213 protein-coding genes and 2 tRNA genes (1 of these 215 only partly in view) are annotated in these 222,684 nt (G+C 67.9%); 90 read left to right on the top strand and 125 right to left on the bottom strand.

Annotated features, from left to right (window positions below):
* The 8 genes from DOL89_RS01070 to typA form a co-directional block, all read right to left on the bottom strand.
* Window positions 1-288, bottom strand: partial view of a DUF2087 domain-containing protein gene (locus DOL89_RS01070; protein WP_119677488.1) — the 5' portion only. Its footprint begins 264 nt before the window's first position; 288 of the gene's 552 nt are visible here — the first part of the coding sequence; the start codon lies at window positions 286-288; the stop codon falls past the left edge of the window.
* A gap of 185 nt (window positions 289-473) precedes the next feature.
* Window positions 474-911 (bottom strand): NUDIX hydrolase, encoded by a 438-nt coding sequence (locus DOL89_RS01065; RefSeq protein ID WP_119677487.1) that lies wholly within the window; start codon window positions 909-911, stop codon window positions 474-476.
* 88 nt (window positions 912-999) lie between these two features.
* Window positions 1,000-1,722: an acetoacetyl-CoA reductase gene (phbB, locus tag DOL89_RS01060; protein ID WP_119677486.1), complete on the bottom strand. Its 723-nt coding sequence runs from the start codon at window positions 1,720-1,722 to the stop codon at window positions 1,000-1,002.
* A gap of 143 nt (window positions 1,723-1,865) precedes the next feature.
* Window positions 1,866-3,041: an acetyl-CoA C-acetyltransferase gene (locus DOL89_RS01055; protein WP_119677485.1), complete on the bottom strand. Its 1,176-nt coding sequence runs from the start codon at window positions 3,039-3,041 to the stop codon at window positions 1,866-1,868.
* Between the two features lie 230 nt (window positions 3,042-3,271).
* Window positions 3,272-4,504: an ABC transporter permease gene (locus DOL89_RS01050; protein ID WP_119677484.1), complete on the bottom strand. Its 1,233-nt coding sequence runs from the start codon at window positions 4,502-4,504 to the stop codon at window positions 3,272-3,274.
* Window positions 4,501-5,265, bottom strand: coding sequence for an ABC transporter ATP-binding protein (locus DOL89_RS01045; RefSeq protein WP_119677483.1), 765 nt, complete (start codon window positions 5,263-5,265; stop codon window positions 4,501-4,503). Before DOL89_RS01045 ends, DOL89_RS01050 begins: the two co-directional genes overlap by 4 nt.
* Entirely contained in the window at window positions 5,262-6,737 is a 1,476-nt protein-coding gene (locus DOL89_RS01040; RefSeq protein ID WP_119677482.1) for an efflux RND transporter periplasmic adaptor subunit, read from the bottom strand. Before DOL89_RS01040 ends, DOL89_RS01045 begins: the two co-directional genes overlap by 4 nt.
* A 278-nt stretch (window positions 6,738-7,015) precedes the next feature.
* A complete protein-coding gene (typA, locus tag DOL89_RS01035) occupies window positions 7,016-8,842 on the bottom strand; it encodes a translational GTPase TypA (RefSeq protein ID WP_119680155.1) in 1,827 nt (608 codons plus the stop codon).
* A gap of 452 nt (window positions 8,843-9,294) precedes the next feature.
* On the opposite strand from typA, the gene DOL89_RS01030 reads away from it, so the two are divergent.
* Window positions 9,295-11,118, top strand: coding sequence for an autotransporter assembly complex protein TamA (locus DOL89_RS01030; RefSeq protein WP_119677481.1), 1,824 nt, complete (start codon window positions 9,295-9,297; stop codon window positions 11,116-11,118).
* A gap of 9 nt (window positions 11,119-11,127) precedes the next feature.
* Entirely contained in the window at window positions 11,128-15,576 is a 4,449-nt protein-coding gene (locus tag DOL89_RS01025) for a translocation/assembly module TamB domain-containing protein (RefSeq protein WP_162937255.1), read from the top strand.
* Between the two features lie 7 nt (window positions 15,577-15,583).
* Here DOL89_RS01025 and DOL89_RS01020 read toward each other — a convergent pair whose 3' ends face one another.
* Both DOL89_RS01020 and DOL89_RS01015 read right to left on the bottom strand, forming a co-directional pair.
* Window positions 15,584-16,735, bottom strand: a complete 1,152-nt coding sequence (locus DOL89_RS01020) for an acyltransferase family protein (RefSeq protein ID WP_119677479.1) — start codon at window positions 16,733-16,735, stop codon at window positions 15,584-15,586.
* Window positions 16,736-16,791: 56 nt separating this feature from the next.
* Window positions 16,792-17,709: a LysR substrate-binding domain-containing protein gene (locus DOL89_RS01015; protein ID WP_119677478.1), complete on the bottom strand. Its 918-nt coding sequence runs from the start codon at window positions 17,707-17,709 to the stop codon at window positions 16,792-16,794.
* 160 nt (window positions 17,710-17,869) lie between these two features.
* On the opposite strand from DOL89_RS01015, the gene DOL89_RS01010 reads away from it, so the two are divergent.
* Both DOL89_RS01010 and DOL89_RS01005 read left to right on the top strand, forming a co-directional pair.
* Window positions 17,870-18,409, top strand: coding sequence for a peroxiredoxin (locus DOL89_RS01010; RefSeq protein ID WP_119677477.1), 540 nt, complete (start codon window positions 17,870-17,872; stop codon window positions 18,407-18,409).
* Between the two features lie 108 nt (window positions 18,410-18,517).
* Window positions 18,518-19,048: a carboxymuconolactone decarboxylase family protein gene (locus DOL89_RS01005; protein ID WP_119677476.1), complete on the top strand. Its 531-nt coding sequence runs from the start codon at window positions 18,518-18,520 to the stop codon at window positions 19,046-19,048.
* A 77-nt stretch (window positions 19,049-19,125) separates the two neighbouring features.
* Here DOL89_RS01005 and DOL89_RS01000 read toward each other — a convergent pair whose 3' ends face one another.
* A complete protein-coding gene (locus DOL89_RS01000) occupies window positions 19,126-19,809 on the bottom strand; it encodes a LysE/ArgO family amino acid transporter (RefSeq protein ID WP_225889844.1) in 684 nt (227 codons plus the stop codon).
* 35 nt (window positions 19,810-19,844) lie between these two features.
* On the opposite strand from DOL89_RS01000, the gene DOL89_RS00995 reads away from it, so the two are divergent.
* Window positions 19,845-20,318 carry an Lrp/AsnC family transcriptional regulator gene (locus DOL89_RS00995; protein WP_205574611.1) on the top strand — a complete coding sequence of 158 codons (474 nt, stop codon included), beginning with the start codon at window positions 19,845-19,847 and terminating at the stop codon, window positions 20,316-20,318.
* 6 nt (window positions 20,319-20,324) lie between these two features.
* Here the strand turns inward: DOL89_RS00995 and DOL89_RS00990 are convergent, their stop codons facing one another.
* Window positions 20,325-20,702: a PH domain-containing protein gene (locus tag DOL89_RS00990; RefSeq protein WP_119677474.1), complete on the bottom strand. Its 378-nt coding sequence runs from the start codon at window positions 20,700-20,702 to the stop codon at window positions 20,325-20,327.
* Window positions 20,703-20,840: 138 nt separating this feature from the next.
* Between DOL89_RS00990 and DOL89_RS00985 the strand changes: the two genes are divergently transcribed.
* Window positions 20,841-21,254, top strand: coding sequence for a cytidine deaminase (locus tag DOL89_RS00985; protein WP_119677473.1), 414 nt, complete (start codon window positions 20,841-20,843; stop codon window positions 21,252-21,254).
* 96 nt (window positions 21,255-21,350) lie between these two features.
* Window positions 21,351-22,121: a deoxyribose-phosphate aldolase gene (gene deoC / locus DOL89_RS00980; protein ID WP_119677472.1), complete on the top strand. Its 771-nt coding sequence runs from the start codon at window positions 21,351-21,353 to the stop codon at window positions 22,119-22,121.
* Window positions 22,122-22,278: 157 nt separating this feature from the next.
* Here the strand turns inward: deoC and gpmA are convergent, their stop codons facing one another.
* Complete coding sequence (gene gpmA, locus DOL89_RS00975) at window positions 22,279-22,965, bottom strand: 2,3-diphosphoglycerate-dependent phosphoglycerate mutase (protein WP_119677471.1); 687 nt, start codon at window positions 22,963-22,965, stop codon at window positions 22,279-22,281.
* A gap of 172 nt (window positions 22,966-23,137) precedes the next feature.
* Between gpmA and DOL89_RS00970 the strand changes: the two genes are divergently transcribed.
* On the top strand, window positions 23,138-24,778 hold the full coding sequence (locus DOL89_RS00970; RefSeq protein ID WP_119677470.1) for an alpha-amylase family protein: 1,641 nt from the start codon (window positions 23,138-23,140) through the stop codon (window positions 24,776-24,778).
* A gap of 36 nt (window positions 24,779-24,814) precedes the next feature.
* On the opposite strand, the gene DOL89_RS00965 is transcribed toward DOL89_RS00970, so the two are convergent.
* Window positions 24,815-25,747 carry a cation diffusion facilitator family transporter gene (locus DOL89_RS00965; protein ID WP_119677469.1) on the bottom strand — a complete coding sequence of 311 codons (933 nt, stop codon included), beginning with the start codon at window positions 25,745-25,747 and terminating at the stop codon, window positions 24,815-24,817.
* Between the two features lie 53 nt (window positions 25,748-25,800).
* Window positions 25,801-26,244, bottom strand: coding sequence for a VOC family protein (locus tag DOL89_RS00960; RefSeq protein WP_119677468.1), 444 nt, complete (start codon window positions 26,242-26,244; stop codon window positions 25,801-25,803).
* Between the two features lie 275 nt (window positions 26,245-26,519).
* Here DOL89_RS00960 and DOL89_RS00955 point away from each other — a divergent pair, with 275 nt between their 5' ends.
* A complete protein-coding gene (locus DOL89_RS00955; RefSeq protein WP_119677467.1) occupies window positions 26,520-28,430 on the top strand; it encodes a propionyl-CoA synthetase in 1,911 nt (636 codons plus the stop codon).
* A 15-nt stretch (window positions 28,431-28,445) separates the two neighbouring features.
* Here the strand turns inward: DOL89_RS00955 and DOL89_RS00950 are convergent, their stop codons facing one another.
* Window positions 28,446-29,561: an acyltransferase family protein gene (locus DOL89_RS00950; RefSeq protein ID WP_119677466.1), complete on the bottom strand. Its 1,116-nt coding sequence runs from the start codon at window positions 29,559-29,561 to the stop codon at window positions 28,446-28,448.
* A gap of 352 nt (window positions 29,562-29,913) precedes the next feature.
* On the opposite strand from DOL89_RS00950, the gene DOL89_RS00945 reads away from it, so the two are divergent.
* On the top strand, window positions 29,914-30,339 hold the full coding sequence (locus DOL89_RS00945) for a sigma-70 family RNA polymerase sigma factor (protein ID WP_404813473.1): 426 nt from the start codon (window positions 29,914-29,916) through the stop codon (window positions 30,337-30,339).
* A gap of 279 nt (window positions 30,340-30,618) precedes the next feature.
* Here the strand turns inward: DOL89_RS00945 and DOL89_RS00940 are convergent, their stop codons facing one another.
* A complete protein-coding gene (locus DOL89_RS00940) occupies window positions 30,619-31,095 on the bottom strand; it encodes an Hsp20 family protein (protein ID WP_119677464.1) in 477 nt (158 codons plus the stop codon).
* 305 nt (window positions 31,096-31,400) lie between these two features.
* On the opposite strand from DOL89_RS00940, the gene DOL89_RS00935 reads away from it, so the two are divergent.
* The gene (locus DOL89_RS00935) at window positions 31,401-31,802 is read left to right on the top strand and encodes a DUF1465 family protein (RefSeq protein WP_119677463.1); all 402 of its coding nucleotides are present in this window, start codon (window positions 31,401-31,403) and stop codon (window positions 31,800-31,802) included.
* A 122-nt stretch (window positions 31,803-31,924) separates the two neighbouring features.
* Here the strand turns inward: DOL89_RS00935 and rpmE are convergent, their stop codons facing one another.
* The gene (gene rpmE, locus DOL89_RS00930; protein WP_119677462.1) at window positions 31,925-32,146 is read right to left on the bottom strand and encodes a 50S ribosomal protein L31; all 222 of its coding nucleotides are present in this window, start codon (window positions 32,144-32,146) and stop codon (window positions 31,925-31,927) included.
* 264 nt (window positions 32,147-32,410) lie between these two features.
* Between rpmE and DOL89_RS00925 the strand changes: the two genes are divergently transcribed.
* Window positions 32,411-34,165, top strand: coding sequence for an ABC transporter transmembrane domain-containing protein (locus DOL89_RS00925; protein ID WP_404813501.1), 1,755 nt, complete (start codon window positions 32,411-32,413; stop codon window positions 34,163-34,165).
* 206 nt (window positions 34,166-34,371) lie between these two features.
* Window positions 34,372-36,180 (top strand): acyl-CoA dehydrogenase, encoded by a 1,809-nt coding sequence (locus tag DOL89_RS00920; protein WP_119677460.1) that lies wholly within the window; start codon window positions 34,372-34,374, stop codon window positions 36,178-36,180.
* A 27-nt stretch (window positions 36,181-36,207) separates the two neighbouring features.
* On the opposite strand, the gene DOL89_RS00915 is transcribed toward DOL89_RS00920, so the two are convergent.
* The 3 genes from DOL89_RS00915 to DOL89_RS00905 form a co-directional block, all read right to left on the bottom strand.
* Window positions 36,208-37,308: a patatin-like phospholipase family protein gene (locus DOL89_RS00915; RefSeq protein ID WP_225889843.1), complete on the bottom strand. Its 1,101-nt coding sequence runs from the start codon at window positions 37,306-37,308 to the stop codon at window positions 36,208-36,210.
* Window positions 37,309-37,330: 22 nt separating this feature from the next.
* Window positions 37,331-38,113 carry a 3-hydroxybutyrate dehydrogenase gene (locus tag DOL89_RS00910; RefSeq protein WP_119680153.1) on the bottom strand — a complete coding sequence of 261 codons (783 nt, stop codon included), beginning with the start codon at window positions 38,111-38,113 and terminating at the stop codon, window positions 37,331-37,333.
* 79 nt (window positions 38,114-38,192) lie between these two features.
* A complete protein-coding gene (locus DOL89_RS00905) occupies window positions 38,193-41,444 on the bottom strand; it encodes an AsmA family protein (RefSeq protein ID WP_162937254.1) in 3,252 nt (1,083 codons plus the stop codon).
* Window positions 41,445-41,598: 154 nt separating this feature from the next.
* On the opposite strand from DOL89_RS00905, the gene DOL89_RS00900 reads away from it, so the two are divergent.
* Both DOL89_RS00900 and DOL89_RS00895 read left to right on the top strand, forming a co-directional pair.
* Window positions 41,599-41,814: a DUF4169 family protein gene (locus DOL89_RS00900; protein ID WP_119677457.1), complete on the top strand. Its 216-nt coding sequence runs from the start codon at window positions 41,599-41,601 to the stop codon at window positions 41,812-41,814.
* 91 nt (window positions 41,815-41,905) lie between these two features.
* Window positions 41,906-42,781, top strand: a complete 876-nt coding sequence (locus DOL89_RS00895) for a hypothetical protein (RefSeq protein ID WP_119677456.1) — start codon at window positions 41,906-41,908, stop codon at window positions 42,779-42,781.
* A 6-nt stretch (window positions 42,782-42,787) separates the two neighbouring features.
* On the opposite strand, the gene DOL89_RS00890 is transcribed toward DOL89_RS00895, so the two are convergent.
* The 3 genes from DOL89_RS00890 to DOL89_RS00880 all read right to left on the bottom strand — a co-directional run bounded on the left by DOL89_RS00890 (window position 42,788) and on the right by DOL89_RS00880 (window position 44,716).
* Window positions 42,788-43,870 carry a 5-(carboxyamino)imidazole ribonucleotide synthase gene (locus DOL89_RS00890; protein WP_119677455.1) on the bottom strand — a complete coding sequence of 361 codons (1,083 nt, stop codon included), beginning with the start codon at window positions 43,868-43,870 and terminating at the stop codon, window positions 42,788-42,790.
* Window positions 43,871-43,889: 19 nt separating this feature from the next.
* Window positions 43,890-44,405 (bottom strand): 5-(carboxyamino)imidazole ribonucleotide mutase, encoded by a 516-nt coding sequence (purE, locus tag DOL89_RS00885; protein WP_119677454.1) that lies wholly within the window; start codon window positions 44,403-44,405, stop codon window positions 43,890-43,892.
* A 110-nt stretch (window positions 44,406-44,515) separates the two neighbouring features.
* A complete protein-coding gene (locus tag DOL89_RS00880) occupies window positions 44,516-44,716 on the bottom strand; it encodes a YdcH family protein (protein WP_119677453.1) in 201 nt (66 codons plus the stop codon).
* A gap of 174 nt (window positions 44,717-44,890) precedes the next feature.
* On the opposite strand from DOL89_RS00880, the gene DOL89_RS00875 reads away from it, so the two are divergent.
* From DOL89_RS00875 to DOL89_RS00865, 3 genes are all read left to right on the top strand, one after another.
* Entirely contained in the window at window positions 44,891-45,979 is a 1,089-nt protein-coding gene (locus DOL89_RS00875) for an ATP-dependent 6-phosphofructokinase (protein WP_119677452.1), read from the top strand.
* A gap of 11 nt (window positions 45,980-45,990) precedes the next feature.
* Window positions 45,991-46,449 (top strand): TIGR02444 family protein, encoded by a 459-nt coding sequence (locus DOL89_RS00870; RefSeq protein WP_119677451.1) that lies wholly within the window; start codon window positions 45,991-45,993, stop codon window positions 46,447-46,449.
* A gap of 196 nt (window positions 46,450-46,645) precedes the next feature.
* Window positions 46,646-48,712 carry a M13 family metallopeptidase gene (locus DOL89_RS00865; RefSeq protein WP_119677450.1) on the top strand — a complete coding sequence of 689 codons (2,067 nt, stop codon included), beginning with the start codon at window positions 46,646-46,648 and terminating at the stop codon, window positions 48,710-48,712.
* Between the two features lie 103 nt (window positions 48,713-48,815).
* Here the strand turns inward: DOL89_RS00865 and DOL89_RS00860 are convergent, their stop codons facing one another.
* The 3 genes from DOL89_RS00860 to DOL89_RS00850 all read right to left on the bottom strand — a co-directional run bounded on the left by DOL89_RS00860 (window position 48,816) and on the right by DOL89_RS00850 (window position 50,278).
* Window positions 48,816-49,004 carry a hypothetical protein gene (locus DOL89_RS00860; RefSeq protein WP_119677449.1) on the bottom strand — a complete coding sequence of 63 codons (189 nt, stop codon included), beginning with the start codon at window positions 49,002-49,004 and terminating at the stop codon, window positions 48,816-48,818.
* Window positions 49,005-49,067: 63 nt separating this feature from the next.
* The gene (locus DOL89_RS00855; protein ID WP_119677448.1) at window positions 49,068-49,553 is read right to left on the bottom strand and encodes a hypothetical protein; all 486 of its coding nucleotides are present in this window, start codon (window positions 49,551-49,553) and stop codon (window positions 49,068-49,070) included.
* Window positions 49,554-49,687: 134 nt separating this feature from the next.
* A complete protein-coding gene (locus DOL89_RS00850; RefSeq protein ID WP_119680152.1) occupies window positions 49,688-50,278 on the bottom strand; it encodes a UbiX family flavin prenyltransferase in 591 nt (196 codons plus the stop codon).
* Between the two features lie 228 nt (window positions 50,279-50,506).
* On the opposite strand from DOL89_RS00850, the gene DOL89_RS00845 reads away from it, so the two are divergent.
* Window positions 50,507-50,674 carry a YdcH family protein gene (locus DOL89_RS00845; RefSeq protein WP_119677447.1) on the top strand — a complete coding sequence of 56 codons (168 nt, stop codon included), beginning with the start codon at window positions 50,507-50,509 and terminating at the stop codon, window positions 50,672-50,674.
* A 114-nt stretch (window positions 50,675-50,788) separates the two neighbouring features.
* On the opposite strand, the gene DOL89_RS00840 is transcribed toward DOL89_RS00845, so the two are convergent.
* Window positions 50,789-51,397, bottom strand: a complete 609-nt coding sequence (locus DOL89_RS00840; RefSeq protein ID WP_119677446.1) for a DUF1013 domain-containing protein — start codon at window positions 51,395-51,397, stop codon at window positions 50,789-50,791.
* Window positions 51,398-51,721: 324 nt separating this feature from the next.
* Between DOL89_RS00840 and DOL89_RS00835 the strand changes: the two genes are divergently transcribed.
* A complete protein-coding gene (locus DOL89_RS00835) occupies window positions 51,722-52,336 on the top strand; it encodes a class I SAM-dependent methyltransferase (RefSeq protein ID WP_119680151.1) in 615 nt (204 codons plus the stop codon).
* 23 nt (window positions 52,337-52,359) lie between these two features.
* Here DOL89_RS00835 and DOL89_RS00830 read toward each other — a convergent pair whose 3' ends face one another.
* On the bottom strand, window positions 52,360-53,358 hold the full coding sequence (locus tag DOL89_RS00830; protein WP_119677445.1) for an NAD(P)H-quinone oxidoreductase: 999 nt from the start codon (window positions 53,356-53,358) through the stop codon (window positions 52,360-52,362).
* Between the two features lie 113 nt (window positions 53,359-53,471).
* On the opposite strand from DOL89_RS00830, the gene DOL89_RS00825 reads away from it, so the two are divergent.
* Window positions 53,472-53,660 carry a DUF1192 domain-containing protein gene (locus tag DOL89_RS00825; RefSeq protein WP_318658522.1) on the top strand — a complete coding sequence of 63 codons (189 nt, stop codon included), beginning with the start codon at window positions 53,472-53,474 and terminating at the stop codon, window positions 53,658-53,660.
* 155 nt (window positions 53,661-53,815) lie between these two features.
* Window positions 53,816-54,988, top strand: coding sequence for a CobW family GTP-binding protein (locus DOL89_RS00820; RefSeq protein ID WP_119677444.1), 1,173 nt, complete (start codon window positions 53,816-53,818; stop codon window positions 54,986-54,988).
* Between the two features lie 79 nt (window positions 54,989-55,067).
* Here DOL89_RS00820 and DOL89_RS00815 read toward each other — a convergent pair whose 3' ends face one another.
* From DOL89_RS00815 to pdxH, 5 genes are all read right to left on the bottom strand, one after another.
* On the bottom strand, window positions 55,068-55,982 hold the full coding sequence (locus DOL89_RS00815) for a PRC-barrel domain-containing protein (RefSeq protein ID WP_119677443.1): 915 nt from the start codon (window positions 55,980-55,982) through the stop codon (window positions 55,068-55,070).
* 136 nt (window positions 55,983-56,118) lie between these two features.
* Window positions 56,119-56,793: a hypothetical protein gene (locus tag DOL89_RS00810; protein ID WP_119677442.1), complete on the bottom strand. Its 675-nt coding sequence runs from the start codon at window positions 56,791-56,793 to the stop codon at window positions 56,119-56,121.
* 93 nt (window positions 56,794-56,886) lie between these two features.
* Complete coding sequence (locus DOL89_RS00805; protein WP_119680149.1) at window positions 56,887-57,753, bottom strand: MBL fold metallo-hydrolase; 867 nt, start codon at window positions 57,751-57,753, stop codon at window positions 56,887-56,889.
* A gap of 203 nt (window positions 57,754-57,956) precedes the next feature.
* Complete coding sequence (locus tag DOL89_RS00800) at window positions 57,957-58,886, bottom strand: cation diffusion facilitator family transporter (RefSeq protein ID WP_119677441.1); 930 nt, start codon at window positions 58,884-58,886, stop codon at window positions 57,957-57,959.
* A 53-nt stretch (window positions 58,887-58,939) separates the two neighbouring features.
* Window positions 58,940-59,560, bottom strand: a complete 621-nt coding sequence (gene pdxH / locus DOL89_RS00795) for a pyridoxamine 5'-phosphate oxidase (RefSeq protein ID WP_119677440.1) — start codon at window positions 59,558-59,560, stop codon at window positions 58,940-58,942.
* Window positions 59,561-59,713: 153 nt separating this feature from the next.
* On the opposite strand from pdxH, the gene DOL89_RS00790 reads away from it, so the two are divergent.
* The 3 genes from DOL89_RS00790 to DOL89_RS00780 all read left to right on the top strand — a co-directional run bounded on the left by DOL89_RS00790 (window position 59,714) and on the right by DOL89_RS00780 (window position 62,994).
* Complete coding sequence (locus DOL89_RS00790) at window positions 59,714-60,184, top strand: RT0821/Lpp0805 family surface protein (RefSeq protein WP_205574609.1); 471 nt, start codon at window positions 59,714-59,716, stop codon at window positions 60,182-60,184.
* A 93-nt stretch (window positions 60,185-60,277) separates the two neighbouring features.
* On the top strand, window positions 60,278-61,183 hold the full coding sequence (locus DOL89_RS00785; protein WP_119677439.1) for a DnaJ C-terminal domain-containing protein: 906 nt from the start codon (window positions 60,278-60,280) through the stop codon (window positions 61,181-61,183).
* Window positions 61,180-62,994, top strand: coding sequence for a tetratricopeptide repeat protein (locus tag DOL89_RS00780; protein ID WP_119677438.1), 1,815 nt, complete (start codon window positions 61,180-61,182; stop codon window positions 62,992-62,994). The genes DOL89_RS00785 and DOL89_RS00780 overlap by 4 nt, the downstream gene beginning before the upstream one ends.
* Window positions 62,995-63,118: 124 nt before the next feature.
* Here DOL89_RS00780 and DOL89_RS00775 read toward each other — a convergent pair whose 3' ends face one another.
* Together DOL89_RS00775 and DOL89_RS00770 are read right to left on the bottom strand one after the other, a co-directional pair.
* Window positions 63,119-66,070, bottom strand: coding sequence for a TonB-dependent receptor plug domain-containing protein (locus DOL89_RS00775; protein WP_119677437.1), 2,952 nt, complete (start codon window positions 66,068-66,070; stop codon window positions 63,119-63,121).
* A gap of 282 nt (window positions 66,071-66,352) precedes the next feature.
* On the bottom strand, window positions 66,353-67,690 hold the full coding sequence (locus DOL89_RS00770; protein WP_119677436.1) for a YihY family inner membrane protein: 1,338 nt from the start codon (window positions 67,688-67,690) through the stop codon (window positions 66,353-66,355).
* A gap of 140 nt (window positions 67,691-67,830) precedes the next feature.
* On the opposite strand from DOL89_RS00770, the gene fabI reads away from it, so the two are divergent.
* The 3 genes from fabI to DOL89_RS00755 all read left to right on the top strand — a co-directional run bounded on the left by fabI (window position 67,831) and on the right by DOL89_RS00755 (window position 70,820).
* On the top strand, window positions 67,831-68,676 hold the full coding sequence (gene fabI, locus DOL89_RS00765) for an enoyl-ACP reductase FabI (protein WP_119677435.1): 846 nt from the start codon (window positions 67,831-67,833) through the stop codon (window positions 68,674-68,676).
* Between the two features lie 18 nt (window positions 68,677-68,694).
* Window positions 68,695-69,786 (top strand): chorismate synthase, encoded by a 1,092-nt coding sequence (aroC, locus tag DOL89_RS00760; protein WP_119677434.1) that lies wholly within the window; start codon window positions 68,695-68,697, stop codon window positions 69,784-69,786.
* Between the two features lie 95 nt (window positions 69,787-69,881).
* Window positions 69,882-70,820 (top strand): exonuclease domain-containing protein, encoded by a 939-nt coding sequence (locus DOL89_RS00755; RefSeq protein WP_119677433.1) that lies wholly within the window; start codon window positions 69,882-69,884, stop codon window positions 70,818-70,820.
* Between the two features lie 228 nt (window positions 70,821-71,048).
* On the opposite strand, the gene DOL89_RS00750 is transcribed toward DOL89_RS00755, so the two are convergent.
* From DOL89_RS00750 to DOL89_RS24695, 5 genes are all read right to left on the bottom strand, one after another.
* Window positions 71,049-72,617, bottom strand: coding sequence for a DEAD/DEAH box helicase (locus DOL89_RS00750; protein ID WP_119677432.1), 1,569 nt, complete (start codon window positions 72,615-72,617; stop codon window positions 71,049-71,051).
* Window positions 72,618-72,749: 132 nt separating this feature from the next.
* On the bottom strand, window positions 72,750-73,025 hold the full coding sequence (gene infA, locus DOL89_RS00745) for a translation initiation factor IF-1 (RefSeq protein WP_119677431.1): 276 nt from the start codon (window positions 73,023-73,025) through the stop codon (window positions 72,750-72,752).
* A 487-nt stretch (window positions 73,026-73,512) separates the two neighbouring features.
* Window positions 73,513-73,959 carry a BLUF domain-containing protein gene (locus DOL89_RS00740; RefSeq protein ID WP_119677430.1) on the bottom strand — a complete coding sequence of 149 codons (447 nt, stop codon included), beginning with the start codon at window positions 73,957-73,959 and terminating at the stop codon, window positions 73,513-73,515.
* An 87-nt stretch (window positions 73,960-74,046) separates the two neighbouring features.
* A complete protein-coding gene (locus DOL89_RS00735; RefSeq protein WP_119677429.1) occupies window positions 74,047-75,117 on the bottom strand; it encodes a DmpA family aminopeptidase in 1,071 nt (356 codons plus the stop codon).
* A gap of 135 nt (window positions 75,118-75,252) precedes the next feature.
* Entirely contained in the window at window positions 75,253-75,390 is a 138-nt protein-coding gene (locus tag DOL89_RS24695; protein WP_162937253.1) for a hypothetical protein, read from the bottom strand.
* A gap of 252 nt (window positions 75,391-75,642) precedes the next feature.
* Here DOL89_RS24695 and DOL89_RS00730 point away from each other — a divergent pair, with 252 nt between their 5' ends.
* The gene (locus DOL89_RS00730) at window positions 75,643-76,482 is read left to right on the top strand and encodes a fructosamine kinase family protein (protein ID WP_119677428.1); all 840 of its coding nucleotides are present in this window, start codon (window positions 75,643-75,645) and stop codon (window positions 76,480-76,482) included.
* Here the strand turns inward: DOL89_RS00730 and DOL89_RS00725 are convergent, their stop codons facing one another.
* The 5 genes from DOL89_RS00725 to DOL89_RS00705 form a co-directional block, all read right to left on the bottom strand.
* A complete protein-coding gene (locus tag DOL89_RS00725) occupies window positions 76,483-76,851 on the bottom strand; it encodes a DUF6491 family protein (RefSeq protein ID WP_119677427.1) in 369 nt (122 codons plus the stop codon). It lies immediately after the preceding gene.
* Window positions 76,852-76,943: 92 nt separating this feature from the next.
* A complete protein-coding gene (locus tag DOL89_RS00720; RefSeq protein WP_119677426.1) occupies window positions 76,944-79,103 on the bottom strand; it encodes a TonB-dependent receptor in 2,160 nt (719 codons plus the stop codon).
* 135 nt (window positions 79,104-79,238) lie between these two features.
* Complete coding sequence (locus DOL89_RS00715; RefSeq protein ID WP_119677425.1) at window positions 79,239-80,528, bottom strand: pentapeptide repeat-containing protein; 1,290 nt, start codon at window positions 80,526-80,528, stop codon at window positions 79,239-79,241.
* Window positions 80,529-80,648: 120 nt separating this feature from the next.
* A complete protein-coding gene (locus tag DOL89_RS00710; protein ID WP_119677424.1) occupies window positions 80,649-80,909 on the bottom strand; it encodes a hypothetical protein in 261 nt (86 codons plus the stop codon).
* A gap of 21 nt (window positions 80,910-80,930) precedes the next feature.
* The gene (locus DOL89_RS00705; protein WP_119677423.1) at window positions 80,931-81,266 is read right to left on the bottom strand and encodes a DUF962 domain-containing protein; all 336 of its coding nucleotides are present in this window, start codon (window positions 81,264-81,266) and stop codon (window positions 80,931-80,933) included.
* 139 nt (window positions 81,267-81,405) lie between these two features.
* Between DOL89_RS00705 and DOL89_RS00700 the strand changes: the two genes are divergently transcribed.
* Complete coding sequence (locus tag DOL89_RS00700; protein ID WP_119677422.1) at window positions 81,406-82,422, top strand: aspartate-semialdehyde dehydrogenase; 1,017 nt, start codon at window positions 81,406-81,408, stop codon at window positions 82,420-82,422.
* A 62-nt stretch (window positions 82,423-82,484) separates the two neighbouring features.
* Here DOL89_RS00700 and DOL89_RS00695 read toward each other — a convergent pair whose 3' ends face one another.
* The 5 genes from DOL89_RS00695 to pdxY form a co-directional block, all read right to left on the bottom strand.
* Window positions 82,485-82,877, bottom strand: a complete 393-nt coding sequence (locus DOL89_RS00695; protein WP_119677421.1) for a type II toxin-antitoxin system death-on-curing family toxin — start codon at window positions 82,875-82,877, stop codon at window positions 82,485-82,487.
* A 2-nt stretch (window positions 82,878-82,879) separates the two neighbouring features.
* Window positions 82,880-83,104, bottom strand: a complete 225-nt coding sequence (locus tag DOL89_RS00690; protein WP_119677420.1) for an AbrB/MazE/SpoVT family DNA-binding domain-containing protein — start codon at window positions 83,102-83,104, stop codon at window positions 82,880-82,882.
* A 53-nt stretch (window positions 83,105-83,157) separates the two neighbouring features.
* The gene (locus DOL89_RS00685) at window positions 83,158-83,673 is read right to left on the bottom strand and encodes a thioredoxin family protein (RefSeq protein ID WP_119677419.1); all 516 of its coding nucleotides are present in this window, start codon (window positions 83,671-83,673) and stop codon (window positions 83,158-83,160) included.
* 26 nt (window positions 83,674-83,699) lie between these two features.
* The gene (locus tag DOL89_RS00680; RefSeq protein ID WP_119677418.1) at window positions 83,700-84,116 is read right to left on the bottom strand and encodes a hypothetical protein; all 417 of its coding nucleotides are present in this window, start codon (window positions 84,114-84,116) and stop codon (window positions 83,700-83,702) included.
* A 90-nt stretch (window positions 84,117-84,206) separates the two neighbouring features.
* Window positions 84,207-85,067: a pyridoxal kinase PdxY gene (gene pdxY, locus DOL89_RS00675; protein WP_119677417.1), complete on the bottom strand. Its 861-nt coding sequence runs from the start codon at window positions 85,065-85,067 to the stop codon at window positions 84,207-84,209.
* 88 nt (window positions 85,068-85,155) lie between these two features.
* Here pdxY and DOL89_RS00670 point away from each other — a divergent pair, with 88 nt between their 5' ends.
* Window positions 85,156-86,028: an HpcH/HpaI aldolase/citrate lyase family protein gene (locus DOL89_RS00670; protein WP_119677416.1), complete on the top strand. Its 873-nt coding sequence runs from the start codon at window positions 85,156-85,158 to the stop codon at window positions 86,026-86,028.
* Here the strand turns inward: DOL89_RS00670 and DOL89_RS00665 are convergent, their stop codons facing one another.
* Both DOL89_RS00665 and DOL89_RS00660 read right to left on the bottom strand, forming a co-directional pair.
* Window positions 86,029-86,739: a trypsin-like serine peptidase gene (locus DOL89_RS00665; protein ID WP_119677415.1), complete on the bottom strand. Its 711-nt coding sequence runs from the start codon at window positions 86,737-86,739 to the stop codon at window positions 86,029-86,031. It abuts the gene before it with no gap.
* 55 nt (window positions 86,740-86,794) lie between these two features.
* Entirely contained in the window at window positions 86,795-87,577 is a 783-nt protein-coding gene (locus DOL89_RS00660; protein ID WP_119677414.1) for a GNAT family N-acetyltransferase, read from the bottom strand.
* Between the two features lie 348 nt (window positions 87,578-87,925).
* Between DOL89_RS00660 and sdhC the strand changes: the two genes are divergently transcribed.
* Genes sdhC through DOL89_RS00640 form a run of 4 tightly spaced genes read left to right on the top strand, consistent with a single transcriptional unit; the run spans window position 87,926 to window position 91,350 of the window.
* Window positions 87,926-88,327 (top strand): succinate dehydrogenase, cytochrome b556 subunit, encoded by a 402-nt coding sequence (gene sdhC, locus DOL89_RS00655; protein WP_119677413.1) that lies wholly within the window; start codon window positions 87,926-87,928, stop codon window positions 88,325-88,327.
* Window positions 88,328-88,344: 17 nt separating this feature from the next.
* A complete protein-coding gene (gene sdhD, locus DOL89_RS00650) occupies window positions 88,345-88,743 on the top strand; it encodes a succinate dehydrogenase, hydrophobic membrane anchor protein (RefSeq protein ID WP_119677412.1) in 399 nt (132 codons plus the stop codon).
* Window positions 88,744-88,752: 9 nt separating this feature from the next.
* Window positions 88,753-90,543, top strand: a complete 1,791-nt coding sequence (sdhA, locus tag DOL89_RS00645; RefSeq protein WP_119677411.1) for a succinate dehydrogenase flavoprotein subunit — start codon at window positions 88,753-88,755, stop codon at window positions 90,541-90,543.
* A gap of 24 nt (window positions 90,544-90,567) precedes the next feature.
* Window positions 90,568-91,350 carry a succinate dehydrogenase iron-sulfur subunit gene (locus DOL89_RS00640; RefSeq protein ID WP_119677410.1) on the top strand — a complete coding sequence of 261 codons (783 nt, stop codon included), beginning with the start codon at window positions 90,568-90,570 and terminating at the stop codon, window positions 91,348-91,350.
* A 69-nt stretch (window positions 91,351-91,419) separates the two neighbouring features.
* Here the strand turns inward: DOL89_RS00640 and DOL89_RS00635 are convergent, their stop codons facing one another.
* The 3 genes from DOL89_RS00635 to DOL89_RS00625 all read right to left on the bottom strand — a co-directional run bounded on the left by DOL89_RS00635 (window position 91,420) and on the right by DOL89_RS00625 (window position 93,411).
* Window positions 91,420-91,953 carry a L,D-transpeptidase family protein gene (locus tag DOL89_RS00635; RefSeq protein ID WP_205574608.1) on the bottom strand — a complete coding sequence of 178 codons (534 nt, stop codon included), beginning with the start codon at window positions 91,951-91,953 and terminating at the stop codon, window positions 91,420-91,422.
* Between the two features lie 106 nt (window positions 91,954-92,059).
* Entirely contained in the window at window positions 92,060-92,434 is a 375-nt protein-coding gene (locus DOL89_RS00630; protein ID WP_119677408.1) for a hypothetical protein, read from the bottom strand.
* A 179-nt stretch (window positions 92,435-92,613) separates the two neighbouring features.
* Entirely contained in the window at window positions 92,614-93,411 is a 798-nt protein-coding gene (locus tag DOL89_RS00625) for an SDR family oxidoreductase (RefSeq protein ID WP_119677407.1), read from the bottom strand.
* Between the two features lie 108 nt (window positions 93,412-93,519).
* On the opposite strand from DOL89_RS00625, the gene DOL89_RS00620 reads away from it, so the two are divergent.
* Entirely contained in the window at window positions 93,520-93,828 is a 309-nt protein-coding gene (locus DOL89_RS00620) for a TM2 domain-containing protein (protein ID WP_205574607.1), read from the top strand.
* Window positions 93,829-93,846: 18 nt separating this feature from the next.
* Here the strand turns inward: DOL89_RS00620 and DOL89_RS00615 are convergent, their stop codons facing one another.
* Window positions 93,847-94,434 carry a septation protein A gene (locus DOL89_RS00615; protein WP_119677406.1) on the bottom strand — a complete coding sequence of 196 codons (588 nt, stop codon included), beginning with the start codon at window positions 94,432-94,434 and terminating at the stop codon, window positions 93,847-93,849.
* Between the two features lie 63 nt (window positions 94,435-94,497).
* Window positions 94,498-95,238: a PRC-barrel domain-containing protein gene (locus DOL89_RS00610; protein WP_119677405.1), complete on the bottom strand. Its 741-nt coding sequence runs from the start codon at window positions 95,236-95,238 to the stop codon at window positions 94,498-94,500.
* A gap of 285 nt (window positions 95,239-95,523) precedes the next feature.
* Between DOL89_RS00610 and DOL89_RS00605 the strand changes: the two genes are divergently transcribed.
* From DOL89_RS00605 to DOL89_RS00585, 5 genes are all read left to right on the top strand, one after another.
* Entirely contained in the window at window positions 95,524-96,315 is a 792-nt protein-coding gene (locus DOL89_RS00605; protein WP_225889842.1) for a DUF1194 domain-containing protein, read from the top strand.
* A gap of 399 nt (window positions 96,316-96,714) precedes the next feature.
* On the top strand, window positions 96,715-97,554 hold the full coding sequence (locus DOL89_RS00600; RefSeq protein WP_119677404.1) for a response regulator: 840 nt from the start codon (window positions 96,715-96,717) through the stop codon (window positions 97,552-97,554).
* A gap of 294 nt (window positions 97,555-97,848) precedes the next feature.
* Window positions 97,849-98,610 carry an N-acetylmuramoyl-L-alanine amidase family protein gene (locus tag DOL89_RS00595; protein WP_225889841.1) on the top strand — a complete coding sequence of 254 codons (762 nt, stop codon included), beginning with the start codon at window positions 97,849-97,851 and terminating at the stop codon, window positions 98,608-98,610.
* A 127-nt stretch (window positions 98,611-98,737) separates the two neighbouring features.
* Window positions 98,738-99,334 (top strand): BON domain-containing protein, encoded by a 597-nt coding sequence (locus DOL89_RS00590; protein ID WP_119677402.1) that lies wholly within the window; start codon window positions 98,738-98,740, stop codon window positions 99,332-99,334.
* Complete coding sequence (locus DOL89_RS00585) at window positions 99,321-100,724, top strand: hypothetical protein (protein WP_225889840.1); 1,404 nt, start codon at window positions 99,321-99,323, stop codon at window positions 100,722-100,724. Before DOL89_RS00590 ends, DOL89_RS00585 begins: the two co-directional genes overlap by 14 nt.
* Here the strand turns inward: DOL89_RS00585 and DOL89_RS00580 are convergent, their stop codons facing one another.
* The 7 genes from DOL89_RS00580 to DOL89_RS00550 form a co-directional block, all read right to left on the bottom strand.
* Window positions 100,725-101,252, bottom strand: a complete 528-nt coding sequence (locus tag DOL89_RS00580; protein ID WP_225889839.1) for an MmcB family DNA repair protein — start codon at window positions 101,250-101,252, stop codon at window positions 100,725-100,727.
* 70 nt (window positions 101,253-101,322) lie between these two features.
* Entirely contained in the window at window positions 101,323-101,625 is a 303-nt protein-coding gene (locus tag DOL89_RS00575) for a hypothetical protein (protein WP_162937252.1), read from the bottom strand.
* Window positions 101,626-101,840: 215 nt separating this feature from the next.
* The gene (locus DOL89_RS00570; protein ID WP_119677400.1) at window positions 101,841-102,134 is read right to left on the bottom strand and encodes a HigA family addiction module antitoxin; all 294 of its coding nucleotides are present in this window, start codon (window positions 102,132-102,134) and stop codon (window positions 101,841-101,843) included.
* An 11-nt stretch (window positions 102,135-102,145) separates the two neighbouring features.
* Window positions 102,146-102,427 carry a type II toxin-antitoxin system RelE/ParE family toxin gene (locus DOL89_RS00565; protein ID WP_119677399.1) on the bottom strand — a complete coding sequence of 94 codons (282 nt, stop codon included), beginning with the start codon at window positions 102,425-102,427 and terminating at the stop codon, window positions 102,146-102,148.
* 78 nt (window positions 102,428-102,505) lie between these two features.
* Complete coding sequence (ubiB, locus tag DOL89_RS00560; RefSeq protein WP_119677398.1) at window positions 102,506-104,053, bottom strand: 2-polyprenylphenol 6-hydroxylase; 1,548 nt, start codon at window positions 104,051-104,053, stop codon at window positions 102,506-102,508.
* A 10-nt stretch (window positions 104,054-104,063) separates the two neighbouring features.
* On the bottom strand, window positions 104,064-104,876 hold the full coding sequence (ubiE, locus tag DOL89_RS00555; RefSeq protein ID WP_119677397.1) for a bifunctional demethylmenaquinone methyltransferase/2-methoxy-6-polyprenyl-1,4-benzoquinol methylase UbiE: 813 nt from the start codon (window positions 104,874-104,876) through the stop codon (window positions 104,064-104,066).
* A 69-nt stretch (window positions 104,877-104,945) separates the two neighbouring features.
* Window positions 104,946-105,827, bottom strand: a complete 882-nt coding sequence (locus DOL89_RS00550) for an SDR family oxidoreductase (protein WP_119677396.1) — start codon at window positions 105,825-105,827, stop codon at window positions 104,946-104,948.
* A gap of 47 nt (window positions 105,828-105,874) precedes the next feature.
* Between DOL89_RS00550 and DOL89_RS00545 the strand changes: the two genes are divergently transcribed.
* Window positions 105,875-106,657: a tetratricopeptide repeat protein gene (locus tag DOL89_RS00545; RefSeq protein WP_119677395.1), complete on the top strand. Its 783-nt coding sequence runs from the start codon at window positions 105,875-105,877 to the stop codon at window positions 106,655-106,657.
* Window positions 106,658-106,759: 102 nt separating this feature from the next.
* On the opposite strand, the gene DOL89_RS00540 is transcribed toward DOL89_RS00545, so the two are convergent.
* The 8 genes from DOL89_RS00540 to DOL89_RS00510 form a co-directional block, all read right to left on the bottom strand.
* The gene (locus DOL89_RS00540; RefSeq protein ID WP_119677394.1) at window positions 106,760-108,154 is read right to left on the bottom strand and encodes an MFS transporter; all 1,395 of its coding nucleotides are present in this window, start codon (window positions 108,152-108,154) and stop codon (window positions 106,760-106,762) included.
* Window positions 108,155-108,248: 94 nt separating this feature from the next.
* A complete protein-coding gene (locus DOL89_RS00535) occupies window positions 108,249-111,386 on the bottom strand; it encodes an efflux RND transporter permease subunit (RefSeq protein WP_119677393.1) in 3,138 nt (1,045 codons plus the stop codon).
* Between the two features lie 117 nt (window positions 111,387-111,503).
* On the bottom strand, window positions 111,504-112,598 hold the full coding sequence (locus DOL89_RS00530; protein WP_119677392.1) for an efflux RND transporter periplasmic adaptor subunit: 1,095 nt from the start codon (window positions 112,596-112,598) through the stop codon (window positions 111,504-111,506).
* A gap of 319 nt (window positions 112,599-112,917) precedes the next feature.
* Complete coding sequence (locus DOL89_RS25800; protein WP_263973573.1) at window positions 112,918-113,052, bottom strand: hypothetical protein; 135 nt, start codon at window positions 113,050-113,052, stop codon at window positions 112,918-112,920.
* Window positions 113,053-113,266: 214 nt separating this feature from the next.
* Window positions 113,267-113,935: a substrate-binding periplasmic protein gene (locus DOL89_RS00525; RefSeq protein ID WP_162937251.1), complete on the bottom strand. Its 669-nt coding sequence runs from the start codon at window positions 113,933-113,935 to the stop codon at window positions 113,267-113,269.
* A 304-nt stretch (window positions 113,936-114,239) separates the two neighbouring features.
* Window positions 114,240-114,803, bottom strand: a complete 564-nt coding sequence (locus DOL89_RS00520) for a hypothetical protein (RefSeq protein ID WP_119677390.1) — start codon at window positions 114,801-114,803, stop codon at window positions 114,240-114,242.
* A gap of 104 nt (window positions 114,804-114,907) precedes the next feature.
* Window positions 114,908-115,252: a hypothetical protein gene (locus DOL89_RS00515; RefSeq protein ID WP_119677389.1), complete on the bottom strand. Its 345-nt coding sequence runs from the start codon at window positions 115,250-115,252 to the stop codon at window positions 114,908-114,910.
* A gap of 96 nt (window positions 115,253-115,348) precedes the next feature.
* Window positions 115,349-117,145: an SLC13 family permease gene (locus DOL89_RS00510; protein ID WP_162937250.1), complete on the bottom strand. Its 1,797-nt coding sequence runs from the start codon at window positions 117,143-117,145 to the stop codon at window positions 115,349-115,351.
* 300 nt (window positions 117,146-117,445) lie between these two features.
* Here DOL89_RS00510 and DOL89_RS00505 point away from each other — a divergent pair, with 300 nt between their 5' ends.
* On the top strand, window positions 117,446-118,288 hold the full coding sequence (locus tag DOL89_RS00505; protein ID WP_162937249.1) for a CAP domain-containing protein: 843 nt from the start codon (window positions 117,446-117,448) through the stop codon (window positions 118,286-118,288).
* A 12-nt stretch (window positions 118,289-118,300) separates the two neighbouring features.
* On the opposite strand, the gene DOL89_RS00500 is transcribed toward DOL89_RS00505, so the two are convergent.
* Window positions 118,301-118,489 carry a zinc-finger domain-containing protein gene (locus tag DOL89_RS00500; protein ID WP_119677387.1) on the bottom strand — a complete coding sequence of 63 codons (189 nt, stop codon included), beginning with the start codon at window positions 118,487-118,489 and terminating at the stop codon, window positions 118,301-118,303.
* A 240-nt stretch (window positions 118,490-118,729) separates the two neighbouring features.
* On the opposite strand from DOL89_RS00500, the gene DOL89_RS00495 reads away from it, so the two are divergent.
* From DOL89_RS00495 to DOL89_RS00485, 3 genes are all read left to right on the top strand, one after another.
* The gene (locus DOL89_RS00495; RefSeq protein ID WP_162937248.1) at window positions 118,730-119,404 is read left to right on the top strand and encodes a peroxiredoxin-like family protein; all 675 of its coding nucleotides are present in this window, start codon (window positions 118,730-118,732) and stop codon (window positions 119,402-119,404) included.
* Between the two features lie 152 nt (window positions 119,405-119,556).
* Window positions 119,557-120,564: an ABC transporter ATP-binding protein gene (locus tag DOL89_RS00490; RefSeq protein ID WP_119677385.1), complete on the top strand. Its 1,008-nt coding sequence runs from the start codon at window positions 119,557-119,559 to the stop codon at window positions 120,562-120,564.
* Entirely contained in the window at window positions 120,548-121,708 is a 1,161-nt protein-coding gene (locus DOL89_RS00485) for an alpha/beta hydrolase (RefSeq protein ID WP_225889838.1), read from the top strand. Before DOL89_RS00490 ends, DOL89_RS00485 begins: the two co-directional genes overlap by 17 nt.
* Here DOL89_RS00485 and DOL89_RS00480 read toward each other — a convergent pair.
* A complete protein-coding gene (locus DOL89_RS00480; protein WP_119677383.1) occupies window positions 121,646-122,659 on the bottom strand; it encodes an SDR family oxidoreductase in 1,014 nt (337 codons plus the stop codon). The two genes, DOL89_RS00485 and DOL89_RS00480, sit on opposite strands and share 63 nt — an antisense overlap.
* Before the next feature lie 165 nt (window positions 122,660-122,824).
* Here DOL89_RS00480 and DOL89_RS00475 point away from each other — a divergent pair, with 165 nt between their 5' ends.
* The 3 genes from DOL89_RS00475 to DOL89_RS00465 all read left to right on the top strand — a co-directional run bounded on the left by DOL89_RS00475 (window position 122,825) and on the right by DOL89_RS00465 (window position 125,540).
* Window positions 122,825-123,421 (top strand): hypothetical protein, encoded by a 597-nt coding sequence (locus DOL89_RS00475; RefSeq protein ID WP_119677382.1) that lies wholly within the window; start codon window positions 122,825-122,827, stop codon window positions 123,419-123,421.
* A 15-nt stretch (window positions 123,422-123,436) separates the two neighbouring features.
* Window positions 123,437-123,961 (top strand): hypothetical protein, encoded by a 525-nt coding sequence (locus DOL89_RS00470; protein ID WP_119677381.1) that lies wholly within the window; start codon window positions 123,437-123,439, stop codon window positions 123,959-123,961.
* 118 nt (window positions 123,962-124,079) lie between these two features.
* On the top strand, window positions 124,080-125,540 hold the full coding sequence (locus DOL89_RS00465) for a coniferyl aldehyde dehydrogenase (protein WP_119677380.1): 1,461 nt from the start codon (window positions 124,080-124,082) through the stop codon (window positions 125,538-125,540).
* Window position 125,541: 1 nt separating this feature from the next.
* On the opposite strand, the gene DOL89_RS00460 is transcribed toward DOL89_RS00465, so the two are convergent.
* The 5 genes from DOL89_RS00460 to DOL89_RS00440 form a co-directional block, all read right to left on the bottom strand.
* A complete protein-coding gene (locus DOL89_RS00460) occupies window positions 125,542-126,066 on the bottom strand; it encodes a hypothetical protein (protein ID WP_162937247.1) in 525 nt (174 codons plus the stop codon).
* Between the two features lie 148 nt (window positions 126,067-126,214).
* Entirely contained in the window at window positions 126,215-127,756 is a 1,542-nt protein-coding gene (gene hutH / locus DOL89_RS00455; RefSeq protein WP_119677378.1) for a histidine ammonia-lyase, read from the bottom strand.
* Entirely contained in the window at window positions 127,753-128,592 is an 840-nt protein-coding gene (gene hutG, locus DOL89_RS00450) for an N-formylglutamate deformylase (RefSeq protein ID WP_119677377.1), read from the bottom strand. The genes hutH and hutG overlap by 4 nt, the downstream gene beginning before the upstream one ends.
* A gap of 141 nt (window positions 128,593-128,733) precedes the next feature.
* Entirely contained in the window at window positions 128,734-130,413 is a 1,680-nt protein-coding gene (hutU, locus tag DOL89_RS00445) for a urocanate hydratase (RefSeq protein ID WP_119677376.1), read from the bottom strand.
* 138 nt (window positions 130,414-130,551) lie between these two features.
* The gene (locus DOL89_RS00440; RefSeq protein WP_119680142.1) at window positions 130,552-131,922 is read right to left on the bottom strand and encodes a formimidoylglutamate deiminase; all 1,371 of its coding nucleotides are present in this window, start codon (window positions 131,920-131,922) and stop codon (window positions 130,552-130,554) included.
* 138 nt (window positions 131,923-132,060) lie between these two features.
* Here DOL89_RS00440 and hutI point away from each other — a divergent pair, with 138 nt between their 5' ends.
* Complete coding sequence (gene hutI / locus DOL89_RS00435) at window positions 132,061-133,302, top strand: imidazolonepropionase (RefSeq protein WP_119677375.1); 1,242 nt, start codon at window positions 132,061-132,063, stop codon at window positions 133,300-133,302.
* Here the strand turns inward: hutI and DOL89_RS00430 are convergent.
* The 4 genes from DOL89_RS00430 to DOL89_RS00415 form a co-directional block, all read right to left on the bottom strand.
* A complete protein-coding gene (locus DOL89_RS00430) occupies window positions 133,299-133,574 on the bottom strand; it encodes a type II toxin-antitoxin system RelE/ParE family toxin (RefSeq protein WP_162937246.1) in 276 nt (91 codons plus the stop codon). The two genes, hutI and DOL89_RS00430, sit on opposite strands and share 4 nt — an antisense overlap.
* On the bottom strand, window positions 133,571-133,867 hold the full coding sequence (locus tag DOL89_RS00425) for a hypothetical protein (RefSeq protein WP_162937245.1): 297 nt from the start codon (window positions 133,865-133,867) through the stop codon (window positions 133,571-133,573). Before DOL89_RS00425 ends, DOL89_RS00430 begins: the two co-directional genes overlap by 4 nt.
* 59 nt (window positions 133,868-133,926) lie before the next feature.
* Window positions 133,927-134,655, bottom strand: a complete 729-nt coding sequence (gene hutC, locus DOL89_RS00420) for a histidine utilization repressor (RefSeq protein WP_225889837.1) — start codon at window positions 134,653-134,655, stop codon at window positions 133,927-133,929.
* A 166-nt stretch (window positions 134,656-134,821) separates the two neighbouring features.
* Window positions 134,822-136,843, bottom strand: coding sequence for an aminopeptidase P family protein (locus tag DOL89_RS00415; RefSeq protein WP_119677371.1), 2,022 nt, complete (start codon window positions 136,841-136,843; stop codon window positions 134,822-134,824).
* Between the two features lie 155 nt (window positions 136,844-136,998).
* On the opposite strand from DOL89_RS00415, the gene DOL89_RS00410 reads away from it, so the two are divergent.
* The gene (locus DOL89_RS00410) at window positions 136,999-137,364 is read left to right on the top strand and encodes a hypothetical protein (protein WP_119677370.1); all 366 of its coding nucleotides are present in this window, start codon (window positions 136,999-137,001) and stop codon (window positions 137,362-137,364) included.
* Window positions 137,365-137,517: 153 nt separating this feature from the next.
* Here the strand turns inward: DOL89_RS00410 and DOL89_RS00405 are convergent, their stop codons facing one another.
* The 5 genes from DOL89_RS00405 to DOL89_RS00385 form a co-directional block, all read right to left on the bottom strand.
* Window positions 137,518-138,396, bottom strand: coding sequence for a 50S ribosomal protein L11 methyltransferase (locus DOL89_RS00405; protein ID WP_119677369.1), 879 nt, complete (start codon window positions 138,394-138,396; stop codon window positions 137,518-137,520).
* Between the two features lie 110 nt (window positions 138,397-138,506).
* The gene (gene pepF, locus DOL89_RS00400) at window positions 138,507-140,408 is read right to left on the bottom strand and encodes an oligoendopeptidase F (RefSeq protein ID WP_119677368.1); all 1,902 of its coding nucleotides are present in this window, start codon (window positions 140,406-140,408) and stop codon (window positions 138,507-138,509) included.
* Between the two features lie 136 nt (window positions 140,409-140,544).
* The gene (pepF, locus tag DOL89_RS00395; protein WP_119677367.1) at window positions 140,545-142,461 is read right to left on the bottom strand and encodes an oligoendopeptidase F; all 1,917 of its coding nucleotides are present in this window, start codon (window positions 142,459-142,461) and stop codon (window positions 140,545-140,547) included.
* Between the two features lie 135 nt (window positions 142,462-142,596).
* The gene (locus DOL89_RS00390) at window positions 142,597-144,390 is read right to left on the bottom strand and encodes a tetratricopeptide repeat protein (RefSeq protein ID WP_119677366.1); all 1,794 of its coding nucleotides are present in this window, start codon (window positions 144,388-144,390) and stop codon (window positions 142,597-142,599) included.
* Window positions 144,391-145,147: 757 nt separating this feature from the next.
* Window positions 145,148-146,806 carry an electron transfer flavoprotein-ubiquinone oxidoreductase gene (locus tag DOL89_RS00385; RefSeq protein ID WP_119677365.1) on the bottom strand — a complete coding sequence of 553 codons (1,659 nt, stop codon included), beginning with the start codon at window positions 146,804-146,806 and terminating at the stop codon, window positions 145,148-145,150.
* Window positions 146,807-146,925: 119 nt separating this feature from the next.
* Between DOL89_RS00385 and DOL89_RS00380 the strand changes: the two genes are divergently transcribed.
* The 6 genes from DOL89_RS00380 to DOL89_RS00355 all read left to right on the top strand — a co-directional run bounded on the left by DOL89_RS00380 (window position 146,926) and on the right by DOL89_RS00355 (window position 154,144).
* On the top strand, window positions 146,926-147,822 hold the full coding sequence (locus DOL89_RS00380; RefSeq protein WP_119677364.1) for a uracil-DNA glycosylase: 897 nt from the start codon (window positions 146,926-146,928) through the stop codon (window positions 147,820-147,822).
* 121 nt (window positions 147,823-147,943) lie between these two features.
* Window positions 147,944-149,620 (top strand): sensor domain-containing diguanylate cyclase, encoded by a 1,677-nt coding sequence (locus DOL89_RS00375; RefSeq protein WP_162937244.1) that lies wholly within the window; start codon window positions 147,944-147,946, stop codon window positions 149,618-149,620.
* Window positions 149,617-150,909 (top strand): DUF2336 domain-containing protein, encoded by a 1,293-nt coding sequence (locus tag DOL89_RS00370; protein ID WP_119677362.1) that lies wholly within the window; start codon window positions 149,617-149,619, stop codon window positions 150,907-150,909. Before DOL89_RS00375 ends, DOL89_RS00370 begins: the two co-directional genes overlap by 4 nt.
* A 137-nt stretch (window positions 150,910-151,046) precedes the next feature.
* The gene (locus DOL89_RS00365) at window positions 151,047-151,706 is read left to right on the top strand and encodes a hypothetical protein (RefSeq protein ID WP_119677361.1); all 660 of its coding nucleotides are present in this window, start codon (window positions 151,047-151,049) and stop codon (window positions 151,704-151,706) included.
* Window positions 151,707-151,947: 241 nt separating this feature from the next.
* Window positions 151,948-153,195: a polyhydroxyalkanoate depolymerase gene (locus tag DOL89_RS00360; RefSeq protein ID WP_119677360.1), complete on the top strand. Its 1,248-nt coding sequence runs from the start codon at window positions 151,948-151,950 to the stop codon at window positions 153,193-153,195.
* 94 nt (window positions 153,196-153,289) lie between these two features.
* A complete protein-coding gene (locus tag DOL89_RS00355; protein WP_119677359.1) occupies window positions 153,290-154,144 on the top strand; it encodes a 5'-nucleotidase, lipoprotein e(P4) family in 855 nt (284 codons plus the stop codon).
* Window positions 154,145-154,154: 10 nt separating this feature from the next.
* Here DOL89_RS00355 and DOL89_RS00350 read toward each other — a convergent pair whose 3' ends face one another.
* Window positions 154,155-155,315: a PA0069 family radical SAM protein gene (locus DOL89_RS00350; RefSeq protein ID WP_119677358.1), complete on the bottom strand. Its 1,161-nt coding sequence runs from the start codon at window positions 155,313-155,315 to the stop codon at window positions 154,155-154,157.
* A 161-nt stretch (window positions 155,316-155,476) separates the two neighbouring features.
* Here DOL89_RS00350 and DOL89_RS00345 point away from each other — a divergent pair, with 161 nt between their 5' ends.
* The 3 genes from DOL89_RS00345 (at window position 155,477) to DOL89_RS00335 (ending at window position 159,086) form a co-directional block, all read left to right on the top strand.
* The gene (locus DOL89_RS00345) at window positions 155,477-156,163 is read left to right on the top strand and encodes a fumarylacetoacetate hydrolase family protein (protein WP_119677357.1); all 687 of its coding nucleotides are present in this window, start codon (window positions 155,477-155,479) and stop codon (window positions 156,161-156,163) included.
* A gap of 5 nt (window positions 156,164-156,168) precedes the next feature.
* Window positions 156,169-157,755, top strand: coding sequence for a peptide ABC transporter substrate-binding protein (locus tag DOL89_RS00340; RefSeq protein WP_119677356.1), 1,587 nt, complete (start codon window positions 156,169-156,171; stop codon window positions 157,753-157,755).
* A gap of 152 nt (window positions 157,756-157,907) precedes the next feature.
* Entirely contained in the window at window positions 157,908-159,086 is a 1,179-nt protein-coding gene (locus DOL89_RS00335; RefSeq protein WP_225889836.1) for an FAD-dependent oxidoreductase, read from the top strand.
* Window positions 159,087-159,123: 37 nt separating this feature from the next.
* On the opposite strand, the gene DOL89_RS00330 is transcribed toward DOL89_RS00335, so the two are convergent.
* From DOL89_RS00330 to DOL89_RS00315, 4 genes are all read right to left on the bottom strand, one after another.
* Entirely contained in the window at window positions 159,124-160,140 is a 1,017-nt protein-coding gene (locus tag DOL89_RS00330) for an alpha/beta hydrolase (RefSeq protein WP_119677355.1), read from the bottom strand.
* Between the two features lie 23 nt (window positions 160,141-160,163).
* Window positions 160,164-160,715 (bottom strand): NUDIX hydrolase, encoded by a 552-nt coding sequence (locus DOL89_RS00325; RefSeq protein WP_119677354.1) that lies wholly within the window; start codon window positions 160,713-160,715, stop codon window positions 160,164-160,166.
* Between the two features lie 117 nt (window positions 160,716-160,832).
* Entirely contained in the window at window positions 160,833-161,000 is a 168-nt protein-coding gene (locus DOL89_RS00320) for an entericidin A/B family lipoprotein (protein ID WP_318658521.1), read from the bottom strand.
* A gap of 294 nt (window positions 161,001-161,294) precedes the next feature.
* Window positions 161,295-161,543 carry a hypothetical protein gene (locus DOL89_RS00315; RefSeq protein WP_119677353.1) on the bottom strand — a complete coding sequence of 83 codons (249 nt, stop codon included), beginning with the start codon at window positions 161,541-161,543 and terminating at the stop codon, window positions 161,295-161,297.
* Window positions 161,544-161,725: 182 nt separating this feature from the next.
* On the opposite strand from DOL89_RS00315, the gene DOL89_RS00310 reads away from it, so the two are divergent.
* The 4 genes from DOL89_RS00310 (at window position 161,726) to DOL89_RS00295 (ending at window position 165,212) form a co-directional block, all read left to right on the top strand.
* Window positions 161,726-162,043: a DUF2934 domain-containing protein gene (locus tag DOL89_RS00310; protein ID WP_119677352.1), complete on the top strand. Its 318-nt coding sequence runs from the start codon at window positions 161,726-161,728 to the stop codon at window positions 162,041-162,043.
* A gap of 387 nt (window positions 162,044-162,430) precedes the next feature.
* Window positions 162,431-163,807 carry a sodium-dependent transporter gene (locus DOL89_RS00305; protein WP_225889835.1) on the top strand — a complete coding sequence of 459 codons (1,377 nt, stop codon included), beginning with the start codon at window positions 162,431-162,433 and terminating at the stop codon, window positions 163,805-163,807.
* Between the two features lie 174 nt (window positions 163,808-163,981).
* Window positions 163,982-164,413, top strand: coding sequence for a YccF domain-containing protein (locus tag DOL89_RS00300; RefSeq protein ID WP_119677351.1), 432 nt, complete (start codon window positions 163,982-163,984; stop codon window positions 164,411-164,413).
* 67 nt (window positions 164,414-164,480) lie between these two features.
* A complete protein-coding gene (locus DOL89_RS00295) occupies window positions 164,481-165,212 on the top strand; it encodes a pyrimidine 5'-nucleotidase (RefSeq protein WP_119677350.1) in 732 nt (243 codons plus the stop codon).
* A gap of 59 nt (window positions 165,213-165,271) precedes the next feature.
* Here DOL89_RS00295 and ptsN read toward each other — a convergent pair whose 3' ends face one another.
* From ptsN to DOL89_RS00255, 8 genes are all read right to left on the bottom strand, one after another.
* Window positions 165,272-165,730, bottom strand: coding sequence for a PTS IIA-like nitrogen regulatory protein PtsN (gene ptsN, locus DOL89_RS00290; RefSeq protein WP_119680138.1), 459 nt, complete (start codon window positions 165,728-165,730; stop codon window positions 165,272-165,274).
* A gap of 51 nt (window positions 165,731-165,781) precedes the next feature.
* Window positions 165,782-166,414 carry a ribosome hibernation-promoting factor, HPF/YfiA family gene (gene hpf / locus DOL89_RS00285; RefSeq protein ID WP_119677349.1) on the bottom strand — a complete coding sequence of 211 codons (633 nt, stop codon included), beginning with the start codon at window positions 166,412-166,414 and terminating at the stop codon, window positions 165,782-165,784.
* 140 nt (window positions 166,415-166,554) lie between these two features.
* Window positions 166,555-168,075: an RNA polymerase factor sigma-54 gene (gene rpoN, locus DOL89_RS00280; RefSeq protein WP_119677348.1), complete on the bottom strand. Its 1,521-nt coding sequence runs from the start codon at window positions 168,073-168,075 to the stop codon at window positions 166,555-166,557.
* A 74-nt stretch (window positions 168,076-168,149) separates the two neighbouring features.
* Complete coding sequence (gene lptB, locus DOL89_RS00275) at window positions 168,150-168,956, bottom strand: LPS export ABC transporter ATP-binding protein (RefSeq protein WP_119677347.1); 807 nt, start codon at window positions 168,954-168,956, stop codon at window positions 168,150-168,152.
* Between the two features lie 6 nt (window positions 168,957-168,962).
* Window positions 168,963-169,898: an LptA/OstA family protein gene (locus DOL89_RS00270; RefSeq protein ID WP_119677346.1), complete on the bottom strand. Its 936-nt coding sequence runs from the start codon at window positions 169,896-169,898 to the stop codon at window positions 168,963-168,965.
* On the bottom strand, window positions 169,895-170,602 hold the full coding sequence (gene lptC, locus DOL89_RS00265; protein WP_119677345.1) for an LPS export ABC transporter periplasmic protein LptC: 708 nt from the start codon (window positions 170,600-170,602) through the stop codon (window positions 169,895-169,897). Before lptC ends, DOL89_RS00270 begins: the two co-directional genes overlap by 4 nt.
* A gap of 208 nt (window positions 170,603-170,810) precedes the next feature.
* Window positions 170,811-171,422, bottom strand: coding sequence for a ribonuclease D (locus tag DOL89_RS00260; RefSeq protein ID WP_119677344.1), 612 nt, complete (start codon window positions 171,420-171,422; stop codon window positions 170,811-170,813).
* Window positions 171,423-171,550: 128 nt separating this feature from the next.
* Window positions 171,551-171,635: transfer RNA gene (locus DOL89_RS00255), tRNA-Leu, on the bottom strand.
* A gap of 273 nt (window positions 171,636-171,908) precedes the next feature.
* Between DOL89_RS00255 and DOL89_RS00250 the strand changes: the two genes are divergently transcribed.
* Window positions 171,909-172,904: a complex I NDUFA9 subunit family protein gene (locus DOL89_RS00250; RefSeq protein ID WP_119677343.1), complete on the top strand. Its 996-nt coding sequence runs from the start codon at window positions 171,909-171,911 to the stop codon at window positions 172,902-172,904.
* Window positions 172,905-172,931: 27 nt separating this feature from the next.
* On the opposite strand, the gene DOL89_RS00245 is transcribed toward DOL89_RS00250, so the two are convergent.
* The 6 genes from DOL89_RS00245 to aroA form a co-directional block, all read right to left on the bottom strand.
* On the bottom strand, window positions 172,932-173,339 hold the full coding sequence (locus DOL89_RS00245) for a lipopolysaccharide assembly protein LapA domain-containing protein (protein ID WP_119677342.1): 408 nt from the start codon (window positions 173,337-173,339) through the stop codon (window positions 172,932-172,934).
* Window positions 173,340-173,517: 178 nt separating this feature from the next.
* On the bottom strand, window positions 173,518-173,799 hold the full coding sequence (ihfB, locus tag DOL89_RS00240) for an integration host factor subunit beta (protein ID WP_119677341.1): 282 nt from the start codon (window positions 173,797-173,799) through the stop codon (window positions 173,518-173,520).
* 346 nt (window positions 173,800-174,145) lie between these two features.
* Window positions 174,146-175,861 (bottom strand): 30S ribosomal protein S1, encoded by a 1,716-nt coding sequence (gene rpsA / locus DOL89_RS00235; protein WP_119677340.1) that lies wholly within the window; start codon window positions 175,859-175,861, stop codon window positions 174,146-174,148.
* Between the two features lie 187 nt (window positions 175,862-176,048).
* On the bottom strand, window positions 176,049-176,765 hold the full coding sequence (gene cmk, locus DOL89_RS00230) for a (d)CMP kinase (RefSeq protein WP_225889834.1): 717 nt from the start codon (window positions 176,763-176,765) through the stop codon (window positions 176,049-176,051).
* 68 nt (window positions 176,766-176,833) lie between these two features.
* The gene (locus DOL89_RS00225) at window positions 176,834-177,241 is read right to left on the bottom strand and encodes a Uma2 family endonuclease (RefSeq protein WP_225889983.1); all 408 of its coding nucleotides are present in this window, start codon (window positions 177,239-177,241) and stop codon (window positions 176,834-176,836) included.
* Window positions 177,242-177,494: 253 nt separating this feature from the next.
* Window positions 177,495-178,841 (bottom strand): 3-phosphoshikimate 1-carboxyvinyltransferase, encoded by a 1,347-nt coding sequence (aroA, locus tag DOL89_RS00220; protein ID WP_119677337.1) that lies wholly within the window; start codon window positions 178,839-178,841, stop codon window positions 177,495-177,497.
* A 333-nt stretch (window positions 178,842-179,174) separates the two neighbouring features.
* Between aroA and DOL89_RS00215 the strand changes: the two genes are divergently transcribed.
* The 5 genes from DOL89_RS00215 to DOL89_RS00195 all read left to right on the top strand — a co-directional run bounded on the left by DOL89_RS00215 (window position 179,175) and on the right by DOL89_RS00195 (window position 183,137).
* The gene (locus DOL89_RS00215; protein WP_119677336.1) at window positions 179,175-179,588 is read left to right on the top strand and encodes a TIGR02300 family protein; all 414 of its coding nucleotides are present in this window, start codon (window positions 179,175-179,177) and stop codon (window positions 179,586-179,588) included.
* Between the two features lie 150 nt (window positions 179,589-179,738).
* Window positions 179,739-179,814 (top strand) — tRNA-Ala (locus DOL89_RS00210).
* A 195-nt stretch (window positions 179,815-180,009) separates the two neighbouring features.
* Window positions 180,010-180,576 (top strand): histidine phosphatase family protein, encoded by a 567-nt coding sequence (locus DOL89_RS00205; protein ID WP_162937243.1) that lies wholly within the window; start codon window positions 180,010-180,012, stop codon window positions 180,574-180,576.
* A 38-nt stretch (window positions 180,577-180,614) separates the two neighbouring features.
* Window positions 180,615-181,469, top strand: coding sequence for an ABC transporter substrate binding protein (locus DOL89_RS00200; protein ID WP_162937242.1), 855 nt, complete (start codon window positions 180,615-180,617; stop codon window positions 181,467-181,469).
* A gap of 366 nt (window positions 181,470-181,835) precedes the next feature.
* Window positions 181,836-183,137 carry a cytochrome P450 gene (locus DOL89_RS00195; RefSeq protein WP_119677333.1) on the top strand — a complete coding sequence of 434 codons (1,302 nt, stop codon included), beginning with the start codon at window positions 181,836-181,838 and terminating at the stop codon, window positions 183,135-183,137.
* Here the strand turns inward: DOL89_RS00195 and rdgB are convergent.
* Window positions 183,085-183,702, bottom strand: coding sequence for an RdgB/HAM1 family non-canonical purine NTP pyrophosphatase (rdgB, locus tag DOL89_RS00190; RefSeq protein WP_119677332.1), 618 nt, complete (start codon window positions 183,700-183,702; stop codon window positions 183,085-183,087). The genes DOL89_RS00195 and rdgB overlap by 53 nt on opposite strands.
* A 111-nt stretch (window positions 183,703-183,813) precedes the next feature.
* Window positions 183,814-184,533, bottom strand: coding sequence for a ribonuclease PH (gene rph, locus DOL89_RS00185; RefSeq protein WP_119677331.1), 720 nt, complete (start codon window positions 184,531-184,533; stop codon window positions 183,814-183,816).
* A gap of 186 nt (window positions 184,534-184,719) precedes the next feature.
* Here rph and hrcA point away from each other — a divergent pair, with 186 nt between their 5' ends.
* The 4 genes from hrcA (at window position 184,720) to DOL89_RS00165 (ending at window position 188,287) form a co-directional block, all read left to right on the top strand.
* A complete protein-coding gene (hrcA, locus tag DOL89_RS00180) occupies window positions 184,720-185,757 on the top strand; it encodes a heat-inducible transcriptional repressor HrcA (RefSeq protein WP_119677330.1) in 1,038 nt (345 codons plus the stop codon).
* A gap of 138 nt (window positions 185,758-185,895) precedes the next feature.
* Window positions 185,896-186,519 carry a nucleotide exchange factor GrpE gene (gene grpE, locus DOL89_RS00175; RefSeq protein WP_119677329.1) on the top strand — a complete coding sequence of 208 codons (624 nt, stop codon included), beginning with the start codon at window positions 185,896-185,898 and terminating at the stop codon, window positions 186,517-186,519.
* Window positions 186,520-186,711: 192 nt separating this feature from the next.
* Window positions 186,712-187,569: a substrate-binding domain-containing protein gene (locus tag DOL89_RS00170; protein WP_119680137.1), complete on the top strand. Its 858-nt coding sequence runs from the start codon at window positions 186,712-186,714 to the stop codon at window positions 187,567-187,569.
* A 25-nt stretch (window positions 187,570-187,594) separates the two neighbouring features.
* Window positions 187,595-188,287 (top strand): ABC transporter permease, encoded by a 693-nt coding sequence (locus tag DOL89_RS00165; RefSeq protein WP_119677328.1) that lies wholly within the window; start codon window positions 187,595-187,597, stop codon window positions 188,285-188,287.
* Window positions 188,288-188,370: 83 nt separating this feature from the next.
* Here the strand turns inward: DOL89_RS00165 and hslO are convergent, their stop codons facing one another.
* The 8 genes from hslO to DOL89_RS00125 all read right to left on the bottom strand — a co-directional run bounded on the left by hslO (window position 188,371) and on the right by DOL89_RS00125 (window position 195,120).
* Window positions 188,371-189,342: an Hsp33 family molecular chaperone HslO gene (gene hslO / locus DOL89_RS00160; RefSeq protein WP_119677327.1), complete on the bottom strand. Its 972-nt coding sequence runs from the start codon at window positions 189,340-189,342 to the stop codon at window positions 188,371-188,373.
* Window positions 189,339-190,256, bottom strand: a complete 918-nt coding sequence (gene argF / locus DOL89_RS00155) for an ornithine carbamoyltransferase (RefSeq protein WP_119677326.1) — start codon at window positions 190,254-190,256, stop codon at window positions 189,339-189,341. The genes hslO and argF overlap by 4 nt, the downstream gene beginning before the upstream one ends.
* Window positions 190,253-191,443, bottom strand: a complete 1,191-nt coding sequence (locus tag DOL89_RS00150) for an aspartate aminotransferase family protein (RefSeq protein ID WP_119677325.1) — start codon at window positions 191,441-191,443, stop codon at window positions 190,253-190,255. The genes argF and DOL89_RS00150 overlap by 4 nt, the downstream gene beginning before the upstream one ends.
* Before the next feature lie 240 nt (window positions 191,444-191,683).
* Window positions 191,684-191,887, bottom strand: a complete 204-nt coding sequence (locus DOL89_RS00145) for a hypothetical protein (RefSeq protein WP_119677324.1) — start codon at window positions 191,885-191,887, stop codon at window positions 191,684-191,686.
* 16 nt (window positions 191,888-191,903) lie between these two features.
* A complete protein-coding gene (locus DOL89_RS00140) occupies window positions 191,904-192,362 on the bottom strand; it encodes a Fur family transcriptional regulator (protein WP_119680136.1) in 459 nt (152 codons plus the stop codon).
* A gap of 163 nt (window positions 192,363-192,525) precedes the next feature.
* Complete coding sequence (locus DOL89_RS00135) at window positions 192,526-192,882, bottom strand: helix-turn-helix domain-containing protein (RefSeq protein ID WP_119677323.1); 357 nt, start codon at window positions 192,880-192,882, stop codon at window positions 192,526-192,528.
* A gap of 87 nt (window positions 192,883-192,969) precedes the next feature.
* A complete protein-coding gene (locus DOL89_RS00130; RefSeq protein ID WP_119677322.1) occupies window positions 192,970-194,244 on the bottom strand; it encodes an Hsp70 family protein in 1,275 nt (424 codons plus the stop codon).
* Between the two features lie 99 nt (window positions 194,245-194,343).
* Complete coding sequence (locus DOL89_RS00125) at window positions 194,344-195,120, bottom strand: sulfite exporter TauE/SafE family protein (protein WP_119680135.1); 777 nt, start codon at window positions 195,118-195,120, stop codon at window positions 194,344-194,346.
* A gap of 230 nt (window positions 195,121-195,350) precedes the next feature.
* Here DOL89_RS00125 and DOL89_RS00120 point away from each other — a divergent pair, with 230 nt between their 5' ends.
* Window positions 195,351-195,911 (top strand): hypothetical protein, encoded by a 561-nt coding sequence (locus DOL89_RS00120; protein WP_119677321.1) that lies wholly within the window; start codon window positions 195,351-195,353, stop codon window positions 195,909-195,911.
* A gap of 220 nt (window positions 195,912-196,131) precedes the next feature.
* Here DOL89_RS00120 and DOL89_RS00115 read toward each other — a convergent pair whose 3' ends face one another.
* Entirely contained in the window at window positions 196,132-197,274 is a 1,143-nt protein-coding gene (locus DOL89_RS00115; RefSeq protein ID WP_119677320.1) for an FIST signal transduction protein, read from the bottom strand.
* 4 nt (window positions 197,275-197,278) lie between these two features.
* Window positions 197,279-198,001, bottom strand: coding sequence for an arylesterase (locus DOL89_RS00110; protein ID WP_119677319.1), 723 nt, complete (start codon window positions 197,999-198,001; stop codon window positions 197,279-197,281).
* Window positions 198,002-198,028: 27 nt separating this feature from the next.
* Between DOL89_RS00110 and DOL89_RS00105 the strand changes: the two genes are divergently transcribed.
* Window positions 198,029-198,754, top strand: coding sequence for an ABC transporter ATP-binding protein (locus tag DOL89_RS00105; protein WP_119677318.1), 726 nt, complete (start codon window positions 198,029-198,031; stop codon window positions 198,752-198,754).
* A gap of 10 nt (window positions 198,755-198,764) precedes the next feature.
* Entirely contained in the window at window positions 198,765-201,356 is a 2,592-nt protein-coding gene (locus DOL89_RS00100) for an ABC transporter permease (protein ID WP_119677317.1), read from the top strand.
* Here DOL89_RS00100 and DOL89_RS00095 read toward each other — a convergent pair.
* On the bottom strand, window positions 201,353-202,276 hold the full coding sequence (locus tag DOL89_RS00095) for an NAD(P)/FAD-dependent oxidoreductase (protein ID WP_119680134.1): 924 nt from the start codon (window positions 202,274-202,276) through the stop codon (window positions 201,353-201,355). The genes DOL89_RS00100 and DOL89_RS00095 overlap by 4 nt on opposite strands.
* Window positions 202,277-202,468: 192 nt before the next feature.
* Here DOL89_RS00095 and DOL89_RS00090 point away from each other — a divergent pair, with 192 nt between their 5' ends.
* From DOL89_RS00090 to DOL89_RS25420, 12 genes are all read left to right on the top strand, one after another.
* Window positions 202,469-202,918, top strand: coding sequence for an Rrf2 family transcriptional regulator (locus DOL89_RS00090; protein ID WP_119677316.1), 450 nt, complete (start codon window positions 202,469-202,471; stop codon window positions 202,916-202,918).
* Window positions 202,919-203,017: 99 nt separating this feature from the next.
* Window positions 203,018-203,491, top strand: a complete 474-nt coding sequence (locus tag DOL89_RS00085; RefSeq protein WP_318658519.1) for an HPr kinase/phosphorylase — start codon at window positions 203,018-203,020, stop codon at window positions 203,489-203,491.
* Window positions 203,484-204,470, top strand: coding sequence for an RNase adapter RapZ (gene rapZ, locus DOL89_RS00080; RefSeq protein ID WP_119677315.1), 987 nt, complete (start codon window positions 203,484-203,486; stop codon window positions 204,468-204,470). The genes DOL89_RS00085 and rapZ overlap by 8 nt, the downstream gene beginning before the upstream one ends.
* A gap of 29 nt (window positions 204,471-204,499) precedes the next feature.
* Window positions 204,500-204,904, top strand: a complete 405-nt coding sequence (locus tag DOL89_RS00075) for a PTS sugar transporter subunit IIA (RefSeq protein ID WP_119677314.1) — start codon at window positions 204,500-204,502, stop codon at window positions 204,902-204,904.
* Between the two features lie 3 nt (window positions 204,905-204,907).
* Window positions 204,908-205,225 (top strand): HPr family phosphocarrier protein, encoded by a 318-nt coding sequence (locus DOL89_RS00070; protein ID WP_119677313.1) that lies wholly within the window; start codon window positions 204,908-204,910, stop codon window positions 205,223-205,225.
* 4 nt (window positions 205,226-205,229) lie between these two features.
* Window positions 205,230-207,020 (top strand): phosphoenolpyruvate--protein phosphotransferase, encoded by a 1,791-nt coding sequence (ptsP, locus tag DOL89_RS00065; RefSeq protein ID WP_119677312.1) that lies wholly within the window; start codon window positions 205,230-205,232, stop codon window positions 207,018-207,020.
* Between the two features lie 170 nt (window positions 207,021-207,190).
* The gene (locus DOL89_RS00060; RefSeq protein ID WP_162937241.1) at window positions 207,191-207,508 is read left to right on the top strand and encodes a putative toxin-antitoxin system toxin component, PIN family; all 318 of its coding nucleotides are present in this window, start codon (window positions 207,191-207,193) and stop codon (window positions 207,506-207,508) included.
* Between the two features lie 118 nt (window positions 207,509-207,626).
* Entirely contained in the window at window positions 207,627-208,928 is a 1,302-nt protein-coding gene (ahcY, locus tag DOL89_RS00055; protein WP_119677310.1) for an adenosylhomocysteinase, read from the top strand.
* A gap of 111 nt (window positions 208,929-209,039) precedes the next feature.
* Window positions 209,040-211,499: a PAS domain-containing sensor histidine kinase gene (locus DOL89_RS00050; protein WP_119677309.1), complete on the top strand. Its 2,460-nt coding sequence runs from the start codon at window positions 209,040-209,042 to the stop codon at window positions 211,497-211,499.
* 101 nt (window positions 211,500-211,600) lie between these two features.
* Window positions 211,601-212,431: a (Fe-S)-binding protein gene (locus tag DOL89_RS00045; RefSeq protein ID WP_119677308.1), complete on the top strand. Its 831-nt coding sequence runs from the start codon at window positions 211,601-211,603 to the stop codon at window positions 212,429-212,431.
* A complete protein-coding gene (locus tag DOL89_RS25430; RefSeq protein WP_205574605.1) occupies window positions 212,428-214,560 on the top strand; it encodes a LutB/LldF family L-lactate oxidation iron-sulfur protein in 2,133 nt (710 codons plus the stop codon). Before DOL89_RS00045 ends, DOL89_RS25430 begins: the two co-directional genes overlap by 4 nt.
* Before the next feature lie 223 nt (window positions 214,561-214,783).
* Window positions 214,784-215,188 carry a Smr/MutS family protein gene (locus tag DOL89_RS25420; protein ID WP_119677306.1) on the top strand — a complete coding sequence of 135 codons (405 nt, stop codon included), beginning with the start codon at window positions 214,784-214,786 and terminating at the stop codon, window positions 215,186-215,188.
* 11 nt (window positions 215,189-215,199) lie between these two features.
* On the opposite strand, the gene DOL89_RS00025 is transcribed toward DOL89_RS25420, so the two are convergent.
* The gene (locus DOL89_RS00025) at window positions 215,200-216,318 is read right to left on the bottom strand and encodes an acyltransferase family protein (protein WP_162937240.1); all 1,119 of its coding nucleotides are present in this window, start codon (window positions 216,316-216,318) and stop codon (window positions 215,200-215,202) included.
* A 333-nt stretch (window positions 216,319-216,651) separates the two neighbouring features.
* Window positions 216,652-220,194, bottom strand: coding sequence for a double-strand break repair helicase AddA (gene addA, locus DOL89_RS00020; protein ID WP_119677304.1), 3,543 nt, complete (start codon window positions 220,192-220,194; stop codon window positions 216,652-216,654).
* 279 nt (window positions 220,195-220,473) lie between these two features.
* On the opposite strand from addA, the gene DOL89_RS00015 reads away from it, so the two are divergent.
* Window positions 220,474-220,794, top strand: coding sequence for a hypothetical protein (locus tag DOL89_RS00015; RefSeq protein ID WP_119677303.1), 321 nt, complete (start codon window positions 220,474-220,476; stop codon window positions 220,792-220,794).
* Between the two features lie 79 nt (window positions 220,795-220,873).
* Here the strand turns inward: DOL89_RS00015 and DOL89_RS00010 are convergent, their stop codons facing one another.
* Both DOL89_RS00010 and dnaA read right to left on the bottom strand, forming a co-directional pair.
* Entirely contained in the window at window positions 220,874-221,209 is a 336-nt protein-coding gene (locus DOL89_RS00010; RefSeq protein WP_119677302.1) for an antibiotic biosynthesis monooxygenase family protein, read from the bottom strand.
* A gap of 20 nt (window positions 221,210-221,229) precedes the next feature.
* Complete coding sequence (gene dnaA / locus DOL89_RS00005; RefSeq protein ID WP_119677301.1) at window positions 221,230-222,684, bottom strand: chromosomal replication initiator protein DnaA; 1,455 nt, start codon at window positions 222,682-222,684, stop codon at window positions 221,230-221,232.

Here is a 222,684-nt window from a genome sequence, read left to right as displayed (position 1 = left end):
CTTCGATGGCCAGCGGATCATCCGCCCGTCGGCTGCGAAGAACCGGGCCAGCTTGGCGAGCTTGACGAAATCCACCGCGGGCGGCGGTTCCGGCGCTGCCTCCAGCCGCTGCCGCGCTTCGAGCTGGGCGCGGAAATGCTGGAAATTCCGGTAGCCCGCGGATCGCGCCAGCATGTTCAGCATTTCCACATGGCCGGGCTGGCCGTCATGGCCGGCGAGCTGCGTGCGGAGGGATTTGGCAAGGGCGGAGATGTCCGCCGCCTGGAAGGGCAGAAACTCTTTAGACATGGCTTATCCCCATGGTGCCTGTCCGGGGAGGATGCCGGTGGTCGCCCTTCCGACGCGGCACGGGATAAGTGTCCGTCGAAAACTGATGAAGGCAGGTTTAGCTCCCCGACCGGGGTGGCGACGCCTGGGTGAACTGCCGACCGGGGCGGACCATAGCGCAGGCGGAGATTGCGGGCAAGACCCACTCATCCGCAACCCTGCCGCGCCGCCAGCGCCATCTCCAGCACCTCCAGCAGGGGCTGCCAGACGACGAGGCTGCGCCATTCCTGCGGTGTGGCCCAGCGGGCCTCCAGCACATCGGTGGCGGCCACCGGTTCCCCCGCCTGCCATTCGGCGACCACGTCCACGATGGTGTAGTGGAAGCGCACCCGCCCGTCCGGGTCCTGCACGATATTGTCCACGGCGGTGAGTACGGCGACCGGCCGTGCCGTGATGCAGGTCTCCTCCATCACCTCCCGCGCGGCAGTTTCGAACAGGGTCTCCCCCAACTCCTGGCTCCCGCCGGGCAGGCTCCACTCCCCCATGCCGGGCGGCTTGCCGCGCCGGATCAGCAGCAGGGCATCCCCTTTCCAGACAAGGACGCCGACGCCGACGCGCGGGTGATCGGGGAAGGTGTGGGACATGACCGGACCGGAGCTGTGTGAGTGGCCAGAACAGCAAACGGCCCCCGGACAGGGTCCAGGGGCCGCTGGAATTCCGATCCCGCAGGGATCAGTACATGTGCTGGCCGCCATTGATGGACAGGGTGGAGCCGGTGATGAAGCCGGCGTCGTCCGCCACCAGGAAGGCCACGCCGCGGGCGATCTCCTCCGCCTTGCCAAGGCGGCCGACGGGCACCTTGGCGACGATCTTCTCCAGCACGTTGGGCGGCACCGCGCGCACCATGTCGGTGTCGATATAGCCCGGCGCGATGGCGTTGACGGTGATGCCCTTCGCCGCCCCTTCCTGGGCCAGGGCCTTGGTGAAGCCGTGGATGCCGGACTTGGCCGCGGCGTAGTTCACCTGGCCGTACTGGCCGGCCTGCCCGTTGATGGAGCCGATATTGACGATCCGGCCGAAGCTGCGCTCCCGCATGCCGTCGATCACGCAACGGCACATGTTGAAGCAGCTCGTCAGGTTGGTCTGGATCACCGCGTTCCACTGCTCGGGGGTCATGCGGTGCATGACGCCGTCGCGGGTGATGCCGGCATTGTTCACCAGCACCTCCACCGGGCCGAGATCGCTCTCGATCTGCTTGATCGCGCTCTGGCAGGCCTCGAAGTCGCTGACATCGAACTTGTAGGCCGGGATGCCGGTGCGCTCGGTGAATTCCTGGGCAGCCTTCTCGTTGCCGGCATAGGTCGCCGCGACCTTGTAGCCCTTCTCCTTGAGTCCGACGGAGATCGCCTCGCCGATGCCGCGGGTGCCGCCGGTCACAACTGCCACTCGTGCCATGTTTCCCCCCTTATGGATGCAGGGCTCTGCCCTGACTGGTCCTAATTCTTCATGGGCCGTAAGACACTCTGCGTAAATTCTCCGACGCGCGGGGCTCCCCGCCGACGCCCGGGATTCCGGGTTCGGCGGGGGCTAACAGGCGATCAGTCGCGCTCCACGCACATGGCGACACCCATGCCGCCGCCGATGCACAGTGTGGCGAGGCCGCGCTTGGCGTCGCGCTTCTGCATTTCATGCAGCAGGGTGACCAGGACGCGGGCGCCCGAGGCGCCGATCGGATGGCCGAGCGCGATGGCCCCGCCATTGACGTTCACCCGGGAGGTGTCCCAGCCCAGATCCTTGTTCACGGCGCAGGCCTGCGCGGCGAAGGCCTCGTTCGCCTCGATCAGGTCAAGTTGGTCCGGGGTCCAGCCGGCCTTCTTCAGGGCGAGGCGGGAGGCCGGGATCGGGCCGGAGCCCATGATGGCCGGATCGACGCCGGCGGTGGCCCAGGAAACGATGCGGGCCAGGGGCTGCGCCCCGCGTTTGGCGGCGCTCTCGGCGCTCATCAGCACCAGGGCGGCGGCACCGTCATTGATGCCCGACGCATTGCCGGCGGTGACGGAACCGTCCTTCTTGAAGGCCGGGCGCAGCTTGGCCAGCGCCTCCGCCGTGGTGCCGTGCTTGGGATGCTCGTCCGTGTCGATCACGACATCGCCCTTGCGGCCCTTGATGGTGACGGGAACGATCTCATCCTTGAAGCGGCCGGCCTTCATGGCCGCTTCCGCCTTCTGCTGGCTGGCGGCAGCGAACTGGTCCTGCTGCTCGCGGGTGATCTGCCACTTCTCGGCCACGTTCTCGGCAGTGCCGCCCATGTGGTAGCCGTTGAAGGCGTCCCAGAGGCCGTCCTTGATCATGGTGTCGATCATGGACGCGTCGCCCATCTTGGTGCCGGCGCGCAGATGCATGCAGTGGGGCGCCTGGGACATGCTCTCCTGCCCGCCGGCGACGATGATGTCCGCATCGCCCAGCTTGATGGCCTGGAAGCCCAGCGCCACCGTGCGCAGGCCGGAGCCGCAGAGCTGGTTGATGCCATAGGCCGTCCGCTCCACCGGGATGCCGGCGTTGACGGCGGCCTGACGGGCCGGGTTCTGGCCGGTGCCGGCGGTCAGGACCTGGCCCAAGACCACCTCATCCACCTCCGCCGCGTCGGTCTTGGCGCGGGCCAGCGCCTCACGGATCGCGACCTCGCCCAGATAGTGGGCGGGAACGGTGCTGAGGCCGCCATTGAAGGCGCCGATGGGAGTGCGTGCCGCACCGGCGATGACGACGTCGACCATGGTGGTCCCTCCTGATCTTTTCGGTATGTATCCAGCCCGGGGCTGGTCAGGGGGAAGCTTACGAAGGAAAGCACGGCAGGCGCAAGGCAACCCGCGGGGCCTGTTCCCAGCCTTACCGCCAAATTGACCTGAATCAGGCGGCAAGACAGGTCAGGGCAGACCATGTGGATAGGGCCGCCCTCCGTCCGGGTCGGAAGCCCTCTCCGAACAGAGAGAGCTTCGCCTTCCGGTCACTCGAAGCGCAGGGCCTCAATGGGGTTCAGCCTGGCGGCGCGCCGGGCCGGGTAGAAACCGAAGAACACTCCCACCAGCAGGGAGGAGCCCAGGGCCAGCCCGACCATGGAAGGGTCCACCGCCACCGGCCAGTCCCCGAACTGCGCCATGGCGAAGGAACCAGCCATGCCGATCAGCCCGCCGATGGCCCCGCCCACAAGGCACAGGGTCACCGCCTCCACCAGGAACTGGCCCAGCACGTCGCGGGGGCGCGCGCCGACCGCGAGGCGGAGGCCGATCTCCCGCGTCCGCTCCGTCACCGACACCAGCATGATGTTCATGATGCCGATGCCGCCGACCAGGAGGGAGATGGCGGCCGTGGCGCCCAGCAGCAGGCCGAGCGTGGCCTGGGTCGCCGTCCGGGCCCGGATGAACTCCGCCAGGTTCCGGACGGAGAAGTCGTCCTGCCCGCCGGGGCGGATGCGCCGCCGCTCCCGCAGTAGGGTTTCAATATCCCCCTGCACCATGGCCATGTCCTCCCCCGGCTCGATCTGGATCAGCATTTGCTGGACCCGGTCGGGAACGGTGTCGTCGCGGCCGAACAGGCGGGTTCGGGCGGTGCTGACGGGCACCAGCACCAGATCGTCCTGGTCGGAGCCCATCATGTTGGCCCCCTTCTCCGCCAGCACGCCGATGATCTTGAAGGGGATGTTGCGGATGCGGATGGTCGCGCCGACCGGGTCCGCGCCCTCGAACATCTTCTCGGCCACGGTGCGGCCCAGCACGGCCACCTTGCCGGAGGAGCGGACCTCGCCGGCGCCAAAGAAACGGCCTTCGCCAATGCTCCAGTCGCGCACCTGCGGATAGTCCGGGCCGACGCCCAGCACGCTGGTGGTCCAGTTCACATTGCCCGCGACCAGCGGGGCGGAACCCTGGACCACGCCCACGGCGGTGACGACGCCCGGCACCCGGTTGGCGATGGCCTCCACATCCCCGTCGGAGAAGGGGGTGGCGGAACCGGACCCGCCGCGCCGCCCGCCCATGTTGGAGCTTCCGGGGAAGGCCATGAGCTGGTTGCTGCCAAGCGACTGGATCTGGCTTTCCACCACCTGGCGGGCGCCGCTGCTGATGGAGACCATGACGATGACGGAGGCGACGCCGATGATGACGCCCAGCATGGCGAGCAGGCTGCGGAGCGCGTTCAGCCGCAGGGCCTGGAACGCCACCAGCATCTGGGACCAGATTGTCATGACCGGCCCTCCCAGGGGCGCTGCTCGACATCCTCCGCGATCAGCCCGTCCCGGAACACAAGGCGGCGGCGGGCACGGGCGGCCACATCGGCCTCGTGCGTCACCAGCACGATGGTGATCCCCTCCTCCCGGTTCAGGCGGTCGAAGATGTCCATGATTTCGTCCGACATGCGGCTGTCCAAGGCGCCCGTCGGCTCGTCCGCCAGCAGGATGCGCGGGCGGTTGACCAGGGCACGGGCGATGGCGACGCGCTGCTGTTGCCCGCCGGAAAGCTGGGATGGGTGGTGGTCCGCCCGCTCCCCCAGCCCGACCATGCGCAGGCATTCCATGGCGCGTTCATGCCGGTTGCCCGGATGCCGGCCATAGAGAAGCGGCAGGGCCACATTGTCCACGGCGGCCGTGCGGGGCAGCAGGTGGAAATGCTGGAAGACGAAGCCCACCACCTGGTTCCGGAATCCCGCCAGCTCATCCGTGGACAGGCGCGACAGCTCCCGCCCCGCCACGGTCAGCGTGCCGGAGCTGGGCTGGTCGAGCGCCCCCAAGAGCCCCATCAGGGTGGACTTGCCGGAGCCGGAGGCCCCGGTGACCGCCACATAGTCGCCCTCGGCTATGTCCACATCGACGCCGCGCAGGGCGTGCACCTCGGTGTCGCCCATGCGGTAGGTCTTGGTCAGGCCGCGGCCGACGATCAGGGCGGCGGCCTGGGCGGTCACCGGCGCACGGTACCGTTCCGTCCCGACCTCCCGTTCGATCACGGTCATTCCGCACCTCCTGCCGGGACGCGGACGCGGGTGACGACACGGGCGCCCTCTTCCAGCCCGCCCAGCACTTCCGTCGCCATGTCGTCGGACAGGCCAACGCGGATACGGGCCGGGATCAGGTTCCCGTCATTGCCGCGGGTCCAGATCGTGGCCGCCCGGCCGCCGTCGGCCGGACGCTGGGGCGGGCGCATCTCACGGAACTTCGCCATCTGCTCTGCCGTCAGGATCGGCTCCAGCGCCTGGGCCATCTCCTGGCGGATCGCCTGCGGGTCGGGCGCAGGACCGCCGGCCTCGGCCGCCGCGCGGCGACGCTCGAACAAAGCGCGCATGGCCTGCCCGGCCTCCGTCTTCTGCACGTCGGTCAGGTTCAGCTCCTGCGCCAAGCGGTCCAGCATGGGGTTGCCGCCCGCCGCAGCGCCGGCCGTACCCGTTGCCGCGGCCTTGTGCTCCTCCGGCACCAGCGCCAGGGCGGTGCCGCGGGGCTGGAACCGCAACGCCTCGTTGGCGACCGTCAGGACATCGCTGCGCTCGCCGGACACGATCTCCACATTGGCCGTCATGCCGGGCAGCAGGCGACGGCCGGGGTTTTCGGCGGAGATGATGACCGTGTAGGTGACAACGGAGGAGGTCTCCGTCGGCTGAAGCCGGATCTGCTCCACCACGCCTGTGAAGTTGCGGTCGGGGAAGGCGTCCACCGTGAAGTTCACGGGATTGCCCTCCTGCACCTGGCCGATATCCGCCTCGTCCACCTGCGCTTCGATCTGCATGCGGGTCAGGTCGCCGGCGATGACGAACAGCACAGGCGCCTGAAGGCTGGCGGCCACGGTCTGGCCGAGATCGACGCTGCGGTCGATCACCGTTCCGTCGATGGGCGCGCGGATATAGGTGCGGTCCAGATCGATGCGGGCGCTGTCCAGGGCGGCGTCGCGCTGTTTCAGTGTCGCCTCCGCATTGGCCAGCTGCGCCTCCGCCACCGCCACATCGGCGCGAGCGACATCCAGCGCCGTCTTGGTCGCGTCATAGCTAGCGTCGGAGACGTTGCCGCGGGCGCGCAGGGATTCCGCGCGCTCGAAATCGGCCCGGGCCTTTTCCAGCGTGGCCTTGTTGCGCTGGAGCGTGGCGGTCTGGAGCTTCACCGAGGCGTTCGCCACCGCCACGGCCGCCTCCGCCTCGATCAGGCGGGTCTGGTAGGTGCGGGGGTCGATGCGGGCGATGGTCTGCCCCTCGGTCACCTGCGTGTTGTAGTCGGCCAGCAGCTCCAGAATCTGGCCGGAGAGCTGGGAGCCGACCTCCACCGTGGTCACGGCCCCGATCCGGCCGGAGGTGGCAACCACCTTCCGCACCGTCCCACGCTCCACCGCGGCAGTCTGGATATCAAGCTTGGGGGTGGAACCGGCGGACCAGCCCTGCCAGCCATAGGCAGCACCGGAAATGGCGATCACCGCAGCGGCGGCAGCAAGAAGACGCTTCACGGAAGAACCTCGACCACGGACGACGGGGGGCTGACCGGACGGCCCTGCGCCGGCTACCCATCAAGTGATACGAAGGAAGTGAAGAAACCCTGCGCCCGTCACGTGAAATTTATTTCAGGCGGATGGGGCCTTATCGGCAGTACCGTGCTGCCCAGGATGCGCATGGTCTGCGGCTGGTTTGTCTTCCACCAGCAGGCGACACCTTTCCGGCCCAAAGAAAAACCCCTGCCCTTCGCAGGGCAGGGGTTTTCCATTCACTCAGGCGAAGTCGCCGAAGCTCAGCCGGCCTCGGCCTGCTTCTCGGAGCGCTTGCGGGCGTTCGGGTCCAGCAGCTTCTTGCGCAGGCGGATGGACTTCGGCGTCACCTCCACCAGCTCGTCGTCCTGGATGTAGGACAGGGCCTTCTCCAGGCTCATGCGGATCGGCGGCGTCAGGACGACCGCCTCGTCCTTGCTGGTGGTGCGGATGTTGGTGAGCTTCTTGCCCTTCATGACATTGACCTCCAGGTCGTTGTCACGGGTGTGCTCGCCCACGATCATGCCCTCATACACCTTCCAGCCGGGCTCGATCATCATCGGGCCGCGGTCCTCCAGGTTCCACAGGGCGTAGGCCACGGCCTCGCCGTCGGAGTTGGAGATCAGCACGCCGTTGCGGCGGCCCGGGATCGGGCCCTTGTACGGGGCGTAGCTGTGGAACAGGCGGTTCAGCACGCCGGTGCCACGGGTATCGGTCAGGAACTCGCCCTGATAGCCGATCAGGCCGCGCGACGGGACGTGGAACACCAGGCGAAGCTTGCCCGCACCCGACGGCTTCATCTCCATCATGTCGCCCTTGCGCTCATTGAGCTTCTGGACGACGACGCCGGAGAACTCCTCATCCACGTCGATGACAACCTCCTCGATCGGCTCGAGGCGCTGGCCGGTGGTCGGATCGGTCTTCATGACGACGCGCGGACGGCTGATGGACAGCTCGAAGCCCTCGCGGCGCATGGTCTCGATCAGGATGCCGAGCTGCAGTTCGCCGCGGCCGGCCACCTCGTAGGCATCGGCATTCTCCGTCTCGCGAATCTGCAGGGCCACGTTGCCCTCGGCCTCGCGGAACAGGCGGTCGCGGATCATGCGGCTGGTGACCTTGTCGCCCTCGCGGCCCGCCAACGGGCTGTCATTGACGGAGAAGGTCATGGCCAGGGTCGGCGGGTCGATCGGCTGCGCGGCCAGCGGGTTCTCCACCGCCATGTCGCAGATGGTGTCGGCCACGGTGGCCTTGGTCAGGCCGGCGATGGCGACGATGTCGCCCGCCTCGGCCTCTTCCACCGGAATACGCTCCAGCCCGCGGAAGGCCAGCACCTTGGAGGCGCGGCCCTGCTCGATCAGCTTGCCGTCGCGGGACAGCGCCTTGATCGCCATGTTGGTCTTGACCCGGCCGGACTGGATGCGGCCCGTCAGGATGCGGCCCAGATAGGGGTTCGCCTCCAGCGTGGTCGCCAGCATGGTGAAGGGCTCCTCCACGCTGTCCACCTTCGGCGCCGGCACATGGTCGACGATGAGCTGGAACAGCGGAGTCAGGTCCTTGCGCTCGTCATTCAGGTCCCACACGGCCCAGCCGTTGCGGCCCGAAGCGAACAGAGTCGGGAAGTCGAGCTGCTCGTCGCTGGCGTCCAGGCTGGCGAACAGGTCGAAAATCTCGTTGTGAACCTCGTCGGGCCGCGCGTCGGAACGGTCGATCTTGTTGACGACGACCATCGGGCGCATGCCCAGCTTCAGCGCCTTGCCCAGCACGAACTTGGTCTGCGGCAGCGGGCCTTCCGCGCTGTCGACCAGCAGGCAGACACCGTCCACCATGTTCAGGATACGCTCCACCTCGCCGCCGAAGTCGGCGTGGCCCGGGGTATCGACGATGTTGATGCGGACGTCGTTCCAGACGACGCTGGTGCACTTCGCCAGGATGGTGATCCCGCGCTCACGCTCCAGGTCGTTGCTGTCCATGGCGCGCTCGGCGACCTGCTGGTTCTCGCGGAAAGTACCGGACTGCTTGAGCAGCATGTCCACCAGCGTGGTCTTTCCGTGGTCGACGTGCGCGATGATGGCGATGTTGCGCAGTTCCATGAAGTGCATCTCGAGTCTGAAGGGCGGTCGGGCCTGCCGCTCAGACGCGGGACCGGACGGCCATGAAAAAGACCCGGCCCCTCCTGCATGGCCGAAAGGCGTAGGCGGGAGGAGCCGGGTGGTTTCTTGCGTCGCAATATAGCGACCATGAACAGTCTGGGAAAGGGGGGCCTGCGCCGAAGCCGGTGGCGCTTCGCGCATGGCTGGCCGGACCAGGGCACCGCCCGGCGGCGACTGCCGTTCCCTCGCCATATTTGCCCCGGCAGATTTCCCGGCCGGCAAGGCCCTGTCCAGGGCTGCCGGCCCCTGCTGGGTACCCCGCCCGCAGGGATGAAATCTGTCGGCAGCGAACTAGCCTCATCTGCTTGTCCAAGCACCGGCCCGGCCGCCGGAAGGATGCAGATGCATTTTTACGGGTCACTTTTTATGTCGAATGCCGTTTACGATGAACCATGACGCGTGACTTCCCGACCCGCTCCGCCCTTTTCCTGGCCGTCCTGCTGTCGGCCACAGCCATATCGGCGCCGGCTCTGGCCCAGGACACGCCCTATGAGGTGCGGTTGACCGGGGAGGCCGGGGGCGATCTGCGCGAAACATTGCGGCAGGTGTCCCGCCTGTTCACCCTGCGCGACGACCCGCCGCCCTCCCCCATCGGGCTGCGCCGCAGGGCGGATGCCGATCAGGAACGGCTGACGGCCGCGCTTCGCAGCGCCGGCTACTTCGATTCCACCCTGAACATCCAGGTGGACACCCAAGCCAACCCGGCGCAGGTGACCGTGGAGGTGATCCCGGGCCCGCGTTACCGGATCAAGTCCGTGACGGTGGAGCCGGTTGGCGATCTTCCCCTGCCCGGCGCGCCCATCACCGGGCGGGATCTGGGGCTGAATCCCGACGACGTGGCTACGGGGCCCGCCGTCGTCGCCGCACAGGATGCCATAGGACCGATGCTGGCCCAGCGCGGCCATGCCTATAACCGCGTCATCGACCGGCGGCTGGTGATCGACCATTCGGACCGCAGCATGACGGTCACCTATTATGTCGCTCCGGGTCCCCTGGTCACCATCGGGGAGATCGCGGTCCAGGGCCTGGACCGGGTGGAGGAGAGGACCGTCCGGCGCAGGCTGGCGCTGGAGACCGGGCAGATATTCGATCCTGAAGACATTGCCCAGGCCCGCGAGGATCTCAGCGATCTGGGCGTCTTCTCCGGCATCCGGGTGCGGGTCGCCGACCAGCCCACGCCGGACGGCACCGCTCCCGTCACGGTGGACCTCACGGAACGGGAGTTGCGCTTCATCGGCTTCGGCGTCAACTTCGCGACTGAGGAAGGGTTCGGCGGCAACGCCTATTGGGGTCACCGGAACCTGTTCGGCGGGGCGGAGAGGTTGCGCGTCAGCGCGGAGATCGCCGGCGTCGGCCGCGACAGTTTCGGCGATGTGGGCGAATTCGACTATCGGGTCGGCGCCACCTACGAGGAACCGGATTTCTACATCCGCGGCCAGACCCTGACCCTGTCGGCACAGGCCCTGTCGGAACAGCCCGACGCCTTCCGCCGCGACGCCATCGTGCTGAGCGGCGCCATCGAACGGCTGCTGTGGGAAGACGTGACTGGCTCATTGGGCGTGTTCTTCGAACAGTCCCGCGTCGAGGAGGGGGAGCAGACCACCACCAATACCCTGGTCGGCATACCGGCGACCCTGACGGTGGACCGCTCCAACGATGTGCTGAATCCGACCACCGGTTGGCGCGCCAATGCCGCCGTGACTCCCTTCCTTGCCGCCTTCGGCGACAGCGAGAGTTTCACCATCAGCCGCATCGGCGGCAGCGCCTATTGGGATTTCAGCGGCGACGGCTCGATGGTCGCGGCGGGCCGGGCCGTGCTGGGCAGCATCGTCGGCGTCGGCGGCCTGCTGGACATCCCTGCCGACAAGCGCTTCTACGCCGGCGGCGGCGGTTCCGTCCGCGGCTATGGCTACCAGGAGGTCGGGCCGATCGGCATCGACGGTGAGCCGCTGGGCGGACGCTCCCTGATCGAGGTCGGCGCGGAGGTCCGCTTCAAGGTGACCGAGAGCATCGGGCTGGTTCCCTTCATCGACGGCGGCAATGTCTTCATTTCCGAATATCCGGATTTCGACGAGGAGCTGCGCTGGGGCGCCGGGTTGGGCGTGCGCTATTATACCGGGATCGGGCCGTTGCGGCTGGACGTCGCCTTCCCCCTGAACAAGCGTCAGCGCGACAGCGACTGGCAGCTTTACATATCGCTGGGCCAAGCGTTCTGAGGGCCGGAGATGACGATGAATCCCGCCCTGAAGTGGCCTCTGCTCATCCTGGCCGGCCTGCTGGGCCTGCTGATCCTGATCGTCGGCGGCGCGCTGGCGTGGCTTGCCACCGGGTCCGGCCGCGATTTCGCGCTGTCCCAGGCCCAGAGCTTCGTGCCGGGCCTGGAGATCGACGGCGCCGAGGGCAATGTCTACGATCTGCGGCTGGGGCGCCTGACCATGGCCGACGAAAAGGGCATCTGGCTGACCGTGGAGGGTCTGCGCCTGGACTGGGCGCCGACTTCGCTGCTCTCCCGCACCTTCCGCGTCGAACTGGCCGGGGCCGGCCGCGTAGCGCTGGAGCGTCTGCCGGAAACCCAGGATGAGCCGCAGGAAGAGACCGGCCCCTTCGAGCTGCCCGTCGACGTCGTGGTGGATCGGCTGGATCTGGACCGGGTCGAGCTGGGGGAAGCCCTGCTGAACGGCCAGACGGCCGTGCTGACGGCGGAGGGCAGCGCCCGGCTGCCGCGGGGCGAGCTGGGCGGCAGCGCCGAACTGGTGGTGAACCGCATCGACGACCAACCCGGCAGCATGGTGCTTGACGCGACCTATGTGCCGGACCAGCGCCTGACCGTCGATCTGAAGGCGCAGGAGCCGGAAGGCGGGGTCATCGCGGGGCTGTTGGACATTCCGGGCCGGCCGCCGGTGGAGATCACCCTGACCGGCGACGGCCCCCTCACCGACTGGACAGGAAACCTGTCCGCCCGGGCCGGCGACGTGGCCAGCGCCGCGGCGGAGGCGCGCATTCGTCCGGCTGGCAACGTCTTTGCCTTCGGCCTGGACCTGACCGCCGACATCGCGGCCCTGCTTCCGGCGGAATATGCGGAGCTGGTGGGGCCGGACCTGAATCTGGGCGCCGGCGGCTTCGTCATCCCCGGAGAGCGGCTGAGCCTGGACGGCATTTCCCTGCGTGCGGCGGCCGGCAGCATCGCCGGCCAGGGCGTCTACCGGCTGGACGAGCAGACTCTGAATTTCGGCTATTACGGCGCAGTTACCGGGGATGGTCCGATCCGCAGGCTGCTTCCGCCCGAGGCCGCGTTCCAGACCGTGCAGGTTTCCGGCAAGGCCGTGGGTCCGGTCGATGCGCCGGCGGTAACGGCGACGGCGAGCGTCATCGAACCGTCCTTCACCGGTTGGGCCGCCGACCGCCTGACCCTGACCGCCGTGACCGATCCCGCGCTGGGAACGCCGGAAGACGGCTATGGCCGCTTCGGCCTGAACGCCAGCGCCGTGGTGGAGGGCCCCACCGCCCCCGATCCCGCCCTGACGCAGCTGCTGGGTCCTCGCGCCCAGTTGGATATTGTGGGCGAGGTCGCGACGGAGGGGGGCGTGGTGGAAATCTCCCGCCTGGCCCTGGACTCCTCCGTGCTGGACATGAACGGCCAGGGCCGCGCCGCCGGCTGGGGCGAGACCCTGCAGGCCCGGCTGAATCTGGAAGCGGGTAACCTCGCCGCTTTTTCCCCCATCGCGGGACAGGACCTGTCCGGCGCGCTGGGGCTGGACCTGGACGTCGCCCGCGGCGACGACGGCGTGCTGAATGCCGAATTGAACGGCCGTGCCCGCGACCTGTCCACCGGCATCCCCGCCGCCGACGCGCTGCTGTCGCCGGAGACGGAGCTGGCCGCCACGGCGGCTGTGGGCGAAGCGGTCCGCGTGCCGAGTTTCCGCATCGCGGGGGAGCGGGCGACCATCACCGGCCAGGCGACCCTGTCGCCCGACCAGCGGCTGACGGCGGAGCTGGCGGCCGAAGTGCCCGACCTGACCGCCCTCGGGCAGGCGCTGGGCAGCCCGATGCTGGGCGCAGTCACCTTGCAGGCGCGGGCGGAGGGCCCATTGGACGGGTTCAGCGTCAACGGCACGCTTCGCGCCCGCGACCTGCTTCTCCAGGGCAACCGCTATCCGGAGGCGGTGGCGGAAGTGGCGGCGGAAGGCCTGCCGGCCGCCCCCCGGGGCCGGCTGGCCCTGACGAGCACCGTGAATGAACAGCCACTGGAGCTGACCACCCGCTTCGACATGCAGGAACAGACCCTGCGCCTGCCGGAGCTGGCGTTACAGGCCGGCGCGAATGCCGTCCGCGGCGAGTTGACGGCCGATCTTGCGGCCGGCACTGCAACGGGCGACCTCAATGCGGACCTGCCGGAACTGGCGACGCTGGGCGCGCTTGCCGGGGAGCGGCTGACCGGCAGCGGCAATGCGGAGATTTCGCTGACCGCGCCCGATGGCCGCCAGCGGGCACAGGTGACGGCGGAATTGACCGATCTGGCCCGCCTCCTTCCCGACGGGGTGCAGCGTGCACAGCGCCTGACCCTGAACGGCAGCTATGCAGCCCAGCCGGACGGGGCCGCGGTCGAGGCGGAGCTGAACGGCCAGGGCATCGAGGCCGCGGGAGCGCGCATTGACCGGGTCGCCGCCACCGCGGACGGGCCCCTGCAGGAGATGCAGGTCGCCCTGGACCTGATCGGTCAGGCCGGCGGACCGATGGAGCTGAATACCGCGGGCACGGTGATGCTGGAGGAACAGCGGACCCGCCTTCGGCTCGCCAGCCTGACCGGCAGCTATGACGGCGAGAATTTCCGCATCGCCCGCCCGGCGGAGCTGACCGTCGCCGGCGAGGGCTTTGCGGTCCAGGAGCTGGAAATCACCAGTGGTCAGGCCAGCATCGCCGTCGATGCCGATCTGACCGGTCAGAAGCTGGCGGCCGACCTCCGCATACGGCAGGTGCCGCTGGCCCTGGCGCGGCTAGTCGATCCGACGCTTGAGCTGGGCGGCGAGCTGAACGGGCAGGCCAGCCTGTCCGGCACCGTGGCCGAGCCGGTGGGCGGGTTCGGCCTGTCCATCCAGGATTTCCGTACTGCCCCCGACCGGATACAGACCGCGTCCCTGGACGCGGATGTGAAGGGGGAATGGCGCGGCGGACGGCTGGACGTCACCCTGACCACCCAGGGCGGAGAGAATGTCGATCTCACAGGGCGGGGCGGCCTGCCGCTGATCCTGGCCGGCGGTCCCCTGGCGTTCGAGATTCCGCAGGACCGGCCGGTCCGGGCGGAGCTGGACGGGCAGCTGGACCTCTCGCTTCTGAACGACGTGCTGGCCGCTACGGGCGACCGGGTCGCCGGCCTGATGCGGGTCGACCTCAACCTGGAAGGCACCATGGCCGACACGCGGCTGGCCGGGACAGTGCGGGTGGAGAACGGCCGCTACGAAAACCAGGAATACGGCACCACCATCCAGGACATCACCGCGCTGCTGGACGGCGATCCCGACGGGCTGACCATCCGCACCTTCCAGGGCCGTACGCCGAACGGCGGCACCCTGACCGCGGACGGCGCCATCCGCTTCGACCCGGCCTTCGGCGACCGGCAGATCGACGTGACGGTGACGGCGGATCGTGCCCGTGTGGCCCAGACCGATCGGATCACCGCCGACGCGGATGCCAAGCTGTCTCTGACCGGCAGCTTCGACGAGGCGCTGCTGGCCGGGAACATCGGTATCCGCCAAGCCTATGTGACCCTGCCCGATACCCTGCCGCCAGATGTGGTGGACCTGGATGTGGTGGAGGTGAACGATCCCCAGGCGACCGCCGCGCCTCCGCCGATCCCCGGCAGGCGTCCAACCCGTCAGGCTGACGGCGCGCCGTCGCAGACCGGGCCGGCGGAAGACGGGGCGGCTCCGCAGACCGTCTCCCTCTCCGGCGGGGAGGAGACGCTGGATATCTTCCTGAAGATCGACGTCGACGCGCCGAACGAGATCTATGTCCAGGGGCGCGGCCTCGATGCCGAGTTCAAGGCGGATCTGGACATCACCGGCACCGCCTCCGCTCCGGAGGTCGTCGGCGCCGTGACCCTGGTGAAAGGTGAACTGTCCATCCTGGGGCAGACCCTGAACCTGACCCGCGGCGTCATCACCTTCCCCGGCGGCAGCGCCCTGGTGCCGCAGTTGGATATCGAGGCGCAGACCACCCGCGACGACCTGACGGCCATCATCGCCGTGACCGGCACGCCGGAGAAGCCGCAGGTCACGCTGACCTCGGACCCGCCGGTGCCGGAGGACGAGGTGTTGTCGCAGCTGCTGTTCAACCGCGGCATCGGCCAGCTCTCCGCCCTAGAGGCCTTGCAGCTGGCGCAGGGGGCGGCACAGTTGACGGGCGTGCTGGGCAGCGGCCCCGGCGTGCTGGACACGGTCAGGCGCGGCCTCGGCGTGGACCGGCTGGAGTTCCGGGGAAGCGAGACCGGCGAGGGGCTGGGGACGGTGGCGGCGGGCCGGTATATCGGCGACAAGATCTATCTCGGCGTCGAGCAGGATCTGAGCACCGGCCAGAGCGAAGCTACGGTGGAATACGACATCAACCAGAACATCCAGCTTCGCGGCGAGGTCGGCCGTACGAGCCAGGTCGGCGTCCAGTTCGAGTGGGACTATTAGCGCGGGCCTATTCCGCGGCCACGCCGTTCGCCCGGCGGAGTCGCGGAAGCGCCAGCCCCCGGATCAGCCGCCGCCCCGGCACCTCCACCATCCGGTAGGTGAGCGCCGCCAACGGCAGGGTCACGGACAGGATCAGCAGCGGGACGGCGTGCCCCCAGGGCAGCCGCCCCAACTCATCCCAGCTATGGACGCCCGCGGCGACCTGCAACGCCGACAGGACCGCCAGCATCACCAGAATGTGCAGCAGATAGACCGAATATGACCAGCGCCCCAGCGCCTGCGGTCCCGGCGTGGCAAGCAGGGCGGCGAACCGGCCCCTGTTCGCGGCGGCGGCGGGCACCAGGGCGAAGAACCCGGCCAGCACGGCCCAGACCGGCGCATCACTGTGCAGCAGCCATAGGACAGCGGCGGTGATCGCCACGCAGGCCGCCTCCGAGCCCAGCCAGCGCAGCCGGCCACGGGCCAGCGCCAGCACGCTGTACAGCCCCGCCCCGCCCCCGAAGTCGAGCAGGCAGCGCACGGCCCCCGCCTGCCAGGTCAGGTCCAGCCGTCCATCAGCCCATCCCATGAACAAACAGGCGGCCACGGCCAGGATCAGGCCCGTCCCGATCCGTCCCGCCCGGCCCAGCAAGCCCAGCGCCAGGCACAGCGGCGGGAAGAGAAGATAGGCCAGGAACTCCGCGCTGATCGACCAGGCGACCTGGTTCCAGGTCAGGTCGGGAAAGATGCCCCAGGCCTGCACCAGCAGCAGATTGCCAAGCAGGCTCACGCCATCGCTGGCTTCGTTCAGATAGCCCTTCTCCACGAACCAGGGCACCGGCGCATCGCCGGCCGCCAGGCGTAGCGCCAGCATCACGCCTTCCAGCAGCAGGACAAGGCCGATGGTGAAGAGGTGCAGGGGATAGATGCGGGCCAGCCTAGCCTTCAGAAACGCGCCGTATCCCGCCGCCGTTGCGCCGCCCGCGAAGGCCGCGCCATAGACATGCATCATCACGAAACCGCTCAGCGCGAAGAACAGATCGACCCAGAGCCAGCCGTTCGGGATCAACGCAGTCGGCGGGTCAAGCTGTAGGGCGGCGTAGAAATGATGGACCGCCACCGCCAGGGCCGCGAAGCCCCGGAGCGCGGTGAGGGCGGGCAGGTCTTCGGGCTGCTGCACGGCGGGTCCTGGAGTGGGAAGGCCGGCAGATAACGCCCTTCATGGTTAATGCCGCCTTAGCGCGCCGCCGCCACGCCGTCGGGCAGATGATCCCGCAGCAGGCCGGCGAGCTGGCGCAGATCGGGTTCGTGCGGGGCGCCGCGCCGCCAGACCAGGGCCATGGTGCGGGACGGGACCGGATCGACCAGGGGACGGACCTTGATCTGTCCGTTGGCCGCCAGCACGGGGGCCGCAAGGGCGGGCAACAGCGTCAGGCCCAACCGACCCGCCACCATCTCCGCGAGCGTGGCGAGCGAGGTGGCGGCGAATCCCTGATCCTCCCGCGCCCCGGACAGGCGGCAGACCTCCAGCGCCTGCTCCCGGAAACAGTGGCCGTCTTCCAGCAGCAACAGGGGCTGTCCGGTCAGCTCGCTTTCCAGGATCTGCTGCTTGGCCGCCAGCCGGTGGCCAGGCGGGACCGCCAGCAGGAAGGGCTCGCGGAAGATCGGTTCACAATCCAGCCCCGATTCGGGCAAGGGGAGCGCCAGCAGCGCCGCATCCAGCTCGCCCCCCCGCAGCCGGTCCAGCAGCCGCTCAGTGAAATCCTCCCGCAGATAGAGCTTCAGCTCCGGATAGGCCTCCCGCAGGCTGGGCAGCACGCGCGGCAGGAAATAGGGGCCGCAGGTCGGAATCACCCCCAGCCGCAGGGGGCCGGCCAGGGGCGAGCCGACCGCCTGCATGGCGCGCCCCAGATCCTCCACCCGCGCCAGGATATCGCGCGCACGACGCACCGCCTCCTCCCCTGCCCGCGTCAGGAGGACGCGGTGCTTGGTCCGCTCCACCAGACTGGCGCCCAGGGCGGTTTCCAACTGCTGGATCTGGGCCGACAGGCTGGGCTGGCTGACATGGCAGGCGGCGGCTGCGCGGGAGAAGTTCAGCGTGTCCGCAAGCGCCACCAGATAGCGGAACTGGCGCAGGGTGGCATTAACCGTCATCGGATTTCCCTATCACCGCAAGCGGAACAAACGATTGGCAAATCCGATCCCCTCCCGCGATTTCTAGAACCGTTCTTGAATTGCTGCCTTGCAGCATGATTTTGTGCAAGGCGGTAGCCATGCATGGCCACCCCAACCATTCTAAAGGGAGCTTTTAAAGATGCTGACCGTTGGCGACAAGTTTCCCGCTTTCGATCTGAAGGCCGTCGTTTCCACCGACCCGAAGACCGCCTTCACGCAGATCAACAACGAGACCTACAAGGGCAAGTGGACGGTCGTGTTCTTCTGGCCGAAGGACTTCACCTTCGTCTGCCCGACCGAGATCGCCGCCTTCGGCAAGCTAAACACCGAGTTCGCCGACCGTGACGCCCAGGTGCTCGGCGCCTCCACCGACAGCGAGTTCGTGCACCTGGCTTGGCGCCAGAACCATGCCGACCTGAAGGACCTGCCGTTCCCGATGCTCGCCGACATCAAGCGCGAGCTGTCCACCGAGCTGGGCATCCTGGACAAGCAGGAGGGCGTCGCCCTGCGCGCCACCTTCATCGTCGATCCGGACGGCATCATCCGCTTCGCCTCCGTGCACGACCTGTCCGTCGGCCGCAACGTGAACGAGGTGCTGCGCACCCTCGACGCGCTGCAGACCGACGAGCTCTGCCCCTGCAACTGGCAGAAGGGCGAGGACGTCCTCAAGGTCGCCTGATCCCCCAACCCATCGGGCGATCTTGACCAGGGCGGGCGGCGTTCCCCCGACGCCGCCCGCCTTTTCCTTGCAAGAACCGAACAATCCCGCGAACGGAGTGACCCACCCATGTCGATCGACGCGCTGAAGGCCCGCCTTCCCGAATATGCCAAGGATCTGCGCCTGAACATCGGCTCGGTCCTGACGACCTCCTCGCTGAAGCCGCACCAGGCCTGGGGCTCCGCCGTGGCTGCTGCCTATGCCGCGCGCCAGGACGACGTCACCCGCGCCATCGTGGCGGAAGCCGCCCAGCATGTGGACGAGGCCACGCTGAACGCCGCCAAGGCCGCCGGCGCCATCATGGGCATGAACAATGTCTATTACCGCACGGTGCACCTGTCCGGCATCGCCGAGTTCAAGAAGATGCCGGCCCGCCTGCGCATGAACATCATCGGCAACCCCGGCGTCGACAAGGTTGATTTCGAGCTGTGGTCCCTTGCCGCCAGCGCCGTCAACGGCTGCGGCATGTGCATCGAGGCGCATGAGCGCGAGGTGCAGTCCAAGGGCATGACCACCGAGAACATCCAGGACGCCGTGCGCATCGCCGCCGTCATCCACGCCGTCGCCACGGTGCTGGACGCGGAGAACGCGCTGTCCTGAGCGGCCTGACGTCCCCCGCCCCCGAAGGGCGGATGAAGCCCCGGATGCCCCGCGTGTCCGGGGCTTTTTGTTTGGACTCAGCCTGCTACCCAGTTCCACCACACCCCGCCCAGCGCCCAGACGGCCAGGAGCACCAGGAAGACACCGGTTCCGATGTTGATCCAGTGGACCGTGCGCGGGTTCATGCGGTCGCGGATCAGGGCGACGCCGCCGCACAGGATGCACCACCAGGCCAGCGAGCCCAGGAAGATGCCGCCCAACAGGGTCCAGCGCTGAACACCTTCCAGCTCCCCGCCGAAGCCGACCACGATGGCGGTGATGCCCAGGATGGTAACGGGATTGCTGACCGTCAGGGCGAATCCGCTGACCAGGGCGCGGGGCAGGTTCCGCACCTGCTGGCGCGCCGGCTCCTTCGGTTCCCGCAGGAAGCTGTGGATCGCGACCACGATCAGGAACAGCCCGCCGACAATGCGGAGCTGCGTCTCGTGGCCGGTGATGGCGTCCAGGATAGCGCCGATGCCGAAGGCGGCGACGGCGCTGAACATCGTATCGGCCGCGGCTGCCCCGAAACCGGTAGCCAGCCCCACGGCCAGGCCGCGCTCCACCGTCCGGCGGATGCAGAGCAGGCCGATGGGGCCGACCGGGGCGGCGATGGCAACGCCCAGGATGATGCCGCGGAAAATGATGCCCAGCTCTTCCAGCACGCGCAACGCTCCGTCCTTTGCTTCCCCGATGGCGCCGGCGGAGACAGTGCGCGGCATGGCGGAAACGGCCCGGTCCGGCTAGGATCGCCCGTATGGGAGCGAAACACGCAATGGACCCGGACCTGTTGGATGAGGTCGGACGCCGTCTCCTGGCGGAATTGCAGGAGGACGCCCGACAACCCTACGCCGAGCTTGGCCGCAAGGTCGGGCTGACCGCCCCCGCCGTGGCCGAGCGCCTGCGGCGCATGGAGGTGGCTGGGCTGATACAGGGCTACCGGGCACAGGTCAACCGGTCTGCGATGGGCTGGAAACTGGCGGCCTTCGTGCGCATCCGCGCCTTTCCCGGGCAGGACTCCGCCATTGAGCGTTTCGCCGCCGACACGGCCGAAGTGCTGGAGTGCCACGAGGTGACGGGGGAGGACAGCTATCTGCTGAAGATCGCCGCCGCCAATGTGCAGCACCTGGACAGGGTCATCACGGCCCTGGCCCCGCTGGGCGCCACCCATTCCGTGCTGGTGCTGAGCACCAAGGTGGAAGGCAAGATCCTGGCACCCGTGGGGGCTTGAGCGGCCTTATTTCAGCACATGGCCGGCCAGGATGCGGTGCACCTCGTGGATCGAGCTGCCGCGGCCGAAATCCTGCTTGATCGGTTCGGAGCGACCGCGAACCCAGATCGACAGCTCCGCATCCATGTCGAAGCTGCCTGCCGTCTCGATGGAGAATTGGGAGACACTGCCATAGGGGATGCTGACATAGGCGGTCTTGCGGCCGGTCATGCCCTGCTTGTCCACCAGGATCAGCCGACGGTTGGTCAGCACCAGCAGATCGCGCACCAGCTTGTAAGCACCGGAGATCGCCTCCCCCTCCACCAGAATCTGGGAGAATTCCTGTTCCAGCTTCTCCAGATCGACGCAGCTGGCATGGCCCATGAAACGTCCCAGAATGCCCATGCTTTCCTCTCCCCTTCGGTCCGGCCATTCCGGACCATCCGCTCCTTAACAGCGATGCGGCCGGAAGGTGCGCGCGCACTGGCGGGACGCCGCCGCCATCACTATGCTCCGCGGAGACAGATGATGGAGCCTTGGTTGATGAGCGACATTCCCCAGGACCTGTTCGAGGCGGCGCGGCGGGCCCGCGGCTTCGCCCATGTGCCCTATTCCCGCTTCAAGGTCGGGGCCGCGATCCGTTCCGAGGACGGAACGATCCATGCCGGCTGCAACATCGAGAACGCATCCTATCCCCAGGGCCAGTGCGCGGAATCCACCGCCATCGGCGGGATGATCATGTCCGGCGCCAAGCGCATCGTGGAGATCGCGGTGGTCGGCGGGGAGGAAGGCACAGGCACGTTGTGCACGCCCTGCGGCGGCTGCCGCCAGCGCATCCGCGAATTCTCCACGCCCGAAACGAGAATCCACGTCTTCGATGCCGGCGGCTGGCGCAAGAGTTACACGCTGAACGAAATCCTGCCCGACAGCTTCGGACCGGATAATCTGGGATTCTGAGGTCAGCCCCTCCCCAGAGCGCGGCGCGGACAAGCCCTCACCCTGAGCTTGCCGAAGGGCGAGGGCGTTGAAGATCACGAAACGAGGGCCTTGCCCATGACGAGCGACTCCACCGTGGCCGCCCGCGCGCTGCCGCTGATCGACCTGACCAGCCTGAACGATTCGGACGATGCCGATGCCGTGGCGCGGCTGTGCGAGCGGGCGGTGACGCCGGCGGCGCCCGTGGCGGCCGTGTGCATCTGGCCGCTGTTCGTCGCCATCGCCAAATCGAACCTGCGCGATACCAATGTCAGGGTCGCCACGGTGGTGAACTTCCCCGGCGGCAGCTTCCCTACCGAGAAGGTGCTGCGCCAGATCGCGGAGGCCCTGGATGACGGGGCGGACGAGATCGATTACGTGCTGAACTATGCCGATGTGATCACCCTGCAGGGGGTGAAGGCGGCGGAGCAGATGGCCGCGGTGCGCGCGGCCTGCAATGGCGCTACCCTGAAGGTGATCCTGGAGACGGGATCGCTGGCCAAGCCCGCCTTGATCGCCAAGGCCGCCCGCATCGCGGTCGAAGGCGGGGCCGACTTCCTGAAGACCAGTACCGGCAAGGTCCCGGTGGGCGCTACGCCGGGGGCCGCCCGCATCCTGCTGGAGGCCTGCCGCGACGCAGCCGGACAGGGCCGCAATGTCGGCTTCAAGGCGTCCGGCGGCATCCGCGACGTACAGGGGGCCGGGGAGTATCTGGCGCTGGCGGATGAAATCTGCGGGCCGGGCTGGGTCACGCCGCAGACCTTCCGCTTCGGCGCGTCCGGCCTGCTGGATGCCGTTCTGGCGGAGTTGGGCCACGGGGCTGGGGCGGGCAACTCTTCCAGCTATTGACTACAGCCGTCATCCCGGCGAAAGCCGGGACCCAGGGCCACCCACACCGCTCTTGGAACTCCCGGCTTAGCCGCCTGCGGCATCAGCTAAAGCTACGCCCGGATGACGGAGATGCGTGGATGCGGGGCCATGCTTCCGCCCCGCATTCATCAGCGCCTCAGAGGAAATAGCGCTCGACCGGCTTCAAATCCTTGTCCAGCTCATAGACCAGCGGCTGTCCGGTGGGGATCTCGAATTCGGGGATCTCCTCGTCGGAGATGTCGGAGAGGTACTTGACCAGACCGCGCAGGCTGTTGCCGTGGGCGGCGATCAGGACGCGCTTGCCCTCCCGCACCTGCGGGGCGACCGCCTCGTTCCAGTAGGGAACCACGCGGGCGACGCAGTCCTTCAGGCTTTCGGTGCGCGGCAGGGCCGATTTCGGCAGGCCCTGGTAACGCGGATCGTTGTCCGGCAGCCGCTCATCCCCCTCTTCCAGTGGCGGCGGCGGGATGTCGTAGCTGCGGCGCCAGACATGCACCTGCTCCTTGCCGTGCTTCTCCGCCGTCTGGGCCTTGTTCAGCCCCTGGAGCCCGCCATAGTGCCGCTCATTCAACCGCCAGTCCTTCTGCACCGGCAGCCAGAGCCGGTCCATGCTCTCCAGCGCGAGGTTCAGCGTCTTGATGGCGCGCTTCAGAACGGAGGTGTGGCAGACATCGAAGTCGAAGCCCGCGGCCGCCAGCCGCTGCCCGGCCGCTCGCGCCTCTTCCACGCCCTTCTGGGTCAGGTCGACATCGACCCAGCCGGTGAACAGATTTTCGAGGTTCCACTCGCTCTGGCCGTGGCGGAGGAGCACGAGCTTGGTCATCGGCGCTTTCCCATGAAATCTTGTGAAAACATCGGTTTCGTCGCGGTCTAGCACGCGGCGGGCCGGGGAGAAAGGCCCCAGTCAGGCGTGTACCAGCCCGAATGGGCGGGACAGAACGAGGGAACGGGCTGTTGCATCCGGATTATCCCCAGGTCCAACGCCGGTCCGTCCCATGCAGAACATCTGGTACAAGAACGCCGTCTTCTACTGCGTCGACGTCGAAACCTTCATGGACGGCAACGGCGATGGAATCGGGGACTTCAAGGGGCTGACCGACCGGCTGGACTATATCGCCGGGCTGGGCGCCACCTGCATCTGGCTGCTGCCCTTCTTCAAAACGCCCAACCGCGACAATGGCTACGACATCAGCGACTATTACAGCGTGGACCCGCGCCTAGGCTCGCTGGGCGACTTCGTCAACTTCATGCAGTTGGCGCGGGAGCGTGGTCTCCGGGTCATCATCGACCTGGTCGTGAACCACACCAGCATCGACCACCCCTGGTTCCAGGAGGCGGTGAAGGACGAGAACAGCCCCATGCGGAGCTGGTATCTCTGGTCCAAGGAGAAGCCCCACAACGCCCATGAAGGCATGGTCTTCCCGGGCCAGCAGGAAACTACCTGGACCTGGCACGAGGAGGCGCAGGCCTATTATTTCCACCGCTTCTACGACTTTTCGCCCGACCTGAACCCGGACAATCCGGACGTGCGGGAGGAAATCCAGAAGATCATGGGGTTCTGGCTCGAGCTGGGCGTGTCCGGCTTCCGGATGGATGCCGCCCCTTTCGTGATCGAAAGCCTGAAGGAGGAGTACCGGTTCCAGCGGCATTACGAATGGCTGGAGGACATGCGCGCCTTCATGTCCTGGCGGCGCGGCGACGCCGCACTGCTGGCGGAGGCGAATGTGACCGCCGACGAGGTGCCCGATTATGTGGGCGAAGGCGACCGCATGAACCTGATGTTCAACTTCATCGTCAACCAGCGCCTGTTCCTGTGTCTGGCGCGGAATCAGGCGACGGAGCTGCGCAAGGTGATGCGCACCCTGCCTTCCATGCCGCTCCGCGCCCAATGGGCGAACTTCCTGCGCAACCATGATGAGCTGGATCTGGGCCGGCTGGAACCGGAGGAGCTGGAGGAGTGCTTCCGCGCATTCGCCCCGGATGAGAGCATGCGCCTCTACGGTCGCGGCATCCGGCGGCGGTTGGCGTCCATGCTGGACAATGACCGCAAGCGGCTGGAGCTGGTTTTCTCCCTGCTCTTCACCCTGCCCGGCTCACCCGTCATCTGGTACGGGGACGAGATCGGCATGGGCGACCTCCAGAACCTGCCCGACCGCTTTCCCGTCCGCACGCCCATGCAGTGGAGTGCCGAGGAGAATGGCGGGTTCTCCGCGGCCCCGGCCGACAAGCTGGTGCGGCCGGTGATTTCCAAGGGCCCCTTCGGCTTTGACAAGGTCAATGTCCAGCATCAGCGGCGGGACCGGCAGAGCCTGTTGAACTGGGTGGAGGCGGCGTCACGGGTGCGGCGCGAATCGCCGGAGCTGGGCTGGGGCGAACTGACGGTGCTGGACGCCGGGACGGAGGCGGTGCTTGCCCACACGATGAAGTGGCAGGAAGGCCGCATGGTCCTGCTGCATAATTTCTCCCCGAAGCCGCAGAAGGTGCGGCTGGAGGGGCTGGACGAGGATGTGGGCAGTATGCACGACGTGTATTGCGACCAGTCCTATGACGGGGAAGATAAGATGGACCCGGAAAAGCCGATCAGCCTGAACGGCTACGGATACCGCTGGATGCGGACGGACGGCACGCGGCGGTAGGCCCGGCCGGCAGTCGTTCGGCCAGAAATCGCCCGATCAACACCCGCTCGGCCCAGCACAGCCCTCGCGTTCCACCTGGATGGTGGCGTGGCGGATGCCGAACCGCTCCCTCAGCAGGGACTGGAGTTGGCGCAGCACGTCGTCATGGTCCGCACCGGGCTCGATATTCGCGTGCATTGTCACCAGCGGACGCTCCGGCGTCAGGGACCAGGCATGGACATGATGGATGTCGGTGACGCCCGGCACCGCCCCGGTGAGGTCGCGTTTCAGCGCCGCCAGATCCAGCCCGTCCGGCGTCCCCTCCATCAGCACATGCCAGGACCGGCCCAGCAGTACCCAGGCGCTGCGCAGGATCAGCAGCGAAACCAGCACCGACAAGATCGGATCGATAGGCGTCCAGCCCGTCCACAGGATCACCCCGGCCGCCAGCAGCGCCGCCACCGATCCCAGCAGGTCGCCCAGCACATGCAGGGTGGCCCCGCGGATGTTCAGATTCTCCTGCCCGCCGCCATGCAGGATCAGGAAGGCGGCGATGTTCACCGCAAGGCCGAGCGCCGCCACCGCCAGCATGGTCCCGCCCAGCACCTCCACCGGTTCAGCCAGGCGCTGGATGGCCTCGATCACGATCCAGACGGAAATACCGACCAGACTCGCCCCGTTGATGAAGGCCGCCAATACCTGGAAGCGGTGCTGGCCGTAGGAATGAACCTCCGTCGGCGGCCGGCTGCCCGCCCGCAGGGCGTACCAGGACAGGGCCAGCGCCGCCGTGTCCGTCGCCATGTGGCCAGCATCGGCCAGCAAGGCCAGCGACCCGGACAGCAGCCCGCCCACAATCTCCGCCACCATGAACCCGCCGGTCAGCAGCAGCGCCCAGAACAGACGGGCCTGGTTCCCGGTCCCATGATGATGGTGACCATGGCCCTGTCGGTGATGGTCATGCGCGTCGCCGTGTGTGTGTCCCCGCCCCATTCATCCGCCTGCTATTCAATGTCTGCCGCGTCAACAGGGCACCCGCCGCCCTGTCATGTTCCCGGCCGTAGCGAGATCGCCACGCGCCAGCCGTCCGGGTCCTCGAAGGTGACGGCGCGGCCGTTCCAGTAGGGATTTTCCGGCTCCACCGGCGCGTGGCCGCGGGCCGCCATGCGGGCGGTCCAGCGGTCGAGTTCCTCCCGGCAGTCCACATAGAGGACCAGCAGATTGTCCCTGCTGGGGGCAGGACAGGGGCTGCCGGCCCGGTGCCGCGTGAATTCCAGATGCGTCTCCCAGCCGGGCAGGCCGACGAACACCCCGTCATAGCCGTCATGGTCCTGGAACCCGCCCAGCCGGGGCAGCCCCAGCCCGTCGCAATAGAAGGCGACCACCGCCTCCAGCCGGTCGGTGGGACGGGCAACGCGCAGGCGGGTCACGGTGATCCCGTCCGGCCAAGCCGGCGATGAACCTTCCAGGCTCGCGGTTGATGTGGACATGCTATGGCACCCGTCTCGGCTGGATGAGGACGATACCGTCCGCCGGCGGCATGGTCCAGGCGGCGGCCGGTTGAGCGATATCAATGCGGGCTCGCCCCGCCATCCCTATCAGGGGAAGCGGGATCGCGGCGCCTGCCCATACGGGTCGGTTTGCCGCAGGAGCCGCATCGGTAGGATCGATTTTTTCGCTGTTGCAGATGCAAGCGGGATGGACCTTACTTCGGGCAGTAAGTTCCGGGAAAGAAAGCAACAATAAGGGCAGGAGGATTCGCGCCATGACGGGCCGCTATGAGGAGATGCACCGCCGGTCGCTGGAGGACCCGGAGGGGTTCTGGGCCGAAGCCGCGGAGCAGATCGAGTGGAGCCGGCGCTGGGACAAGGTGCTGGACGAGTCGAACGCCCCCCTCTATCGCTGGTTCGTGGGCGGGGAGATGAACACCTGCCACAACGCCGTCGACCGGCATGTGGCAGAGGGCCGTGCCGATCAGGCCGCCATCATCTATGACAGCCCCCTCACCGGCTCGAAGCGCAGCGTCAGCTTCGCCGAACTCCAGGACCAGACCGCCCGCTTCGCCGGCGTGCTGCGGGCGCAGGGGGTGGAGAAGGGCGACCGCGTCATCCTCTACATGCCCATGGTGCCGGAGGCGGTGGTGGCCATGCTGGCCTGCGCCCGCATCGGCGCCGTCCATTCCGTGGTGTTCGGCGGCTTCGCCCCGCACGAGCTGGCGACCCGCATTAATGATTCGAAGCCCAAGGTCATCGTCTCCGCCTCCTGCGGGATCGAGCCGGGGCGCGTGGTGGTCTACAAGCCGATGCTGGACCAGGCGATCCAGCAGGCCGCCCACAAGCCGGAGCGCTGCATCGTCCTGAAGCGCCCGCAGGCGGAGGCCGCCCTCACCCCCGGCCGGGACCTGGACTGGGATGAGGAGATGGCGAAGGCGGAGCCGGCGGAATGCGTGCCGGTCCAGGCTACGGACCCGCTCTATATCCTCTACACCTCCGGCACGACGGGGCAGCCCAAGGGCGTCGTGCGCGACAATGGCGGCCATGCCGTGGCGCTGAAATGGTCGATGGAGCATTTCTACGGCGTCAAGCCGGGAGAGGTGTTCTGGGCCGCCAGCGACGTGGGCTGGGTGGTGGGTCACAGCTACATCGTCTACGCCCCCTTGCTCCAGGGCTGCACCACCGTCCTGTATGAGGGCAAGCCGGTGGGTACGCCCGATGCCGGCGCCTTCTGGCGAGTGATCCAGGAGCATGGCGTCTGCACCTTCTTCACCGCCCCCACCGCCTTCCGCGCCATCAAGCGCGACGATCCGCGGGCGGAACTGCTGAAGAACTACGACCTCTCCAAGTTCCGCGCCCTGTTCCTGGCCGGCGAACGGTCGGACCCCGACACGGTGAAATGGGCGGAGCAGAACCTGAAGGTGCCCGTCATCGATCACTGGTGGCAGACGGAGACCGGCTGGCCCATCACCGGCAATCCGCTGGGGCTGGAGCTGTTCCCGGTCAAGTACGGCTCCACCTGCAAGCCGCTGCCGGGCTGGGATGTCCGCGTCCTGGGCGCGGACGGGCATGAGATGAAGCGGGGGGACATCGGCTCCATCGTCTGCAAGCTGCCGATGCCGCCGGGTGCCCTGCCCACTTTGTGGAACGCGGAGGAGCGGTACCGGAAGAGCTACCTGTCGGAGTTTCCCGGCTACTACAACTCGGCCGACGCCGGCTTCATCGACGATGACGGCTATGTCTATGTCATGGCCCGGACCGACGACATCATCAACGTCGCCGGCCACCGCCTGTCCACCGGCGGGATGGAGGAGGTGCTGGCCAGCCATCCGGACGTGGCTGAATGCGCCGTGGTCGGCGTCGCGGATGAGCTGAAGGGACAGGTGCCGCTGGGATTCCTGGTGTTGAAGGCCGGGGTGGAGAAGCCGCATGAGCAGATCGTGAAGGAGGTGGTGAAGCTGGTCCGCGACGAGATCGGACCTGTTGCCGCCTTCAAGCAGGCCGTGGTGGTGGACCGGCTGCCCAAGACCCGGTCGGGCAAGATCCTGCGCAGCACCATGCAGAAGATCGCCGATGCGGAAAGCTGGAAAATGCCCGCCACCATCGACGATCCCGCCATCCTGGATGAGATCGGGCAGGCCCTGCGCAGCCTGGGCTACGCCAAGGAGCGGCCAGCCGGTTAGGCCAGCCGGCATCCGTCACCCGGCGGACATGCCGGCACGGCTTTGGAGCGGCGAGGTCAGGGACCGGACCAGCGCCAGCCATTCCCGCTTCCGCAGGTCGGTGACGGGCGCAAGGGCGAAGCAGGCGACCATGCTGACTCCCAGCATGATCGCCCCGCCCATGGGCGTCGCCCGGTAGGCGCCCAGCATCGCCGCGCACAGATACAGGAACGGCACATGGAAGACGTAGAGCGAGAAGCTCCGGTCCGCCAGCCAGTCTGAGACGGAGCAGATGCGGGCCGGCCAGGCGAACCCGCCGCTCAAGCAACTCTGCGCGCCGATGATGTTCAAGGCGACGATGATGCCAAGCAGATAGTCGGTCAGGAAGTACTTGCTCCAGCCCAGCGTTCCGTGGGGGTTGATGCCGGCCGCCTGCCAGAAGCGGAATCCGGCCTCGTCCACGGGCGTGTGGATCAGCGCATAGACGGCGTAAAGGACGAAGCTGGCCGCCACCAGGGCCGCCCCCACGACCCGGCTCACCACGAGCCTGTCCCGATAGCGGTAGAGCAGCACGCCGAGCAGCCAGATCGGCATCAGGAGCAGAATCTTCGGGCCGATGGCCAGCGACAGCACCGCCAGACCGATCAGTCTGACATAGCCCCGCAGATAGAAGGCGAGGCCGAACAGGGCGTAGTAGGCGACCTCGTAGCTCAGCGACCAGAGCGGGATATTGCCGAAGTAGCGGTAGCTGTCGAAGCCGAATTCGGACGTGAAGAACAGCGTGTGCAGGGCGGTCACGAAATGCGGCGCGCTGTAGAAGCCCGGCGTCTGGGCATATGCGCCCAGGTCGATGGCGCGGCCGATCAGATACAGCAGCGGGGTGATCAGGATCACCGGGATGACCACCGAGTACATCCGGGCGATGCGCGCCGTCGCATATTCGTAGAAGGTCCGGGTCCGTTCGGCGGAATGCGCGATGACGTAGCCGGACAGGACGAAGAACACCATCACCGCCTGATGCCCCAGACCCGACGTCCGGAACCATTCGAAGGCATGACCGCCGATCCCCCGATAATCGACATGGGACAGGACGACGGCAACCGCGGCCAGACCGCGGAGGATGTTCATATAGACCGAAAGGCCACGGTTCATGGCCACGCTCCCAACCGACAAGGGAACTCGATAACGCGCGACAGGACATCACGGAACAGCCGTCTGAAATTTGCTTCATGCTGTGTTTTCCGGCTCCCGGCATGCCTTGTCATATCCACGTATGGATAGACCCGCCGACCGCAGAGTCCGGCGCGCGAAAGGGAGTCCGCCCTATCCCTATGGGTGTTGCGCCTCCTGCGCTTTTGCCATTCCCGCAGGCAACCAAGAGGCAATCCGTGCGTTGTTTCGAAAACGGAATGACGGGGGGTTACGCGTGGCCGGGTTCGGCGGGGAGATCACGGAACACATCGGACCACTCAGGCGATATGCGCTTCGGCTGGTGCGCGATCGAATGGATGAGGCCGACGATCTGGTGCAGGACAGCCTGGTACGGGCGCTGTCCCGGCGGGACCTGTTCGAGCCGGGAACGAATCTGCGGTCCTGGCTTCTGACCATCATGCACAATGTCCATGCCAACGAGGTGCGGCGGCGCGTGGCGCGTCCCGACCCTGTCGACGTGGACAGCCTCAAGCACAAGCTGGGATACCCTTCCACCCAGGACGACCGGGTCCTGCTGCGGGATGTGGTGCGCGGGCTGGCCGCCCTGCCCAAGGATCAGCGTCGGGTGGTGCTGCTGGTCGCCATCGCCGGCCTGAAATATGAAGAGGTCGCGCGTGTCGTCGATGTGCCGCCCGGCACCGTCATGTCCCGCGTGTCCCGCGCCCGCGACACCCTGCGCCGTCGCTTGACTCCCGAGGAGGAGACGGTTGGGGCATGATGACGGCGGCAATCATCAACACCTTGTTAATACGGCTTGACTGACGTGCACCCGTTGCATACCGTTACGCCCGTAAGTACGAGTTGAACGGGCGGGGCAAATCAAAAAAATGGGGCCGCGGCATCGACCGCGGCCCTTTTAATTCGGGCCCGTTCCGGACCCCATTCCATGGGGGAGACTTCAACATACTCAGTCAGGTGGGCCGGGGTTCCAGAGACGGACCCGCCGGCCCGGTAAAGCCGGTGCTGCGCCGTCGCGTGACGCAGCACCCTGCTGGCATCAGGCCGCAGCCTTCTGCTCGACGCCGGTATTGGCCTCGATCGCCTTGGCGGCCGCAGCCGGCTGGATCTGGATGGTCCGGGGCTTCAGCGTCTCCGGCACCTCGCGCACCAGTTCGACATGCAGCAGACCGTTCTCCAGCGCGGCATTCACCACGCGGATATGGTCGGCAAGCTGGAAGCGGCGCTCAAAGGCCCGGCCGGCGATGCCGCGGTGCAGGAAGGTGCCGCCTTCCTTATCGGCGGACTTGCCCTGGATCACCAGCAGGTTGGGGTGAGCCGTGATCTCCAGGTCCTCCTGGCGGAAGCCCGCCACGGCCATGGTGATCCGGTACTGGTCGTCGCCCAGCTTCTCGATATTGTACGGGGGATAGCTGGTTCCGGCCTCATCGGCGTTCAGCGCCGCCTCGAGCAGGCGGGTCATGCGGTCGAAGCCGACGGTGGAACGGAACAGGGGCGACAGGTCATAGCTACGCATATGTATCCTCCTTGAGCGATACGTCGTCGCGGGGCCGCCGGCATCCGGCCGGCCCCTGGTGTACGGCCAGAACCCCATCAGGGCGTCCCGCCGTGATTGATGAGGTAGGAATGCCCCGCCACACCGTCAAGAGGGTCTCCAACATGGGGGACACCGTTCGGCACGGCGCGCGAAAGGAGCCGCGGAAAGTGGGAATTTCCGCGCAGCCGGCGACTCCCCTGATGGTCCGGGAGCCATTGCACCGCTCTGCGGTTAACCTCTACAGTTGTAGCTAAGCACGGGCCGATGCCCGGGAGAGGCGGGCGGTGAACGGACCGACAGCGTTCTTCAACAGGACCTATGATGAAGCCATGTCGCTGCTGGTGGAAACCCGCAACTACATCGCCTATCAGGAGCCTATCGACCAGCGGTCCCTGCCGCCGGCGCTGCGCCTCCAGGTCAGCTATGAGAGCATGCGGGTCACCAGCCGCCTGACCCAGGTGATGGCGTGGTTGCTGGCGCAACGCGCCGCGCATGCGGGCGAGATGTCGGCGGAGCAGGCCGCGTCGGAGGAGTTCGCCCTGTCCGGCGGGCCCGTCTGCACCGATGAATCGGGCTCCGACAATGAGGATCTGCCGAGCGGCCTCCGCTCCCTGCTGGCACGCAGCCACAGCCTATACATGCGCGTGGATCGACTGGGCGAGATGGTGCGCAAGGCCGTCGCCTGAAGGACCGCCTATAGCGGCCGAGCGTCATCGCTTCCTTTTCCATCAGCACGGCGCAAACGCGAAAAGGGCGCCCGCGATTGCCGCGGCGCCCTTTCACGTCCAAGCGTGCTCTGGAAGTCGGCTTACTTAATGCCGAAGCCGGAGAAGCGCTTGTTGAACTTCGCGACCTGCCCGCCGGTGTCGAGCAGCTTCTGCACGCCCGTCCAGGCCGGGTGGGACTTCGGATCGATGTCCAGGCGCAGCGTGTCGCCGGCCTTGCCCATGGTGGAGCGGGTCTGGAAGGAGGTCCCGTCGGTCATGACGACGGTGATCTCATGATAATCGGGATGGATGTCGGTCTTCATGGTCGGCGGTCCTGCAAAAAGAAGGCGGCTATATACTCAAACCGGGGCCGGGTTGCAACCATGTGACGCGCATGCGCACCCGGCAGAACTGTTGCCCTCGGGCGGGGGAGCGGTTAGGACGATGCCAAGCACCCCAGCCCGCCGATCCCAGAAGGTAATCCCGTGGCGTTCCGTGAACCCAGCTATGCCGAGGCGAACCTCCGGCCCGCAGATCAGGATTCCGGCGCCGCGACCAAGCGGGACCTGAAGCCGCTACGCCTTCTGATGCCGTTCCTGTCGCCCTACAGGATGCAGATGGCGGGCGCCGCCCTGGCGCTGATCGTGGCCGCCGGCACGGTGCTGAGCCTGCCCAAGGGGCTGCAATATCTGATCGACCGCGGCGTGGCGGCCGGGAATGTGGAGTTGCTGAACCAGTCGCTGCTCTGGCTGCTGCTGGTGATCGCCCTTTCCGCCGCCTCCACCTTCGCCCGCTTCTATCTGGTCTCCTGGATCGGGGAGCGGGTGGTGGCCGACATCCGCAAGCGGGTGTTCGACCATATGGTCAGCCTGTCCCCGGCCTTCTTCGAGACCACGCGGACCTCGGAGATCCAGTCGCGCCTCACCACCGACACCACCCTGTTGCAGGTGGTGGTGGGCTCCACCGTCTCCATCGCCCTGCGCAACGCGCTGCTGCTGATCGGCGGGATCGCGCTGCTGCTGATCACCAGCCCCAGGCTGACCGGCATGGTGCTGCTGGTGGTGCCCCTGGTGGTCGCGCCCATCGTGATCTTCGGCCGGCAGGTCCGCCAGCTTTCCCGCGCCAGCCAGGACCGCATCGCCGATGTGGGCCACTGGGTGGATCAGGTGCTGTCCGGCATCCGCACCGTCCAGGCCTATGGGCGGGAGGAGATGGAGCGCGGCCGCTTCGCCGGGGCCGTGGAGGATGCGGTCGCCGTGTCGCTGAAGCGGGTCAAGGCGCGGGCCTGGCTGACCATGCTGGTCATCATGCTCGTGTTCGGGGCCATCGGCTTCGTGCTGTGGATGGGCGGGCATGACGTCATCGCCGGCCGGATTTCCGCCGGCGAGCTGTCGGCCTTCATCTTCTATGCTGTGCTGGTCGCCGGTTCCGTCGGCGCCCTGTCGGAGGTGTCCAGCGACCTGGCCCGCGCGGCGGGCGCGACGGAGCGGCTGTTCGACCTGCTCTCCACCCGCTCCGACATCCAGGCCCCGGCCAACCCGCTTCCCCTGCCCCGCCCGGTGCGCGGGGAGGTGCGGTTCGAGCAGGTGGTGTTCCACTATCCCTCCCGCCCGAAGGACGCGGCCCTGACCGGCTTCGACCTGTCCGTCGCGCCGGGGGAGACGGTGGCGCTGGTGGGGCCCAGCGGGGCCGGCAAGAGCACGGTGCTGCAACTGCTGCTGCGCTTCTACGACCCGCAGGGCGGGCAGGTGCTGCTGGACGGCGTCGATATCCGCCAGACCCATCCGCAGGATTTGCGCAGCCGCATCGGGCTGGTGCCGCAGGACCCGGTCATCTTCTCCACCAACGCCTGGGAGAACATCCGCTACGGCCGGCCCGAGGCCACGGACGAGGAGGTGCGGGAGGCCTGCCGCGCCGCCCATGCGCTGGAGTTCCTGGAGGCGCTGCCGGAAGGGCTGGACACCTTCCTGGGCGAGAAGGGCGTGCGCCTGTCCGGCGGCCAGCGCCAGCGCATCGCCATCGCCCGCGCCATCCTGCGCAACCCGCCGGTCCTTCTGCTGGACGAGGCGACCTCCGCCCTGGACGCCGAGTCGGAGCGCTGGGTGCAGGATGCGCTGGAAAAGCTGATGGTGGGCCGCACCACCCTGATCATCGCGCACCGGCTGGCCACGGTGCTGAACGCCGACCGCATCGCCGTGATGGATGCCGGCCGCGTCATCGCCACCGGCACGCATCAGGAGCTGATCGCCCAGGGCGGGCTCTATGCCCGTCTGGCCGCGCTCCAGTTCGACTCCAACCGCCCGGATGAAAATGCCGGCTGGGCGCGTCAGGCGGGGGATTGAGCCCCCGGCACCACCCTCAATTCCCCGTCATCCCGGCGCAAGCCGGACCCAGGAATCCCGAGGGCGGTGCTTGTGGCCTCTGGGCCCCGGCTTCCGCCGGGGTGACGGAGAGAGGGTGGGGGGGCACCGGAGCGGCGCCCGCTCGACGCGGCCCTCGGGTTTCTTTTAGTCTCCAGGCCAGGGAGAAACGCCTGGAGACAAGAAGAATGAGCCGGATGGACACGCGGGAGATCGCGTACCTGCTGGATGGCATCCTGGATTTGGACGGGTTGCTGGCGAAGCCGCGCTTCCAGCATGTGGACCGCTCCACCGTGGAGCAGATGCTGGACACCGCCGCCAAGCTGGCGGACGAGCTGTTCGCCCCCCACTACCACGCCGCCGACGCCAACGAACCGCGGGTGGAGAATGGCAGGGTCGTGATGCTGCCGGAGGTGAAGCGCGCCGTGGACGCCTTCGCCGAGGCCGGCTTCCTGGCCGCCCACCACGATGAGGAGCGGGGCGGCCTGCAGCTTCCCTGGACCATCGTCCAGGCCTGCTTCACCTATTTCCAGGCGGCGAACATCGCAACCTCCGCCTATCCCTTCCTGACCATCGGGGCCGCCAACCTGATCGAGGCGTTCGGCAGCGAGGAGCAGAAGGCCCGCTATCTGGCCCACATGCTAACCGGCCGCTTCTTCGGCACCATGGCGCTGTCGGAGCCGCAGGCGGGATCGAGCCTGGCCGACATCCGCACCACTGCCACCCCGAACCCGGACGGCAGCTATTCCATCACCGGCACCAAGCAGTGGATCAGCGGCGGCGAGCATGAGCTGTCGGAGAACATCGTCCACATGGTGCTGGCCAAGATCAAGGGCGCGCCGGCCGGGGTGAAGGGCATCAGCCTGTTCATCGTGCCCCGCTTCCGGGTCGGCGAGGATGGCGGGCTTGGTCAGGACAACGACGTCCGGCTGGTCAGCCTGCTGCACAAGATGGGCTATCGCGGCACCACCAGCACCATCCTGTCCTTCGGCGAGGAAGGGCGCTGCCAGGGCTTCCTGGTGGGCAAGGAGCATCACGGCCTGGCCTACATGTTCCATATGATGAACGAGGCCCGGATCGGCGTCGGGCTGGGGGCGGCCGCGCTGGGCTATGCCGGCTACCGCTACTCCGCCGAATACGCCCGCACCCGGCCGCAGGGCCGCCTGCCGGAGGCGAAGGACCCCACGGCCCCCATGGTGCCGATCATCGAGCACTCCGATGTGCGCCGCATGCTGCTCCAGCAGAAGGCGGCAAGCGAGGGCGCCCTCGCCCTCTGCCTCGCCTGCGCCCGGCTGGTGGATGAGCAGCGCACGGCGGAGAGTGCGGAGCGGCGGGAGGAGGTCGGGCTGCTGCTAGACATCCTGACGCCCATCGCCAAATCCTGGCCGTCGGAGCACTGCCTGGAGGCCAACAAATGGGCCATCCAGATTCTGGGCGGCTATGGCTATACCCGCGACTATCCGGTGGAGCAGTACTACCGCGACAACCGCCTGAACCCGATCCATGAGGGCACCTACGGCATCCAGGCCGCCGACCTGCTGGGCCGCAAGGTGTTCATGAAGGAGGGGGCCGCCCTGGCCCTGTTGGCGCGGGAGATGCAGGCCGCTATCGCCCAGGCGAGAGAGGCCGGCGGAAGCAACGCCGCCCTGCTGGCCGGCTTCGCGGACGCGCTGGCAAAGGCGCTCGGCACTGTGGATGCCACCACCCGCGCCGTCGCCAAGGCCCGCATGGAAGGCCGGGTGGCGGAGAGCCTGTCCAACGCCGTGGCCTATCTGGAGATGTTCGGCCACACGGTCATGGCCTGGATCTGGTTGAAGCTGGCCCTGACCTCCGCGGCACAGATCGCGGAGGGGCGCGGGGATGCCGCCTTCCACCAGGGCAAGCTGGCCGCCGCCCGCTACTTCTACGCCTGGGAACTGCCGAAGATCGAGGCCCAGGCTGCCCTGGTCGCCAGCATGGACCGCACCACGCTGGAAACCGATCCGGACTGGCTCTGAGGCGGCCGTAAGGGGACGGGCGCTGCTTCAGACGAAGAAGCGCCCGACCTCGTAGCTGCTTTCAGTCCCGACCGAATCGTACCGCTGCTCCAGCCATCTGGCGGCGCAGTCCCGGCCCAGATCGCGCAGCTCGGTCAGGAAGCCCCAGTCGGCGTTGAGCTTGGAGGAGACGCCGAGGCGGGCCATGCGCTCCTCCGCCTCGATCCGGTGCAGGTGGACGGGCTTCATCCCGGCCTCCTCCGCCGTCAGCCGCCCTTCCGCGATCAGGCGGTTGATCAGCTCCACCGACCGCAGCTCCCGCAGATAGCTGGAGCTGAAGCTGATCTCGTTGACCCGGTCCACGATGGCGGTCGGGGTGGTGGGCACGCTGGGCCGCTCCACCGGCGTCACCTGCACCACCAGTATGTCCCGCGCCGTGCAGTCATGGATCAGCGGGTAGATGGTGGGATTACCCATATAGCCGCCGTCCCAGTAATGCTCCCCGTCGATCTGCACCGCCTGGAACAGGAAGGGCAGGCAGGCGCTGGCCAGCAGGCAGTCGGAGGACAGCTCCGCCCCGGTGAAGACCTTGAGCTTCCCCTGGGTGACGTTGGTGGCGCAGACATAGAGCCGGATGCCGGTGGCCTTGCGCAGCACATCGAAATCGATCAGCCCGCAGAGCACGTCCTGCAAGGGGTTCAGCCCCAGCGGGTTGAACTGGTACGGGCTCATCATCCGGATCATCAGGTCGAAGCCGGCATAGACCGGGTGGCAGTCCAGATGCGGGTCGCCGGTCAGTCCGGACAGCCAGGAGGGCGACATCGGCCCGAAGGCATTGGCCTTGGCCAGCCGCCGCCAGAGCCGGTGCAGCAGCTCCCGCGCCGTTTCCCGCCCGCCGGTCAGCAGCCCGTAGGACAGCAGCGCGCCGTTGACGGCTCCGGCGCTGGTGCCGCTGATCCCCTCCACGCCCAGTCGCCCGTCCTCCAGCAGCTTGTCCAGCACGCCCCAGGTGAAGGCGCCATGGCTGCCCCCGCCCTGGAGCGCCAGATTGACCGTTTTGGTGAGCGGGGGCCGGGTGCCGGCCTTGCGGCGGCCGGGCTTGGACCTGCTGCCGGCCCCGTCGGGGCCCGGCATGTCGGATTCTGTCACGATATCTCCTGTCGGGACTGGCTCAGCGGGCCGTCCAGCCGCCATCCACCGGCAGGGAGGCGCCGGTGATGTTCGCCGCCGCGTCGCTGCACAGGAACACCGTCAGCTCCCCCAACTGTTCCGGCGTGGTGAAGCGCTTGGTGGGCTGCTTCTCCTCCAGCAGCTTCACCTCCGCTTCCGGGATGGACAGGCCTTCCCGCGCGGCCAACGCATCGATCTGCTTCTGCACCAGCGGGGTCAGCACCCAGCCGGGGCAGATGGCGTTGCAGGTGATCGGCCCCTCGGCGCATTCCAGCGCCACCACCTTGGTCAGGCCGACGACGCCGTGCTTGGCCGCCACATAGGCCGACTTGTTGGCGCTGGCCACCAGCCCGTGGGCGGAGGCGATGTTGACGATGCGGCCCCAGTCCTTGGCCTGCATCAGCGGCAGGGCGTAATGGGTGCCGTAGAACACCGCCGACAGGTTGATGGCGATCACCTGTTCCCACTTGGCGGGCGGGAAGTCCACCACCGACGCCGTGTGCTGGATGCCGGCATTGTTGACCAGGATGTCCACGCTGCCCAGCCCCTCGGCGGTCTGCTGGATCATGGCCTCGATCTGCTCGGGCTTGGACATGTCGGCGCTGCTGTGGAAGGTGCGGACACCGAACCCGGTCTCGATCTCCCGCCGGATCGCCTCGATCTCCGACGCGTCGCCGAAGCCGTTCAGCATGACATCCGCACCGGCGCGGGCGAGCGAGCGGGCGATGCCCAGCCCGATGCCGCTGGTGGACCCAGTGACGATGGCGGCTTTGCCTTTGAGCATGGCAGGGCTGGTCATGACGGCTCCTCCGGCTGGTGGTGTTCCGCCACATGCATAGCCCAAGCCCGCCCGCCGATCCAGATCAAGAACCTGAACCGTCCTTCAACTTGTCCAGGATGCCCTTGATGAAGAGGTCCCGGTCGGTGCCCGGCGGAGGCTCGTCCGGCTGTTCCTGCTGCTGCGCCAGGGGTTGCTGCGCCAGTGGTTGCTCCTCCACTGCGGGCATATCGGCGGCGGGAGGTCTGGCGGCAGGGGCAGGCGGCCCGGACAGGCCGTCGGACGTCTCCTCCCGGATGATCAAGGGCGGCGGCGGGACGAAGGCGGCCCGCGCCGCTGCCCAGGCCAGCAGGTCGTCCGCCTGCATCCGCCGCTCCGGCGCGGTGATCGGGCCGGACAAGGCGACGGTCAGGGCCGGGGCGGCAGGCGGTGCGGCGGGATCGATCCCCAGCTCCGCCTCCAGCATTCCGTCGCCAAGGTTCAGGCGGCCGGTCAGAGTCAGCTCGCCGGCCGGCGACTCGGCGGTCAGCCCCTTGGTCGCCAGCCCCCCGTCCTCAAGGGATACCGGCCCTTCCACCCTGGCGACCGGCGTACGGCCGCCGGAGATGGCGGATTTCAGCAGCGCCTCCGCCGGCTCCCTCCCCTTCACCTCCCCCAGCTCCGTCGCCAGCCGTTGCAGGTCCAGCCCGGTCAGCACCGTGTCGCGCAGGGTGAACCGGCCGGCCCCGGCCAGGCCCCGCAGGATCGTCTCCAGGTCGGCGCCCTTTCCCTCCCCCTCGAAATCCAGGTCGAAGCGCCCGCCGGACAGGCCGACGCCCTTGCCCGCCTCCCCGCCTTCCGGCCATTCGGCATTGGCAAGCTTCAGGCGAAGGGATGCGGCGGCGGGCGGCGGGCCGCTCCCCTCCGCCGCGCGCTCCTGCTTCAGCCGGCCTTCCAGCTCCAGCTCCCCGCCCCGCCACAGGCCGGAGAGGTTATGGATGTCGAGGCTGCCGTCCCTGACAGCCATGGCCAGCGAAGCCTTCTCCAGGTCGGCCTGCGGAAGGGTCAGCCGCTCCGCCCCGAGCTCCAGGGCCAAGGCGAGGTTTTCCGTCCAGGACAGGTCGATGCCGGTATCCGTCCGTCCCAATGCCGGCAGGAACATGGCCGGCTCCAGCGGGCCGGTGGTGAGGCGGGCGGTCAGGGATGGCTGGTCGCCGGTGCGGTCCAGCGCGGCCTCACCCGATACGGTCGTCGGCCCCACCGTGCCCATGATGGAGCGGGCGGAGAGATCGTCCGCCGGCCCCGACAGCTCGGCATACAGATCCATGCCGCCGAGCCGCGGAGTGCCGGGCTGCCATTCGGGCCGGGCAAGGCGGACCACATCCACCAGTTCCGGGAAGGTGCCTCGGAGTTTGAGATCGGCTTCGGGCTTACCATCCAGCCCGCGCAACTCGCCGCCGGCCTGCACGGTGCCGTCCAGGAAACCGGCATTCACTTCCAGCGCCATGCGGGCGGCATCGCCCACCATGCGTCCGTTCAGCGTGACCGCCCCCAGCCGCTCCGGCGGAACGGGCGGGGTCAGTTCCAGGGCGCGGAACAGGGGGGCCAGCGTTTCCGCCTGGGCCGTCACCATCAAGGTGGAGGTCTTCAGCGGGAACAGCCCGCCGACCCGGCCGCTGATCCGGCCGGACATCCCGGCAGCGGACTTGGCCGACAATTCCCGCAGTTCGATCACGCCCTGCGCCAGAGTGCCGGACAGGGCGAGCCCCTCCACGGGAATTCCGCCGAGACGGAGATGGCCGATCCCAGCCTCAAGATTCAGGTCGACGTCCTGCGCCCATTCCGCAATCCGCCCGGCGGGCGGCAACTGGTCGCCGAGATAGGCGTCCAGGTCCAGCCGGTCGGCATCCAGCCTCAGCCCGATGCCGGGCCTGCCCATGCCGTTGTAGGACAGCGCACCGGTGAGCTTGGTGGTATCCAGCTCCGCTTCCACGTCTGAAAGGCGAAGGTCTTGGGGATGGCCCTGGACACGGGCCTTGAGGCGCGCGTGGCGCAGCCATTCCAGCGGTACGTTCGCCACGTCCAGCCCGGCCCAGGCCAGGGTGTCCCGCAGGGTTTCCGTCTCGGCTGACAGGGCAAGGTCGAAGTCGGGCCGACCCGCACTGCCCGCGATTGCGCCGTCCAGGCTGACCGCGGTGCCGCCGGGCAGTGTTGCAGCCGCCCGCTCCAGCGTCAGCGTGCCCTCCTCCAGCCGCCCGACGAGGCTGGCGTCCCGTAGGGCGCCGCCGCGCAGGATCACGGCATCCGCCAGCAGGTCCAGATCGAAGCGGGCCGCCGTCGGCAAAGCCGGAAGCTCCCCCCCGGTCCAGGCGTCCAGGTCAAGCTGGGTGAAGGACAGCACCAGGCTGCCCGGCCGGTCCGCCGCCTGCAGCGGGATTTCGGCGCTGCCGACCGCGCGGCTGTCGCCGACCGACGCCTCGATCCCGTCCAGTGCCAGCAGGGCCGGTTGCCAGTCCAGGCGGGCCCGCAACGTGAAGGGCTGGTCGCCGGCCGGAATAGCGGCATCCGGATCAGCCTGTCCCGCCACAGTGCGCACAGCCGCGATCATGGGGGAAAGCCGATTTCCTTGCGCCTGGATTTCCCCTTCCAGGCCGGGCTGGCCGTCATGGTCCAGCATGCCGGAGAAGCGGGCGGCGGCCCCGTCCGGCAGGCCGAGCACGAGGCGTAGCGGAAGCGCCTGCCCCGCAGCCATGCGCCCGCTGGTGACGTCGAGCGAGAGGGGCTGACCGCGCAGCGCGAAGCTGCCGTTGAAGTGGTAGGGGCCGTCCGCCCCGCCGGCATCCGCAGTGCCCGTCACCTCGTCCGCCGTGAACTGCCGCGGCGAGACCCCACGGCGGTCCACCAGGGTCAGGGTTCCTTTCCGCACGTCCAGCCGGTCGATGCGTAGATTGCCGCCCAACGCGCCCGGATCGATGGGCATCAGCATATCGCCGCCGGGCAGCAACTCCACCCGCATCCGCGGCTCAACCAGCGACAGCTTTTCCACCTGCACTTCGCCGCGCAGCAATGCCCAGGGACGGACGGAGAGGTCCACCGCCCGGATTTCGGCCAGCGGAGCGGCATCCCCGTCCTGCGCGCCGTCCGGGCGCAGGCTGACGCCGCTGGCCGAAAGGACGGGTTTCGGCAGCAGGGCGAGGTCAAGATCGCCCGCAATCGCGACGGACCGGCCGGTAGCCAACTCCAACGCGGTCGCGACCTCGTCCCTGTACTGGTTCCAGTCGATGAAGTTCGGGGCGGCCAGCAGGGCGCCCGCCCCCAGCAGGATGACCGCGCCGCCCCCGATCAGAACCTTTTTCACCTGCGCCAATCCAATATCCAGGAGTTCCACTGCTCCAGCCGGAGCATAGCGCCGCCGCAGCTCCCTTTGAACCGGCTGGTTGCGGAGTTCCGGCTTTTGCAGGTCCGCCCGCTTCGGCTAAGCTGTCATGCCATCAGCCCAGCGGGAGTGAGCCATGGGAGACGTCGTCAACCTGAACCGGTTCCGCAAGCAGAAGGAGCGGGAGGAAAAGTCCCGCCAAGCCGCCATCAACCGCGTCAAACATGGCGCTACCAAGGCGGAGCGGCAGCGGCAGGACGTAACCCGCGCCAAGACGCTGCGCGACGTGGACGGACACCGCCTGGAACGGTCCGACCGGACCGACCCGGAGAACGGTCCAGGAAGCGCCTGACGGCACCGGCCGCCCGTGCGCAGGATTGCGGCGGCATCAGGCATATGACATATACTTGAAGTAGTATGTGCAATATGCCGAAAGGGCCAGCATGTCCGCCTCTCAGCCTGCGCAGATATTCCCGTCGCTCGCCGACTACCTGCCTGCCGCCGCGACGTCCATGACGGCGCTTGCGGCGCAGATCGCGGACGCGCTGAAAGCCGCGCCGCAGAACACCGTCTATTCCTACTGCACGCAGGGCGGCGCGCCCTATGTGGCGGCGACCGGCAGGCCGGCCTGGGTGGGCGGGAACATGGGGCCGGCCGGTCCCTATACCCGCACCGACTGTTCCGGCTGGGTCAGCTATCTGCTGGGCATGGTGCTGCCGCAGGCCTATGAGGCCGTGGCCGGCTTCCGCGCCCAGCATTTCCCCACGGACCCCTGCCCCTGGCCGCGGGCCTACATCTACTACCGCTATGGCGCCGTGGGCGGGCCGGCGTTCCAGCAGGTGGCCATCGGGGATCTCCAGCCCGGCGACATCGTCGCCTATGCCCTGGGCGGCTATGCCAGCGCCACCAGCTTCCAGCCCGAGAAGGGCGACACCGGCCATATCATGCTGGTGGTCGGCACCCCGGTCCGCATGGACCTGTCCAAGAACCGGGCGGCCGGCCTTACGGGCAGCGAGGCCTGGCTGGTGCCGGTCTGCGACAGCTCCTCCGTCCCGCATCTGAGCATGGGGGACTTCACCGACAGCCGGGACTACGAGGCCGCGACCGAGTGCCCGCCCTGCGGGATCACGAACCCGGACCATCCCGGCGGCGTCGGCTATGGCTGGCTCGGGATCGCGGGCAGCAACGGCGTCTTCGACCAGTTCTGCTTCGATCCCGGCAGCCCGCATTTCAACTGGAACACGGTCACGGGCGATACCACCCGGAACAACCAGCCGGCCCTGATCGGGCTGCGCCCCACGCCGGGCTTCGCCGGCTGATTCCGGTCAGCGGGGCCGGTTGACGTGGCCCATCTTGCGGCCGGGGCGGCCCTCGCCCTTGCCGTAGAGATGCAGCTTCGCCCCTGGCTCCGCCAGCAGGACCGGCCACTGGTCGACATCGTCGCCGATCAGGTTGGTCATGCTGCAGGGGCAGGTCGCGCCCGTCGGCCCCAGCGGCAGGCCGCAGATGGCGCGCACGAACTGCTCGAACTGGCTGGTCTGGCAGAAATCCTGGGTCCAGTGGCCGGAATTGTGCGGGCGGGGCGCCATCTCGTTGACCAGCACCCGCCCGTCCGGCGTCACGAACATCTCCACCGCCAGCAGCCCGACAACGCCCAGCGCCTCCGCCAGCGCCGTGGCGATGCGCCCGGCCTCCGCCGCCGTTTCCGGCGGGATGGCGGCGGGGGCGATGGTCACGTCCAGGATGCCGTTCCGGTGCCGGTTCTCCACGGCCGGATAGGCCGCCATCTCCCCATCCGCGCGGCGGGCGACGATGACGGAGATTTCCAGATCGAAGGCGACCCAGCCTTCCAGGATGCCCTCGTCCGCCCCCATCTCCGCCCAGGCGTCGGGGAGGCTGGTATCGGCCTTGATGCGGACCTGGCCCTTGCCGTCATAGCCCATGCGGGTGGATTTCAGCACAGACGGCGCGCCGATCTCCGCCACGGCATCGGCCAGCTCCGCCGCGCCGCGCACCGCCCGGAACGGGGCCGTGCCGATGCCGAGGCTGTTGGCGAAGCTCTTCTCCCGCAGCCGGTCCTGCGCCACGGCGAGGACGGAGGCGGCGGGATATGTGGGCACGCGCGCCGCAAGGAAATCCACCGTGGCGGTGGGCACGTTCTCCCACTCCAGCGTCACCACATCCACCGCGGCCGCGAAGCGGGCCAGGGCGTCGCGGTCGTGCCAGTCGGCCTTCGTCCGCGCCGCGGCCACCTGGGCGCAGGGGCTGTCCGGTCCTTCCGGCGAGAAGACATGGAGCTTGTAGCCGAGATTGGCCGCGGCCAGCGCCGTCATGCGGCCGAGCTGGCCGGCCCCCAGCATGCCGATGGTGGAGCCGGGCGGAAGGGGCGTCACGTCTGCAATCCTCATATCGTCGCGGCGGGCGGCGTCAGCCCTGCTGTTCGTCCACGGGGAATTCGGCCACCTTCTCGGTCTGCCGGTTCCGCCAAGACGTCAACGCCGCATCCAACCGGGAGTCGCCCAGCGCCAGCACGGAGGCGGCGAGCAGCCCCGCATTGGTCGCCCCGGCCTTGCCGATGGCCAGCGTGCCGACCGGCACGCCGCCCGGCATCTGGACGATGGAATAGAGGCTGTCCAGCCCCTTCATGGTGCGGCTTTCCACCGGCACGCCGAAGACCGGCAGGGTGGTCATGGCGGCCGCCATGCCGGGCAGATGGGCGGCCCCGCCGGCCCCGGCGACGATCACCTTAATGCCGCGGCCCTTGGCGGTGGTGGCGTAGTCGTACAGCCGCTGCGGCGTGCGGTGGGCGGAGACGACGCGCGCCTCGTACGGAACGCCCAGCTCCTCCAGCACATCGGCCGCGTGCTTCATGGTGGGCCAGTCGGACTGGCTGCCCATGATGATGCCCACCAGCGGGGCGGCGGCGCTGTTGTCGGCGGCCATGGAACGGCTCCCTTAAAACAGACCAGCGCCGAAGCGGTCAGGCTCGGCGCGGGAAAGCGGGGATTATAGGAATCGGCGGCGCTGGCGCAAGGGCGCGGAAAGCGGAGCCGTCAGGCGATGATGTCGGGCAGCAGCTCACTCTCGATCCGGGCAATCATGTCCTTCAGCAGAAGCTTGCGCTTCTTCAGCCGCTGGATCTGAAGCTGGTCGATAGGCGCCTGTTCGGTCAGGTGCGCGATCACATCGTCAAGGTCGCGGTGCTCCGTACGGAGGGTCGCGAGCTTTTCCTTCAGCGCCTGTTGTCCCGTCATCGTCACTATGTCGCCGGTACAGAATTCGGATGGTTCTTTACCACAGGTCGGGCGCCGGTTGCGCCCTTCATTTTTGCGCGGGCGACCGGCGGCACGGTTGCGGCCCGCCCCGATTTTCCCCCATTCTTCCGTACATTGCACCATTTCCAACATGAGAGCGACGGACGGTCGGCCATGGCAGGTGAGAAGCGTATCGGTATCTTGACCAGCGGCGGCGACTGCGCCGGGCTGAACGCGGTGATCCGCGCCGCCGTGCACCGGGCCACCCATTACGGCTGGCAGGTGCTGGGGATCGAGGACGGGACGCAGGGGCTGCTGACCCGGCCGGTGCGCTACTGGAACCTGGACCTGAACGCGGTCGACGGGAACATGATGCGCCAGGGCGGCACGATCCTGGGCACCACCAACAAGGGCGACCCCTTCGCCTATCCCATGGCGGACGGCAGCCGGAAGGACCGCTCGGCCGAGATCATCGGCGGCCTGCGGGAGCTGGGGGTGGAGGCGCTGATCGGCATCGGCGGCGACGGCTCCATGGCCATCCTGCGCAAGCTGGCCCAGTTGGGCGATATCAAGCTGATCGGCATCCCCAAGACCATCGACAACGATCTGGGCATCACGGAATCCAGCGTCGGCTACGACACCGCGGTGGCAGTGGCGACGGAGGCGCTGGACCGGTTGCAGCCCACCGCGGCCAGCCATGACCGCGTCATGGTGCTGGAGGTGATGGGCCGCGACGCCGGGCACATCGCCATCGCCGCCGGCATCGCCGGCGGGGCCGACGTGATCCTGATCCCCGAGATCCAGTGGTCCATCGAGGGGATCGCGAAGAAAATCCGCCGGGTGCAGGAGGGCGGGCGCAACTTCGCCATGATCGTGGTGTCGGAGGCGGTGAAGACGGCGGAGGGTACGATCCCCCAGCGGGAATTCTCCGACGGGCAGAAGCGCCACGGCGGCATCGGCAACTATATCGGCCACCTGATCGCCGAGGCGACGGGGGCGGAGACGCGCGTGACCGTGCTGGGCCATGTGCAGCGCGGCTGCCCGCCCAGCTACCGCGACCGGCTGCTGGCCAGCGCCTTCGGCGTCAAGGCCGTGGACCTGATCGCGGAGGGCAGGTCCGACCGCATCCTGGCCTGGAGCAACCGCCAGATCATCGACGTGCCGATCGAGGAGGCCATCGCCACCTATGCCAGCGTGGATGTGGACGGCACCCTGGTGCAGACCGCCCGCGGCCTCGGCATCTATCTCGGCGATTTCAACTGACGGGGCATCGCGTGAGCGACCTCTGGAGCTGGTCCCTGCGGGTCTATGGCCGGCCCGGCGTGGCGGCGGCCTGCCTGGAGGCGCAGGACCGGCACGGGGCGGATGTCAACCTGCTGCTCTGGGCCGCCTGGACCGGGGCGGAGCACGGGCATCTTCTCACGGCCGGGGAGGTCGCGGCCGCGCGCGAAGCCGTTGTCGGCTGGCATCGTGAGGTGGTCGTGCCGCTGCGCGAGGTCCGCCGTAGGCTGAAGACCGGTCCCGTCCCCGCTCCGGACGCCGACACGGAGGCGCTGCGCACCCGTATCAAGGCGACGGAGCTGGAGGCGGAGCGGATCGAGCAGGCGGTACTGGCATCGCACCCGGCCCTGCCGCAGCATGGCGCCGATCCGGCGGCGGCATTGGCCGCGAACCTGCGCATGCTGCTGGGACCGGAGCCGGCGGAGCCGCTGATCCGGTCCCTCACATCCTAGGGCAGACGGCGATCCGGCGGCCTTGCCTGCCCGGGGGAGGATGCCCGCGAAAGGAAGGCGGACGGGCCGGCATGGCCCGCGCATCATCCGTTACAAACCGGTTACCTACAGCCTCTTCACGGTGCGTTAGCCCATGCTACGCTCCCGCCGCCGCTGTCGGGCGGCGGAGAATGACTGACCAGGGGAAGAATCAACCATGCGAGGCTATTTGACATGCAGCGGGCTGGCCGCGCTGACCATGGCGCTGCTGGCCGGAACGGCCATGGCGTCGGATACGGCGCCGGCCCAGGTCGCCCAGGCGCCTGCCGCAGCCGGCAAGGCGGCCCAGCCGCCAGCACCCGGCCTGCCGGTGCTGGATGAGGGCGTCAGCCCGTGCGACAACTTCTTCATGCATGCCTGCGGCCCCTGGATCGCCGCCCACCCCATCCCCGAGGACCAGTCCCGCTGGGGCAGCTTCAACCTGCTGTCCGAGAGCAATCAGGCCCTCCTGCGCACTGTGCTTGAGAAGGCGGCCGCGAATCCGTCGGGCGATACCGCCAAGATCGGCACCTTCTACGCCGCCTGCATGGATGAGGCCGGGATCGAGAAGAAGGGGCTCACCCCGATCCAGCCGATTCTGGACCGGATCAACGGCCTGAAGGACAAGAAGGAGCTGGCCACGCTGGTGGCCGACCTGCAGAAGCATGGCGTCGGCGCATTCTTCCGCTTCGGGTCGGAGCAGGACCTGAAGGACGTCACCCAGGTGATCGCCGCCTTCGACCAGGGCGGGCTCGGGCTGCCGGATCGCGACTTCTACTTCAAGGATGACGAGAAGGCGAAGTCCCAGCGCGAGGCCTATCGCGCCCACATCACCCGCATGTTCACCCTGGCCGGGCTGAGCGAGGCGGAAGCGGCGAAGCAGGCCGAAGCCGTGTTCCGCGTGGAGACCAGCCTGGCCGAAGCGTCCATGGACCGGGTGTCCCGCCGCGATCCGGAGAAGGTCTACAACCCCACCACCATCAAGGAATTCTCCATCCCCGGCTTCGATCTCGCCTCCTATGTGCAGACGATCGGCGCGCCAGAGCTGGACAAGCTGAACATCGGCAGCCCGGCCTTCTTCGAGCAGCTCGGCACCGTGCTGAACGAGAGCTCGCTGGACGACCTCAAGGCCTATCTCACCTGGCACACGCTGAGCGATGCGGCTCCCTGGCTGCCGGACGCGTTCGTCCAGGAGAACTTCGCCTTCTACGGCCGCACCCTGTCCGGCGCGCAGGAGCTGCGCCCCCGCTGGAAGCGTTGCGTCAGCGCCACCGATCAGGCGCTGGGCGAGGATCTGGGCAAGCACTTCGTGGAAGCGGCCTTCGGCCCCGACCAGAAGGACCGCACGCTCCAGATGGTGGAAGACATCCAGGAAGCCTTCAACGCCAATCTCGCCACGCTGCAATGGATGTCGCCGGAAACGCAGGAGCGTGCCCGGACCAAGCTGAAGGCCATGGCCAACAAGATCGGCTATCCGGAGGAGTGGCGCGACTATTCCAAGCTGGAGGTCAAGGCCGGCGACATGATGGGCAATGCGATGCGGGCCAGCGCCTTCGAAACCGAGCGCGACCTGGACAAGATCGGCAAGCCCGTCGATGAGGACGAGTGGTTCATGAGCCCGCCCACGGTGAACGCCTACTACTCGCCGACTTTCAACGACATCAACTTCCCGGCCGGCATCCTGCAGCCGCCCTTCTTCGATCCCAAGGCGGACCCGGCCTATAATTACGGGGCCATCGGCAGCGTCATCGGCCATGAGATCACGCACGGCTTCGACGACCAGGGCCGCAAGTTCGACGCCGACGGCAATCTGACCGACTGGTGGACCGAGGCGGACGCGGAACGCTTCACGGAGCGGACCCAGTGCCTGGTGGACCAGTACAGCAACTATGTGGCCGAAGGCGACGTGAAGCTGAACGGAAAGCTGTCCCTGGGCGAGAACACCGCCGACCATGGCGGCACCCGCATCGCCCTACAGGCTCTGCGCCAGCGGCTGGGCGAGAAGGGTATGGCCGAGAAGATCGGCGGGCTGACGGCGGACCAGCGCTTCTTCTACGGCTGGGCCCATGTCTGGTGCTCCGCCTACCGGCCCGAGGCGCGGCGGCTGCAGGCGATGACCGGCCCGCACTCCCTGCCGGAGTACCGGGTCAACGGTGTCGTCTCCAACTCCGCCGACTTCGCCAAGGCCTTCAACTGCAAGCCCGGCGACGCCATGGTGCGGGAGACCCAGTGCAAGGTCTGGTGATCCGGTGCGGGACGGCCCGAAGCCGTCCCGCCACCCCGGCCGGACAGAGAAAGGGCGGGAGCTTGCGGCTCCCGCCCTTTTCATATGTCGAAGGCCGGACCGGTTACTGTTCGGCGCGGTCCTCGACCTCCTCACCGGCATCTTCCAACTGCTCGCCGGCATCCTCGACCGCGTTGTCCACGGCCTCGCCGGTCTGCTCTGCCGGACCCTGCTCCTCGCAGGCGGCCAGAACCAGGGGGGCGCCGAGCAGGCTGAAGCCAAGCAGGGCATTACGCAGCATGGGGCTCTTCATTTGACTGATCCTCCGTTGTAGGGGCCGGACCGCTGGGAACGATCTCCCCGGTCGTGCCTGTGATTATTGCGGCTGCCGCTCTTCGGCCTGCTCGGCAGCATCTTCCATACGGTCGGCCTCAGCCTCGGCGGCCTCAGCCTGCTCCTCGAGCTGACCGTCGCGATAGGTATAGGTGGAGACATTTTCACCGCCTGCGGTGGCGGTGTCGGCAGTGCTGGCGGCAGGCTCGTCCGCCCGCATCTCCTCAACGCCGTTCTCGGCGTCATTGCTGGCGTCTTCAGCGGCCTCCTCGATGCTATCGGCCGCATTCTCCGCGCTGTCCTCAATGGCCTGGCCCGCATTCTCCAGGCCCTGCTCCGCATTCTCGAGGCCGTTCTCGGTGGCCGCGCCGATGGACGCGCCGGTCTGCTCGGCCTCGCGCTCCATCGTCGTGGTCTCCTCGCCCATGGAGAATTCCGCATCGTTGTCGCCGCACGCGGCCAGCGCCAGCGGGGCAGCCGTCAGCAGTACAACAGCCGAAAGGCGGCGAAGGCTCGGGAAGCTGGTCATGTCGTACTCGTTCGCTGTTTCAGATAGAGACCGCAATCAGCGGTCTTTCCCATAGCGAACGGTCAGACTTACACTGGTGTTCCGGAAGTCTCTTCTAGGTCACAGCCCATATCCTGGCCGTCTCGTCGAATTGGTCAGCACTCGACTTTTTCCGGAGGCGGTTCCCCCCAGCGGCGGACTTTCCCCGTTTCTATGCCGAACAGGTCCAGAACCCGGCCGACAGTATGGTTTACCAGATCATCGACACTGGCTGGATTGGCATACATGGCGGGGACCGGCGGATAGACGATGGCGCCCATTTCCGTAACGGCGGCCATGTTCCGGATGTGGCCCAGATGCAGCGGCGTCTCCCGCACCATCAGCACCAGCCGCCGGCGTTCCTTCAGCGTCACGTCGGCGGCCCTGGTCAGCAGGGTGCTGGTGACCCCCGTCGCGATTTCGCCCAGCGTGCGGACGGAGCAAGGGGCGACCACCATGCCCATGGTCTTGAAGGAACCGCTGGATATGGCCGCCCCGATATCCTGAACCTGGTACACGACATCCGCCAACGCACGCACGTCCGCGACCTTGAGCCTTGTCTCATGCGCAAGGGTCACCTCGGCAGACCTGCTCATAACGAGGTGGGTTTCAATGGCGTGTGGGCGTAACATCTCCAGCATGCGAATGCCGTAGATCACGCCGGATGCGCCGCTGATGCCGATGATGAGGCGGGGTGTCTGGGACATAAGGGTGAGATAGCGCGCCACGCGCCGCCCGTCCACAATCCGGATCGCACCCGGCCCACCGCGGGCCTGGGACCTTGATGTGCGTCCCGCTGCTTTAAAATAAAATTGCTCTAAACTGGACTTTTCAGCAGGAAAATGTCTCTGCCGGGTTGTAACCGCCATTCGCCGGTGTAAATTACGGAGATGGCCGGCGGCCGCCGGTCAGGACCTAGCCGACGGAGGTAACTAATGTCGCTTGTGGACCGTCTGGAATCCCTTCGGACCAAGCATCAGAACCTCGATCAAGCGGTGCAGATGGAATACCGACGCCCGCTTCCGGATACGGTCACACTGAAAAGATTGAAGTTAGAAAAGCTGAGGGTGAAGGAGGAGATGGACCGCATCGGCAGGGCATGACCCCCGCCTGAGCGCACTCCCCGAACGGAAACGGCGCGCCCCCAGGGCGCGCCGTTTTCTCATTGGACCGGTCTTCGACCAGCCTCTTCCGGGAGAAAGGAGGCATCCGCCCCCTTACTCCTCCGTCTCCTCGTCGTCCGCCGCGAAGCGCTCGGCCTCCGCCTCGGCGGTGACCAGCTCGGAGCCCTGCGGGGCCGGGGGGCGGTTCTTGCGGGCCTTTTCCAGGGCGGCATCCAGTTCCCGCTGGCTGCAGAGGCCGAGCAGGACAGGATTGCCCGGCTTGATGTTCTGGGCGTTCCAGTGGGTGCGGTCGCGCACGGCGCTGATGGTCGGCTTGGTGGTGCCGATCAGCTTGCAGATCTGCGCGTCCGACAGCTCCGGATAGGACTTCAGGATGTAGGCGATGGCATCGGGCTTGTCGCCGCGCTTGGTGACCGGCGTATAGCGCGGGCCCTTGGAGCGGGCGACCGGCTGCGGCAGATCCTGCTCCCGCTTCACCAGCTTGGCGTCCGGATTGGCCTCGACGCGCTTGATCTCTTCCCAGGTCAGCTCGCCGCCGGCCACAGGGTCGCGCCCGACCATACCGACCGCGACCTCTCCATCAGCGATGGCCTGCACCTCAAGCTCGTGCATGCCGCAGAACTCGGCGATCTGCTCGAAGGACAGACCGGTGTTCTCGACCAGCCAGACGGCAGTGGCCTTCGGCATCAGGGGCAGTGCCATGCTTCCTCCTCGACGTCTTTTCCGGGCCCGAGGGCCGGTGATCAGGCAATAACCGTCCGTGGCGCGGGATGGGGCCCCACGCAGCCAGCCGGACGGTGTCACGCATATTTCAGCTATAGCGTTACACCACGGGAACCGCCATGCCTTTTTGATGGTGCAAGCGGTTGCCCGTATTGAAAACAGCGCTGCCCCCGAACCCTCCCGGCGAAGCCGGCAGGGCGCAGCCGCCATCCTCCAAAGGGGTGGCCTGCCGCATTCCCGTTAGCAGACCCTTCATGGTCCCGGCTGAAATTGGGTGGCACTGCCAGCAAGCGGAAGGCCGCCGTGACGCCCGAAGACCAGCGTAGACACTATAAGCAGTCCTTGCCCCAGGCGATGCTCAGCCAGCGCCACACTGCAGCCTGCCGGGTCCTCCCCACGCGGGAGATCATGCTGGACCACATGCCAAAAGGCGCCACAGTGGCCGAGATCGGCGTCGCCTTCGGCGACTTCTCCGCCGAAATCCTGGCCCGCTGCTCCGTCGAGACCCTTTATCTGATCGATCTGTGGGAAGGGGAGCGCTACCAAAAGGGGCTTCAAGCCGTCATGGCGAAATTCGGCGACGCCCTGTTTTCCGGCAATCTCAAGATCAAGCGGGGGCTTTCCACCGATGCCCTCGCACGTTTTCCCGACGCGACGTTCGACTGGGTCTATATCGATACCGACCACAGCTATCACACGACGGCGGCCGAGCTGGCGCTGTGCCGCACAAAGGTCAAGCCGGGAGGACTGATCGCCGGACACGATTTCTGCACTGGAAACGTCGTCGCGCCGGTGCCCTATGGCGTGATCGAAGCCGTCAACGAGTTCTGCATCGATCACGACTGGCGATATGTGTTCCTGACGCTTGAAACCGGCGGCCATTTCAGCTTCTGCCTGGAAGCGATCCCGCGGGAGTGAAGTGATCCCGCGGGACCGGAGCCTCAGCAGGTCAGGATGATCTTGCCGATGTGGCCGCTGCTCTCCATCAGCGCATGCGCCTCCGCCGCCTGCTCCAGCGGGAAGGTCGCATGCACATGCGGCTTCACCTGCCCGGCGGCCAGCAGCGGCCAGACCTTTTCCCGCAACTCGACCGCGATGGCGCCCTTCTGCGCCACCGACCGCGCCCGGAGGGTGGAGCCGGTGAGGGTCAGCCGCTTCATCATGACCGGAGCCATGTTGACGGTCACCTTCGGCCCGTTCAGGAAGGCGATGGAGACGTGCCTGCCCTCCACGGCCAGCGCATCGATGTTGCGGGGGATGTAGTCGCCGCCAACCATGTCCAGGATCAGGTCGACGCCCCGGCCGCCCGTCATTTCCCTTGTCACCGCGACAAAATCCTCCGCCCGGTAGTCGATGCCGCGGTCGGCCCCGAACCGCTCGCAGGCCTTCGTCTTGTCCGGCCCGCCGGCGGTGGCCAGCACATTGGCCCCGAAAGCCTTGGCGAGCTGGATCGCCGTGGTGCCGATGCCGCTGGTGCCGCCATGGACCAGGAACCACTCGCCGGCGGTGAGCCGGCCGCGCTGGAATACATTAGTCCACACGGTGAAGAAGGTTTCCGGCAGTCCCGCCGCCTCCTCCATGCTCAACGCCGCGGGAACGGGCAGGCACTGGGCGGCTGGGGCGACGCAGTATTCGGCATAGCCGCCGCCGGACACCAGGGCACAGACCCCGTCGCCCAGCGCCCAGCCCTCCGCTCCCGGACCCACTGCGGCGACGGTCCCTGCCACTTCCAGCCCCGGCAGGTCGCTGGCGCCCGGCGGCGGCGGGTATCCCCCCTTGCGCTGAAGCACGTCGGGACGGTTGATCCCGGCGGCGGCGACCTTGATCAGCACCTCGCCCTCGCCGGGCTGCGGCACCGGCCGCCGGGCAGGAACCAGCACCTCCGGCCCGCCGGGCTCCCGGATTTCCACCACCCGCATGCTGTCCGGTATCGTGGTCATGGGCGCTGCTCCTCCGCCGTGGTCGTTCTTTGGATGTCTTGCGGGTGTAAGCCGGCTTCCCCATCATGTCCAGCCACGGCCCCAACCACGCCCTCAACCACGGAGGTCCCGCCATGGCCATCGATCTGGACGAGCTGATGCCGCGCAAGGCGCCGAACGCGCCCAAGGATCTGAAGCCGATGTCCATCGGCGAGCTTCAGACCTACATCACGGAGCTGGAGGCGGAGATCGCCCGCGCCCGGGCGGAAATCCAGGCCAAGGAGGCCGTGCGCGCCGGGGCGGAGGCGTTCTTCAAGCGCTGATCCGCCCTTCCCCCTGTCACTGCCCCGGCGCTGGCCCGGCCGGCATTGCCGCCATGCCCGCCGGGTGTGGCAATCCCGGCCGTAATGGCTCATATAGCTGGGCAGTGCCGGGCGTTCAGAGAGCCCGGCGTGCAGACCTGACCGGAAGAAGCGCAATGACCGCCACGCCCCCGTCTCCCTCCCCCCGCCTGCCCATCTCCGTGCTCACGGGGTTCCTCGGCAGCGGCAAGACCACCCTGCTGAACCGCCTGATCCGCGATCCGGGCATGGCCCGCACCGCCGTGGTGATCAACGAGTTCGGCGAGGTCGGGCTGGACCATCTGCTGGTCGAGAAGGCGGACGAGAACACCGTGCTGATGGACAGCGGCTGCCTCTGCTGCACCATCCGGTCCGACCTGGCGGACACGTTGCGGGACCTCTACATGCGCCGGATGCGGGGCGAGGTTCCCGAGTTCGACCGGGTGGTGATCGAGACCACGGGCCTGGCCGACCCGGCGCCGATCCTGCACACGCTGATGACCGACCCGCTGATCTCCTCCCGCTTCCGGCTGGACGGGGTGGTGACCACCATCGACGCCGTGCACGGCATGGGCCAGCTCGACGCCCATGAGGAGAATCTGAAGCAGGCGGCCGTGGCCGACCGGCTGGTCTTCACCAAGACCGACATCGCCGAGCCGGGCAAGCTGGACGCGCTGAAGGCGCGCATGCGGGCCATCAATCCGGGCGCGGTCCATGTGGATGCGCATACGCCGGAGGCGCTGCCTGTCCTGCTGTTCGAGGCCGGCCTGTACAACCCCGCCACCAAGTCGCTGGACGCCCAGCGCTGGCTGAAGGCGGAGGCCTATGAGGGCGGCGGGCACGACCACCACCACCATGATCACGGTCACGATCACGGCCATCACCATCACGGTCATGACCATCATCACGATCACGACCATGCCCATTGCGACCACGACCATGGACACTGCGATCATGACCATCACCACGGTCATGATCACGACCACCACCACGACATCAACCGCCACAACGACGCCATCCGGTCCTTCGTCCTGACGCGGGAGAAGCCGGTGGAGTGGGAGAAACTGGCCGGCTTCTTCGAAACGGTGGCCCAGGCGCAGGGGCCGAACCTGCTACGGGTGAAGGGCCTGCTGAATGTGAAGGAGACGGACCGGCCCATCGTCATTCATGGCGTCCAGCACCTGTTCCACCCGCCGGTGCAGCTCGAATCCTGGCCGACGGACGATCACCGGACCCGGATCGTCTTCATCGTCAAGGATTTGACCCGGGACCAGATCCAGACGCTGTTCGACGCCAGCATCGGCGCCTGATCCGCCGCGCGGGGCGTATACGAATGAAAACGGGCGGCCCGAGGGATCGGGCCGCCCGCTTGCGTTCCGGCAGTGCGGATTACTGGTCGCGCATGCCGACCATGTTCTCGCCGAGCTGCTCCCGGTTGAACTCGGGCATGGCCTCGATCTGCTCCTTGGTAAGATTCACTGCCACGGTGCCCTGGCCCGGATCGTAATTGGCCTCCTCCCACGGGATCATGACTTCGCGCTGGCCGATGCCGAGGAAGCCGCCGACCTGGACGATCATTCCCTGGATATCGCCGCTGGTGCGGTCGATCAGCAGGTCGCCGATGTCGCCGATCTCACTTCCGTTGGGGCCCGTCACGGACTGACCGATCAGGTTCTCGGCCTGTGCTACGCCGACGCTGCCGTCTTTCTCGGTCGCAGTCGCGGCCGCGGTTTCAGCCGGATCGGACGTGATGGCGTTGCGGTCGGTGGACCCGCCCTGGTCGCGGCTTCCGACCTCGCTCTCCGGCGGCATGCCGGCGGCGCCGACGGCAGCGGCGGATTCCTCAGCCGTACCCTCGATGGCGTTCGCGTCCGGGGCGGCGCCGTCCGGGGTGGAGTCGCTCTGCTGCGGCGGCGTGCTGGCCTCGCGTTCCGTAGCCATCTCACCCTCGCCCATCAGCTCCTGCTGGCCCTGGGCATCACGCTGCGGGTCGGCGCCTGCCTCACCCTCCTGGATGACGGTCACCTCGGGCTTGCCGGTCTGCTGGACGTCCACTTCCGGCTTCGCGGTCTGTATGTCGACCTCCGGCTTCGGCTGGCTGACACTGACCTCCGGATCGGGCTGGGTCACGGTCACGTCCGGAGCCGGCTGCTGCACCGTCACATCGGGCGCGGGCTGCTGCACGGTGACCTGTGCCGGATCGGCGCCGCCCGCGGCGGGCTGCTGCGCCGGCTGCTGGGCATAGGCGGCATTGGTGCCAAGCACGAGCGCGACGGCCGTGCCCAGCCAGAGAGAGTTCCGCATCGGGATGCTCCGTCCATCAGGGTTGATTTGCAGGGGGATTTCGTCGTGGGCGCTCCCACCGTCCCCCTCCAACCGGGCCGCGGCGGAGGGGTTCCACGGATGCTCCGCGGATCGGGGGAACGCCGTGTCCGGTCGATCAGCCCTGCGGCTGCGGCTGACCTGTGGACGGAGGATTTCCGCCCGCCGGCGGAGGATTGCCCTGTGCCGGCTTGTTCTGCGGGGGATTGCCCTGCGGGTTCGGCGGCTGGCCGACCTCGGGCGGAATCTGCACGCCCTGGACGTTGTTTTCGCGCAGCTCCTCCGCCACCGCCTCCGGCACGTCCGGCAGCGGCACGGGGTCCTGCTGGCCCTGGGGGGCCGGCATGGGCTGGGGTTGGCCACCGGTCTCAGCGCCTGAACCGGACTGCATCTCCGCCGTCATCCCCGTATCGGCGGGCTGGGAAATCTGGCCGGGCTGCGCCTCGGTGCGGTTCAGGTGGGCCAGGGGATCTTCGGGCTCCTGCGGGGAGGCGGGCTGCCGCTGCATCTCCTCCGCGAAATCCTGGGCGGGGACGTCGGCCGGCCCCCGCTCGTTGAGCTGGGCCGCAGGCGCGCCGCCCTGCGGCACGATATCGACATCGCCGACGCCGTCCATCTCATCCGTGTCGGTGTCCTGGACCTCCAGCTCCTGCCTCGCGGCATTCCCCGGAGCCTCGACGGCGCCGGGCTGCTCGATCCGCTCGCTGTCCGCTGGCCGGCTTTCCTGGGCGATGGCGGTCTGGGCCGCCAGGGCCAGGGCCATGGCGGGGATCAAAGCAAGGCTGCGGCGCATTCCGGTCCTCCAGAGTGGTTGGGGCGATCGGGTGATATCCACCCTTCCGCTTCCCAACCGTCCGATCCGGCGCGCGTTCCGTGAAGTTCGGGGTCAGGCCACCGGGCGCATGGTGCACAAGGCGTCCTGACGCCAGCGCATCATGTCGATGCTGGCCCCCTCGCGCGCGGCAAAGACGCCGTTCCACTGGGCCTGCGCCTCCCGCTCGATGGCCGCCATGCGGGCGTCATCATGGTCGGGATCATGGTGGAACAGGCAGAGCGAGCCGGCACCGGCCGCACGGGCCAGCCGGATGCCCTCGTCCGGGGTGGAATGGCCCCAGCCGCGACGTTCGGCGAACTGCGCCTCCGTATAGCAGGCATCGTAGGCCACCAGATCCGCCCCCTCAATCAGGGACAGGATGTTCTTGTCCGGCTCACCCGGCACATGTTCCGTGTCGGTGACGTAGCAGAAGGTCTTGCCGCCATATTCGATGCGGTAGCCGATGGCGCCGCCGGGATGGTTCAGCGGAGCCGTGCGCACCACCAGCCCCGGCGCCAGATCCAGCCGGTCGCCGGCCGTCAGGTTCTCGAAGCTGAGATCGGCGCGCATGGTCTTCAGCGGCACGGGGAAAAGCGGGCTTTCCATGCAGTCGGACAGCACCTCGCCGATGCAGTCGCAACCCTTCAGATCGCGTGCGATGACATTCATGCTGAAATCGGGCCGGTAGCCCGGCTCGAAGAAGGGGAAGCCGTTCACATGGTCCCAGTGGGCATGGGTCATCAGCAGCGTGGCGCGGTTGACGCCATCGCACAGGAACCGCTTGCCCAGGCCGCGCAGGCCCGTGCCGGCATCCAGCACCAGGACATTGTCCCCGGCGCGGATCTCGACGCAGCTCGTATTGCCGCCATAACCGAGATGAGAGGAATAGGCACAGGGGAACGTGCCGCGCACACCCCAGAACGTGACCGTAAAGTCCATCACAGCCCCTTGGACCCGGGCCGGAGCCCAGGCCGCGTCCAACGCTCCGGCAGGGCAGAGTACCCCGTCCGGTATGCCGGACGTTACCGCGCTGTAACAGAGCTTGGAAGTGATCTTGCGCACATGGTTGTCACCGCAGCCTCAAAAAGAGACCGGACGGCGGGGGTGTATCCGAGCGGACACAGATGGGCGACCGTGCCGCTTCACCGCCCAACCAGACGGTCGTCCAGCCGCTCGTCCTCCAGCCCCGCCGGCTCCTGGTGGATGGTGAGTTCGGAGACGGGGTAGGCCTGGCGGAGGATCTGCTCGATCTCGTCCGTGATGTCGTGCGCCTCGGTCAGGGTCAGGTGACTGTCGAGTTCGAGATGGAACTCGATATGCTGGCCGAGACCGGTGGAGCGGGTGCGGAGGTCGTGCAGGCCGCGGCTCTGCGGGTGGGCGAGGACGAGCTGGGCGATGCGGTCGCGGTCGCCATCCGCCAGCTCCCGGTCCATCAACACGCCCATGGCGGAGTTCAGGATGCGGCTGGCCGACCAGATCAGGAAGGCGGAGATGCCCAGCGCGAAGATCGGGTCCCAGTAGGGCGAGCCGGTATAGGCGGTGAGCGCCAGCGCCGCGATCACCGCCATGTTCATGAACAGGTCGCCGCTGTAATGCAGGCTGTCGGCATCGATCGCGATGGAGCCGGTGCGGCGGATCACCCAGCGCTGGAACAGGATCAGCCCGGCCGTCAGCACGATGGCGAAGACCATGACCGCGATGCCGATCAGCGACTGTTCCACCTGTGTCGGCGAGATCAGGCGGCTGATCGCCTCATAGCCCAGGAACACGGCGGAGCCAGTGACGAAGGCCGCCTGGGCCAGCGCCGCCAGGGGTTCCGCCTTGCCATGGCCGAAGCGGTGGCTCTGGTCCGGCGGCCGCAAGGCGCGGGAAACGCCGAACAGGGTCACCACGGAGGCCAGGGCGTCCACGCTGCTGTCGATCAGGGAGGACAGGATCGCCACGGATTGCGTGGCGAGATATGTGCCCAGCTTCACGACGATCAGGGTCAGCGCCACGGTGACGCTGGCATAGGTCGCCCGGCGACGCCACTTGGCGGCCGGGTCCTCCCGTCCACTGTCCTGTACGCTCATCCGATCACATTCCGCCTGCCAGAAGTCGGCGGCACCATACCCCTAGCCCCGCTTCAGGGGTAGAGGCGACCGACGGACCAGCCGTCATCCTGCCGGGAGAAGGTGATGCGGTCGTGCAGACGGAACTCCCGGTCCTGCCAGAATTCCAGATAGTCCGGAACGATGCGGTAGCCCGACCAGTGCGGCGGGCGGGGCACCTCCCGCCCGGCATACATGGCTTCCGTCTGCGACACCCGGTTCTCCAGCGTGGAGCGGCTGTCCAGCGGCTGCGACTGGAGCGAGGCCCAGGCTCCGATCCGGCTGCCGCGCGGACGACTGGCGAAATAGGCGTCCGCCTCCGCATCGGTCACCCGCTCCACCTCGCCCTCGACCCGGACCTGCCGCCGCAGCGACTTCCAGTGGAAGCAGAGCGCCGCCACCGGCCGGGCGCCGAGCTGGACGCCCTTGCGGCTGAGGGTGTTGGTGTAGAAGACGAAGCCGGTATCATCCAGACCCTTCAGCAGAACCACCCGCGCGCTGGGCCTGCCGCCCTCGCCGACCGTGGCCAGTGTCATGGCATTGGGATCGTTCAGCTCCGCGCCTTCCGCATCCTTGAGCCACGTCCTGAACAGGAGGAACGGATCGCGGATCGAGTTGAGCGCTGCGGTGTCGGACCCCATATTTGCCTCAGTCATCTTGTGATCCGCGTCATAGTTGCGCCGAAATCCATGCCGAGAATAGGCGACAGTAAGGGTTTGTCCATGCTTGCGGCCGCATGGCTGACAGTGCTCCAGGCAAATTCGTGCCGCCGACCGCAACATGGCCGGCACTCAGAAAGGTAGAAGAGAATGATCCGCAAGTTCCTCATCGCCGTGCTGGCCGTGAGCTTCCTGGCAGGCTGCACCTCCGCTGGCGGACAGAAGCAGAATACCGGCGCCGTCCTGGGCGGTCTGGCCGGCGGTCTGGCCGGTTCGGAAATCGGCGGCGGCAGCGGTCGCCTCTGGGCCACCGGCGCCGGCGTTCTGCTGGGCGCGCTGATCGGGTCCGAGATCGGCGCCTCGCTGGACCGTGCCGACCAGTTGGCGCTGGAGCGCAACACCCAGCGCGCCTATACGGCCCCCATCGGCCAGCCCATCGTCTGGGACAACCCGAACAACGGCAACCGCGTCGTGGTCACCCCCACAAGGCAGGGCCAGAATCAGGCCACCGGCAGCTACTGCCGTGAGTTCCAGCAGATGATCACTGTCGGCGGCCGCACCGAGGAGGCCTATGGCACGGCCTGCCAGCAGCCCGACGGCAGCTGGAAGATCGTGAGCTGACCATCCTGGCAGGTCGCGCGTGGCGCCGCCGCTTGACGCATCTGCGGTCGAGCGTAGGATGCGGGACACCAGTTCCAAGTTCTTGCGGTGACCATGCGCGACCCCTACCAGATCCTCGGCGTCGGCCGGACGGCCTCGGCTGAGGAGATCAAGCAGGCGTATCGGCGCTTGGCCAAACAGTACCACCCGGACCTGAACCCGGGCCGGACCGATATCGAGCTGAAATTCAAGGAAGCGAATTCCGCCTACAGCCTGCTGTCCGATCCGGAAAAGCGGGCCCGCTTCGACCGTGGCGAGATCGATGCCACGGGGGCGGAGCGGCCGGATGCCACCTTCCGCCGCGCCTATGCCGGTGCCGGCGGCGGCAGGGCCAATCCCTTTGACTTCGACGACGACCCCTTCGCCAACCTGTTCGGCACGGCCCGCCGCCGCTATGGCGCCGGAGCCGGGACTGGAACGAAGGCCAAGGGCAGCGACGTGGCCTACTCGGTCACCGTACCCTTCACCGATGCCTGCCTCGGCACCAAGCGGCGGCTGTCGCTGAGCACGGGCAAGAGCATCGACGTCACCATCCCGCCCGGCACCCGCGACCAGACCAAGCTGCGCCTGAAAGGCCAGGGCCTTCCCGGCGGCGGCGGGGCCGGCGACGCCATCGTGGAGGTGCATGTCGCGCCCCACCCCTATTTCGTCCGGCGCGAGGACGACATCCATCTGGACGTTCCCATCACCCTTCAGGAAGCGGTTCTGGGGGCCAACATCAAGGTCCCGACCCTGGACGGGATGGTTCAGCTGAAAGTGCCGAAGGGCTCGAATACCGGCACTACCTTGCGTCTGAAGGGCAAGGGCGTGTTCAACCCGGACCGCAAGGTGCATGGCGACCAGTATGTCAAACTGACCGTCGCCCTGCCGGACAAGCCGGATGCCGAGCTGACCGCCTTTATCGAGAAATGGGCCAGGACCCATGACTACGATCCGCGCAAGAAGGCGGGACTGGGATGACTCCCCAGGTCGCAGCCATGCTCCAGGCCGGGCTTGCGGCACAGAAGGCCGGACGGCTGGCCGAGGCCGAACAGGTTTATTCCCGCATCCTGGCCGCCGATCCGCGCAACGCGGATGCGCTGCAGCTCATGGGGCTGCTCGCCAAGAACACGGGTCGGATGAAGGCGGCGGAGGACTTCATGCGGCGGTCGCTTGCCGTCTGCCCTGCCCAGCCGAACGTGCTTGGCAATCTTGGCAACCTCTATCTGGCGGCAGGCCGTCCGGCGGATGCCCTGGCGCAGTATGACGCGGCGCTTGCCCTAACGCCCGCCGCTCCCGACATCCATGTCAACCGGGCGAAGGCCCTGGGAGCCCTGTCCCGGAACGAGGAGGCCGAAGCGGCGGTAAGGACCGCATTGCGGCACCGGCCCGATTTCCAGCCGGCAATGGCGCTGCTGGGAGCCATGATGCTCCGCCAGGACCGTTTGGCCGAGGCCGAAGCCGCCTGCGCCAGGGCCGTTGCGATGCGCCCCGACGATGCCCGCGCCCTCAACAATCTCGGCCTCGCGCTACGGCGGCAGCACCGCTATGCGGAGGCGGAGGCGGCCTACCGCCGCGCCCTGGCGATCGGTGCACGCAGCAGGGAAGTCTGGCTCAATCTTGGCAATGTGCTGACGGATCTGGACCGGCAGCAGGAAAGCCTGGACGCCTACCGCAACGCCATCGCGCTGGACCCGCTCTACGCCGATGCGCATGAAAATCTCAGCCGCCAGCTCTGGCGCATGGGGCGGGAGGCGGAGGTGCTGGAAAGCTATGCCGCCGTGGCGCGCTCGCGGCCTGACGATCCCGATGCGCTTGCGCTCGCCGCCCAGGGCAAAGGCCTTTACGGCCATGCGCAGAGCGCACTTGCCGATATCGACCGTGCACTGGCGCTGGGACCGGCCCTGCCCGATCGGCTGCATCTGCGGGCGAAGCTTCTCATGCAGGCCGGCCGCCCGGCCGAGGCCCTCGCTCCCTTGGAGCAGGCGCTGGCCGCTGTCCCGGACAACGCGGCCTGGCTGAGGGATATGGCGGTCGCGCAGTTCCGGAGCGGATTGACCGGGGCGGCTGCGGACACGGCGCGCCGGCTGCTCGCGATCGATCCCTACGATCAGATGGCCCTGGCCTATCTCGGAACCGCACTGCGGCTGCTCGGCGCTCCCGAGGCGGAGCGCCTCAACGATTATGATCGGACGGTCGGCATATTCGACCTTCCCGCACCGGCGGGGTGGGCCGATATCGGTTCCTTCCTGGCGGATTTGGCGGATGAGCTGACGCCGTTGCACAGCACCGTGAATCCTCCGATCCACCTCACGCTCAAGCACGGGTCCCAGACGGCCGGCAATCTGCTGGAGACCAGCGGGCGGAAGGCCGTGCAGGCCCTGCGCCGGTCGGTGCTGGACGCGATCCAGGCTTTCTCCGCCGCCATGCCGGAGGAGCCGGAGCATCCCTTCTTCGGACGGCGCGCCGCCCAGTTGCGCATCACCGGGTCCTGGTCGTCCCGCCTGGGCGACCGCGGTTACCATACCCACCATGTCCATCCCGAGGGATGGATCAGCGGCGTGTTCTATATCGAGCTGCCAAAGGCGGTGGCGGATGCGGAAAACCGCCAGGGTTGGCTGACCTTCGGCCGTCCCAATGTCGGTCCGGAAGTGGATCTGGCCCCCGCCCATGCCGTGCAGCCCCGGCCGGGACGGCTTGTGCTGTTCCCCTCCTACCTGTGGCATGGGACTATTCCCTTCCACGAGGCAGCGCACCGGACGACGATCGCCTTCGACGTCGTTCCAGCCTGAGTTCTTCCTTTTCTTCCCTGCCTGATATTCCCGGGCGCAGCGCGTCCACCGCCTCTTCGCATGCCCAAAAAGAAAGCGGCGGGTCCGAAGACCCGCCGCCCACTCGCACTATGGCGCTGTCGACTTAGAATTCGGTCGTCAGGCCAACGAAGACGTAACGGCCCAGGGCGTCATACACCTGCGGGAAGGTGTTGCCGTTGCAAGGACCGGTCGGGCAGGTGGAACCACCAACCAGCGGCGGGTCGCGGTCGAACACGTTGTTCGCACCGACACGCACCGTGAAGGCCTCGTCCACCGTCCAGGCGGCGGTCACGTCGAAGTAGTCCTGCGCCTTGATCTTCCGATCCGTTGCAGGCGACGTGCCGGTGAGCTGCGGGTTGCTGGACTCGCTGTCACGCTCGACGCCGGAGAAGTGGCGCCACTGGGCGGACAGGGTCAGGCCGTCATACGGCGTCAGCCAGGTCAGACGGGCCTTGTGACGCCAGGTCGGGTTCGGCGTACCGCAGATGTTGCCGTAGTAGCCGGCGCAATCATACTCGTCGCTATCCGGCAGCGGCTTCGTCGTCAGCTCGTTCAGCCAGGTACCGGCAAAGTTGACGGCGAAGGTGCCGAAGCCGCTGGCGCCGTAATCCTCCGGATCGATGCTGTAATCGACGTTGATGTCGACGCCAGTGGTTCCGAGGGAGCCGGTGTTCAGCGTGGTGTTTACGACATAGCCCTCGTTCGACAGCCAGATGGAGTTGTTCTCATCACGGACAACGAGGCTGCAGTAGAACGGGTCCAGGGTCTCAACGCAGCTGTTGATGATCAGGTCGGCGCCGATGCCGCTGATGTAGTCGTCAACAGTGATGTTGAAATAGTCGATGGACATCGACAGACCCGGCACGAACTCCGGCTGGAGCACGACACCGACGGAGTAGGTATCGGAGGTTTCCGGATCCAGGTCCGGATTACCGCCGGTCAGGCCGTTATACTGCCCACCCGGCTCCTCCGGGATCGCCAGCACCTCGGCGCGGGTCAGGCCGAAGGCCTGCATGCAGCGGCTGATGATGTCGGCATTGTCGGCCGTATCAGCCAGGCCGGCGCAGGGGTCCTCCGAACCGTCGAGCACCACGTTCTGCGGGCTGAACAGCTCGAGGACGTTCGGCGCGCGAACCGCACGCTGGTAGGAGCCACGGAACCGCACATCGCTGATCGGGGCATATTCGCCGCCGATCTTGTAGGTGTGGGTGGAACCGACCGAGGAGTAATCGGAGAAGCGGTAGCCGAGATCGAGCTCGAGGTTCTCGACGAACGGCATGGCGCTGACCAGCGGCACGCGCATTTCGGCGAAGATTTCGCCCACGTCGAAGCTGCCGTCCACCGGCGGGCTGGCGCCGCCGGCGCCGTTCAGCAGGCCTGCGGCGGCCACATAGTCGGCCTCGAAGGACAGCTTCTCTTCACGGTACTCGGTACCGAACGCGACGCCGACGCCCTGGGAGTGCCACGGCGAGGCAAGGCCGTACTGGCCCAGATCGCCGGAGACGGACGCGCTGGCGATGAGCTGCTCGGTGCGGCCCTCGTTGTAGCTCGGCGTCTGCAGGTAATCCAACGCCTCCTGCGTCACGCCGCCCAGCGAGAAGATGTTGTAGGGCACGCAAGCCGGATCGGTGCCATCGAGCACGGACTGGCAGACGATATTGCCGTTGGCATCGCGGGTCGCGAGCAGCGCATTCTGGATCTTCGAGGTCATGAAGAACGCAGTCTGCACCTGGTCGTAGGTGGTGACGCCGTACTGGAAGTAGGCATCGTAATCCCAGCCGTCGCCCAGATCGCCCCGCGCACCGGTCACGATCCGGTAGGAGTTATGGCGGGTCTCACCCTGGCGGCCGCCGCCTTCGATGTTACGGCGGGCAACGAGGCCGGTAAAGTTCTCGTCGGTGCCAGCGTCGGCGCCGCAGAGAGCGGCCTGCTGCTCCGCCGTCATCAGCGGGTTGTCGCAGTTGACGTTGAAGATGCCGGCGAAGATGCCGCCCGGAGCGATCTGGTAGACCGACCGGTCATCCATGAACATCAGGTCGGCATAAAGCTCAACGGCCGGCGCGACTTCGTAGCGGGCAAAGGCGCCGATGGTGAAGCGCTCATCCGGACGCTGGTAGTAGTTCGTCGGACCGAAGTTATAGAGATCGATGTTCGAGTCGAACGGGCGGAAGGTGTTGCCCGGCCCGCTCGGATCGACGATCAGGCTGCCAAAGCGGGCCGGGAAGGTCGTGCCCGAACCGCCGCACCCGAACTCCTCGCCGGAGGTGAAGCTGCAGCCGCTGTAGTCGCGGTCGGCCTGGAGCACGGCCTCGACGCGGCGGTAGCCGACATAGGCGGTCACATTGCCCTTGCCGTCTCCGCTGTTGACGCCGAACGCCAGCGTGGCGTCGGTCTGCTCACCGTCGAAGACCCGGTCGTCGGGGAGCTGGAAGTTCGACGGAACCGGAGAGTTCGCCGCCGCATTCCGGATAACGTCCTGGGCCCGGTCGTTGCTGTTGTTGTGGACATAGACGCCGTGCTGGACATCGGCGCGCACGCCTTCCAGGTCACGCTTCATGATGAAGTTGACGACGCCCGCGACCGCGTCGGAACCGTACACGGCGGAAGCGCCGCCGGTGTTCACGTCCACCCGCTCGACCAGGGCGGTCGGGATGAAGTTCAGGTCGGGCGACGGAACGACCGGGTCGCCGGGCATCAGGCGACGGCCGTCGACCAGAACCAGCGTACGCTCCGCACCCAACCCGCGCAGGTTGACGGTGGCGGTGCCGGTGGAGCCGTTGGAGATCTGACCGCCCTGGGCCGCGAAGGCCTGGGGCAGCGAGTTCACGAGGTCTTCCACGCGGGTCACGCCCTGCGCCTTGATCTCGAACTCGGACACGGCCGTGACCGGGCTTACAGAAGTCATGTTCGGCGAGCGGATACGCGAGCCGGTCACCACGATTTCTTCAAGTTCCTGCGCCTGAGCAAAACCTGTAGGCACAGCAAGGACGCCCAGCGCCGCGCCGGCCAGCAGGGCCGTGCGGACCGACCGCCTGTTGAACACCGTAGTCTGCATTTGTTTCGTTTCCTTTCCGTGACTCCAGCACTTCCCGAGAGCGCGGATTACTTGGCATTTATTGCCGCGCACCCGGCGAGTGCCGCCAGGCCCCACAGCCGGACGACCTTCCGAGAGCCGCACCTGCTGCATAGCTGGTTAAGGGAATTAGCAGACCTACTTTCCGGCTTGCAACATGTCCGACATACGCAGGAGGTAAGATTTCAGCACCCCGTTGCATTTTTGCACGGAGCGGCAAGGCCGACACGGATTCGGCGCAGGAATGTTGTTTGTGACAGAGCGTTAACCGTCCTGTGACAGTCGCGCAACGGAGCCGCGGCGCCCGATTTCCGCTTCCGGGAAGTCGGAACGGAATAGATCAGAAAGGCTAATCCCAAGGATTCCACGGTCCGCCTGTTCAGCACGCGCGAATAAATCCGCGAGTCTATCTTGCCAGGGAGCCTTGAGGTGGCCCACCGACCGGAGATTGCCGCGGATGCCCATGCCCAGGGAGTGGCGGAGGTCATCCACGGTTGTGTCGTGCAGGTCCCGGGTCGGCACCCACGCGCCGTTTACGGTGCGAGCCACCCAGTGTGCATCGCGAAGCTGTTCCAGCATTCCGTCCAGCACGGCCGCCCCAACGGGAATGCGGCTGACCAGCGTGGCGCGGCGGATACCGACGCCGAGCCGCGTCGCCCCGTGCAGTTCCCGAAGGATGGCGAGCGCCACGACGATCCGCTGGGCGGACAGCAGCCCTTCCGGCCCGACCTGGGTGATCTTGCCGGCCCGCCATTCCGGCAGGGTGGCCGTGATCTCCGCCCCGAACAGCACGATCGACCAGGCGGTATAGAGCCAGACCAGGAAGATCGGCACCACGGACAGCGCGCCGTAGATGGTCTCGTAGGTCGGGTAGGCCGTGATGTAGAGGCCGAATCCAACCTTCGAGAGTTCCATCAAAAGCGACGCGGTGAAGCCGCCGACCACAGCGTCCTTCCAGGGCACGTCGCGGTTCGGGATGGCCAAATACATCAGGGTGAAGGCCGCCCACTCGAACAGGCCGGGCAGAATCAGGCTGAGCGCGCCGATGGTGCCGCTGTCGCCCGTTTCCCGGATCTGCGCCAGCACGTTGGAGGAGACGGACAGGCTGGAGCCGATCAGCAGCGGCGTCATGGTCAGCACCGCCCAGAAGCTGAGCAGGCGGGTGATGATGGGTCGCGGCTCGGATGCCCGCCAGATGGCGTTGAACGCGCTCTCCACCGTAAAGAACAGCAGGATGGAGGTGACCGCCAGGAACACCACGCCGAAGCCGGTCAGGGCGCCGGCATTGCTGACGAACTGGTCGATATAGGTCTCGACCTCCGTTCCCACGGAGGGCACCAGACTTTCGAACAGAACGGTCTGCACCTCGTCCCGCATCCGGCGGAAGGCCGGAAAGGCGGAGAACACGGCGAACATCACCGTGAACAGCGGCACCAGCGCCAGCAGCGTGGTGTAGGCGAGCGAGCCCGCCGCCTGGAGATCGTTGTTGTTCCAGAAGCGGATGAAGGATGCATAGACAATGCCCAGCATCTCACCCAGGCGGGCCGGCAGCGCCGTCAGGCCGCGCCAACTGTCCGCGATGCTGGCACCGCTCAACCTCATGGGCGGGTCCCCCGCCTGCGCATCTCCGCAGTCTGCCGCCCGCGTTTGACCGGCCGGTGCGTTGGTGTAGGATGCGCGCCACTTTTGGAACACCCCGCCGGGCCCCCCCCGGACGGGAGATCGGCGATGATGAGGATTGCATGACGAACGGGACCGGCGGCCTGATGGCCGGCAAGCGCGGCCTGATCATGGGTGTGGCCAACGACCGTTCCATCGCCTGGGGCATCGCCCAGGCCGTGGCGGCCCAGGGCGCCACTTTGGCCTTCACCTACCAGGGCGACGCGCTGCTGAAGCGGGTGCGCCCGCTGGCCGAGCAGGTCGGGTCGGACATCCTGCTGCCCTGCGACGTGACGGACGAGGCGAGCATGGATGCCGCCTTCGAGACCGTGCGGGAGCGCTGGGGCGGACTGGACTTCGTGGTGCATGCGATCGCCTTCTCCGACAAGAACGAGCTGGACGGGCTGTACCTCAACACGAGCCGGGCGAACTTCACCCGGACCATGGACATCTCCTGCTACTCCTTCACCGCCGTCTGCCAGCGCGCCGTGCCGCTGATGCAGAATGGCGGCAGCCTGCTGACGCTGAGCTACTATGGCGCGGAACAGGTCATGCCGCACTACAACGTAATGGGCGTGGCCAAGGCGGCGCTGGAGGCCAGCGTGAAGTACCTGGCCAACGATCTGGGGCCGCAGGGCATCCGCGTGAACTCCATCTCCGCCGGCCCGATCAAGACCCTTGCCGCAAGTGGTATCGGCGATTTTCGCTTCATCCTCAAGTGGAACGAGCTAAACGCGCCGCTACGCCGCAACGTCACCATCCAGGATGTGGGCAACAGCGCGCTGTACCTGCTGTCCGACCTCGGCTCCGGCGTCACGGGCGAGAACCTGCATGTGGATGCCGGTTACCACACCGTCGGCATGGCGCGGGTGGACACGGCGGCCGAGACCGGCGCCCTGCTGTCCAGTATGACTCCCACCGGTCACTGAGCAGAGGACGGCGATCCCGTGGCGGGCAATTCCTTCGGCACCCTGTTCCGGTTCACCACCTTCGGCGAAAGCCACGGGCCGGCCATCGGCTGCGTGGTGGACGGGGTGCCGCCGCGCCTGCCGCTGGACGAGCCCTTCATCCAGGCCTTCCTGGACAAGCGCAAGCCCGGCCAGTCCCGCTTCGTCACCCAACGGCGGGAACCGGACGAGGTGAAGATCCTGTCCGGCGTGTTCGAGGGCATGACCACCGGCACGCCGGTCCTGCTGCAGATCGAGAACCAGGACCAGCGCAGCAAGGATTACGGGGACATCAAGGACAAGTTCCGCCCCGGCCACGCCGACTACACCTATCAGGCCAAGTACGGCATCCGCGACTATCGCGGCGGCGGCCGAAGCTCCGCCCGCGAAACGGCGAGCCGGGTGGCGGCCGGTGCCGTGGCGCGGCGGGTGCTGGAAACCGCCCCCTCCCCCATCGCCATCCGCGGCGCCATGGTCCAGATCGGGCCGCACCGGATCGACCGCGGCCGCTGGGACTGGGAGGAGGTGGGGAAAAACCCCTTCTTCTGCCCGGACGCCCAGACCGCCGCCCTCTGGGCCGACTATCTGGACGGGGTCCGCAAGGCGGGCTCCTCCGTCGGCGCCGTGGTGGAGGTGGTGGCCTCCGGCGTGCCGGCCGGCTGGGGGGAGCCGATCTATGACAAGCTGGACAGCGACCTCGCCGCCGCGATGATGACCATCAATGCGGTGAAGGGTGTGGAGATCGGCGCCGGCTTCGCCGCGGCGGAGCTGACCGGGGAGGCCAATGCGGATGAGATGCGCATCGGCCCGGACGGCAGGCCGGTGTTCCTGTCCAACCATGCCGGCGGCATCCTGGGCGGAATCTCGACCGGGCAGGATGTGGTGGTGCGCTTCGCCGTGAAGCCCACCAGCTCCATCCTCACCCCCCGCCGCACCATCGACCTGCATGGCAACGAGGCCGATATCCTGACCAAGGGCCGCCACGACCCCTGCGTCGGCATCCGTGCAGTGCCGGTGGGCGAGGCCATGATGGCCTGCGTCCTGGCCGACCACTTCCTGCGCCACCGCGGGCTGGTGGGCGAGCAGGGGTGATTTCGTGCCGTGTGGCGAATCGGCCCGCCTGCTGTGGCACCGGATGGTGTAGGATGGGGCAGCCTATTGCCGCCGAATAACAGACGATCCGCCCCGTGCCCTTCGACTCCGCTTCCGCCCCCATCGTCGCCATCGATTTCGAGACCGCGAACGAACAGCGCAACAGCGCCTGCGCCATAGGACTGTCCTGGGTCGAGGATGGGCGGGTGGTGCGGACCGAGGAGTTCCTGATCCGGCCGCCGGAGCTGCGCTTCACCCCCTTCACCATCGCCGTCCACGGCATCCGGCCGCAGGATGTGGCCCATGAGCCGGAGTTCCCGGATGTCTGGGCGCGGCTGCTGCCCGATCTGGCCGGCTGCACGCTGATCGCCCACAATGCCAGCTTCGACATGGGCGTGCTGCGGGCGATGCTGGAGCATTACCGGATGGATGTTCCGGGCCACGGTTTCCTGTGCACGCTGGTCACCGCCCGCCGCCTGTGGCCGGAGCTGGAGCGGCACAAGCTGAACCATCTGGCCTGGCATTTCGGGATCGAGCTGGACCACCACAAGGCCGGATCGGATGCCCAGGCCTGTGCGGAGATCGCGCTGCGCGCAATGGCGCATACCGGCTCGGCGAGTCTGCCGGCCCTGGCGCTGGCGGCCGGGGTGGGCATGGGATTGATGGGGCAGGAGGCGAACCAGGCCTGCCGCATCCTGGCCGGGAAGCCGCGCGGCAACGGCGCGCCACCGATGAAACTGCCCGAGGTGGTGCGACGGTCGGAGCTTGCCGGCTGCGGCATCGCCTTCACCGGCGCGCTGTCCACCCTGTCCCGCGGCGAGGCGGAGGCGCTGGCCTGTGCCGCCGGGCTGGTGCCGCAGACCAGCGTCACCCGCGCCACGGACTTCCTGGTGGTGGGCCGCACCACCGACAGCTCCAAACTGCGCCGCGCCCGCGCCCGCGCCGATATCGACGGCCGCCCGCGACTGGTGGATGAGCGCGAGTACCGGGAGATGCTGGGGCTGGTGCCGGCGAAGGCGGCGGAGCCGGCCTAATCCGGCCGGGCGCCCACCTTTCGCCTTCGCGGTTCTGCCGATTTCGATCACCGCGATCCCGGCGGAAGCCGGGACCCAGGGGCGGCGTGCACCGGTGCCTGTGACTCCTGGGTCCCGGCTTTCGCCGGGATGACGGAAAAGGGCGGCACGACCGGATTCGAACATTGCCAGCCCGCAACGAAAAAGGGCCGCACCCATCGGATGCGGCCCTTCTGCTGTTCTGACGGCTTACGCCCGCTTCAGGAACTTCGGCACGTCGGAGGTCCAACCGTCACCGTCGTTGCGGCGGCGCTCGCCCTGCGGGCGGGGCTGGCTGCCCTGCGGCTTGGCCTGGCCTTGCGGCTTCCCCTGTCCCTGGGGCTTCTGCCCCTGGGAGCGGTTCTGCTGCTGGCCCTGGGGCTTGCCGTTGCGCTGCTGCTCCGGCCGGGGCTGCTGCGGGCGGCCCTGCTGGGCCTGGGCCGGACGGTTGCCGGGCTGGCCCTGACGGGGCTGGCCGTTCTGCTGGCCGGCGCGCTGCTCGGGAGACCGGGCCTCGCGTTGACCGTTCTGCTGGCCGCCGCCCTGGCGGGGTTCCCGCTGCTGGCGCGGCTGGCGGCCCTGCGGGGCCGGGCGCTTGGGAGCACCCTTGCCGCCATTGGCATGCAGCCGGGCGATCTCGGCGGAGGCGTAGCCATGCTCCGCCACCACCGGCACCGCCATGCGGATCGACTTCTCGATATCCCGAAGCTGCGGCACCTCGATGGCGTCGCAGAAGGAGATGGCGATGCCGTCCCGGCCCGCGCGGCCGGTACGGCCGATGCGGTGGACATAGGCTTCCGGCACGTCCGGCAGGTCGAAATTGATGACATGGCTGACGCCGTCGATATCGATGCCGCGGGCGGCGATGTCGGTGGCGACCAGGGCGCGCACCGTGCCGGCCCGGAACCCGTCCAGCGCCCGCTCACGCGCGGACTGGGACTTGTTGCCATGGATGGCGTCGGCGGCGATGCCGGCATCCGCCAGCTTCTTCGCCACCTTGTTCGCCCCGTGCTTGGTGCGGGTGAAGACGATGGCGCGGCTGATGGCCGGATTGGCGAACAGGTCGGTCAGCAGGGCCGGCTTGTCCGTCTGGTCGACGAACATCACCGACTGCTCGATCCGCTCCACCGTGGTGGAGGGCGGGGTAACTTCCACACGGGCATGGTCGGCGGCCAGGATGCCGTTCGCCAGCGACACCACCGCATCCGGCATGGTCGCGGAGAAGAGCAGGTTCTGGCGCGGCTTCGGCAGCTTCGCGACGACCTTCTTGACGTCGTGGATGAAGCCCATGTCCAGCATGCGGTCGGCCTCGTCCAGGACGAAGATGCCGACCTGCGACAGGTTGATGTCGCCCTGGTTCATCAGGTCGAGCAGGCGGCCAGGGGTGGCCACCAGCACGTCCAGGCCGGGGGCGATGGCCTTGGCCTGCGGCGTGTAGCCGACGCCGCCCAGCACGACGAAGCTGGAGAGCTTCAACCCGCGCCCGAACTTCTCGAACGCCTCGCCGACCTGGAGGGCCAGCTCGCGCGTCGGAGTCAGGATCAGGGTGCGGACATGGCGCGGCTTGGGCCGGACATTCTCCGCCGCCAGGCGCTGGAGGATGGGAAGAGCGAAAGCGGCGGTCTTGCCGGTGCCGGTCTGGGCCAGGCCCAGGACGTCGCGGCCGGCCAGGCCGGGGGGAATCGCGCCCGCCTGGATCGGCGTGGCGGTCTTGTAGCCCTCGGCCTCCACGGCCGCCATCAACGGGGCGGCGAGGCCGAGTGCGGAAAACTCTGTCATAGGATGATCTGTTCCTGAGTGTGCCCCCGCTCCAACGGGTCGGGCCGGCGTCGCGCCGGCCCTGATCGTCCCGTCGAAGGTGAGGCCTGGGGGGCCGTCAGGCCCTGAATTCTGTCCAGCCGGACGGCTGGATCAGTGCCGCCGCTGCGGGCGGCGCGGAGCGCCGGCGCCAGGGGGCGGTCCCTTTTCGTCCTTGTGCCGGAAGGTAATCCGGCCCTTGGACAGGTCGTAGGGCGTCATCTCCACGGTGACGCGGTCGCCGGCCAGCGTGCGGATGCGGTTCTTCTTCATCCGGCCCGCCGTGTAGGCGATGATCTCATGGTCGTTCTCCAGGCGGACCCGGAAACGGCCATCGGGCAGGGCTTCCAGCACCGTACCCTCGAACTCGATGAAATCTTCCTTAGCCATGTTGCTCCTTCTCCGACGGCCGATGCGCCCCGCGGCGGATGCCGGAGGGACGCATTTTGGCTCAAATCCGCCCGCAGCGTGACCGTGGAGGTCCTGCCCTTGCGCGGGTCGTGCTCACGGTCGGCCCCGGCGAGAAACGCCGCGGCCTCGATTAGACTGAGGGAATCGACCGGAGCCGGCACCCTGTGAGGGGCCCCGGGCGGGCCCCATCGCAATCGACACCGCGTTAGATAGGGATTTTACAGCAGCGGTGCAACATTCCCCGCTCCCGGCGCCGGGATGGGCAGGCATGCCAAAGCGGACTGTCCTTCAGCCAACCGGCGCCGCGGTGGAAGAGCAGTGGCCGCACCGGCCGCACCGGTTCTACCCAAACGCCGCTGACGGCCGGCCGTTCCGGCGGCAGAAGGTTTGGCCGCCCCGTCGGCCAAACTGCCCTTCGACAGGCTCAGGGCAAGGGTGCGGAGCGGGCCGCTCCAGCGGCCGGCAGTCAGATGTCCACCAGCCGATCCGTCTCGCGGAAAGCCTTCAACAGCCGGACGGCCTGATGCGGAGCGTCCTGCCAAGCGGCAGGGTCGAAATCCTGATCCAGGAAGGGGCTGAAACCCGCCCGGTCCTCCTCCGGGATGCGGTCCACATGGGCGAATCCCATGGACCAGTCGGCGAAGGCCCGTGCATCGGTTCGGAACTTGATCAACGTGGTCACGTCCGTATGGCGTCTGTCCCGCATGATGCGGCCATAGAGGGCATGCAGGGGCGCGTGCGGTCCCTCCAGCACCTGCATGAAGCGTCCCGCCCGGTACAGCAGCAGTCCCGTGATGTCGTCCCGCAGATTGTCGGCCCGGCTCTGGCGCAGCAACTCCAGCAGATCCGCATCCTCCATCGGGACCACGGCGCGGCTGACATAAACCAGACAGAGCAGGCCGTCTTCGGACATTGGTGGCTCCAGATGGCTGACACGGGCCGACCTTAACAGCCGCTTCCCGGTCCCGCCAGCCCGGCAGGTGCAGCATGATGCCGCTTTTCAGCGGCCCGCCAGCAGTTCCGCCGTCCGGTCTCGCGGCAGGGCGCGGGCAGCATTGCCATCGCGCCCGGTCATGTCGTGGGCATGCCAGAGGGCGTTGAACACCGCCTGTTCCGCCACCTCCGCCGCCGCCTTCAGCAGCGGGTTCAGCCGGTCGTTGGGAAACATCAGGAGGTCCCGGACCATGCGCCCGTCCCCGGCCGGCAGGCGGTTGGCCGTGGAGAAGGCCAGCACGAAGTCGCCGCTGCCATTGTAGCCATAGGCCCCCGCCCGCCCCAGACCGGCGACCGCCCGCTGGGCCAGCCGGGTGCATTGCGGCGGAAGCAGCGGCGCATCCGTCGCCAGCACGACGATGATGGAGCCCTCCTCCCGCCGCCGGTCTTCGGTGCGCCCCGGCTCGACCTGTCCAGGTCCGGGCACCTCCGTCTCCGGGATCAGGCGGCCCAGCGGCAGGCCGGCCACGGTCAGGTCGGCGCGACGGCCGTGATTGGCCTGGACCAGCGCGCCGAGCGTGAAGCGGCCCAGCTCCGTCTCGACCAGCCGGCTGGCGCTGCCGATGCCTGCCTTGAAGCCGTAGGCGATCATGCCGGTCCCGCCGCCGACGCAGCCCTGGGGCACTGGCCCCGGCGCGGCAAGATCGATAGCCTGGCGCACATGCTCCGGCCGGATGTGCTGGGCCGGGCCGTCATTGAGGAACCCGTCATTGGTCTCCGCCACCAGCGGATGGTGGAAGCGGCGCGTCACCCCCCGTCGCAACGGATCGACCAGCAGCGTGTCCCGCGCCACGCCGATGGAGAAGGTGGAGGTCAGCAGGATCGGGGAGGTGAGGATGCCCGTCTCCGCCAGCCAATGCGTCCCCGCCACCTCCCCGAACCCGTTGTAGCGGTGGAAGCCGGCGAAGACGGACGCCTCGGTGTAATCCACTTCCAGCGGGTGGATGGCGGTGATGCCGGTGCGCGCCACGGACGGCCCGTCCTCCACCAGCGTCACATGGCCGACCCGCACGCCGGGAACGTCGGTGATGGCATCGTGAACACCGCTGGGAAGATTGCCGATCCGGAATTGCTGCATGTCGGACGCGATCCCTTCGACGAAAAAAGCCCCGCGTGAAGCTTCACGCGGGGCCGTCAGTTTGTACAGGGATACAGAGTGAACAGGTACTGGGCAGTCACGGCCCGGAGGCTTCACCCGGGCAGGGAACCGGGCTTAGAACAACTGGGCGAGGCAGAGGACCTGCACCACGCCCGCCGCCAGGACCGGCAAGGCATCCACGCCGGGCAGCCAGTCGGCCAAGCTGGCGAAGAAGCCGGTGGTCTCGGTGGTGGTCATATGCGCGGTAGTCATCCTCATCTCCATCGGTTGTCCGGAAGGTCCGGCTCTGTCAGAAGGTATCGCAAGCGCCGTGCCAGACGGCGGAACGGCCTGTTTTCAGGCAATTCGACAAGGCTGTCCGTTGCCGGCATGGCGGATACCCTCATCAAATCGCGGAGCCGGCGACAATGGCGGCGAAATCCACGATTGTGGTGGCTGGAGGCGCCGATGCACCGGCCCGAACCGCGCACTCGACCCCAGCCGCGCCGGAAAGGAGGCCGCACGATGACCGCCGATCTGCCCCACATTGTGGACGGCGCCGCAATCCTGTCCCGCCATGCCATGGGCAGCGGCCATGCCGGCGCAATCCTGCGTCTGGATCTGTCGGACGGGCGCAGCGCCGTGGCGAAGACCGGGGCGGGGCTGGAGGTGGAGGCGATGATGCTACGCCATCTGGCCGCGCACGGCCTTCCGGTTCCCGCGGTCTGGCATTCATCGCCCGGGCTTCTGATCATGGAGCATGTGGACGGAACCGGCCGCATGACCGACGGGGCGGAGGAGCATGCGGCGGAGCTGCTGGCCGCCTTGCATGGGATAACCGCCGACCGGTACGGCTTCGCCCAGGACACCACCATCGGCCCCCTGCCCCAGCCCAACGGCCCGATGGAGGACTGGCATCAATTCTTCGCCGAGCGCCGCCTGCTGCACATGGCGCGCGCGGCCCGCGATGAGGGGCGGCTGCCGGCCGGGCTGTCAGGACAGGTGGAGATGCTGTGCGGTAAGCTGTCCGGACTGCTGGGACCGCCGGGGCCGCCATCGCTTCTGCACGGGGATATCTGGGGCGGAAACGTGCTGGTCCGGGGCGGGCGCGTGGCCGCCTTCATCGATCCCGCGATCTATCATGGCGATGCGGAGGTGGAGCTGGCCTTCACCACCCTGTTCGGCACCTTCGGCCAGTCCTTCTTCCGCCGCTACAATGAAATCCGGCCCCTGCGCCCCGGCTTCTTCGAGGTGCGGCGGGACGTCTACAACCTGTATCCGTTGCTGGTGCATGTCCGCCTGTTCGGCGGAAGCTATGTGGGCCAGCTCCGGACCATCCTGGACCGGTTCGCCGGCCGCCCCTGATCAACGCTGCTGGCGGAGCGCCTCGGCCTCCTCCGGCGAAATCGCGGCGATGCTGTCGATAGCGCAGGGGGCCGCGAGCGGCTCCTGCACCGGACGGATGATCTCGGTCCGGCACAGCTTCGCGAGGCGGGTTTCATAGCTGAAGCCGCCGGCGATCTTCAGACCGGGGCACCGGCTGGACAGGGTGATTTTCCGGAAATCGTCCCGCCCGACCATTTCCACCAGGATGGTCTGGTTATCGATCACGGTGGTCCGGTCGATGCGCCGCGTGTCGATGCAGAACGGCTCCCCCTCTTCCGCGTCCTGCGCGGCGGCAGGGAAGGACAGCAGCAGCAGGGTAGCGGTGATCGCGGCAAGGGGGCGGATCATGGCGGGGCTCCTGCGGATAAGGGATGAGCCCCCATCCAACCGCCGGGGCGGGCATCGATCCCACCCCGGCGGCCTTCCAGCAGCCCTGCCGATCAGAAGCCGGCACGCAGGGCGATGCGATAATCCCGGCCCGGCTGCGGCAGCTCGTGCCTCAGATAGGAGGTCGCCAGCCGCACCTCCTCATCGGTGATGTTGCGCACCTCGAACAGCAGGGTCAGGTCGCGGTCCGCTACGGGGTGCCAGTCCACCGACGCGTTCAGGACGGTATAGCCCTCCGTCGCCAGCTCCAGCGGACCGGCACGGTTCTGATCGTCCGCCCAGACCAGCTCAAGCCGACCGGCCAGATCCGGCAGCTCGTAGCCCACGCTGGCGCGGGCGGACAGGGGCGGAATGCGCGGGATCGGATCGTTGTTGGCACGGTCGGTGGCGCGGACATATTCGGCAGAGGCTTCCAGCACCAGCGCGCCCGGTCCCATTGCCTGTTCCGTCCCGGCCTCGATCTCGAAACCCCAGAAACGGGCATCGGCTGCAATATACTGCGAGACCGGCAGCTCTTCCGCCTCCGCGCCGGTGAAACGGCCATAGATGAAGTCGTCATAGTTGGTGACGAACAGGTTCAGCGCGCCGAAGCTGGGGCCGCTCGCATATTTCAGCGTGGCCTCCGCCCCCAGGGCCGTCTCTTCGCCCAGGGTTGGATCGCCCAGTTCGAAGGTGCCGGTGGCCAGGTGCGGGCCGTTGGACAGCAGCTCCTCCGCATTCGGCGCGCGTTCGGTGCGCGACAGGCTCAAGCCGACCAGCCAGCCGCCCGGCAGGGTATAGCCGGCGCCCGCCGACAGGCTGATGCCGGTGAAGTCGCGGTCGAAGCCGATCGCTGCAGCCTCGACCGTCTGCCGCTCGAACCTCGCCCCGGCCTCCAAGGCCAACGCGCCGATATCCAGCCGCTGGAGCAGGAAGGCGCCGGCCTGGAAAGTGGTGGAGGGCGGCACGAACGCCTCCTCCCCTATGGCTTCGAAGTCCCGGTCGCTCATCTGCAGGCCGACGACGCCGCTCTGCGTTCCGCCGAAGGCTGCCACCGGGGTCTGCACCAGCTCCATACGGCCTTCCCAGCCTTCGTTCAGGAAGCGGGTGCCTACCTCGTCTCCCTCCAACTCGGCATGCTCATAGTCGGCATAGCCGAAGCGCAGACGCACGGTCTCGAAGGCCAGGAAGCTCCGGTTGATTTCGCCCATCACGTCGAAACGGGTCTGCTCCAGGTCGATGCGGACGGGAGCATGCTCGTGCTCATGTTCATGCTCCTCTCCCTCCTCATGATCATCTTCCTCCTCGGCATGCTCGTGGCCGGCGGGAATGCCGTAATTGGTCTCGTTGCGCGACACCGACGCGCCGAAGAAGCCCCAGTCGCCAAGCACGGACAGCCCGCCGGTCGCGCCCTTCTGCTCCAGGTTGGAGTTCTCGACACGTCCACGCGGCTCCTCCTCATGCTCGTGCTCCTCCCCCTCCTCATGCTCATGCTCCTCCTCTTCCAACGCGCGGAGGGCGGCGGAGCGGACGAAGCCGGGAGCCTCGAAATCGTCGGTCTTGCGCCAGTAAGCGTCCACATGGGCCACGATGTTGGGGGAAAGGCCCACATCCAGCGCGCCGGCGGCCAGCCGCTCATCGGCATTGCTGCCATAGCCCAGCCGCACCAGACCATCGGCCCCGCCTTCCGGCTGTTCCACCGGAATGCGGCCGTCCAGCACGTTGACGACGCCGCCTACCGCGTTGTTGCCGTACAGCAGCGTCGCCGGACCGCGCACCACCTCCACCCGTCTGGCAGTGGCGAGGTCCACGGCCGGGGCATGGTCGGGGCTGGTCGTGCTGGCGTCGATGGAGCCGATGCCGCCCACCAGCACCCGGATGCGGTCGCCGCCCAGCCCGCGGATCACCGGGCGGGACGCCCCCTGGCCGAAGCCGGTCTGGGACACGCCCGGCAGCCGGTCCAGCGTCTCACCGATGCTGGCGGACAGGGCGCGGTCCAGCGCCTCACCCGACAGCACGGAGGTGCCCTGAAGAACATCGTAGCGGCTCCGCCCGATGGGGGAGGCGGTGACCACGATCTCCTCCACGCCGGCGCGGCCATGGACCACCGGGTCCTGCGCCGTGGCGGCGGGCTGAGCCAGGGCCGCCGCAGGAATCAAGGCTGCGGCAGCGGAACCGGTGAGCGCCAACCAAGATATCGACAGACGGCGGGCGCCGGAACGGGGCTTCAACATCGAGACAATCCCTTGCGTGCATGGATGGCGGCCCGGAGCGGCCCCACCAATACGTTATGTTATAACGTTCGCTTCTATGGCAGCTGCAAAGCGGATCGTCAACCCGATCAATATATTGCGGGGGATGGGCGGGGTTCAGTCGGTGCGGATGCCGGCCAGGATGGCGCCGTCGGCCAGCCATCCGTCCATGCGCGCGCCGCGAAGATCGCTTCCGCTGAGGTCTGCACGACCCAGCACGGCTTCACGCAGGTTGGCATCCCGCAGATCGGCCTGCCACAGGCGGGCGCGGGACAGGCGCGTGGGCCAGCGGCGCGAGGCATCCTCCGTGCTGGCCAGCGGGCGCAGATCCGCCCCACGCAGCACGGCCTGGGCCAGATGCGCGCGTTCCAGATTCGCCCCGCGCAGGTCCGCGCGGGACAGGTCCGCCTGCTGGAGGTCGGCCCCCTCCAGATCCGCCATGACCAGGGATGCGCCGGCGAAGCTGACGCCGACGCAACGGGCATGGGACAGGACGGCGGCGGTCAGGGTCCGCCCTGAAAGGTCCAACCTGGACAGGTCGCGCCCGCTGAGATTGGCGCGCTGACCGGAGGCGCCGCTGCTGCTTACCCAGCCCTCATGCCCGGCGACCACCTCCAACGGCGGCAGTGCGCCTGCCGCTTCGCGGGTCAGCAGCGCCCCGCTGCGGGCAAGGTCGCCGATGGCAAGCGGGTCCAGTACGCTGCCGACGAAGGTGGCATCCTTCACCTCCGCCCCGCGCAGCCGGGCGCCGGTAAGCACCGCGCCGGTGAAATCCGCCTCCTGCAACCGACACTCCTGAAGGTCGGCGTTGCTGAGGTCGGCCCCGCGCAGATTGGCCCCGCGAAGGTCGGCCCCGCGCAGATCGGCCCCCGACAGGACGCAGTCGGTGAAGTCGGTGCGGAGCGCGATGACCTTGTTCAGGCGGCTTTCGGACAGGTCCGTTTCCACCGCGATGGCGGCGGTCAGGTTCGGGATGCGCCCGTCGAAGCTGGCCGGCAGGGGGCGGCCGCCTTGGTAGACGGCCAGAACCGCCTCCCGCAGGTCGACCTGCTGCATCTTCGTCCGGGTCAGGTTCGCGCCGCGCAGGCTGACGCCCCGCATGTCCGCCCGCGCTAGATCGGCATCCTGGAGATTTGCCAGACGCAAATCGCCCGCGAACAGGTTGGCGCCCTTCAGCCGGGTCCCGACCAGCACCGCTTGGTCGAGGCGCGAACCGGTGAGTTCCGCATCCGACAGGTTGAGGCCGGTAAGGTCCACGCCCCTGAGATCGGTCAGCACCATCATGAGGCGACGCCCGCCGGGGCGGCCGGATAGCAGCTTCTGATGTAGGACGACGGCGTCCGTCAGTTCCTTGGCGCCAGGCCGGCGCCAGTTGAACCCCTCGATATAACTGCGCTCGTCCGTCATTTGCTGGCCCGCTCGCTGTCCGCCGGTGGTTTCAGCCGGTCAAGGCGGCAGTCACATATGATTGTATGAAATCGGGCGAAGCCACAAGCGCCATGCGCGCAAAAGGAGTTAACTAATACTTTAGGGAATAAACCTGCGGGCGTTCTCCACCATCGTGGAATAGAGCATGCGGATCAGGTCGGCCGGGCGCAGCCGGCCGAAGGGGATGTTGTCCTTGGCGAAATCCACCAGCGCATCGGGCGGGCGGGTGGGCACCACCTCGTATCCGGCCCGGCGCAAGCCGGCGATCACCGCCTCCGCCTGCTTCGTATAGTTCTCGTTGAACAGGCTCCGGTCGGCCTTCTTGATCGACTGGGCGATCGTCTCGACAATGCTGGACAAGCCGCCGCTCCCCTCGCCCGCTCAGCCCGTCACGCCGGCGCGGCGCAACTCCGGCCCCAGCCGTCCGGCCAGGAACATGAAGAACATCCTGTAGTCCGCCGCCAGCGACCAGAGAGGATAGGTGAAGGTGGCCGGCCGGTTGTGCTCCACGAAGGCGTGGCTGACCCAGGCGAAGAAATAGCCGGAAAGCGGCATGCCCAGCAGGTACCAGGGATCGGCCGTTATGACGGCCGCCGTGAGAAAGCCGAGCGCAATTGCGCTGCCCACATAATGGAAAGCGCGTGTCCGGGCGTCGCTGTGTTCCTGGAGATAGAAGGGCCAGAACTCCTGGAAGGTCTTGTAAGCACGCTCCGCCATCCCTGCATTCCTCCCGTCAAAAGAGCGCGGGGGTCCTTTTGTTGCCAAACCGGCCCGCATTGAATAAGTCAGGTCATTGTTGTCGGCGGTGGAGCCGCCGTTTGTTTCGCCAGACCCTGTTACATTAAGGATCACGCAGATGGGCTACAAGGTCGCCGTTGTCGGGGCCACCGGGAATGTGGGGCGTGAGATCCTCCAGACCCTGCATGAGCGCGATTTCCCCGTGGATGAGGTGGTGGCCCTGGCCTCCAGCCGCTCCGCCGGGGCGGAAGTGTCGTTCGGTGAGGACGACATCCTGAAAGTGCAGGATCTGGCGAAATACGACTTCAAAGGCACCGACATCGTCCTGTCCAGCCCGGGGGCGAAGGTCTCGGCCGAGTTCTCGCCCAAGGCCGCCGCGGCGGGCGCCGTGGTGATCGACAACACCAGCCATTTCCGCATGGACCCGGACGTGCCGCTGGTGGTGCCGGAGGTGAACCCGCAGGCCATTTCCGGCTGGCGCAAGAAGGGCATCATCGCCAATCCCAACTGCTCCACCATCCAGATGGTGGTGGCGCTGAAGCCGCTGCACGATCTGGCGACGATCCGCCGTGTCGTCGTGGCGACCTACCAGTCCGTGTCGGGCGCCGGCAAGGAGGGGATGGACGAGCTGTTCGGCCAGACCCGCGCCATCTATGTGAACGACCCGGTCGAGAAGAAGAAGTTCACCAAGCAGATCGCCTTCAACTGCATTCCCCACATCGACAGCTTCATGGACGACGGCTCCACGAAGGAAGAGTGGAAGATGGTGGTGGAGACGAAGAAGATCCTGGACCCGCGCATAAAGGTGCATGCCACCGCCGTTCGCGTTCCGGTCTTCATCGGCCACTCCGAGGCGGTGAACATCGAGTTCGAGAATCCGCTGTCGGTGGAGGATGCCCGTCAGGCCCTGCGCCGCGCCCCCGGCGTGACCGTGATCGACCATCGCATGGATGAGGGCTACGTCACCCCGGCCGAGGTGACCGGCGAGGATGCGGTCTTCGTCTCCCGCATCCGTGAGGACATCACGGTGGAGAACGGCCTGGCCATGTGGGTGGTCGCCGACAACCTCCGCAAGGGTGCGGCCCTCAACGCCGTGCAGATCGCCGAGGTCTGGGCGGAGAAGTACGCCGGCTGAGTTCCACCGGCCGGCACGGAATATGCGAAGGGCGGGATCGCGAGATCCCGCCCTTCGTGTTTTCAGCCGATTGCACGGACAGAGTTGGAGCGAAGCCAAGCAGCCAATGACTGCTCCGTCATCGTCCCCGATGCGACATTCAAGAAAGTCTCCAGCCGCTCCGGCATAGGTGCCGTCAGCCGGAAACCGTGCAGGCTCAGAAAAAGCAAGCAGACGACGAACGCGGTCCGCTTGTTTCCATCGACGAACGGATGATTGCGCGCCAGCCCCCAGCCGTAGCAGGCCGCCAAGTCGAAGACATCGGGCTCACCATACACGGCCAGAGTCTGCGGACGGGCCATGGCGCTTTCGAGCAGGCCGATATCCCGGATGCCGGTGCCGCCGCCATGTACAGAGATTTGCCGCTCATGGATAGCCAGAGCAGCCGTCGTTTCGATCCAGTTCCAGGACGACATGGCTATTTCGCCAACTCGCTCAGGACCCAGAAATTCTCCTCCATGATCCGCTCGGCGGCAGCCAATTGCGCGGCGACGCGATCGTCGGCGGGAATGACATTTACGCCAACGCCTTCATCCGATGCAGAAACAGCTCCGCCCTCAACAATCTTCAGACGCGAAGCCATTTCCTCTGGAATTTCCAGATAGAGCTTTCCGTCGATCCGCTTGGCGAACAGATAGGTCATGGGGCACCTCCGCGTTGCACGCCAATATAACAGCGAAGGCGGCCCCTTTCCACTCAGGCCCCGGACTTCGTGTCCGGCGCCCACTTCTCCAGGAAGGCGCGGATGGCGGCGGGGTCGTGGCCCTTGCCCTGTTCCTTCGGCAGCTCCAGCTCGCCGGTGTTCTGGCTGTGCAGCAGGCTGCCGTCGCCATCCAGCACGAACAGATGCGGGTAGCCCGCTGGTTTGGGCCAGCGGGACAGGAATTCCGTGTTGGGGTTCTGCTTCTTGTCGTAATGGACCTTCAGCAGCACGTAGTTGGCGTCGCGCAGGGCGGTAAGGTCCGGATTGACCTCGAAGGTGCCGTCCAGCAGGTGGCACCAGATGCACCAGTCCCCGCCCACATCCACCAGGATGCGCCGGCCCGACGCCTGCGCGAGCTTGACCGCTTCGGCCAGGTCGGCGGCGGGGTTGCGGGCCGGGTCGAAGGCTTGGGACCAAGCTGGCGAATCGGTTCCGGCAGCAGCGGCCGGCAACGATGCGGACCCCGCAAGCAGCAGGGCGGAAAGGGCAAGGATGGCGGCACGCTTCATCGGAGACTCCCTTCGGTGCGGCCGGCCTACTGCCGGAGAGCGATCAGCAGATCACAGCTGTTGGAGCTTGCGCCGCGGTAGGTGAAGCGCATGATCATGCCCTGAGTATCCGGTACCGGCACCTCTGCCACCTGCCCCGGCGTGATGTTCAGCTGCCGCCCGGTGCGGGCGCTACGCCCATCGGTCATGCTGAATTCCAGGATGCAGCGGCGGTTGCCCTCGTTCTGCACCAGGGCAGTGCCGGGACCGGCAAAGCGGAACTCGTAAGTATCCCCTTCCGAGAAGTCGATGCGCCCGCGGCAGGGGGAATCGGTATCCACCTCGCAGCCATATTCCTGAGGCTGCATCGGCGGCGAGAGCTGCGCCGTGGCCGGAGCGGCCGGCAGCAGCAGGGCCAGCCCGGCCAGGATTGCGGGCGGGGCGAAGGTGCCGACCATCTTCATCTGCATGCATCCATCGGGGAGTCCATCGAAAGGGGATATCGCCCCTGATCCCCTCCGCACAAGAGGAGACTGTCGGAAACCGCCCCCGGCCTAGCGCACCTTTGCTGGCGTGAAGCGACGCTTCGGGGCTACCAGCTCGTCCTGCGCGGCGATGAGCTGCAGCTCCCGCACGCCGGCCGCGCGGGTGGCGTCGAAGACGGCGTAGATGGCGGAGGCCGTGTGGCCCAGCGCCGCCGCCGCGTCCCCCGTCTCCAGCAGCTTCGCCAGGAACAGGGCGGAGACGCAGTCGCCGGCCCCGTTGGGCGGCGGTTCCAGCGGCAGCCGCGGCGTCGCCACCACCCAGGAGCCTTCGGCCGTATCCAGCAGCATCTCGATCACGCCGGACGGGGCGTCGTCCCGCACCAGGGAGGTGACAAGCACCACCTTGGGCCCCAGCGCCCGCGCCGCCGCTGCCGCCTCCAGCGCGGTGGCGAGGTCGGCGATGGGCCGGCCGGTCAGATATTCCAGCTCGAACTGGTTCGGCGTGATGATGTCGGCGGCGGGCACCGCCCGGTCGCGGAAGAAGTCCGGAATGCCGGGCCGCACGAAGAAGCCGCGCCCCACATCGCCCATCACCGGATCGCAGGCATAGAGCGCGCCATGCCGCGCCTGCCGCACCTTGGACACGGTGGACAGCACCACGTCGCCCAGGCCGGGATCGCCCATATAGCCGGTCAGCACGGCGTCGCAGTGGCTGAAGGCCCCCCGCCCCTCCACGCCGCGCAGCACCTCCGCCACATGGTCGGGCGTGAAGACGGTGCCGGTCCACTGGCCGTAGCCGGTGTGGTTGGAGAACTGCACCGTGTTTACGGCGATGGCCTCGCAGCCCAGCCGCTCCAGCGGGAACACGGCGGCGCGGTTGCCCACATGGCCGAAGGCGACGTGGGACTGGATCGTCAGGATGGTCTTCATGGCCCCACTCTAACACAGAGTCCGTGGACGGCAGCACCGGGCTGCGGCTAGGGTCACCGCGCCTTGCGCTCGGAGATGGAGACCGATCATGACCGTCCGCCCCCGCCGTTCCGTCCTGTACATGCCCGGCGCCAATGCCCGCGCCCTGGACAAGGCCCGCACCTTGCCGGCCGACGGGCTGATCCTGGATTTGGAGGACAGCGTCTCGCCGGACGCGAAGGAGCTTGCCCGCGCCCAGGTGCTGGAAGCCGTGCGCCGGGGCGGCTACGGCCGGCGGGAGCTGATCATCCGGGTCAACGGGCTGGACACGCCCTGGGGCCATGCCGATCTGGTGGCCGCCGCATCTAGCGGGGCCGACGCCGTGCTGATCCCCAAGATCGACAGCGGCGAGGGCGTGCGGCAGGCGGAGCGGGTGCTGGCGAACGCCGGCGCGCCGGACGGGCTGAAGCTGTGGGTGATGATGGAAACGCCCCACGCCATGCTGAACGCCAAGGACATCGCCGGGGCCAGCCAGCGGGTCGCCTGCCTGGTCATGGGCACATCCGACCTGACCAAGGATCTGAACGCGCTGAACACGCAGATGCGCCTGCCCATGCTGACCAGCCTGGGGCTGACCCTGCTGGCGGCCAAGGCCTACCGGCTGGCCGTGCTGGACGGGGTGCATGTGGATCTGGAGGATGAGGCCGGCTTCGCCGGGAGCTGCCGCCAGGGGCGCGAGCTGGGCTTCGACGGCAAGACCCTGATCCATCCCCGCCAGATCGGCCCCGCCAACAGCGCCTTCGGCCCCACGGAGCAGGAGGTCGCCCAGGCCCGCACCCTGATCGCCGCCCATGCCGATGCGCTGGCCCAGGGCAAGGGCATCACCGTGGTGGGCGGCAAGCTGGTGGAGACGCTGCATGTGGAGCAGGCGCGCCGCACCGTGGCCCTGGCGGAGGCTATCGCCGTGGCCGGCGAGGGCTGATCACCGCCCCGCGAAGGCGGGATCGGCCACGATACGCTCCACCTCCCCGGCCAGCGCCGCGGCGGAGAGGGCGAGGTTGTGGGGGTAGCCGTTGAAGCCCAGTATGGCGACATGCATGCCCAGCAGCGCCGCCCCCTCCCCTTCTCCCACCAGCAGGGGCGCGCCGCTGTCGCCGGCGGATACGGCGCAGTCGTGCAGCAGCAGGGCCGGGTCCTGGCCGATGTTGGTGAGAGCGCATCCCGGCGCGCGGGCCGCCTCCCCCGCCGGGCCGATCCCCGCCCGCGTCAGCACCTTCTGCCCGACCATCCCGGTCAACACCGGAACGGATTGCGCAAGCAGCGGCACCGGCCGCACCTCCAGCGCCCGGTCCAGCACCAGCAGGCCCCAGTCCCGCCCCACGGTCTGCGCCGAAGGCCCGGTTCCGCCCCGGTAGCCCTCCGCCAGCGCCACCGCGACGCCGCCGGCCCCGTCCCGCCACCCGGCCGGTACGAAGCGCAGCAGGTGGGGCGGCATCTGGATGCGGGTGCGCGGGTTCAGCAGGCAGTGCGCCGCCGTCAGCACATGCCGCGGCCCCACCAGAGTTCCGGTGCAGAAGCCCGGCGCGCCCAACCGCTCGATCCGCCCGATGGCGGTATGGGGCCAGGCATCGCCCGGCTGCGCCTTGGCCGGACCGGCGAGCAGCAAACCGATGAGGAGAAGGAATCCGCGCATGACCCGAGGCTAACGCGTCGGAGCCGCGGCCGTCACGGGCGGAGTCCGATTCGGCTCACAGCGCCTTGCGGCGGTAATGGTACGGATACAGGGTGCGGAAGCCGAGACGGCCGTAGACCGCCAGGGCCGGCGCGTTGGGTGCGGCGACCTGGAGGTAGGCGGAAGCCGCGCCGAGCCCTGCGGCCCGGCGCAGCAACGTGCCCACCACCCGCCCGGCAAGGCCCTGCCCGCGGCAGTCCGGCCGGGTCGCCACGTCGAAGATGCCGACATGCCCCCGGTCCACGACGCCCAGCGCCACCGACCGGATTTCCCCGTCTTCCACCGCCGCGGCGTAGAGGGTCGCGGGCGCGATGGCGTCCAGGATGGCGGCCAGGGCGCTGCGGCGGGTGGCGGACAGGCCGGTCATCCCGGCATAGGCGTCGATCCATTCCGGCGACGGCCGGCTCTCCACCCTCACGCCCGGCAGGTCCGGCCCGGCCGGCGGCAACCCGTCCAGAACCTGGACCAGCGAGGGATTGTCGAGCGCGTAGCCCTGCCGCTCCAGTTCGCCATCCAGTTCCGGCGGGCAGAGCGGGGTCAGGCGGAACATCGGGTCGAGGCTCTGGTCCCTGTAACGCTGTTCTGCGAACGCCACCTTTTCCTTCAGCGCCAGGACGCCAGGAGCCAGGACGTTCACGCTGTTGGCCCGCCCCGTATGGCCGCGGGCGAAGCGCAGCACCCATCCGTCATGGTGGATGGTCCGCAGGCAGGGCCAGGCTGTGAGAGTCAGATCCTCGAGCGCCGCCACCCGGTCCAGCGGAATGGCGGGAGGTTCGGACACGGCGGTGGGAAGCGTCATGGCGGACCGGACAGCGTGGCGGGCAGAGGCAGCAGCTTAGCCGGCCTCCCCGCGGCGGTACAGGCGCTGGAAAAATTTCGCCCCGACGAAGCCTCCGGAATGCTGTTGCAACGCAATATCCATTCGTATCAGGCACTTGCCCCGGAAAGCATCTACCCCTCTGTTGCACCGGCAAAGATTGACGGACCGGCCTTAGCGGCGTAATTCACTCACCCGAGATTCACGTCGAACCGCCTGCCTGCGGAGCCGGCCGCCTGCATACCGTCTTTTCCATGTAGTGCCCGCCCGGGCGCTACAGGACGGCCCCGGGGCGGACGCGCCCCTGGAACGATCGAGGAAGTGCTAGCCATGTCCGACACCCAGACGGCCAAGAGGCAACGGCCGCTCTCGCCGCATCTTCAGGTTTACCGCCTGCCTTTGCCCGCGATCGCCTCCATCACCCACCGCATCACCGGGGTCGGCCTGACCGTCGGCACGCTGGTGCTGGCCTGGTGGCTGATCGCCGCTGCGGCCGGGCCGGACGCCTACGAGACCGTTTCGGCCTTCCTGGGCTCCCCCATTGGCTGGCTGCTGCTGGCCGGCTGGGTCTGGGCGCTGTGGTACCACACGCTGAACGGCGTCCGGCACCTGTTCTGGGATGCCGGCAAGGGGCTTGAGCTGCAGGCCGTCTACCAGGGCGGCTATGTCGTCTGGGGCGGGTCGGTGGCGCTGACCGTCATCACCATCATCGCCGCCATCGTGGCCGCCTGAGCGCAGGAGAAACAGCGATGACCACCGATACTCCGCACTCCTACCGCTCCGACCTGGGCCGTGTGCGCGGCCTCGGCTCCGCCAAGTCGGGCGCGCACCACTGGCTGAGCTACCGCCTGCTGTCCCTGGCCTATGTGCCGCTGGTGATCTGGTTCGTCTTCTCCGTGATCGGGCTGATGGACGAAGGCTATCCGGGCATGGTCGAATTCCTGCGCAGCCCGGTGAACGCCGTGCTGATGCTGCTGACCATCGGCGTGACATTCCACCACGCCGCGTACGGTATGCAGGAGGTCTTTGAGGACTATATTCACGGCAAGCTGGGAAAGACCGCCGCGGTTGCGGGGACCAAGGGCCTGGCCCTTGTGCTGGCGCTGGCCAGCGCCTTTGCCGTTCTGAAGATTGCACTGGGGGCGTGAGGAAGAGCCATGGGCACGGCGTACCAGATCCAGGACCATTACTATGATGTCGTCGTCGTCGGAGCCGGCGGCGCCGGCCTCCGCGCCACCTTCGGCATGGCCGAGAAGGGGCTGAAGACGGCCTGCATCACCAAGGTCTTCCCCACCCGCAGCCACACCGTGGCCGCCCAGGGCGGCATCTCCGCGGCACTCGGCAACATGGGCGAGGATGACTGGCGCTACCACATGTACGACACCGTGAAGGGGTCGGACTGGCTGGGCGACCAGGACGCCATCGAGTACATGTGCCGCGAGGCCATCCCAGCCATCATCGAGCTGGAGCATTACGGCGTGCCCTTCAGCCGCACGGCGGAAGGCAAGATCTACCAGCGCGCCTTCGGCGGCATGACCGCCCAGTACGGCAAGACCCAGGCCTACCGCACCTGCGCCGCGGCCGACCGTACCGGCCACGCCATCCTGCACACGCTGTACCAGCAGTCCCTGAAGCATCAGGCGGAGTTCTTCATCGAGTACTTCGCCCTGGACCTCATCATGGATGAGGACGGGGTCTGCCGCGGCGTGCTGGCCTGGAACCTGGATGACGGCACCATCCACCGCTTCCGCGCCCACCAGACGGTGCTGGCGACCGGCGGTTACGGCCGCGCCTACTTCTCCTGCACCTCCGCCCATACCTCCACCGGCGACGGCGGCGGCATGGTGCTGCGCGCAGGATTGCCGATGCAGGACATGGAGTTCGTCCAGTTCCACCCCACCGGCATCTACGGCGCTGGCTGCCTGATCACCGAGGGCGTGCGCGGCGAAGGCGGGTACCTGACCAACAGCGAGGGTGAGCGCTTCATGGAGCGCTATGCCCCGTCGGCGAAGGACCTGGCGTCCCGCGACGTGGTCAGCCGCTCCATGACCATCGAAATCCGGGAAGGCCGCGGCGTCGGTCCCAACAAGGACCACATCCACCTGCATCTGGAGCATCTGGACCCCAGCATCATCCATGAGCGCCTGCCCGGCATCGCGGAGACCGCGAAGGTCTTCGCCGGCGTGGACGTGACCAAGGAGCCGATCCCGGTGCTGCCGACCGTGCACTACAACATGGGCGGCATCCCGACGAACTATAAGGGCGAGGTGGTCTGCCCGACCGCCGAGGACCCGGACCGCGTCGTGCCCGGCCTGATGGCCATCGGCGAGGCGGCCTGCGTCTCCGTCCACGGCGCCAACCGCCTCGGCTCCAACTCCCTGCTCGACCTCGTGGTGTTCGGCCGCGCCGCCGCCATCCGCGCCGCCGAGATCGTGGAGAAGGGTGCGGCCCACAAGAGCCTGCCGGCCGACAACGCCGACAAGGCGCTGGAGCGGCTGGACAAGACCCGCCATGCCAAGGGCGACATCCGTGTCGCGCATCTGCGGCTCGAGATGCAGAAGGTCATGCAGAACAACTGCGCGGTCTTCCGCACCGGCGAGGTGATGCGGGAGGGCGCGCAGCTCATGGAGCAGGTCTGGGCCCAGCGCCCGCGCCTCCAGCTCGCCGACCGCTCCATGATGTGGAACAGCGACCTCGTGGAGGCGCTGGAGCTGGACAACCTGATGTACCAGGCCGTCGCCACCATCAACTCCGCCGTCAACCGCAAAGAATCCCGCGGCGCCCACGCCCGCGAGGACTTCACGGAGCGCGACGACGAGAACTGGATGAAGCACTCCACCGTCTGGGTGGACGATGCCGGCAAGGTCACCCTGGGCGACCGCCCCGTCCACCTCTACACCTTGACCAACGAGGTCCAGGTGTTCCCGCCGAAGAAGCGGGTGTATTGAGAACGCGCCGGGAGAATATTCAAAATGGCTGAGTTCACGCTTCCTGCCAATTCCAAGGTCAAGCCCGGCAACACCGTTCGGTCCGCCGCCGCGGAGGCCAAGCGGACCCGCCGGTTCCGCATCTACCGGTACGATCCCGACACGGGCGAGAATCCGCGCGAAGACATCTTCGAGATCGACCTCGACAAGTGCGGGCCGATGGTTCTGGACGCGCTGATCCACATCAAGAACGATGTGGACGCCACCCTGACCTTCCGCCGCTCCTGCCGCGAGGGCATCTGCGGCTCCTGCGCCATGAACATCGATGGCCGCAATACCCTGGCCTGCCTGAAGCCGATCGACGAGGTGAAGGGCGACGTCAAGATCTACCCGCTGCCGCACCAGCCGGTGGTGAAGGACCTCGTCCCCGACCTGTCCCGGAATTACGCCCAGCTCGCCAGCGTGAAGCCGTGGCTGCAGACCCAGACCCCTGCCCCGTCGCGCGAGCGGCTGCAGAGCCCGGAGGAGCGGGAGAAGCTGAACGGCCTCTATGAGTGCATCCTCTGCTTCTGCTGCACCACCTCCTGCCCCAGCTACTGGTGGAACGGCGACCGGTATCTCGGCCCGGCGGTCCTGCTCCAGGCCTATCGTTTCATCGCGGACAGCCGTGACGAGATGCAGGGGGAGCGGCTGGACATGCTGGAGGACCCGTTCCGCCTGTACCGCTGCCACACCATCATGAACTGCACCCAGACCTGCCCGAAGGGCCTGAACCCCGCCAAGGCGATCTCGGAGATCAAGAAGCTGATGGTGGATCGCGCGGGCTGAGGCTCGGGTATATCCATCTGGTAAGAACCCCGCCCGGCTCGCCGGGCGGGGTTTTCCATGTCCGGCCGGTCAGGCCCTGATTTCAACCGGCGTGAAATCCGGCACCAAGCGCCAGATCTCCTCCATCTCATGGTTCTGGACCGCGACGCAACCGTCGGTCCAGTCGCCCCAGCGCTTCACATAGGGCTTGCCCGCAACCCGGTTGGGCTGGCCGTGGATCATGATCAGGCCGCCGGGATTGACGCCCCGCGCCGCGGCCGCCTCCCTGTCCGCCTGGGACGGGTAGGAGATGTTCAGCGACAGGTGGAAGGCGCTTTCCGGGTTGCGCCAAGCGATGTGGTAGTGGCCTTCCGGCGTGCGGCCGTCGCCCTCGCGCTCCTTATGGCCGATAGGATTGCGGCCCAGCGCCACCCTGTACTCTTTGACGATCAGATGATCCTGCATGAGGCGCAGCAGCCGGCGCTTCTTCAGGATCAGCACCCGGTTGATCCCCGCCTCCGCAGCACCTGAGGACCGGGCGGCCTCCGCCGCCGGGATCGGGGAGAGCAGGGCGACGGCGGACACGCCCATCGCGCCTGCCAGGAACTGTCGTCTCGTCCGCACCGCCACCGTCTTGCCGCTCCGCCGCCTGAATACCTGGTCAGGCTAGCAGAGCGACAATGACTGCTTCCGTGTAAAAAAAGGGTGGCGCTGCCCCGGCCAGTCCCCTTCAGTTCAGCGTGGTCACGCCGGTGAGCGCCCCGTCGGTCACGGTGCAACGGATGGTCCGCCGCTCCACATCCGCCCGGCCGCGCTCCGGCACCAGCGTGAAGGACTGGACCACCATCTGGCTGTTGCTGCTGGTGGACAGTTCCGGCAGATCGTAGTTGATCTTGTAATCCTCGTGGTAGGAGCGCCACACCTCCCGCCGGCAGAGATCGGTGGCGGAGCGCGGGCGGTATTCCGAGCTGTCCCCCCCACCGTCATGGACGGAAATACAGCCGCTGAGCGCCAGCAGGCCGACAGCGGAGGTCAGGGTCAGAACGCGGGCGGCCGACCGGCGGCCCGCCCGGGCCGGCTCGGCGGAATGGTTGACGGAGCGCATGGCTCTCCCTTTCAAGATCGGTCGTCGGTCGGCCTGCGCCACGGCGTGCGGGTCAGGCCGGGACGGGCGGCATGCCGGGGCGGCTGGCATTCTGCCCGTCCGGCATGGATGAAATATCGGGGAAGGCCGCACACGCAAGCAGCGAAACCAAGGCGTTACAATCGGCAGCCTGTAGCCGGTTACCGCACCTTGGCGCTGGCGATGAACTTGGCAAAGCGGCCGGGGAAGAAGCGCTTCAGGAACAGGCCGAACCGCTCCTTCGGACCACCGACATAGATTTCCAGCGCATCCGTTTCGATACCGGAAAGAATGCGGCGGGCGGCCTCATCCGGGTCCATGCCCTGAGCCTGGGCCTGATCCATGGCGCCGAGCGCGCTGCCATCGCCGGTCAGCGCGTTGACGGAGACCTGGGTGCGGATGAAGCCCGGCATGACAAGCTGCACCTTGACTCCAGTGCCGGCGATCTCCGCCCTGAGCGCCTCCATGAAGCCATGGACGGCGTGCTTGGACGCGGCATAGGCACTGCGGTAGGGCGTGCCGAACTTGCCGACAACCGATGTGACGCTGACGATCCGACCGGAGCCTTGCCGGACCAGATGCGGCAAAAGGGCCTTGGTCACCGCCACGGTCCCGAAGTAGTTCACCTGCATCAGCCGCTGGTCCACGGCAATCCCGGTCTCCATCGCCAGGGAGCGCTGGCTGATACCGGCATTGTTGACCACCATGTCGATGCGCCCGAACGCCTCCAGCGCCTGACTGACCTTGTCGGGAATCGAGTCCAGCTCGGCCACGTCCATGGGCACCAGCGCCAGCGGGGCGTTGTGGCCGCCGCATTCGTTGCGCACCCGCTCCAACTCCTCCACCCGGCGGGCGGAGAGGATCAGCTTGGCTCCCTGCCCGGCCAGCGCCTTCGCCAGCGCCTCCCCGATCCCGCTGGAAGCACCCGTGACCCAGACGACCTGGTCCTTGAACTTCATCGCGATCCCTCGACGGTAGTTACATGCAGAACGGGAACGTGGCTTGATTATATCCTGAGTTTAGGAAACGACATTGTTCCGCAAGCACAACCTGGGAGGATAGTTCCAATGACCGACCGTCCAGCGTCATACGATGACCTTCCCATGATGCAGTATGCCTCGAACAAGAAGTCGATCGGCGTCGCCTATCTTCTCTGGCTCTTCCTGGGCGGGATCGGAGCGCACCGCTTCTACCTGGGTTCCGTCGGGCTGGGCCTGTTTCAGCTCGCGCTCTGCATCATCGGCGTGCTGACCTCCGTCATCGGCATCGGATTTCTGTTTCTTAGTCCCCTGTGCATCTGGGTGCTTGTCGACGCCTTCCTGATTCCTGGCATGACGCGTGATCACAACAATCGCCTGATCGCGCAGCTACGCTGATCCAAGCAGGCGAGGAGCCTATTTCGGCTCCTCGCCTGCCGTTGCTGGAGACCCTGTCGCAGGGTCGTTCGTCTGAATCTGATGCCGCATGATGACGGGCACCTGGAAGGCGCTGAACAGCAGGGTCAGCGGCATGATGCCGAACACTTTGAAGTTCACCCAGACGTCCGTGCTGAAGCTCCGCCAGACCACCTCGTTCAGGATGGCCAGCAGCACGAAGAACCAAGCCCAGCGCACGGTCAGGATGCGCCAGCCGGCATCATCCATCTCCATAACCGTGCCCATCACGATCTTCATCAGGTTGCGCTTCATCGCCAGCCCGGTGAACAGGGCCGCGGCGAACAGAAGGTTCACCGCCGTCGGCTTGATCTTGATGAACAGCTCGTCATCCAGCCAGAGCGTCAGCCCGCCGAACAGCAGCACGAAGAAGCAGCCCACCAGCGGCATGACCGGCAACCGCCGCTCCAGCTGCCAGGACATGGCCAGCGCCAGCGTGGTGGCGACCATGAAGGCCCCCGTGCCGGTCATCAGGCCGTAGAGATTGTTGGTGACGAAGAAGACGGCCAGAGGGCCGGCTTCCAGTGCGAGGCGTAGGATCGGGCTCATGCCACAGCATGTAGCGCGCCCGCTGCTGCAGCGCCAGAGGCATCGATCCTGCGTCCGGGAGCTTCACCAGTACGGCCGCTGCCCGTGCCATTCATAGACCGCCCGCTCCTGCTCCCGCCCCAGACTCCTGGTCGGATCATAGGCCGGGGCATTGGCGATCTTGTCTGCGTCGGCAGCGACGTGAATCCGCGCCTCCGGCCAGTCCAATCCCCGCACCCATTCCGGCGCGACCAGCACCAGACGGCTGGTTATCGCGCTGCCGACATCGGCCACCAGCCATCTGACCTGCCAGACGGCCGTGTCCAGCAGCAGGGTGCTTGCGCGGCCGATATCCCTGCGGCCCGCCTGCACCGTGTAGCCCGACACCTCCCGCGCGCTACGCAGGTGCGGGTCGCCTTCCGGCTGGCCGAGGGATGCCGGATCGACAGCGCCGCCGACCACGTCAAGCATGGGATCGCCTGGAAGGCCCACCGCTCCGCCGGCCGTCCAATAGGGCGTCCAGCCGTAATAGCGGTAGATCGCGTCCTCCTGCTGGCGGCCCACCGGCTTGTCGGTATCAATGGACGGGCTCTGCTTCACCTGCTCCTGGGTCAGGCGTACCGGGATGGTGCGGGTGGAACCGTCCGGCTCCCCCAACGCCTGCGGACCGATCAGGACACGGCGCCCGAAGATCCAGCCGGTATCCACCACCAGATAGCGGACATGCCAGCTGTCATCCTCGAACAGCACGTCATGCACATGCCCCAGATCGCCGTCGGTGGCATGCAGCCTGAAACCCTTCAGCTCGTCGAAATTCCACAGCATGGGCCATCTCCCCGTATGTCCCGGATGGAGCGGGGCCGGCTTTCCCCCCCTTTCGGGAACCCCGGCCCGGCGTGCCGGGTTCCGCCGGCCGGGTGGCTCCCCGGCGGATGGGCGGTCCGGCCCTTGCACGCAGCACTCCGGGCCTCATGCTGGCGGCGAAGGGGGTGACGGCACCCCGATGGCGTAGCCCGGGCTGGCTCCCCTGCGGGGTTGCCCCGCTGTAACGTCTGGGGCACGCTGAACGGGATGCAGGCCGGACACGGACGCCCGGCGGTAGGAGCGGGAATGGAAGCAGCGGCGAGGTTTCGGGCGGCGTGGCAGGGATTCGGACGGGCCATCCGCCTTGCGGTCTGTATCACCGCCGCGATGTCCGCTCCGGCCCTGGGCCAGGGCGCCGGCGATCTTCCGGTGGATCTTGAGCTGGTGCTGCTGGTGGACGTGTCCGGCAGCGTGGATGCGCAGGAGGCGGAGTTGCAGCGCAAGGGCTACGCCAACGCGCTGAGCAGCCCGCAGGTGGTCGAGGCCATCCAGTCCGGCCCCATGGGCCGCATCGCCGTCACTTATGTGGAATGGGCCGACGACGGCTATCAGAACCAGGTGGTGGGGTGGAGCGTGGTGCAGGACGCGAACAGCGCCCGCGCCTTTGCCGGGCGGCTGGCGGAAGCGCCCATCGGCACCGCCTTCTGGACCAGCATCGGCGCGGCGATCGATTTCGCCACCGCCCTGTTCCCGGGCAACGGTTTCGAAGGCTCCCGTCAGGTAATCGACATTTCGGGCGACGGCTATTCCAACCGCGGCCGACCGCCGGCGGAGGCCCGCGACGCGGCGGTCGCTGCGGGAATCACCATCAACGCCCTGCCCATCCTGAACAGCCGCCCGAATCCCTGGGGCGGTCTGCCGCCGCTGGATCTGGACCGCTATTTCCAGGACCAGGTCATCGGCGGCCCCGGCGCCTTCATCCTGGTGGCGGAGGATTTCTCCACCTTCGGGCAGGCCATCCTGTCCAAACTGGTGCGCGAAATCGCCGCACTGCCGGCGTCGACCGACATGCGGAATCAGGCGGCGGCCCTGCCCTGACCGCCTTTCGAACCTCTTTCCCTCCGCCTGGACAGAAAAAGAGCCGCTGCCGACGCGCGGCAGGCGGCTCCAGTTTCTGGCGGTTCAGGGAGGCAACGCACCAGTGTCCGGCCCAACAGGGTGAGTCGGATGCGGTTCCCACGTAAATTTTTTCCGTTCGTTTCAAGAAGGGCTGCGTCGTCGGCGTCGATAGATGGTTCACGGCGGATTCCCAGGGGTAATAACGTGAGATTCGGTCCGAATGGTCAACTCGGAGGGATCACCCCTCCTGTGGAATGGCATCGCGGCGAAATCTGTCCACAATGAAGGTCGCCGCGCTGTTGGTGGCGCCCGAGGGTTTCGGCCACGACGGACGCGGCATCGCGCCATCGTTCCGGCCGAATTAAGAAGGACACTGTTATGGACGCCAACGCCGAGCAGTTGCTGGCCCATCTGCCGTATCTGCGCCGCTATGCCCGCGCTTTGACCGGAGACGGGGAAGCCGGCGACGCTCTGGTCGGGCGCGCCGTGGAGGCGGCCCTGGCTGCCCCCGGAGACGCCGGGCTGGGCGGGAACAGCCGGCTGCCGCTCTACGCCCTGCTGAACCGGCTGTTCGATGAGAGCGGCCGGACCTTCCAGATCGAGGAGGTCGGGCATCCCATCAAGGCGGCCCTGTCCCTCCTGCCCGAGACGCAGCGCCGCCTGTACCTGCTGGTCAATCTGGAGGCCCTGCCGGTCGCCGAGGCCGGCTCCGTCCTGGAGCTGAGCCGGGAAGAGGCGCGCACCCGGATGACGGAGGCGCAGGAGGCCGTGCGGGAGGCGTTGATCGCCAGCATCATGATCGTCGAGGACGACGCCATCATCGCCTATGACCTGGCCGAGACGGTGCGCGGCATGGGCCACAAGGTGTGCGGCACCGCCGCAACCATGGACGCCGCCCTGTCCACCGCCAAGGCCTGCCGCCCCACGCTCGCCCTCATGGACCTCCGCCTCGCCCACGGGGACAGCGGCATCACCACCGCCCAGATGCTGCGCCGGACGTCGGAGCTGCCGATCATCTTCGTCACCGCCTTCGCCGACGAGCTTCAGCGCCGCGGGCTGGAGCATCTGGGGCCGATCATCCGCAAGCCCTTCACCCGGGAGGAGATCGAGCGGGCCATCACCCAGGCGGTCTTTGCCCCGAGCGCCGAAGCTCGAATTCCGGCCCTGGCCGCCCTTGCCCAGCGCAAGGAGCGCGACGGCATGCAGAGCGCCCGCTGACGCCGGCCGGGGCCTGTCCGCAGGCTCCTCCGCCATAGTCGCGGGACGTGGAACGGGATGGGTACGGAGCGCGCGCCCGCCCCGTTCCGCGCTGCTGCGGGCACCGCCGTGCCCGGCCAGCAACACTGCGCTCCGGACCGCACACCGTGCACAGGTTTCTGTTGCGGAAGCTGTGCGCATGACTAGAACATACGCCGCGGAGAGAGGAGCCGGCCGTCGCCGGTTTCCCGCGCGGGTTGATCCATGGATCGCAGGTCTTTTCTTCGCATTGCCTCGGGATTGCCGGTCATCGGATTGACCGGCTGGCCAGCGGGACCGGCATCCGCGCAATCCGTCGCCGCGTCCGGCGCGCCTGCCCGCAAGCCCGGCCCGCCGCGCCTGATCGTCATCGATCCGGGCCATGGCGGCCGCGATCCCGGCGCCATCGGCGCGCGGGGGACGCTGGAAAAGGACATCACGCTCGACATCGCCAGGCAGATGGCCCAGGCCATCTCCCGCCAGACCGGGACAGCCGCCGTGCTGACCCGGGACACGGACGAGTTCCTGGATCTGAAGGAACGGGTGGAGCGCGCACGGGCGGCACGGGCAGAGCTGTTCATCTCCATCCATGCCGACAGTGCGCCTGACCCGCGGGCGCGCGGCCTGTCCGCCTATACGCTGTCGGAGAAGGCGACGGACGCCTTCGCCGCCGCCATCGCGAAGCAGGAGAACCTGGCCGATGCGCTGGGGGTGGATACCAGCGACATGGACGCGGCGCTGCAGAATATCCTGGCCGACCTGACTGCGGAACGGGTGAAGCGCGCCTCCCTGCTGGCCAAGCAGACCCTGGTGTCCGGGGCGGGCAAGGAACTTCGGCTGCTGGACAACCCCATGCGCTCCGCCAACTTCGCCGTGCTGAAAGCGCCGGACGTTCCGTCCGTGCTGGTGGAGACCGGTTTTCTCAGCAATGCCGAGGACGAGAAGATCCTGCGGGATGCGGGCGCCCGCCGCCGCATTGCGACGGTTCTGGCGCGGGAACTGGCGTCCGTGATCCGAACGGCGCCCTTCACCGCCTGACCGGCCGGAGGACGCGCCTCCCTGGAATAACAGGGTGGATGGGTCGGAAAATGACCACATTGAAAGTGCAATCTGGAAGAGTGTCGGGGCTGCGCCGAGCCGCGCGGCCGGCTTGAGGGGATGGACGATGGCGCGCATGCAAGCAGTGGCGAAGACCAACAAATCCATGGGACGGTTGCCGTCCCATGGCATCCGCGCCCTGGCATCCGGACTGATGCTGCTCGGCCTTGCGGCCTGCGCCAGCCTGCCCCCTGGCGGCGGCACGGCCGTCGGAGCCTCTGAAGCTCCCGCGATTCCCGACTCCAAAATCCGGGAAGGAATACTGGCGCGCTGGAGCGTCGAAAAGCTGGACGGCCGCCTGGACGCCACGGTGGAGCGCGGCCGCGCCCTGCTGACGGGCCGCGCCCGCAATGCCGATGAGCGGGTGGACGCCGTTCGGCTCGCTTGGCAGGCGGACGGGGTGCTGGAGATCATCAATGAAATCCAGATCGATGACGCGTCCGGCATCACCGACCGCGCCACCGACACCTGGATCGCCACGCAGATCCGCACCAAGCTGCTGACGGACCCGGAGATCACCTCCGGGAACTTCAGCATCGATGTGGTGAACCAGACCGTCTACCTGCTGGGCAAGGCGCGCTCGCAGCAGGAACTGGACCGGGTCGTCGCGCATGCGCGCAATGTGGCGCGCGTTCGGCGGGTGGTCAGCCATGTCAGGATCTGACGGCAGTCGGACCATCGCCGTTTCCACGCGGTTCCTGTCGGCCGGCGCGGTGCGTCTGCTGTGCGTCACGGCCGCCCTGCTGCTTCTGTCCGGCTGGACGCCCCCTGCCCGTGCCCAGACCAGCAGCGCGGTGGCGGAGGCGAACCGGCAGTTCGTGGCCGCCATGCAGGCCATCCGGGAGGCCGATCGCTCCTACGACCCCGCCACCCAGTCCAAGCACCTGATGGAGGCGGACAGGCTGCTGACCGACATCGTCACCCGCCTGCCGGAAAGCCCGCTGGCGGTGCAGCTCATCACCAACCAGTTCATCGGCGACTTCGACTATGTCGGTTTCAAAGCCCGGGTCAGGGGACTGGCCTGCGCTAGGCCGGAAAGCACGGAATGCCTGCTGCACCGCATCTCCAGCCTGATGAGCCCGCTGGAGGACCCGGTGGTGGCGCCGCGCTGGGACTGGCTGTCCCTGGCCGTGGCCTATCACCAGTTCGGCAACAAGGAGCCGGTGCCCGGCATCATCTCCCCCTTCCTGGAAGCCCTGCGCCAGGGCACCGCCCAGGCCGCCGTGAGCAGCGGAGCCAGCAGCCAGGATCTGTTCCTGGGTCGCGCCCTGGCCCTGACCGGCGAGGTCGATCTGGCGCTGGAGATCACCCGCGGCATCGATGACTGCGCCACCCGCATCTATAACCTGACCGATGTGGCCGAAATCCTGGTCTGGAACGGCAAGAAGGAACAGGCGATGCAGCTGGCGGAGGAGGCGTCGGATTATGCCCGGTCCCGCTCCTGCTCCTGGGAACTCGGGCTGGTGGCCCAGTCCCTTCTGAAGGTCGGCAACGAGGCCCGCGCCCGCACCCTGTTCCTGAACACGGTGCAGGAGCAGTTCAGCCGCTTCAAGGATGAGCGCGGCGCCTGCTGCCCGCCGGAGCTGGCCGTGGCGGCCGGCGATCTGGGCGATCCCAATCTGGCGCTCGGCCTGCTGCGCACGGTCCAGGATGAAAGCCCGTGGACCGTGCCGCAGGTGCTGGGCAAGCTGGCGGCGCGCGGCGAGTTCCAACTCACCGGCGCCTATGCCGACCAGGTCGGCGACGCCGAGCTGCGCGCGGAAACCTATGTGGAGCTGGTGGCCGGGGCGCTGGCGGCGGGCAACCGCAGGGAGGCGGAGGGCTTCGCCGCCCGGATCGAGACCATGCTGGCCAAGCGGCGCGACCCTTTGGTCATGGTCCAGAAGGCGCGGGCCGAAAAGCTGCTCTACGACGATCAGCGCTGGCGCCAGACCTTCGTGGCGGCGCTGGGCGAGGCGGAAAGCTCAAACCTGGGGCTGGAGCGACGCGACGTCTCCGTCCCCTTCCTGGCGGCGCTGGTGGAGATCGAGACCGGCAAGCCGATGCTGCAGTGATTACATTCCCCGTCCGGGATCTTCCAGCCGGTGCAGTCGGGCGCAGGCCGTCAGGGTGGCGCGCAGAGTGACGGCCTTCCGGCGGGCCGGGGCCAGCTTGGCGCAGGCTGTTCCCTCCCGCAGCACCTCCGCCCCGAAACCGTCGGCCACCATCAGCCCCACCTCCTCCGGGATCAGCTCCTGCGGGAAGTCGGGGTCCACGGCGAAGTAGAAGCGGTCGCAGAACTCCAGATAGTCCTGCCATTTGTGATCCGACAGGAAGTCGGCCGGGCAGCTCTTCACCTCGACGATGGTGATCTCCCCCGATTCCGACAGGCCGAAGATGTCGGCCCGCCGGCCATTGGCCAGACTGAATTCCAGCAGCGTGCGAACGGCACGGTCGGCCAGCGCCCGGCGCACGCCGCGCGTGATGCGCGCCGCCGCTTCGGACGCGAACCAGGGCTCCGCCCCGGCGGGGGCGGAGCGGTGGATTGAGGAGTATCGCTGGCCGTCATGACGTGCTGCCGACTCGGGGAAACCGATCAGCACGTATCATGAACAAAGCCACGGGCCTTGCCAACCCGCCACAGGCAGGGCCGGCCTGCGCCCAATCCGCGCGTCAGCCCCGGACGGTCAGGACGGAGCAGCCGCCGATCCGGGCCGGGACGACGCGAACGGCCAGTCCGGCGGATTGCAGCAACCCCTCCACCGCCAGCACCACGGAGGTGGGGCGGGTCAGGGTGACATTCGGCTCCCGATGACCCAGGCGGCGGCAGCGCGCAAGCGCCTCCTGGATCTGGGCCGCCAGCTTGTCGGCGCCATAGGAGGCGGCGATGCCGGTGGCCGGTGCATCAACGGGAGACGGGACGCCGTAAGGCGTGGTGGTGTGGGTAGAGGCGACGGTCATTGCGGCTGCCGTCATGCCGGGTTCCGGATTCTGGGCTCCGGTCGCCACCGCGGGAAACATGCAAGGTCCCTGGGTTCGAATTCACCAGCGAGCGTCAACCCCTGGCGAGAATAGATATTGCGCTCGAAAACGGCATTTGCACGGCGACATTTTCCAGCAATTCCGGATGGCTGGTGCGCAACTTTGTCATTGCTGCGATTATGGAAATAAAGCCGGGCGCACTGATGTCGTCATGCCGCGATCAAGGGCTGGATATCCCGGATATCCTTGGCGTTCAGCTCCGTCGTCGCAAGGTCGTGCAGGGTCTGAAGATTCATCCAGAACTCCGGCCCCGTATTGAACACCCGACCAAGCCGGAGAGCCGTATCAGCCGTAACCGGCGTTTCGCACCGGGCCAGCCGTTCTATCCGGGTGCGCGGCACGCGGCAGGCCTTGGCAACGGCATAGGGCGTGAGCCCCATGGGTCCGAGAAACTCCTCCTGAAGGATTTCGCCCGGATGCACGGGAGGATATGGGCCGATCATGGCTGTGCTCCTCAATGATAATCGACGATTTCGACGTCATGGGCAGCGTTATCCCGCCAGACGAAACATATCCGCCACTGATCATTGATGCGGATTGAATGCTGGCCCTGGCGGCTTCCCTTCAATGCTTCCAGCCGGTTGCCCGGCGGCTGCCGAAGAGCATTCAGATCGACCGCAGCGGCAAGCATCGCCAGTTTCCGTTGCGCCGGGCGGATCAGGTCGGCTGGAAAGCCCTTGCCGTTTCTGCCGCGCCAGACGGCTTCAGCCAACCGGCCCTTGAAGCCTCCGATCATCGCCGCTCCCCTCTACGGCGAACAAAGTATCATATGGAGATACGTTCGCCAACAACAAGGGAAACCGGTTCTCTTTCCCTACCGCACTGCCAGCACCACCATGGCCGCGGCCAGCAGAAGGATGACGGCCCAGATCGGGCGAAGCTGGGCTTCGGTGCGGACCTGCTGACGTTTGACCACCTCGTCGATGCTGGCCGGGTGGATGGGCAGGCCGCCATTGGCGACCATGCCGACCGTCCGCTCGGCATCGGCCAGCAGGTCGGGCAGCCGCACCATCACCTTGGTCAGGGCCGCCGTGGTCTCCGCCAGCCGCGCATCCGGCCCGCGGTTCTCGATCATCCACTGCTCGATCAAGGGGCGGGCCAGCTCCCACATGTTGATCTCGGGATTCAGGGCGCGGCCCACCCCTTCCGCCGTCAGCATGGATTTCTGGAGCAGCAGGAGCTGGGGCTGCGTCTCCATCTCGAACTGCTCGGTCACGGCGAAGAGCTGGGCCAGCAGGCGGCCCACCGAGATCTCATGCAGGGGCTTGTTGTGCACCGGCTCGCCGATGGCGCGGCAGGCCTGCATGAAGCGGTTCATGTCCTGGTTCGCGGGCACGAAGCCGGCATCGAAATGCACCTTGGCGACCAGCCGGTAATCCCGGTTCAGGAAGCCGATCAGCATGTCGGCCAGATACATGCGGGTCTGCCGGTCCAGCCGCCCCATGATGCCGAAATCCACGGCGACCAGATCGCCGTTGGCATCCACGAACATGTTGCCGGGGTGCAGGTCGGCGTGGAAGAAGCCGTCCCGGAACACTTGGTTGAAGAAGCTGTCCGCCGCCTTCTGCAGCACGGCATCCGGGTCGATGCCGGCGGCGCGGATATCGGCCACCCGGTCCACCTGGACGCCTTGCACCCTGGACAGCGTCAGGACCCGGCGGTTGGTGCGGTCCCAGTCGATGGCGGGCACATTGAAGGTGGGATCGTCGCGGAAATTCTCCGCCAGCTCCGACGCGGCCGACGCCTCCATGCGGAGGTCCATCTCCAGCGACACCGTGTCGGCGAAGGTGTCCACCACCTCCCGCGGCTTCAGCCGCTTCAGGCGCGGCTGGATGCGCAGGGCCAGATCGGCCAGCCAGTACATCAGGTCGATGTCCCGGCGGAACGCCACCTCGATGTTGGGCCGCAGCACCTTGACCGCGACCTGCCGGCCATCCGGCGTCTCGGCGAAATGCACCTGGGCGATGGAGGCGGCGGCCACGGCATGATCGTCGAAGGCGGTGAAAAGCTGCCCGATGGGCCGCTCCAGCTCCGACTCGATGATTGCGCGGGCCTTTGTGCCGGGAAAGGGCGGCAGCCGGTCGCGCAGTTCCGCCAGATCGGCGGCGATCTCGTCGCCCACCAGATCGGCGCGGGTGGACAGCGCCTGTCCCAGCTTGATGAAGCTGGGGCCCAGCTCCTGCAGCGCGTGGGCCAGCCGCTGGCCAGGCCTGCCCGTGGCATTGCGGTTGTTCAGAAGGCGCAGTACCCAGGCGATGCCGGGCGCTACGTCCCGGATTTCATCGGTCGCCAGCGCGCCGTGGCGGCCCAGCGTGCGGACGATGGTGAGCAGCCGCAGCAGGTTGCGAATGAATCGGATCATGGCCGGGCGCTCACACCCGCCAAGCGGAATGGATCGCCGCGATGCCGCCGGTCAGGTTCCGGTAGCGCGCGCGGGCGAGGCCCGCCGCCTCGATCCGCTGGCACAGCGCCTGCTGCTCGGGGAAGCGGCGGATGCTCTCCACCAGATACTGGTAGCTGTCCCGGTCCCCGGCCACGAGCTGGCCCAGCGTGGGAAGCAGGTTGAAGGAATAGGCGTCGTAGGCTTCGCGCATCAGCGGGATCACCACATGGCTGAACTCCAGGATGAACAGCCGTCCACCCGGTTTCAGCACACGCCGCGCCTCTTTCAGCGCCGCGTCGATGTCGGTGACGTTCCGAAGGCCGAAGGCGATGGTGTAGGCATCCACCGACCGGCTGCGGAAGGGCAGCTTCTCCGCATTGCCCACCGTCCACTCCACCCCGTGCAGATCACCGCGGTCCAGCGCCCGGTCGCGGCCCACCCGCACCATGCCCTCCGTCAGGTCGCAGACCATGACGCGGGCGGCGGGGGCGGCGCTGCGCAGGCGAAAGGCGATGTCGCCGGTGCCGCCGGCGACGTCCAGCAGGGTCTCCCCGTCCCGCGGGCGGACCATGGAGACGAAGCTGTCCTTCCAGAGCCGGTGGATGCCGGCGGACATGACGTCGTTCATCAGGTCGTATTTGGCGGCGACGTTGGTGAAGACGTCATGCACCAGATGCGACTTCTCGGCCGGGTCCACCTCCCGGAAGCCGAAATAGCGCCCCTCCTGCCCCGGAGGGGGCGGAGGGTGCGGGGCGGAGCCGCGGGCGGAATCGGCGGGGCGGGAGGAGCTGTCGTCGGTCATGGCGCGCACCCTAGCGCAGCGGCGGGGCCGGCGGAAGCGGCTGCGGCAATGCTGCCGGACGGGGGCGGATCACCCCTCCTCCGCAAGCTGCGCCGCCAGTCCCTCCCGGTAGGTCGGATAACGCAGAACGACGCCAAGCTCCTGTTTGATCCGGCTGTTCCGCACCCGCTTGCTCTCCCCATAGAAGCTGGCGGCCATGGGACTGAGTTCGGCCTGGTCGATGGGGATCAAAGGCGGCGGCTCCACCCCCAGCAGGCGGGCGGCATGGGCGGTGACCTCATGGCCAGGGGCCGGTTCGTCGTCGCAGACATTGTAGACGGCCCCCGGATTCGGCCGGGCCATGCTGGCCTCCAGCGTGGCGGCGATATCCTCCACATGGATGCGGCTGAAGACCTGCCCCGGTTTGTCGATCCGGCGCGCGGTGTCGGCGCGGACCGCGTCCAGGCTGCTGCGGCCGGGGCCGTAGATGCCGGGCAGGCGGAAGATGTGGACGGGCACGCCGCGCCCGCCATGCAGCTCCATCCAGCCCGATTCGGCTGCTGCCCGCGCCTTGCCCCGCGCCGTGATCGGCTGCACGGGGGAGCTTTCATCCACCCAGTCCCCGCCGGCATCGCCATAGACGCCGGTGGTGGAGAGATAGCCCGCCCAGCGCAGGCCGGCGATGCTGGCGATATCCGCCCCGTGCAGGTCCAGCACCGCATCCCCCTCCCCGTCCGGCGGAACGGAGGAGAGCAGGTGCGTGACGCCGGCCAGGGCCGCCGCGGGATTGTCCAGCGGCCGTCCGCGGCCGAACAGGAAGGGCTCCACCCCCGCGGCGCGCAGCGCTTCCAGCTTGTCCGGGCTGCGGGTGGTGCCGGCCACCTGCCAGCCCTGGGCCGTCAGACGGCGCGCCAGCGCCATGGCGCTGTAGCCCAGACCGAAGATGAAAAGCCTGCAAGGTTGCTTCGGCATGCGGAATCCCGCTGGACAGTTGGCATGGTTTCGGGACTCTAGGCGGCATGACGCACATGCTCAACCGTTCCGCCATGCTGGCCGCCCTGGCGCTTGCCCTCGGCCCGGCCGCCCTCGCCCCCCGTTCCGCCGACGCGGCCATCTTCGAGAGCCGGTCCGCCTGCCTGGAGAAGGTGGAGGAGGCGCCCGACTTCGCACTGGTGGACGCCCAGGCGTGGGAACGCCAGGGCGGCGGCATCGATGCCCGGCTCTGTCAGGCGCTGGCCCAGCTCACCCGCGGGGAATGGGATGCCGCCGGCACCGCCCTTGAGAAATCCATCGCGGAGCTGAAAGGCGAACCGCCGGAGGTGCTGGCCAATCTCTGGACCCGCGCCGGACTGGCCTGGAGCGAGGCCGGAAAGGCGGACAAGGCCGAGGCGGCCTATGCCAAGGCGATCAAGCTCCGTCCCCAGGACCCGCAGATGTTGATCGACCGCGCGCTGGCTCGCGCCGACCAGGAGCGCTGGTGGGAGGTGGTGGAGGATCTGGATGCCGCCATCGAACTCGCCCCGAAAAACCGCGAGGCCCTGCTGCTGCGCGCCGACGCCCAGGCCCGGCTGGCCCGCGGGCGGGAGGCGCTGATGGATGTGGATGCCGTGCTGGCGGAGGACGGGTCCAACCCCGACGCCCTGCTGCTGCGGGGCGAGCTGCTGGCCGACCGGGAGGATTATGCCGGCGCACGGTCCGACTGGCGGCGCGTGCTGGAAGCCGCGCCCGACAGCGGCGCCGCCGAACAGGCCCGCCGGAACCTGGAGGCGCTGGACGCCTTCGCAAAGGCCCAGGCACAGTAGAACGGCGGGGTTCGGGCGGCGGCCGATGCCGCCTTCCGCGGCGCCTTCCCGCTCCCCCTTCGACAAGCTCGGGGCGAGGGCCGGAACAAGGACGGCCCTGCCCTATGCCGCCTCTCCCCGCCGCGCCGGCTCCTTCACGGTCAGCAGCAGGAGCAGCCCCGCCGTGAACAGCACCAGTACGGTGGACATGCCGGCGCGCTGGCTGTCCCAATATGCCGTGGCGGCGCCGTAGGCGAAGGGTCCGATCATGCCCACCGCCCGGCCGGTGAGATTGTAGAGTCCGAACAGCTCCGTCTCCATTCCCGGCGGGGAGATGCGGACCACCATGGTGCGGGCGGCCGCCTGTGCCGGGCCGAAGAAGATTCCCAGCACCAGCCCGAACAGCAGCAGCCATTGCTGTTCCTGAGTCCAGTTCAGCGGCAGGGCCAGCATGGGGGCCCAGCTCCAGTAGGACGTTCCAACCAGCAGCAGGGCGGTGGCGGAGACCATCAGGCCCAGAATGCTGATGATCAAAGTTGGTTTCGCCCCGAACCGGTCGTCCACCCAGGCGAAGCCGACCGCCCCCGTTCCTGCGGCCACGTTCAGCATGATCGCGAACAGGATGATCTGGGCCGTGTCCATGCCGAACAGGCTGCCCGCCATGATGCCGCCGAAGGCGGTGATGGTGCTGATGCCGTCGCGCCAGAGGGCGCTGGCGATCAGGTAACGGACCGTGTTCCCGTAGCTGCGGACATGGCGGACGGTGTCGGCCAGGGCGGCCAGCCCCTCCCGCACGATCCGACCGGCGGGCTTGTCGACCGACGGCCGGTCGGGGGCCAGAAGGAACAGCGGTATGGCGAACAGCGCGTACCAGACGGCTACCAGCAAGGCCGTGGCCCGGACATGCTCAGCCTCCTCCTTGCCGATCAGCCCGAACAGGGGCGCGTCGGTCTGCACCAGCAGCACCAGGCAGAGGATCAGCGATCCCAGCCCGCCGAAATAGCCCAGCCCCCAGCCCCAACCGGAGACCCGGCCCGCATAGCCGGGCGGTGCGGCGACCGGCAGCAGGGCGTTGTAGAAGACGTAGGACAGCTCGAACGCGGTGGAGGCCACGGCCATGGCGAGCAGAGCCAGCGGGATATAGGCGGCGTCCGGCCGAACCCAGTAGAGCGCCGCCGTGGCCAGCACGCAGACCGTGGTCAGCACGGCCAGCCAGGGCTTGGCCCGCCCGCCCCTGTCGCCGATGGCGCCCACCACCGGCGAAAGGATGGCGACGATGATGCCGGATATGCCGAGGGCCATGCCCCACTGCTGCGTGCCCTGGGCCGGATCTCCGGCAACGGCGTCCGTGAAATAGCGGCTGAAGACAAAGGTGCCGATCACGGTATTGAAGGCCGACATGGCCCAGTCATAGAGGCACCAGCCCAGGATCGCCTTGCGCCGTCCCTTCAGCCCTTCCGTCCCAGCCTGCGCCACTGCCGTCACCCCTCCGCTTCCGATGCGACGCGAAGGTGGCATGCCCCCGCTCGGTCCACAAGCGACGCTCCCATGACAGAACGCCCCGGCGCAGCGGCCGGGGCGTTCGTCACGATCCGGTTCGGGGCCGGCATCCTCACTCGGCCGGCATGTCGGCCGCGCGGTGGCTGGCGTCCATTTCCTGCAAGCGGCGGCGGATGGCGCCGACCGGCTGCATGTTGCGGGCGAACATACCGTAGAGCACCGGCGTCACGAACAGCGAGAGCAGCGTGCCGGCGGTGACCCCGCCCACGATGACCCAGCCGATGGCGGAGCGTGATTCCGCACCCGCGCCATGGGCCAGGGCCAGCGGCATGGCGCCGAATACGGTGGCGATGCTGGTCATCAGGATCGGCCGCAGGCGCAGGCGCGATGCCTCCACCGTGGCCTCGAAGATCTCCATCCCCTCCTCGTCGCGGAGCTGGTTGGCGAACTCCACGATCAGGATGGCGTTCTTCGCGATCAGCCCGATCAGCATGATCAGGCCGATCTGGGTATAGATGTTCAGGGACATGCCGGTGGCGATGATCGCCATGACGCCGCCGAACACGGCCGGCGGCACCGCCAGCAGGATCATGATGGGCAGCCGGAAATTCTCGAACTGGGCCGCCAGGACCAGGAAGGCCACCAGCAGCGCCATGCCGAAGGCGAAGAAGATGCTGGCCGACGCCTCCTGCTGCTGCTTGGCCGCCCCCTCGTAGGAGAAGCGGGCCTCGGGCGGCAGAACGGACATGACCGTACGCTCCACCGCCGCCATCGCCTCCGACATGGAGGTGCCGTCGGCGAGGTTGGCGGTCAGGGTGATGGCGCGCATCCGGTCATAGCGGTTCAGCTCGGTCGGCGCCGCCACGTCCACCACGTTGATGATGTTGGCCAGCGGGATCAGCTCATCCGACTTGGAGCCGCGGATGTAGATGTTGGACAGGTCGCGCGGGTTGGCGCGGTTCGCCTCGCCCGCCCGCAGCATGACGTCGTACTCCTCGCCCCGGTCCACATAGCGGGTGACCTGGCGTCCGCCCATCATGGTTTCCAGTGTGGCGCCGATCTCGTCGATGGCGATGCCGAGGTCGGAGGCGCGCTCCCGGTCGACCTGGATGCGGAGCTGCGGCTTGGTCTCGTCGTAATCGGCCTCCCAGCCGACCAGACCGGGATAGTCGCGCATGGCCTCGATCAGGCCGTCGCGCCACTCCGCCAGCTCCTCGTAGGTGTTGCCGCCCAGCACGACCTGGAGCTGGTTGGACCCGCCCCCGCCGCCACGGCCCAGGCCCGAGGGGATGATGGGCATGATCCGGGCGCCGGGGATCGACATCAGGGCCCCGCGGATCTCCGCCACGATCTCCTGCACCGGCTTGCGGTTCTCCCTCTCCGCCCAGGTGGGCGTGCGGACAACGATGCGGGCGCTGTTCACGGCGGAAGCGCCGCCCCAGCCGGGGGCCAGGACGGACAGCACGAAGTTGACGTCGCCATTCTCCAGATAGGGCTTCAGGACGCGCTCCACCTCCGCCATCTCGCGCACGGTGAAGGCCTGGCTGGAGCCTTCGGGCGTGGTCAGGGCGATCATGAAGACGCCGCGGTCCTCCGTGGGGGCGAGTTCGCTGGGCAGGCCCTGGAAGCTGACCCAGGTGATGCCGACCACACCGGCGAAGGCCGCAAGGATCACCAGCGGCGCGCCCATGGCCCAGCGCAGCAGCCGGGCATAGCCGTTGGACATCCCCTCGAACACCGTTTCCGTCACCCGGAAGAACCGGCTGTTGTGGTTCGGCACGGTCAACAGCTTGGAGCTGAGCATCGGCGACAGGGTCAGCGCCACGATGGAGGAGAAGGCGATGGAGGCGGCGAGCGCGATGGCGAATTCCCGCAGCAGGCGGCCCTGCGTTCCCTCGAGCATGGAAAGCGGCAGGATCACCGCCACCAGCACCAGCGTGGTGGCGATGACGGCGAAGCCGATCTGCCGGGCGCCGCGATAGGCTGCGAGCAGCGGCGGCTCCCCCTCCTCGATCCGGCGGGAGATGTTCTCGACGACGATGATGGCGTCGTCCACCACCAGCCCCACCGCCAGCACGAAGGCCAGCAGCGTCAGCACGTTGATGGAGAAGCCCAGCACCCAGAGCACGCCGAAGGTGGCCACGAGCGACACCGGGATCGCGACCACGGGGATCAGCGTGGCGCGCAGCGTGCGCAGGAACACCCAGACCACGATGATCACCAGCAGCACCGCCACGGCGATGGCGTGGAACACCTCGTAGATGGACTGGCTGATGAAGACCGATTCGTCGTGCCGCACCTCCATGACCATGCCGGCCGGAAGGTTGCGCTTCAGCTCCTCCACCTTGGCGCGGACGGCCTGGGCCACATCCACCGTGTTGGCGGTGGACTGGCGGATGATGCCGATGCCCACGGCGGCGGAGCCGTTCACCTGGAAATCGCCGCGGTCGTCGCGCGGGCCGACCTCCACCTTGGCCACGTCGCCCAGCCGCACCAGATTGGCGCCCTCCTGGCGCAGCACGATGCGGTTGAACTGGTCCGGGGTGGACAGGCGGGTATCGGTGCGGACGGTGAATTCACGGGCCGAGGATTCGATGCGGCCGGCCGGCAGCTCCGCGTTCTCCCGCCGGATGGCGCTTTCCACGTCCTGGACGGTGACGCCGCGCGCGGCCAGGGCGTTTCGGTCCAGCCAGACGCGCATGGAGAACTCGCGCTGGCCGGAGATGCGGATGCGCGCCACGCCGGAGATGGTGCCCAGCGTATCCTCGTAATAGCGCTTCACGAAGTCGGTCAGCTCCAGCCGGTTCATGCGGTCGCTGGTCAGCACGATCCACATGATGGGCTGGCTGTCGGCGTCCACCTTGGAGATTTCCGGTGGGTCCGCCTCTTCAGGCAGGTTGTCGATGACGCGGCTGACCCGGTCGCGGATATCGTTCGCGGCGCTGTCCACGTCGCGGCTGATATCGAACTCGATGGAGACGTTGGACGACCCCTCGCTGGAGCCGGAGCGGATGGTCTTGATGCCCTCGATGCCGTTGACCACAGACTCGATGCGTTCGGTGATCTCGCGGTCCACCACCTCGGCGCTGGCGCCGGGATAGGAGGTCTCCACCGAGACGATCGGATAGTCGATCTGCGGCAGCTCGCGCACCGGCAGCCGCTCGTAGCCCAGCACGCCGAAGACGACGAGCAGGGCGCTGAGCACGAAGGCCATGACGGGCCGCTGGATGGAAAGGTCGGACAGGACCATGGCTGCACTCTCGCGGGGCTGTGCCCTCGCCTCTCCGGGCGGGCGGCTGGCCCGCGGCGGAGGACGCGGCGGAAAATCGAACCTTCATTCATGTCCGGCGGGCGGAAGCCCGGCCGGTCACGTCTCCGTATCGGGGCGAAGGGCCGTCTGCGGCTGCTCCACCTCGGCCTTGACCGGCAGCCCCTCGCGCACCTTCTGGGTGCCGCGGGTCACCACCAGATCGCCGGCGGACAGGCCGGAGGCAATCTCCACCCGGCCGCCCATGCGCGCCCCGATCTGGACCAAACGGCGCTCCACCTTGCTGTCCACGATGGTGAAGACGAACTGGCGATCCCCGATGGGCACCAGCGCCTCCTCCGGGATCAGGACCACGTTGCTGCGGTTCTGCAACTGCAGCCCCACGGTCATGAACATGCCGGGCTTCAGGCGCGTGTCCGGATTGGGCAGGTCGGCCAGCACCGCGATGGTCCGGGTGACCGGATCGACGCGGGTGTTGACCGCGCTCACGATGCCCAGGAACTCCTCCCCCGGCCAGACCGGCGTGGTGGCGGCGATGGGCATGCCCTGGGCCAGACTGCGCAGCGCCGTTTCCGGCACGATGAATTCCAGCTTCAGCACGCTGATGTCGTCCAGCGTGGTGACGGCGTCGGCCGGTTGCAGCAGGGCGCCGGGGCTGACTTGGCGCAGGCCGGCGACGCCGGCGAAGGGCGCGCGGATGGTCAGGTCCTGCAACCGGGCACGGGCGGCGTTGACCCGCGCCTCCGCGGCCTGGAGATTGATGCGCAGATCGTCCACCCGCGCCTGGGCCACGGCCTGCCGGCCCAGCAGCGCGATGGAGCGTTCCAGCTCCTGCGCCACGGTGCGGCGCTCCGCCTCCGCCACGGCCAGCTCGGCCTGGGCCTCGGTGGCGTCCAGCTCGACCAGGATGGCGCCGGCCGCCACATGCTGCCCTTCCTGGAATCCGATGGAGCGGACGATCCCCGACAGCTTGGAGGTGACGGTGACCGCCTCGTTCGCACGGAGCGTGCCGACCGCATCGAAGGTGACCTCGATGCTGCCGAGTGTGGCCGGAGCCGCCACCACGCTGACCGGCGGCGCCGCCACGCCGCCCTGAACCGCCTCCTGGTCCTGCCCGCCGGCCGTCATGTACCAGGCGCCTGCACCGGCTGCGGCCAGGATTGCGACGATTCCGATCTGAGCTGCAAGCCGCATGGAATGCTCTTTCACCGTATCCGGCCGCACCGGCAGGGCGACCCAACCTCTGAAACTCGGCTGAAGATGCCAAAGGCAACTATATTACGCGAGAAAGTTTTAACCCACCTGAATTTTGGCTCTGGTGATGTTTCCCGCGCACGATTGAGGACCACTAACCCGCCGTTCCTTGCAGGGCCACGTCGGTTTTGTAACGGAAGGGTTACAGTTTCCCGTACCTCGGAAAATGTGAAGGCGCCGGCCTTTCGCCGACGCCTTCGGTACTCCTTGTCCGCCAAGGAGGGCAGCCCGGTTTCCCGGCCTGCCCACGCCCTGAACGTCAGTCCGGCCAGCAGCCGCCGCAGCCCGGACCCGGAATGGCCTGATCGGCCGCACCGAAATTGGCCTGGGCGCCGGCAGCGCCGACACCGGCGACGAGCAGGGCAGCGAGGGCGAACATCTTGAACTTCTTCATGCTTATCTCCCATCGTGACGCATTCGCCGGCTCAACGCACTTCCGGATGGTCGGACGCGCCGGCGACACACGCAGAACGGATATGAGCAAGCAATGTGCCAACTATGGGAAGTCAGGAAAACGGGGCGTTAACGAAGGATTCTGTCCACTCGAAGGTGTTAATATTTCCTTGTTGTCGGCAAAAAATTTCCCCTGACCCTGCAGAATATGCCGCTCACGGCGAAGTCCGCTGCACCTCCTCGATGGCGCGGTTCAACCGCTCGATCACCTGATCCGGGACCGAAAGGCTGCACATGATGCGCCCCGCGTCGGCTTCCGGCAGGTCGGCGAACTGCAGTTCGCGCAGATCGTCTGTCGAGAAGCTCACATTCCCCCTGTCCGCCGGGATCGCCGTCATGTCGGCTACCAGATAATCGATGCGGCCGGCGCGCAGGAGGCGCAGCAGATCCAGCGGCGACCCGCGAACGGCCAGGGTGTTCCCCTTGCGCTGGGCAAGGATATCGTCCAGCTCCGGCCCCATCGTGGCGCCCAGCATATGACCAAGGACCAGCGACTGGTCCCGCAGAAGGTCGGACGCGCTTGCAAAAGCCTCCACCTGGCTGCCCCGTCGGGTCAGGACACGCCACCGGGGCGGCGGAAACAGCGGGGCCGAGAACTTGAATTTGCCCTCGCGCTGCTCCGTCAGGCGCGCATTGGGGTGGCATGCCTCGACGCCGGTTTCCAGCTCCGCCAGGATGCGTGCCCGTGGAACCGGCCCCTTCCAGACAAGGCTGACGCCAGCCTCACCCGCGACGCGGGAAATCCATTCGACCAGCGGCCCGCTGGCCTCCCCTTCACGCTCCCCCGGCTGGATGAACGGATTCATGTCCGGATACATGATCACCAGCGTCCGTGCTTCTTCCGCACCCGCTGCTCTCAGGGGAGTAAAAACCAGGATCGCCGCAGCGATACCGGCTTTCAATGCATGAAAAGACATGATTTCGTTCGAAAGTCGCTAAAAGGGGTCACACTTGACACTACCTCCTTTAGTATGACCCGCACAACAGCCCTGTATTGATTAATTGAATATGCGTTGAGAGGTACTTTTTCGACCCTGAATACTCGGACGTGCAGCAAAAAAGAAAAAGCGCCCCAGCCAAGGGCGGGGCGCTTCAATTACAGATATACTACTTCGATATAAAAGCGTTTTACGCAGCCACCAGCGCAGGCTGGACAGCTCCGGTCCGCTCGATCAGGAACGGCGCGCGCACGCCGCCGGAGAAGTGCTCCGCGGTTTCCAGCGCACGACGCACACGCTCGCCGGCCGGCAGGTCGCGGGTGCTGTAGAGGGAGCCGAGCGCGTAGGACGCGCCGCAACCGATGGCGTGATAGCCCCGATTGAACTCGCTGACCTGATAATCATCCTGGATCGAGAAAAGCCGCCCCTCGGCCCCCACCAGGAAGAACCCGCCGGTCTCGACGTCGTTGCTGCGGTGGGCGAAGCCGCCCTCGCGCAGGCAGATCCGCACGGCCTCGACGAAGTCGCAGACCATGTAATGGAAAAGGTCCTGCTCCGGTCGGCGCGGCGGGGGCGCCAGACGGAACCGCAGCAGTTGCCCCATGCGGAAGGAGCTGGTGAAGCCGATGAGGAAATTGCCGTTGTGGAAGACCTTGGGGTCGGCACGCAGGCTGATGTCCAGCCCGGCTACGCCGGCGCTGTCCCCGCCCATCCAAACCTCGTTCCCGTCAACCAGTCCCACGATGCAGGTCATTGCGCTGATCCCTTGATGCACGACCGAACCATGGGGCGAGTTTGACCCGGTATGGTTAACGATTCGTTCTACGATCGCGGGACCTTATTCCGGGCTGGGCGCGGTCAGAACCGGCCGGAGACCTCGGACAGGAAAATGCGGTCCAGGCCGGGATAGCGGGAGGGCATCTCCCGCTCGATCCGGTCGAGGAGCCACTTGCGGGCTGCGGGACCGTTCGCTTCCGCATAGATCAGGAACCAGGCGGCATAGGTCCGGGCACGAAGCTGCTGGCTTTCCCCTTCCGCCAGGCGCGGCATGACCCAATAGGATTTCTGACCATCGCCTCGCAGGCCGACGAAGGGCAGCCGGTCCAGCGGCACCGCGGCGGCATGGCGCGTGGCGACCGGATCGCCGGGGCGGTCCTGGACGCCGGCCCTGCCCTCCACGGAAAGCGCACCGTCAAACGCCATGATGTTTACGGACCGTTAATAATGCTGCGGAATCAGGAACATAGCCTGATTACACCAGTATACAGCGCACGATCCGCCGGGCAACATGCATGAATATCAGCGCATGGGCCAGAATATGGCGATCAGGGGCAGCGCCACGGCGATGACCGTCAGCGACAGCGGCAAGCCCAGCCGCCAGTAATCCCCGAACCGATATCCCGCCGGCCCCATGACCAGCGTGTTCGACTGGTGGCCGATGGGCGTCAGAAAGTCGCAGGAGGCGCCAATGGCGACGGCCATCAGGAATGCGTCCGGCGACAATCCCAGATTCTGGGCCAGCCCGCCTCCGATCGGCGCCATGACAAGCACCGTGGCGGCATTGTTCAGCACCGGCGTGATCAGCATGGTCGCGACCAGGATCAGGGCCAGGGCGGCGATGGGCGGCAGCCCTGTCGTCGCCTGCGCCAGCAGCCCGGCGATCAGATCCGTGGCCCCGGTGGTCCGCAGCGCCTCGCTGACCGGGATCAGTGCGCCCAGCAGAACGATGACCGGCCAGTCGACGCTGCTATAGGCATCCTTCAGCGGCAGCGCCCCGGCCATCAGCAGGACGAGCACCGCGCCCAGGAAGGCGATGCTGACCGGAACAATGTTCAATGCCGAGGCCAGCACCGCCACGCCCATGGCCAGGGCCGGCAGCCAGAGCCAGCGCGGACGGCCCAGGCGCAGGTTCCGTTCCGCCAGCGGCAGGCAGCCCAGCTCCCCCAGCGTGTCGGGCATGGCGGCAAGGCGGCCCTGCAGCACCAGCACGTCGCCGGGGCGCAGCCGCACGCTCTTCAGCCGGGTGATGGCCCGTCGGTCATGCCGTCCGATGGCCAGCAGGTTCAGCCCGAAGCGGCGGCGCAGCCCCAGCTCCGCGGGGCTGGTGCCGACCAGCGGGGAGGAGGTGGTGACCACTGCCTCCACCACCCCGTAGCCATCGCCGGAGGGATCGTGCGGCGCTTCGGCCCCGCCCACCAGCTCCACCTTGGCCGCATCCACCACCTGCTTGACCGCCAGGGGGTCGCCTTCGAGCAGCAGGATGTCATCGGCCTGCAGCATGGAATGGCCGTGCGGGACATAGCGGCGGTAATTCTCCCGGAAAATGGCGGCCACCGTCACGTCGCCGCCGCCCAGCGCCTCCAGGGAACCGATGTTCCGGCCGACATAGGGAGAGGTCGGCGGCACACGCACCTCGGTGGTGTAATCCTCGACCCGGAACTTGTCCTCGCCGGCGCGCTCCCCCCGCCGGTTGATGGGGATCAGCCGCCAGCCGAAGCCGATCACCACCACGCCGGCCAGCGCAACGCCGAGACCGACCGGCGTGAAGTCGAACATGGTGAACCCCTCCCCCACCATGTCGTGGCGGATGGCGGAGATCAGGATGTTCGGCGGCGTGCCGATCAGGGTCACCAGCCCGCCCAGCAGCGAGGCGAAGGCCAACGGCATCAGCAGGGCCGCCGGCGGCCGGCCGGTGCGCTGGGCGACACGGAGCGCCACCGGCAACATGATGGCCAGCGCGCCCACATTGTTCATGAAGGCCGAGAGCGCTGCGACCATGAAACTCAGGGAGATGACCTGGACATCCGGCTGTTTCAGCTTCGGCAGGATCGGCCGCAGGATCACGTCCAGCAGGCCGGAGCTGCGGATCGCGCCGCTGAGGACCAGCACGGCTGCGACGGTGACCACGGCGGGATCGGCGAAGCCCTGGAATGCGTCCCTGGCCGGCACCACGCCGGTGATGACGGACACGAACAGGGCGATGAGCGCCACCACGTCGTAGCGCCAGCGATCCCACACGAACAGGACAAGGGTGCCGAGCAGGATGGCGAAGATGATGAGCTGGTCGGCAGCCGGCAGGTACTGGGCGAGAGTCATGGCCGGCGGTTCCTCCGCCGCGCCTCCGGACCCGGCCATGCCGGCGCCGGACCTGTATGTCGCCCTGTCTTCGACACGTTCAACCTTGATCCTGTCGGACTCGATCCTCTTGGGACCGGCCCGTCACGGGCCGGCGTTTCACCGCGGCGGGCCGGCGCGAACGCCAGCAGAGGATGGGGATGCCGCGCCCTTCCATCCTGTCATTGCAGGCGCAGGCCGCCCAAGGTCAAGCGCACTGTGCAATCGCGGCGGCGCGGCATGACTGGAAAACCGCGGAACGGAAGCAGGGAGACTGGAACGATGCAGGGCATGAGCCGCCGCTCCGTACTGACCTTGTCGCTGGCCCTACCGGCGCTGGCGGCCGGCCTGCGGCCCGCGGCGGCACAGGCGGACAGCCCGTCCGGCTATCTCCGCCAGTTCGCCTCCTACCGGGAGGAGGTGCGGACCTCCGCCGACTATCTCCCGGATGTGGAGGCCGGCATCCTGGCGGAGACCAACGCCCATCGAGAGGAGGCCGGCGTCCCGATCTTGGAGCCCGACGAGCAGCTGGCCTGGGTGGCCCGCTTCTATACCCACCGCCTGGTCGATGTCGGCCGCATCCGCCACGAGGATGAGGCCGGGCGGACCCCGGACCAGCGCATCGCCATCCTGCACCGCCGCCAGATCGGACCGAATGGCGAGAATCTGTTCCAGACCAACCTGTTCCGCCGGTCGGAGCCTAAACGCGCCGCCGTGCTGAGCGTGGACAGCCTGATGGACAGCCCGGGCCACCGGAAGAACATACTGAACGAGGGCTGGACCCATGGCGGCATGGGCGCGGTCACCGACGGGACAATGCTTTATGTCGTCCAGCTTTTCGTCCGGCGGACAGCCCTGCTTGCGGAGGATGCGCCCATGCGCCTTGAGCCCGGCCGGCCGCTGCCCACGGCCGCGACGCGCTTCGAAATCGGATCGGCGGAGCTGGCGGCGCTGATCCCCATGGGACGGAACCCCGACGGCCCCGATCTCGGCCCTCTGGCGCGGCTTTCCGCGCCGAAGACTCCCGGCCCTTACCGGCTATGGTATGCCATGCGGCGCAGCACCGAGGGGCGGCGAATCGATTACGACGTCAATCCCGGCCCGATCGTCGAGGTGGGTGGCTGAGTCGCTGTCCGCTCAATGCCCGTGACCGTGTGCCCGCGCCTTGCCCGCTTCCGACTGGATGAAGCGGCGACCGCAGTAGGAGCAGTCCACGCGGCCCTCCTTGCCCATGGTCAGGTAGATCAGCGGGTGGCCCAGCGCACCGCCGCCGCCATCGCATCCAACCTGATCCTCGTCGACAATGATGGTCTCAACCGGCTGCATGCTCGTCGGCCCGTTCAAAAAGGGAGGCGCCCCGCCATCTGGGCGGGGTCGGATTCGGGGCGCATCATACTGCACTGCCCGCGGCGATCAACCCGCACGCTTGCGTGCTCCGCCGGCCCGATCCGGCCCGCGCGCATAAAAGTTTCACACAGCCGTGCTACCCCGAATTCGCAGAGACCGCGTCCGGTCCTGTGGCGGGAGCGGCATGCGTCCGCCGGGTCTGATCGGGGATGCATGGCCGTGCCGTTGCGACAGGAGCTGGTCAATGCGCGCCGGGCCTTCCTCGCCCGGCTGAGCGAGGACAAGGCCGCGGTGATCGGCGTGGCGGAGACGCTGCTGCGGAGCAGCGGCATGCTGACGTCCGCCCGCCGGACCGGGGACCGAATCCCTCCCTTCGTCCTGGAAGGGGTCGCCGGCGAGGTGGATTTCGGCCGGCTCCTCGCCCGCGGGCCGGCAGTGGTCACATTCATCCAGGGCGGCTGGTCACCCTTCTGCCGGCTGGAGCTGACGGCATGGCAGCGGATGATGCCCTATGCCAGGGCGCTGCGGATTCCCGTCCTGGCGGTCAGCCCGCAGACTGTGGCGGAGAACCTCCGGACCCGCACCAAGCTGAACCTGTCCTTCGACCTGCTGCACGATGCCGGGAACAGCGTGGCAGCCGCCTGGGGGCTGTCCTACAGCCTGCCGCCCATGCTGCGTCACATCTACCGCCAGCTCGGCGTGGACCTGGAGCGGATCAACGGCGACAGGAACTGGTCCCTTCCCGTTCCGGCCACCTATGTACTGGATTCCGGCGGGCGCGTGGCCGCGTCCTTCGCCGATCTGGACGTCTCCCACAGGATGGAGCCGATCGACGCGCTGATGGCCGCCTCGAGCCTGCTGACCGAGGCAGCGGACGAGCTGGTCTCCGCATAGGCGGCTCCGCTCCGCGCATGGCCGGGTTGGCGGCCGGCACTGTTGACGGGGCCCGGAATTGACCCGATATGCGGCAGGGTGTTACCCACGGCAGGCGCGCCGGCGACTCCGGTTGCCGGAGCCGCCGGCGCCCAGATACCAGGACCAGCAGCATGCCCGACAGTCTCAGCGCACCCGCCGCCAGCGCCGACGCCGCTTCCCTTCCGGTCAATGCGATCGAGGTCAGCGATCTGCGCAAGACCTACAAGGCCGCCGGCGGCGCGCCCCCGAAGGAGGCGCTGAAGGGAATCAGCCTGAACATTCCGCGCGGCAGCCTGTACGGGCTGCTGGGACCCAACGGGGCGGGCAAGAGCACCTTCATCAACATCCTGGCCGGGCTGGTGAACAAGAGCAGCGGCACGGCGAAGATCTGGGGCATCGACATCGAGCGGCATTCCCGCAGCGCCCGCGCCGCCATCGGCGTGGTGCCGCAGGAGCTGAACCTCGATCCCTTCTTCACCCCGCGGGAGCTGCTGGACCTCCAGGCCGGCCTCTACGGCGTGCCGAAGGCGGAGCGGCAGACGGAACGGCTGCTGGAGGCGGTGGGGCTGAAGGACAAGGCCAACGCCTATGCCCGCACCCTGTCGGGCGGCATGCGCCGCCGGCTGATGGTGGCCAAGGCCATGGTTCACGCCCCGCCGGTGCTGGTGCTGGACGAGCCGACGGCCGGCGTGGATGTGGAACTGCGGCAGAGCCTGTGGGCGCATGTGCGGGAGCTGAACAAGGCCGGCACCACCGTGGTGCTGACCACCCACTATCTGGAAGAGGCGCAGGAACTCTGCGACACCATCGCCATCGTCAACCACGGCACCGTGGTGGCCTGCGATGCCAAGGATAACCTGCTGAAACGGCTGGACCGCAAGGAGCTGGTGGTCACGCTGGACCGTGACCTGGAGACGATTCCATCCGCCCTGTCCAGGCTGGATGCGGAGCTGCGGAGCCCGCGGCATCTGGTGATCCGCTACCAGCCCAGCCGCACCAAGGTCGGCGACGTGCTGGGTCCCCTGACCGGGGCCGGCCTCGGCATCATCGACCTGTCCACGGTCGAGTCCGACCTGGAGGATCTGTTCCTCCAACTCACCCGCGCGCCCCAGCCGGCACGGGATGATGAGTATCGCTGACCGGCGCGGCAGGGGACGGAAGCTCCGCCGCGCGGCGGCGATCCTGACCGGCGCCGTGCTGCTGGCCGCCGCCACGCTGGGCGGCTGCGCCCCGGCCCTTCAGCCCATGGGCGACCGGGTGGCCCAGCCCGCGGTGGCCGCGGACGGGTTCCGCACCGCGGACGGGCTGGTCCTGCCGCTGCGGTCCTGGCTGCCCGAAGGGCGACCGCGGGCGGCGATTCTGGGCCTGCACGGCTTCAACGACTATTCCAACACCTTCACCGAGGCCGGGGCGTACTGGGCGCGGCACGGCGTCGCCACCTATGCCTTCGACCAGCGCGGCTTCGGGGCTACGCCGAACCGTGGCATCTGGCCGGGCATGGACACCATGCATGCCGACCTGTTCGATGCCGCGGCCGCGATCCGGGAACGGCATCCCGGCGTGCCGGTCTTCCTGCTGGGACACAGCATGGGCGGGGCCGTGGTGATGACGGCGCTGGCGGAGCACGGGCTGCCGCCCGGTGTGGAGGGGGCGATCCTGGCCGCGCCCGCGGTCTGGAGCCGGGACACCATGCCCTTCTATCAGCGCGCGGCGCTGACCGTGGGCAGTTGGACCGTTCCTTGGCTGGAGATGACGCCGCCCAAGGGCGTGCGCCGCTATGCCTCCGACAATATCGAGATGCTGCGCGCCATGGGCCGCGACCCGCAGGTGATAAAGGCCACCCGCGTGGACGCCGTCTGGGGCCTGACCAACCTGATGGACGAGGCCATGGAGGCCGTGCCGAAGGTCGCGGGGCCGGTGCTGGTGCTGTATGGCGACAATGAGGACATCCTGCCGGCGGAGCCGGTGAACCGGGCGCTGTCCAGCTTCCGCACCGATGCTGCCGGGCCGGACGTGGCGGTCTATCCGCAGGGCTGGCACATGCTGCTGCGCGACCTGAATGCGGAGGTCGTCTGGCGGGACGTGCTGTCCTGGATCGGGGACCGCGACGCGCCGCTGCCCAGCGGAGCCGACAAGCGGCCCCGACGGATACCGGTGCGGGAGGGGCGCCCGCCCCTCCCGCAGCAGACGGCCGGCGCCGAGCCCCCGGCCGCGGCCGGATCAGTGACGCCGGTTGGCAGCATAGTAGGCGGCGGCGCCGATGGGAACGGCCAGGGCCAGTAGCCCGCCGAGCCCGATGCTGCCGGCATGCCGCTTCAGCCCGGCCTTCTTCTTCGCACGGCTGCGCTTCATCCAGCCGCCGGACGTCCCCGTGCCGAATGGGTCCGGCCGGCCCAGCGTGCCATTGTCCCGCCCGTGCGCCGCTTCCTTGAACTGCTTGTCCTGGGTCATGCGGCCCATGAAGCGCTCCAGCCGCCCGCCGGCCACCGCCATGCCCAGTTCCAGCAGCCGGGCGGAGACGCCGACGCCGACCTCCCGTTGCGGCTTGAAGGCCAGGGACAGGATGGCGTCAGCCACCTTCTCCGCTTCCACCATGCCGGGGAGCGCCTGGATTTCGCGGCCGGAGTAGTTGCCGGCATGCTGCCAGAACGGGGTGTCGACGGGGCCGGGCAGGACGGCGCAGAGATAGATGTCCTCGAACCCGTCCTGATCCACCTCCTGGCGGACGGCCTCGATGAAGCCCATGACCGCGTGCTTGGCCGCGACATAGGGCGACTGGTAGGGCGACGGCACCCGCCCGACGACGGAGGCGGTGGTGATGATCGTGCCCTGCCCGCGCTCCTTGAAATGGGGCAGCACGGCGCGGATGCCGTTCACCACGCCGTAGAAGGTAATGTCCATGACGGCATGGAACGCCTCCTGCGGGATCTCCTCGAACTTGCCGAAGGCGGATGCGCCGGCATTGTTCACCCAGATGTCGATACCGTCGAAGGCGTCTATGGCGCGGGCGGCCAGCCGCTGCATCTGTGCGGGGTCGCGCACATCCGTGGGAATGACCATGGCCCGGCCGCCGGCATTATGAACTTCGGTCGCCACCTCGTGCAGCGCCTGCTCCCGCCGGGCAGCAAGCACCACGGTGGCGCCCTCCCGCGCGAATGAGATGGCGGTTGCGCGGCCGATGCCGCTCGACGCGCCGGTGATCACCACGGTTTTCCCGCTCAGTCGCTGGGCCATGCGGTCCTCCAGATTCGTTCGTTTTCCGTGCCGCACAACAGACAGGACGCGTTTTGGTCGCGGCAGGACCCGGCCATGATCGACGCGCACAATCTTGTGTGTTGGAAATACCAACAATTTGATGCATCGTCCCGCCGACCCGAGCCCAGCTGGAGCGTCCGGCCCGTGATCCCGGTATCGTTCGACATAACGCTGTTCATCGTCGCCGTCCTGGGCGCGGTGGTGGCGGTCGGAATGGCGCTTGCGCGGCAGGTTCTGACCCACGCCCAGCGGACACGCATCGCGGCGGCGCAGGCCCGCAACGCCCAGCTTCGCAGGCAGCAGGATCAACTCACCGACCAGTTCCGCCGCCTTCAGGACCGCGCCCGCGATGCGGAGGTGGAGGTGAAGTCCATGCACACCCAGATCATGGAGGCACAGCGGCGCATCAGAGCGGCGAAAGCCGACAGCTATTTGGTGGTACATGAACTGGGGGACCCGGGCGGGCACCGCCGCCTGTTCACGAGTGCCCTGGGGCTGGGGCCGATGCTGACCGTCAACCGGGTTGCCGTCACGGACGGGCCGTTGCGCGGCGCGCGCCACCATCTGGAGGTCTGGGCCGAAACCGCTCCACAGGCGGCGGAGCTGGCCCGCCGCGCCTTTCCGTCTGAGAGCGGTTTCCAGCTTTCCGGGCTCGATCCCGCGTCCGGCCAGCAGGCGGCGCCTGCCCCGGCCCGGCCGCAAGGCCGGTCCAAGCCCCTGTCCCGCGCCGCGGCGGAATAGGGCGGACGCGCCTTCATGCTGGTGAACATCGCCTTTCTGCTGATCTTCCTGGGCTGCCTCGCCTATCTGGCCGTGGGGCTGCGCCGGATGGAGTCGGATATGGCCGGAAGCCGCCGCGAGGCGGAGCGGCTGGACCGGCAGCGAGGGGAGCTGAATGGGGGCATCGGCACCCTGCTGGACATGATCGGCCAGGAGGAGACGAAGCTTGCTGCGATCCTGCTGGAACGCGACCGGCTGGCCGACCAGAAGGAGGAGGCGGAGGTGCAGTTGCAGACCGCCCTGGACGTGCCGAAGCAGCGCCTGTTCGTCTTCGATAAATCCACCCTCATCCACGGCCGGCTGTGGGAGGTTACGGTTGCCAATCCGGACCTCACCTCCACGGCCGGCGGCGGCTCGCCGACTGCGCAGGAATGGGCCATGGGCCGCATCTGCCTGGTCGGCAGCGCCACGGAGCGCGACGCCCGCCATCGCGCGGAATCGCGGTTTCCTTCCTCCCAGGGCTATCGCATCATCAAGGTCGAGCGGTTCCGCCGTAGCTGATGTTGATAACCCCGACCGCGTGTTCCGGCCCTGCCGGGGCATTGCCAAGACTCGGGCGTGCCATCATCTGACAGGCACCCGCCCGCCGCACCGGCCCGGACAAAGGGGAGGAGCCGCCATGACCGACGCCATCATCGAGTTCCCCGTCCAGGACGTGCGGAACCGGGTCGGCAGCCCCGACCAGAAGCTGGCCGGCATCCTGGCGGCCCAGCGCAAGGCCTATCTGGAGCAAGGCCCCCTGACGGCGGAGCGGCGCGCCGCGGCGCTGGACGGGCTGGCCAAGGCGCTGCTGAAGTACCAGGAGCCGCTGGTGGAGGCGGTGCGCCAGGATTTCGGCCACCGTTCCGCCCACGAAACGAAGCTGGCCGACATCTTCCCGGTCCTGGCCGGCATCCGCCACGCCCGCCGCAATTTCCGCGGCTGGATGAAGCCGAAGCGCCGGCCGGTGGACATCGCCTTCTGGCCGGGCAAGGCCAGGGTGCATTACCAGCCGCTGGGCGTGGTCGGCATCATCAGCCCCTGGAACTACCCGGTCCAGCTCACCCTGGCGCCGCTGGTGGCCGCCATCGCGGCGGGCAACCGGGCCATGATCAAGCCGTCCGAATTCACCCCGCGCACCGGCGACCTGATCCAGCGTCTGCTGGCGGAGGTGTTCGACGCCACCGAAGTATCCGTGGTGGAGGGCGGGCCGGAGGTGGCGCAGGCCTTTTCCCGCTTGAAGTTCGATCACCTGCTCTTCACCGGCTCGACCGCCGTGGGCCGGATCGTGATGCGGGCGGCGGCGGAAAATCTGGTGCCAGTGACGCTGGAGCTGGGCGGCAAGTCCCCTACCATCGTCGCTCCCGACTATCCGGTGGAGAAGGCGGCGGAGACCATCGCGGCGGGCAAGCTGTTCAATGCCGGCCAGACCTGCATCGCCCCGGACTATGTGCTGGTGCCGCGGGACAAGGAGAAGGCGTTCACCACCGCCTTCCAGGCCGCCGTCGCCAAGCTCTATCCCAGCCTTGGCCACAACCCCGACTACTCGTCCATCATCAATGACCGCCACCACCGCCGGCTTGCGGCGCTGGTGGAGGATGCGCGCCAACGCGGCGCGAGGATCATGGAGATCAACCCGGCCAGGGAAGTCCTGGACCCCGCCCGGCGCAAAATGGCCCCCGCCTTGATCGCCGAGGTGCCGGACACGGCGGAGGTGATGCAGGAGGAGATCTTCGGCCCCCTGCTTCCCATCGTGCCCTATGCGTCGCTGGAGGACGCCTACGCCTATATCAACGACCGCCCTCGCCCCCTGGCGCTGTATCTGTTCAGCGAGGACAGGTCGGTGGTGGACAGGACGCTGGAGCGGACGCTGTCCGGCGGCGTCACGCTGAACGACACCCTGCTACATTGCGTGCAGGAGGAGTTGCCCTTCGGCGGGGTGGGCGACAGCGGCATCGGAGCCTATCACGGGGAGGCGGGATTCCGCACCTTCAGCCACGCCCGCGGCGTGTTCAGCCAGCCCCGCCTGAACGGCAGCTTCATGACCCGCCCGCCCTTCGGCGGGCGGATCGACCGGCTGCTGAAGATGCTGCTGCGCTGAGCTATTCCAGGCCCAGCGCCTCGGAAGCGGCCCGCTGCTCGGCCCCCATCTTCTCGAACCGGGCCTGGTGCTTGGTCAGCACGGCGATGTTCTCCTTGGTCACGGCCGGGATTTCCATCTCCCCGCCCATCTGGCTGACCGCCATGTACATCCCGGCCTCGATCATCGCCATCATGGAGGTCCAGAAGGCCTCCGGCGCGCAGCCCTTGCGGGACATGGTGCGGGCGGCGGTGGGGGCGAGTTCCTCCATCCGGGCGGTGGCTTCCTGCACCGTCAGGGTGTTGCCGTTCTCATCGCCGTCCTCGTCCTCCTCCTCCTCGTCATCCTTGCCGAAGGCGGCCAGCTCGGCCTTCAGCTTGGCGTCGGATTTGGCATCGGTCATCACGGCCATCATGGCGGTGTGGCAGGTTTCCGCCGTCTCCAGGGACAGGCGGTAATTCTCGGGCACGCCGAAGTCGCTGGCGGAAGCCGGGGCGGCGGACAGGAAGGCCAGCCCGATCAGGGCGGCGGCGGAGGCGGAGCGCATGTTCATCACCGGAAAGGTTCGAGGACTGGCCGGCACTTTACATAAATGGCACTCGCAACCAAGGAATAAACACAGTCCCTATCCAAAATACCGCAAGTGAAACGGGAATGAATCCTGACAGAAATAATTGAAACAGATCCCCGTTACTTCACACCTCCAGCCACTCCGTTCCGCTAGATATGCTTCCATCCTGGATCAGCGTCTTGGCCGCGGCGATGTCCGGGGCGAAGTAGCGGTCCCGGTCCCAGAAGGCGACTCGGGCGCGAAGGGCCGCATGCGCCCGCTCCAGCCCGGCGCTGCTGTTCAGCGGCCGGTGGTAATCCACGCCCTGCGCCGCCGCCAGCAGCTCCACCGCCACGATGCCCACCGTATTGTCGGCCATGTCCAGCAGGCGGCGCGCGGCCCAGGTGGCCATGGAGACGTGATCCTCCTGGTTGGCGCTGGTGGGGATGCTGTCCACGCTGGCGGGATGGGCCAGGCCCTTGTTCTCCGACGCCAGCGCCGCCGCCGTGACCTGGGCGATCATGAAGCCGCTGTTCACGCCGCCGTCCCGCACCAGGAAGGCCGGCAGCCCGCCATTGTGGTTGGGGTCCACCAGCATGGCGCTGCGCCGTTCCGACAGGTTGCCGATTTCCGTCAGAACCAGCGCCAACTGGTCGGCGGCCATGGCCACGGGCTCGGCATGGAAGTTGCCGCCGGACAGGATGCTTCCGCTCTCCCCCTCCCGCTCCGGCGGGAAGACCAGGGGATTGTCGGTGACGCCATTGGCCTCCACCGCCAGGGTGGCGGCGGCCATGCGGATCTGGTCCAGCGCCGCCCCCATCACCTGGGGCTGGCAGCGCAGGCAATAGGGGTCCTGCACGCGGGAGCAGTCGATATGGCTGGCGCGGATTTCGCTGCCGGCCAGCATGCGGCGGTAGGCGGCGGCCACATCCATCTGCCCGCGCTGGCCGCGCACGGCATGGATGCGGGGATCGAAGGGCGTGTCGCTGCCGCGGGCGGCATCCACGCTCATGCTGCCGGCCACCACCGCGGCGTCGAACACCCGTTCCGCCGAGAACAGCCCGGCCAGCGCCAGGCCGGTGGACACCTGCGTGCCGTTCAGCAGGGCCAGCCCTTCCTTCGGCCCCAGCTCGACCGGGCCGAGCCCGGCCAGCGCCAGCCCCTCCGCCGCCGGCATCACCCGGCCCCTGTGGCGCACCTCCCCCTCCCCGATCAGCGGGGCCACCAGATGGGCCAGCGGGGCGAGGTCGCCGGAGGCGCCGACGCTGCCCTTGGCCGGCACGCAGGGATAGACCTCCCGCTCCACCAGATCGGCCAGGGCGCGGATCACCTCCGGCCGGATGCCGGAGAAGCCGCGCAGCAGGCTGGCGATCTTCAGCACCATGATCAGCCGCACCACCCCGTCCTCCAGCAGCGGCCCGGTGCCGGTGGCATGGCTCAGCACCAGATTGCGCTGAAGCTCCGCCAGCTTGTCGGTGCCGATGCGGGTCTTGGCCAGCAGGCCGAAGCCGGTATTGATGCCATAGACGGTCTTCCCCGCCCCGATCACCTCCGCCACGATGCGCGCGCTGGCGGCCGCACACTCAAGATCCTCGCCCCGCATCTCCAGCCGCACCGGCCCGGACAGGGTGGCGCGCATGCTGGACAGGGTCAGGTGGCCGGGAATGAGGGTGAGCGGCATGCTCATGCCTGGGTCTCCAGATGGTCGGCCGCGGCCGACAGGTAGGTCTGCATCATGCGGCGCAGAAGCGGGCGCAGCGTTTCCGCCTTTTCGAAGTCGAGGCGCGGCGGCGGAGCGACGATCCCGCCCTCCCCGTACCAGGAGCCGTCGGCCATGTAGGCGCTCTGCGCGATCTCGAGCTGGAAGGCGAGGATGCGGTTCTGCGGCTGGCCGAAATGGCGGGTGATGTAGCCGCCCTTGAACCGGCCGTTCAGCACGGCGCTGTAGCGCCCGTCGGCCTCGACCACATCCAGCATGCCCTGCGCGATCTCGTCCGGGCAGGCGGCGCCATCGTTGGTGCCCAGATTGAGGTCGGGCAGCGCGCCCTCGAACAGGCGCGGCAGCACGGGGGCGATGGAATGCGCCTCCCACAGGCAGGCGAAGCCATGCTCCGCCACCAGCCGGTCCAGCTCCATCCGGATGCGGTCGTGATAGGGCTTCCAGATCTCCGCGATGATGCGGTTCTTCTCATCCTCATGCGGCGGGGCGGACCAGACCGCGTCGCCGAGGAAGGTTTCCTGCGGGAACAGTCCGGTGGTGGTCTGGCCGGGATAGAGGCTTTCATCCGTGCTGGGCCGGTTCAGGTCCACCACGTAGCGGCTCCGCGTCGCCGCGATCACCGACGCGCCGAGATCGCCCAGGAAGTCGTACAGCTTGTCCACATGCCAGTCCGTGTCCGGCAGCGCGTGGGCCGGCTGGCTGAGCCGCGAGGTCAGATAGACCGGCACCTCCGTGCCCGCATGCGGGATGGACACCAGCAGCGGAACGGAACCGGGGGAGAAGACGTAGGGGCGGATGGACATGGGCAAAGACCTTTCCGGTGGTCCGTAGGTCGGATCGAGCGTAGCGATGATCCGACACAGCGGTCGAGGACAAGCACGAAATCCAACAACGCCGCAGAACGGACAGGGTGCGTCGGATCAGCGCCTCCGGCTTGATCCGACCTACGCGAGCATCGGCAGATCCAACCCCTGCTCCCTCGCGCAATCCACCGCGATCCCGTACCCCGCATCGGCGTGGCGCATCACGCCGGTGGCGGGGTCGTTCCACAGCACGCGCCCGATCCGGCGGGCGGCATCCTCCGTTCCGTCCGCCAGGATCACCATGCCGGAATGCTGGCTGTAGCCCATGCCGACGCCGCCGCCATGGTGCAGGCTGACCCAGGTGGCCCCGCTGGCGCAGTTCAGCAGCGCGTTCAGCAGCGGCCAGTCGGACACGGCGTCGGACCCGTCCCGCATGGCCTCCGTCTCCCGGTTCGGGCTGGCGACGGAGCCGCTGTCCAGATGGTCGCGCCCGATGACCAGCGGCCCGATCTCGCCGCGCGCCACCATCTCGTTGAAGGCGAGACCGATGCGGTGCCGGTCGCCCAGCCCCACCCAACAGATGCGCGCCGGCAGGCCTTGGAAGGCGATGCGCTCCCGCGCCATGTCCAGCCAGCGGTGCAGGTGCCGGTCGTGCGGCATCAACTCCTTCACCTTCTCATCCGTTCTGCGGATGTCCTCCGGATCGCCGGAAAGGGCGGCCCAGCGGAAGGGGCCGACGCCGCGGCAGAAGAGCGGGCGGATATAGGCCGGCACGAAGCCGGGGAAGTCGAAGGCGTTCGCCAGCCCCTCATCCTTCGCCATCTGCCGGATGTTGTTGCCGTAATCCAGCGTCGGCACGCCCATGGCGTGGAAGTCCAGCATGGCCTGGACATGGAGGACCATGGAGCGCTTGGCGGCCGCGGCCACCGCCTGCGGATCGCGCTCCCGCATCTCCACCCAGCGCTCAAGGCTCCAGCCGGCGGGCAGGTAGCCGTTCACGGGATCGTGGGCGCTGGTCTGGTCGGTGACGGCGTCGGGGCGGTAGCTTGCATCCTCCCGCGAGCGGCGCAGGATTTCGGGGAACAGCTCCGCCGCATTACCCAGCAGGCCGACGCTGACCGGCCGCCCCGCTGCCTTCGCCTCCCCGATCCAGCCCATGGCCTGTTCCAGGCTATCGGTGCGGCGATCCAGATAGCGGGTCTCGATCCGGCGGTCGATGCGGCTGGGCTGGCACTCCACGGCCAGGCAGGAGGCCCCGGCCATGGTGGCGGCCAGCGGCTGCGCCCCGCCCATGCCGCCCAGCCCGGCGGTGAGTATCCACTTGCCCGAGAGGTCGCCGCCGTAATGCCGCCGGCCGACCTCGACAAACGTCTCGTAGGTGCCCTGGACAATGCCCTGGGTCCCGATATAGATCCAGGACCCGGCCGTCATCTGGCCGTACATCATCAGGCCGAGCCGATCCAGGTGATGGAAATGCTCCCAGTTCGCCCAGCCCGGCACCAGGTTGGAGTTGGCCAGCAGCACCCGCGGCGCGTCCTTGTGCGTGCGGAACACGCCTACCGGCTTGCCGGACTGCACCAGCAGGGTCTGGTCGTCATCCAGCCGCTTCAGCGTCTCCACGATCCGGTCGAAACTCTCCCAGTCCCGCGCCGCCCGGCCGATCCCGCCATAGACCACCAGCTCCTGCGGATTCTCTGCCACCTCCGGGTCGAGGTTGTTCATCAGCATGCGCAGCGGCGCCTCCGTCTGCCAGGACTTGGCGTTCAGCGTCAGGCCGCGGGGTGAGCGGATAATGCGGGTGTTGTCGCGACGGGTGGCCATGGGGCTTCGGGTCCTTGGTCGGGCTTATTGGGCATTCCGGGCGCTTGGCGAAGGTGGATGTCGCATTCCGCTATGCTGCATGCGACCTACGGCCCGGTAGGTCGCAAGGAGGCCCGAAGGGCCGGATTGCGACAGGCCTCATGCGAGAAGCCGCCGCAACGTCTGCCGGTAGCGGCGGGATATCTCCTCCTCGCGGGCGTGGCGGCCATGGTCGATCACGCAGCGGCCGCCGATGAAGCTGTGGGTGATCGGACTGCCGCCGGCATTCACGAAGATCAGCGCATCCAGCAGCAGGTCGCCCTCCCGCTCCATCAGCGCCGGATGGTCGGCATCCAGGACCAGCCAGTCGGCGCGGCAGCCGGCCTCGATCCGGCCCGTGGCACGGCCCAGCGCCTGCGCCCCGCCCTCCGCCGCGTCCAGCCACAGCCGCGCGCCCAGATGCTGGGTCCGGCCCGGCAGATCGTAGGCGCGGCGGCCGGAGATCAGGCGCTGGCCGTAATGCAGCAGCCGCAGCTCCTCCCGCGCATCCAGCGACACATGGCTGTCGGAGCCGACGCCGAACCGGCCGCGGGCGCGGCGGAAGGATTCCCACCGGAAGAGCCCGTCGCCCAGATTGGCCTCCGTCGTGGGGCAGAGGCCGGCGATGGCCCCGCTCTCCGCCACGCGCACGGCCTCCGCATCGGTCATGTGGGTGGCGTGGACCAGGCACCAGCGCCGGTCCACCTCCACCTCGCCCAGCAGGAATTCCACCGGTCGCGCGCCGAGGTGGGACAGGCACTCCTCCACCTCCTTGAGCTGCTCGGCCACATGGATGTGGATGGGGGCGGCGGGGTCCCGCCGGGCCATCTCCGCCACCGCCTCGCGCATGGGGCGGGCGGGCACGGCGCGCAGGGAATGCAGGGCGAGGCCGAGGCGAAGCTCCGGCCCCTGCTCCGCCTCCAGCGCCTGCAGCAGCTCAAACATCCCGGCGGGCGTGCCCTGGAACCGGCGCTGCCCGCTGGTGAGCGGCCGCTGGTCCAGCCCGCCGGTCATGTACAGCACCGGCAGGTGCGTCAGCGCGATTCCGGCGTTCCGCGCCCCCGCGACAACGGCGCGGGACATGGCCGCGGCATCGGCATAGGGCTTCCCGTCCGGGGCGTTGTGCAGATAGTGGAACTCCGCCACGCCGGTATAGCCGCCCTTCAGCATCTCCACATAGAGATGGGCGGAGATCGCCTCCACATCCTCGGGCGTCAGCTTGGCGACGAAGTCGTACATGGTGCGCCGCCAGGACCAGAAGCTGTCCCCGCTGACCGCCCCCCGCTCCGCCAGCCCGGCCATGGCCCGCTGGAAGGCATGGGAATGGAGATTGGCCATGCCGGGCACCACGGGACCGGACAGGCGGACGGCCCCGTCCGGCGCGCCGCCGGGCTGGACGGCGGCGATGGTGCCGTCCCCATCCACCTCGATCCTGACATTCCCGGCCCAGCTATCCGGCAGCCGGACGCGGTCGGCGAAAAAGGCGCGCACCTCTGTGTCCTTTCCGGCTTGCATCCTGTATATACAGGCATCCTATCGCGCCCATGGACGGCGCACAAGCCGCCCGGCAGGATAGGTTTCGGTTTCCCTTTTCCCTCGCGGGGAGAGGGAGCAGATGGAGCAGGTGATATGAGCGCAGCACCCTGGGACACGCTCTGGCTCGGCGGCCATCTGGCCACCATGGCGGAGGGGGCGGACCCCTATGGCACGATCCGCGGCGGGGCGCTCGCGGCCAAGGACGGGCGCATCGCCTGGATCGGGGCGGCGGCGGACCTGCCCGGCCGGCCGGAGGAGCTTGCGAGGCGCGTGGTGGGGCTGGAAGGGCGCTGGGTCACGCCGGGCCTGATCGACTGCCACACCCATGCGGTGTTCGGCGGCGACCGGGTGGAGGAGTGGGAGATGCGGCTGAACGGCGCCTCCTATGCCGACATCGCCCGGTCCGGCGGCGGCATCAACCGCAGCGTCGCCCTGACCCGCGCCGCGCCGGAAGGGGAGCTGGTGGCCGCCGCCGCCCGCCGCATCGCCCCGCTGCTGGCGGAGGGGGTGACGACGCTGGAGGTGAAGTCCGGATACGGGCTGGAGCTGGACTCCGAACTCAAGATGCTGCGCGCCGCCCGGCGGCTGGGGGCGGAGACGGGCATCCGGGTCAGGACCAGCCTGCTGGCCGCCCACGCCCTGCCGCCGGAATACAGGCAGGACCGCGCCGGCTATCTGGAGCTGGTCTGCCGGAAAATCGTGCCGGAGGCGGCGAGGCTGAGGCTGGCCGATGCGGTGGACGCCTTCTGCGAGACGATCGGCTTCACCGCGGCGGAGACGGAGCTCGTGTTCCAGGCCGCCCGCGACCATGGCCTGCCCGTCAAGCTGCATGCGGAGCAACTGTCGGACCAGGGCGGGGCGGCGTTGGCCGCCCGCTACGGGGCGTTGTCCTGCGACCATCTGGAATATGTGACCGCGGCCGGGCTGGACGCGATGGCGCGGGCGGGGACCGTGGCGGTGCTGCTGCCCGGGGCCTTCTACCTGCTGCGGGAGACGCAGGCCCCGCCGGTGGCGGAGATGCGGGCCCGCGGCATTCCCATGGCCATCGCCACCGACCTGAACCCCGGCACCAGCCCTGCCCGCTCCCTGCTGCTGATGCTGAACATGGCCTGCACCCTGTTCCGCCTGACGCCTGCCGAGGCGCTGGCCGGCGCCACCCGGAATGCCGCGAAGGCGCTGGGCCTCGCCGATGAGATCGGCACGCTGGAACCGGGCAAGGCCTGCGACCTCGCCATCTGGGAGGTGGAGCGCCCGGCGGAGCTGGCCTACTGGCTGGGCGGCAGCGCCTGCGTGGGAAGGGTCATGGGCGGGGTGCCTGCGGCATGGCCGGCCTAATCGCGCCGCTGCCGTTCATGGAAGATCGCCAACATCTCGATCACATCCGTTCCGACGCGGTAACGCAGGAGGAAGGGCGTTCCGGGAACTTTCAGGTCCCGCGTGCCGACGACGGCTGCCGGATGCCCAAGATGCGGAAAGCTCCGTAGGCGCTTCGCCGCTTGGCGCAGGAGCTGAACCTGCGCGCGCGCCGCCCGCGGATTGTGCTGGCTGACATAAGCATGGATTTCGTGCAGCCGATCCACGAACTGCTGCGAAAAGACCAACCTCACGAACGGGCGCCATCCTGGGCAAGGAGACTGTCGAAGACCTTGTCCATGTCCTCTTCCGAAAGACCCTGGCCGGATGCGATGGAGGCAATGGCCATCAGGGTTTCCGCCTCCTGTTCCGCCGCCGACAGCATTCCAGGAGGAGCGGGGATATTCCGCTCGAGCCCATCCAGAACGATCAGGGCGCGGATGGCATCTTCCGTCAGTTCCTCAAGCCGGCGGCCCTGGTCACGGGCTAGCCTTTCCAGGGAGGCGGCCAGCTCCCGGTCGACCTGGATTGCAACGGTATCCGGCATGAGGGCCTCCATCTCTTGGACCACGATCATAACACCGGAGAAACCCAAGCGGCAGCGCTCTAAACCGGCCTGAACCGTCCGCCGAGGCGGTAGCGGGAGCCGGGATAGAGGAAGTCGGCAAGGGAGGCGACGCGGCCGGCGGGGCCGTCCGTCCAGGTGCGGCGGGAAAGGCGCAGGCAGGGCTCGCCCGCCTCCATCTCCAGCAGTCGGGCCGTGCGGGCATCGGGCAGGATGGCTTCCACCAGATGCTCCACCTCCACCACCGGGGCCTCGTCCAGCAGGTGGCGGGAGGGGGTGATGCGGGTGAAGTCCAGCGCGAGATAGCCAGGGGCCGCGGCCGGCAGGACCCAGCGATCCTCGATCTGCAAGGGCCGTCCATTCTCCCGGTGCAGCAGGATCGAGTGGTAGAGCGGCGTGCCGGGCGCGAGGTCGAAGGCGGCGGCCACGGCGGCCGGCGCCTCCTCCTCCGCCAGGTGCAGCACATCGGCGCTGTGGGTGCCGCCGCGCTCCCGGATCTCATCCGCGATGTTGCGGATTTCCAGCACCGTGCCCACCGGCTTGGCCGCGGCGACGAAGGTGCCCACACCGGCGGTACGGGTCAACCGCCCTTCCGCCGTGAGTTCGCGGAGCGCCCGGTTGGCGGTCATGCGGCTGACGCCCAGTGCGGCGACCAGCTCATGCTCCGACGGCACGCGGTCGCCGGGCTTCAGCTCCCCGACCGCGATCCGGTCCAGCACATGGGCCTTCACCCGCTGGTAAAGCGGGGCGTCGTCAGCACGCGAGACCATGTCCAACCCGTCCGCCCCCATGATCCCTCCGCCGCATGCCGTGCGCCCCTTCCCCGGATTTTCCGTCATCCCGGACAGGGCCGGGGCCCGAGAACGATGCCTGTGGCCCTGGGTCCGGCCTTGCGCCGGGATGACGGGGAAGAACCTGGAGAGGGGATGGTACGGCTCACACCGCCTCGGTCGCCAGCACCAGCCAGTCCCGCTCCGCCCCCTCCACCAGGGGCGACAGGGTCTCGCGGACGCGGGCGTGGTAGCTGTTCAGCCACTCCCGCTCCGCCGCGGTCAGCAGGGACGCATCCACCAGCCGGCGGTCGATGGGGCAGAGGGTAATGATCTCGAAGCCCAGCATGGGCCGCTCCGCCCCCGGCACCTCGACCGGCTGCACCACGATCAGGTTCTCGATCCGGATGCCGTAGGCGCCGGTCTTGTAGTAGCCGGGCTCGTTGGACAGGATCATGCCGGGCTGGAGCGCCACGGTACTGGGGATCTTGGCGATGCGCGCCGGCCCCTCATGCACCGACAGGAAGCTGCCGACGCCATGGCCGGTGCCGTGATCGTAATCCAGCCCCTCCGCCCACAGGAACTGGCGCGCCAGCGCGTCGAGCTGGGAGCCGGTGGTGCCCTTGGGGAAACGGGCGACGGACAGGGCGATATTGCCCTTCAGCACCAGCGTGAAATGCCGCTTCATCTCCGCCGAGGGCGTGCCCACGGCGATGGTGCGGGTGATGTCGGTGGTGCCGTCCAGATACTGCCCGCCCGAATCCAGCAGGAACAGGCTGTCCCGCTCGATCTTCCGGTTCGTCTCCGGCTGGGCGTGGTAGTGGACGATGGCGCCGTTCGGGCCGGCCCCGGCGATGGTGTCGAAGGACTGGTCGCGGAAATCGGCGACCTGCCTGCGGGTCTCCAGCAGCCGCTCGGCCGCCGCGATCTCATCCAGACCGCCCTTCGGCGCTTCCCGGTCCAGCCAGGCCAGATAGCGGACCATGGCCGCCCCGTCGCGCCGGTGGGCGGCGCGGGCGCCCTCCAGCTCCACCGGGTTCTTCATGGCCTTGGGCATGACGCAGGGGTCCGCTTCCCGCTCCACCCTGGCCCCGGCGGCATGCAGCCGGTCGAAGATGGAGACGGCGGCCGTGGCCGGATCGACGCGGACGGCGGCCTTCTCCGCCCCCAGCGCGTCCAGCGCCGGCCCCAGCTCCTCCGGTGCGCGCACGGAGACCTGGTTGCCGAGATGGAGGGCCAGGTCGGGGGCCAGCTTGCGGCCATCGACGAACCAGTCCACGTCGCCGGTGTCGCGCACAATGGCGAAGCTGAGCGGCAGCGGCGTGCAGGGCACGTCGGAGCCGCGGATGTTCAGCAGCCAGGCGATGCTGTCCGGCTGGGTCAGCATGGCGGCGCGGGTCTGATGCGCCCGCAGCTCCGCCGCCACCTCCGCCCGCTTGTCGGCGCTGGACTTGCCGGCGAACTCCACCGGGTGCGGTTCGATCAGGCCCAGGGGCGGCGGCGGCTGGTCGTGCCAGACGGCATCCACCGGGTTGCTGTCCAGCGCCACCAGCTCGGCCCCTGTCCGGGCCAGGGCGGCGCGCATCCGCTCTACCCAGCCCACGGTCACCAGCCAGGGATCGAAGCCCAGCTTCTGGCCGGCGCGCAGGTTGGCGGCGGCCCAGTCGCCATGGAACTCGTCGGTCAGGCTGCGATAGTCGTAGGAGGCGGCGTCCACCTGCTGCCGGACCTGGAGCGTGTAGCGGCCATCCACGAAGATGGCGGCCGCGTCGAGCGTCACCACCACCATGCCGGCGGACCCGGTGAAGCCGGTCAGCCAGGCCATGCGGTTGGCCCGCAGCGGCACATATTCGCCCTGATGCTCATCGGCGCGGGGAACGACGAATCCGTGCAGGCCGCGGCGCTGCAACTCGGCGCGGAGGCGGCCCAGCCGGTCGGCATGGTCGCCCTGCTGCGGCAGCACCGGTCGGGCCACCATGTCGCGCAGCGCCCGCAACTGGGCCTCCAGCTCCGCCGGAAGCTCCACGCCCACCAGCTCCAGCCAGCGGTCCGGGCGGCTGCCGTCCGGGGCGGCATTCACGCCGGCGATCAGGTCGCGGATATCCTCCACGGACCGGCCGATTCCGGCCTCCTGGAGCAGGCGGGCAAGGTCGGCATCGCCACGATAGGCGGGGGTGCTGGAGGCCACGGGGTCAACTCACCGGTCTGTGGGGCGCCAGGGGCGCGGTCTGAGCGGAAGCTAGAACCACCCGCTTGGCGGCGCAAGGGGCCGGACAGGATCGGCCGTCGGCTGTTGGAGTGGCAACCGATCACCGAGCCGATCACCGAACGAGAGGAGAACCCATGCACAGGCCAACCATTGGAACGCTAGCCCTGCTCGCCGCCCTGCTGACCGCTCCGGCCTGGGCCGGGGAAGCGGTTCCGGAGGATGTCGCGGCGGGCAACATGGACAGCAATGCCGCCCTGCCGCCGGAGCAGTCAGGCATCGCGGTCGCCAGCGGCGCGGATGAGGAAAGCGCCGCCATGGACGAACCCGCCGATGCCGTCGCAACCGACGAGGCCGAAGCGCCGCCCGTGACCGACGAGTCCGCCGAGGCGCCGTCCCCCGACGAACTTCCAGCGGAGCGCATCGCCACGGAACCGCAGTTCCTGCCCGACGGGGCGCCGCCGGAGCCGGTGGAACAACCGACCGTGCCGCCGCGGGAGTAACAACAGCTCTCGACGAAGGCAACTCATCGAGAGCTGTTATCGGCGACTACTACCGCCACGCCGCCTCTGCGGCGTAAGCCGAGCCGCGGAGCGGCGCTGGCGTCTGAAGCTCACGGATGGGTCACCATCCGTGAGAACGCGTATAAGGCCGGCTCAGCCCTTCATCACCAGGGTAGACCAGTCGCCGAGCCGGTAGCGCTTCACCAGCTTCATTCCCTGGGCGCGGTGGGCGTTGATCACCAGCGGCTCCTGCCGGTGCAGCAGGCCGGAGAAGATGGCGAGGCCGCCGCGCTTCAGATGGCGGCGGCAGTCCGGGGCCATGCGGGCCAGGGGGCGGGCCAGGATGTTGGCGACGATCACGTCATAGACGCCATGCCGCCCGCCCTTCCGCACCGCGTTGGTGCGGTAGCCGTTGCCGGTGAAGAGCTTCACATACTGGTCCACCCGGTTCAGGCGGGCATTCTCCGTCGCGATCTCGATGGAGAGGGCATCGATATCGACGCCCACCACCGGGATTTTCCAGAGCTTGGCGATGGCGAAGGCCAGGATGCCGGAGCCGCAGCCCATGTCGAGCGCGTTGGCGATCTTGCGCGACTTCCGCAGGTCGGAGATGGCGCGCAGGCATCCCTGGGTCGTGGCATGCTCGCCCGAGCCGAAGGCCATCGCGGCCTCGATCTGGAGGCCGATGCAGCCCACGGGCACCGGCTTCTTGTGGTGGCTGCCATGGATGAAGAAGCGGCCGGCCTGGATCGGCGGGAAGGACAGGTAGGTCTTGGTCACCCAGTCGATGGGCGGCAGCGGCTCGGCCGTGAATTCCGGCTCCGGAATGCCCATGGCGGCGGCCATGACGGCGATCTTGGTGGAGATGCGGCCGGTGTCAGGCTCATTGTAGCTGGTGCCCTCGATCAGCCACTGCCCGCCTTCCTGCAATTCGAAGGTGGAGACGGCATCCACATGGGGCTCCACCAGCTCGGCGAAGGCGGGCACACAGGCCTCCGGCACCTCGAACGCGATCCGCCACATCGGCTGCATATGACCTGCTCCGCACAAAGAAGAACGGCCCGAAGGCTGTGTGCCTCCGGGCCGGGAAGTCCTACACGTTTGCGGCCGATTCCTCAATGCGGGCGGTCAGCCGCAACGCATCAGGTCTTGTCGTTCAGGATCTTCTCCATCTCATCCATGATGGCGCTCATGCGCTTGATCAGGGCCTGATAGGGAGCCGGGGTGGCCATGTCGAGTCCGGCCTTCTTCAGGAGCTGGTACGGGTACTGCGAGCCACCGGCGCGCAGGATGTTCAGGTACTGCTCGCGTACCTTCTCCCCGCCGGTCTCCACCTGCTCGGCCCAGTAGGCCGAGGCCGCCATGGAGGTAGCGTACTGGTAGACGTAGAAGGGCCGGTAGAAGTGCGGGATGTAGGCCCATTCCTGGCAGTAGGCCGGGTCGATGTTCATCACGCCCTGATCGGCGCCATGATACTTCTTCAGCAGGCCGCAATAGATCTCCGTCATCTTCTTGCCGGAGAGGGCTTCGCCCTGCTGGACCGCGTCATGGGTGGCCAGCTCGAACTCGGCGAACATGGTCTGGCGGAAGAAGGTGCCACGCATGCTCTCCAGAGCGTGGCCGAGATAATAGAGCCGCTCCTCCTTCGACCCAGCCTGCTCCAGCATGAAGTCGGAGAGCAGGATCTCGTTGGTGATGGAGGCGATCTCCGCCACAAACAGGGAATAATCCGCTGTCTCGAAGGGCTGGTTCTTGTTCGCCAGCGCGGTGTGCATCCCGTGGCCCCATTCATGGGCATAGGTGCTGACGCTGTCGAAATTGTTCTGGTGGTTCAGGAAGACGAACGGGGTCACCCCGTAGACGCCGGTCTGGTAGGCGCCGGAGCGCTTGCCCTCCGCCGGGAAGACATGCATCGAGCGTTCGGAGATCGCCTGCTTCAGCATGCCCTGGTATTCGTCGCCCAGCGGCCGGGTGGCGGCCAGGGTCAGCTCACCGGCCATGTCGACCGGGTATTCCTTCCCCAGTTCGACCAGCGCCGGATAGATGTCGTAATAATGCAGGTCCGGCAGCTTCAGCATCTTCTGCCGAAGCTTGAAGTAGCGGTGCAGCGTGGGCAGGCCGTTGTTCGCCTCTGCCACCAGCGTGCGGTAGACCTCCTCCGGGATGTCGTTGCCGGCCAGGCTGGCGGCCACGGCGGACTTGTAGCCGCGCAGCTTGGCGTTCGCCACGCCGGCCTCGATCCGCGTGCCCAACGTGGAGCCGAAGGTGTTCTCGTACTGCTTCCACTTGGTCCAGAAGGTATTGAAGGCGTTCTTGCGCACCTCCCGGTCCGGATGCTCGCGCAGCTTGGCGTAGCCGATCTGGTTCAGCTTCACGTCCTTGCCGTCCACCTGGATGGAGGGCCAGTCCACATCCACCGTGGCCAGCAGGTTGTAGGTGGTGCCGGACGCGGTCAGCACCGGCGACACAGCGGCCAGGGCGGCCTCGGCTTCCGGCGTCAGCGTGTGCTCGGCCGTGCGGATGATGTCGCGCAGGCGGAAAGCGTGGTTCTTCAGGGCCGGCTCGGCCTTGATGAAGCTTTCCACCTTCTCCTTGCCGATGGCCTGGACCTCCGGGTCCACCCAGGCGAGGGCGGAGCCCAGCTCACCGCCCAACTGGCGCATCAGGCTGGCGCGTTCCTGGTTGCGGGCGTCGCGGCTGTCGGTGGAGGCCTGGGTGGAGGCATAGACCCAGAGCCGCTCCAGCCGGCGGCCGACATCGGACATCTTCTCGAACGCTGCCGCCATGGTCTTGGCGTCCTTGCCCAGCGTGCCCTTCAGGGCGGCCAGTTCCGGCAAATCCGCCAGCACGGCCTTGCGTTCGGCATCCCAGGCTTCGTCGCTGGGGAACAGCTTGGTCAGGTCCCAGACCCAACGCTGATCCACCGCGGCCGCCTCTGCGGCGGGCTTCGCCGGGCTGGCGGACTGGGCGTTGGCGGTGAGCGGCGCCAGGGTGGCGACCAGGGCCAGGGCGGCGGTCCCCAGGATACGCGAACGGAAATTCATCAGCACAAAGTCTCCTCGAAGCGCCGGGCCGGATCGCCCGGCTTGAAAGTCAGCGGTTGGGATGCCGGCCAGCCGGTATCCGGAAAGGCAGGACGGACGGGGCGGGGCCGTGGAGGCCCTGCCCCGCCGATCCGGATCAGGTCTTGTCGGCCAGGATCTTTTCCATCTCGTCCATGATGGCGTTCATGCGCTTGATCAGCGCCTGATAGGGGGCCGGCGACGCCATGTCGAGCCCGGCCTCCTTCAGCAGCGGATAGGGGTACTTGGACCCGCCCGCACGCAGGATGTCCAGATACTTCTCCCGCACATCCGGCCCGCCGGTCTCCACCTGCTCCGCCCAATAGGCGGCGGCGGCGATGGAGGTGGCGTACTGGTAGACGTAGAAGGGCCGGTAGAAGTGCGGGATGTAGGCCCACTCCGCGCAGTAGGTGTCGTCGATCTGCATCACGCCCTGTTCGGCGCCATGGTACTTCTTCAGCAGACCGCAGTAGATTTCCGTCATCTTGTCGCCGGACAGGGCCTCGCCGCGCTCCATGGCGTCATGGGTGGCCAGCTCGAACTCGGCGAACATGGTCTGGCGGAAGAAGGTGCCGCGCATGCTCTCCAGCGCCTCACCTAGGTAATAGAGGCGCTCTTCCTTGCTGCCGGCCTGCTCCAGCATGAAATCGGAGAGTAGGATTTCGTTGGTGATGGACGCGATCTCCGCCACGAACAGCGGGTACTGGGCGTTCTCGTAGGTCTGGTTCCTGTCGGCCAGAATGGTGTGCATCCCATGGCCCCACTCGTGGATGTAGGTGCTCATGGAATTATAGTCGTTCTGGTGGTTCAGGAAGACGTACGGGGTGATCCCGTAGACGCCCCACTGGTACGCCCCGCTTTCCTTTCCTTCCGCCGGGAAGACGTGCATGGAACGGGCCGACGTCGCCTGCTTCATCAGGCTCTGATACTCCTCGCCCAGCGGCTTCACCGCGGCGAGCGACAGGGCGGCGGACTGGTCGAGATCGAACTTCTTGTCCAGCTTCACCATCGGCGGATAGATGTCGTAGTAGTGGATGTCCGGCAGGCCGAGCATCTTCTGGCGCAGCTTGAAATAGCGGTGCAGGGCCGGCAGGCCCTTGTTCGCCTCCGCCACCAGCGTGCGGTAGACCTCCTCCGGGATGTCATTGGCGGCCAGGCTGGCGGCCACGGCGGTGGGGTAGTTGCGCAGCTTGGCCTGGGTCACGTTGGCCTGCACCACGGCGCCCAGCGTGCCGCCCATGCTGTTCCGGTACTGGCTGAAGGTGGCCCAGAACTTGTCGAAGACCTCTTTACGGACGGCCCGGTCGGGGTTCTGGCGCAGGCGGCCGTAGCCGGCCTGATTCACCGTCTCCTCCTTGCCGTCCACCTTGACCTCAGGCCAGTCGATGTCGGCATTGGCCAGCAGCGAGTAGGTGTCGCTGAAAGCGCCCAGGGTCGGGGACAGGGCCGCCAGCACGCCTTCCGCCTCGGCGGTCAGGGTGTGCGGCTTGTTGCGCAGGATGTCGCGCAGGTCGAAGGCGTGCTTCTCCAGCCCCTTGTCGGCCTTGATGAAGCTTTCGATCTTCTCCGCCCCGACATCCTGGACCTCCGGCGACAGCCAGGCGGTGGCGGAGCCCAGCTCACCGAAGAGCTGCTGGGACAGGCTGCGCCGCTCCATCTTGGAGCTGTCGCGGTTGTTGGTGGTGCTGTCGATATAGGCGTAGACCAGCACCTTCTCCGCACGCCGGTTGATGGCGCTGATCCGGTCCAGCGCCGCGCGCAGAGTGGCGGCGTCCTTGCCCAGCGTGCCCTTCAGCGACTGAAGCTCCGGAATTTCCTTCAGCAGGGTCGTGCGCTCGGCGTCCCACGCCTCGACGCTCGGGAAGATCGGCGACAGATCCCAGACATGGCGCGGGTCCGTCTTGGCCGCTTCGGCGGCGGGTTTGGCGGGCTGGGCCGCCTGGGCCAGCGCACCGGCGACAGGCGCCATTCCGATCAGCAACGCAATGCCGGCAGCCCCGATCAACCGGGTCCGGATGGAAACCTTGTCCGCCATTTTACCCCCCTGGAAAAGACGGCGGCCCCATCCGGGGGCCTGCCGCACGACTTCAGGGGTTATAGCGCAGCGTTCCGCCAGTCCAGATGGTGTTTTTGTAACCGGTTGGTTTCCGAGACAGCCCGTCCACTCTGGTCACTGGGGCTCCGGCAGGCCGGCGGTCTTGGGAAGGGGCAGTCCGTGCTTCAGCTTTTGCTCCGCGGCACTGCGCAGGGCCTCGTCCGCGCTTTCCTGCTGGGCGGCGCGGCGCCACTGGAAGCGGGCCTCCTGCTTGCGACCCACTGCCCAATAGGCGTCGCCGAGATGGTCGTTGATCGTGGGCTCCGCCGGTTCCAGCTCCGCCGCGCGCTCCAGATCCTCGATGGCGCCATGGTAATCGCCCAGCTTGAACTTGGCCCAGCCCAGGCTGTCCACGATGTGGCCGTCGTCCGGCCGTTTGGCCACCGCCCGCGCCACCAGATCCCGCGCCTCCTCCAGGTTCTGACCGCGGTCGATATAGGAATAGCCGAGATAATTCAGGATGGAGGGATGGTCGGGGTTCAGCTCCAGCGCCGCGCGGAGATCCTTCTCCGCCTCCGGCCAGCGCTTCGCCCCGTCCAGGGACAGGCCGCGCAGATAATAGGCCAGCCATTCCGGCCGGCCGGCCTCCTCCTGTCGCTTCACCGCACGGTCGTAGGCGGCGATGGCCTCCTCATAACGCCCGTCCATCCGGGCGATGTCGCCGAGCCGGATCAGAGCATCGGTGCGCTCCGGCCGTTCCGCCGCCATGTCGGACAGCATCTTGGTCGCCTCGTCCGTCCGCTCCAGCCGGCGCAGCGCGTCGGCCTGACGCAGCCGGGCGGCCCACATGATGCCGGGCGCGCCCGAGACGGCCTTGTACTCGGAAAGCGCCGCCGCATCGCGGTCGCGGGCGGCCAGAACGTCGCCCACCATGAGGCGGGCGAGATCGAGCCCGCCATCCAGCATCAGGGCGATGCGTCCATAGAGCAGCGCCATCTCCGCGGCTCCCTCCTGATGGAGGGCGGAGCCGAGTTCGAACATGGCCTCCGCCAGCCCCTCATGGGCATTGGCGATCAGCGGCTGCGGCGGCCTGCCCTTGTCCAGGGCCTCCAGCGCGTCGGCTGCGATGGGGTTCGCGCCGTTGCCCTCCGCAAAAGCGGCATAGAGCGCGCGCGCCTCCTCCGTCCGGCCCTGCCGCTCCAGGAAATTGCCGGTGAGCTGGACCAGCCGTAACGGCTGGCCGTCTCCCCGGGCCAGTTCCATGTAGAGCCGGCCGGCCTCCTCCGCATTGCCGCGCAGATCCTGGATCACGGCTTCCTGCAGCAGCTTCAGCGGGCGGAAGCCCGCCGCTTGGTCCAGCGGTGCCAGCGCGGCCAGCGCGGCATCATAATCGCCGGCCCCCGCCTGCGCCCAGGCGGTCAGCAGCGGGGTCACGAACTGCCCCATCCCCTGGCTGGGCAATGCCGGCAACCGGGCCAGCGCCTGATCCGCCCGGTTGTTGGCAAGGTCGTCCGCGACCAGCAGGGCGGAAGCGAGATAGCTTTCCCCGTCCGCACCCTCGATGCGACGGGCGAGGCGCAGAGCCTCCTCCTTGTTGCCCTCGCCGAGATGCAGCAGGAAGGCGCGGCGCATCAGGCCGGTATTGCCGGGATCGGCCTGCAAGGCCTGGGACAGGTGACGCGCGGCCAGATCCCAGTCGCCCGCACTCTGGGCGACGCGGCCGGCCAGATAGCTGCCCACCGGGCTGAATTCGGCGATGCGGATGGCGGGCGCCTCCACCGGGGCGGCTTTCGCCGTCCCGGCCCAGAACGCCCCGGCCAGAGCCAACAGCCCAAGGGCCGCGGCGGTGGTTCTGAGGCGGGCCTGCGCCCGGGCATGTGCGTCCAAGGTGATGGCCCGTGCCTGTCCGGTCATGCTGACTGCCCGCATCTGCTGCCCTGGTCCTTATCTGTGATCAGCCGCTGGGTGCCGTTCCACCCGACGCCCGGCCTCCCGCCGGCCCGTCATGTCGAGCAATCAGCGTACGCATGGAGGCTTTAAGGGATCAATAACCGTGCGTGGGGCCGGACCCATTTTGTAACAGAAGGCATGAAGCGGGCCGGCGCTGACGTCGCAATCCGGCCTTCGGCCTTCTCGCGACCTACGGGCACGAGCATCGGGGCCGGTGACATCTTGAAAGATGAAAAGGATGGGAAGGATGAAGATGATGGACCGGGAGCGCCGCAGGCAGTGATCGAGACCGGGCAGGAGCTAAGACGGAGTCAAATAGCCCCGCGCCATCATTTTCATCCTTTTCATCTTTCTAGATGTCACTAGCCCAGCCATTCGATCCTGCCCGTGCTGGCTCCGGCAGACAATCGGTTATCAGGCAAGGATGAATAGGATGAATGGGATGGCGCGCCGCACCGGCGGAGGCAGGTCTCAGTCACCTCCCCGCACCGGCGGATAGGATGCTCTCCGTCATCCTATCCATCCCATTCATCCTTTCCTATACCCGAACCAACCCTCCCCACGGGGAGGACAGTGTCGAATAGTTCAGACGGGTGTCGGCCACGCTCCGCGTGACCGACCTACGTTCGCCGTACCATTCCCCGCGAGAGCCGGATTGCGACGCGGCCCCACCGCCGGAAAGCCGCGCCCACAATGGGAAAGGGCCGGTTCCCTGCGGAACCGGCCCCTTGTGCACTCACATGTTCGGATAGTTCGGCCCCCCGCCGCCTTCGGGCACGGTCCAGACGATGTTCTGCTTCGGGTCCTTGATGTCGCAGGTCTTGCAGTGCACGCAGTTCTGGAAGTTGATGACGAAGCGCGGATCGCTGCCGTCGTCGTTCCGCATCACCTCGTACACCCCGGCCGGGCAGTAGCGTTGCGCCGGTTCATCATATTCCGGCAGGTTGAACTCGATCGGGATCGAGGGGTCCTTCAGCTTCAGGTGTGAAGGCTGGTCCTCCTCATGGTTGGTGTTCGACAGATACACCGAGGAGAGACGGTCGAAGCTGATGACGCCGTCCGGCTTGGGATAGGCGATCTTCTTCGCCTGCGCCGCCGGAACCAGACTTTCGTGATCGGCCTTCTTGTAATGCAGCGTGTAGGGCAGCAGCTTGCCGAGCCCGAGATCGTGCAGCCACATCTGCACGCCGCCATGGATGTTGCCGAGGCCGAGACCCCATTTCAGGCCCGGCTTCACGTTGCGGACCTTGTAAAGGTCCTCATACACCCAGCTCGACTTGTACGCCGTCTCGTAGCCGTCCAGCACATTCCTGGGCGAACCGGACTTGAGCTGCGCGAAAGCCGCCTCCGCCGCCAGCATGCCGGTCTTCATGGCGTTGTGGGTGCCCTTGATCCGCGGCACGTTGACGAAGCCGGCGGAGCAGCCGATCAGCGCGCCGCCGGGGAAGGCCAGCTTCGGCACGGACTGGAAACCGCCCTCATTGATGGCGCGGGCGCCATAGGCGATGCGCTTGCCGCCTTCCAGGTACTTGCGGATGAAGGGGTGCTGTTTGAAGCGCTGGAACTCCTCGAATGGGGAGAGGTGCGGGTTCCAGTAGTCCAGGTTCACCACGAAGCCGATGGAGACCTGATTATTCTCCAGATGGTACATCCAGGAGCCGCCAGCCGTCTTGCTGTCCAGCGGCCAACCCTGGGTGTGCATCACCAGGCCCTGCTTATGTTTATCCGCCGGGATTTCCCACAGTTCCTTGATGCCGATGCCGTACTTCTGCACATCGCAATCGGTGCGCAGGTCGAAGCGGTCCATCAGCATCTTGGACAGATTGCCGCGCACGCCCTCGGCGAAGAAGGTGTACTTGCCGTGCAGCTCCATGCCGGGGGTGTAGCGGTCCGTCGGCTCCCCATCCTTGCCGATGCCCATGTCGCCAGTGGCGACACCCTTGACGGAGCCGTCCTCGTTGTAGACCACCTCCGCGGCGGCGAAGCCGGGATAGATCTCCACGCCCAGCTCTTCGGCCTGCGTCGCCAGCCAGCGGCAGAGATTGCCCAGGCTGATGGCGTAGTTGCCGCTATTGTGCATCAAGGGCGGCAGCAGGAAATTCGGTATGCGCATGCCGCCCTTGTCGGACAGCACGTAGAAACGGTCGTCCACCACGGGGGCGTTCAGCGGGGCGCCCTTTTCCTTCCAGTCGGGGATAAGCTCGTTCAGCGCGCGCGGGTCGAGCACGTTGCCGGACAGGATGTGGGCGCCGACCTCCGACCCCTTCTCGATCACGCAGACGCTGACTTCATGGCCCTGTTCGGCCGAGAGCTGCTTCAGCCGGATCGCGGCGGACAGGCCCGCGGGGCCAGCGCCGACGATCACGACATCATATTCCATGGATTCGCGTTCCATGCCCTTCCCCGCTGTTTTTGACCGCTGCATGAACGTCACGAGCGGCTATTTTGTCCCGCCATCGGGTGGCGGACCCTCGAAAGCATGTAGAAACATAGGTATGGTGGTAGGGTCAAACCATGAATGACCTTACGGAAAGCGTCGCGGCCCTGCGGTTCCTGTTGGATGCCGGCGTGGATGAGGCGGTGGGAGAGGAACCCATCGACTGGACCCAGCTCGCCTCCCGCAGGACCGCGGCGGTTCAGCAAAACGGCCCCGCGCCGGGACAGGCTACCGCCGCTCCCGCGGCGCGCGGCGACGCCCAGGCGCGCCTGCCCGCCGCGGCGTCCGAGTCGCGTCCTGTCCTGCCCGGCGGCTCCGCCAGCCTGCTGCCCGGCGCGCCCCTGGGCGCCGCCGAGGCCGGGGAAAGCGCGCGGGCCGCAGCGGGTGCGGCAAGCAGCCTGGAGGAGCTGCGCGCCGCCATCGCGGCGTTCGAGGGTTGCGCCCTGAAGCACACGGCCATGAATCTGGTCTTCGCCGACGGCAATCCCGCCGCCCGCATCATGCTGGTGGGTGAAGCGCCGGGCGAGCAGGAGGACCGGCAGGGCAAGCCCTTCGTCGGGCCGGCTGGCGCGCTGCTGGACCGGATGCTGGCCTGCATCGGGCTGGAACGCACGGCCGAGGACCCGGCCAAGGCCGTCTACATCACCAACGTGCTGCCCTGGCGCCCGCCCGGAAACCGTAGCCCCACGGACGGGGAGGTGGCGGCCTGCCTGCCCTTCGTACAGCGGCACATATCGCTGGTGAAGCCCGACATCCTGGTTTTCCTGGGCGGGATCAGCACCAAGTCCCTGCTGGCCCGGAGCGAGGGGATCACGCGGCTGCGCGGCCGCTGGTTCGACTTCCAGGCTCCGGGCCTTTCCAAGGCCTTGCCCGCCCTGCCGATGCTGCACCCGGCCTATCTGCTGCGCAATCCGGTGGCGAAACGGGATGCCTGGCGCGATCTGCTGACCCTGAAGGCGCGGCTGGATGGCTGAGACCGCAGACGGGCGCGGCCGGCCCGTTCCTGGTGCATGAATTCGCTTCCATACTCGCGCTGGACGTAGGCGCAGGGCTGTATTAGTACTTTGGTCGTAAGCCTCCCCTTTGGAGCAGTTCGTGGACGCTGCCATACCCTCCGCCCCTGCTGAATCCGCCGAGTTGGACGCCCTCCTCTCCGGCTGGCCCGGGCCGGCGCTGCGGCTGGCGGACGGCGGACAGGTGCGGGACGCCAATGGCCGCGCGCGGGAGATGGAGCGCCACGGGCGGGACTGGTTGGACGGGCTGTCCGCCTGGGTGGCGGAGGGTGGCCCGGCGGTGGAGCCGGTGCGCAGCTTCCCGGTGGAGACCGGCCATGGTCCGGGCGCGCTGGAATTCGCCGTCACGCGGCTGCCGGACGGCGACGTGCTGTGCCTTGGCCGCGACATGACCCTGGAACGCCGGCTGCGCAACGCCCTGACGGAGAGCCGGCAGCGCTACAAGGATCTGGTCGACATCTCCAGCGACTTCGCCTGGGAAACAGGCCCGGACGGGCGGTTCGTCTTCGTCTCCCCCGCCGGAGCCATCGGCTACACGGCGGATGAGCTGGTGGGCCGACATCCGGCGGAACTCGTGCTGGAAGAATTCGCGGACCAGCCGCTGCCCTTCGACACCCGCACGCCCATCGGGCGGACGGAGGTGTGGTTGCGCGCCAAGGACGGCACGCCGGCCTGCCTCGTCTCCTCCGCCCTGCCGCTGACCGGGCCTGCGGGCGTTTGGATGGGCGCCCGCGGCGCCTGCCGCAACATCACCGAGGTGCGTCTGCGGGGCATGGAGTTGGCGCAGGTCCGCCTGCGCGAGAAGTATCTCGGCTATATCGTCAGCTCCACCCGGGACGATGTGGAGCCGGCGAAGACTCTGGAGATCGCGGCCGGCGTGGCGGTGAACGCCACCGGGGCGGACGGCGCCCGGCTGTTCGCCAAGGTCGGCGACGATTTCCCCGAGGCCGCCGGGCAGGGAGAAGCGCCGGAGGCGCTGGCCGGGTCCCTGCCCCGGCTTCTGGCCCATGCTGCCTCGCAGGCGGAGCCGGCGGAAGCGGTGCTGGGCGATCTGCACCTGCTGGCCTGCCGCACCCTGTTCCGGCACGAGGTCAACGGGGCGGTGCTGGTCTGGCGGCGGGGAGAGCGGCGCTGGACCGGCGACGACACCTCCATGATCCGGGCCATCGCCGACCATGTCGGCGTGGCCGTGGCCCAGGCAAGGTATCAGGAGCGGCTGAAGACCTTGTCGGAGCGGGACGGGCTGACCGGCCTCTACAACCGCCGCACCTTCATGGAGAAGCTGGAGCAGCGGCTGGCCCGGAACACGGCCGGCAACTCCGCCCTGCTCTATTTCGACCTGGACAACTTCAAGGCCGTCAACGACCTGCAGGGCCACACGGCAGGCGACGAGGTGCTGCGCGCTGTTGGCGCACTGCTGGAACGGCTGGCCAGGGCCGGCGATCTGGCCGGCCGCCTGGGCGGCGATGAATTCGTGCTGTGGGCGGACCGGGTGGACGAGGCCGGCGGACTCCGCATCGCCGACCGGCTGCTGCATGAGGCGGCGGAGTTCCTGCGCCCGCTGTCGGCAGGGCCGGACAAGCCGCTGGGCGTCTCCATCGGCGTCGCGCTGCACCAGGGCGGCGGGGGCGAGCCGGCGCAGGCGCTGGTCGACCGCAGCGACCATGCCATGTACGCGGCCAAGCGCATGGGCAAGGGCCACCGCGCCCTGGCCCCGGCAGCCGCCATCCCGGTCCAGCCGCGGGATGGCGCGGCATGAGCGGCGACAACGGGTTGAAGATCGCCGGGATCGATTACGAGACCGCGAAGCGCATGGCCGCAAGCCCGGATGCAGGCGAGCGCAGTCAGGTGGCCGGCCGCACAGATACGCGGCCGGAAATCCTGTATTTCCTTGCCGGCGACCAGACCGCCCTTGTCCGGCGGGAGATCGCCAGGAACATCTCCACCCCGCGGCAGGCGGATCTGCTGCTCTCCACCGACCCGGATGAGCAGGTGCGCTCCGGCCTTGCCGCGAAGATCGCGGCTCTGGCGCCCGAACTCTCCCCCGACAGGGTGGGGCAGATCGAGAAGATGACGCTGGAGATCCTGGAGATGCTGGCGCGGGATCAGGCGGTCACGGTGCGCCGGGTCGTCGCCGAAGCGCTCCAGCACAGCAAGGCCGCCCCTGCCCATCTGGTGCAGCAGCTTGCCCGCGATCTGGAACTGCAGGTCAGCGGCCCGGTATTGCGCCACAGCCCGGTCCTGACCGACGAGGATCTGCTGCACATCATCCGGGACCGGCCGCTGGACGGGCAGTTGGTGGCCATCGCGGAGCGGGCCGGCGTCTCCCCCGCCGTGACGGATGCGGTGGTCAGGACGGAGAGCGAGCGGGCCGTGGCGGCGCTGCTGGCCAACCATTCGGCCCAGATCCGGGAGGAAACGCTGGACCGGATCGTCGACATGGCCCCCCGGCATGAGCCCTGGCACGGCCCCCTGGTGCGCCGCCCTACCCTGCCGCCCACCGCCGCCGCCCGCATCGCCGCCTTCGTCAACGCCCAGCTCATGAAGGTCCTGGCGGATCGGGCCGACCTGCCGCCGGAGACGCGCGCCGCGGTGGCGGAGGCGGTGGCGAACCGCGGAACCGCGCCGGGCAGAACCGATGGCGGGATCGAGGCGGTGGACGATGCCGCCCCGCCCAAGGGCCGCCCGTCGGAACGCGCGGAGGCGCTGCACAAGGCCGGCAAGCTGGACGAGGACACGGTATCGCTCGCGCTCACCCAGGGCGACCGTGGGTTCGTGATGGCGGCGCTGGGGCTGAAATCCGGCATCCCGCTCTCCATCATCGAGAAGATCGTCTCCGGCCAGAGCCCGCGGGCGGTGACGGCGCTGTGCTGGAAGGCGGGCCTGTCCATGCGCTTCGCCCGGCAGGTGCAACTCCGCCTCGCCCAGATTCCGCCCACCGCCGTGCTGAATGCCAAGAACGGCACCGACTACCCGATGACGGTGGAGGAGCTGAACTGGCAGCTTGAATTCTTCGGCATCAAGAGCGGGAAAAAGGGGCGGGGCTGAATTCCGGCCGCTCTTCCCGCCGCCGGCCCGCTTTTTTCCTTGACATCCATGCATCCTGCGCATTTGCGCCGCGGCGCAACGATCCGGCACCGCATGCGTTGATCTCCGTGACGATCAACGTATTTCCGGAGGCGAGCATGTCCGAGAAACCCCGCGCAGACGAACGTTCCGCTGAAGGCGGGCGTACACTGCCGCAGGCGGACCCGGCGCTGGGGCCCAGCACGATCCCGGCAGGCAGCCCCGCAAGGCCGGAGGGCCTGGTGCGCGAGGCGGTCGGAATCTTCGATAGCGAGGAGAGCTTCCAGCGGGCGGTGGACGATCTGGCCATGGCCGGCTTCGGCGCCCATGAGATGAGCCTGATGTCCCATGACGAGGCGACACGGGAGCGGCTGGGCAAGACCTACCTGCACAGCGGGGAAATGGCCACCAGCCCGAACACCAACCGGCAGAACATCGTGTCTCCGGAGGAGCTGGGCGATGCGCAGGGCGTTGCCATCGGCATCCCGGCCTATGTGGGCGCGATTGTCGCCACCGGCGCAGTGGTCGCCAGCGGCGGCACCGCGCTCGCGGCCGCTCTTGCCGCCGCCGCCGCCGGGGCCGGCGGCGCGGGCATCGGCGGCGTGCTGGCCGGCTGGCTCGGCCAGCAGCGTCACAACATGCTGCAGGAGAGCCTGGAGAAGGGCGGCCTGCTGCTCTGGGTGAATGTGCAGAATCCGGAGCGGGAGAAGCTGGCGGTGGAAATCCTCAGCCGGCATTCGTCGCAGCCCGTCGAGGTGCACGAGGTGCCGCAGATCTGACCTGGAAGCATCCGGGCCGGCGCGTCCGGCCCGGCCCGCTTCTCGCGAAAGCATTTTGCAATAAACCGGCCGGGATATAGGCTGGACACCACATGGACTAATCCATCCGCCCTAGTCTGACAGTCGTGGCGGCCGGGTCGGTTGCCCCCATCGCGAGCACCTGGATCAGTGCGGTGCGGGGACATTCGGAACGGGCCGCCTTCCTGACCGGCCAGACCGGCGTTCAAGAGAGGGCCTAAGGTTGCTCTACCAGCTCTATGACATGCAGCATGCTGCGCTGACTCCGCTCCGCCTTGTGGCGGAGGCGACCCAGGCCACGTTCCAGAACCCGTTCTTCCCAGGCTCCTACACCAAGGCCGGGCGCGCCATCGCCGCCGGAGCCGAGCTGCTGGAGCGCACGACCCGGCGCTGGGGCAAGCCGGAGTTCGGGCTGCCCACCACCATGGTGAACGGGCGCGAGGTGAAGGTCACCGAGGTGCCGGTGCTGGAGAAGCCGTTCGGCACGCTGCTGCGCTTCCAGCGCGCCGTGCCCAACGACCATCCCAAGGTGCTGCTGGTGGCCCCGCTGTCCGGCCATTACGCGACCCTGCTGCGCGGCACGGTCGCCCAGTTGATGCAGAACCACGACGTCTACATCACCGACTGGGCCGACGCGAAGATGGTGCCGCTGGCCCGCGGCCGTTTCGGTTTCGAGGATTACGTCGAGTATGTGATGGATTTCATCCGTCACCTCGGCCCCGACGTCCACGTCATCGCCGTGTGCCAGCCGGTCGTGCCGGTTCTGGCGGCGGTGGCGCTGATGGCGCAGATGGACGATCCTTGCCAGCCGCGCACCATGACGCTGATGGGCGGCCCGGTCGACACCTCCGCCGCCCCCACTGTGGTGACGCAGCTTGCCGAGACCCGCGACATCGAGTGGTTCGCGCGCAACGTGATCCACTCCGTCCCGGTCTATTATCCGGGCGGGATGCGGCAGGTCTATCCGGGATTCATCCAGCTCACAGGCTTCATGTCCATGAATCTGGACCGGCATGTGGGCGAGCATCTGGGCCTGTTCCGCCATCTGGTGCGCGGCGACGGAGAAAGCGCGGAGGCACACCGCAAATTCTATGACGAGTATCTGTCCGTCCTGGACCTTACGGCGGAGTTCTATCTGGAAACGGTCAAATCCGTGTTCCAGGACCGCGATCTGCCCCGCGGCACCATGAAGATCCGCGGCGTCACCGTCGATTGCTCCGCCATCACCAGGACGGCGCTGATGACGGTGGAGGGGGAGTTGGACGACATCTCCGCCCCCGGCCAGACCATCGCCGCCCACAGGCTCTGCTCCAGCCTGCCCGACGGAATGAAGGTGGACCTGCTTCAGAAGGGCGTCGGCCATTACGGCATCTTCAACGGCCGCCGTTGGCGCGAGCAGATCGAGCCGCAGATCAGGTCCTTCATCCTCAAGCACGACAGCCGCGGCAAGCACCGCACCGTTGCGGCCTAGACACGGCGTCGGAAACCTGCCCGAAGGGGCTAGCGGGAACGGACCGAACCAGCTAATGGGGAGGTCCGTTTCACTTTTGTGACAGGCGCTTTCCATGATCCGCCCCGCCGCAGCCGCCGCTGTCCTCGGCCTTCTGTTTGCCCTGCCTGCGTCCGCCCAGCGTGCGCCGCAGGACGAAGCCAGGCCGACGCCGCAGCTGACGGACGGGGATGAGCGGCTGGATGCCACATTGTGGGTGCAGCGCTCCGTCGAGTTCGCACAGGTGGCCCGGCAGGCCTACCAGCTCGCCGAAATCCGCCTGCCGCAGGCGCTGGCGCAGCCAGGGTCGGCAGCGCTGGAGCAGGCGGACGGCGGGGCCGGCAAGCCCCCGGCCGTGATCTTCGACGTGGATGAGACCGTGCTGGACAACAGCCCGTTCGAGGCCTGGATGATCCAGCGCGGCCGGCCCGGCTTCGACCAGAAGCTCTGGGACGAGTGGCTGGCCACCCGGCGGGCGAGGGCCACGCCCGGAGCCGTGGCGTTCGTAGCGGCCCTGCGCGAGGCCGGGGTGACCCCGCTCTTCGTCACCAATCGCGAATGTGAACCGCGCCCAGGCGCGGACGTCCCCTGCCCGCAGGAGGCGGACACGCTGGCGAACATGAAGGCCGTCGGCTTCGGGGACATCCCGCCCGAGCACATGATGCTGAAAAATGAGCAGCCGGACTGGCCCAGCGACAAGGGCACCCGCCGTGCCAAGGCCGCCGCGGATTACCGCATCGTCATGGCCGTGGGCGACCAGTTCAGCGACATGATCTCCGTCACCCGCAAGGACGACACCGACCGCCGGGCGGAGCTGATGGCGGAGCATCAGGCGCAGTTCGACCTGCGCTGGGTGGTTCTGCCCAACCCCATGTACGGCGCCTGGCTGGACGTGCTGCCGAAGCCGCGCACGGATGCGCTGCTGCCCTGATCGGCCGGACCTAGAACAGGCCCAACTGGTCGCCCGGCGCCGGGGGCGGGCGGAACTTGCCGCAGTCCAGGTCCCAGCGCCGGTCGTTCAGCCCCAGCCGCCGGCAGGCCAGCTTGAAGCGGCGGGACAGCAGGTCGGCATAGGGGCCGGTTCCGCGCATGCGGGTGCCGAAACCAGCCTGATAGAGCTGCCCGTCCCGCATCTCGCGGATCAGCTTCAGCACCCGTGCCGCCCGGTTCGGGGCATGGGCGTGCAGCCATTCCTCGAACAGGCCGGATATCTCCAGCGGCAGACGCAGCAGGATATAGCTGGCGTACGTCGCACCGGCCTCCGCCGCCGCTTCCAGGATCGACTCCATCTCATGGTCGTTCAGGCCGGGCGCCATGGGGCTGGCCAGCACGGCCGTGGGGATGCCGGCGCTGCTCAGCGCCCGGATGGCGTCCAGCCTGCGCTGCGGCGTGCCGGCCCGCGGCTCCATGGTCCGGGCAAGATCCCGGTCCAGCGTGGTGATGGAGGTGCTGACCATGGCCAGCCCGTCCGCCGCCATCTCCGCCAGTATGTCGATGTCGCGGGTCACCAGATGGGACTTGGTGACGATGCCGACCGGGTGGCGGAAGTCGCGCAATACCTCCAGCACCTCCCGGGTGATCCTCTGCTCCCGCTCCACCGGCTGGTAGGGATCGGTGTTGGCTCCGAGCGCGATGGGCCGGGGCTCATAGCCCTTGCGACGCAACTCCGCCGCCAGCAGCTTCGCCGCGTCCGGCTTGCGGAACAGTCGGGTCTCGAAATCCAGCCCCGGCGACAGGCCCAGGAAGGCATGGGTGGGCCGGGCGAAACAGTAGACGCACCCGTGTTCGCAGCCCCGATAGGGGTTGATGCTGCGGTCGAAGGGGATGTCCGGGCTGTCGTTGCGGGCGATGATGGTCCGGGTGGCGTCGTCCGCCAGGGTGGTGCGGAGCGGGGGTGTCTCTTCCGCAAGCACCTCCGGCCGTGACCAGCCGTCATCGGTGCGCTGCCGCACCTCCCGCTCGAACCGTCCGGTGCGGTTGCTGACAGCGCCCCGCCCCTTGACCGCCCGATCGGGCAGCAGATCGTCCGGCCCGGGCGCGCCGAACTCGTCCGGCGGGGGCGGGTCGAATGGGATATCTTCCGTCGGCAGGCGGTGGGGCATGGGGATCAGGCTATTCGGACACGTCGGCAAATGTCCCCGAGCGACGCGAACATTTCAAGAACAATCGGTGCCGGACGGGAAGGCTGGCGGCTGCCGCTTGCGCCGCCGCTCCCGCTGGGGAATGCTGCCGCCGGACCCCGGAACATAGAGGCACTCCGCCCATGCAGTTCGTCATTCCCGCCCCTGAGCAGCCCGGCATTCCCGTGAAGGGCGCGACGGCGCGCTTTCCCGTCCGGCGCATCTTCTGCGTCGGCCGCAACTATGCCGACCATGCGCGGGAGATGGGCGGGGACCCGACGCGGGAACCGCCCTTCTTCTTCATGAAGCCGGCTTATGCGCTGGTCACCGGCGACGCCCCGGTGCCCTACCCGCCCGGCACCAGCAACCTGCATCATGAGGTGGAGCTGGTGGCCGCCATCGGCACGGCCGGCCGCGACATCGCGGTGGAGCGGGCGCTGGACCATATCTGGGGCTATGCCGTCGGCAACGACCTGACCCGGCGCGACCTGCAAGGTGCGGCCAAGGGCAAGGGCCAGCCCTGGGAAGTGGGCAAGGCCTTCGACCATTCCGCCCCGGTTTCCGCCCTGATCCCCGTGGCTGAGGCCGGGCATCCGGCCAAGGGCGCCATCCGCCTGTCCGTCAATGGCGCGGTGCGGCAGCAGGGCGACCTGTCCGACATGACCTGGAACGTGGCGGAGGTCATCACGCACCTGTCCCGCCTGTTCGAACTGCGCCCTGGCGACCTGATCTTCACCGGTACCCCGGCCGGCGTCGGAGCGGTGACCGCAGGCGACGAGATGGTGGCGGAGATCGAGGGCGTCGGCCGGCTGGTCACGCGAGTGGAGTGACGCGGATGCTGAAGAACTGGCTGGCCGCGTTGGCCGTAGGCGCTGTGCTGGCGGCAGCGCCCGCAGAGGCGCAGATGGTGCTGCACCGGGGCAACGGGGCCGAGCCGGAGACGCTGGACCCGCATAAATCCACCGGCGAGGGCGAGTCCTGGATCCAGTACGACCTGTTCGAGGGGCTGATGACCCTGGATGCCCAGGGAACGCTGATCGACGGGGCCGCCACCGACTGGAGCGTCAGCGAGGACGGGCTGACCTACAGCTTCATCCTGCGGGAGGGGAATGTCTGGTCGGACGGCACGCCGGTGACGGCGGACGATTTCGTCTTCGCCTGGCGGCGGCTGGTCGATCCGGCCACAAACTCCCGCTACGCCTTCTTCCTGTGGCCGGTGAAGAATGCCGAGGCCATCTCCAAGGGTGAGATGCCGCCGGAGGCCATGGGGGTGGAGGCGGTGGATGCCCGCACCCTTCGCGTCACGCTGGAGGCGCCGACCAGCTACTTCGTCTCTTCCCTTCAGCACCACGCGACATACGCCCTGCCGCGGGCCAGTGTGGAGAAGCACGGGGCGGACTTCATCAAGCCGGGCAATCTGGCCTCCAACGGCGCCTATACCCTGGCGGAGGCCGTGCCGCAGGGGCACATCAAGCTGGTGAAGAATCCCCGCTTCCACGATGCGGCCGGGGTGAAAATCGACGAGGTCTTCTATTACCCGACGGAGAACCGGGAGACGGAGTTGAAGCGCTTCCGCTCCGGCGAGCTGGACATCACCTACGACGTGCCGGAGGGGCAGGTTCCCTGGGTGCGCGCCAATATGGCGGAGGAGTTCCGGGTCGCTCCCTTCTTCTCCACCTACTTCTATTCCATCAACCTGAAGAATGAGCCCTGGGCATCCAACCCGGACTTGCGCGCGGCCCTGTCGCTGGCCATCGACCGCGACATCCTGACGGAGAAGATCACCGGGGCCGGCGAGATTCCCGCCTATGCCTTCACCCCGCCGGGCACCGAGAATTACAGCGTGCCCCAGCCCGAATGGGCCGGCTGGACCCAGGCCCAGCGGGACGAGAAGGCCCGCGCGCTGATGGCGAAGCATGGATACGGCAAGGGCGGCAAGCCGCTGGCGGTGGAGCTGCTGTTCAACACCTCCGAGAACCACCGGAAGACGGCCATCGCCATCGCTTCCATGTGGCAGCAGAAGCTGGGGGTGAAGACGGTCCTGAATAACCAGGAATGGAAGGTGTTCCTGAGCACCAGGGCGGAGCGGCGGTACAAGGACGTGGTCCGCAACGGCTGGATCGGCGACTACAACGACGCCTACACTTTCCTGTCCCTGTTCCGAAGCGACAATACCGGCCAGAACCACTCCAGCTACGCCAATCCGGAGTTCGACCGGCTGGTCATGGGGGCGGCGGTGGAGGCGGACCCGGCCAAGCGCCGCGCCATGATGGAGGAGGCGGAGCTGATCATGCTGAAGGATCATCCGCTGATCCCGCTCTATGTCTATGTCAGCACCAACATGGTGAGCCGCAAGGTCAAGGGCTGGGAGCCGAACATCCGCAACATCCACCTGACCCGCTGGATGAGCGTGGAGCGGTAGGCCGCAGCGGGACCGACAACCCGCCACCCGGAATGGGATAACCCTTCTGCGGCAATGCCAGGGTGGGTACACTGCGCTGCCGGATGGGGAGTGACCTCATCGTCCGGAGTATTCTAGGATCGCCCCCAGGGGCCGGAGCGGACGAGGTTGGGATGGGTCTGGCGGTTGCGCGGCGGCGTCTGTTGGCGGGAGCGGGTGCGGCTTTCTGTGTCGGCGCGCTTGCCGGCTGCGGCGCGGTTTCCGGCCGCGGCGCCGGTTCAGTCGGCGGGCCGCTCCTGCGGCTCACCCCGCCGCGCGCCAGCGTCGACCGCATCACCCATATCACCGCCTGCACCCGGCCCTTCCGGGTCGAAGGTCCCCGGATCGAGCTTGAGCGCATCGGCGACAAGGATGTCGTCCACCATTACGGCCATGGCGGGAGCGGGTGGTCCCTGTCCTGGGGATCGGGCGCTGTCGCCGTGGAAAAGACCATGGCGACCGGCCAGCGCGACATCGCCGTGATCGGCTGCGGCGCCATCGGACTGACCACTGCCATCCTGCTTCAGCGGGCCGGCGCGAAGGTCACAATCTATGCCAAGGACCTGCCGCCGGGCGTCGCCTCCTCCTATGCCAGCGGCGTCTGGTCGCCAGACTCGCGCATCTGCCTGGAGCAGCATGCCACCCCTGCCTTCAAATCCCTGTGGGAAGGCATGTGCCGGCGGTCCTTCGTCGCCTATCAGGGCCTGCTGGGCTTGCCGGCCAGCCCGGTCGAGTGGATCGACAGCTATTACATCCCGGACGGGTCCGGGCCGTCCGCACCCGCTGAGCCGGATGCCCGGCCGAAATTCGCAGAGCTGCGTCGGGAGCTGGTCCCCGACCTGTCGCCGGGCCGGCAGGATTTCGCACCGGGCAGCCATCCCTTCGGCGAAGGCACGGTGCGGCGCAATACCTTCATGATGTTCAACATCGCCCCCTATTTCCGGATGCTGATGTCGGACTTTCTGATCAATGGCGGCCATGTGGAGGTGCGGGAGTTCCACCATCCCGCAGATTTCGCAGCGCTGCCGCAGAAGACCTTGGTGAACTGCACCGGTTATGGCGCCCGCGCCCTGTTCAGGGACGAGTCTGTCGTACCCGTGCGCGGTCAGCTGGCCCGCATGATGCCGCAGGCCGGCGTCGATTACGGGCTGTTCCACAGACAGGTGTCCTTCGTGCCGCGGAAGGACGGGCTGGTGTTCCAGTTCGTCGGCCCGGACGACTACTTCGGCTATGGCGACGCCTCCACCGAGCCTGACCGGGCCGAGGCGGAGTTGGCGGTGCGGACCATCGCCGGGCTGTTCGCGACGGCCTGAGCCGAGATGCGACGGCCCCGGCTTCCCGCCCATACTCTCAGCCGTACAGCGCCGCCGCCAGGAAGGGCAGGCTCTCATCCATGCGGTAGTCGATGCCGCTGTGATTGTCCGGGAATTCCTCGTACCGGTGGGGCACGCCGGCGCGGGTCAGGGTCCGGTGCAGGCGGCGGGCGCCATAGACCAGATTGTACTGGTCCTGATCGCCGCAATCGATGAACAGGGCCTTCATGCTGCGCAGCGCCTCGACATGGTCGAGCGCGATCACCGTCGGGTCCCAGGCCAGCCAGTTGGCCCAGCGCTCCGGAATCACCTCGCAGGTGTCGGAGGTGACGGGGAGGCGCACGCCATAAGGCTCATCCGGGGCGGGGTCGTAGGTGGCGCACATGGCCAGGGACATCAGTACATGGGTGTCCTGCCCGCCCACCTTCCTGGCATAGCTCCGCTCCAGCGCCGCCATGAAGTTGGCGACCGACATGCCGTGCTTGGCAAGTGCGCGGAGGGTGTCCGGCATCTCCGCCAGATAGACCAGCTCGAACGCCATGTCGCCGGAATGGCAGGCGGCAGCACTCCAGACATCCGGCCGCTTCATGGCGTGGATGATGGCGCCGTAACCGCCGCTGGACTTGCCGAAGACGCCGCGCCGCCCCTCCCCGCCGCAGCCGATATGCGCTTCCACCGCGGGCACGATCTCATCGCAGATGGCGGTCATCCAGTTCCCCAGCACGGGGCTGTCGACATACTGGTTGCCGCCCAGGCGGGTGAATCCGTCTGGGAAGGCCACCGCCACCGGCGGCAGCAGCCCTTCCGCCGTCAGCCGGTCCAGCCGCTCCGGCACATTTTCCCCGAAATTCTTCCAGTTGGTATGCGACAGGCCGGAACCGGTGAAGCCGACCAGATCCACCAGCAGCGGCAGGCCGCGCCCGTCATGTCCGGGCGGCGTCCAGATGTCCACCGCCCGCAGATGCGGGTCGCCCAGCAGGTTGCCCTTCAGCGCACGGCAATGCACCGACAGGCGGGTGACGGTGCCGGCGGGGATATCGTGATGGAGGCGCATCTTCGTCTTCTTGGATTGCGGAGCTAGAGACCGTCCACGGCGTCGGTCGGATTCACGCCCGGGGCGAATTCAGCCACGCCCCGGCGCTTGGCGAATTCCTTGAGCGACCAGTGAACGCTGGGAAAGGCCAGATCGGCCCACGGGATATCATCCCAGGCGAACATCGCCACCTCCAGGCTTTCCAGCCCAGGCTCGATATGGGGATGGACCAGGTGCGCGCGGTGGATGAGCTGCACCTGGCTGATACGGGGGATGTTGTAGACGGCCAGCAGGCTGTCGATCTCGATCCGGGCGCGGGCTTCTTCCCACGCCTCCCGCCGGGCTCCCTCCATGGTGCTCTCGTTCAGCTCCATATAGCCGGCGGGCAGGGTCCAGTAGCCCTTGCGCGGCTCGATGGCGCGGCGGCACAGCAGGATTCGCCCGGCCTCGTCTGTAACGACGGAGCCGACGACGATCTTGGGGTTGTCATAGACGATATAGCCGCAGTCCGGGCAGATCAGCCGTTCGCGGTCGTCCCCCTCCGGCTTGGCGCGGATGGAGGGGCCGGCGGGGGCGGGTGGTTCTGCGGCGCTCATGCGCGGAGTGTGGACCGGGCGTAGGCGCGGCGCAAGCCGTCAGTCGGGGCGGCGGCCGGCCGCGGCCCCTTGGAAATGGCGCGGCGGGGCGGACCAGTCCGCCCCGCCGCAACGGCATCAGTTCTTGACGTCTTCCGCCGTGTCCTCGATCGCGCGTCCGCCGGCCTGGATGTCCTGCCCGGCACCTTCGACGGTGTTGCAGGCCGCGACGCCCAGAACGGAGAACAGCAGGGCCACGGGGATCAGCTTCTTGGCCCGCTCAGCGGCATTCAGTCGAGTCATCATCTGTGTCATCCTTTCCGCTTGGACCGGCCGGATGGCCGGCGGTGTACCGCTTCGCCGAGGCCCGCATTCCGTGCGGGTCCGTCGGCAGCGCACTCATCGCCAATGAGAATGGCGGGCGAGCAGAAAGGTTCCGGCAGCGCATATCTGCGGAATCAAGAGGGATTGGCTAGAATTCAGGCTTAAGCCGGATGTGGCGACTGCGCCAGCCGAAAAAGATCACGCCGCATCCAATCCGGCATACAAGGCGGCTACTTCCAGCGCTGCGGTATTCGGCGCTGTGGACCGGTTCCCGCTTCAGGCCTGGATGTTGACGAAGCTGCCGCGGGTGGCCCCGGAGGCGAGCGCGTCTTTGCGCTCCTGTTCCGTCGGGGCGGTGTTCATGGACTGGGCCGGGGCGGCGGCCTGCGCCTTCTCCTCCTCCGCGCGCGGAGGCTGGGCGGCCTGCTGCGGCTTTCCCTGCTGGGTGGCCGGATCGGTGGGGCGGAGGCCCGGTGTGTTGAACACGGAGGATGCGCCGGCAGCGCCGGAAATGCCGTAAGCCATGGATGAACTCCCTCCCAGACGGCCGGGGCCGCGCAACGGTTGGGGTAGACTAGCCCTAAATTGCCATCGGTTGCAACCCGCCTTCCCTGGACGGGCGGCACGCGCCGCTGCGCGCCATCCAGCCGCGACGGCTGTTGGAGTAGATATGACAAGGCCTACGCCGGGGTCGGAAGGAGATTGGAATGAGCGACAACAACAGCCTGGAAGACCGTATCCGCCAGAAGGCCCACGATATCTGGGAGCGTGAAGGCCGCCCCGAGGGCAGGGAGCGGGAGCATTGGGACATGGCCTCCGAGCTGATCGCGCAGCATGACAATGCCGCCATGACCCGCGGCCCCAACCCGTCCCACGGCCCCGACGACGTCGCGACCCGCGACCAGCCGGTGGAGCCGGCTTTCATCGCCGAGAACCAGGGCGAGGTGCCGGGCCTGACCGACCAGGGGGAGCAGGGCAATCTCGCCCCCAGCCACCAGAACCAGCGCGAGGCCGCGGAGCGCTGATCCGGAGGGTGCGCGCCGGTACCGCGCCCCCGAGTCGCAGCCCGGCGACGAGGCGGCGACGTTACCGCATTTCGCTTGGCTGGGCGACCTGGTCACGCCTGTGGATGCGGCCTGCCGCATCCACAGGCGTGACTGCATCCGGGCGACACCCTTCGCACCGCCAGCTGGCCGCCTGACCGGCCCTGCCATTGCCAGCGGAACGGGCCAGCGGGAAGGTTTGCATCCCGCGGCAGCACGAAATCGTGGAAAACTTGCGTCCGTCCTACGGTTTGAGCACCATGCCCGGCTTCGGACATGGGCCGGTACCGGCGGGACAAGAAGAAGGGGCGAGGCTCCCGGCACATCCCCTGGCGCCCCGGCGCGTCCAATCATGGGGAGGTAAGGGCCGTGCAGGTTTCCAACCAGGCGGCAGGGGATTCGGGCGGTATGCCCCACTGGTCGTCTCGTTTCGCGTTCATCATGGCGGCCGTGGGATCGGCCGTGGGACTGGGGAACATCTGGAAGTTTCCCTACATGGCCGGCACCGGCGGCGGCGGCGCCTTCGTGCTGATGTATCTCGGGATCGTGCTGCTGTTCGGCGTGCCGATCCTGATCGCCGAGCTGATGCTGGGCCGGATGGCGCAGCGGGCCCCCGCGGCAGCGCTCGCCCATCTGGGCCGGACCCATGGCGGAACGACCGCCTGGGGATGGATCGGCGGCATGGGCGTCATCGCGGCCCTGCTGATCCTGAGCTTCTACAGCGTGGTCGCCGGCTGGGCCGTCGCCTACATCCCCGAGATGCTGTCCGGCGAACTGGCGAACGCGAATGCCGAGCGGACCGCCGAGGTGTTCGGCGCGTTGCTGGCCAATCCCGAGCAGCTTCTGGTCTGGCACAGCATCTTCATGGTGGCGACCGTGGCGATCGTGGCCGGCGGCGTGACCAAGGGCATCGAGGCGTTCGTCACCTGGATGATGCCGGCATTGTTCATCATGCTGCTCTTCCTGGTGGGCTATGCCATGGTGGAGGGCGAGTTCCTGCGGGGCGTCGCCTACCTGTTCCGTCCCGACTTCTCCGCCATCACGGTGGATGTCGTCATCGCCGCGGCGGGACAGGCCTTCTTCTCCCTCTCCATCGGGCTGGGCACCATGCTGGCCTATGGCAGCTACCTCCCTCGGGACGTCTCGATTCCCAAGACGGCCGTGACGGTGGCCCTGGCCGACACGTCGGTGGCCCTGCTGGCCGGCTGCGCCATCTTCCCCATCGTCTTCGCCAGCGGGCTGAACCCCGGAGAGGGGCCGGGGCTGGTGTTCGTCACCCTGACGGTCGCGTTCGGCAGCATGCCGTTCGGCATGATCGTGGGGGCGGTGTTTTTCCTGCTGCTGGCGGTGGCGGCGATCACCTCCTCCATTTCGCTGCTGGAGCCGATCGTCGCCACCCTGAAGGAGCGGAGCGGCCTGTCCCGGCCTTTGCTGTGCGTCCTGATCGGGCTGGTGGCCTGGGTGATGGGCCTGGCAACCGTCTGGTCCTTCAATGATTGGTCGGACGTTAAAGTCCTGGGCGACCGGACCCCGTTCGACACCATCGACTATGTCACCTCCTCCATCATGCTGCCCCTGGGCGGGGCGCTGATGGCGGTGTTCACCGGCTGGGTGCTAAGCAGCGAGACCCTGCGGCGGGAGCTTGGCTTCGACAGCGAGGCGCTGTTCGGCTTCTGGCGCTTCCTGATCCGCTTCGTCGCACCAGTCGGCGTGGCGGCGGTCGCCATCCAGAAAATCCTGGGCTGAACCTGGACGTGCGGTGACAGGGGGCGGCCTCGACCTGGGGCCGCCCCCCTTTTCTTCTGCCGGGGAACTTCCCATGTCGAGGATGTAAACCCACGGTCCCGCCCGGCCGTTTCCCAGGTCCCGCCCCTTCCCCGCCGGAAGGGCCGGGCCGCCGCAGCAGGAAGGACCGCGCCAATGCTGGCTTTGATCCTCAATATCGTCTGGATTCTGATGTTCGGCTGGAATCTGGCCCTGGCCTGGTTCCTGGCCGGAATCATCATGATCCTGACCATCGTGGGCATTCCCTGGGCCCGCGCCGCCTTCACCATCGGCCTCTACATGCTCTGGCCCTTCGGCCGGACCGCGGTGAACCGCGATCGGTTCTACGGCGAGGAGGATGTCGGCACGGGCCCGCTCGGCCTGCTGGGCAACATCGTCTGGTTCGTCTTTGCTGGCTGGTGGCTGGCCATCGGGCATGTGGTGGCCGGTGTCGGCCTGTTCATCACCATCATCGGCATCCCCTTCGGCTGGCAGCACTTCAAGTTCGCCGGCCTGTCCCTGGCCCCCATCGGCAAGACCATCGTGGACCGCGACATGATGGACCAGTTGCGCTACGGCCGGGGCTGAGGCGGAAAGACGGGGGTGGACGATCCGGCACTTGCCGCAGCCATCGTCACCCCCCATTCTCCGCCCCATGACACAGACCAACATTCCCGCCGGCCCTGCCAGCCTGACCGCCACCCCGCCCGACCCGTCCTTGTTCCGTCATGTACGGGACTGGGTGTTCGACCTGGACAACACGCTGTACCCGTCCGCGTGCAACCTGTTCGCCCAGGTCGATCGCCGCATCGGCGAGTTCATCGCCGGCCATTTCGGCATCCCGTATGAGGAGGCCCGGACCAAGCAGAAGCGGTATTTCCGCGATTACGGCACCACGCTGCGCGGACTGATGGTGGAGCACGACATCGATCCGGTGCCGTTCCTGGACTATGTCCACGACATCGACGTAACGCCGATCAGCCCCGATTCCCGCCTGGATGCGGCGCTGGCCCGGCTGCCGGGACGCAAGCTGGTCTACACCAACGGTTCCACCCGCCATGCGGAGAATGTGCTGGCCCGGCTGGGCATCGCCGGCCGGTTCGACGGCATCTTCGACATCGTGGCGGCCGACTACGTGCCCAAGCCCGACCCGCGGCCTTATGCCGTCTTCGCCGAGCGTTTCGGCGTGGAGCCGAAGGCGGCCGTCATGGTGGAGGACATCGCCCGCAACCTGGTCCCTGCGGCGGCCATGGGGATGACCACCGTGTGGGTCCGGAGCGAAGCCGACTGGTCCCGTCCGGATGGCGGCGGGATCGGTCATGGCGACCACATCCACCATGTCACCGACGATCTGGTCGGCTGGCTGGACGTGCTGGCGAAGGGCTGATCTGTCGGGGGCTTGGGGCGCTCGGGACCGCCCGGTCTTCCAGTACCGGAAGCGGTCGCTCAGGCGGCGTCGCTCTGCTCCGTCTGGGCGAGCAGAGCGTAGATGGCGTCCGCCGTCTCCGCCCCGCGGAGCTTGTCGCAGAGCACCGGGTCGCGCAGCAGGCGGCTGACGCGGGCCAGCGCCTTCAGATGGTCGGCGCCGGCCTGTTCCGGGGCCAGCAGCAGGCACATCAGATCCACAGGCTGCTCATCAATGGCCTCGAAATCCACCGGCTTCTCCAGCCGGGCGAACACGGCCGTCACCTGGGTCAGGCCCGGCAGCTTGCCGTGCGGAATGGCAATGCCGCGCCCGACGCCGGTGGTGCCCAGCCGCTCCCGCTCCAGCAGCACGTCGAAGATGGCGCGCTCATGCTGATCGGTCAGCTCCGCGGCCTTGCGGGCCAGTTCCTGCAAGGCCTGCTTTTTGGAACCTGCTCGCAGGTTTGGAAGGATGCCGTCCGGCGTTATGAGGTCATTCATCAGGAGATACGCGAGGGAGGCGGAGGGAATTTGTCGTTGGAGCAGCATGGATCACGCTCCGGCCTCTTTGGCCGCGCCTGAATCCGCCGGATCGACCCAACCGACATTCCCGTCGGGCCTGCGATAGACCATGTTCAGGCCCCCATGTGCCCGGTTTCGGAACATCAGGGCCGGGATGTCGGCCAAATCCATGCGCATCACAGCCTCCGAGACCGTCAACAGTTCGATGTCGGTCTTCATCTCGGCCACGATCATGGGGGCCCCGTCGGCGCTCTCCGCGCCGCCATCCAGGCCGACATCCGTCTCCGCGCCGTCCATCTCGTCGGCTGGCGCCTCGATGATGTATTTGCGGGCCGGCAGCGCCACTTCCGCGGCCGTAGCCAGCCGGGCATTGTGGTCCCGCAGGCGGCGCTTGTACCGGCGCAGCCGCTTCGCCACCCGTTCCGCCGCCGCATCGAAGGCGGGATAGGGTTCGGATGCCTGGGCATTGGACTGCAGCAGGATACCCCGGCCCACATGGACCTGGATATCCGCCGTGTACAGGCCGGCATCCTTGGACAGGACCACCAGCGCATCGATCGGGTTGGAGAAGTACTTTCCCACCAGATTGGTCAGAGTCTCGTTGACGTGGGTGCGCAGGGCATCGCCGACGTCAAGCTGCTTGCCTTTGACGGTAACGTGCATGGTGGACCCGTATTTGGAAGCGTGGTCAGTGCGTGATGGTCACGGCCGCGGTCGCGGCGGGCATGCCCTGGACCGTAGTCCAGGGCCGGGCAGGTCGTCGATCCTTGGGCCGTCCGGGGCAGGCATGGCTGGCGAAACGGTCACAAGCCAAGAGCCTTCTCCCTTCGACGCTGCACGGAGGAGGATATCTTCATCGCCTCACGATACTTTGCGACCGTCCGGCGCGCAATGTCGATCCCCTCGGACCGGAGGATTTCGACGATCTTGTCATCCGACAATATATCGTCGGCCTTCTCGGCGTCGATAAGGCCCTTGATCCGGAATCGCACGGCCTCAGCCGAATGCGCGGCCTGTCCGTCAGCCCCCTGGATGGCGGAGGTGAAGAAGTACTTCAGTTCGAAGACCCCGCGCGGCGTGGCGATGAATTTGTTGGTGGTCACGCGGCTGACCGTCGACTCGTGCATGCCGATGGCCTCGGCGATGTCGCGCAGGATCAGCGGCTTCAGGAACTGGAGCCCGTGCAGGAAGAAGGCGTCCTGCTGGCGCACGATCTCGGTCGCCACCTTCAGGATGGTGTTCGCCCGCTGATGCAGGCTCTTCACCAGCCAGCTCGCGGACTGGAAGCGTTCGGCGATGTATTCCTTGTCCGTCCTGGACTTGGCCGTGCCCTGGATGCGGCTGTAATAGCGCTGGTTCACCAGCACCTTGGGCAGGGTGTCGGTGTTCAGCTCCACGATCCAGCCGCCCGACGGGGCGGCGCGCATCAGGATGTCCGGCACCACGGTCTGCACCGGCTCATGGTCGAAGGCCAGCGCCGGTTTCGGGTTCAGCGCCTTGATCTCCGTCACCATGTCCATCAGGTCCTCCTGATCGACCTGGCAGACCTTCAGCAGAGCCGGAATGTTGCGGGCGGCCAGCAGGGGAAGGTTCTGCAGCAGCGCCTGCATGCAGGGGTCCAGCCGGTCCCGCTCGCGGAGCTGGATGGCCAGGCACTCGGACAGGGACCGGGCGAAGATGCCGGAGGGATCGAAGCGCTGCATCCGGGCCAGCACGCCCTGCACCCGCTCCTCTCCGCAGCCGAGCTGCTCGGCGATGGCGGGCAGCTCGCCGGTGAAGTAGCCGGCCTCGTCCAGATGATCCATCAGGGCATAGGCCACCATGCGGTCCATCCGGTCGGGGATGTCCATGGTGATCTGCTCTTCCAGATGGTCGCGCAGGTTCAGCCCGTCCGACAGCCGGTCGGCGGCGGTGCCGTCCTCATCCTCGAAGCTGCCGCTGCGGCCGGACCAGGTGCCGAACGCCTCCCCGCCGCCATCCTGATCGACGGCGGAGGAATTGGTGTAGATGTTGTCGTAATCGGTATCGAGGGGAGAGTCGCCGTCGGACGCGATGCGGTCGGAGGCCGCCAGCTCCACCGTGTCGCGGGTGGAAACCTCGACCCGCTCCGGCACGGGGTCTTCCCGGTCCACGCCGCTGGCGGCGGGATCGCGGTCCCGCTCGCCGTCGTCCCGCTCCAGCAGCGGGTTCTGTTCCAGCTCGCGGTCGACGAATTCGGACAGCTCGACGTTTGAGAGTTGCAGCAGCTTGATCGCCTGCTGCAACTGGGGCGTCATCACCAGCGCTTGGCTTTGCCGCAGATCGAGCCGTTGTTGGAGCGCCATCTACTGCCGGACACACATAAGGTTACAGAACCGCCCCCTCGACCGGGGAGTGTCGTCGGTTCCGTCCCCGGCGTCTACAGGCTGAAGCGTTCCCCCAGATAGACGCGACGCACATCCTTGTGCGCCACGATCTCCGACGGGGGTCCCTCCATCAGTACCATACCGTCGTGCAGAATGTAGGCCCTATCGACGATGTCCAGCGTCTCGCGGACATTATGGTCGGTGATCAGCACGCCGATGCCCCGCTCCCGCAGATGGCTGACCAGCTCGCGGATGTCGTTCACGGCGATGGGGTCGATGCCGGCGAAGGGCTCGTCCAGCAGGATGAAGTGCGGCTGGCTGGCCAGGGCCCGGGCGATCTCGACACGCCGCCGCTCGCCGCCTGACAGGGCGATGGAGGGGGTACGGCGCAGATGGCTGATGGAGAACTCGGCCAGCAGCTCGTCCAGCATCTGCTCGCGGGCATCATGGTCGGGTTCAACCACTTCCAGCACGGCGCGGATGTTGTTCTCCACCGACAGGCCGCGGAAGATGCTGGCCTCCTGCGGCAGGTAGCCGATGCCCAGCCGGGCGCGCCGGTACATGGGCAGCTCTGTCACCTCGGTGCCGTCCAGCTCGATGGTGCCGTAGTCGGGCAGGATCAGGCCGGTGATGATGTAGAAGCAGGTGGTCTTGCCGGCGCCGTTCGGCCCCAGCAGCCCCACCGCCTCGCCCCGCTTCACAGACAGGCTGACATCCCGCAGGACCGGTCGCCCCTTGTAGGCCTTGCCGAGCTTGGAGGCGACGAGGCCGGTGCTGCTCGCCACCAGCCGGGGACCGGCCGTGCCGTCGGTCTGCGCCTCGCCATTGGCCTTGGCGGCCGGGGTCTGGGTGCGGATCATGTCGTCTTACCTTGGCGTGGGGGCCGGGGATTCGGGCTGGGCGGCTGGCGCCGCCCCTGGGACGGAGACGTCGACGGGCGCGGGCGTCGCGGGGGCATCGGCCAGCGGCGGCTGGCCATTGCCGGGATCGGGAATGAACAGCCCGCGCACCTTGTCGGCGGCGCCGGCCAGGATACGGCTGGTGCCAGCCTCCAGATCCACCTCGGCGGCAGCGCCGGAGAGCTGGTTCTGCCCGCGGGTGATGCGGACATTCCCGGTCAGGGACGCGAGCCGGCTCTGCATGTCGTAAGTGCCGCGTTCGCCGCGGGCCACCTCGGTCGGCGTGGTGATGACCACCCCGCCCTCGGCATCGATGCGGGTGATCTGCAGGTTGCCGCTCCCGTCCTCCTCCAGCAGACCCACCAGCCGGTCGGCGCGGACCTTGTTCTCGCCGCGGGTCGCCAAGGCGTCGCCGCGCGCCACGGCCAGGTTCTGGTCGCGCCAGAACTCCAGGCTCTGCTCTGCCGTGATGACGTCCTGCTCCGTCGTGAGGCGCAGATCCTCGCCGGTGAGGACCGCCACGCGCTGGTCCGCGTCATAGACCGCGCGGTCGCCCTGCGCCGTCTGGCTCGCGGTGCCGATCCGCACCCCGCCCTCCGCGGTCAGGCGGTAGATTTCGTTGCTGCCGTCGGGGCGCTTGCGGAAATAGGCCGCCAGCGTATCCGCCTTGACCGACAGCTCCCCCTGGGTCGCCACCGCGCCGCCGCGGGCCACGGCAACACGCTCGCCGTCGTGGAACTCGAATCCGCCTTCGGACACCACCTCGATGGAATCGGTGCCGCCGACATTCAGCCGGGCGGGCTGGGCCAGCGCCGCAGGGGCGGCCAGAAGCGCAGGCAGCAGCAGAGCGCCCAGCGCCGCCGTACCGATCAGAACCCGTGTCCGTCGCACCACCCTGCTCATCCCGGTTCCTGCTCCGTCCCGTTCTCCAGCCGCAGGCGGGAACGCCCGGTGAAGACGATCGTGTCACCCTCGTTCGTGATGCGGAAACCACCAGCCTCGATCGTGCCGATCGGCCCCTGCCCGCGCACCGCGGCATCGCCCCAGGCAATGCCCTGCTTTGTATCCAGCTCCGCCCGGTCGGTCATGAACTCATAGCCGCCATCGTGGTAGAGCGCCACTTGTCCCGTGAGCAACAGTTTCCCGCTGTCCCGATCGTAGCGCCCGGCCTCCGCGGACAGGGTGATCCACTCCCCGCCGGGCAGGGTGATCTCCGCCCTGGGCTTCACCAGCTCCACCGCGCTCTCGGTGCCACCGGACTGGGCCACCCGCTCGGCCCGCACCTCGAAGGGACGGGATTTCGGGTCGGTGCCGACGAAGCGGGCATCCACCATCTCCAGCCCCCCGGCCTCGGGGCCGGCCTGCCGCACCTCCCCGGGTCCGGTGAAGAGCGGCCAGACGGCGATGACCAGCAGGATCAGGGCCGCCAGCGCCGGCAACGCCACCTTGGCCATGTTGACGGCGCGGGTATGGGCGTGCGGGTCGGCGGCCCGGCCACGACGCGCCTGCGGCGACAGCGCGTCCGCCACGGCATCTCGCCGTGCGTTGGCGGAGCCGGCGGGGCGTTGCGCTGAGGTATCGCCATTATCGGCGGAGGCTGGCGTCATTTTGCCTGGTGGTCCGGTTCCGGTTCGACTGGCCCGCCCGGGCCGAGGACCCGCCGGTCTGCCTGACAGACCGGCGGGAGATTAGCCGAGGGCGGAATCACAGGTCAAACGACCGGGGGCCCTTCGGTTCCAATGCTCCATCCCTAGCCAAGCGGAAGGGCGGGTGCTGTGACCGCCGCCACAGGACGGCTATAGCCGGATGGAACGCTCAGTGCGCGAAGATGTCCGGCTCGTCCCAGCCGCCCAGATCCAGCAGGGCGCGGGTCGGCAGGAAGTCGAAGCAGGCCTGCGCCAGTTCGGTCCGCCCCTCGCGCGCCAGGACCAGATCCAGCTTGGCCTTGATCTCATGCAGGTAGAGCACGTCGGAGGCGGCGTATTTGAGCTGATCGGCCGTCAACTCCTCCGCGCCCCAGTCGCTGGACTGCTGCTGCTTGGACAGCTCGATCCCGGTCATGTCCTTGCAGAGGTCCTTCAGCCCGTGCCGGTCAGTGAAGGTGCGGGTCAGCTTGGAGGCGATCTTGGTGCAGTAGACCGGCGCGCACATGACTCCGAGATACTTGTACATCACCGCCAGATCGAAGCGGGCGAAGTGGAACAGCTTCAGCGTTCCCGGATCGGTCAGCAGCCGCTTCAGGTTCGGCGCGTCGTACTGCCCCTTGCGGAGCTGCACCAGATGGCTGCGCCCGTCGCCGGAGGAAAGCTGGACCAGGCACAGCCGGTCGCGGTGCGGGTTCAGGCCCATGGTCTCGGTATCGATGGCCACCACCGGGCCGAGGTCCAAACCGTCGGGCAGGTCGCCGTCGTGCAGATCGATGGGCATGGGCTGCGATTTCCCTGTGAGCGTCAGCCGGCGCCGGCGGCACCTGCCGCCCGGCCCAGCCGATGATGGACTCCAGAAATGCTTAAGGCCGCCGGGATGCGGCGGCCTTGAAGCAGTTACCGAAGCGTTGGTGCCCAGGAGAAGACTCGAACTTCCACACCTTGCGGTACAGGTACCTGAAACCTGCGCGTCTACCAATTCCGCCACCTGGGCGCCTCGGTGGAGCGGGTATTTAGAGGTCCCGGCCCTCCCCGTCAACGGGATTTTTCATCGCCGGCGAAAATTTCTGCGCCGCCCCGGACGGCCCGCCCGGCGCAGCAGGCGCGCTCGGCATGACAATGCGGGGGCGATGGCATATGGAAGTCGGGCGAAGGCTTATATATAAGCTTCAGCGCGCCGCATCCCGGCCAGGGATGCGAAGGAAGATGTCATGTCCGCGCGCCGGTATAAGCGGGCGGGCGGCACACGGGTCTGGCGGAGAGAAGCATGGTCTATCGGTATCGGATTGCAACGGTGTTCGGCGGTTCCGGCTTCATCGGGCGCCATCTGATCCGGCGTCTGGCCAAGACGGGCTGCATCATCCGCGTGCCGTCGCGTCATCCCGGCACCTGCACCCATCTGCGCACCTCCGGCGCGGTGGGGCAGATCGTGCCGATGGCGGTGAACATCCACGACGAGAATAGCATCGCCGCCTGCGTGCAGGGCGTGGATCTGGTCATCAACCTTGTCGGCATTCTGGCCCCCGGCGGCAAGGGCAACAGCTTCGAGGCCGTACAGGCGGAGGCGGCGGGACGTATCGCCCGCGTATCCAAGGCCGCCGGCGTGGCCCGTCTGGTTCATATGTCCGCCCTGGGCGCCGACGCCGGTTCCGCCTCCGCCTATGCCCGCAGCAAGGCGGAGGGGGAGCGTCTGGTGCTGGAGGCCTTCCCCGAGGCGACGATCTTCCGCCCCTCCATCGTCTTTGGGCCGGAGGACGGGTTCTTCAACCGGTTCGGCCGGATGTGCCAGCTCAGCCCCGTCCTGCCCGTGATCGGCGGCGGGACCACCCGGATGCAGCCGGTCTATGTGGGCGATGTGGCGGAGGCGATCATGGTCTCCCTGTCCACTGAGGCGAGCAAGGGCCGGATATTCGAGCTGGGCGGCCCGCGCACCTACAGCTTCAAGGAGCTGCTGGACATCACCCGCCATGAGACGAGCCGGCCGCGGAAGCCCCTGCTGAACGTGTCCTGGGGTATGGCCAGCACGCTGGGCGGTATCCTGGAGAAGCTGCCGGGCAAGCCCCTGACCCGCGATCAGGTGGAGATGCTGAAGACCGATAATGTGGTCTCCGGCCGTCATCCGGGGCTGGCGGAACTGGGCGTGCAGCCCACGACGGCGGAGGTGATCTTGCCGACCTATCTCGACGCCTACCGCGTCGGCGGCCGGTTCAGCGAGCCATCGGCCAACAATCCCGGCAAGGCTGCGGCCCAGCGCCGCTCCTGACCGCCTGCAACGGGGCCGGGCGGGCGCTCAGCCCGCCGTGACCAGGGAATTAGGTGTTGCGGCAACCGGCGCCCCGGCCGCGATGGCGGGCGGGGTCGCTGCCGACGGCGGGGCCGTCAGCTCGGCCAGTCGGGCCTCCGCCGCGGTGGCGCGGGTCTTCGCCTGCTCCAGCTCGCGGGCCAGCCTGTCGGCCCGGCTCTGATGCTGCCGCTCCGCCCGGCGGTGGCTGTGCTGGCCCATCCAGGCCACCAGTCCGCCCAGCAGAAAGCCCAGCACGAAGACCGCCAGCACCAGCGCGAACAGCGGCACTTCCATCGTGAAGGGCAGCGGCCAGAGTTCCAGCGCCACATGGCCACGGTTGCTGATCGCGAATGAGACGGCCAGCAGGGCCAGCGGCAGGGTGAACAGCCAGGACAGGTGGCGCGCGAACTTCACGGGGCGATGCTCCTTGTCTGGGCCGCGCGGCGGCGACCCTCCCGATTCCGGTGCTGGCCTTCCCCGCCCTGGGGCGGGAGCGGGGTGACCGGCGGCTTCGCCACCGGTTTAACCGCCGGACATCGGCTGAAGCAAGGTACGCGTCGGGGTTAAGAGGGCCTTCCGTCCCGGAGCGGGCCTATTCGGCGTTCAGCCGCTCCCGCAGTTGCTTGCCGGTTTTGAAGAAGGGCACGGCCTTCTCCTCCACATCCACGGAAGCGCCGGTGCGGGGATTGCGGCCGACGCGGGCATCGCGCCGCTTGACGGAGAATGCGCCGAAGCCGCGCAGTTCCACCCGGTCGCCCCGGGCGAGAGCCTCGGTGATCTCTTCGAAGATGGTGGTGACGATCTTTTCCACGTCACGCTGGTACAGATGCGGATTGCGTTCCGCGAGCCTGAGGATCAGTTCAGACTTGGTCATGACCGGCAACCTCCCATTTACGGGAGCCATTATTCAGGCGGGATCGGGCCCGCCCGGCCCCCTTGCGGTCAGATTGCCGGAGCAAAGCCGCCGGCGCAAGTAGTTAAGCCGTTCATATGGCAGGGATTTTCGTGCTGCGGCAGCGAATGACGGCTTTTCTCCCGCATTACAGGACCGCGGAACGGCCGCCCACCGGGATGAGTACGACCCCATCCCGCCCGGCCAGATACATGCCGGTTCCGCACTCGCCGCCGCTTCCATCCCTGCAGAACCGGCAAAAGAAAAGGCCGCCCCGGTTGCCCGGAGCGGCCCTTCCATTGGCTGCCTGGAGAGGCAGGCCGGAGGATTACTCCTCCGAACCGCCCTGACGGCGCTTCAGCGCCGCGCCCAGGATGTCGCCAAGCGAGGCGCCGGAGTCGGAGGAACCGAACTCCTGCATGGCCTGCTTCTCTTCCTCGACTTCCTTCGCCTTGATGGACAGGCCGATCTTGCGGGTCGCACGATCGATCTGTGTCACCTTGGCATCGACCTTCTCGCCAACGGCGAAGCGCTCGGGGCGCTGCTCGGAGCGCTCGCGGGACAGGTCGGACTTGCGGATGAAGCCGGTGTAGCCCTCGCCCACGGCGACCTCGATGCCACCATCGGTGACCTGGGTCACGGTGCAGGTGACGACCTCACCCTTCTTGATGCCGGCGACGGCGGTCTCGAACGGGTCACCAGCAAGCTGCTTGATGCCGAGCGAGATACGCTCCTTCTCCACATCGACGTCCAGGACCTTGACCTTGACCTGGTCGCCCTTCTTGTACTCCTGGATGGCCTGCTCGCCCGGGGTGTTCCAGTCCAGGTCGGACAGGTGCACCATGCCGTCGATGTCGCCCGGGAGACCAACGAACAGACCGAACTCGGTGATGTTCTTGACCTCGCCTTCCAGCTCGGTGCCGGACGGGTACTTCTCGACGAACTGCTCCCACGGGTTCTGCATGGTCTGCTTCAGACCCAGGGAGATGCGGCGCTTCACCGGATCCACGTCCAGGACCATCACCTCGACCTCCTGGGAGGTGGAGACGATCTTGCCCGGATGGACGTTCTTCTTGGTCCAGCTCATCTCGGAGACGTGCACCAGGCCCTCGATCCCCGGCTCCAGCTCCACGAAGGCGCCATAGTCGGTGATGTTGGTGACGCGGCCCTTGAACTTGGCGCCCGTCGGGTACTTGGCTTCCACGCCCTCCCACGGATCGGCCTCGAGCTGCTTCATGCCGAGGCTGATGCGCTGGGTCTCCGGGTTGAAGCGGATGACCTGGACCGTGACGGTCTGGCCGATCTGCAGCGCCTCGGAGGGATGGTTGATGCGGCGCCACGCGATGTCGGTGACGTGCAGCAGGCCGTCCACGCCGCCCAGGTCGACGAACGCACCGTAATCGGTGATGTTCTTGACCACGCCCTGCAGAACTTGGCCTTCCTTGAGGTTGGCGACCAGCTCGCTGCGGGCCTCCGCACGGCTCTCCTCGAGCACAGCGCGGCGGGAGACGACGATGTTCCCGCGCGAGCGGTCCATCTTCAGGATCTGGAACGGCTGCGGCGTGCCCATCAGCGGGCTGATGTCGCGCACCGGACGGATGTCCACCTGGCTGCCCGGCAGGAACGCCACGGCGCCGTTCAGGTCGACGGTGAAGCCGCCCTTGACGCGGCCGAAGATGATGCCGGTGACGCGGACCTGGTCGTTGAACGACTTCTCCAGCAGCGTCCAGGCCTCTTCGCGCTTGGCCTTCTCGCGGGAGAGAACGGCTTCACCGTCCTTGTTCTCCATGCGCTCGAGATAGACCTCGACGGTGTCGCCCGCCTTCAGCTCGACCGGCTGACCGGGGACGGCGAATTCCTTCAGTGCGACGCGGCCTTCGGACTTCAGACCGACATCGATCAGGACCATGTCGTTATCGACCGACAGGACCCGGCCCTTCACCACGGTGCCTTCGAGGCTCTCGGAGGTACCCAGGGACTCCTCGAGCAGAGCGGCGAAGCTCTCCTTCTCGGCGGTGGGGGCTTTGGTTGCGAGTTGGGCCATTGTGACTCCTAGGTTGATCCTGAGCGGCCCCGTCATCCCGTTTGCCGGACGCCCTTCCGGCACGAGGATAAAAGGACCACCGCGCCGGGCACCCCGCCCGACGACTTGGTTGCACCCTCCGCCAGGCCATTCCCGGCGGATCGGGCATTGATGTTCCGAAGGGACCGGGGACCTGCCCTGCCCGGGATCAGAGATCCTTGAAGGCGGGCCTGGTCCGGATGAAGGTCAGGGCTGCGTGGAGGGCCTGGTCGGCATCCAGCGCGGACGTATCAAGCAAAAACGCGTCGGCAGCCGGCACGAGGGGGGAAACCTCCCTCTGGCTGTCGCGCGCGTCACGGTCCTTCATTTCCTCCAGAACATTTTCGTATATAGCCGGGACTCCGCGTCCCTGCAACTCATTGAGTCGCCGCTGGGCCCGCACTTCCGTGCTGGCGGTGACGAACAGCTTCGCCTCCGCGTCGGGGCAGATCACCGTTCCGATGTCACGCCCGTCCAGCACCGCGCCTTTGGCGGGGGTCCCATCCGCCAGGGCGGGCGGCTGCTCCGCGAACTCGCGCTGGAAATCCAGCAGAGCCTCCCGCACGGCCGAGATGGCGGAAACGCGGGACGCCGCGGCCGCCGTGGCATCGTTGCGCAGGGCGGGGTCCTTCGACAGATCGGCCACCTTCCCCGGCGTCAGCGTCATCGCCTCCGACGCCGCGGCCACCCCGTCGCCTGGATCGCTTCCCGCCCGCAGCAGCAGCAGCGCCACGGCGCGGTACAGGCTGCCGGTATCCAGATGCGCCAGCCCCAGCTCGGCGGCCAGGCGGCGCGACAGCGTGCCCTTGCCGCTGGCGGCGGGACCGTCGATGGCGATGACGGGGCACTTGCGGGCGGAGGTCTCAGCGGACGTGGCGTCGGACACGGGCATTCACCAAGGACGAAGACGGATGCGGCCGCACCGTGGAGCGGCCTGTTCCCCCCGTCAACCCCTTACGCCCCCTCTTCCTCACGCCCCAACCCGATGCCGTGATAGATGTCCGCCAGCGGGATGTCGACGCCGATGCTGTCCAGGCGCAGCAGGGCTTCCGTTCCCGCCACCCGCTCCTCCACCCAGACATCGCCGCGATGGCGCAGCAGGGTGCAGGCGGCCTCGTCCTGCTCGAATTCCAGAATGTCCCGGATTGCGGCGACCTCCTTATAGAAGGCCCGCTTCCGGTTCATCTCCGAGGCTGTGTTGGTAGGCGACAAGATTTCGGCCACCAGAACAATCCCGTCCCCTGCCTGGGCGCCGCAGCGGACCAGAAGGTCCGGGACATAGAAGGCCCGGCTCCGGTCGGGATCGCGGTAGACGCCGGACCCGGGCTCAACCCGGCACCGCGAAGCGCGTTGCCGATCAATCGGGCCAGTTCGCCGACCATGGCGTTGTGCCGCGGAGTCGGCGCGGCATGTCCCCTCGGCCCCCAGCCATCTTTCAGGATCGGATAGCCGTCATGCAGTTCCCAGACCCGATCGTCGCCGGAATCCCACTCCAGGAACTCCCTCACATTCATCGTCTTATCGAGCTTGAGAACCGGGAATCCCATCCACGCCTCCGCGTCAGCGGGGCAATGCTAGCATAGCGATGGAGACAGTACATCCGGCTCCCGGCCGATCACCCCTCCCCGATCGCCGCCCCGAGCCCGTTCATCAGATCGACGAAGCCGGGGAAGCTGGTGTCGATGAAACTGCCGTCATCCACCCGCACCGGCTCGTCGCTGGCGAGGCCCAGGACCAGGAAGCTCATGGCGATGCGGTGGTCCATGGCGGTGGGCACCGCGGCCCCGCCCCTCGGGGGCCTGCCCGTGCCGTGGACGACCATCCAGTCCTCCCCCGCCTCCACCTTCACCCCGCATGCGGTCAGCCCGTCGGCCATCATGGCCAGCCGGTCGCTTTCCTTCACCCGCAGCTCCCCCACCCCGCGCATGATGGTGGGGCCCTCGGCGCAGGCGGCGGCGATGCAGAGGATGGGGTATTCGTCGATCATGCTAGGGGCGCGCTCCGGCGGCACCTCGACGCCCTTGAGAAACGATGCCCGCACTAGCAGGTCGGCCACAGGCTCCCCGCCCTCTTCCCGCTCGTTCGAGAAGGTGAGGTCGCCGCCCATCTCGGTCAGCGTCTCATAAAGGCCGCTGCGGCGGGGATTGACGCTGATGCCCGGAAGACGCACCTCCGACCCCGGACGGATCAGCGCCGCCACGGTGGGGAAGCCGGCGCTGCTGGGATCGCTGGGCACCACCAGATCGCGGGCGCGCAGCTCCGCCTCCCCGGTCAGGGATACGGCAAGGGCGCCGTCGGACAGCTGCTCCGTCACCACCTCCACGCCGAAATGGCGCAGCATGCGTTCGGAATGGTCGCGGGTCGGTTCCGCCTCGATCACCGTGGTGCGGCCTGGGGTGTTGAGACCGGCCAGCAGGATGGCGCTCTTCACCTGGGCGGAGGCCACCGGCAGGCGGTACTCGATAGGAACCGGCTGGTTGGTGCCGAGGATCGCGGCGGGCAGCCGCCCCTTGCTGCGCAGCACGAAGCTCGCCCCCATCCGCTCCAGCGGGGTGGTGACCCTGGCCATGGGGCGCTTGGTCAGGGAGGCGTCTCCGGTCATGAAGCTGGTGAAGGGATGGGTGGAGAGCAGGCCCATCAGCAGCCGGGCCGCCGTGCCGCTGTTGCCCATGTCCAGCACCTGGCTCGGCTCCGCCAGGCCGCCGACGCCCCGGCCCACGGTGCGCCAAGCGCCATGGCCCAGCCGCTCGATCTCGGCCCCGAGCGCGCGGAGGGCGTCGGCGGTGCGCAGCACATCCTCCCCCTCCAGAAGCCCGTCGATCCGCGTCTCGCCGAGCGACAGCGCGCCGAACATCAGGGCGCGGTGGGAAATGGACTTGTCCCCCGGCACGCGCATCGTTCCGGTCAGGGCGCCGCTGCGGCGGGAGACGAGGGGGCGCTGGATGGCGGGATTGGCGGTCATGGGGCTGGGTCCGTGGTTGCCCGGGCGGCGGGTTGCGGATCGGCGGGCGCGCGGCGCGGGCACCGCGGTCAGGCCGGGGGATGAGAGGTAGCACATCCACGCCCCTGCCGGAACGCCGCCCGCGGGATACCGTCGCGATCTGCCCGGACGGATTCTTTGTTTGACAGGGCAATGGCTTCATGGCATGCGCCGCGACGGAGTCCAGGGCAGTCCCGGCAGGCGGCCGAATCTTCCGCGAATCCGCCGGGAAGGCCACAAGAACCGCCTTTGGCACCCGCGCCGAGTTCCCTCGGCGGCCGCAGGGTGCCGCGACTTTGAAGATGGAGGAGAGTTGTGGCCAAACCGGAATGGGGCACGAAGCGCATCTGCCCCAGCTGCGGCACGCGCTATTACGACATGCGGAAGGACCCGCCCACCTGCCCGAGCTGCGGCACGGTGTTCGATCCTGAAGCCCTGCTGAAATCCCGCCGCGCCCGCCCGATCCCGGTCGAGGAGGTCGTCAAGAAGGCTCCCATCGAGCGGGAGGACGATGACGAGACGTCGGGCGTCGACACCGACGAGGAGGAATCGATCGAAGAGGAGGCGGATGTCGACACCGATGAGGATGTCGAGGTCGCCGACGTCGAAGACGAAGAGGCCGAGACCGTCGACGAGGACGAGGACGTCCTGCTGGAGGATGCGGACGAGCTGGGCGACGACGACGATATCGAGGTCAACAACGACCTGGAGAACGACGACGACCGCTGATCCGGCGGCTTCGATCCCCCTTCCACCCGGCCGGAACGCCGGGTGGAAGGAACTTTACGGATCGATGATTTTTTCTCTTGCACAGGGGCCGGCGTTTGGATATCTAACCGGCCCACGGCGCACCGACCCAGACGGTCGCCAACGAGTTACGGGGCCATAGCTCAGCTGGGAGAGCGCTACAATGGCATTGTAGAGGTCAGGAGTTCGATCCTCCTTGGCTCCACCAAATCAGCGAAGGCCCGGCCGGAAACGGCCGGGCCTTCTGCGTTCCGGCATTCCCGCAATGGCGCGCGCCAGATCGTCATAACCGAATCTGGATATGCCCAGTTCAACCTTTGGCAAATAAAGCCTAAGATAGCCTGCAGCCGACCACACGCTCCGACGGATGGAGCGGACAAGGGCCGGATGGAGGGAGTCTGGGATGTCGGGGGAAAGGAACGGGCGCTTCCTGTTCATGCGGCACGGGGAGACGGAGTACAACCGACGCGGCGTGCGGTGCGGAGGAGACGTGGACATTCCGCTCACCGACCGCGGCGAGGAACAGGCCCGCACGGCGGCTGCCCGCATCCAGGCGGAGCACGCCGGGATCGACATGATCCTGGCCGGCCCGCTTCTTCGCACCCGCCGTACGGCGGAGATCGTGGCGGATGCGCTCGGCGGCTGCCCGGTGATCACCCATGACGGCCTGCTGGAGCGTCGGCTTGGCGACTGGAACGGGCTCGACATCGAAAGCACGCAGGCGGATCTCGCTGCCGGAGTCACGCCGCCCGGCGGCGAGGCGGAAGGCGAGTTCCGCGCCCGCGTCGCCGCTGCCCTCACGGATATTCTTGGTCGCGGCCATCGGCTGCCGCTGCTGGTGGGCAGCAAGGGGGTTGGCCGGGTCGTCGCCCTGCTGATGCAGGCGGATGCCGCGCCATCCATGGGGAATGCGGAGATCATCGATTACCATGCCGCCTGGTTCTGGGATGCACGGCAGTTGCGGCTCTGATGCCGCTGTCGGCAGCCGCGCAGGAAAAGAAAATTCTGATGGTTCTTTGGCGCGATGAAACGGAATCCGAAGCGGCCTTCAAGCAGCGGCTGGAAGAGCTTGGGGTTAAGGCCAAGTACACGAAGATCGATGCCGGGCAGGATCGCGCGAAGCTTGCGGAAGCCATGCGCGGGATCGAGGCGGACATCGCCGCGAAGAAGTTCGACCTGATCTATACCTATGGCACGACGGTGACGCAGGTCGCCCAGAGCGTGGTCAACAACAGCACGCCCATCGTTTTCACCATTGTATTCGACCCGGTCGGCGGCAAGCTGGTCAAGTCGATGGAAGAGCCCGGCGTGAACGCCACGGGCGTGACGAACGGCGTGCCGATCAACGATCAGTTCGATGCCATCCAGAAGGTCTCGCCGATCCAGAACCTCTGCATGGTTTTCGACGCCCGCGTCCCGAATTCCAATCTCGTGGAGCGGCAGGTCAATGACTGGGCCAAGGCGCACAGCGTGCCGATGACGTCGCTCCGCGTGGCTCCGGGCAACGATTCGCTGGATCGGGCTCTGGATGACATCAAGACCGACAAGGTCAAGTGCGATGTCGTCTATGCCGGAGCGGACAGCTACATCGCGTCCGAGGCCACCAAGATCCGCGACGCGGTCGGTGACAAGGTGAAGCTGTTCGGCGGCACGGAGACGTTCATCCTGCGCGGCTGGCTCGGTGCTTACGCCACGCGCGTCCAGGATATGGGTGCAACGGCTGCGGACCTGGGCGCCAAGATTCTCGCTGGCGGCGATGCGTCGAAGATTCCGGTGGTTCTGCCGCAGCCCCATATGTTCCTGACGGAAGCGTCGGCGACCAAGTTCGGGATCACCGTTCCCGGCGATGCGATCAAGCGCTGACTCTCGACGGAACTGACGCTCCGAGTAACGCGGGCTGGAATCTTCCAGCCCGCGTTTTTTATTGGCCATTCCTGTTTCCAGGGCCTCTGTCCAGGCCCAGTGTTGTAGCTCCGATTGTTCGCCAACGATGGGGACCATCGGCTGTTGCCGGTTTGTCTGAGCCGCGACTTGATCCTGATGCACATGCTGGAACCGCTGCTGCCCCTGGAAACGAATCGCGGGTGGGACTCGGTCCGGCCCAGCGGAAAAGCACGATGCCGGCAGCGGAATACCCGTCGCCGCGCCACGGCGGCTGGTCGGTATCCGGCATACGGGCGTGGTTCTGGCACCGGTTCCGATGGCGTCGGCGGATGTAGAGGAGGCTATATGATCCCGAGCGACGGTTCGCTGGACAGCACGCTGGCCCTGCTGCGGGAGGGCTACCGCTTCATCCCGAACCGGTGCGAGCGGCTGGGCAGCGACATGTTCCGCACCCGCCTGATGCTGCGCCCCGCCATCTGCATCCGCGGGGAGGAGGCGGCGCGCATCTTCTACACGCCGGGCCGCTTCACCCGCCGCGGGGCCCTGCCGCCCACCACGCTGCGGCTGCTGCAGGACAAGGGCAGCGCGGCCACGCTGGACAACCGGCCCCACCGCCACCGCAAATCCCTGTTCATGGGGCTGATGACGCCCGAGGCGGTTGAGCGTGCGGCCGACCTGATGGAGGAGGAATGGCGCGCCCGCCTGCCGGCCTGGGAGCAGGCGGAGGAGGTCACGCTGTTCCCGCAGGCGGAGGACATCCTGACCCGCACCGCCTGCCGCTGGGCCGGCGTTCCCCTGGATGAGCGGGAGGCGGACCAGCGCAGGCGCGAGCTCGGAGCCATGATCCACGGAGCCGGCAGTGCCGGACCGCGGGCCATGCGCGGGCTGGTGATGCGCCGCCGGACGGAGCGCTGGGCGCGGGAGCTGATCCGCGGGGTGCGCGACGGGACGGTAGCGGTGCCGCACGATACCCCGCTACACAGGGTCGCCACATGGCGCGAGCTGTCGGGTGAGCCGATGGACGAGGCGGTGGCGGCGGTGGAGCTGCTGAACCTGCTGCGGCCCATGGTGGCGGTGGACCGCTACATCGTCTTCACCGCCCTGGCCCTGCATGAGCATCCGGTGGCGCGGCCCGCCCCGGACGCCGACGAGGGCGAGGTGGAGCGGTTCGTGCAGGAGGTGCGGCGGCTGGCCCCCTTCTTCCCCGCGGTCGGCGGCCGGGTGCTGGAGCCGTTCGAATGGCGCGGACACCGCTTCGGCCGGGGCGACTGGGTGCTGCTGGACCTTTACGGCACCAACCGCGATTCCCGCACTTGGCGGAACGCGCACATGTTCCGCCCCAGCCGGTTCAAGGAATGGGACGGCAGCCCGGACAGCCTGGTGCCCCAGGGGGCCGGCGACCACCATACGGGCCACCGCTGCCCCGGCGAGTGGATCACCATTGCCCTGATGAAACGGGCGGTGCGGCTGCTGACCGCGGCGATGGAGTACGAGGTGCCGCCGCAGGATCTACGGGTGCCGCTGAACCGCATGCCCACCGGCCCGGCCAGCGGCTTCCGTATCGGCCGGGTCCGCAGGGCCGGCCAGCCCTCCGTCAGCGGAAGCACTTCTCCACGAGCTGGCGGAAGGCGTCCGCCCGGTGGCTGATGGCGTGCTTCTCCTGCGCCGACAGCTCGGCATAGGTCACGCTGTGGCCATCGGGGATGAAGATGGGGTCGTAGCCGAAGCCCTTGTCGCCGCGCGGCGGGAAGGTGAGCTGGCCGTGGCTGTAGCCCTCCACCGTCTCCACATGCCCGTCCGGCCAGGCGATGGCGAGCGCGCAGACAAAGCTGGCCCGGTCGCCCTTGCGGTCCGCCGAATCCATCAGCTCCCGTCGCACCTTCTCAATGGCCAGCAGGAAGTCTTTCTCCGGTCCGGCCCAGCGGGCGGAATAGATGCCCGGCGCGCCGTCCAGCGCGTCGACCGCCAAGCCGCTGTCGTCGGCCAGGGCCGGCAGGCCGGACGCCTTGGCCGCGGCCAGTGCCTTCAGCCTGGCATTGCCGATGAAGCTGTTCTCCGTCTCCTCCGGCTCCGCCAGGTTCAGCTCCCCGGCGGAGGGGAACCTGGCCACATAGGCCCCCAGGAGATCGGCGATCTCCCGCACCTTGCCCTTGTTGTGGCTGGCGATCACAAGCGTGTCGCCCTGGAAGCGGCGGGGGGTGGACTCGGTCATGGGCGGGCTCTGTCGGGTTGGATGGCGGGCGGCTGGAAGCGCGGCAACAGATGCGGCGCGGACTTCACCCTAGTGCGGCACTGTTTCGGGCGGATTACCGCGGGCGGCTGATCACCGGGCCAGGGCCAGCTTCTGCAGCTCGGTCAGCTCGCCGATGCCCTTGCGGGCCAGGGCTAGCAGCTCCAGGAACTCGGATTCCTGGAACGGGTCCTTTTCCGCCGTGCCTTGGATTTCCACGATGCCGCCGCGGCCGGTCAGCACGAAGTTGGCGTCCGCCTGGGCCGTCGAATCCTCGGCATAGTCCAAATCCAGCACCGGCTTCCCGCCATGGATGCCGCAGGAGATGGCGGCGACCGAGTCGGTCAGCGGGATCGCTTTCAGGAAGCCGATGGTCAGCAGATGCTTGAAGGCGAGGCTGAGGGCCACATAGCTGCCGGTGATGGCGGCCGTGCGGGTGCCGCCGTCGGCCTGGATCACGTCGCAGTCGATCTTCACCGTGATCTCGCCCATGCCGCGCATGTCGGTGACGGCGCGCAAGCTGCGGCCGATCAGGCGCTGGATCTCCTGCGTGCGGCCGGACTGCTTGCCCTTGGCCGCCTCGCGGTCGGTACGGGTGTTGGTGGCGCGCGGCAGCATGCCGTATTCCGCCGTCACCCAGCCCTGCCCCTGCCCGCGCAGGAAGCCCGGCACCTTGTCCTCCACGCTGGCGGTGCAGAGCACATGGGTGTCCCCGAACTTCGCCAAGCAGGAGCCTTCCGCATATTTCGACACGTTGGTCTCCAGCACCACGGTTCGGAGCTGGTCGGGCTGGCGGCCGGACGGACGGGGCATGGGCTGAACACTCCGGTGTGGGTGGCTTGCAGGGGGCAGGAGATACCGCCGATGGGGCGGAGGAGTCCACCCCGGGCGTGAGCATTCGGGCGGGCAATTGATTCAACCCTCCCGCCCGACTAGATTCAATGGACGGCCTTTCTGTCGGGCCGCATTGATGTTCCGGTCTGGATGTTGTCCGCAGGCATGATCACAGAGCTGAACCAGAGGTCGCGCGACATCTTCCGCCACATCGTCGATGCCTATGTGGAAACGGGGGAACCGGTCGGGTCCCGCACCGTATCCCGGCGCATGGGCATCCAACTGTCGCCGGCGACCATCCGAAACGTGATGGCGGATCTGGAGGAGTTGGGGCTGCTGATGGCCCCGCACACCTCCGCCGGGCGGGTGCCCACCGATGCCGGGCTGCGCCTGTTCGTCAACGGCATCCTGGAGGTCGGCGACCTCACCGAGGGGGAGCGGGAAAGCATCCAGGCCAAGGTGAACGCCCAGGGCCGCTCCCTGCCGGAGGTGCTGGAATCGGCGATCAACCTGCTGTCCGGCCTGTCCTCCTGCGCCGGGCTGGTGATGGCGCCCAAGACCGACCGGCCGCTGAAGCATCTGGAATTCGTGAACCTGTCCCCCGGCCGCGCCCTGGTGGTGCTGGTGACGGAGGACGGGCTGGTGGAGAACCGGGTGGTGGAGGTGCCGCTGGGCCTTCCCTCCTCCGCCCTGACCATGGCCAGCAACTATCTGAACGCGCGGTTGGTGGGCCGCACCCTGGCGGAGGCGCGGGCCGCCATCACCAAGGAGATCGAGGAGCAGCGCAGCCAGTTGGACGCGCTGACCGCCAAGGTGGTGGAGACCGGGCTGGCCACCTGGGCCGGCGCCCAGGACAGCAGCGGCTATCTGATCGTGCGCGGTCAGGCACGGCTGCTGGAGGACGTCACCGCCCTGTCCGACCTGGAGCGCATCCGCAGCCTTTTCGAGGCGCTGGAGACGCGGGAGCAGATGGTGCGCTTGCTGGACGCCACCGGCAAGGCGGACGGGGTGCAGATCTTCATCGGGGCGGAGAACCAGCTTTTCCGCCATGCCGGCTGTTCCCTGATCGTCTCGCCCTATGCCAATTCCAAGGAGCAGATCGTGGGCACCATCGGCGTGATCGGGCCGACGCGCATCAATTATGCCCGCATCATCCCCATGGTCGATTACACCGCGAAGGTGATCGGCCGGCTGATCGGGTGAATGGCCGCAGGTGCCGCATCTCCCAAACCTCCCCGCGCATCCCCATCTCGACAGGCGGCGCGAAGCGGCCTATTCCTCGCGCCTGGAACGATCCGTTCGACATTCTTCATTTACGCGTAGACCCTGAGGCCAAGACGCATGAGCGATAAGCAGAACGCCGAAACCCGGCCCGAGACCGGGGCCGACGCCACGCCCGAAACCCATTCGCCCGACGCCGCCAGCCAAGCCGCGGAGGCCGCCGCTGCCGCCACCGCCGCCGACGGCGACACCCGTGTCGCCGAGCTGGAGGGAGAGGTCGCCAAGCTGAAGGACCAGCTTCTGCGCGCCCTGGCGGAGCAGGAGAATATCCGCCGCCGCACGGAGCGGGAGCGGGAGGACACCGCCAAATACGCCATCTCCAAATTCGCCAAGGACCTGCTGGGCGTGGCCGACAATCTGCGCCGCGCCGTCGAGTCGGTGCCGGAGGAGCAGCGTCAGTCCAACGATGCCGTGAACAGCCTGCTGACCGGCGTCGAAGCGACGGAGCGGCAGTTGACCGCCGCCTTCGAGCGCGCCGGCATCGCGAAGATGGACGCGCTGGACAAGCCGGCCGACCCCAATTTCCACCAGATCATGATGGAGATCGAGGGCACGGGGAAGCCGGCCGGCACCGTGGTGCAGGTTCTCCAGCCCGGCTACACCATCGCCGGCCGCCTGCTGCGCGAGGCGATCGTGGGCGTGTCCAAGGGCGGCGACCAGCCCAAGGTGGATACCAGCGCCTGAGCGGCCGCCCATCGTAGACAGGTCTGAGCGGCGGCACCCGGACGGGGCCGCCGCTTTTTCTTTGTCCATCCATTGATCCTGCAAATCTTCCGTATGCTTGCAGAATTTACGTCATGAATGGACATCCGGCGCGTTGATGGTAGATTCCGCAGCAAGAAGGGCCGGATCGCAGGCCCGAGCCGGGAGGAAACCATGCCGCGCCTCATCGCCCGTTCCCTGACCCGCCGCGGCATCGTCGCCGCGGCCCTGGCCCTTGCCGTACTGGGCATGCCGGGCCTTTCCGGCCCATCGGCTGCGGAGGAGCGCCCCTTCATCACCGTGGCCTCCACCACCTCCACCGAGGCATCGGGGCTGTTCAAGCATCTGCTGCCGCAATTCACGCAGGAGACGGGGATCGAGGTGCGCGTGGTTGCCCAGGGCACCGGCCAGGCGCTGGATACCGGCCGCCGCGGCGATGCCGACGTGGTCCTCGTCCACGACCCTAAGGCCGAGGAGACGTTCGTGGCGGAGGGCAATGGCGTCACCCGGCAGGAGGTGATGTACAATGACTTCATCATCGTCGGCCCGAAATCCGACCCGGCCGGGGTGGCCGGCAGCAAGGACGTGGCGGACGCGCTGAGAAGGATCGCCGCCAGCGGCGCGCCCTTTGCCAGCCGCGGCGACGACAGCGGCACCCACCGGGCCGAGCTGCGTTTCTGGAAGGACGCCGGGGTGGAGCCGAAGGGCGGCTGGTACCGGGAGACCGGGTCCGGCATGGGCGCCACGCTGAACCTTGCCGCCGGCATGGACGCCTATGCCCTGTCGGACCGGGGCACCTGGCTGAACTTCAAGAACCGGCAGGGGCTGGAGATCGCGGTGCAGGGCGATCCGAAGCTGTTCAACCAGTACGGCGTGATCCTGGTCAATCCGGAGAAGCATCCGCATGTGAAGAAGGAAGCCGGCCAGACCTTCATCGACTGGCTGGTGGGCAAGAGCGGCCAGCAGGCCATCGCCGCGTACCGGATCGGCGGGGAGCAGCTGTTCTTCCCCAACGCCGCCCCGAACTCCTGACCCCATCCGGAAGGCCGGCGGCGGCATGGATGATTTCGGGCAGGCGGTGCTGCTGGCGGCGGAGATGGTCCGGACAGGCGATCCGGAGCTGATGGAGATCGTGCTTCTGTCGCTCCGGGTCAGCCTGGGCGCCGTGCTCATCGCCTTTCTGATCGGCGCTCCGTTGGGAACGCTGGCCGCCATCACCCGCTTTCCCGGGCGGCGCGCGGCGGTGATCGCGCTGAACGCGCTGATGGGGCTGCCGCCGGTGGTGGTGGGGCTGGCGGTCTATCTGCTGTTGAGCCGGGCGGGACCGCTGGGGTCGCTGGGCCTGTTGTTCACGCCCACCGCCATGATCATCGCCCAGATCGTGCTGGCCCTGCCCATCGTCGCCGCCCTGACCCACCGGCAGGCGGAGGCGATGTGGGCGGAGGTCGGCGATGCCCTGCGGGTGGACGGGGCCGGGCTCGGCCGCAGCATGGCGGTGATCCTGTCCATGGGCCGGGCCGGGCTGGTCACGGTGTTCATGGCCGCCTTCGGCCGGCTGATCGCGGAGGTCGGGGCGATCCTGGTGGTGGGCGGCAACATCGCCGGCGTCACCCGCACCATGACCACCGCCATCGCCCTGGAAACCAGCCGCGGCGACCTGCCGCTCGCCCTGGCCCTCGGCCTGATCCTGATCGCCATCAGCCTGGCCGTGAGCACGGCCACTTCGGTGGCGGGGCGGAGGGAGAAATAGAACTATCTACTCTGCCTCCACTGTCATCCCGGCAAAAGCCGGGATGACGACAGGACGAAGCTTTAACCGGCCCCTGGCGGCATTCAAAACGCCGCGTACACCTTGTCCAGATCCGCGTCGTCGAAGCGGTAGACGGTGTTGCAGAACTCGCAGGTGACTTCGACCTTGCCGTCCTTGCGCAGATCGTCCAGTTCCGACCGGTCGATGGAGCGCAGCACGGTGGCCACGCGGTCGGCGGAGCAGCGGCAGCCGAAGCGCAGGGCCTGACGGGTGAAGACGTGCGGGTCCTCCTCGTGGAAGAGGCGGAAGATCACCTGGTTCACCGGCAGGTCGGCGTCCAGCAGCTCCGCATCCGTTAGCGTTTCCAGCAGCAGCATGGACCGGCGCCAGTCATCCTCGCTGTTGCTGGCCCGGTGCTCCGGCGCGGTGGCGGCGTCTTCCGGCGGCAGGGTCTGGAGCATGATGGCGCCGCCCACCCACTTGCCGTCCTTGTCCTTGCCGACCGCCGCCTTGACCCCGGTGGCGAGCTGTTCGGACTGGCGGAAATAGTGGCGGATGGCGTCGGCCAGGGTTTCGCCGCGCAGCTCCACGATGCCCTGGTAGCGCTCCGTATGCTCCCCCTGATCCACGGTGAAAGCCAGATAGCCGCTGCCCAGCAGGCTGCCCATGTCGGGCTGGAAGCCCTTGTGGGACTGCTGCTCGGCCAGGCGGTCGGCGCTGAAGCTGGCATAGCCGCGCAGATCGCCCACGCTGGTGACGTCCGCCACCGTATAGGAGACCGGGCCGTCGCCCTTGGTCTGGAGGGTGAAGATGCCCTCATACTTCAAGGCGGCGGCCAGGGTGGTGGCGAGCACGATGGTTTCGGCCAGCAGGCGCTGCACCGGTTCCGGGTAGGCGTGGCGGGTCAGTATCTCGTCCAGCGCCGGACCGATCCGCACCATCCGCCCCCGGAAGGAGGAGCGTTCGAGCTGGAAGGTCTGGAGCACATCGATCTCGGCCGTGACGGGATCGGTATCGCGGCGGGGCGTGCCCGCCGCTCCGCTGAAATCGGTCATGAATTCAAACACCAGGTCAGAATGCCCTTCTGGGCGTGCATCCGGTTCTCCGCCTCGTCCCAGACCACGCTCTGCGGGCCGTCGATGATCGCGGAGGTCACCTCCTCCTCCCGATGGGCGGGGAGGCAGTGCATGAATATGGCATCGGATTTCGCCAATCCCATCAACCGTTCGTTGACCTGGTACGGCTTCAACAGGTTGTGCCGACGCTCCCCGTCGGTGTTGTGCATGCTGACCCAGGTGTCGGTGATGATGGCGTCGGCGCCCGAGGCCGCCGCGTCCGGGTCCTGCGTGACGATCACCCTGCCCCCCTCGGCCCGCACCCAATCCAGGGTCTCGGGCGTCGGCATCAGCTCCTCCGGGCAGGCGATGCGCAGCTCGAAATCGAACCGCGCCGCTGCATGTATCCAGCTCTGGCACACATTGTTGGCGTCGCCGGTCCAGCAGACCACCTTGCCGTCGATGGGGCCCTTGCGCTCCTCGAAGGTCATGAGGTCGGCCATGATCTGGCAGGGGTGGGAGATGTCGGTCAGCCCGTTGATGACCGGAACCGTCGCCGCCTCCGCCAGCTCGAACAGCTTCGCCTCGTCGTTCGTGCGCAGCATGATGACGTCGACATAGCGGGACAGCACCCGGCCGGTGTCGCCGATGGTCTCCCCATGGCCGAGCTGGATTTCCGTGCCGGTCAGCACGATCGTCTCCCCGCCGAGCTGGCGCATCCCGACCTCGAACGAGACGCGGGTGCGGGTGCTGGGCTTCTCGAAGATCAGGGCCAGGGTCTTGCCCAGCAGGGGCTTCTCGTCGGACCGGCCGGCACGCTTCATCAGGGCCGCATGGTCCAGGATCTGGCGCAGCGCGGCCCTGTCGTGCTGGTGGATGTCCAGGAAATGGCGGACCTTCTTGGCCGGGCTCATGATGCGGTTCCTTGTGCGAATTGCCGGCAGGTCCGGTCGATGATGTCGATGGCCTCCTCCACCTCGGCCTCTGCGACGACGAGGGGGGGCAGGACGCGCACGGTGTTGTCGGCGGCGCCCACGGTCAGCAGGCCGTTTTCCCGCAGCCGGGTGACGAAATCGGCGCTGTTGACCGTCGCCGCGCATTTCAGCCCCAGCATCAGCCCCTTCCCGCGCGCCAGCTCCAGCACCTGCGGATAGCGGGACACCAGCTCGTCCAGCCGGCCCTCCAGCAGGTCGCCGATGCGGTTCACATGCTCCATGAAGCCGGGCTTCTCCACCACGTCCATGACGGCGTTGCCCACCGCCATGGCCAGCGGGTTGCCGCCGAAGGTGGAGCCGTGGGTGCCGGGCGTCATGCCGACGGCCGCCTTCTCCGTGGCGAGGCAGGCGCCGACGGGGAAGCCGCCGCCGATGCCCTTGGCGATGGGCATCACGTCCGGGGTGACGCCGGCCCATTCATGGGCGAACAGCTTGCCGGTGCGGGCCATGCCGGTCTGGATCTCGTCGAACACCAGCAGCAGCCCGAACTCGTCCGCCGTTTCGCGGAGCGCCTTCAGATACTCCACGCTGGCCGGGCGCACCCCGCCCTCGCCCAGGATCGGCTCCACCATGATGGCCCCGGTCTCCGGCGTGATGGCGGCGCGCAGTTCGTTGAGGTTGTCGAAGGCCACTTGGTCGAAGGCGTCCAGCAGCGGGCCGAAACCCTTCACCATCTTCTCCGACTTGGCGGCGGCAATGGCCGTGGTGCTGCGCCCATGGAAGGCGCCGCCGGCCACGATGAAGCGGGTCTTCTGCGGATTGCCGGTCTCATGATGGTATTTGCGCACAACCTTCACCGCGCATTCCCACGCCTCCACCCCGGAATTGGTGAAGAACACGGTATCGGCGAAGGTGCTGTCCACCAGCCGGCGCGACAGGCTTTCCTGCCCCGCCACCCGGAACAGGTTGGAGACGTGCCACAGCTTCTGCGCCTGCTCGTGCAGCTTCTGCACCAGATAGGGATGGGCATGGCCCAGCAGGTTCACCGCGATGCCGCTGGTGAAGTCCAGGAATCGTCGGCCGTCCACCGTCCAGATGTTCGCACCTTCGCCCCGCTCGAACACCAGGTCGATACGGGCATAGGTCGGCATGACGGTTGGAATCACGGCTACCCTCCAAGGGCATGACAGGAGTGGGCGGGGAATCGGCGTCGACCCGAAAGGATCGCCGCCGGTTTCATTGCGGAAAGGTTCGGAAGTTGCCCGGACCCGCCGCAGTGAAAAGCGCATTAATCGTGCGCGGCTGGCGGGGTGTCAACGGCGGGCGTCCTGCGCAGGCCGCAAGGGAGGGGCGAGGCTGCCGCGGAAATACCTCTTCCAGCCGGCGTCGGGCAGCTATTCCGCGGGTCAGTGGCGGACGGGGCCGGCGACCCATTCGGTCACGATGTCGTTGGCCTGCGGCTCCGGCGTTTCCGGATGGTGCCAGCGATAGACCGTGACCGCCGCCTCGAAACAATAGAGGTCGGGCTCGCCGCGGGCGCGCAACTCCTGGAACGCCCGGACGACGGCAGGGCGGCAGCAGGCGGAATCATTATCGTCGCGGCAGCCCACGGGCGGAAATCCCTGCTTACTTGCGGCGCATCAGCTCGGGGGAGTAGTTGGGCTTCATCTGCTTGGCGCGGTCCTTGCGGATGCCGTACAGCTCCAGCCGGTGGCCGATCAGCTCATAACCGAGTTCGTCGGCGATGCGCTCCTTCAGCGTCTCCAGCTCCTCATTCGTGAACTCGACCACCTCGCCCGACTGCACGTCGATCAGGTGATGGTGGTGCTCGTCCCGGTTTTCCTCATAGCGGGCGCGGCCATCGCCGAAATCCAGCCGCTCGATCACGTTCGCCTCTTCGAACAGGCGCATGGTGCGGTAGACGGTGGCGATGGAGATGTGCGGATCGATCTCCACCGCGCGGCGGTAGACCATCTCCACATCCGGATGGTCGGTGCTGTCCGAGAGCACCCGGCTGATGACGCGGCGCTGCTCGGTCATCTTGAGGCCCTTCTCGACGCAGAGCTGTTCAAGGCGGGACGTCATGGCGGTGGTCTCCGGCACGGGTTCGGACGGTCCGAACATCTCGACGCCGCCACGGGCGGCTGGCGGTCCGTGGTCGGCTGGGTCAGTCAAAGGTTTCGATACCATAATATGGACTTGGAATGGTTCCAGGCGAGCAAAAACAGCGCATGCCCGGCCCGTCCTCTCAACCATCCGCGCGCAGCAGGTTCAGCAGCCGGTCCAATTCCTGCTCCGTCAGGCCCGGCATGCGGCGTGCGAGCAGGTTGGCGACCAACGTATGCTTGGGGCTGAGCCCGGCCGTATCCACCACCACCTTGGGGTCCGACACCGCGGCCAACCGCTCCAGCGCGTCCGCATCGTCCCAGATCAGGCCGAAATAGGTGCAGATCTGGCGCAGCAGCATGGGCGAGGGCACGCCCTTGTGCCCATGCTCCAGGGCCGAGAGATAGGCCGAGCTGATCTCCAGCTCCGCCGCCATCTGCTTGAGGTTCACGCCCTTCTGTTCGCGGAGTTGGCGGACGCGGTCACCGAACGGGGTCATGGGCTGGCCATTCCGGAGCGCAGAACAAGGCGGACATCATCACCGAGAGACGGCGTAGAACAAAGGAGACATTGTGGGCCGCCGACCTCACCCGAACTTCCGCGCCGCGTCCAGGGCGAGACCGAGCCCGACGGCGCCGAACTTGTCGCCTTCCACCACCCGCGCCTCCGGCACTTCGGCGCAGATCGCATCGCGCACGGCCGGCAGAAGGGTGGAGCCGCCGGTGAGGAAGACGGCATCCACCTGATTCGGCTTCAGCCCGGCCTGGACCAGACAGCCCTGCACCATGGCGGCCAGCCGGTTCACCGGATCGGCGATGGCCTCCGCCAGCCGGACGCGGGTGGCCGGCGCCTCCAGCCCCGGCTCCACCATCGACAGGTCGATGTCGAAGGTGCGGGCACTGGAGAGGGCGATCTTCGCCTCTTCCACCTTCATCGCCAGCGCATGGCCGAGCTGGTGCTCCAGCACCGTGGCCAGCCGCTCCAGCAGGCGGGGATGCACGGCTTGGCGCGCGGTGCGCCGCACCTCCGCCAGCACGGCGGGATGGTAGAGAAGGTTGATCTTGGCCCAGGTCGCCAGGTCCACATACCACTGGTTCGGGGTCAGCAGCCCCTTGGTCGCCAAGGGGCTGCGGAAGCCCAGATGCGGCATCACCGTTTCCATGCTGAGCAGCCGGTCGATATCGGTGCCGCCGATGCGCAGCCCGTCATTCGCCAAGATGTCGTCCAGCCGGTCGGCCCGGCGCGCCCGGTCGGGACCGATTCGGACAATGGAGAAGTCGGAGGTGCCGCCGCCAATGTCGGCGATCAGCGCCACCTCCTCCCGCTCAATCTGGCTTTCATAATGCAGGGCGGCGGCGATGGGCTCGAACTGGAAGGCGACATCCTTGAAGCCGGCTGCCCGCGCGATGCCCAGCAGCGAATCCTCCGCCCGCTGGTCGGCCTCATCGTCGCCGTCCACGAAGTGCACCGGCCGGCCATGGACCACGCGCGTCAACTCCCGCCCGCAGGCGGCCTCCGCGGTCGCCTTGATGTGGCGAACCACCATTTCGATCACGCTGTGCAGCGGGATGCGCCGAGTCTGGAGCTGGGTGTCCTCGTTGATCAGGCTGGTGCCCAGCACCGACTTCAGCGACCGCATCAGCCGCCCTTCCGTTCCCGCCACATAGGCCTGCACGGCAGCGCGGCCGAACCGGGGCTGGTGCGCCTCGAAATCAAAAAAGATGGCGCTGGGCAGGGTGAGATCGTCGCCCTCCAGCGGCATCAGGCGGGTGGAGTTTCCCGCTTGCACGGCCAGGGTGGAGTTGGAGGTGCCGAAATCCAGCCCGCAGAAATCGGGCACGCGCAAATCGCCGGACAGCATGGGAGTGCCCTCCACAGGGAACGCTTGCTTGAAGGGCGCGCGTTCTAGGTCAGGTGGTCCGGCGGGTCAAGGCGCAAAGTCCGGCTGCGCCGCCGGCCCTTACCGGATGAAGAAGACGATGGTCAGCAGCGTGCCCACCGCCACTACGAAGAAGCGGACATAGGAGGCCGGGATGCGCTTGGCGATCACCACGCCCAGATAGCCGCCGATGATGCAGGCCACCATGACGATCAGCGCCGCCGGCCAGTGCACGATGCCTTCCGCGATGAAAAGGGCGATGGCGATGCCGTTGATCAGCACGCTGAACACCACCTTGGCGGCATTGATGCGGTGGAAATCGTCTCCTTCCGTGATGGAGAGGGAGGCCAGCATCAGGATGCCCATGCCGGCCCCGAAGAACCCGCCATAGATGGAGACGACGAACTGGATGATGCCGCCCACCAGCTTGCTGACCGGGCTGCCGACCGTGTTCTCCTTCTCCTCCTTCACCGCCTGACGGCGGAAGAAGGCGGTGATCTTCGGGCTGAGGGCGAAGAGAACGGTGGCCAGCAGCAGCAGCCAGGGCACCATCTGCCGGAATTCCGCATCCTCCAGCAGCAGCAGAATCACGGCCCCGATGGCGCCGCCGATCAGGCTGATCAGGCCCATCCAGGCGAAATGCCGCCAGTCCCGCATCACCTCCGTCCGGTAGGCGGCCGCGCTGGCCACATTGCCGGGCCACACGGCGACCGCGCTGGTGGCGTTGGCGGCGATGGGCGGGATGCCGGCCCCGACCAGGGCGGAGAAGGTGAAGAAAGTGCCGCCCCCGGCGACCGCGTTGACCAGACCCGCTATAAGTCCCGCCCCGCTCAACAACACGATATCCCAGAGTTCCACGGCAACCCCGTCCGCCAGCAGCAAAGTGGCGGGACGTTAGCGCGCCATTCGGGCGAAAGCATCCCCCTTGCGGGAGTATGCCTATCAGTCAGACGCGCAGCCACGCCCCGTTTCCGCCATCAAGAAGGTGTAGGTCTGACCTGTCTGCCGCGGGAATTGCAGCGTTCCGCCGGATGCGGCACCCTCGCCGGACGCCAATTCCATCTGCTGCCAACCGGGGTCATCATCCCATGCGCCGCCTTCTCGCCCCCTTCCTGTTCCTTCTGGTCGCCATGCCGGCCCTTGCCCAGACGGCCGGATTCGGAGTCGCCGACAAGCAACCGATCACCCTCGACGTCGCCAGCATCGAGGTGGACGACCAGTATGTTCCGCCGATGAGGGACCCCCATGTAGAGCATGTGATCCCCGTCTCCCCGGCAGAGGCGGTGCGGCTCTGGACCCAGGACCGGCTGCGCGCCGGCGGCAGCCAGGGCACGGCCCGCGTGGTGATCCGCAATGCATCCGTGATGGAGGAACCTCTGGAGCGCACCGGCGGCATCCGCGGCTGGTTCACCAAGGACCAGTCGGAGCGCTACACCGGGCGGCTTCAGGTGGAGATCGTGGTGGAGAATGGCGGCTTCCAGGGCACCGCCACCACCAATGTGGCCCGCAGCACCACGGTGCCGGAGGATGTCAGCTTGGCGGAGCGGGAAAAGGTGATGCTGGAGCTGGTCCGCAATCTGGCCCGCGACCTGGACAGCCAGCTTGAACCCGCCATCCGCCAGCACCTGTTCCCGGTGCTGATCCTGTAGTAGAGGGTCCGGCCCTTCCGCCGACTTCGGCCTTATGTTCTCTGTCACCCCGGCGAAAGCCGGGGCCCAGAGTCCCAAGGGCGGTACCTGCGGCCCTGGGTCCCGGCTTCCGCCGGGATGACGGAAAGTTCAGGGCCTTGGCCAGCCGCGGAGACGCATTCCGGCCGCCGGGCCCTGTCCTCACCCTGAGCTTGTCGAAGGGCGATTCTCCGGCCGCAGATCAGGTGAACAGCACCAGCACGCCGGTCTGGCTGTAGAGCCGGGCGTTGCTGATCTCGCCGGCGGCGAAGAAGCCGGTCAGGGGGAAGTCGCCGAGACGGTTGCGGATCATCGCCATCTCCGCCCCGTCCTCCCCGAACAGGTGCCGGCCGCGCGCCAGGCAACCGATATAGATGCCGCCTCGCGGCGGCGCGTTCAGGCGGCGCGAGAGCTGGGTCAGCATCCGGTCCATGTCGGCCACGGCGCTGGCCTGATCGCGGCGGCAGAACATCAGCCCGTCGCCCTCATCCACCTCGCCCCGGATGGTGATGGTGCCGCGGGCCATGTCGATGCCGGTCACCGCACGCGCCAGATAGTCGCCTGTATCGGAGCCGGGAATCGGCAGACCGGCGAAGATGCGGCCCGCCGTGCGGTCCAGGTCGGCTGCCAGCTCCGGCCCGATCTCCTCCCGGAACACGTCAAGGGCCGGGCGCCCGTCCAGCTCCGCCACCAGCCTGCCCTCGGCGGAGGTGACCTCATGCACCGGGCCGATGGGCGTGCAGCCCTGGGTAAGTCCGGTGATGACGCCCACATCGGCTGAGAAGAGCGCGCCGCTGAGACCCTCCTCCGCCACACGGCCGGAAACCTGCGGGAAGTCGGCGCGCGAGGAGGTCAGCCCGCCCACCAGGAACGCCTGGGTGCGTTGCGCCAGCCCTTCCACCAGTTCCATCATCCTGGAACTGCGCGGGTCGGCATGGACCAGCCCCAGCATGGGCGCATGCAGCGCCAGCCAGGTGCCCAGCGCCTGATCCAGCGGTCCCGTCCCCTCGGTCAGGCTGGGAATCAGCCGCACGGCCTCTTCCGGGAAGGTGGCGAACATGGCGCTCACCGCCGGGCGGTCGAACACCTCCCGCCCCTGCCCGCAGACGCTGACCCCGACGGTGCCGACCCAGCGATCGATGCCGGTCACCCCGCGGAACAGGGTGGTGATGCTGCCGAGCTGGTCGGCCAGATGATCCGTGACGTAGAGGAAGCCCAGATTGGCGCCGGAAGCCGGTCCCAGCGCCTGGAGGCAGCCCTTGGCCGCCTCGGCCCAGTCCCGCCCCTCCGCCAGGGCGGAAGCGAAGGTGGGCCGTGTCCGCGTCTGCGGCGGGAGCGTCGCCACCGGTTCAGCCCGCCCGACCGGGAGCGGAGGCAGACGTTCCGGGCGTCGCCCCGATGCTGTTCAACGCCTGCTCAACCGTCGGCAGGATGCCTTCGGTGATGCGCGTGACGCCTTCCGCCGTGGGATGCATTCCGTCCTCCTGGTTCAGCTCCGGCACCATCGCCACACCTTCCAGGAAAAAGGGGTAGAAGGGTACGCTATATTTCTGAGCCAGCTCGGGATAAATCGAATCGAACGCCTCCTGGTACTGACGGCCCAGATTGCGGGGCGCCATCATGCCGGCCAGCACGGCCGGCACGCCCTTCTCCTGAAGCTTGCCCAGGATGCGGTCCAGATTCTCCCGCGTCGCCGCCGGATCGACGCCGCGCAGCCCGTCATTGCTGCCCAGCGCCACGATGACCAGGTCCGGCTTGTCGGCCAGCAGCCAGTCCAGCCGGGCCAGCCCGCCCGCCGTGGTCTCGCCCGACACGCCGGTATCCGGCACGTCCACGGCATATCCCTTGGCTGTCAGGGCCTCTTCCAACTGATTGGTGAAGGCGGCCTCGCGGGGAAGTTTGTACCCGGCGGTCAGGCTGTCCCCCAGCGTGACGATGGTCACCGGATCGCCGCTGGCGGATGGGGCCGCCTGGGCGAAGGCCGGCGGTGCCAGCAGCGCAAAGGCGGCCGTCAGCAGGGCCAGTCCGTTGAAAGAGCGCCGCGTGGGGCCATATCGCCTTGAGTTTTGCATCGCACCACCACCGGTTAGAGAGAAGACATGGTCCAGCCCGTGCCCCCAGCGAGCCCCGTCGTCCTTTTGCGGGACGTGCACCTTAAGCTGGAGAGTGCGGCCGGACCCGTCAACATCCTGAAAGGAATCAGTCTGGAAGTGGGGGCCGGCGAGAAGGTCGGCGTGGTCGGCCCGTCAGGGTCCGGCAAATCCTCCATGATGATGATCCTGGGCGGGCTGCAGCCGCCCACCAGCGGTTCCGTCCAGGTCAAGGGCCACGAGGTCACGGCCATGAGCGAGGATGATCTGGCCCGCTTCCGCCGGGACGAGGTCGGCATCGTCTTCCAGGCCTTCCACCTGATCCCGACCATGACGGCGCTGGAGAATGTGGCGATCCCCCTGGAGTTCGCCGGCGCCCCCGACGCGTTCGAGCGGGCGCAGGCCAGCCTGGAGGCGGTGGGGCTGGGCCATCGCCTGACCCATTATCCCGGCCAGCTGTCGGGCGGAGAGCAGCAGCGCGTCGCCCTGGCCCGCGCCTTCGCCCCCGAACCCGCCTTGCTTCTTGCGGATGAGCCGACCGGCAATCTGGACGGCGATACCGGCCGGCAGGTGATCGAGCTGATGTTCGACATGGCGGAGCGCAAGGGCACCACCATCGTGCTGATCACCCACGACCCCGGCTTGGCGAAGCAGTGCGACCGCACCATCCGGCTGGTGGACGGCCTGATCGTCAGCGATGGCCGCGAGGCCGCGCCGCGCGTGGCGAAGGCGTGAGGATCTGCGCATGAGCGTCGCCGCCCTTCCCTCCGGCCCGAACGCCGGCTTCTGGCCCAATCTGAAGCTGGCCCTGACCGTCGCGCGGCGGGAGCTGCGCGGGGGCCTCAAGGGGTTCCGCATCTTCCTGGCCTGCCTGACGCTCGGCGTCGGCGCCATCGCCACGGTGCAGTCGGTATCCAGCGGCATCCTGGATTCGCTGCGCAGCGACGGCCGCGCCATCCTGGGCGGCGACGTGTCCTTCCGCCTGCTGTACCGGGAGGCGTCGCCGGAGCAGATGGAGTGGCTGCGCAGCCGGGGGGAGGTGGTGACCGCCGCCGACATGCGCGCCATGGCCCGCGATCCCGCCGATCAGGCGAATGCCGCCCTGGTGGAGCTGAAGGCCGTCTCCGACGCATACCCGCTCTATGGGCGGTTCGCCCTGACGGGGCCGGATGGGCAGCCGGTGGAAGTGGACATCCAGGACACGCTGGCCCGCAGGGACGGTGTTCCGGGCGGCGTGATCGAGGAGACGTTGGCGAGCCGGCTGGACCTGCAGGTCGGTGAGCGGCTGGCCATCGGCGAGACCGAGGTGGAGGTGCGCGGCATCATCGCGCGGGAGCCGGACAAGGCCGGTTCCGGCAGCTTCTCCCTCGGCCCCCGCCTGCTGGTCAATCTTGAGACGCTGGCGGAGACGGAGCTGGTCCAGCTCGGCAGCCTGATCACCTGGAATTACCTGATGCGCCTGCCGTCCGGCACGGATGTGGAGGCGTTCCGGGAAGAGGCGGAGCAGGCCTTCCCCGATGCCGGCTGGCGCATGCGCGACTACACCAACGCCGCCCCGCAGCTTCAGCGCTTCGTGGAGCGGCTGACCCTGTTCCTGACCCTGGTGGGGCTGACGGCGCTGCTGGTCGGCGGGGTCGGCGTCGGCAACGCCGTGCGCAGCTTCCTGGAGACCAAGACCGCCACCATCGCCACGCTGAAGACGCTGGGTGCGCGGGGCGGCCTGATCTTCGAGGCCTATCTGGCGCAGATCCTGGCGCTGGCCGCACTCGGCATCCTGTTCGGGCTGGCGATCGGGGCGCTGGCCCCGGTGATCGCCGGGCGGGCCCTGGCCGGGCTGCTGCCGATCACGGCCAGCATCGGCGTCTATCCCGGCGCATTGCTGACCGCCGCCGGATTCGGCCTGCTGACCGCGCTGACCTTCAGCCTGTGGCCGCTGGCCAGGGCGCGGGAGGTGCCGGCCATGTCGCTGTTCCGCGACCAGGCGACCCCGGTGCGCGCCCGCCCGCGCGGAGGCTATCAGGCCCTGATGGCGGCATCGGGCCTGGGGCTGGCGGCGTTGGCGATCCTGACCGCCGACATGCCGGGCTTCGCCGCCGCCTTCGTGGCCGGGGCCGCCGCCGTGCTGGCCGCCTTCTGGGGGGCAGGATGGCTGGTCACCCGCATCGCCGCGCGGGTCGGCCGGCCGAAGCGCCCGGTGCTGCGGCTGGCGGTCGCCAACATCCACCGGCCCGGCAACCCCACCGGCGCCGTGGTGCTGTCGCTGGGGCTGGGCCTGACCGTGCTGGTCGCCATCGCCCTGATCGAGGGGAATTTCCGGCAGGAGGTGAACGAGTCGATCCCGGAGAACGCGCCGGCCTTCTTCTTCGTGGACATCCAGCCGGACCAGCTCCAGCCCTTCAGCGACACCGTGCTGGGCGTGCCCGGCGCCTTCGACCTGGAGCGGGTGCCGAACCTGCGCGGCCGCATCGCCGCCGTGAACGGCGTCAAGGCCGAGGAGGCCGTGGTGAACCGGGAGCATGCCTGGGTGCTGAACGGCGACCGCGGCATCACCTACCGCGCGGAAGCGCCGGCGGACGACGTCATCGTGGCTGGGGCGTGGTGGCCGGCGGATTACCAGGGCGCGCCGCAGGTGGCGATCTACAAGGATGTGGCGGACGCCTTCGGCATCGGGCCGGGCGCCGCCATGACCTTCAACATACTGGGCCGCGACATCGACGCGGAGGTGGCGGTGGTGCGCGACCTGGATTTCCGCAGCATGACGCTGAACTACACGCTGGTGTTCAGCCCCGGCGTGCTGGAGGCCGCCCCGCAGACCTGGGTGGCCACCGTCCGGGCGGAGCCGGAGGCGGAACTGGCGGTGCAACGCGCCGTCAGCTCCAACTTCTCCAACATCTCCGCCATCCGGGTGAAGGACGCGCTGGATACGGTGAACGGCATTCTGGAGAATATCGGCACCGCCGTGCGGGTCACCGCCGCCATCACCCTGCTGGCGGGCACGCTGGTGCTGGCCGGAGCCATCGCCGCCGGGCACAAGCGCCGGGTCTACGACGCCGTGGTGCTGAAGGTGCTGGGGGCGACGCGGGGCACGGTGCTGCGCGCCTTCCTGCTGGAATACGGGTTGCTGGGCCTGATCACCGCGGCCATCGCCGGGGCGCTGGGCACGCTCACCGCCTGGGCCGTGCTGACACAGGTGATGGAGTTCGACAGCTTCACCTTCCTGCCCTCCGTCGTGATCGGCACGGCGCTGCTGTGCACGGCCATCACCCTGTCGCTGGGGTTCGTCGGCACCTGGCGGGCGCTGGGCCAGCCGGCGGCACCGCTGCTGCGCAACGACTAGGCGGGGAGCGCTTCCCCCTCGGCCTGAACGGCGGCCCGGAAGATCAGCGACTGGTGCACCGCCATCCCGGCCATGCTGCCGTCGCCCACGGCCAGCGCCACGGAGCCGGCGGCCCGAGCCGCGTCGCCACAGGCGAAGACGCCGGTGATGCTGGTTTCCTTGAGGGCGTCCGTCCTGATGAAGGAGCCCTGCGGCCCCTGCTCCAGCGCGCAGCCGAGCTGTTCCGCAAGCGGGCTCGCCATCCGCGTCCAAGGCTGGGTGAAAAGCCCGTCGAAGGGCAGGACACGCCCATCCGCCAGGACCACATCGGCCTTCTCCCCGCCGATTTCCCGGATCGGGCCTGCCTCCACCGTGACGCCGCGGCGTTCGAGTTGGGCTCGCTGATCCGCATCCGGTTCGAACGCGCCGTTGAGCAACAGCGTGGTAGGCCCCCAGTCCGGCAGCATCACCGCATGATGCATGGCGCGCGGCGAGGCCGCGATCACGCCGATCCGCCCCTCCATGAGTTCATAGCCATGGCAGTAGGGACAGTGGAAGACGAAGCGGCCCCAGCGCTCGGCAAGGCCGGGAATGGGCGGCAGATCGTCGACGACTCCGGTGGCCAGCACCAGCCGCTCCGCCTCATGACTCTCCCCGGCCGCATCGGTGATGCGGAAGCCGGTGCGGGTCCTCTCCGCCCGCTCCGCGCGCCGGCCAATCCAGGTCACGGCCGGATAGGCCATGAGCTGCGCGCGGGCGTCGGCGGCGATCGCGCCCGGCGGGCGTCCGTCCTGACCGAGGAAACCGTGGGAAGCCGCCGCGAAGCGGTTGCGGCGGATACCCTCGTCCAGGACAAGGACCCGCCGGCGGGCACGGGCCAACTGGAGCGCGGCGGCGAGTCCCGCGTAACTGCCGCCCACGATGATTGCGTGATGGGTCATCGGATTCATCCTTTCCTGATCACGCCGCACGGGCTTTTCCGGAGACGGTTCCCGCGCGGCTATTCTCGAAACAACATAAGTTACGTGATGCGGCGCGGTCAATGGCTTTCGTAACCTTTGTTGTTTCGTGACCCTGAAGATGCTAGCTAACCCGGCGCCGACCTTGGCGAGGTGAAGAAAGGCCAGTTCCCGATGAGACATGACAGCCGCCTGTCCCGCATGCTGCACGTCCTGATCCACATGGATCGGCATGAGGGTGCGGCGACCTCCGAGACCATCGCGGCGATGCTCAACACCAATCCGGTGGTCATCCGCCGCACCATGGCCGGCCTCAGGGACAAGGGCTATGTGCAGTCGGAGAAGGGCCATGGCGGCGGCTGGCGGCTGGCGCGGCCGCTGTCCGGGATCACGCTCCTGGATGTCTACCGCGCGCTGGGGGAGCCGCCCGTCTTCGCCATCGGCCCGGCGGTGGACAATCCCGAATGCCTGGTGGAGCAGGCGGTCAATGCCGCGCTGGACAGCGCCCTGCGCGAGGCGGAAGCGCTGCTCATCTCCCGCCTGGAGAAGGTGACCCTGGCCGACCTCGCCGTTGATTTCGACCGGCAGCTTGAGAAGGTTCGTGGCGGCGCGCACGAGCCCTAACGCCCGCACAGTCCCGTGCCAAAGTGGTAAATCCCTCCGGGGCGACGCCTCTTTCGTGCGAGACGTTGACACCGGCGGTTTACACACTCACCTTTCAGCATGATGGTCAGCCTTCACGCCACCTGTGTGAGTCTGGCCGGCGCCGGGGTCCTGCTGCGAGGCCCCTCCGGAGCCGGCAAATCCGATCTGGCGCTCCGCCTGATCGATGGCGGCGCATTGCTCATCGCCGATGACCGGGTGGAGTTGGAGGAAAAGGATGGCCGGGTCCACGCCCGCGCTCCGCAGGAGCTGGCCGGCCTTCTCGAAGTACGCGGAGTCGGCATCCTGCCGGTTCCCCATGCCGCCGACGCGCCACTGGCGCTGGTCGCCGATCTGGTCGGGAGTGGAGAGGCGGACCGGCTGCCGGAACCGCAGACGGTCCTGCTCTGCGGCCTGCCCGTTCCCCGGGTCGCCATCGCCCCGTTCGAGGCTTCGGCCCCGGCCAAGCTGCGGCTGGCCGCCTCGGCTGCCGCCGCAGGCCAGCCCGCGGTCCCGCCCCGGTTCACCGCCATTGCGGGAGGACGGCATGAGTGACGTCCGCAGCCCGGAACGCTCCGGGACGGAAGCCCGCAAGGACGGCAGGCTGCCGCTGGTGGTGGTAACCGGCATGTCTGGCGCCGGCCTGTCCACGGCCATGAACTGCCTGGAGGATCTGGGCTATGAGGCAGTCGACAATCTACGCCTGTCGCTGCTGACCGCCCTGGTGGCGCAGGGGCATGACCGCCCGCTGGCCGTAAGTCTGGTCAGCCGTACGCGCGACTTCACGGCCGATCGGCTCCTGGACGCGCTGGCCGCCCTTTCCCAGCGGCCGGAATTCGACGTGCAGCTCCTGTTCCTGGATGCGCAGGACGACGCCCTGCAGCGGCGCTACATGGAGACGCGCCGGCCGCATCCCCATGCCATGGACCGGCCGGTGGCGGACGGCATCGCGCTGGAGCGCGCCCTGCTGTCCCGCGTGGCGGAGAGGGCCGACGTCACGGTGGATACGTCCGACCTGTCGGTGCACGATCTTCGCCGCATCCTGTCCGGCCATTTCCACCTGGATGGCGGCCCGGAACTGCACATCTTCGTCACCAGCTTCGCCTACCGCCACGGCGTTCCGCGCGAGGCCGACCTTGTGTTCGATGTCCGCTTCCTGGACAACCCGCACTGGGACCCGCGCCTGCGGCCCATGACCGGCCTGGATGAGCCGGTGCAGCGCTATATCGAGCAGGACCCCGACTTCAACGGCTTCTTCGGGAACTTCACGCGGCTGATCGAGCCGCTGCTGCCCCGCTACGCGCATGAGGGCAAGTATTACCTGACGATCGCGATCGGCTGCACGGGCGGCAAGCACCGATCCGTCTTCACCACGCATAAACTGGCGGCATGGCTGCGCGAACGCGGCTATAACGTCAAGGAGGCCCATCGCGACCTGGAGCGGAAAGCCCCGGCACTCGCCCCGCATGCGGCGTCACCGGCCCCCCCGTCCATCGCGGACGGGGAGATCCGGCAGGCGGACGCCGTGCGGTAGGGCACCTGAGGGAGGCTCCCGGTACTGAAATGATCGGCATGGTCCTAGTCACCCACGGTCGCTTGGCCGAGGAGTTCATCGCCGCCCTCCAGCATGTGGTGGGGGAGCAGCAGCAGGTCCGCGCGGTCTGCATCGGTCCCGAGGACGACATGGAGCGGCGGCGGGAGGAAATCCTCGCCCGCGTGGCGGAATGCGATGCCGGCGACGGCGTCGTGCTGCTGACCGACATGTTCGGCGGCACCCCCTCCAACCTCGCCATCTCCATCATGGACCGGGCGAAGGTGGAGGTGATCGCCGGCATCAACCTGCCCATGTTGATCAAGCTCGCCTCCGTCCGAAAGACGGAAAGCTCGTTGCGCAACGCCGTCCAGGCCGCACAGGAGGCCGGGCGCAAATACATCAATGTGGCCTCCTCCCTGCTGGCTGAGGGGTGATCCATGACAGACCAGGCAGACCCCACCGGCGGCGCCCCCGGCCCCGCCGCCGAACCCGTCACCGCAACGCTGGAAATCCGGAACCGACGCGGCCTGCACGCCCGCGCGGCCGCCAAGTTCGTCAAGACTGCCGCCGAATTCAATGCGGAGGTGGAGGTGGAGCGTCTGGATTCGCGGGTCAGCGGTCAGTCCATCATGGGACTGATGATGCTGGCGGCGGCACAGGGCACTTCCATTTTCGTCAGCGCCACCGGGCCGGACGCGGCCGCCGCCGTTGCAGCGCTGAAGGATCTCGTCGACCGCAAGTTCGACGAGGATTAGGCCGATGCAGCGCACCGACCGCTACCGCGCCGCAAGCCAGCCGGGGCAGGAGCGCGTGCTGCGCGGCGTGGGCGTCTCCGCCGGCATCGCCATAGGCCCTGCCCATGTGGTGGAGAGCGGGGCCGTCCAGGTGCCCGAATACAGCGTCTCCGCCACCGATACCGATGCGGAGACCGCGCGTTTCCACGCCGCGGTGGAGAAGGCGCGGCGGCAGGTCCGCAAGCTGAAGGCCAAGGCCGCCGCCCTGCCCGACGCGGCGGCCGAGGATGTCGGCTTCCTGCTGGAGGCGCATCTGGCCATGCTGACCGGCTCCCGCCTGATCCGCGGGGTGGAGCGGCGCATCCAGGATGAGCTGCTGAATGCCGAGGCCGCCGTGCAGGCGGAGATCGGGGCCATCGCCCAGTCCTTCTCCAGCATGGACGACGCCTATCTGGCCGCCCGCGTGGCCGATGTGCGGGAGGTGGGGCGACGGCTGATCCGGAACCTGCTGGAAAGCCCCTATCAGGCCTTCTCCCTGCTGCCAGAGGGGTCGATCATCCTGGCGGAGGAGCTGACGCCCGCCGACACGGCCCTGATGGACCCGCGCCGGATCGGCGGATTCGCCACCGTGCTGGGCGGGGCGGAGGGACATACCGCCATCATGGCCCGCGCACTGAACCTGCCCGCGGTGCTGGGTGCGGCCGGTCTGCTGCAAGGCGTGCAGTCCGGCGACATGGTGGTGGTGGATGGCATCGCCGGCCGCGTCCATCTGAATCCGCCGGCGGAATTGCTGGCCGAGTACCGCCTGCGCCGGGACGACTGGCTGGCGGAGCGGAAGCGGCTGAAGTCCCTGTGCGCCTTGCCCTCCGTCACCCGGGACGGCGCGCATGTGTCGCTCCAGGCGAATCTGGAGCTGCCGCGGGATGTCGATTCGGCGACCGAGGTGGGGGCGGAAGGCATCGGCCTGCTGCGCACCGAGTTCCTCTACATGAACCGGGAGGACCTGCCCGACGAGGAGGAGCAGTACGAGACCCTGCGCTGTCTGGTGGAACGCATGGACGGCAGGCCGGTCACGGCCCGCACCCTGGATATCGGCGGTGAGAAGCTGGCCGGCGCGCTGAGCCGTCATTTCGGCGAGCCGGCGAATCCGGCCCTGGGGCTGCGCGCTATCCGTCTCGGACTGCTGGAGCCCAAGCTGCTGGAGACCCAGCTTGCCGCCATGCTGCGGGCCGCCGTCCATGGCCGGCTCCGCATCCTGCTGCCCATGATCTGCTCTGTCGGCGAGGTGCGGCAGGTGCGGGAGGTTCTGGCGCGGGTGGCGCGCCGCCTGCGCCGGCGGGGCGTGCCCATCGCCAATCCCCTGCCCGAGTTGGGCATCATGATCGAAGTGCCGGGGGCGGCGCTGTCGGCCGACGCGCTGGCGCCGATGGTGGATTTCTTCGCCATCGGCACCAACGACCTGATCCAGTACACCCTGGCCATCGACCGCGGCGACGAGCAGGTGGCCCATCTGTACGATCCCCTGCACCCGGCCGTTCTGCGGCTGGTCCAGTTCACCACGGCGGCTGCACGCCGCAACAACATCCCGGTGAGCGTCTGCGGGGAAATGGCGGGCGATCCGCGCTATGCGGCCCTGCTGCTGGGTCTTGGCGTTCGGGACCTGTCCATGGCGCCGGGAAACCTGCCCCTGGTGAAGCGCCGTGTCCGCTCACTGGATCTGGCGGAAGCCGGCCGTCGGGCGGAGATCATCATGCAGCAGTCGGACAGCGGCCGCATCGCCGCCCTGCTGGACGATTTCAACGGCATTCTGGGCTGACCGGAACGCCGGAACGGAGAGGGTGTGGCGTACCCTCCCGGCGCAACGTGCCCAGAGACGAAGGCGCATATCCTGTTTCCATGAACATAATCACCAGGATTGTCCGGGCCGGTGAACTGCCGGCGGAACTGCGCGGCGACATCGATCCCGCCACCCTGGTGCGCGTCATCATGCAGCCGGACGCGGAAGCGGAACGGCGCACGGCCTCCCTTCCGCTGCGTCCGAAAGCGGCGGACGATGTGGAACTGCGTGAAATCCCGAAAGCCTGCCGCGACCCGGACGATGACATGGTCCTGGCAACCGCGCTTGCTGGGCGGACTGATGTGATTGTTTCCGGCGATGCCGACCTGCTCGACCTCCATCCTTTCCAGGGTATTCCGGTCCTGAACCTGCCGCTTTCCTGGAATGGGCGGGCGCTGCGCCGCTGTGATCCTGCGCCCGGCGCGATCAGATGCACACATAAAGATATCTTTATGCTTGCCCCATGACGCCCCTGCTGGTACACCCTGCCGCAGCGGGGCGGGGCATTGCTGTGCCCGCCCTTTTCGTTCGCCCACTCCCGCCGCCCGGCCCAGCCGTGGAAGGCGCCGATCCCGAGGAGTCGTCATGTCTGCTACTTCCTTCACCGACTACAAGGTCAAGGACATCTCCCTGGCCGGCTGGGGCCGGAAGGAGATCGCCATCGCCGAGACCGAGATGCCGGGCCTGATGGCGCTGCGCGAGGAGTATGGCGCCTCCCAGCCGCTGAAGGGTGCGCGCATCGTCGGATGCCTGCACATGACCATCCAGACGGCCGTGCTGATCGAGACGCTGACCTATCTGGGCGCCACGGTCCGCTGGTCCTCCTGCAACATCTTCTCCACCCAGGACCAGGCCGCCGCCGCCATCGCCGCCGCCGGCATCCCGGTCTTCGCCTGGAAGGGCGAGACGGAGGAGGAGTTCTGGTGGTGCATCGAGCAGACCCTGCGCGGGCCGGACGGCTGGACCCCGAACATGATCCTGGACGATGGCGGCGACGTCACCCAGATCATGCACGACAAGTATCCGGAGATGCTGAAGGACGTGCGCGGCCTGTCGGAGGAGACCACCACCGGCGTGCACCGTCTGTATGAGATGATGAAGAAGGGCACCCTCAAGGTCCCCGCCATCAACGTCAACGACAGCGTCACCAAGTCCAAGTTCGACAACCTGTATGGCTGCCGCGAGTCCCTGGTGGACGGTATCCGCCGCGCCACCGACGTCATGATGGCCGGCAAGGTCGCCGTGGTCGCCGGCTTCGGCGACGTGGGCAAGGGATCCGCCGACAGCCTGCGCAGCCAGGGCGCCCGCGTCCTGGTCACCGAGATCGACCCGATCTGCGCGCTGCAGGCCGCGATGCAGGGCTATCAGGTGGTCACGATGGAAGAGGCCGCCCCGGTCGGCGACATCTTTGTCACCGCCACCGGCAATGTGGACGTGATCACGCTGGACCACATGCGCGCCATGAAGGACCGCGCCATCGTCTGCAACATCGGCCACTTCGACAGCGAGATCCAGATCGACTCCCTGCGGAACTACCAGTGGGAAGAGGTGAAGCCGCAGGTGGACGAGGTGGTGTTCCCCGACGGCAAGCGCCTGATCGTGCTGGCCAAGGGCCGTCTGGTCAATCTGGGCTGCGCCACCGGCCACCCCAGCTTCGTGATGTCTGCCAGCTTCACCAACCAGGTGCTGGCCCAGCTCGAGCTGTGGACCAACCACCAGAGCTACGAGAACAAGGTCTATGTGCTGCCCAAGCACCTGGACGAGAAGGTGGCCCGCCTGCATCTCGGCAAGATCGGCGTGCACCTGACCGAGCTGACCCCGAAGCAGGCCGAATACATCGGCGTGGACAAGACCGGCCCGTTCAAGCCGGACCACTACCGCTACTGATCGGGTCCGTTATGGGGCAGCCCGGAAGGGCTGCGCCTTTTTCATGCGGCGCGCTGCTTCGGTGGCGCGCCGCCTTGCTTTTGGGGGTGGCGGGTGCCTAAACTCCGGCCCGTGAAATCCGCGATCGGCGCATATCTGGCAGCCATCGGAGCGGTGGGGCTTGGCTTGGCCGGGCTCTGCTTCCTTTCGCTGTCCAGCATCCACCTGCCTCCGGCCCTGCATGCGGCTGTGGCCGCGGCGCTGCTCGTGATCCTGGCCCTGCTGCTGCTGCGGGTCCGCAAGGCCGCCGCGCGGAGCGGGCACGGGCTGGGGGCGGCGCAGGCCGAGGTCCAGCGCCTGACCGCCCTGCTGTCCGCCGCCCCCGATCCCTGGCTGGCGTGGAGCCCCGGCGGGCTCCAGACCGTGTCGGACGGGGTCTGCGATCTTCTGAACCTGCCCCGTGTCCGCGGGCTGGAGGATGTGGAGACCGCGCTGGCCCCCAGCGACGCCGCGGCACTGCACGGGTCGTTCCGGCACCTTCAGGAGACCGGAAAGCCCTTCCGCATCACGGTCCGCCTGTCCGACGGCTCCCGCACCCTGGCGGCATCGGGCAACCTTGCCGAACTGCCGGAGGGCGACAGGCTGCATGTGCTGTGGCTGCGCGACGAGACCGGCAGCGCCGCCACGCAGTCCCGCCTTGAGGAGGCACGCAGCCAAGCGGAGGAAAGCCGCAAGCGCCTGACCGACGCGATGGAGGTTCTGCCCATCCCGGTCTGGCTGCGCGGGCCGGACCTGTCCATCGTCTGGTGCAACCGGGCCTTCGCCCGCATCCTGGATGCCACGCCGGAGCAGGTCGTGGCCGAGGGGATCGAGCTTCCGACATCCGGCCTGAACGAACCGGCGCGGGAGATCGCCGCCAGGGCCGGCAGGTCCGGCGGACCGGAAAGCGAAGGCCGATACATGGTGGTCGATGGTGACCGCCGTTTGCTGGTCCTGACCGAGCGGCCAATGCCGGGGCAGGATCTGACGCTGGGCTTCGCGCTGGACACCACCTCGGAGCGCACGGTCCGGGACGAGCTTGAACGCCACATCTCCGCCCATGGCGAGGTGCTGGAGCAGTTGGGCTCCGCCATCGCCATCTTCGGCGCCGACACCCGGCTGCGCTTCTTCAATCACGCCTATGCGAGGCTGTGGGACCTGGACGACGCGTGGCTGCGCACCGAGCCCACCTATGACGAGGTGCTGGAAGACCTCCGCGCTCGGCGGAAGCTGACGGAGGAGGTGGACTTCCTGAAGTGGAAGAAACAGCGCCTCGGCCTCTTCACCGCCCTGATCGAGCCGGAGGAAGGGCTGGAACACCTGCCGGACGGCCGCACCCTGCGCTCGCTCATCGTGCCGCATCCGTTCGGCGGGCTGATGTTCGTGCTGGAGGATGTGACCCACACGCTGGCGCTGGAATCCTCCTACAACACCCTGATGGCCGTGCAGCAGGAGACGCTGCACAATCTGGCGGAAGGCATCGCCGTGTTCGGCGGCGATGGACGGCTGAAGCTCTCCAACCCGGCCTTCACCCGGCTGTGGGGCATGCCGGCCTCCGTCCTGTGGGGCGAGCCGCACGTGTCGGAGGTGATCGAACAGGCCCGCGACCTGCTGGAGCGACGGGAACAACCCTGGGAAGAGCTGCGCCAGGACATCGTGAACCGGTTGCTGGACCGCGCGGCACATGCCGGGCAGCTTTTCCTGCGGAACGGCCAGTCTTTGCGCTACACGCAGGTGCCCCTGCCTGACGGGGCGGTGCTGTTCAGCTGCATCGACGTCACCGATACCGTGCGGGTGGAGCAGGCGTTGCGCGCCAGCAATGAGGCGCTGGAGGCGGCCGACCAGCTCAAATCCGAATTCATCGCCAACGTCTCCTACCAGCTCCGCACCCCGCTGAACGCCATCATGGGCTTCGCCGAGATCCTGCATAACCAGTATTTCGGCGAGCTGAACCCCAGGCAGATGGAATATGCCAAGGGCGTGCTGGAGGCGGGGCGGCGGCTGTTGGCGCTGGTCAACGACATACTGGACCTCGCCACCATCGAGGCCGGCTTCATGGTGTTGGAGCTGGAGGAGGTGGATGTGGGCCAGCTTCTCCAGTCGGTGGCGGCACTGACCCGCGATTGGGCCCGCAAGCAGTCGCTGGACCTGCGCGTCAACATCCCCACCGGCATCCGCATGCAGGCGGACGAGAAGCGGCTGAAACAGGCGCTGTTCAACCTGATCAGCAACGCAATCCGCTACACCCCGGCCGGCGGGCGCATCACGCTGGACGGTGCCCTGCGCAACGGCGAGGTGGTGCTGTCCGTGGCCGATACCGGAGTCGGCATTCCCAAGGCCGACCAGAGCCGCGTCTTCAACCGGTTCGAGCGGGGCGGAGACCCCGCCCGCCAGACCGGAGCCGGGCTGGGCCTGTCGCTGGTCAAGAGCTTCATCGAGCTGCACAACGGCCGCGTGGAGATGGAGAGCCGGCCTGACGAGGGCACTGTGGTGCGCTGCCTGCTGCCGCAACGGCAGGAGAGCGGGCGGGCAAGCGAGGCTGCCGCGGGCTGAGCAGTACCGATGCGCCGGGCATGCAGCGGTGCGCCGCATTGCCCGCTCCCGCCGGAATGCCTATTTTCCAAGCCAGTATCGAAAGAAGGACCGGATCGGCGATGGAAGTGCGCGACCAATCGGCCCTGCGCCGGGAACAGGCGGACGGGCAGTCCGGCAGACCGGCCGGGCGGGCGCCCAAGGTGGGGCTGCTGGTGACCTGCTTGGTGGACCTGTTCCGTCCCAGCGTGGGCTTTGCCGCGGTGAAGCTGCTGGAGGATGCCGGCTGCGAGGTGGTGGTGCCGCGCCAGACCTGCTGCGGCCAGCCGGCCTGGAACGCCGGCGACCGCGCCACGACCGAGGCGCTGGCCAAGGCCATGATCGAGGCGTTCGAGGGCTGCGACTATGTGGTCGGTCCCAGCGGGTCCTGCACCGGGATGATGCGGCTGCATTACCAGGAGCTGTTCAAGGACGATGCGGACTGGGCCCTGCGCGCCCATCACCTTTCCCGCCGCACCCATGAGCTGGTCAGTTTCCTGACCGACATCATGGGGGTGGAGAAGGTGGACGCCGCCTATCAGGGCACCGTCACGTACCATGACAGCTGTGCCGGCCTGCGCGAGATGGGCGTCAAGGCCCAGCCGCGCAAGCTTCTGGCCGGGGTGGAGGGGCTGAAGCTGGCCGAACTTCCGGAGGCGGAGGTCTGCTGCGGCTTCGGCGGCACCTTCTGCGTCAAGTACCCCGAGATCAGCACCAAGATGGTCAGCGACAAGGCCGGCAACATCCAGTCCACCGGGGCGGACATGCTGCTGGCGGGCGACATGGGCTGCCTGATGAACATGGCCGGCCGCCTGCAACGGCTTGGCAGCACGGTGAAGGTGCGCCATGTGGCGGAGGTGCTGGCCGGAGACCTGTCCGCACCCCCGATCGGGGAGAGCGAGGAAAAGAAATGAAGTCCACCGCCCACGCCTTCAAGGACAATGCCCACCGGGCCATGCAGGACCCGCAGCTCACGCGGGCGCTGAACAAGTTCAAGACCGGATTCCCGATGAAGCGCGCCCAGGCCGTGGCGGCGCTGCCGGAGTTCGAGGCGCTGCGCGACGTCGGCAAGGCCATCAAGGACCACACGCTGGCCCATCTGGACCTGTATCTGGAGACGTTCGAGCGGAACGTGCGGGCCGCCGGCGGCCATGTGCACTGGGCCCGCACGGCCGAGGAGGCCCGGTCCATCATCCGCGGCATCTGCAAGGCCAAGAACGCCAGGCTCGTCACCAAGGGCAAATCCATGGTGAGCGAGGAGATCGGCCTGAACGCCTCGCTCCAGGAGGACGGGCTGGAGGTGGTGGAGACCGACCTCGGCGAGTATATCCTCCAGATCCGGAACGAGGCGCCGAGCCACATCATCGCCCCCGCCCTGCACCTGTCCAAGGAGCAGGTGGCCGACGATTTCCGCCGCGTCCACACCGACCTGCCCGCCGACCGCCGCCTGTCGGAGCCGAACGACCTGCTGACCGAGGCGCGTGTGCGGCTGCGCAACAAGTTCCTGCAGGCCGATGTCGGCATCACCGGCGCCAACTTCCTGATCGCGGAGACCGGCAGCACCGTCATCGTCACGAACGAGGGCAATGGCGACCTGACCCAGTCCCTGCCCAAGACCCACATCGTGCTGACCAGCATCGAGAAGGTTGTCCCCACGCTGGAGGATGCCAGCACCCTGCTGCGCCTGCTGGCCCGGTCGGCCACGGGGCAGGAATTCACCAGCTACACCACCTTCTCCACGGGTCCGAAGCGCGCCGACGATATCGACGGGCCGGAGAATTACCATGTGGTGCTGCTGGACAATGGCCGCAGCGCCCTGCTGGGCACGGAGATGCAGGAGGTGCTGCGCTGCATCCGCTGCGGCGCCTGCATGAACCACTGTCCGGTCTATCATGCGGTCGGCGGGCACGCCTATGGCTGGGTCTATCCCGGTCCCATCGGCAGTGTGATTGATCCCGCCATCCTGGGCGTGAAGGAGGCCGGACACCTGCCCAACGCCAGCACCTTCTGCGGCCGGTGCGAGAGCGTCTGCCCGGTGCGCATCCCCTTGCCCAAGCTGATGCGCCACTGGCGGGAGAAGGAGTTCGAGGCGAATCTCCAGCCCAAGGCCATGCGCTACGGCATCGGCGTCTGGGGCTGGTTCGCCAAGCGGCCGGCGCTCTATGCCGCGGCGGCGAATATCGGGCTACGCGCCATGGCGGCGGTGGGCAAGCGCCGGGGCCGCTTCAAGGCCCTGCCGCTGGCCGGCGGCTGGACCGATACCCGCGACTTCCCGGCCCCCAGGGGCCCACCTTCCAGGAACAGTACCGGAGCCGCCGCAATGGCTGAGCAGTCGAACGCGGCCCGCGACGGCGTGCTGGGGGCAATCCGCAAGGCGGCATCGCACCTGAGGGATGAGGCGGCGGCGCGCGCGGCGGTGGAGCAGCGTCTGTCCGCCCATGCGCGCAACCTGCTGCCGGCCCGCGGCCAGATTCCGCATGCCGAACGGGTGGAGCTGTTCATCCGCATGGCCCAGGCGGTGGCGGCCAGCGTGGAGCGGGTGCCGGAGCGAAGCCGCATCCCGCAGATCGTGGCGGACTACCTGTCCGTCCACAATCTGCCGGCCCGGCTGCGCGCCGCCCCGGACCCTGAGCTTCAGTCGCTGGACTGGAGCGGCCTTCCCACGTTGGAAGTGGCGTTCGGCCGGGGCGAGCCGGAGGATCAGGCCACCATCACCCTGGCCATCGCGGGTATCGCGGAGACAGGAACCCTGTTCGGCGCAAGCGGCAACGATGCCGGCCCGACCCTGTCCTTCCTTCCCGGCACCCATATCGTCGTGCTGCCCGTGGACCGGGTGGTCGGCAGCTATGAGGAGGCATGGGACCTGCTGCGCCAGCGGCAGGCGGCCAAGGGGCTTGGCATGCCGCGGGCAGTGAACTTCATCACCGGCCCGTCGCGCACGGCCGATATCGAGCAGACGTCCCTGGTCCATGTGCATGGGCCGGGGCGGTTGCACATCCTGCTGGTCGATTCGGCTGCCGACGCGCCGCCCCAGGGGTCATGACCGGACGCCGCCGCACGCCGACGGACGCCGAGCTGCAGCTCTGGCGCACGATCGTTGCGGATGCCCAGCCGGTGAAGCGGCGGCGCAAGTCGGAGGTGAAGACCGTTCCCGTGGTGGAAGCTGCGCCGCCTCCGGCACAGCCGCCCGCCGCGGCACCTCCGCCCCCCCAACCGAAGCCCAAGCGTCGCCCCCTGGCCGCCCTCCCCCCGACCCGGCGGAGGCGATGCCGGTGCGCACCCAGGCGGCGGTAAAGGTGGACAGGGCGCCTTCCCTGCTGGGAGCCAAGACAGGGCTGGACAAGCGCACGGACCAGAAGGTACGGCGCGGTCGCATGCCCATCGACGGACGCATCGACCTGCACGGCATGACCCAGGACCGGGCGCACGATGCCCTGCTGGCTTTTGTGCGCGGCGGCTACGGTTCCGGCCGTCGGCTGCTGCTGGTCATCACCGGCAAGGGCGCACCGGCGGAGGACCGGTCCTATGACGGGCGCGGCGTGCTGCGCAGCGCCGTGCCCCGTTGGCTGAACGAACCTGTCTTCCGTCCCATGGTGCTGGCCGTCCACCAGGCCCAGCCCCAGCATGGCGGAACCGGGGCGCTGTACGTATTCCTGAAGCGGGTGCGGTAGAGGCAGGCACCTCAGGACCGGGCCGCCCCGGTCCACACGGCCGCACCGGTGGAGGTCGTGCCCGCCCTCCGCGCGGCTGCCCACCTTTCGATCCAGCCGTTCAGCACCTTCATCACCGGCTTTTCGAAATAGATGTGGATCAGGTGTCCCAGCACGCCGCTCGCGACGATGATCAGCGGGACGAAAATCCATGGGTTCAGAAGGCCGATCTTCATCAGCACCCGGCCGGCAACCATGATCACGAAGGAATGGAAGATATAAACGGCGTAGGAGGCATCCCCCAGCCGGCCCAGCGCCGCGCCGAAGCGCCCACAGGCAGAATCCCGGTCCAGCGTGGCGAACAGCACGCAGAGCGTGGCCAGGGCGAAGATGATCAGGGTCCAGGAAAGGCTGACCGGATAGGCCTGGATCGCACTGACGAACAGCAGCACGGCCGCTGCCATCGTCACGGCGGCCAGCGACAGGGCCGCCCCGCTTCCCAGCGGCGGCAGACGCCGGGACAGCGCATGGACCCCGATCCCCACCGCGAACAGGATCAGAATCGGATCGGTGTAGAAGGCGGCCCAGTCCGTCGCCCCCGACGTGTCGGACAATGGCTTGTGCAGCGTGCCGAGCCCGATGACGGCAATGAGGCCGCCGACGATCAGCGGCAATCCCAGACGGCGGCGGAAGACGAGTCCTACGGAGAAGACGACGTAGAACATCGCCTCGTAGGTCAGGGTCCAGCCCTGGCCCAGGAGTGGCCGCATCGACTTGCCCTGCTCGTTCGGCGCGGTGATGAAGGCGACGGATGTCGTGACTTCATGGAGGCTGGGAGCATTCCCCTCCAGGATGCGAAGCATGATGATGAGGGTGGTGCCGGCCCAGTACAGCGGCACGATCCTGACGGCCCGCCTCAGCAGGAACCGGCCCGTCGCACCGGTGCCGAACATGTCGCCGCTGGCGTGCATCATGATGAAGCCGCTGATGACGAAGAAGACATAGACGCCCAGGCCGCCCAGGAACCAGGCCAGGTGCTCGTACGGGGCTCTGGGCAGCGCGCCGTTCCAGACGAGGAACAGGATGGCATGATCGATCACGACCAGCATGGCCGCCGCCGCACGCAGTGCCTGAAGCGAATGGAGTTTCATGACCGCTGCCGCCCCCTGTTGGCCGGCCTTGGGCAAAGGCCGACACTGCCCGACCGGGTGCGCTTCGGGGCGGCTTCCGATCCGGGAGGCAGGCGGATGGCTGTACACCCAGCACCGCCCGCACCGCCCCCTAACGCAGCCGCCTTCTGATTGCGCTGTTTCCGACACCACTCTGCTCATGGGTGCGGAGGTTCAGCCACAAATCAGAAGAATTAGGGCCGCATTTGATGAATTCAGCCGGGCGGGGTGAGGCAGCCCGCACGCAGTGGGCACTGCTTCATGGACGTCACTTTATGGACAGGACGAAGGGCCGATCCCGCCCGGAGTGGCTCCTCACCCCGGCGCGTGCGCGTCCAGCCGGGCGGGGGTCAGCTCCATCGTGTAGGGGCCGTCGGTCCAGAGCAGCAGGCAGCGGATCGGCTTGTCCGCATAGATGCGCTGCACCGCGGCGCGATAGGCGGCCATCTGCTCCAGATAGATCTCCGGCACATCCTCCTCCCGCACCGGCGGGGGGCGGTTGGTCTTGTAGTCCACGATCAGCACGGCGGCATCCGTGACCACCAGCCGGTCGATCTGGCCGGACAGCACGCGGCCGCCCACCATGCCGACGATGGGCACCTCCGCCCGGCTGCCGGGGGCGAACAGATCGGCGAAGCGCGGATCGGTGAGCACCGCCAGCGTTTCCGATGCGATCTCCGCCTGCTGCTCCGGCGTCAGCCCGTGGGCCGGGCGGGCCAGCCAGCCCTCGGCGGCCTCCCGCCAGCGCGCCGCCGGCATGTCGGGCAGGATCTGCAACAGCTTGTGGATCAGGTTGCCGCGCTTGAAGCCCAGCCCGTCATCCGGCCCTAGAGGCGAGCGCACCGACGGTTCCGCCTTGTCGGGGCGCGAGGGGGTGAGCGGACGGGTGGGCGTCGGCTCGCTGGGGGCGCCGGCCCGCGCCCAGTCCGGCACCGGCTCCGCTTCCTTCTCCTCATCCAAATCCAGATGGTCCGGCTTGGGTGGAACCACCTGGGGCTCGGACAGGACCAGCCCCGGCCCGTCCCAGCCGGCGGGGGAGACCAGCGTGAACTGGTAGTCGCGGCTGTCCGCGATCTCCTGCAAGGCGGTTTCCGCCAGCCGGTACCAGCAGCCCGGTCCGCCGGATTTCCGCTGCCCGTCCCAGCCGCAGAGGATCAGCCGGTCCTCCGCCCGGGTCAGGGCGACATAGAGCAGGCGGCGGTATTCCTGGTCCCGGCGGGCGTCGGCCGCGGCGCGGGCGGCCTGGCAGGCCCCGTCCTCCATGGTCCGGCGCGGGGCGTAGAGCGGCACGTTCCGGCCTCCGATCCCGTCGGGCCAGAGGATGCGCGGGCTCTGGTCCGGCTCCCCCATCGTGTCCGGCAGGATCACCAGCGGGGCCTGGAGGCCCTTGGAGCCGTGGACGGTCATGATGCGCACCCGCCCGCTGCCATGGCCGCCGCCGGTGTCCAGCTCACGCTTCACCTCGGCTTCCGAGGCCGCCATCCAGTTCAGGAAGATCTGGAGGGAGGGCACATGCTCCCGCTCGAACAGCAGGGCCGCCGCCAGGAATTCGTCCAGCGGGTCCACGGCCTCCGCCCCCAACCTTGCCAGGATGGCGCGCCGGCCCGACCCGCCGCCCTGCTCCGTCTCCGGATCGGCGGGGCAAGGCCGGGACAGCACGCCCGCGAACAGCTCGAACGGGGCGCGGTAGTCGGTCTCGCTCATCAGTCCGGCCAGATAGCGCTGCGCCTCGGCGAAGCGGCTGTCCGGCCCCTCCGCCCGTGCCTTGTGGATCAGCGCCGGCCAGAGATGGCCCTTGCGGTTCCAGGCCACCTGGAACAGCTCCTCCTCCGTCAGCCCGATCAGCGGCGATTTCAGCACAGTGGCCAGGGTGAGGTCGTCTTCCGGCAGCAGCAGGAACTGGCCCAGCGCCATCAAATCCTGGACGGCCAGTTGCTGGGTCAGCACCATGCGGTCCACGCCGGCCACCGGAACGTCCCGGTCCTTCAGCGCGCGCACCAGATGCTGGACGAAGGCGTTGCGCCGACGCACCAGCACCATGATGTCGCCGGGGCGCAGCGCCCGGCCGCGGGCCGGCAGCTTCTCCCCGTCGCGCAGCCACTGGGCGATCTGGTCGGCGATCACGGTGGCCAGCCGGGCCATGGGCTGGTCCTGCTGCTCCCGCGACAAGGGCGGGGCCCAGTTCTCCGGCTCCGGCTTGTCCTGGGGCTGAACCACCGGCCACAGCTCCACCTGCCCCGCCATCTGCCGGCGGAAGGGGATGTGGCGCACCTCCTTGCCGGGCTCGATGACGCCATCGCGGGCGGCGTCCAGCCGGAACACCTCGTCCACCGCCTTCAGCACGGCCCCGACGGAGCGGAAGCTGATCTGGAGGTCGATGCCCTGCCAGTCCTTCTCCGCCGCCTGCACCCGCCCTTCGAAATGGCCGCGCATGCGCAGGAACTCGGCCGGGTCGGCGCGCTGGAAGCTGAAAATGGACTGCTTGTCGTCGCCCACCACGAACAGGGTGCGCATCCGCTCCGCCGCGGCGCCCTGGCCGGAGAAGAACTCCTCCGCGATGGCCTTCACCACGTCCCACTGTTCGGGATTGGTGTCCTGCGCCTCATCCACCAGGATGTGGTCCAGGCCGCCATCCAGCTTGAACAGCACCCAGGCGCAGGCCCCGCTCCGCGCATCCTCCGTCAGCAGGCGGGCGGCGCGCAGGATCAAATCGTCGAAATCGAGCTGGGCCCGCGAGCGCTTGGCGGCCTCGTAACCGGTCAGCAGCGCTTCGGCCAGGGTCAGCAGCGCGCCGGTGCTCCGGGCCACGGTGACGCAACGCACCCGCTCCAGCACCTTCTGAAGCCGCACCGCCTCCGCCGCCAGACAGTCCAGCAGATGGGGGTTGGCATCCGCGATCTTCTTGCCCATCAGGGCCTTGCGCGGCTCCCCCTCCTTGGTCAGGAAGGCGCCTGCATAGTCGCGGAAGGTGGCGGTGCGGTTTTCCGCCCGGTCCAGCCAGGCCTGGATGGCGATGCCCCGCTCCCCGTCCGTCTTTCCGCTGGTGGACAGGACGCGGCAGGCGTCGCGCAGCAGCCGGTCGTCGAAGGCCCCCTCGCGGCAGGCCTCCTTGACGACCGTCTCCTCGGTCTCATCCCGGCCCACCTTCAGGAAGCGGAAAACCGCCTCCACTGTGGCGTCCAGCCCGCCATGGGCGTCCAGGATGCGGCGGACGCGCCCGCGCTCGGTGGTGATGTCCTGCAGCAGCTTGCCGAACTCATCCTCCGACAGAGCCGCCGCCAGCCGGGCCACGGCTTGGCCCAGATCGCAGTCCGGCTCGAACCGGGCCTTGGCCAGCATGTCGGCGCGGACCTCGTCCAGCAGCTCCGCCGCCGTGCGGTCGTCCATCACCTCGAAGTTGGGGGTGAGCCCGGCTTCCAGCGGGAATCGGCGCAACAGCGACTGGCAGAAGCTGTGGATGGTCTGGATCTTCATGCCGCCGGGGGCGTCCAGCACCCGGGCGAACAGGCGGCGGGCGGCGGTGACCTGCTCCGTCGTCGCCACCACGCCGGTCAGGGCGTGCAGATTGTCCCGCAGTTCCGCATCGGGCTGCACCGCCCATTTCGCCAGCCGGTCGGCGATGCGGTTCGACATCTCCGCCGCTGCCGCCTTGGTGAAGGTCAGGCAGAGGATGCGGCCCGGATCGGTGCCGGCCAGCATCAGCCGCAATACCCGGTCGGTCAGCACCTTGGTCTTGCCGGTCCCCGCCGACGCCCCCACCCAGACGGAGCTGTCCGGCCCCGAGGCGCGGCGTTGCAGCACATTGGGATCGGTCGGCACCGGAGCCGGCAGCTCCGGGCTGATGTCAATGAGCGTCATGAGGTTCCCTTTTTATGGCCGCCAGGGTAGCGGGTGGCAGGGACCGGGGTCCAGAGACAAGCAGGCGCAGGCCGGACCGGGCTGGGAGGACGCACCCCACGACTGCCGATGTCCCGGCTATTAGATAGCATTCTATGCAAATGCTCCGCACCGGAGACATTTCGCACTGCAATAACACTTTCTATTTTGCCATACGGTCTTGTGTGAGATGGTCGACTTGACCTCCTACTGGCCGGGGTCCGATCCCGGCATGACCTCCCAACGCATGGTTTACGGCTGATGACCACCACCCTCCGCACCGCTCTTCTGGCTGCCGCCCTGTTCATCGCTCCGGCCACCGCCATGGCCGAATGCACCCTGAGCTCCGCCCCGCAGATCCCGGATGGCGCCAGCGCCACCGATGCCGAGATGGTCGCCGCCCAGCAGGCGGTGAAGAGTTATCTGACCGAGACCCAGGAGTTCCTGGGCTGCCTGGAGGCCGAGTCCCGCGGCCGCACGACCAGCGACTTCACGAAGCGCTACAACGAGGCGAGCGAGCGGATGGAGAAGTTGGCTGCCGACTTCAACAAGCAGCTTCGCGCCTTCAAGTCCCGCGGCTGACCGGTTTCCGCCCGACTCGCGGCAAGGCCCGGCGGAGGCAGCTCCGCCGGGCCTTTTGCATTGCGGCAGCCCGTCCTGCTCAGCCGCGCTCGAAACCGTAATCGCGCTCCACCAGGGCGATGCGGGTCTTGTAAGCGCTGTACCAGTCGCGCCGGCCGTGCCCCTGGGCCACGGCATGCTCCATCACCTGTTTCCAGGTCCGGATCGAGTCGAGATCGCGCCAGTAGGACACGGTGATGCCCGGCCGCCCCTGCGCCGCCCCGTCGCGCACGGATTCGTGCCCCAGATATCCGGGCTGCCGCTCCGCCATCCGCACCATCAACTCCGCCGTCTCGGCATAGCCATCGTCGATGTCGGTACGGGTACTGGTGAAGATCACCGCGTAGTAGGGCGGGACGGGCGTGCTGGCGATCATGTCACTTGGCCCGGAGTCCCTCACCCCTCCAGCATGCGGCGGAGCAGTTCGACATCCTCGGCGAAGGCGGGGTCGGAGGCGCAGAGTTCCTCCACCTTCTTCACGGCATGCATCACGGTGGTGTGGTCGCGGTCGCCGAACTTGCGGCCGATCTCCGGCAGGGAGCGCTGGGTGAGCTGCTTGGCCAGATACATGGCCACCTGACGCGGGCGGGCCACGGCGCGGGCGCGGCGGGCACTGCTCATGTCGGAGAGGCGGATGTTGAAATGCTCCGCCACCTTCTTCTGGATTTCCTCGATCGTCACCCGGCGGTTGGAGGCGCGCAGCAGATCGTGCAGCACCTCCTGCGTGGATTCCAGGGTGATGGCGCGACCTACCAGCTCGGCATGGGCGACGATGCGGTTCAGCGCGCCTTCCAGCTCACGCACATTGCTGGAAATCTTGTGGGCCAGGAATTCCAGCACCTTCTGCGGGATGCGGGAGCCCATCTGGTCGGCCTTGGACTGGAGGATGCCCAGCCGCAGCTCGTAGGTGGTGGGGTGAATGTCGGCGACGAGGCCCCAGCCGAGGCGGGAGCGCAGCCGCTCCTCCATCCCTTCCAGGTCGGACGGGCTCTTGTCCGCGCTGATGATGACCTGACGGTTCTGGTCCACCAGGGCATTGAAGGTGTGGAAGAACTCCTCCTGCGTGGAGTCCTTGCCGCTGATGAACTGGACGTCGTCGATCATCAGCACGTCCACGGAGCGGAACTGCTCCTTGAACGCCATCGTGTCCTTGTACCGGAGTGCGCGGATGAACTGGTACATGAACTTTTCGGCCGAGAGGTAGATCACCCGGCGCGACGGGTCCTTGCGGCGGATATGCCAGGCGATGGCATGCATCAGGTGGGTCTTGCCGAGCCCGACGCCGCCATAGAGGAACAGCGGGTTGAAGGTCACCGCACTGGCGTCGGCCACCCGGCGGGCGGCGGCGAAGGCCAGCTCGTTCGGCTTGCCGACGACGAAATTCTCGAAGGTGAAGCGCGGGTCCAGCGGGGCCGACAGATCGTCCGTCCGCTCCTCCGTCACCGCCGCGGCGGCGGCTTCGGTCACGGTATCCGGACGGGGCAGGTCGGAACGGGTGAACTCGGCGCGGGGAACTTCGGCATCCAGGCGGGCGGGCGCGGGGCGGGCCGAGTCGTCATTGGCGATGGCGGCCGGGGCCGGCTCCACCTTCTGGCTGGCGGCGACAACGATCTCGACGGACTGGACGCCCGGATTCTCACCGGACCAGAGGGCGCGGATACGGTCGGCGTAGTGGGTGCGAATCCAGTCCCGCATAAAGCGGGTCGGGACCACGATCCGAATCTGTCCCTGCTGCAGGTCGGCGACCGTGAGCGGCTTCAGCCAGCTCCGGTAGGCGGTCTCGCCCACCTCTTCCTTCAGGCGCCCGCGGATTCGCGCCCATTGTTGGTCCAACGTGCCCTGTACCGACAT

Origin of the sequence: Indioceanicola profundi (genome assembly GCF_003568845.1) — a bacterium.
Lineage (GTDB): Bacteria > Pseudomonadota > Alphaproteobacteria > Azospirillales > Azospirillaceae > Indioceanicola > Indioceanicola profundi.
The sequence above is the reverse complement of the archived record's forward strand: the minus strand, read 5'-3'. Positions and strand labels throughout refer to the sequence as shown.

Bases quoted from the DNA above. Each gene is read 5' to 3' on its own strand.
- DOL89_RS01065 (WP_119677487.1), bottom strand. From the start codon at position 911: ATGTCCCACACCTTCCCCGATCACCCGCGCGTCGGCGTCGGCGTCCTT.
- phbB (WP_119677486.1), bottom strand. From the start codon at position 1,722: ATGGCACGAGTGGCAGTTGTGACCGGCGGCACCCGCGGCATCGGCGAG.
- DOL89_RS01055 (WP_119677485.1), bottom strand. From the start codon at position 3,041: ATGGTCGACGTCGTCATCGCCGGTGCGGCACGCACTCCCATCGGCGCC.
- DOL89_RS01050 (WP_119677484.1), bottom strand. From the start codon at position 4,504: ATGACAATCTGGTCCCAGATGCTGGTGGCGTTCCAGGCCCTGCGGCTG.
- DOL89_RS01045 (WP_119677483.1), bottom strand. From the start codon at position 5,265: ATGACCGTGATCGAACGGGAGGTCGGGACGGAACGGTACCGTGCGCCG.
- typA (WP_119680155.1), bottom strand. From the start codon at position 8,842: ATGGAACTGCGCAACATCGCCATCATCGCGCACGTCGACCACGGAAAG.
- DOL89_RS01030 (WP_119677481.1), top strand. From the start codon at position 9,295: ATGACGCGTGACTTCCCGACCCGCTCCGCCCTTTTCCTGGCCGTCCTG.
- DOL89_RS01025 (WP_162937255.1), top strand. From the start codon at position 11,128: ATGACGATGAATCCCGCCCTGAAGTGGCCTCTGCTCATCCTGGCCGGC.
- DOL89_RS01015 (WP_119677478.1), bottom strand. From the start codon at position 17,709: ATGACGGTTAATGCCACCCTGCGCCAGTTCCGCTATCTGGTGGCGCTT.
- DOL89_RS01010 (WP_119677477.1), top strand. From the start codon at position 17,870: ATGCTGACCGTTGGCGACAAGTTTCCCGCTTTCGATCTGAAGGCCGTC.
- DOL89_RS01005 (WP_119677476.1), top strand. From the start codon at position 18,518: ATGTCGATCGACGCGCTGAAGGCCCGCCTTCCCGAATATGCCAAGGAT.
- DOL89_RS01000 (WP_225889844.1), bottom strand. From the start codon at position 19,809: ATGCCGCGCACTGTCTCCGCCGGCGCCATCGGGGAAGCAAAGGACGGA.
- DOL89_RS00995 (WP_205574611.1), top strand. From the start codon at position 19,845: ATGGGAGCGAAACACGCAATGGACCCGGACCTGTTGGATGAGGTCGGA.
- DOL89_RS00990 (WP_119677474.1), bottom strand. From the start codon at position 20,702: ATGGGCATTCTGGGACGTTTCATGGGCCATGCCAGCTGCGTCGATCTG.
- DOL89_RS00985 (WP_119677473.1), top strand. From the start codon at position 20,841: ATGAGCGACATTCCCCAGGACCTGTTCGAGGCGGCGCGGCGGGCCCGC.
- deoC (WP_119677472.1), top strand. From the start codon at position 21,351: ATGACGAGCGACTCCACCGTGGCCGCCCGCGCGCTGCCGCTGATCGAC.
- gpmA (WP_119677471.1), bottom strand. From the start codon at position 22,965: ATGACCAAGCTCGTGCTCCTCCGCCACGGCCAGAGCGAGTGGAACCTC.
- DOL89_RS00970 (WP_119677470.1), top strand. From the start codon at position 23,138: ATGCAGAACATCTGGTACAAGAACGCCGTCTTCTACTGCGTCGACGTC.
- DOL89_RS00965 (WP_119677469.1), bottom strand. From the start codon at position 25,747: ATGGGGCGGGGACACACACACGGCGACGCGCATGACCATCACCGACAG.
- DOL89_RS00960 (WP_119677468.1), bottom strand. From the start codon at position 26,244: ATGTCCACATCAACCGCGAGCCTGGAAGGTTCATCGCCGGCTTGGCCG.
- DOL89_RS00955 (WP_119677467.1), top strand. From the start codon at position 26,520: ATGACGGGCCGCTATGAGGAGATGCACCGCCGGTCGCTGGAGGACCCG.
- DOL89_RS00950 (WP_119677466.1), bottom strand. From the start codon at position 29,561: ATGAACCGTGGCCTTTCGGTCTATATGAACATCCTCCGCGGTCTGGCC.
- DOL89_RS00945 (WP_404813473.1), top strand. From the start codon at position 29,914: ATGGATGAGGCCGACGATCTGGTGCAGGACAGCCTGGTACGGGCGCTG.
- DOL89_RS00940 (WP_119677464.1), bottom strand. From the start codon at position 31,095: ATGCGTAGCTATGACCTGTCGCCCCTGTTCCGTTCCACCGTCGGCTTC.
- rpmE (WP_119677462.1), bottom strand. From the start codon at position 32,146: ATGAAGACCGACATCCATCCCGATTATCATGAGATCACCGTCGTCATG.
- DOL89_RS00925 (WP_404813501.1), top strand. From the start codon at position 32,411: ATGCCGTTCCTGTCGCCCTACAGGATGCAGATGGCGGGCGCCGCCCTG.
- DOL89_RS00920 (WP_119677460.1), top strand. From the start codon at position 34,372: ATGAGCCGGATGGACACGCGGGAGATCGCGTACCTGCTGGATGGCATC.
- DOL89_RS00910 (WP_119680153.1), bottom strand. From the start codon at position 38,113: ATGCTCAAAGGCAAAGCCGCCATCGTCACTGGGTCCACCAGCGGCATC.
- DOL89_RS00900 (WP_119677457.1), top strand. From the start codon at position 41,599: ATGGGAGACGTCGTCAACCTGAACCGGTTCCGCAAGCAGAAGGAGCGG.
- DOL89_RS00895 (WP_119677456.1), top strand. From the start codon at position 41,906: ATGTCCGCCTCTCAGCCTGCGCAGATATTCCCGTCGCTCGCCGACTAC.
- DOL89_RS00890 (WP_119677455.1), bottom strand. From the start codon at position 43,870: ATGAGGATTGCAGACGTGACGCCCCTTCCGCCCGGCTCCACCATCGGC.
- purE (WP_119677454.1), bottom strand. From the start codon at position 44,405: ATGGCCGCCGACAACAGCGCCGCCGCCCCGCTGGTGGGCATCATCATG.
- DOL89_RS00880 (WP_119677453.1), bottom strand. From the start codon at position 44,716: ATGACGGGACAACAGGCGCTGAAGGAAAAGCTCGCGACCCTCCGTACG.
- DOL89_RS00875 (WP_119677452.1), top strand. From the start codon at position 44,891: ATGGCAGGTGAGAAGCGTATCGGTATCTTGACCAGCGGCGGCGACTGC.
- DOL89_RS00865 (WP_119677450.1), top strand. From the start codon at position 46,646: ATGCGAGGCTATTTGACATGCAGCGGGCTGGCCGCGCTGACCATGGCG.
- DOL89_RS00860 (WP_119677449.1), bottom strand. From the start codon at position 49,004: ATGAAGAGCCCCATGCTGCGTAATGCCCTGCTTGGCTTCAGCCTGCTC.
- DOL89_RS00855 (WP_119677448.1), bottom strand. From the start codon at position 49,553: ATGACCAGCTTCCCGAGCCTTCGCCGCCTTTCGGCTGTTGTACTGCTG.
- DOL89_RS00850 (WP_119680152.1), bottom strand. From the start codon at position 50,278: ATGTCCCAGACACCCCGCCTCATCATCGGCATCAGCGGCGCATCCGGC.
- DOL89_RS00845 (WP_119677447.1), top strand. From the start codon at position 50,507: ATGTCGCTTGTGGACCGTCTGGAATCCCTTCGGACCAAGCATCAGAAC.
- DOL89_RS00840 (WP_119677446.1), bottom strand. From the start codon at position 51,397: ATGGCACTGCCCCTGATGCCGAAGGCCACTGCCGTCTGGCTGGTCGAG.
- DOL89_RS00830 (WP_119677445.1), bottom strand. From the start codon at position 53,358: ATGACCACGATACCGGACAGCATGCGGGTGGTGGAAATCCGGGAGCCC.
- DOL89_RS00825 (WP_318658522.1), top strand. From the start codon at position 53,472: ATGGCCATCGATCTGGACGAGCTGATGCCGCGCAAGGCGCCGAACGCG.
- DOL89_RS00820 (WP_119677444.1), top strand. From the start codon at position 53,816: ATGACCGCCACGCCCCCGTCTCCCTCCCCCCGCCTGCCCATCTCCGTG.
- DOL89_RS00815 (WP_119677443.1), bottom strand. From the start codon at position 55,982: ATGCGGAACTCTCTCTGGCTGGGCACGGCCGTCGCGCTCGTGCTTGGC.
- DOL89_RS00810 (WP_119677442.1), bottom strand. From the start codon at position 56,793: ATGCGCCGCAGCCTTGCTTTGATCCCCGCCATGGCCCTGGCCCTGGCG.
- DOL89_RS00805 (WP_119680149.1), bottom strand. From the start codon at position 57,753: ATGGACTTTACGGTCACGTTCTGGGGTGTGCGCGGCACGTTCCCCTGT.
- DOL89_RS00800 (WP_119677441.1), bottom strand. From the start codon at position 58,886: ATGAGCGTACAGGACAGTGGACGGGAGGACCCGGCCGCCAAGTGGCGT.
- pdxH (WP_119677440.1), bottom strand. From the start codon at position 59,560: ATGACTGAGGCAAATATGGGGTCCGACACCGCAGCGCTCAACTCGATC.
- DOL89_RS00790 (WP_205574609.1), top strand. From the start codon at position 59,714: ATGATCCGCAAGTTCCTCATCGCCGTGCTGGCCGTGAGCTTCCTGGCA.
- DOL89_RS00785 (WP_119677439.1), top strand. From the start codon at position 60,278: ATGCGCGACCCCTACCAGATCCTCGGCGTCGGCCGGACGGCCTCGGCT.
- DOL89_RS00780 (WP_119677438.1), top strand. From the start codon at position 61,180: ATGACTCCCCAGGTCGCAGCCATGCTCCAGGCCGGGCTTGCGGCACAG.
- DOL89_RS00775 (WP_119677437.1), bottom strand. From the start codon at position 66,070: ATGCAGACTACGGTGTTCAACAGGCGGTCGGTCCGCACGGCCCTGCTG.
- DOL89_RS00770 (WP_119677436.1), bottom strand. From the start codon at position 67,690: ATGAGGTTGAGCGGTGCCAGCATCGCGGACAGTTGGCGCGGCCTGACG.
- fabI (WP_119677435.1), top strand. From the start codon at position 67,831: ATGACGAACGGGACCGGCGGCCTGATGGCCGGCAAGCGCGGCCTGATC.
- DOL89_RS00750 (WP_119677432.1), bottom strand. From the start codon at position 72,617: ATGACAGAGTTTTCCGCACTCGGCCTCGCCGCCCCGTTGATGGCGGCC.
- infA (WP_119677431.1), bottom strand. From the start codon at position 73,025: ATGGCTAAGGAAGATTTCATCGAGTTCGAGGGTACGGTGCTGGAAGCC.
- DOL89_RS00740 (WP_119677430.1), bottom strand. From the start codon at position 73,959: ATGTCCGAAGACGGCCTGCTCTGTCTGGTTTATGTCAGCCGCGCCGTG.
- DOL89_RS00735 (WP_119677429.1), bottom strand. From the start codon at position 75,117: ATGCAGCAATTCCGGATCGGCAATCTTCCCAGCGGTGTTCACGATGCC.
- DOL89_RS24695 (WP_162937253.1), bottom strand. From the start codon at position 75,390: ATGACTACCGCGCATATGACCACCACCGAGACCACCGGCTTCTTCGCC.
- DOL89_RS00730 (WP_119677428.1), top strand. From the start codon at position 75,643: ATGACCGCCGATCTGCCCCACATTGTGGACGGCGCCGCAATCCTGTCC.
- DOL89_RS00725 (WP_119677427.1), bottom strand. From the start codon at position 76,851: ATGATCCGCCCCCTTGCCGCGATCACCGCTACCCTGCTGCTGCTGTCC.
- DOL89_RS00720 (WP_119677426.1), bottom strand. From the start codon at position 79,103: ATGTTGAAGCCCCGTTCCGGCGCCCGCCGTCTGTCGATATCTTGGTTG.
- DOL89_RS00715 (WP_119677425.1), bottom strand. From the start codon at position 80,528: ATGACGGACGAGCGCAGTTATATCGAGGGGTTCAACTGGCGCCGGCCT.
- DOL89_RS00705 (WP_119677423.1), bottom strand. From the start codon at position 81,266: ATGGCGGAGCGTGCTTACAAGACCTTCCAGGAGTTCTGGCCCTTCTAT.
- DOL89_RS00700 (WP_119677422.1), top strand. From the start codon at position 81,406: ATGGGCTACAAGGTCGCCGTTGTCGGGGCCACCGGGAATGTGGGGCGT.
- DOL89_RS00695 (WP_119677421.1), bottom strand. From the start codon at position 82,877: ATGTCGTCCTGGAACTGGATCGAAACGACGGCTGCTCTGGCTATCCAT.
- DOL89_RS00690 (WP_119677420.1), bottom strand. From the start codon at position 83,104: ATGACCTATCTGTTCGCCAAGCGGATCGACGGAAAGCTCTATCTGGAA.
- DOL89_RS00685 (WP_119677419.1), bottom strand. From the start codon at position 83,673: ATGAAGCGTGCCGCCATCCTTGCCCTTTCCGCCCTGCTGCTTGCGGGG.
- DOL89_RS00680 (WP_119677418.1), bottom strand. From the start codon at position 84,116: ATGAAGATGGTCGGCACCTTCGCCCCGCCCGCAATCCTGGCCGGGCTG.
- pdxY (WP_119677417.1), bottom strand. From the start codon at position 85,067: ATGAAGACCATCCTGACGATCCAGTCCCACGTCGCCTTCGGCCATGTG.
- DOL89_RS00670 (WP_119677416.1), top strand. From the start codon at position 85,156: ATGACCGTCCGCCCCCGCCGTTCCGTCCTGTACATGCCCGGCGCCAAT.
- DOL89_RS00665 (WP_119677415.1), bottom strand. From the start codon at position 86,739: ATGCGCGGATTCCTTCTCCTCATCGGTTTGCTGCTCGCCGGTCCGGCC.
- DOL89_RS00660 (WP_119677414.1), bottom strand. From the start codon at position 87,577: ATGACGCTTCCCACCGCCGTGTCCGAACCTCCCGCCATTCCGCTGGAC.
- sdhC (WP_119677413.1), top strand. From the start codon at position 87,926: ATGTCCGACACCCAGACGGCCAAGAGGCAACGGCCGCTCTCGCCGCAT.
- sdhD (WP_119677412.1), top strand. From the start codon at position 88,345: ATGACCACCGATACTCCGCACTCCTACCGCTCCGACCTGGGCCGTGTG.
- sdhA (WP_119677411.1), top strand. From the start codon at position 88,753: ATGGGCACGGCGTACCAGATCCAGGACCATTACTATGATGTCGTCGTC.
- DOL89_RS00640 (WP_119677410.1), top strand. From the start codon at position 90,568: ATGGCTGAGTTCACGCTTCCTGCCAATTCCAAGGTCAAGCCCGGCAAC.
- DOL89_RS00630 (WP_119677408.1), bottom strand. From the start codon at position 92,434: ATGCGCTCCGTCAACCATTCCGCCGAGCCGGCCCGGGCGGGCCGCCGG.
- DOL89_RS00625 (WP_119677407.1), bottom strand. From the start codon at position 93,411: ATGAAGTTCAAGGACCAGGTCGTCTGGGTCACGGGTGCTTCCAGCGGG.
- DOL89_RS00620 (WP_205574607.1), top strand. From the start codon at position 93,520: ATGACCGACCGTCCAGCGTCATACGATGACCTTCCCATGATGCAGTAT.
- DOL89_RS00615 (WP_119677406.1), bottom strand. From the start codon at position 94,434: ATGAGCCCGATCCTACGCCTCGCACTGGAAGCCGGCCCTCTGGCCGTC.
- DOL89_RS00610 (WP_119677405.1), bottom strand. From the start codon at position 95,238: ATGCTGTGGAATTTCGACGAGCTGAAGGGTTTCAGGCTGCATGCCACC.
- DOL89_RS00605 (WP_225889842.1), top strand. From the start codon at position 95,524: ATGGAAGCAGCGGCGAGGTTTCGGGCGGCGTGGCAGGGATTCGGACGG.
- DOL89_RS00600 (WP_119677404.1), top strand. From the start codon at position 96,715: ATGGACGCCAACGCCGAGCAGTTGCTGGCCCATCTGCCGTATCTGCGC.
- DOL89_RS00590 (WP_119677402.1), top strand. From the start codon at position 98,738: ATGGCGCGCATGCAAGCAGTGGCGAAGACCAACAAATCCATGGGACGG.
- DOL89_RS00585 (WP_225889840.1), top strand. From the start codon at position 99,321: ATGTCAGGATCTGACGGCAGTCGGACCATCGCCGTTTCCACGCGGTTC.
- DOL89_RS00575 (WP_162937252.1), bottom strand. From the start codon at position 101,625: ATGACGGCAGCCGCAATGACCGTCGCCTCTACCCACACCACCACGCCT.
- DOL89_RS00570 (WP_119677400.1), bottom strand. From the start codon at position 102,134: ATGATCGGCCCATATCCTCCCGTGCATCCGGGCGAAATCCTTCAGGAG.
- DOL89_RS00565 (WP_119677399.1), bottom strand. From the start codon at position 102,427: ATGATCGGAGGCTTCAAGGGCCGGTTGGCTGAAGCCGTCTGGCGCGGC.
- ubiB (WP_119677398.1), bottom strand. From the start codon at position 104,053: ATGATCCGATTCATTCGCAACCTGCTGCGGCTGCTCACCATCGTCCGC.
- ubiE (WP_119677397.1), bottom strand. From the start codon at position 104,876: ATGACCGACGACAGCTCCTCCCGCCCCGCCGATTCCGCCCGCGGCTCC.
- DOL89_RS00550 (WP_119677396.1), bottom strand. From the start codon at position 105,827: ATGCCGAAGCAACCTTGCAGGCTTTTCATCTTCGGTCTGGGCTACAGC.
- DOL89_RS00545 (WP_119677395.1), top strand. From the start codon at position 105,875: ATGACGCACATGCTCAACCGTTCCGCCATGCTGGCCGCCCTGGCGCTT.
- DOL89_RS00540 (WP_119677394.1), bottom strand. From the start codon at position 108,154: ATGCCACCTTCGCGTCGCATCGGAAGCGGAGGGGTGACGGCAGTGGCG.
- DOL89_RS00535 (WP_119677393.1), bottom strand. From the start codon at position 111,386: ATGGTCCTGTCCGACCTTTCCATCCAGCGGCCCGTCATGGCCTTCGTG.
- DOL89_RS00530 (WP_119677392.1), bottom strand. From the start codon at position 112,598: ATGCGGCTTGCAGCTCAGATCGGAATCGTCGCAATCCTGGCCGCAGCC.
- DOL89_RS25800 (WP_263973573.1), bottom strand. From the start codon at position 113,052: ATGAAGAAGTTCAAGATGTTCGCCCTCGCTGCCCTGCTCGTCGCCGGT.
- DOL89_RS00520 (WP_119677390.1), bottom strand. From the start codon at position 114,803: ATGACCTGCATCGTGGGACTGGTTGACGGGAACGAGGTTTGGATGGGC.
- DOL89_RS00515 (WP_119677389.1), bottom strand. From the start codon at position 115,252: ATGGCGTTTGACGGTGCGCTTTCCGTGGAGGGCAGGGCCGGCGTCCAG.
- DOL89_RS00510 (WP_162937250.1), bottom strand. From the start codon at position 117,145: ATGACTCTCGCCCAGTACCTGCCGGCTGCCGACCAGCTCATCATCTTC.
- DOL89_RS00505 (WP_162937249.1), top strand. From the start codon at position 117,446: ATGCAGGGCATGAGCCGCCGCTCCGTACTGACCTTGTCGCTGGCCCTA.
- DOL89_RS00500 (WP_119677387.1), bottom strand. From the start codon at position 118,489: ATGCAGCCGGTTGAGACCATCATTGTCGACGAGGATCAGGTTGGATGC.
- DOL89_RS00490 (WP_119677385.1), top strand. From the start codon at position 119,557: ATGCCCGACAGTCTCAGCGCACCCGCCGCCAGCGCCGACGCCGCTTCC.
- DOL89_RS00485 (WP_225889838.1), top strand. From the start codon at position 120,548: ATGATGAGTATCGCTGACCGGCGCGGCAGGGGACGGAAGCTCCGCCGC.
- DOL89_RS00480 (WP_119677383.1), bottom strand. From the start codon at position 122,659: ATGGCCCAGCGACTGAGCGGGAAAACCGTGGTGATCACCGGCGCGTCG.
- DOL89_RS00470 (WP_119677381.1), top strand. From the start codon at position 123,437: ATGCTGGTGAACATCGCCTTTCTGCTGATCTTCCTGGGCTGCCTCGCC.
- DOL89_RS00465 (WP_119677380.1), top strand. From the start codon at position 124,080: ATGACCGACGCCATCATCGAGTTCCCCGTCCAGGACGTGCGGAACCGG.
- DOL89_RS00460 (WP_162937247.1), bottom strand. From the start codon at position 126,066: ATGCGCTCCGCCTCCGCCGCCGCCCTGATCGGGCTGGCCTTCCTGTCC.
- hutH (WP_119677378.1), bottom strand. From the start codon at position 127,756: ATGAGCATGCCGCTCACCCTCATTCCCGGCCACCTGACCCTGTCCAGC.
- hutG (WP_119677377.1), bottom strand. From the start codon at position 128,592: ATGTCCATCCGCCCCTACGTCTTCTCCCCCGGTTCCGTTCCGCTGCTG.
- hutU (WP_119677376.1), bottom strand. From the start codon at position 130,413: ATGGCCACCCGTCGCGACAACACCCGCATTATCCGCTCACCCCGCGGC.
- hutI (WP_119677375.1), top strand. From the start codon at position 132,061: ATGAGCGCAGCACCCTGGGACACGCTCTGGCTCGGCGGCCATCTGGCC.
- DOL89_RS00425 (WP_162937245.1), bottom strand. From the start codon at position 133,867: ATGCCGGATACCGTTGCAATCCAGGTCGACCGGGAGCTGGCCGCCTCC.
- hutC (WP_225889837.1), bottom strand. From the start codon at position 134,655: ATGGTCTCGCGTGCTGACGACGCCCCGCTTTACCAGCGGGTGAAGGCC.
- DOL89_RS00410 (WP_119677370.1), top strand. From the start codon at position 136,999: ATGCACAGGCCAACCATTGGAACGCTAGCCCTGCTCGCCGCCCTGCTG.
- DOL89_RS00405 (WP_119677369.1), bottom strand. From the start codon at position 138,396: ATGCAGCCGATGTGGCGGATCGCGTTCGAGGTGCCGGAGGCCTGTGTG.
- pepF (WP_119677368.1), bottom strand. From the start codon at position 140,408: ATGAATTTCCGTTCGCGTATCCTGGGGACCGCCGCCCTGGCCCTGGTC.
- pepF (WP_119677367.1), bottom strand. From the start codon at position 142,461: ATGGCGGACAAGGTTTCCATCCGGACCCGGTTGATCGGGGCTGCCGGC.
- DOL89_RS00390 (WP_119677366.1), bottom strand. From the start codon at position 144,390: ATGCGGGCAGTCAGCATGACCGGACAGGCACGGGCCATCACCTTGGAC.
- DOL89_RS00385 (WP_119677365.1), bottom strand. From the start codon at position 146,806: ATGGAACGCGAATCCATGGAATATGATGTCGTGATCGTCGGCGCTGGC.
- DOL89_RS00380 (WP_119677364.1), top strand. From the start codon at position 146,926: ATGAATGACCTTACGGAAAGCGTCGCGGCCCTGCGGTTCCTGTTGGAT.
- DOL89_RS00370 (WP_119677362.1), top strand. From the start codon at position 149,617: ATGAGCGGCGACAACGGGTTGAAGATCGCCGGGATCGATTACGAGACC.
- DOL89_RS00365 (WP_119677361.1), top strand. From the start codon at position 151,047: ATGTCCGAGAAACCCCGCGCAGACGAACGTTCCGCTGAAGGCGGGCGT.
- DOL89_RS00355 (WP_119677359.1), top strand. From the start codon at position 153,290: ATGATCCGCCCCGCCGCAGCCGCCGCTGTCCTCGGCCTTCTGTTTGCC.
- DOL89_RS00350 (WP_119677358.1), bottom strand. From the start codon at position 155,315: ATGCCCCACCGCCTGCCGACGGAAGATATCCCATTCGACCCGCCCCCG.
- DOL89_RS00345 (WP_119677357.1), top strand. From the start codon at position 155,477: ATGCAGTTCGTCATTCCCGCCCCTGAGCAGCCCGGCATTCCCGTGAAG.
- DOL89_RS00340 (WP_119677356.1), top strand. From the start codon at position 156,169: ATGCTGAAGAACTGGCTGGCCGCGTTGGCCGTAGGCGCTGTGCTGGCG.
- DOL89_RS00335 (WP_225889836.1), top strand. From the start codon at position 157,908: ATGGGTCTGGCGGTTGCGCGGCGGCGTCTGTTGGCGGGAGCGGGTGCG.
- DOL89_RS00330 (WP_119677355.1), bottom strand. From the start codon at position 160,140: ATGCGCCTCCATCACGATATCCCCGCCGGCACCGTCACCCGCCTGTCG.
- DOL89_RS00325 (WP_119677354.1), bottom strand. From the start codon at position 160,715: ATGAGCGCCGCAGAACCACCCGCCCCCGCCGGCCCCTCCATCCGCGCC.
- DOL89_RS00320 (WP_318658521.1), bottom strand. From the start codon at position 161,000: ATGATGACTCGACTGAATGCCGCTGAGCGGGCCAAGAAGCTGATCCCC.
- DOL89_RS00315 (WP_119677353.1), bottom strand. From the start codon at position 161,543: ATGGCTTACGGCATTTCCGGCGCTGCCGGCGCATCCTCCGTGTTCAAC.
- DOL89_RS00310 (WP_119677352.1), top strand. From the start codon at position 161,726: ATGAGCGACAACAACAGCCTGGAAGACCGTATCCGCCAGAAGGCCCAC.
- DOL89_RS00300 (WP_119677351.1), top strand. From the start codon at position 163,982: ATGCTGGCTTTGATCCTCAATATCGTCTGGATTCTGATGTTCGGCTGG.
- DOL89_RS00295 (WP_119677350.1), top strand. From the start codon at position 164,481: ATGACACAGACCAACATTCCCGCCGGCCCTGCCAGCCTGACCGCCACC.
- ptsN (WP_119680138.1), bottom strand. From the start codon at position 165,730: ATGAATGACCTCATAACGCCGGACGGCATCCTTCCAAACCTGCGAGCA.
- hpf (WP_119677349.1), bottom strand. From the start codon at position 166,414: ATGCACGTTACCGTCAAAGGCAAGCAGCTTGACGTCGGCGATGCCCTG.
- rpoN (WP_119677348.1), bottom strand. From the start codon at position 168,075: ATGGCGCTCCAACAACGGCTCGATCTGCGGCAAAGCCAAGCGCTGGTG.
- lptB (WP_119677347.1), bottom strand. From the start codon at position 168,956: ATGATCCGCACCCAGACCCCGGCCGCCAAGGCCAATGGCGAGGCGCAG.
- DOL89_RS00270 (WP_119677346.1), bottom strand. From the start codon at position 169,898: ATGAGCAGGGTGGTGCGACGGACACGGGTTCTGATCGGTACGGCGGCG.
- lptC (WP_119677345.1), bottom strand. From the start codon at position 170,602: ATGACGCCAGCCTCCGCCGATAATGGCGATACCTCAGCGCAACGCCCC.
- DOL89_RS00260 (WP_119677344.1), bottom strand. From the start codon at position 171,422: ATGCCCATCGATCTGCACGACGGCGACCTGCCCGACGGTTTGGACCTC.
- DOL89_RS00250 (WP_119677343.1), top strand. From the start codon at position 171,909: ATGGTCTATCGGTATCGGATTGCAACGGTGTTCGGCGGTTCCGGCTTC.
- ihfB (WP_119677341.1), bottom strand. From the start codon at position 173,799: ATGACCAAGTCTGAACTGATCCTCAGGCTCGCGGAACGCAATCCGCAT.
- rpsA (WP_119677340.1), bottom strand. From the start codon at position 175,861: ATGGCCCAACTCGCAACCAAAGCCCCCACCGCCGAGAAGGAGAGCTTC.
- aroA (WP_119677337.1), bottom strand. From the start codon at position 178,841: ATGACCGCCAATCCCGCCATCCAGCGCCCCCTCGTCTCCCGCCGCAGC.
- DOL89_RS00205 (WP_162937243.1), top strand. From the start codon at position 180,010: ATGTCGGGGGAAAGGAACGGGCGCTTCCTGTTCATGCGGCACGGGGAG.
- DOL89_RS00200 (WP_162937242.1), top strand. From the start codon at position 180,615: ATGGTTCTTTGGCGCGATGAAACGGAATCCGAAGCGGCCTTCAAGCAG.
- DOL89_RS00195 (WP_119677333.1), top strand. From the start codon at position 181,836: ATGATCCCGAGCGACGGTTCGCTGGACAGCACGCTGGCCCTGCTGCGG.
- rdgB (WP_119677332.1), bottom strand. From the start codon at position 183,702: ATGACCGAGTCCACCCCCCGCCGCTTCCAGGGCGACACGCTTGTGATC.
- rph (WP_119677331.1), bottom strand. From the start codon at position 184,533: ATGCCCCGTCCGTCCGGCCGCCAGCCCGACCAGCTCCGAACCGTGGTG.
- hrcA (WP_119677330.1), top strand. From the start codon at position 184,720: ATGATCACAGAGCTGAACCAGAGGTCGCGCGACATCTTCCGCCACATC.
- grpE (WP_119677329.1), top strand. From the start codon at position 185,896: ATGAGCGATAAGCAGAACGCCGAAACCCGGCCCGAGACCGGGGCCGAC.
- DOL89_RS00170 (WP_119680137.1), top strand. From the start codon at position 186,712: ATGCCGCGCCTCATCGCCCGTTCCCTGACCCGCCGCGGCATCGTCGCC.
- DOL89_RS00165 (WP_119677328.1), top strand. From the start codon at position 187,595: ATGGATGATTTCGGGCAGGCGGTGCTGCTGGCGGCGGAGATGGTCCGG.
- hslO (WP_119677327.1), bottom strand. From the start codon at position 189,342: ATGACCGATTTCAGCGGAGCGGCGGGCACGCCCCGCCGCGATACCGAT.
- argF (WP_119677326.1), bottom strand. From the start codon at position 190,256: ATGAGCCCGGCCAAGAAGGTCCGCCATTTCCTGGACATCCACCAGCAC.
- DOL89_RS00140 (WP_119680136.1), bottom strand. From the start codon at position 192,362: ATGACGTCCCGCCTTGAACAGCTCTGCGTCGAGAAGGGCCTCAAGATG.
- DOL89_RS00135 (WP_119677323.1), bottom strand. From the start codon at position 192,882: ATGACCCCGTTCGGTGACCGCGTCCGCCAACTCCGCGAACAGAAGGGC.
- DOL89_RS00130 (WP_119677322.1), bottom strand. From the start codon at position 194,244: ATGCTGTCCGGCGATTTGCGCGTGCCCGATTTCTGCGGGCTGGATTTC.
- DOL89_RS00120 (WP_119677321.1), top strand. From the start codon at position 195,351: ATGCGCCGCCTTCTCGCCCCCTTCCTGTTCCTTCTGGTCGCCATGCCG.
- DOL89_RS00110 (WP_119677319.1), bottom strand. From the start codon at position 198,001: ATGCAAAACTCAAGGCGATATGGCCCCACGCGGCGCTCTTTCAACGGA.
- DOL89_RS00105 (WP_119677318.1), top strand. From the start codon at position 198,029: ATGGTCCAGCCCGTGCCCCCAGCGAGCCCCGTCGTCCTTTTGCGGGAC.
- DOL89_RS00100 (WP_119677317.1), top strand. From the start codon at position 198,765: ATGAGCGTCGCCGCCCTTCCCTCCGGCCCGAACGCCGGCTTCTGGCCC.
- DOL89_RS00095 (WP_119680134.1), bottom strand. From the start codon at position 202,276: ATGACCCATCACGCAATCATCGTGGGCGGCAGTTACGCGGGACTCGCC.
- DOL89_RS00090 (WP_119677316.1), top strand. From the start codon at position 202,469: ATGAGACATGACAGCCGCCTGTCCCGCATGCTGCACGTCCTGATCCAC.
- DOL89_RS00085 (WP_318658519.1), top strand. From the start codon at position 203,018: ATGATGGTCAGCCTTCACGCCACCTGTGTGAGTCTGGCCGGCGCCGGG.
- rapZ (WP_119677315.1), top strand. From the start codon at position 203,484: ATGAGTGACGTCCGCAGCCCGGAACGCTCCGGGACGGAAGCCCGCAAG.
- DOL89_RS00075 (WP_119677314.1), top strand. From the start codon at position 204,500: ATGATCGGCATGGTCCTAGTCACCCACGGTCGCTTGGCCGAGGAGTTC.
- DOL89_RS00070 (WP_119677313.1), top strand. From the start codon at position 204,908: ATGACAGACCAGGCAGACCCCACCGGCGGCGCCCCCGGCCCCGCCGCC.
- ptsP (WP_119677312.1), top strand. From the start codon at position 205,230: ATGCAGCGCACCGACCGCTACCGCGCCGCAAGCCAGCCGGGGCAGGAG.
- DOL89_RS00060 (WP_162937241.1), top strand. From the start codon at position 207,191: ATGCAGCCGGACGCGGAAGCGGAACGGCGCACGGCCTCCCTTCCGCTG.
- ahcY (WP_119677310.1), top strand. From the start codon at position 207,627: ATGTCTGCTACTTCCTTCACCGACTACAAGGTCAAGGACATCTCCCTG.
- DOL89_RS00045 (WP_119677308.1), top strand. From the start codon at position 211,601: ATGGAAGTGCGCGACCAATCGGCCCTGCGCCGGGAACAGGCGGACGGG.
- DOL89_RS25430 (WP_205574605.1), top strand. From the start codon at position 212,428: ATGAAGTCCACCGCCCACGCCTTCAAGGACAATGCCCACCGGGCCATG.
- DOL89_RS25420 (WP_119677306.1), top strand. From the start codon at position 214,784: ATGCCGGTGCGCACCCAGGCGGCGGTAAAGGTGGACAGGGCGCCTTCC.
- DOL89_RS00025 (WP_162937240.1), bottom strand. From the start codon at position 216,318: ATGAAACTCCATTCGCTTCAGGCACTGCGTGCGGCGGCGGCCATGCTG.
- addA (WP_119677304.1), bottom strand. From the start codon at position 220,194: ATGACGCTCATTGACATCAGCCCGGAGCTGCCGGCTCCGGTGCCGACC.
- DOL89_RS00015 (WP_119677303.1), top strand. From the start codon at position 220,474: ATGACCACCACCCTCCGCACCGCTCTTCTGGCTGCCGCCCTGTTCATC.
- DOL89_RS00010 (WP_119677302.1), bottom strand. From the start codon at position 221,209: ATGATCGCCAGCACGCCCGTCCCGCCCTACTACGCGGTGATCTTCACC.
- dnaA (WP_119677301.1), bottom strand. From the start codon at position 222,684: ATGTCGGTACAGGGCACGTTGGACCAACAATGGGCGCGAATCCGCGGG.